General features: G+C 61.5%; 211 protein-coding genes, 4 tRNA genes and 1 pseudogene (2 of these 216 running past the window's edge). 100 read left to right on the top strand and 116 right to left on the bottom strand.

Annotated features, from left to right (window positions below; genetic code table 11):
- The 9 genes from nuoH to K7R21_RS15260 all read left to right on the top strand — a co-directional run.
- On the top strand, positions 1-605 hold the 3' portion of the coding sequence (nuoH, locus tag K7R21_RS15300) for an NADH-quinone oxidoreductase subunit NuoH (protein ID WP_224984149.1). 385 nt of this gene lie to the left of the window's left edge; 605 of the gene's 990 nt are visible here — the last part of the coding sequence; its start codon lies off the left edge, out of view; the stop codon is at positions 603-605.
- Between the two features lie 45 nt (positions 606-650).
- Positions 651-1,100: an ankyrin repeat domain-containing protein gene (locus tag K7R21_RS15295; protein WP_224984148.1), complete on the top strand. Its 450-nt coding sequence runs from the start codon at positions 651-653 to the stop codon at positions 1,098-1,100.
- A gap of 134 nt (positions 1,101-1,234) precedes the next feature.
- Entirely contained in the window at positions 1,235-1,765 is a 531-nt protein-coding gene (nuoI, locus tag K7R21_RS15290) for an NADH-quinone oxidoreductase subunit NuoI (RefSeq protein ID WP_224984147.1), read from the top strand.
- A gap of 129 nt (positions 1,766-1,894) precedes the next feature.
- On the top strand, positions 1,895-2,380 hold the full coding sequence (locus K7R21_RS15285; RefSeq protein WP_216509061.1) for an NADH-quinone oxidoreductase subunit J family protein: 486 nt from the start codon (positions 1,895-1,897) through the stop codon (positions 2,378-2,380).
- On the top strand, positions 2,377-2,685 hold the full coding sequence (nuoK, locus tag K7R21_RS15280) for an NADH-quinone oxidoreductase subunit NuoK (protein WP_224984146.1): 309 nt from the start codon (positions 2,377-2,379) through the stop codon (positions 2,683-2,685). Before K7R21_RS15285 ends, nuoK begins: the two co-directional genes overlap by 4 nt.
- 157 nt (positions 2,686-2,842) lie before the next feature.
- Entirely contained in the window at positions 2,843-4,720 is a 1,878-nt protein-coding gene (gene nuoL, locus K7R21_RS15275) for an NADH-quinone oxidoreductase subunit L (RefSeq protein ID WP_404813658.1), read from the top strand.
- A 35-nt stretch (positions 4,721-4,755) separates the two neighbouring features.
- Entirely contained in the window at positions 4,756-6,234 is a 1,479-nt protein-coding gene (locus tag K7R21_RS15270; RefSeq protein WP_224984145.1) for a complex I subunit 4 family protein, read from the top strand.
- A 54-nt stretch (positions 6,235-6,288) separates the two neighbouring features.
- A complete protein-coding gene (locus tag K7R21_RS15265) occupies positions 6,289-6,660 on the top strand; it encodes a GxxExxY protein (RefSeq protein WP_224984144.1) in 372 nt (123 codons plus the stop codon).
- 55 nt (positions 6,661-6,715) lie between these two features.
- Positions 6,716-8,110: an NADH-quinone oxidoreductase subunit N gene (locus K7R21_RS15260; protein WP_224984143.1), complete on the top strand. Its 1,395-nt coding sequence runs from the start codon at positions 6,716-6,718 to the stop codon at positions 8,108-8,110.
- A gap of 153 nt (positions 8,111-8,263) precedes the next feature.
- Here K7R21_RS15260 and K7R21_RS15255 read toward each other — a convergent pair whose 3' ends face one another.
- The 8 genes from K7R21_RS15255 to K7R21_RS15220 all read right to left on the bottom strand — a co-directional run bounded on the left by K7R21_RS15255 (position 8,264) and on the right by K7R21_RS15220 (position 17,070).
- Positions 8,264-9,199: an HD-GYP domain-containing protein gene (locus tag K7R21_RS15255; RefSeq protein WP_224984142.1), complete on the bottom strand. Its 936-nt coding sequence runs from the start codon at positions 9,197-9,199 to the stop codon at positions 8,264-8,266.
- Between the two features lie 218 nt (positions 9,200-9,417).
- Positions 9,418-10,434 carry a GTPase ObgE gene (obgE, locus tag K7R21_RS15250; protein ID WP_224984141.1) on the bottom strand — a complete coding sequence of 339 codons (1,017 nt, stop codon included), beginning with the start codon at positions 10,432-10,434 and terminating at the stop codon, positions 9,418-9,420.
- Between the two features lie 78 nt (positions 10,435-10,512).
- The gene (gene rpmA, locus K7R21_RS15245; protein ID WP_183344437.1) at positions 10,513-10,770 is read right to left on the bottom strand and encodes a 50S ribosomal protein L27; all 258 of its coding nucleotides are present in this window, start codon (positions 10,768-10,770) and stop codon (positions 10,513-10,515) included.
- A 73-nt stretch (positions 10,771-10,843) separates the two neighbouring features.
- Positions 10,844-11,152, bottom strand: a complete 309-nt coding sequence (gene rplU, locus K7R21_RS15240) for a 50S ribosomal protein L21 (RefSeq protein WP_015718499.1) — start codon at positions 11,150-11,152, stop codon at positions 10,844-10,846.
- Between the two features lie 118 nt (positions 11,153-11,270).
- On the bottom strand, positions 11,271-11,576 hold the full coding sequence (locus K7R21_RS15235) for a Rieske (2Fe-2S) protein (RefSeq protein ID WP_224984140.1): 306 nt from the start codon (positions 11,574-11,576) through the stop codon (positions 11,271-11,273).
- A 115-nt stretch (positions 11,577-11,691) separates the two neighbouring features.
- Positions 11,692-12,870: a formate-dependent phosphoribosylglycinamide formyltransferase gene (gene purT / locus K7R21_RS15230; RefSeq protein ID WP_224984139.1), complete on the bottom strand. Its 1,179-nt coding sequence runs from the start codon at positions 12,868-12,870 to the stop codon at positions 11,692-11,694.
- A gap of 19 nt (positions 12,871-12,889) precedes the next feature.
- Complete coding sequence (locus K7R21_RS15225) at positions 12,890-14,380, bottom strand: Rne/Rng family ribonuclease (protein ID WP_224984138.1); 1,491 nt, start codon at positions 14,378-14,380, stop codon at positions 12,890-12,892.
- A gap of 200 nt (positions 14,381-14,580) precedes the next feature.
- Complete coding sequence (locus tag K7R21_RS15220; protein ID WP_224984137.1) at positions 14,581-17,070, bottom strand: TIGR03960 family B12-binding radical SAM protein; 2,490 nt, start codon at positions 17,068-17,070, stop codon at positions 14,581-14,583.
- A gap of 277 nt (positions 17,071-17,347) precedes the next feature.
- On the opposite strand from K7R21_RS15220, the gene K7R21_RS15215 reads away from it, so the two are divergent.
- Positions 17,348-17,584, top strand: coding sequence for a hypothetical protein (locus K7R21_RS15215; RefSeq protein WP_224984136.1), 237 nt, complete (start codon positions 17,348-17,350; stop codon positions 17,582-17,584).
- 218 nt (positions 17,585-17,802) lie between these two features.
- Here K7R21_RS15215 and K7R21_RS15210 read toward each other — a convergent pair whose 3' ends face one another.
- The 5 genes from K7R21_RS15210 to K7R21_RS15190 all read right to left on the bottom strand — a co-directional run bounded on the left by K7R21_RS15210 (position 17,803) and on the right by K7R21_RS15190 (position 20,602).
- On the bottom strand, positions 17,803-18,174 hold the full coding sequence (locus K7R21_RS15210; RefSeq protein WP_224984909.1) for an exosortase system-associated protein, TIGR04073 family: 372 nt from the start codon (positions 18,172-18,174) through the stop codon (positions 17,803-17,805).
- Positions 18,175-18,177: 3 nt separating this feature from the next.
- Positions 18,178-18,588, bottom strand: a complete 411-nt coding sequence (locus K7R21_RS15205) for an exosortase system-associated protein, TIGR04073 family (protein ID WP_224984135.1) — start codon at positions 18,586-18,588, stop codon at positions 18,178-18,180.
- A gap of 164 nt (positions 18,589-18,752) precedes the next feature.
- Positions 18,753-19,358 carry a peroxiredoxin gene (locus tag K7R21_RS15200; protein WP_224984134.1) on the bottom strand — a complete coding sequence of 202 codons (606 nt, stop codon included), beginning with the start codon at positions 19,356-19,358 and terminating at the stop codon, positions 18,753-18,755.
- 148 nt (positions 19,359-19,506) lie between these two features.
- Positions 19,507-20,277, bottom strand: a complete 771-nt coding sequence (locus tag K7R21_RS15195; protein ID WP_224984133.1) for an ATP-binding protein — start codon at positions 20,275-20,277, stop codon at positions 19,507-19,509.
- Positions 20,278-20,299: 22 nt separating this feature from the next.
- The gene (locus tag K7R21_RS15190; protein ID WP_224984132.1) at positions 20,300-20,602 is read right to left on the bottom strand and encodes a nitrous oxide-stimulated promoter family protein; all 303 of its coding nucleotides are present in this window, start codon (positions 20,600-20,602) and stop codon (positions 20,300-20,302) included.
- A 105-nt stretch (positions 20,603-20,707) separates the two neighbouring features.
- Between K7R21_RS15190 and pcnB the strand changes: the two genes are divergently transcribed.
- Positions 20,708-22,144, top strand: a complete 1,437-nt coding sequence (gene pcnB, locus K7R21_RS15185) for a polynucleotide adenylyltransferase PcnB (RefSeq protein WP_224984131.1) — start codon at positions 20,708-20,710, stop codon at positions 22,142-22,144.
- Positions 22,145-22,287: 143 nt separating this feature from the next.
- Here pcnB and uvrB read toward each other — a convergent pair whose 3' ends face one another.
- Both uvrB and K7R21_RS15175 read right to left on the bottom strand, forming a co-directional pair.
- On the bottom strand, positions 22,288-24,276 hold the full coding sequence (gene uvrB, locus K7R21_RS15180; protein WP_224984130.1) for an excinuclease ABC subunit UvrB: 1,989 nt from the start codon (positions 24,274-24,276) through the stop codon (positions 22,288-22,290).
- Between the two features lie 45 nt (positions 24,277-24,321).
- Entirely contained in the window at positions 24,322-24,768 is a 447-nt protein-coding gene (locus K7R21_RS15175) for a response regulator (RefSeq protein ID WP_224984129.1), read from the bottom strand.
- 175 nt (positions 24,769-24,943) lie between these two features.
- Here K7R21_RS15175 and K7R21_RS15170 point away from each other — a divergent pair, with 175 nt between their 5' ends.
- The 3 genes from K7R21_RS15170 (at position 24,944) to K7R21_RS15160 (ending at position 28,033) form a co-directional block, all read left to right on the top strand.
- Positions 24,944-25,135 carry a twin-arginine translocase TatA/TatE family subunit gene (locus K7R21_RS15170; protein WP_015718486.1) on the top strand — a complete coding sequence of 64 codons (192 nt, stop codon included), beginning with the start codon at positions 24,944-24,946 and terminating at the stop codon, positions 25,133-25,135.
- A gap of 117 nt (positions 25,136-25,252) precedes the next feature.
- Positions 25,253-27,148 (top strand): GspE/PulE family protein, encoded by a 1,896-nt coding sequence (locus K7R21_RS15165; protein WP_224984128.1) that lies wholly within the window; start codon positions 25,253-25,255, stop codon positions 27,146-27,148.
- A gap of 33 nt (positions 27,149-27,181) precedes the next feature.
- Complete coding sequence (locus K7R21_RS15160) at positions 27,182-28,033, top strand: HDOD domain-containing protein (RefSeq protein WP_224984127.1); 852 nt, start codon at positions 27,182-27,184, stop codon at positions 28,031-28,033.
- Positions 28,034-28,054: 21 nt separating this feature from the next.
- On the opposite strand, the gene K7R21_RS15155 is transcribed toward K7R21_RS15160, so the two are convergent.
- From K7R21_RS15155 to K7R21_RS15130, 6 genes are all read right to left on the bottom strand, one after another.
- The gene (locus K7R21_RS15155; RefSeq protein ID WP_224984126.1) at positions 28,055-28,438 is read right to left on the bottom strand and encodes a response regulator; all 384 of its coding nucleotides are present in this window, start codon (positions 28,436-28,438) and stop codon (positions 28,055-28,057) included.
- Positions 28,439-28,857: 419 nt separating this feature from the next.
- Positions 28,858-29,370 carry a hemerythrin domain-containing protein gene (locus tag K7R21_RS15150; RefSeq protein ID WP_224984125.1) on the bottom strand — a complete coding sequence of 171 codons (513 nt, stop codon included), beginning with the start codon at positions 29,368-29,370 and terminating at the stop codon, positions 28,858-28,860.
- A gap of 102 nt (positions 29,371-29,472) precedes the next feature.
- Entirely contained in the window at positions 29,473-30,036 is a 564-nt protein-coding gene (locus K7R21_RS15145) for a quinol:electron acceptor oxidoreductase subunit ActD (RefSeq protein WP_224984124.1), read from the bottom strand.
- 43 nt (positions 30,037-30,079) lie between these two features.
- On the bottom strand, positions 30,080-30,265 hold the full coding sequence (locus K7R21_RS15140) for a DUF6496 domain-containing protein (protein ID WP_224984123.1): 186 nt from the start codon (positions 30,263-30,265) through the stop codon (positions 30,080-30,082).
- Positions 30,266-30,294: 29 nt separating this feature from the next.
- Positions 30,295-30,447 (bottom strand): DUF3309 family protein, encoded by a 153-nt coding sequence (locus K7R21_RS15135; RefSeq protein WP_224984122.1) that lies wholly within the window; start codon positions 30,445-30,447, stop codon positions 30,295-30,297.
- Between the two features lie 40 nt (positions 30,448-30,487).
- Entirely contained in the window at positions 30,488-32,113 is a 1,626-nt protein-coding gene (locus tag K7R21_RS15130) for an AsmA family protein (RefSeq protein WP_224984121.1), read from the bottom strand.
- Positions 32,114-32,384: 271 nt separating this feature from the next.
- Here K7R21_RS15130 and ku point away from each other — a divergent pair, with 271 nt between their 5' ends.
- Positions 32,385-33,161, top strand: coding sequence for a non-homologous end joining protein Ku (gene ku, locus K7R21_RS15125; RefSeq protein ID WP_224984120.1), 777 nt, complete (start codon positions 32,385-32,387; stop codon positions 33,159-33,161).
- 372 nt (positions 33,162-33,533) lie between these two features.
- Positions 33,534-33,773, top strand: a pseudogene (locus K7R21_RS15120) (YgaP family membrane protein); the annotation flags it as partial.
- Positions 33,774-33,794: 21 nt separating this feature from the next.
- Here the strand turns inward: K7R21_RS15120 and K7R21_RS15115 are convergent.
- From K7R21_RS15115 to K7R21_RS15095, 5 genes are all read right to left on the bottom strand, one after another.
- A complete protein-coding gene (locus K7R21_RS15115) occupies positions 33,795-36,173 on the bottom strand; it encodes a DUF3536 domain-containing protein (RefSeq protein WP_224984119.1) in 2,379 nt (792 codons plus the stop codon).
- A complete protein-coding gene (gene treZ, locus K7R21_RS15110; protein WP_224984118.1) occupies positions 36,160-38,055 on the bottom strand; it encodes a malto-oligosyltrehalose trehalohydrolase in 1,896 nt (631 codons plus the stop codon). The genes K7R21_RS15115 and treZ overlap by 14 nt, the downstream gene beginning before the upstream one ends.
- 438 nt (positions 38,056-38,493) lie before the next feature.
- A complete protein-coding gene (locus K7R21_RS15105; protein WP_224984117.1) occupies positions 38,494-38,934 on the bottom strand; it encodes a ferritin-like domain-containing protein in 441 nt (146 codons plus the stop codon).
- A 106-nt stretch (positions 38,935-39,040) separates the two neighbouring features.
- On the bottom strand, positions 39,041-39,208 hold the full coding sequence (locus tag K7R21_RS15100; RefSeq protein ID WP_224984116.1) for a hypothetical protein: 168 nt from the start codon (positions 39,206-39,208) through the stop codon (positions 39,041-39,043).
- Positions 39,209-39,233: 25 nt separating this feature from the next.
- Positions 39,234-39,413, bottom strand: a complete 180-nt coding sequence (locus tag K7R21_RS15095) for an SAP domain-containing protein (protein ID WP_224984115.1) — start codon at positions 39,411-39,413, stop codon at positions 39,234-39,236.
- A gap of 143 nt (positions 39,414-39,556) precedes the next feature.
- Here K7R21_RS15095 and ligD point away from each other — a divergent pair, with 143 nt between their 5' ends.
- Both ligD and K7R21_RS15085 read left to right on the top strand, forming a co-directional pair.
- On the top strand, positions 39,557-42,223 hold the full coding sequence (ligD, locus tag K7R21_RS15090) for a DNA ligase D (protein WP_224984114.1): 2,667 nt from the start codon (positions 39,557-39,559) through the stop codon (positions 42,221-42,223).
- A 119-nt stretch (positions 42,224-42,342) separates the two neighbouring features.
- Positions 42,343-42,519, top strand: a complete 177-nt coding sequence (locus K7R21_RS15085; protein WP_224984113.1) for a DUF1328 family protein — start codon at positions 42,343-42,345, stop codon at positions 42,517-42,519.
- Positions 42,520-42,589: 70 nt separating this feature from the next.
- On the opposite strand, the gene K7R21_RS15080 is transcribed toward K7R21_RS15085, so the two are convergent.
- On the bottom strand, positions 42,590-43,459 hold the full coding sequence (locus K7R21_RS15080) for an ADP-polyphosphate phosphotransferase (protein ID WP_224984112.1): 870 nt from the start codon (positions 43,457-43,459) through the stop codon (positions 42,590-42,592).
- 383 nt (positions 43,460-43,842) lie between these two features.
- Complete coding sequence (locus K7R21_RS15075; protein ID WP_224984111.1) at positions 43,843-45,633, bottom strand: thiamine pyrophosphate-requiring protein; 1,791 nt, start codon at positions 45,631-45,633, stop codon at positions 43,843-43,845.
- 193 nt (positions 45,634-45,826) lie between these two features.
- Between K7R21_RS15075 and K7R21_RS15070 the strand changes: the two genes are divergently transcribed.
- The 10 genes from K7R21_RS15070 to K7R21_RS15025 all read left to right on the top strand — a co-directional run bounded on the left by K7R21_RS15070 (position 45,827) and on the right by K7R21_RS15025 (position 56,409).
- Positions 45,827-48,727, top strand: a complete 2,901-nt coding sequence (locus tag K7R21_RS15070; RefSeq protein WP_224984110.1) for a 4Fe-4S dicluster domain-containing protein — start codon at positions 45,827-45,829, stop codon at positions 48,725-48,727.
- Between the two features lie 62 nt (positions 48,728-48,789).
- Positions 48,790-50,661, top strand: coding sequence for a quinol:electron acceptor oxidoreductase subunit ActD (locus K7R21_RS15065; protein WP_224984109.1), 1,872 nt, complete (start codon positions 48,790-48,792; stop codon positions 50,659-50,661).
- Complete coding sequence (locus tag K7R21_RS15060; protein ID WP_224984108.1) at positions 50,648-51,703, top strand: hypothetical protein; 1,056 nt, start codon at positions 50,648-50,650, stop codon at positions 51,701-51,703. Before K7R21_RS15065 ends, K7R21_RS15060 begins: the two co-directional genes overlap by 14 nt.
- A complete protein-coding gene (locus tag K7R21_RS15055) occupies positions 51,700-52,278 on the top strand; it encodes a cytochrome c3 family protein (RefSeq protein WP_224984107.1) in 579 nt (192 codons plus the stop codon). The genes K7R21_RS15060 and K7R21_RS15055 overlap by 4 nt, the downstream gene beginning before the upstream one ends.
- A gap of 201 nt (positions 52,279-52,479) precedes the next feature.
- Positions 52,480-53,865, top strand: a complete 1,386-nt coding sequence (locus tag K7R21_RS15050) for a cbb3-type cytochrome c oxidase subunit I (protein WP_224984106.1) — start codon at positions 52,480-52,482, stop codon at positions 53,863-53,865.
- Positions 53,862-54,851 (top strand): cbb3-type cytochrome c oxidase subunit II, encoded by a 990-nt coding sequence (locus K7R21_RS15045; protein ID WP_224984105.1) that lies wholly within the window; start codon positions 53,862-53,864, stop codon positions 54,849-54,851. The genes K7R21_RS15050 and K7R21_RS15045 overlap by 4 nt, the downstream gene beginning before the upstream one ends.
- A 122-nt stretch (positions 54,852-54,973) precedes the next feature.
- On the top strand, positions 54,974-55,324 hold the full coding sequence (ccoS, locus tag K7R21_RS15040; protein WP_318248352.1) for a cbb3-type cytochrome oxidase assembly protein CcoS: 351 nt from the start codon (positions 54,974-54,976) through the stop codon (positions 55,322-55,324).
- A gap of 9 nt (positions 55,325-55,333) precedes the next feature.
- On the top strand, positions 55,334-55,684 hold the full coding sequence (locus K7R21_RS15035) for a hypothetical protein (protein ID WP_224984103.1): 351 nt from the start codon (positions 55,334-55,336) through the stop codon (positions 55,682-55,684).
- Complete coding sequence (locus K7R21_RS15030) at positions 55,624-55,908, top strand: hypothetical protein (protein ID WP_224984102.1); 285 nt, start codon at positions 55,624-55,626, stop codon at positions 55,906-55,908. Before K7R21_RS15035 ends, K7R21_RS15030 begins: the two co-directional genes overlap by 61 nt.
- Positions 55,909-56,409, top strand: coding sequence for a c-type cytochrome (locus tag K7R21_RS15025; protein WP_224984101.1), 501 nt, complete (start codon positions 55,909-55,911; stop codon positions 56,407-56,409). It begins immediately after the preceding gene.
- A 65-nt stretch (positions 56,410-56,474) separates the two neighbouring features.
- Here K7R21_RS15025 and K7R21_RS15020 read toward each other — a convergent pair whose 3' ends face one another.
- The 8 genes from K7R21_RS15020 to K7R21_RS14985 all read right to left on the bottom strand — a co-directional run bounded on the left by K7R21_RS15020 (position 56,475) and on the right by K7R21_RS14985 (position 70,989).
- Entirely contained in the window at positions 56,475-59,216 is a 2,742-nt protein-coding gene (locus K7R21_RS15020; RefSeq protein WP_224984100.1) for an MASE3 domain-containing protein, read from the bottom strand.
- Between the two features lie 46 nt (positions 59,217-59,262).
- Positions 59,263-61,512 (bottom strand): GspE/PulE family protein, encoded by a 2,250-nt coding sequence (locus K7R21_RS15015; protein ID WP_224984099.1) that lies wholly within the window; start codon positions 61,510-61,512, stop codon positions 59,263-59,265.
- A 26-nt stretch (positions 61,513-61,538) separates the two neighbouring features.
- Positions 61,539-63,701, bottom strand: coding sequence for a putative bifunctional diguanylate cyclase/phosphodiesterase (locus tag K7R21_RS15010; RefSeq protein WP_224984098.1), 2,163 nt, complete (start codon positions 63,699-63,701; stop codon positions 61,539-61,541).
- A 1-nt stretch (position 63,702) separates the two neighbouring features.
- The gene (locus K7R21_RS15005; RefSeq protein ID WP_224984097.1) at positions 63,703-64,269 is read right to left on the bottom strand and encodes a YfiR family protein; all 567 of its coding nucleotides are present in this window, start codon (positions 64,267-64,269) and stop codon (positions 63,703-63,705) included.
- Positions 64,270-64,282: 13 nt separating this feature from the next.
- Positions 64,283-66,334, bottom strand: coding sequence for a TonB-dependent receptor plug domain-containing protein (locus tag K7R21_RS15000; RefSeq protein WP_224984096.1), 2,052 nt, complete (start codon positions 66,332-66,334; stop codon positions 64,283-64,285).
- 655 nt (positions 66,335-66,989) lie between these two features.
- The gene (locus tag K7R21_RS14995; RefSeq protein ID WP_224984095.1) at positions 66,990-69,332 is read right to left on the bottom strand and encodes a multicopper oxidase family protein; all 2,343 of its coding nucleotides are present in this window, start codon (positions 69,330-69,332) and stop codon (positions 66,990-66,992) included.
- Positions 69,333-69,616: 284 nt separating this feature from the next.
- On the bottom strand, positions 69,617-69,976 hold the full coding sequence (locus tag K7R21_RS14990; protein ID WP_224984094.1) for a hypothetical protein: 360 nt from the start codon (positions 69,974-69,976) through the stop codon (positions 69,617-69,619).
- Between the two features lie 179 nt (positions 69,977-70,155).
- Positions 70,156-70,989, bottom strand: coding sequence for a sensor histidine kinase (locus K7R21_RS14985; RefSeq protein WP_224984093.1), 834 nt, complete (start codon positions 70,987-70,989; stop codon positions 70,156-70,158).
- Positions 70,990-71,268: 279 nt separating this feature from the next.
- Here K7R21_RS14985 and fabG point away from each other — a divergent pair, with 279 nt between their 5' ends.
- From fabG to K7R21_RS14875, 22 genes are all read left to right on the top strand, one after another.
- A complete protein-coding gene (gene fabG, locus K7R21_RS14980) occupies positions 71,269-71,997 on the top strand; it encodes a 3-oxoacyl-ACP reductase FabG (RefSeq protein ID WP_224984092.1) in 729 nt (242 codons plus the stop codon).
- A gap of 36 nt (positions 71,998-72,033) precedes the next feature.
- Positions 72,034-73,254 (top strand): beta-ketoacyl-[acyl-carrier-protein] synthase family protein, encoded by a 1,221-nt coding sequence (locus K7R21_RS20860; protein ID WP_224984091.1) that lies wholly within the window; start codon positions 72,034-72,036, stop codon positions 73,252-73,254.
- On the top strand, positions 73,251-74,735 hold the full coding sequence (locus K7R21_RS14970; protein WP_224984090.1) for a phytoene desaturase family protein: 1,485 nt from the start codon (positions 73,251-73,253) through the stop codon (positions 74,733-74,735). The genes K7R21_RS20860 and K7R21_RS14970 overlap by 4 nt, the downstream gene beginning before the upstream one ends.
- Positions 74,726-75,955: a beta-ketoacyl-[acyl-carrier-protein] synthase family protein gene (locus K7R21_RS14965; protein ID WP_224984089.1), complete on the top strand. Its 1,230-nt coding sequence runs from the start codon at positions 74,726-74,728 to the stop codon at positions 75,953-75,955. The genes K7R21_RS14970 and K7R21_RS14965 overlap by 10 nt, the downstream gene beginning before the upstream one ends.
- 1 nt (position 75,956) lies before the next feature.
- Positions 75,957-76,220 carry an acyl carrier protein gene (locus K7R21_RS14960; RefSeq protein WP_224984088.1) on the top strand — a complete coding sequence of 88 codons (264 nt, stop codon included), beginning with the start codon at positions 75,957-75,959 and terminating at the stop codon, positions 76,218-76,220.
- On the top strand, positions 76,221-77,033 hold the full coding sequence (locus tag K7R21_RS14955) for a lysophospholipid acyltransferase family protein (protein WP_224984087.1): 813 nt from the start codon (positions 76,221-76,223) through the stop codon (positions 77,031-77,033).
- Positions 77,030-78,343, top strand: a complete 1,314-nt coding sequence (locus K7R21_RS14950) for a phenylacetate--CoA ligase family protein (RefSeq protein WP_224984086.1) — start codon at positions 77,030-77,032, stop codon at positions 78,341-78,343. The genes K7R21_RS14955 and K7R21_RS14950 overlap by 4 nt, the downstream gene beginning before the upstream one ends.
- A gap of 33 nt (positions 78,344-78,376) precedes the next feature.
- The gene (locus K7R21_RS14945; protein ID WP_224984085.1) at positions 78,377-79,972 is read left to right on the top strand and encodes an HAL/PAL/TAL family ammonia-lyase; all 1,596 of its coding nucleotides are present in this window, start codon (positions 78,377-78,379) and stop codon (positions 79,970-79,972) included.
- A gap of 3 nt (positions 79,973-79,975) precedes the next feature.
- Complete coding sequence (locus tag K7R21_RS14940) at positions 79,976-80,443, top strand: hypothetical protein (RefSeq protein WP_224984084.1); 468 nt, start codon at positions 79,976-79,978, stop codon at positions 80,441-80,443.
- Positions 80,440-81,054 carry a LolA family protein gene (locus tag K7R21_RS14935; RefSeq protein WP_224984083.1) on the top strand — a complete coding sequence of 205 codons (615 nt, stop codon included), beginning with the start codon at positions 80,440-80,442 and terminating at the stop codon, positions 81,052-81,054. Before K7R21_RS14940 ends, K7R21_RS14935 begins: the two co-directional genes overlap by 4 nt.
- The gene (locus K7R21_RS14930) at positions 81,055-83,430 is read left to right on the top strand and encodes an MMPL family transporter (protein WP_224984082.1); all 2,376 of its coding nucleotides are present in this window, start codon (positions 81,055-81,057) and stop codon (positions 83,428-83,430) included.
- Positions 83,427-84,104: a DUF3261 domain-containing protein gene (locus tag K7R21_RS14925; protein WP_224984081.1), complete on the top strand. Its 678-nt coding sequence runs from the start codon at positions 83,427-83,429 to the stop codon at positions 84,102-84,104. The genes K7R21_RS14930 and K7R21_RS14925 overlap by 4 nt, the downstream gene beginning before the upstream one ends.
- Complete coding sequence (locus tag K7R21_RS14920) at positions 84,097-84,480, top strand: hypothetical protein (RefSeq protein ID WP_224984080.1); 384 nt, start codon at positions 84,097-84,099, stop codon at positions 84,478-84,480. Before K7R21_RS14925 ends, K7R21_RS14920 begins: the two co-directional genes overlap by 8 nt.
- The gene (locus K7R21_RS14915) at positions 84,477-84,938 is read left to right on the top strand and encodes an acyl-CoA thioesterase (protein WP_224984079.1); all 462 of its coding nucleotides are present in this window, start codon (positions 84,477-84,479) and stop codon (positions 84,936-84,938) included. Before K7R21_RS14920 ends, K7R21_RS14915 begins: the two co-directional genes overlap by 4 nt.
- Positions 84,935-86,062: a beta-ketoacyl-[acyl-carrier-protein] synthase family protein gene (locus K7R21_RS14910; RefSeq protein ID WP_224984078.1), complete on the top strand. Its 1,128-nt coding sequence runs from the start codon at positions 84,935-84,937 to the stop codon at positions 86,060-86,062. The genes K7R21_RS14915 and K7R21_RS14910 overlap by 4 nt, the downstream gene beginning before the upstream one ends.
- The gene (locus K7R21_RS14905; protein ID WP_224984077.1) at positions 86,059-86,808 is read left to right on the top strand and encodes a beta-ketoacyl synthase N-terminal-like domain-containing protein; all 750 of its coding nucleotides are present in this window, start codon (positions 86,059-86,061) and stop codon (positions 86,806-86,808) included. The genes K7R21_RS14910 and K7R21_RS14905 overlap by 4 nt, the downstream gene beginning before the upstream one ends.
- Entirely contained in the window at positions 86,802-88,277 is a 1,476-nt protein-coding gene (locus K7R21_RS14900) for a B12-binding domain-containing radical SAM protein (RefSeq protein ID WP_224984076.1), read from the top strand. The genes K7R21_RS14905 and K7R21_RS14900 overlap by 7 nt, the downstream gene beginning before the upstream one ends.
- Before the next feature lie 25 nt (positions 88,278-88,302).
- The gene (locus K7R21_RS14895; RefSeq protein ID WP_224984075.1) at positions 88,303-88,557 is read left to right on the top strand and encodes a phosphopantetheine-binding protein; all 255 of its coding nucleotides are present in this window, start codon (positions 88,303-88,305) and stop codon (positions 88,555-88,557) included.
- A complete protein-coding gene (locus K7R21_RS14890) occupies positions 88,554-89,735 on the top strand; it encodes a beta-ketoacyl-[acyl-carrier-protein] synthase family protein (RefSeq protein WP_224984074.1) in 1,182 nt (393 codons plus the stop codon). The genes K7R21_RS14895 and K7R21_RS14890 overlap by 4 nt, the downstream gene beginning before the upstream one ends.
- Complete coding sequence (locus K7R21_RS14885) at positions 89,732-90,802, top strand: beta-ketoacyl synthase N-terminal-like domain-containing protein (RefSeq protein WP_224984073.1); 1,071 nt, start codon at positions 89,732-89,734, stop codon at positions 90,800-90,802. Before K7R21_RS14890 ends, K7R21_RS14885 begins: the two co-directional genes overlap by 4 nt.
- Before the next feature lie 196 nt (positions 90,803-90,998).
- Positions 90,999-91,721 carry an acyloxyacyl hydrolase gene (locus K7R21_RS14880; protein ID WP_224984072.1) on the top strand — a complete coding sequence of 241 codons (723 nt, stop codon included), beginning with the start codon at positions 90,999-91,001 and terminating at the stop codon, positions 91,719-91,721.
- Between the two features lie 214 nt (positions 91,722-91,935).
- The gene (locus tag K7R21_RS14875) at positions 91,936-92,271 is read left to right on the top strand and encodes a hypothetical protein (RefSeq protein WP_224984071.1); all 336 of its coding nucleotides are present in this window, start codon (positions 91,936-91,938) and stop codon (positions 92,269-92,271) included.
- Between the two features lie 78 nt (positions 92,272-92,349).
- On the opposite strand, the gene K7R21_RS14870 is transcribed toward K7R21_RS14875, so the two are convergent.
- The 4 genes from K7R21_RS14870 to K7R21_RS14855 form a co-directional block, all read right to left on the bottom strand.
- Complete coding sequence (locus tag K7R21_RS14870) at positions 92,350-93,540, bottom strand: DUF2062 domain-containing protein (RefSeq protein WP_224984070.1); 1,191 nt, start codon at positions 93,538-93,540, stop codon at positions 92,350-92,352.
- Positions 93,537-95,021: a polysaccharide deacetylase family protein gene (locus K7R21_RS14865; protein WP_224984069.1), complete on the bottom strand. Its 1,485-nt coding sequence runs from the start codon at positions 95,019-95,021 to the stop codon at positions 93,537-93,539. Before K7R21_RS14865 ends, K7R21_RS14870 begins: the two co-directional genes overlap by 4 nt.
- Positions 95,022-95,097: 76 nt before the next feature.
- Positions 95,098-96,009: an alpha/beta hydrolase gene (locus K7R21_RS14860; RefSeq protein WP_224984068.1), complete on the bottom strand. Its 912-nt coding sequence runs from the start codon at positions 96,007-96,009 to the stop codon at positions 95,098-95,100.
- A gap of 124 nt (positions 96,010-96,133) precedes the next feature.
- Entirely contained in the window at positions 96,134-97,072 is a 939-nt protein-coding gene (locus K7R21_RS14855; protein ID WP_224984067.1) for an LpxL/LpxP family acyltransferase, read from the bottom strand.
- Between the two features lie 245 nt (positions 97,073-97,317).
- Here K7R21_RS14855 and K7R21_RS14850 point away from each other — a divergent pair, with 245 nt between their 5' ends.
- Both K7R21_RS14850 and K7R21_RS14845 read left to right on the top strand, forming a co-directional pair.
- On the top strand, positions 97,318-97,770 hold the full coding sequence (locus K7R21_RS14850; protein ID WP_224984066.1) for an ankyrin repeat domain-containing protein: 453 nt from the start codon (positions 97,318-97,320) through the stop codon (positions 97,768-97,770).
- 93 nt (positions 97,771-97,863) lie between these two features.
- Positions 97,864-98,505: a hypothetical protein gene (locus K7R21_RS14845; protein WP_224984065.1), complete on the top strand. Its 642-nt coding sequence runs from the start codon at positions 97,864-97,866 to the stop codon at positions 98,503-98,505.
- 109 nt (positions 98,506-98,614) lie between these two features.
- On the opposite strand, the gene K7R21_RS14840 is transcribed toward K7R21_RS14845, so the two are convergent.
- From K7R21_RS14840 to serS, 6 genes are all read right to left on the bottom strand, one after another.
- Positions 98,615-98,691 (bottom strand) — tRNA-Arg (locus K7R21_RS14840).
- A gap of 20 nt (positions 98,692-98,711) precedes the next feature.
- A tRNA-Arg gene (locus tag K7R21_RS14835) sits at positions 98,712-98,788 on the bottom strand.
- 8 nt (positions 98,789-98,796) lie between these two features.
- Positions 98,797-99,270: a DUF2155 domain-containing protein gene (locus K7R21_RS14830; protein WP_224984064.1), complete on the bottom strand. Its 474-nt coding sequence runs from the start codon at positions 99,268-99,270 to the stop codon at positions 98,797-98,799.
- 48 nt (positions 99,271-99,318) lie between these two features.
- Positions 99,319-99,411 (bottom strand) — tRNA-Ser (locus K7R21_RS14825).
- Between the two features lie 39 nt (positions 99,412-99,450).
- Positions 99,451-99,536, bottom strand: a tRNA-Ser gene (locus K7R21_RS14820).
- 5 nt (positions 99,537-99,541) lie between these two features.
- Positions 99,542-100,810 carry a serine--tRNA ligase gene (serS, locus tag K7R21_RS14815; RefSeq protein WP_224984063.1) on the bottom strand — a complete coding sequence of 423 codons (1,269 nt, stop codon included), beginning with the start codon at positions 100,808-100,810 and terminating at the stop codon, positions 99,542-99,544.
- Positions 100,811-100,928: 118 nt separating this feature from the next.
- Between serS and thpR the strand changes: the two genes are divergently transcribed.
- A complete protein-coding gene (thpR, locus tag K7R21_RS14810; RefSeq protein ID WP_224984062.1) occupies positions 100,929-101,465 on the top strand; it encodes an RNA 2',3'-cyclic phosphodiesterase in 537 nt (178 codons plus the stop codon).
- A gap of 189 nt (positions 101,466-101,654) precedes the next feature.
- On the opposite strand, the gene K7R21_RS14805 is transcribed toward thpR, so the two are convergent.
- The 4 genes from K7R21_RS14805 to K7R21_RS14790 form a co-directional block, all read right to left on the bottom strand.
- Complete coding sequence (locus tag K7R21_RS14805; protein ID WP_224984061.1) at positions 101,655-102,473, bottom strand: flagellin N-terminal helical domain-containing protein; 819 nt, start codon at positions 102,471-102,473, stop codon at positions 101,655-101,657.
- A gap of 396 nt (positions 102,474-102,869) precedes the next feature.
- Positions 102,870-103,574 (bottom strand): response regulator, encoded by a 705-nt coding sequence (locus K7R21_RS14800; protein ID WP_224984060.1) that lies wholly within the window; start codon positions 103,572-103,574, stop codon positions 102,870-102,872.
- Entirely contained in the window at positions 103,564-105,135 is a 1,572-nt protein-coding gene (locus K7R21_RS14795; protein WP_224984059.1) for a DUF4118 domain-containing protein, read from the bottom strand. The genes K7R21_RS14800 and K7R21_RS14795 overlap by 11 nt, the downstream gene beginning before the upstream one ends.
- A gap of 66 nt (positions 105,136-105,201) precedes the next feature.
- Positions 105,202-107,184, bottom strand: a complete 1,983-nt coding sequence (locus K7R21_RS14790) for an APC family permease (protein WP_224984058.1) — start codon at positions 107,182-107,184, stop codon at positions 105,202-105,204.
- Positions 107,185-107,405: 221 nt separating this feature from the next.
- On the opposite strand from K7R21_RS14790, the gene K7R21_RS14785 reads away from it, so the two are divergent.
- The gene (locus K7R21_RS14785) at positions 107,406-107,618 is read left to right on the top strand and encodes a hypothetical protein (protein ID WP_224984057.1); all 213 of its coding nucleotides are present in this window, start codon (positions 107,406-107,408) and stop codon (positions 107,616-107,618) included.
- A gap of 73 nt (positions 107,619-107,691) precedes the next feature.
- Here the strand turns inward: K7R21_RS14785 and K7R21_RS14780 are convergent, their stop codons facing one another.
- The 12 genes from K7R21_RS14780 to K7R21_RS14725 all read right to left on the bottom strand — a co-directional run bounded on the left by K7R21_RS14780 (position 107,692) and on the right by K7R21_RS14725 (position 116,418).
- Positions 107,692-108,123: an FKBP-type peptidyl-prolyl cis-trans isomerase gene (locus K7R21_RS14780; protein ID WP_224984056.1), complete on the bottom strand. Its 432-nt coding sequence runs from the start codon at positions 108,121-108,123 to the stop codon at positions 107,692-107,694.
- Positions 108,124-108,797: 674 nt separating this feature from the next.
- Positions 108,798-109,955, bottom strand: coding sequence for a cytochrome C (locus K7R21_RS14775; protein ID WP_318248349.1), 1,158 nt, complete (start codon positions 109,953-109,955; stop codon positions 108,798-108,800).
- A gap of 549 nt (positions 109,956-110,504) precedes the next feature.
- On the bottom strand, positions 110,505-110,759 hold the full coding sequence (locus K7R21_RS14770; RefSeq protein WP_224984054.1) for a hypothetical protein: 255 nt from the start codon (positions 110,757-110,759) through the stop codon (positions 110,505-110,507).
- A 1-nt stretch (position 110,760) separates the two neighbouring features.
- Complete coding sequence (locus tag K7R21_RS14765; RefSeq protein ID WP_224984053.1) at positions 110,761-111,081, bottom strand: phage terminase small subunit P27 family; 321 nt, start codon at positions 111,079-111,081, stop codon at positions 110,761-110,763.
- 336 nt (positions 111,082-111,417) lie between these two features.
- A complete protein-coding gene (locus tag K7R21_RS14760) occupies positions 111,418-112,575 on the bottom strand; it encodes a phage major capsid protein (RefSeq protein WP_224984052.1) in 1,158 nt (385 codons plus the stop codon).
- Between the two features lie 209 nt (positions 112,576-112,784).
- Positions 112,785-113,327 (bottom strand): hypothetical protein, encoded by a 543-nt coding sequence (locus K7R21_RS14755; RefSeq protein ID WP_224984051.1) that lies wholly within the window; start codon positions 113,325-113,327, stop codon positions 112,785-112,787.
- Between the two features lie 86 nt (positions 113,328-113,413).
- On the bottom strand, positions 113,414-113,602 hold the full coding sequence (locus tag K7R21_RS14750) for a MerR family transcriptional regulator (RefSeq protein ID WP_224984050.1): 189 nt from the start codon (positions 113,600-113,602) through the stop codon (positions 113,414-113,416).
- A 146-nt stretch (positions 113,603-113,748) separates the two neighbouring features.
- Entirely contained in the window at positions 113,749-113,889 is a 141-nt protein-coding gene (locus K7R21_RS14745; RefSeq protein WP_224984049.1) for a hypothetical protein, read from the bottom strand.
- A gap of 72 nt (positions 113,890-113,961) precedes the next feature.
- Positions 113,962-115,491, bottom strand: a complete 1,530-nt coding sequence (locus K7R21_RS14740) for an AAA family ATPase (RefSeq protein WP_224984048.1) — start codon at positions 115,489-115,491, stop codon at positions 113,962-113,964.
- On the bottom strand, positions 115,488-115,736 hold the full coding sequence (locus K7R21_RS14735) for a hypothetical protein (RefSeq protein ID WP_224984047.1): 249 nt from the start codon (positions 115,734-115,736) through the stop codon (positions 115,488-115,490). Before K7R21_RS14735 ends, K7R21_RS14740 begins: the two co-directional genes overlap by 4 nt.
- A 66-nt stretch (positions 115,737-115,802) precedes the next feature.
- Complete coding sequence (locus K7R21_RS14730) at positions 115,803-116,189, bottom strand: hypothetical protein (RefSeq protein ID WP_224984046.1); 387 nt, start codon at positions 116,187-116,189, stop codon at positions 115,803-115,805.
- Positions 116,190-116,223: 34 nt separating this feature from the next.
- Positions 116,224-116,418, bottom strand: a complete 195-nt coding sequence (locus K7R21_RS14725; protein WP_224984045.1) for a helix-turn-helix transcriptional regulator — start codon at positions 116,416-116,418, stop codon at positions 116,224-116,226.
- Positions 116,419-116,537: 119 nt separating this feature from the next.
- Between K7R21_RS14725 and K7R21_RS14720 the strand changes: the two genes are divergently transcribed.
- Positions 116,538-117,008, top strand: a complete 471-nt coding sequence (locus tag K7R21_RS14720) for a helix-turn-helix domain-containing protein (protein ID WP_224984044.1) — start codon at positions 116,538-116,540, stop codon at positions 117,006-117,008.
- On the opposite strand, the gene K7R21_RS14715 is transcribed toward K7R21_RS14720, so the two are convergent.
- From K7R21_RS14715 to K7R21_RS14700, 4 genes are all read right to left on the bottom strand, one after another.
- Positions 116,995-118,251 carry a tyrosine-type recombinase/integrase gene (locus K7R21_RS14715; RefSeq protein WP_224984043.1) on the bottom strand — a complete coding sequence of 419 codons (1,257 nt, stop codon included), beginning with the start codon at positions 118,249-118,251 and terminating at the stop codon, positions 116,995-116,997. The genes K7R21_RS14720 and K7R21_RS14715 overlap by 14 nt on opposite strands.
- A 182-nt stretch (positions 118,252-118,433) precedes the next feature.
- Positions 118,434-119,156: a DUF1847 domain-containing protein gene (locus K7R21_RS14710; protein WP_224984042.1), complete on the bottom strand. Its 723-nt coding sequence runs from the start codon at positions 119,154-119,156 to the stop codon at positions 118,434-118,436.
- 17 nt (positions 119,157-119,173) lie between these two features.
- Positions 119,174-119,470: a DUF2288 domain-containing protein gene (locus K7R21_RS14705; RefSeq protein WP_224984041.1), complete on the bottom strand. Its 297-nt coding sequence runs from the start codon at positions 119,468-119,470 to the stop codon at positions 119,174-119,176.
- A 9-nt stretch (positions 119,471-119,479) separates the two neighbouring features.
- Positions 119,480-120,127 carry a YceH family protein gene (locus tag K7R21_RS14700; protein ID WP_224984040.1) on the bottom strand — a complete coding sequence of 216 codons (648 nt, stop codon included), beginning with the start codon at positions 120,125-120,127 and terminating at the stop codon, positions 119,480-119,482.
- A gap of 228 nt (positions 120,128-120,355) precedes the next feature.
- Here K7R21_RS14700 and K7R21_RS14695 point away from each other — a divergent pair, with 228 nt between their 5' ends.
- From K7R21_RS14695 to K7R21_RS14685, 3 genes are all read left to right on the top strand, one after another.
- Complete coding sequence (locus tag K7R21_RS14695) at positions 120,356-120,820, top strand: hypothetical protein (RefSeq protein ID WP_224984039.1); 465 nt, start codon at positions 120,356-120,358, stop codon at positions 120,818-120,820.
- 129 nt (positions 120,821-120,949) lie between these two features.
- On the top strand, positions 120,950-121,456 hold the full coding sequence (locus K7R21_RS14690) for an FKBP-type peptidyl-prolyl cis-trans isomerase (protein ID WP_224984038.1): 507 nt from the start codon (positions 120,950-120,952) through the stop codon (positions 121,454-121,456).
- Between the two features lie 221 nt (positions 121,457-121,677).
- Entirely contained in the window at positions 121,678-122,601 is a 924-nt protein-coding gene (locus tag K7R21_RS14685) for a tRNA dihydrouridine synthase (protein WP_224984037.1), read from the top strand.
- 84 nt (positions 122,602-122,685) lie between these two features.
- Here the strand turns inward: K7R21_RS14685 and K7R21_RS14680 are convergent, their stop codons facing one another.
- Positions 122,686-123,939: an MFS transporter gene (locus K7R21_RS14680; RefSeq protein ID WP_224984036.1), complete on the bottom strand. Its 1,254-nt coding sequence runs from the start codon at positions 123,937-123,939 to the stop codon at positions 122,686-122,688.
- A gap of 188 nt (positions 123,940-124,127) precedes the next feature.
- Here K7R21_RS14680 and K7R21_RS14675 point away from each other — a divergent pair, with 188 nt between their 5' ends.
- A complete protein-coding gene (locus K7R21_RS14675; protein WP_224984035.1) occupies positions 124,128-125,171 on the top strand; it encodes a GMP reductase in 1,044 nt (347 codons plus the stop codon).
- Positions 125,172-125,284: 113 nt separating this feature from the next.
- On the opposite strand, the gene K7R21_RS14670 is transcribed toward K7R21_RS14675, so the two are convergent.
- Both K7R21_RS14670 and ovoA read right to left on the bottom strand, forming a co-directional pair.
- Entirely contained in the window at positions 125,285-126,442 is a 1,158-nt protein-coding gene (locus tag K7R21_RS14670; protein ID WP_224984034.1) for a MalY/PatB family protein, read from the bottom strand.
- Entirely contained in the window at positions 126,439-128,544 is a 2,106-nt protein-coding gene (gene ovoA / locus K7R21_RS14665) for a 5-histidylcysteine sulfoxide synthase (protein ID WP_224984033.1), read from the bottom strand. The genes K7R21_RS14670 and ovoA overlap by 4 nt, the downstream gene beginning before the upstream one ends.
- Before the next feature lie 187 nt (positions 128,545-128,731).
- Between ovoA and K7R21_RS14660 the strand changes: the two genes are divergently transcribed.
- Positions 128,732-129,736, top strand: a complete 1,005-nt coding sequence (locus tag K7R21_RS14660; RefSeq protein WP_224984032.1) for a M28 family peptidase — start codon at positions 128,732-128,734, stop codon at positions 129,734-129,736.
- 19 nt (positions 129,737-129,755) lie between these two features.
- Here the strand turns inward: K7R21_RS14660 and K7R21_RS20855 are convergent, their stop codons facing one another.
- Both K7R21_RS20855 and K7R21_RS14650 read right to left on the bottom strand, forming a co-directional pair.
- Positions 129,756-129,935 carry a helix-turn-helix domain-containing protein gene (locus K7R21_RS20855; RefSeq protein ID WP_224984031.1) on the bottom strand — a complete coding sequence of 60 codons (180 nt, stop codon included), beginning with the start codon at positions 129,933-129,935 and terminating at the stop codon, positions 129,756-129,758.
- Complete coding sequence (locus K7R21_RS14650) at positions 129,881-130,060, bottom strand: hypothetical protein (RefSeq protein WP_224984030.1); 180 nt, start codon at positions 130,058-130,060, stop codon at positions 129,881-129,883. The genes K7R21_RS20855 and K7R21_RS14650 overlap by 55 nt, the downstream gene beginning before the upstream one ends.
- A gap of 147 nt (positions 130,061-130,207) precedes the next feature.
- On the opposite strand from K7R21_RS14650, the gene K7R21_RS14645 reads away from it, so the two are divergent.
- Both K7R21_RS14645 and K7R21_RS14640 read left to right on the top strand, forming a co-directional pair.
- On the top strand, positions 130,208-130,585 hold the full coding sequence (locus tag K7R21_RS14645; protein WP_224984029.1) for a response regulator: 378 nt from the start codon (positions 130,208-130,210) through the stop codon (positions 130,583-130,585).
- 103 nt (positions 130,586-130,688) lie between these two features.
- A complete protein-coding gene (locus K7R21_RS14640; protein ID WP_224984028.1) occupies positions 130,689-130,856 on the top strand; it encodes a hypothetical protein in 168 nt (55 codons plus the stop codon).
- A 569-nt stretch (positions 130,857-131,425) separates the two neighbouring features.
- On the opposite strand, the gene cmoB is transcribed toward K7R21_RS14640, so the two are convergent.
- Positions 131,426-132,394 (bottom strand): tRNA 5-methoxyuridine(34)/uridine 5-oxyacetic acid(34) synthase CmoB, encoded by a 969-nt coding sequence (cmoB, locus tag K7R21_RS14635; RefSeq protein WP_224984027.1) that lies wholly within the window; start codon positions 132,392-132,394, stop codon positions 131,426-131,428.
- On the bottom strand, positions 132,391-133,125 hold the full coding sequence (gene cmoA / locus K7R21_RS14630; protein WP_224984026.1) for a carboxy-S-adenosyl-L-methionine synthase CmoA: 735 nt from the start codon (positions 133,123-133,125) through the stop codon (positions 132,391-132,393). The genes cmoB and cmoA overlap by 4 nt, the downstream gene beginning before the upstream one ends.
- A gap of 212 nt (positions 133,126-133,337) precedes the next feature.
- Between cmoA and tdh the strand changes: the two genes are divergently transcribed.
- The 4 genes from tdh (at position 133,338) to K7R21_RS14610 (ending at position 137,565) form a co-directional block, all read left to right on the top strand.
- Positions 133,338-134,381 (top strand): L-threonine 3-dehydrogenase, encoded by a 1,044-nt coding sequence (tdh, locus tag K7R21_RS14625; protein ID WP_224984025.1) that lies wholly within the window; start codon positions 133,338-133,340, stop codon positions 134,379-134,381.
- Positions 134,382-134,439: 58 nt separating this feature from the next.
- Positions 134,440-135,630 (top strand): glycine C-acetyltransferase, encoded by a 1,191-nt coding sequence (locus K7R21_RS14620; protein WP_224984024.1) that lies wholly within the window; start codon positions 134,440-134,442, stop codon positions 135,628-135,630.
- Between the two features lie 251 nt (positions 135,631-135,881).
- Positions 135,882-136,328: a type 2 periplasmic-binding domain-containing protein gene (locus K7R21_RS14615; protein ID WP_224984023.1), complete on the top strand. Its 447-nt coding sequence runs from the start codon at positions 135,882-135,884 to the stop codon at positions 136,326-136,328.
- A 13-nt stretch (positions 136,329-136,341) separates the two neighbouring features.
- Entirely contained in the window at positions 136,342-137,565 is a 1,224-nt protein-coding gene (locus tag K7R21_RS14610; protein ID WP_224984022.1) for a YjbH domain-containing protein, read from the top strand.
- An 8-nt stretch (positions 137,566-137,573) separates the two neighbouring features.
- Here the strand turns inward: K7R21_RS14610 and K7R21_RS14605 are convergent, their stop codons facing one another.
- The 7 genes from K7R21_RS14605 to K7R21_RS14575 form a co-directional block, all read right to left on the bottom strand.
- Positions 137,574-137,765, bottom strand: a complete 192-nt coding sequence (locus K7R21_RS14605) for a hypothetical protein (protein WP_224984021.1) — start codon at positions 137,763-137,765, stop codon at positions 137,574-137,576.
- A 77-nt stretch (positions 137,766-137,842) separates the two neighbouring features.
- Positions 137,843-138,610: a protoheme IX farnesyltransferase gene (locus K7R21_RS14600; RefSeq protein ID WP_224984908.1), complete on the bottom strand. Its 768-nt coding sequence runs from the start codon at positions 138,608-138,610 to the stop codon at positions 137,843-137,845.
- Positions 138,611-138,675: 65 nt separating this feature from the next.
- Positions 138,676-139,578, bottom strand: a complete 903-nt coding sequence (gene coxB, locus K7R21_RS14595; RefSeq protein ID WP_224984020.1) for a cytochrome c oxidase subunit II — start codon at positions 139,576-139,578, stop codon at positions 138,676-138,678.
- Between the two features lie 10 nt (positions 139,579-139,588).
- Entirely contained in the window at positions 139,589-139,876 is a 288-nt protein-coding gene (locus tag K7R21_RS14590; protein ID WP_224984019.1) for a cytochrome C oxidase subunit IV family protein, read from the bottom strand.
- Positions 139,877-139,928: 52 nt separating this feature from the next.
- A complete protein-coding gene (locus tag K7R21_RS14585) occupies positions 139,929-140,528 on the bottom strand; it encodes a cytochrome c oxidase subunit 3 family protein (RefSeq protein ID WP_224984018.1) in 600 nt (199 codons plus the stop codon).
- Positions 140,525-142,144: a cytochrome c oxidase subunit I gene (ctaD, locus tag K7R21_RS14580; protein WP_224984017.1), complete on the bottom strand. Its 1,620-nt coding sequence runs from the start codon at positions 142,142-142,144 to the stop codon at positions 140,525-140,527. The genes K7R21_RS14585 and ctaD overlap by 4 nt, the downstream gene beginning before the upstream one ends.
- A 27-nt stretch (positions 142,145-142,171) precedes the next feature.
- Entirely contained in the window at positions 142,172-143,026 is an 855-nt protein-coding gene (locus tag K7R21_RS14575; protein ID WP_224984016.1) for an SCO family protein, read from the bottom strand.
- A gap of 259 nt (positions 143,027-143,285) precedes the next feature.
- Between K7R21_RS14575 and K7R21_RS14570 the strand changes: the two genes are divergently transcribed.
- The 6 genes from K7R21_RS14570 (at position 143,286) to K7R21_RS14545 (ending at position 149,559) form a co-directional block, all read left to right on the top strand.
- A complete protein-coding gene (locus K7R21_RS14570; RefSeq protein ID WP_224984015.1) occupies positions 143,286-143,474 on the top strand; it encodes a hypothetical protein in 189 nt (62 codons plus the stop codon).
- 167 nt (positions 143,475-143,641) lie between these two features.
- Entirely contained in the window at positions 143,642-145,198 is a 1,557-nt protein-coding gene (locus K7R21_RS14565) for a bacteriohemerythrin (RefSeq protein ID WP_224984014.1), read from the top strand.
- 224 nt (positions 145,199-145,422) lie between these two features.
- Positions 145,423-146,379: a ferrochelatase gene (gene hemH, locus K7R21_RS14560; RefSeq protein ID WP_224984013.1), complete on the top strand. Its 957-nt coding sequence runs from the start codon at positions 145,423-145,425 to the stop codon at positions 146,377-146,379.
- Complete coding sequence (locus K7R21_RS14555; RefSeq protein ID WP_217286675.1) at positions 146,376-146,555, top strand: hypothetical protein; 180 nt, start codon at positions 146,376-146,378, stop codon at positions 146,553-146,555. Before hemH ends, K7R21_RS14555 begins: the two co-directional genes overlap by 4 nt.
- A gap of 77 nt (positions 146,556-146,632) precedes the next feature.
- Entirely contained in the window at positions 146,633-147,451 is an 819-nt protein-coding gene (locus tag K7R21_RS14550) for an AAA family ATPase (RefSeq protein WP_199393207.1), read from the top strand.
- A gap of 155 nt (positions 147,452-147,606) precedes the next feature.
- Complete coding sequence (locus K7R21_RS14545; protein ID WP_224984012.1) at positions 147,607-149,559, top strand: TraB/GumN family protein; 1,953 nt, start codon at positions 147,607-147,609, stop codon at positions 149,557-149,559.
- 43 nt (positions 149,560-149,602) lie between these two features.
- Here K7R21_RS14545 and K7R21_RS14540 read toward each other — a convergent pair whose 3' ends face one another.
- The 4 genes from K7R21_RS14540 to K7R21_RS14525 all read right to left on the bottom strand — a co-directional run bounded on the left by K7R21_RS14540 (position 149,603) and on the right by K7R21_RS14525 (position 155,943).
- The gene (locus tag K7R21_RS14540; RefSeq protein WP_224984011.1) at positions 149,603-150,031 is read right to left on the bottom strand and encodes an endonuclease domain-containing protein; all 429 of its coding nucleotides are present in this window, start codon (positions 150,029-150,031) and stop codon (positions 149,603-149,605) included.
- 92 nt (positions 150,032-150,123) lie between these two features.
- Entirely contained in the window at positions 150,124-152,034 is a 1,911-nt protein-coding gene (gene selB / locus K7R21_RS14535) for a selenocysteine-specific translation elongation factor (protein WP_224984010.1), read from the bottom strand.
- A gap of 220 nt (positions 152,035-152,254) precedes the next feature.
- A complete protein-coding gene (locus tag K7R21_RS14530) occupies positions 152,255-154,060 on the bottom strand; it encodes an ABC transporter ATP-binding protein (protein ID WP_224984009.1) in 1,806 nt (601 codons plus the stop codon).
- 173 nt (positions 154,061-154,233) lie between these two features.
- Positions 154,234-155,943, bottom strand: a complete 1,710-nt coding sequence (locus tag K7R21_RS14525; RefSeq protein WP_224984907.1) for an ABC transporter ATP-binding protein — start codon at positions 155,941-155,943, stop codon at positions 154,234-154,236.
- A 579-nt stretch (positions 155,944-156,522) separates the two neighbouring features.
- Here K7R21_RS14525 and K7R21_RS14520 point away from each other — a divergent pair.
- The 11 genes from K7R21_RS14520 (at position 156,523) to K7R21_RS14470 (ending at position 168,763) form a co-directional block, all read left to right on the top strand.
- A complete protein-coding gene (locus K7R21_RS14520; RefSeq protein WP_183344161.1) occupies positions 156,523-157,107 on the top strand; it encodes a 4Fe-4S dicluster domain-containing protein in 585 nt (194 codons plus the stop codon).
- On the top strand, positions 157,104-158,057 hold the full coding sequence (locus tag K7R21_RS14515; protein WP_224984008.1) for a CoB--CoM heterodisulfide reductase iron-sulfur subunit B family protein: 954 nt from the start codon (positions 157,104-157,106) through the stop codon (positions 158,055-158,057). Before K7R21_RS14520 ends, K7R21_RS14515 begins: the two co-directional genes overlap by 4 nt.
- A gap of 32 nt (positions 158,058-158,089) precedes the next feature.
- Positions 158,090-160,087 (top strand): CoB--CoM heterodisulfide reductase iron-sulfur subunit A family protein, encoded by a 1,998-nt coding sequence (locus K7R21_RS14510; RefSeq protein WP_224984007.1) that lies wholly within the window; start codon positions 158,090-158,092, stop codon positions 160,085-160,087.
- A gap of 31 nt (positions 160,088-160,118) precedes the next feature.
- Positions 160,119-160,652 carry a hydrogenase iron-sulfur subunit gene (locus K7R21_RS14505; RefSeq protein ID WP_224984006.1) on the top strand — a complete coding sequence of 178 codons (534 nt, stop codon included), beginning with the start codon at positions 160,119-160,121 and terminating at the stop codon, positions 160,650-160,652.
- A 172-nt stretch (positions 160,653-160,824) separates the two neighbouring features.
- A complete protein-coding gene (locus tag K7R21_RS14500; protein WP_224984005.1) occupies positions 160,825-161,769 on the top strand; it encodes a 4Fe-4S dicluster domain-containing protein in 945 nt (314 codons plus the stop codon).
- Between the two features lie 192 nt (positions 161,770-161,961).
- A complete protein-coding gene (locus K7R21_RS14495; protein ID WP_224984004.1) occupies positions 161,962-162,972 on the top strand; it encodes a 4Fe-4S dicluster domain-containing protein in 1,011 nt (336 codons plus the stop codon).
- A 105-nt stretch (positions 162,973-163,077) separates the two neighbouring features.
- Complete coding sequence (locus tag K7R21_RS14490) at positions 163,078-163,920, top strand: FAD/NAD(P)-binding protein (RefSeq protein WP_224984003.1); 843 nt, start codon at positions 163,078-163,080, stop codon at positions 163,918-163,920.
- 246 nt (positions 163,921-164,166) lie between these two features.
- Positions 164,167-165,042, top strand: coding sequence for a DMT family transporter (locus tag K7R21_RS14485; RefSeq protein ID WP_224984002.1), 876 nt, complete (start codon positions 164,167-164,169; stop codon positions 165,040-165,042).
- A 259-nt stretch (positions 165,043-165,301) separates the two neighbouring features.
- Entirely contained in the window at positions 165,302-166,144 is an 843-nt protein-coding gene (locus K7R21_RS14480; protein ID WP_224984001.1) for a sulfide/dihydroorotate dehydrogenase-like FAD/NAD-binding protein, read from the top strand.
- Positions 166,141-167,550 carry an NADPH-dependent glutamate synthase gene (gene gltA, locus K7R21_RS14475; RefSeq protein ID WP_224984000.1) on the top strand — a complete coding sequence of 470 codons (1,410 nt, stop codon included), beginning with the start codon at positions 166,141-166,143 and terminating at the stop codon, positions 167,548-167,550. Before K7R21_RS14480 ends, gltA begins: the two co-directional genes overlap by 4 nt.
- Before the next feature lie 169 nt (positions 167,551-167,719).
- Positions 167,720-168,763, top strand: a complete 1,044-nt coding sequence (locus tag K7R21_RS14470; protein ID WP_224983999.1) for a cytochrome-c peroxidase — start codon at positions 167,720-167,722, stop codon at positions 168,761-168,763.
- Positions 168,764-168,788: 25 nt separating this feature from the next.
- On the opposite strand, the gene K7R21_RS14465 is transcribed toward K7R21_RS14470, so the two are convergent.
- From K7R21_RS14465 to dnaA, 18 genes are all read right to left on the bottom strand, one after another.
- Positions 168,789-171,695, bottom strand: a complete 2,907-nt coding sequence (locus K7R21_RS14465) for a hybrid sensor histidine kinase/response regulator (protein WP_224983998.1) — start codon at positions 171,693-171,695, stop codon at positions 168,789-168,791.
- On the bottom strand, positions 171,692-172,750 hold the full coding sequence (locus K7R21_RS14460) for an ABC transporter substrate-binding protein (protein ID WP_224983997.1): 1,059 nt from the start codon (positions 172,748-172,750) through the stop codon (positions 171,692-171,694). Before K7R21_RS14460 ends, K7R21_RS14465 begins: the two co-directional genes overlap by 4 nt.
- Before the next feature lie 371 nt (positions 172,751-173,121).
- Positions 173,122-174,075 (bottom strand): magnesium/cobalt transporter CorA, encoded by a 954-nt coding sequence (gene corA, locus K7R21_RS14455; protein WP_224983996.1) that lies wholly within the window; start codon positions 174,073-174,075, stop codon positions 173,122-173,124.
- A gap of 117 nt (positions 174,076-174,192) precedes the next feature.
- Positions 174,193-175,212: a uroporphyrinogen decarboxylase gene (hemE, locus tag K7R21_RS14450; protein WP_224983995.1), complete on the bottom strand. Its 1,020-nt coding sequence runs from the start codon at positions 175,210-175,212 to the stop codon at positions 174,193-174,195.
- 89 nt (positions 175,213-175,301) lie between these two features.
- Complete coding sequence (locus K7R21_RS14445; protein WP_224983994.1) at positions 175,302-176,378, bottom strand: radical SAM/SPASM domain-containing protein; 1,077 nt, start codon at positions 176,376-176,378, stop codon at positions 175,302-175,304.
- A gap of 216 nt (positions 176,379-176,594) precedes the next feature.
- Positions 176,595-177,350, bottom strand: coding sequence for an ABC transporter permease (locus tag K7R21_RS14440; protein ID WP_224983993.1), 756 nt, complete (start codon positions 177,348-177,350; stop codon positions 176,595-176,597).
- A gap of 4 nt (positions 177,351-177,354) precedes the next feature.
- Entirely contained in the window at positions 177,355-178,281 is a 927-nt protein-coding gene (locus K7R21_RS14435) for an ABC transporter ATP-binding protein (RefSeq protein ID WP_224983992.1), read from the bottom strand.
- A gap of 36 nt (positions 178,282-178,317) precedes the next feature.
- On the bottom strand, positions 178,318-180,465 hold the full coding sequence (locus tag K7R21_RS14430; RefSeq protein ID WP_224983991.1) for a hybrid sensor histidine kinase/response regulator: 2,148 nt from the start codon (positions 180,463-180,465) through the stop codon (positions 178,318-178,320).
- A 214-nt stretch (positions 180,466-180,679) separates the two neighbouring features.
- Positions 180,680-181,762, bottom strand: a complete 1,083-nt coding sequence (locus K7R21_RS14425; protein ID WP_224983990.1) for a PAS domain-containing sensor histidine kinase — start codon at positions 181,760-181,762, stop codon at positions 180,680-180,682.
- A 183-nt stretch (positions 181,763-181,945) separates the two neighbouring features.
- The gene (locus tag K7R21_RS14420; protein WP_224983989.1) at positions 181,946-183,478 is read right to left on the bottom strand and encodes a hybrid sensor histidine kinase/response regulator; all 1,533 of its coding nucleotides are present in this window, start codon (positions 183,476-183,478) and stop codon (positions 181,946-181,948) included.
- On the bottom strand, positions 183,465-185,735 hold the full coding sequence (locus K7R21_RS14415; RefSeq protein WP_224983988.1) for an ATP-binding protein: 2,271 nt from the start codon (positions 185,733-185,735) through the stop codon (positions 183,465-183,467). The genes K7R21_RS14420 and K7R21_RS14415 overlap by 14 nt, the downstream gene beginning before the upstream one ends.
- Positions 185,736-185,820: 85 nt before the next feature.
- A complete protein-coding gene (locus K7R21_RS14410) occupies positions 185,821-186,828 on the bottom strand; it encodes an NAD(P)H-dependent glycerol-3-phosphate dehydrogenase (protein ID WP_224983987.1) in 1,008 nt (335 codons plus the stop codon).
- Between the two features lie 148 nt (positions 186,829-186,976).
- Positions 186,977-188,500, bottom strand: a complete 1,524-nt coding sequence (locus tag K7R21_RS14405) for a HEAT repeat domain-containing protein (RefSeq protein ID WP_224983986.1) — start codon at positions 188,498-188,500, stop codon at positions 186,977-186,979.
- Positions 188,501-188,735: 235 nt separating this feature from the next.
- The gene (gene gyrA / locus K7R21_RS14400; protein WP_224983985.1) at positions 188,736-191,249 is read right to left on the bottom strand and encodes a DNA gyrase subunit A; all 2,514 of its coding nucleotides are present in this window, start codon (positions 191,247-191,249) and stop codon (positions 188,736-188,738) included.
- Positions 191,250-191,444: 195 nt separating this feature from the next.
- Positions 191,445-193,835, bottom strand: coding sequence for a DNA topoisomerase (ATP-hydrolyzing) subunit B (gyrB, locus tag K7R21_RS14395; RefSeq protein ID WP_224983984.1), 2,391 nt, complete (start codon positions 193,833-193,835; stop codon positions 191,445-191,447).
- Between the two features lie 135 nt (positions 193,836-193,970).
- On the bottom strand, positions 193,971-195,068 hold the full coding sequence (recF, locus tag K7R21_RS14390; protein ID WP_224983983.1) for a DNA replication/repair protein RecF: 1,098 nt from the start codon (positions 195,066-195,068) through the stop codon (positions 193,971-193,973).
- A 117-nt stretch (positions 195,069-195,185) separates the two neighbouring features.
- Positions 195,186-196,304, bottom strand: a complete 1,119-nt coding sequence (gene dnaN / locus K7R21_RS14385) for a DNA polymerase III subunit beta (RefSeq protein ID WP_224983982.1) — start codon at positions 196,302-196,304, stop codon at positions 195,186-195,188.
- A gap of 214 nt (positions 196,305-196,518) precedes the next feature.
- Positions 196,519-197,898: a chromosomal replication initiator protein DnaA gene (gene dnaA / locus K7R21_RS14380; RefSeq protein WP_224983981.1), complete on the bottom strand. Its 1,380-nt coding sequence runs from the start codon at positions 197,896-197,898 to the stop codon at positions 196,519-196,521.
- A 271-nt stretch (positions 197,899-198,169) separates the two neighbouring features.
- On the opposite strand from dnaA, the gene rpmH reads away from it, so the two are divergent.
- The 10 genes from rpmH (at position 198,170) to K7R21_RS14330 (ending at position 209,043) form a co-directional block, all read left to right on the top strand.
- Positions 198,170-198,319 (top strand): 50S ribosomal protein L34, encoded by a 150-nt coding sequence (gene rpmH / locus K7R21_RS14375; protein ID WP_183344104.1) that lies wholly within the window; start codon positions 198,170-198,172, stop codon positions 198,317-198,319.
- 8 nt (positions 198,320-198,327) lie between these two features.
- On the top strand, positions 198,328-198,681 hold the full coding sequence (gene rnpA / locus K7R21_RS14370) for a ribonuclease P protein component (protein ID WP_183344102.1): 354 nt from the start codon (positions 198,328-198,330) through the stop codon (positions 198,679-198,681).
- Positions 198,671-198,883 carry a membrane protein insertion efficiency factor YidD gene (gene yidD / locus K7R21_RS14365; RefSeq protein ID WP_216508942.1) on the top strand — a complete coding sequence of 71 codons (213 nt, stop codon included), beginning with the start codon at positions 198,671-198,673 and terminating at the stop codon, positions 198,881-198,883. Before rnpA ends, yidD begins: the two co-directional genes overlap by 11 nt.
- Before the next feature lie 18 nt (positions 198,884-198,901).
- Entirely contained in the window at positions 198,902-200,518 is a 1,617-nt protein-coding gene (gene yidC, locus K7R21_RS14360) for a membrane protein insertase YidC (RefSeq protein WP_224983980.1), read from the top strand.
- A gap of 19 nt (positions 200,519-200,537) precedes the next feature.
- Positions 200,538-201,905 carry a tRNA uridine-5-carboxymethylaminomethyl(34) synthesis GTPase MnmE gene (mnmE, locus tag K7R21_RS14355; protein ID WP_224983979.1) on the top strand — a complete coding sequence of 456 codons (1,368 nt, stop codon included), beginning with the start codon at positions 200,538-200,540 and terminating at the stop codon, positions 201,903-201,905.
- Between the two features lie 928 nt (positions 201,906-202,833).
- Positions 202,834-204,708 carry a tRNA uridine-5-carboxymethylaminomethyl(34) synthesis enzyme MnmG gene (gene mnmG, locus K7R21_RS14350; protein WP_224983978.1) on the top strand — a complete coding sequence of 625 codons (1,875 nt, stop codon included), beginning with the start codon at positions 202,834-202,836 and terminating at the stop codon, positions 204,706-204,708.
- Positions 204,705-205,358: a 16S rRNA (guanine(527)-N(7))-methyltransferase RsmG gene (gene rsmG, locus K7R21_RS14345; RefSeq protein ID WP_224983977.1), complete on the top strand. Its 654-nt coding sequence runs from the start codon at positions 204,705-204,707 to the stop codon at positions 205,356-205,358. Before mnmG ends, rsmG begins: the two co-directional genes overlap by 4 nt.
- Positions 205,359-206,066: 708 nt before the next feature.
- On the top strand, positions 206,067-206,939 hold the full coding sequence (gene dapA / locus K7R21_RS14340; RefSeq protein WP_224983976.1) for a 4-hydroxy-tetrahydrodipicolinate synthase: 873 nt from the start codon (positions 206,067-206,069) through the stop codon (positions 206,937-206,939).
- A gap of 15 nt (positions 206,940-206,954) precedes the next feature.
- Positions 206,955-207,758 carry a 4-hydroxy-tetrahydrodipicolinate reductase gene (gene dapB, locus K7R21_RS14335; RefSeq protein WP_183344088.1) on the top strand — a complete coding sequence of 268 codons (804 nt, stop codon included), beginning with the start codon at positions 206,955-206,957 and terminating at the stop codon, positions 207,756-207,758.
- A gap of 52 nt (positions 207,759-207,810) precedes the next feature.
- Positions 207,811-209,043, top strand: coding sequence for an LL-diaminopimelate aminotransferase (locus K7R21_RS14330; RefSeq protein WP_224983975.1), 1,233 nt, complete (start codon positions 207,811-207,813; stop codon positions 209,041-209,043).
- A 136-nt stretch (positions 209,044-209,179) separates the two neighbouring features.
- Here the strand turns inward: K7R21_RS14330 and K7R21_RS14325 are convergent, their stop codons facing one another.
- Together K7R21_RS14325 and K7R21_RS14320 are read right to left on the bottom strand one after the other, a co-directional pair.
- Positions 209,180-209,689 carry a type 1 glutamine amidotransferase domain-containing protein gene (locus tag K7R21_RS14325; protein WP_224983974.1) on the bottom strand — a complete coding sequence of 170 codons (510 nt, stop codon included), beginning with the start codon at positions 209,687-209,689 and terminating at the stop codon, positions 209,180-209,182.
- A 201-nt stretch (positions 209,690-209,890) separates the two neighbouring features.
- Positions 209,891-210,802, bottom strand: a complete 912-nt coding sequence (locus K7R21_RS14320) for a helix-turn-helix domain-containing protein (RefSeq protein WP_224983973.1) — start codon at positions 210,800-210,802, stop codon at positions 209,891-209,893.
- Between the two features lie 180 nt (positions 210,803-210,982).
- On the opposite strand from K7R21_RS14320, the gene K7R21_RS14315 reads away from it, so the two are divergent.
- Positions 210,983-211,255: a cytochrome c7 gene (locus tag K7R21_RS14315; protein WP_224983972.1), complete on the top strand. Its 273-nt coding sequence runs from the start codon at positions 210,983-210,985 to the stop codon at positions 211,253-211,255.
- Positions 211,256-211,531: 276 nt separating this feature from the next.
- On the opposite strand, the gene K7R21_RS14310 is transcribed toward K7R21_RS14315, so the two are convergent.
- Positions 211,532-212,629, bottom strand: a complete 1,098-nt coding sequence (locus K7R21_RS14310; RefSeq protein WP_224983971.1) for a phosphotransacetylase family protein — start codon at positions 212,627-212,629, stop codon at positions 211,532-211,534.
- A gap of 153 nt (positions 212,630-212,782) precedes the next feature.
- On the opposite strand from K7R21_RS14310, the gene trhA reads away from it, so the two are divergent.
- Positions 212,783-213,451 (top strand): PAQR family membrane homeostasis protein TrhA, encoded by a 669-nt coding sequence (trhA, locus tag K7R21_RS14305; protein WP_224983970.1) that lies wholly within the window; start codon positions 212,783-212,785, stop codon positions 213,449-213,451.
- Positions 213,452-213,460: 9 nt separating this feature from the next.
- Here trhA and K7R21_RS14300 read toward each other — a convergent pair whose 3' ends face one another.
- The 4 genes from K7R21_RS14300 to K7R21_RS14285 all read right to left on the bottom strand — a co-directional run bounded on the left by K7R21_RS14300 (position 213,461) and on the right by K7R21_RS14285 (position 216,370).
- Complete coding sequence (locus K7R21_RS14300) at positions 213,461-214,855, bottom strand: radical SAM/SPASM domain-containing protein (RefSeq protein ID WP_224983969.1); 1,395 nt, start codon at positions 214,853-214,855, stop codon at positions 213,461-213,463.
- A 25-nt stretch (positions 214,856-214,880) separates the two neighbouring features.
- Complete coding sequence (locus K7R21_RS14295; protein ID WP_224983968.1) at positions 214,881-215,303, bottom strand: hypothetical protein; 423 nt, start codon at positions 215,301-215,303, stop codon at positions 214,881-214,883.
- 84 nt (positions 215,304-215,387) lie between these two features.
- Positions 215,388-215,816 carry a hypothetical protein gene (locus tag K7R21_RS14290; RefSeq protein ID WP_224983967.1) on the bottom strand — a complete coding sequence of 143 codons (429 nt, stop codon included), beginning with the start codon at positions 215,814-215,816 and terminating at the stop codon, positions 215,388-215,390.
- A gap of 269 nt (positions 215,817-216,085) precedes the next feature.
- Positions 216,086-216,370 carry a cytochrome c7 gene (locus K7R21_RS14285; protein WP_224983966.1) on the bottom strand — a complete coding sequence of 95 codons (285 nt, stop codon included), beginning with the start codon at positions 216,368-216,370 and terminating at the stop codon, positions 216,086-216,088.
- A 145-nt stretch (positions 216,371-216,515) separates the two neighbouring features.
- Here K7R21_RS14285 and K7R21_RS14280 point away from each other — a divergent pair, with 145 nt between their 5' ends.
- A complete protein-coding gene (locus tag K7R21_RS14280; RefSeq protein WP_224983965.1) occupies positions 216,516-218,918 on the top strand; it encodes an ATP-dependent DNA helicase in 2,403 nt (800 codons plus the stop codon).
- A 156-nt stretch (positions 218,919-219,074) separates the two neighbouring features.
- Here the strand turns inward: K7R21_RS14280 and K7R21_RS14275 are convergent, their stop codons facing one another.
- From K7R21_RS14275 to K7R21_RS14250, 7 genes are all read right to left on the bottom strand, one after another.
- Positions 219,075-219,515 (bottom strand): rhodanese-like domain-containing protein, encoded by a 441-nt coding sequence (locus K7R21_RS14275; protein ID WP_224983964.1) that lies wholly within the window; start codon positions 219,513-219,515, stop codon positions 219,075-219,077.
- A 64-nt stretch (positions 219,516-219,579) separates the two neighbouring features.
- Complete coding sequence (locus tag K7R21_RS20725) at positions 219,580-219,702, bottom strand: hypothetical protein (protein ID WP_263630716.1); 123 nt, start codon at positions 219,700-219,702, stop codon at positions 219,580-219,582.
- Between the two features lie 184 nt (positions 219,703-219,886).
- Positions 219,887-221,362 (bottom strand): multiheme c-type cytochrome, encoded by a 1,476-nt coding sequence (locus tag K7R21_RS14270; RefSeq protein WP_224983963.1) that lies wholly within the window; start codon positions 221,360-221,362, stop codon positions 219,887-219,889.
- A gap of 62 nt (positions 221,363-221,424) precedes the next feature.
- A complete protein-coding gene (locus tag K7R21_RS14265; protein WP_224983962.1) occupies positions 221,425-221,688 on the bottom strand; it encodes a hypothetical protein in 264 nt (87 codons plus the stop codon).
- 112 nt (positions 221,689-221,800) lie between these two features.
- Positions 221,801-222,055, bottom strand: a complete 255-nt coding sequence (locus tag K7R21_RS14260) for a GSU3529 family protein (RefSeq protein ID WP_224983961.1) — start codon at positions 222,053-222,055, stop codon at positions 221,801-221,803.
- A 2-nt stretch (positions 222,056-222,057) separates the two neighbouring features.
- On the bottom strand, positions 222,058-222,390 hold the full coding sequence (locus K7R21_RS14255; protein ID WP_224983960.1) for a DUF134 domain-containing protein: 333 nt from the start codon (positions 222,388-222,390) through the stop codon (positions 222,058-222,060).
- A 2-nt stretch (positions 222,391-222,392) separates the two neighbouring features.
- Positions 222,393-222,773: a NifB/NifX family molybdenum-iron cluster-binding protein gene (locus K7R21_RS14250; RefSeq protein ID WP_224983959.1), complete on the bottom strand. Its 381-nt coding sequence runs from the start codon at positions 222,771-222,773 to the stop codon at positions 222,393-222,395.
- A gap of 282 nt (positions 222,774-223,055) precedes the next feature.
- Here K7R21_RS14250 and K7R21_RS14245 point away from each other — a divergent pair, with 282 nt between their 5' ends.
- From K7R21_RS14245 to K7R21_RS14230, 4 genes are all read left to right on the top strand, one after another.
- A complete protein-coding gene (locus K7R21_RS14245) occupies positions 223,056-224,771 on the top strand; it encodes a transporter substrate-binding domain-containing protein (protein WP_224983958.1) in 1,716 nt (571 codons plus the stop codon).
- Positions 224,764-226,167: a sigma-54-dependent transcriptional regulator gene (locus tag K7R21_RS14240; protein WP_224983957.1), complete on the top strand. Its 1,404-nt coding sequence runs from the start codon at positions 224,764-224,766 to the stop codon at positions 226,165-226,167. The genes K7R21_RS14245 and K7R21_RS14240 overlap by 8 nt, the downstream gene beginning before the upstream one ends.
- Positions 226,168-226,418: 251 nt before the next feature.
- The gene (locus tag K7R21_RS14235; RefSeq protein ID WP_224983956.1) at positions 226,419-227,699 is read left to right on the top strand and encodes a porin; all 1,281 of its coding nucleotides are present in this window, start codon (positions 226,419-226,421) and stop codon (positions 227,697-227,699) included.
- Between the two features lie 42 nt (positions 227,700-227,741).
- Positions 227,742-228,346, top strand: partial view of a flavocytochrome c gene (locus K7R21_RS14230; RefSeq protein ID WP_224983955.1) — the 5' portion only. Its footprint extends 1,192 nt past the window's final position; 605 of the gene's 1,797 nt are visible here — the first part of the coding sequence; its start codon is at positions 227,742-227,744; the stop codon falls past the right edge of the window.

The raw sequence follows: 228,346 nt of genomic DNA, 5'->3' as shown, positions 1-228,346 counted from the left end.
CCTCGGTCGCAGTCTACGGCATCGCACTGGGCGGTTGGGCATCCAACTCGAAGTATGCGCTGCTGGGGAGCATCCGTGGCCTGTCCCAACTGATCTCCTACGAACTTTCCATGGGGCTGTCGCTGGTTCCCGTGGTGATGCTGGCCAAGTCGCTGAGCCTCGCCGATATCGTCAACGCGCAGGCCGACATGCCCTTCATCGTGTACCAGCCGATTGCCTTCGTGATCTTCCTGGTCAGTATCCTGGCCGAGTGCCGCAGGATTCCCTTCGACCTTCCCGAGGCGGAGGGGGAACTGGTGGCCGGCTTCCATACCGAATACTCCGGGATGCGCTTCGGCCTCTTCTTCGTCGGGGAGTACATCAACATCATCTCGCTGAGCTCGCTCGCCTCGCTCTTCTTCCTGGGCGGATGGCGCGGGCCGCTGCTGCCGCCGATCTTTTGGTTCTTCATCAAGGTCGGGTTATTCTCGTTCCTGTTCATCTGGGTCAGGGGAACCCTCCCACGCCTTCGCTACGACCAGCTCATGCACCTGGGCTGGAAGTTCCTGACACCGCTAGCTCTTCTCAATATTCTAGTCACCGGGTGGTGGCTGGCTTTACGATAAGAGGCGTTGTACTGGGCAATGTATTCTCACAAAGGAGGAACTGCGATGACAACAACCGTGGAAGTCGAGTTGGGGGCAGGGTTCAGGGCACAGGTGGATGCGGTGGACAAAAACGGCCACACCGCTCTCATGGACGCAGCGAAGGCCGGCAACCTGGCCGAGGTGGCCGACCTGCTGGAGAGGGGCGCCAACCTCACGGCCAGAAGCGACAAGGGAAAAACTGCGCTGCACTTCGCGGCGGCGCACGGCAACGCGGACGTAGTACGCCTGCTGCTGCAAAAGGGGGCCGAGGTCGATGCCCGCGACCGTGACGGCCACACGCCTCTCATGCTGGCAGCCAACTACGGCTGCACCCAGACCACGCAGATGCTGGTCGACAGCGGGGCCGACCCGCTGGCAATGTCGTACTCCGGAACCACCGCCCTGGCCTACGCAGAGAACAACCGGCACAGACAGACCCTTGACGTCTTGATGAAGTCACTACGGCCCAACTAACACCTCCTTCCGGCAGGCAGACCAGTGCTGCCTGCCGGGCCCCGGTCCGCACCGCTCGAGCCGTTGACGAGCGGCGGCCGCAACCATTTTGCCGGCATCTACTACGGCACCAACGACACTGCAAGCAGGAACAGATGCCCATACTGAACGACATAAAAGAAATCCTGACCGGCCTTTCCATCACTTTCCGGCACATCTTCCGGAAACCGGTTACGGTGCAATTTCCTGAGGAGCGCAGGGCCATGCCCGAGCGCTTCCGCGGCAGCATCGTGCTGACCCGTGACCCCGACGGCGCCGAGCGCTGCGTCGCCTGCTATCTGTGCTCCGGGGCCTGCCCCGTCGACTGCATCTCGATGGCAGCTGCGGAGGGGGAGAACGGTCGGCGCTACGCCGCCTGGTTCCGCATCAACTTCTCGCGCTGCATCCTGTGCGGCATGTGCGCCGAGGCCTGCCCGACGCTCGCCATCCAGATGTCGCCGGAAATGTTCCACTGCAGGCGCCAGGTCATCGATATGGTCTACGAGAAGGAGGACCTGCTGATCGACGGCACCGGCAAGGATCCCAATTACAATTTCTACCGCCATGCCGGCATCGGCGTGGTGCAGCCGCGCGGTAGCGGCGCCGGCGAACAGGCACCGGCAGACCCGAGGAGCCTGCTGCCGTAGTCGGGCTAACTCCTCCCCCCGGAGGGGGGAGGTTGGGAGGGGGGCAGCTGTTGGCGCAAGGCCTTTCCCCCTCCCTGCCCCTCCCCCTCCGGGGGAGGGAATATGAATCAGACTAGAACCTGGAGCGAAATGGAAGCGACCCTTTTCTACATACTGGCGGCGGTACTCCTGATCGGGATACTGCTCGCCATTACGGCCCGGCAGGCGGTGCGCTCCATCGTCTACCTGGTGACCTCGTTCTTCGCCTTGGCCCTGATGTTCTACCTCCTGGGTGCGCCCCTCATCGCGGCCTTTGAGGTCATCATCTACGCCGGGGCCATCATGGTGCTCTTCCTGTTCGTCATCATGATGCTGGAGCTCGAATCGCCGGAGAAGCTCGCCAAGCCGCACTTCAAGAACTGGCTGCCGGCCCTGCTCCTCGCCGGCGCTGTGGTCGGTGCGCTGGTGGTTCTGCTCTGCTCCCGCCTGCAGGCGGTACCGCCGGGGTTCACCGAGATACCGGTCCGCCAGTTCGCTTTCGCCCTCTTCAAACAGTACGGGGTTGCCGTGGAGGTCGTTTCCATGCAGCTTCTCTTCGCGCTGGTAGGCGCACTCTATCTCGGGAGGCGCAGATGAGCGTACCGCTTTCCCACGTGCTGATCGTCGCCTCGTTGATGTTCGCCATGGGCCTTGGCTGCGTGATTGCCTGGCGCGCCAACGTGATCATGATGCTGATCGGCATCGAGATCATGCTGAACGCGGTGATGCTCACCTTCGTCGGCGGTTCGGCCCACTGGGGCATCGCCGACGGACAGCTGTTCTCCCTGATGCTGATGGCGCTCACCTCGGCAGAGGTCTCCCTGGCACTCGCCATGGTCGTTTACCTGCACCGGCGCAAGCAGACGGTGAACACTGATGAGTTTGACTCTATGAAGGGATAATACGCATTCTCCTCCCTCTCCCTTCGGGAGAGGGCCGGGGTGAGGGCGCCGGCACCCGGCAAGCATGCTGCTCTAGGCTACGCCCTCACCCGCCCTACGGGCACCCTCTCCCAGAGGGAGGGGGACGTGGATAGACACAGAACGACAAAGGACACTGATGCTGCCTACCTACCTGACATTGATGCTCCTTTTCCCGCTTTTTGGCGGCCTCACCTGCGCCGTTGCCGGCCGTAAGCTGCCGCGCGCGCTGGTGGAGGTGCTCGCCTGCGCTACGGTGTGGGGGAGCTTCGTCTGCGCCGCGCTGGCGGCCGCCGCCTATAGCAGGCCGCAGGTGATCCCCCTCGCCGACTGGTTCGCGAGCTTCGATCTTGCCATCCCCTTTTCGCTCTACCTTGACCCCCTTTCGCTCTCCATGGCGGTGATGATCGGCTTCGTTTGCGGGCTGATCCACGTCTATTCCGTCTTCTACATGCGCGAGGACCAGGACTACGCGCGTTACTTCGCCCTGTTGAACCTGTTCGTGTTCGCCATGTTGACCCTGGTCCTCGGGGAGACCCTGCCGCTACTGTACCTCGGCTGGGAAGGGGTGGGCTTCTGCTCGTACCTGCTGATCGGCTTCTGGTACTCGGATCCCGCCAACGCCGATGCCGGCAGGAAGGCCTTCATCACCACCAGGATCGGCGACGTGGCGCTCATGATCGCGCTGGCCTGGGTGTTCCAGCTCTTCGGCACTCTTTCCATCACCAAGGTGAACGGGATGGGCTTCCTGATGCCCGTTTCCGTCATCACCATGCTGGGCATCCTGTTCCTGATCGCCGCCATGGGCAAGTCGGCCCAAGTGCCGCTCATGGTCTGGCTCCCCGACGCAATGGCCGGCCCGACCCCGGTCTCCGCCATGATCCACGCTGCCACCATGGTCACCGCCGGCGTTTACCTGCTGGCGCGCCTTTTGCCGCTGATCGGAGGCTCCAAGGCGGCCCTCGCAGCCATCGCCGTCACCGGTGCAGTGACCGCCTTCTACGGCGCCACCTGCGCCCTGGCGCAACGCGATCTGAAACGGGTGCTCGCCTATTCGACCATAAGCCAGATCGGCTACATGATGCTCGGCGTCGGTGCCGGGGCGGTGACCGCCGCGACCTTCCACCTGCTGGTGCACGCCTTCTTCAAGGCGCTGCTCTTCCTTGGCGCCGGCTGCGTCATCGCCGCCATGCACCACGAGCAGGACATCTACAAGATGGGTGGGCTGAGGCGTTCGCTGCCGCTGACGTTCTGGAGCTTCCTGGTAGGCGCCGCCTGCCTGGCCGGCATCCCCCTCACCGGTGGCTTCTTCTCCAAGGACAGCATTCTCCTCGCGGTCTGGATCAAGGGGGGCGTGCTGTACCAGGCCCTCTACCTGCTCGGGCTGGTAACCGCATTGATCACCGCCTACTACAGCTTCAGGCTGGTCTTCCTGGTCTTCGCTGGTGACAACGGGCACGTACACCGCAACTCCGGACTCACCGTGATGCAGGTGGTGTTGATTCCGCTCGCCATCCTCGGGCTGTTCGGCGGCCTGCTCGACCTCCCGGCCTATCTTGGAGGCGGTTATTTGAGCGGCTTCTTTGCGGCGCTCCCCGCCGGCGACCTCCCTACCGCCTCGCACGAGCAGGAGATCACGCTACAGGCCGTGGCCGGTGTCGTCGCGCTGGTCGGCCTGCTGGCAGCGTACCTACGCTATGGAAAGGGTCGGGCGGAGCGGATGCGCGAGGCGCAGGCACAGTCGACCCCGCTGATCTCCTTCCTGGCCCAAGGATGGTACTTCGACAAGCTGTACGACCTCGTGCTGATCCGCCCCTACCAGGCGCTGGCCGGGTTCTTGTGGCAGCGCGTCGATGAAGCCGTGATCGATGCCACCGTGGACGGCCTCGGTTCGGGTGTGGGCGGCGTTGGAGGCTTGTTCGGGCGCTGGAGCACCGGGAAAGTTGCTGTCTATCTCATCAGTTTCGCCGCCGGGGCAGCCTTGATATTGGGCTACCTCGCCTGGCTCGCGCTGTAACGTAACCGGCGCCTGCGCGCCAACGGGAACTGCCGATGACTTCTCTCATCCCGATACTCACGCTGCTGGTCTTCTTCCCGCTCTGCGGGTCGCTGCTGGTCTTCGCCCTCCGGCGCAGCGACGCGGCGGCACGTGGCGTCGCGCTCGCGTTCAGCCTGGCCGAACTGGCGCTGTGCCTGTGGCCGCTCGCGCTGACCGGCGAGAAAGCTGCTGGCACGCCGGCCGGGTTCTTCCTCTACCAGGATGCAGCGTGGATCGAACGGTTCGGGATCCGCTTTACACTGAGTATGGACGGAATCAGCCTCGTGATGACCCTGCTGACTGCCTTCATCACCGTGATCGCCGTGCTCTCCGCCTGGCAGGTGAAGGAGCGAGCCGGGCTGTTCTTCTCCCTTTTGCTCGCCCTGCAGGCCGCCGTACAAGGTCTGTTCCTGAGCCTCGACCTGTTCCTCTTCTACCTTTTCTGGGAGGCTATGCTGATCCCGATGCTGCTTTTGATCGGCGTCTGGGGGCGCGGCCGGCCGGTGTACTCCACCATCAAGTTCTTCCTCTACACCTTCGTCGGCTCGCTGCTCATGCTGCTGGCCATCATCGCGCTTTACCTGATGCACGGGGCGCAAACCGCGAGCTACACCTTCGCCTTGCCCGAGTTGGTGCGCACCAGCATCCCGTACGAGACCGGGCTATGGCTGTTCGCCGCGTTCCTGCTCTCCTTTGCCATCAAGTTCCCGCTGTTCCCGCTGCATACCTGGCAGCCGGATGCCTATTGCGACGCCCCCATTGCCGGCACGCTTATGCTCGGCAGCCTCCTCTCCAAAACCGCCGCTTATGGCCTGATCCGCATTGCGTTTCCGCTCTTTCCCGAGGCATCGCGCGCTCTCACGCCGCTGATCTACGTGGTGGCCGTGCTCGGCATCGGCTACTTTGCCTGGATCGCCTTCGCGCAGCGGGACATGAAGCGGATGCTGGCCTATTCGAGCGTCAGCCACATGGGCTTCGTAGCGCTCGGCATCGCCGCCTGGAGTCCCGTCGCGGTGTCAGGCGCGCTGCTGCAGATGGTGAACCATGCCGTTACCACCGGTGCGCTGTTCGTCGTGGTCGGCATGCTGGAGGAGCGGGCAGAGAACCGCGATCTTTCCAGCTTCGGCGGCACCTGGGGCAAGATACCCGTCTTTTCCTTCTTCTTCCTCGTCTTCAACATGGCGTCAGCCGGGGTGCCGGGGCTCAACAACTTTGTCAGCGAGCTGATCATCCTGGTCGGGACCTTCCGGGTCGCGCCGCTGGCTGCCGCCCTCGCCTTCCTGGGGACCATACTGACGCTGGTCTATACGGTACGGTTGGTTCAGGAGGTGGTGTTCGGCAAAGAGAAGACGCCGCTGGAACTTAAGGACCTGTCGCTGAGGGAGGCGGGGGTGCTGGGCGTGATGGCGCTGGTGGTGGTCGCCCTCGGCGTGCACCCGGGGCCGGTGCTGGAACTGTTTAGAGCACCGTTGGAGGTCCTGTTGAAGCAGTAAACCCGGAACACAGAGGACTCAGAGGTCCACAGAGAGCACGGAGGAAAACCTTGTATGGAAGCTAATCTCATTACAGGGCATATCATCGATGCAGCTCTCAAAGTCCATACGACACTTGGTCCCGGGTTATTGGAAAGCGCCTACGAGGCATGTCTCAATCACGAACTGGTAAAACGAGGCTTTAGGACTGCCACCCAAGTGTGCCTCCCTGTCTTTTACGACGGGGTGACTATTGACTTGGGGTACCGGGTCGACCTTCTTGTGGAAGAGCAGATCATCGTAGAGCTAAAGGCCCTGGAAAAACTGCACCCTGTCCACAAAGCGCAGCTCCTGTCATATCTCAAGTTGAGTAAAAAGAAGTTAGGCCTTCTCCTGAACTTTGGAGAACTCCACCTGAAGGACGGTATTGAAAGGATTATCCTCTGAGTACTCTGTGGACCTCTGAGACCTCTGTGGTGAGCTTTTATCGTTGGAGCATCTAATGACGCTTGCTGATTTATATTCCATCATGCCGATTATCATCACTGCGGCGGGGGCGCTGTTCGTGCTGCTGGTCGGACCGGTGCTCTTGTCGGCTAGCCTTACCGCCATCGGCGTGACGACCTCGGCGGCCGCAGGCATCTGGGCAGCCCTCTCGACACCGACATCCACTCAGGCAGTCACGGGCCTTGCGTTCACGCCGCTGGCCAGGTTCCTGATCCCGCTCTTTTGCTTCGCCGCTGCGCTTACCCTGCTCCTCTCCCACAGCTACAATGAACGCCGCGGCATCAAGGGGGAGGAATTCCCCGCCACGGTGCTCTTCGCCCTGTTCGCCACCTGCGTGCTCCCCTGTGCAACCAATATGCTGGTGCTGTTCCTCGCGCTGGAATCGGTCTCCTTCGCCTTCTACATCCTGGTCAGCATGGACCTGAACCGGGCAGAATCGGGTGAGGCGGGACTGAAGTACCTGCTGCTCGGAGCGGTCGCCGCCGCGTTCACCGCCTTCGGCTTCGCCCTGCTCTTCACCGGCAGCGGCACTCTTCAACTCTCTGGCGCCCTGGCCCGCCCCGACAACCGCGCCATCATCTCGGCAGGGTGGGGTGTCATCCTCGTAGGGATGGCTTTCAAACTCTCCCTGGTCCCTGGGCACCTCTGGACGCCGGACGTCTACCAAGGCGCCCCCGCACCCGTTTCCGCCTTTCTCTCCACTAGCTCCAAAGTGGCGGCAGCGGCGCTTCTGCTGATGCTGCTGGCCTTGTCCCCCCCCATGGTAGAGCTTCGTGTTCCGCTCGCCGCATTGTCGGTGCTTTCCATGGTGCTTGGCAACCTTGCCGCGCTGCCGCAGCAGAATATAAAGAGGATGCTGGCCTACTCCTCGGTGGCGCACATGGGATACCTGGCCCTCGCCCTGATGAGCGGCAGTCGTGACGGCTACGCCGCGGTCCTGCTCTACGGCGCGGTCTACACCGCCATGAACTTGGCCGCCTTCGGCGCCATCTCCTCTCTTTCGGTCGAGCAGGAGAGAGAACTGATCACTGACTATGCCGGGCTCGGCTTCACTGCTCCCTTGCGCGGCGGCGTGCTGGCTCTCGCCATGATCTCCCTGGCGGGCATTCCGCCGGCAGCAGGCTTTGTCGGTAAGTTCTTCATCTTCTACTCCGCCATAAAGGGTGGCGCTATCGCCCTCGCTATCATCGGCATCCTATGCGCCGCGGCTTCCGCCTATTTCTACCTCAGGGTGGTAGCTCAGCTCTACATGCACCGCGGAGAAGCTCCAGCGCCCAAGCCTGTCTCGCTTGCCGAGGGCATCGCCCTCTGCTGCGCATCTATCATGATCCTGGTAATTGGGGTTTACCCCGGGCCACTGCTGGGGGCAATCGAGGCGGCGTTGCACTGAAGCGGTTTGTTATTCCTCAGCTTGTGATTCCGGAACGAGCGGAATGGCTGAGGGGACTGGCACCGCAGGTGCCTGCCCCCCCGGATGAAGGCTCACAAAAGGCACCACCCCATAGGGAGGGTGCCTTTTTACGTTGTTTCCCCTGGGTGGTGACTACTGCAGACTATCACGGAAGGTGCTCAGATACTGAAGATCGAAGGAGCCGTCCATCTCGCCGTACATGATCTCCAGCGCTTTCTCCTTGGTGAGGGCTTGTCGATAGGACCTGTTGGTGGTCAGAGCGCTGAAGACGTCGGCTATGGCGGTGATCTTGGAACTCCTGGCGATGTCATAGCTGGCCAGGCCATCGGGGTAGCCGCTACCATTCTCCTTTTCGTGGTGGTGTTTGACGATGCCCAGGGCAACCGGCGTGAAGATCTCCAGGTCCTTCAAAGTGCTATAGCCATAAACCGGGTGTTTCTTCACTTCCTGGAACTCCGTTGCCGAGAGCTTGCCCGGCTTGTCCAGCAACTCCTTCGGAACATAGACCTTGCCGTAGTCGTGGAACAGCGACCCCATGCCCACGTCCATCAGCTCGTCCTTGCCGAGATCGAACTCCTTAATGTGCAGGGCAATCGAGTAGGTGGCGACCTGGACCGAATGCACGTAGGTATAGGCGTTGTGGTCTACCAGGCTGCTCAGCGCCGGCATCACACCGTCTGAACTCATTACGTCATTGAGGATGTGCTTGATGAGGTTACGGCAGCGGTCGGCGTTCTGCCTGATAGCAATGGCGGGGCTGTCGAAAATTTCCTGCACGTAGTTGACTGAAGCCTGGTAGAGCATGGTCTGCTTGAGTTCCGGCTCGATACTGTCGTCGCACAGCAGCAACGGAAGATTAGCCTCCACGTACTGGTTGTAGGTCGACATTTCCGCAGCCTTGACAAAGAGGTGCTTCACATTGTTGTCGAGCAGCCGCTCCTTGTCGCTCTGGGTGAATGAGAGTTTCGGGTCCTTGTACAGTACGTGGTTTTCGCCATGCTTGATGAACAGGGCGACCCCCGGCAGTGTTTCCGGTATCAGGGATTCCAGCTGGATCATTCGGTACATACCCGACCTCCTGAAGAAGTGGGAACCGCGCCGCTGCAATACTACTGGAACATTCCGACCACTTTCGCTCTATTTATTAAAAAAGACAAACGTTAGTCTACCATGTCTTTCCGTGATTGCCGCCTTAGGGATTCCTCCCACCCCGTCCCAAAACCAGAACAAAAAAGGGGGAGCAGCCTGTCGGCCCTCCCCCTTTTCACACCTGTCTATTTAAGTCCCTACCAGGTCTCGTCCGGCTCACCCCAAAGGTTCAGAGCGATGTCGTCCAGAAGCTCGGGTATCCCCTCACCGGTGGCCGCTGAAATCGGGAAGACCTTGATGCCGCGCTCCTCGAAGTAGGGGAGCACCTCTTTCAAGTTCTCCTTGACGTGCGGCAGGTCGATCTTGTTGACCACCACGGTCTGCCGCTTCTCGGCCAGTTCCGGGTTGAAGAGAGCTAGTTCGCGGTTGATCGCTTCGTACTCTGCGATGGGATCGCGGTCCGGCATCCAGGAGAGATCGAGCAGGTGCAGAAGCTGCCCGGTGCGCTCCAGGTGCTTGAGGAAACGGTGGCCAAGCCCCGCCCCCTCGCTCGCTCCTTCGATGAGGCCCGGGATATCGGCCATCACGAAGCTGCGGTAGTTCTTGTATTTGACCACCCCCAGGTTCGGCTTCAGCGTGGTGAAGTGGTATTCGGCGATTTTCGGGCGGGCCGCCGAGATCTTGCTAATGAGGGAGGACTTGCCCACGCTCGGCATGCCCAGCAGGCCGACGTCGGCCATCAGCTTCAGTTCCAGGCGAATCCAGCGCTCCTCGCCCGGCTCACCCGGCTGGGCGAACTTGGGCGCCTTGTGGGTCGCCGTCTTGAAGCGGGCATTGCCCTGGCCGCCACGTCCCCCTTTGAGGAGCACGATCGACGAATCTGGCTCGGTGAGGTCGGCGAGGATCTCATCGGTTTCGGCGTCCTTGATCACGGTACCCCGCGGAACCAGGATCTCCTTGATCGCGCCGTTGGCGCCGTGGCGGTCGCTGCCCATGCCGTTTCTGCCGCGGCCGGCCTTCTGGTGCGGATGCTGGCGCAGGTCGAGGAGCGTGGAGAGGTGCGATGACACCCTGAAAACCACATCGCCCCCCTTGCCGCCGTCGCCGCCGTCGGGTCCGCCCAGCGGAATGAATTTCTCGCGGCGGAACGAGACGCATCCTGCACCGCCGTCGCCGGACTTCACGTAAATTTTTACTTCATCTATGAAACTCATTAAGTTTTATCCTGTGCAAACGGCAAAAGCCCGGACCTTGCGGCTCCGGGCTTTCACACTTTCGTCTTGCTGCGCTGGCTAGTTGGCCGGGTAGACAGAGACCTTCTTGCGGTCCTTGCCCAGACGCTCGAACTTTACCACGCCCTCGATCAGGGCGTACAGCGTGTAATCCTTACCGAGGCCTACGTTGTTGCCCGGGTGGATCTTGGTGCCGTGCTGACGGTAGATGATGTTGCCAGCTTTGACGGCTTCGCCGCCAAACTTCTTGCAACCAAGTCTTTGGCCGTCGGAGTCGCGACCGTTCCTGGAACTACCGACGCCTTTCTTGTGTGCCATTTTCTGCTCCTTCTGCCGGTAGCGGCCCTGATCCCAACGAATCCCGGCTGCCGCACCGCCGTTTGAATATTACCTAGGCGTTAATCTTCTCAATCAACAGAATAGTCCTGAGTTGACGGTGCCCGTTAAGTTTCCTGGAGTTTTTCCGGCGCTTGGACTTGAAGACCAGAATCTTCTTGTCTTTGCCCTGCTCGACGATCTTGCCGACTACAGAGGCGCTGGGCACTAAAGGTGTTCCGATAACAACCTTATCGCCGCCAACCATCAGGACGTCGGAGATTTCGACGGTATCACCTACCGCACCCTCCAGCTTTTCGACTTTGAGAAAGTCGCCTTCGGAAACTTTGTATTGCTTCCCTCCGGTTTTGACTACTGCGTACATGTACTTCACCACCTTTACTCTGGATTTACAATTGAGCGGTCAAACTTATCTTGAAAAGTATTTTGAGTCAAGGTTTTTTTCCGTCGCCGCCAATTTTTCTGCGGAGACGCGACAGAGGCTAATCGAGGTCGACAAAGACCTCGTCGCCGCGGATCTCGACCGGGTAGATCTTCAGCGGGACGCACTCAGGGTGCTCCGGGCAGGCACCGGTAACCAGGTCGAAACGGTAGCCGTGGCGCTGGCAGGAAAGCTTTCCTGCCTCCTTTATCAACGCACCCTGCAGCGGCGCGCCCTGGTGCGGGCATTCGTGCTCGCAGGCGTAGATCGCCCCCTTGGTCTTCACCAGGAGGATCTTCTCCCCGCCAACCTCAACCAGCTTCTTGCCAAATTCAGGAACTTCGGAAACTTTCGCGGCAAATACCATGGAACACCTCCGGATCTAAGATGTGGGCCCCGCTTGTATCGTCTTAATTTATCGCCTTACGCAACGCCCCTCGCGCTCTCCCTCCAAGGGGAAGAGCACCAGGAGACGGTGCCCATTACCGCTTCACGATCTTCACGCAGTGCGCCGACCGCTCGGCCTTCTGCCTCGCCTCGTCACAATCGGCGCCGAAAACGAGTGCCACGCCCATGCGGCGCCCCTTCCTGGTATCAGGTTTGCCGAAGAGACGCAGCTTGCTGCCAGGAACCTCCAGCGCCTCGGCGACTCCTTCGAAGCCCACCTCTGCAGTCGGCTCCTCGGCCAGGATCACATGCGAGGCGGCGCACCCCTGGCTCACCACCTCAGGCACGGGAAGGCCCAAAATGGCGCGCACGTGCAGCTCGAACTCGGACAGGTTCTGGGAAATCATGGTCACCATGCCGGTGTCGTGCGGCCTGGGCGAAACCTCGGAGAACCAGACCTTGTCGCCGGTGACGAAGAACTCGCAGCCGAAGATGCCGCGTCCGCCCAAGGAACCGGTCACGGCCTCCGCCTGACGCTGCGCCTCGGCCAGCACCGCCGGGACCATCGGGGTCGGCTGCCAGGATTCGTGGTAGTCACCGTCAATCTGGCGATGCCCGATGGGAGGACAGAAGCTTGTGCCGCCGACGTGGCGCACGGTGAGCAGGGTGATCTCGTAGTCGAACGGGATGAACTCCTCGACGATCACCTTGTTGGAGGCGCCGCGCGCCCCCTCGATGGCGTATTTGAAGCAGCGTTCCATGTCGGCCGCGTCGCGCAGAACGCTCTGCCCCTTGCCGGAGGAGCTCATGATCGGCTTGACGACGCAGGGAAGGCCGATGGCGGCGACCGCCTCGCGGAACTCTTCCATGCTGGTGGCGAAACGGTAGGCGGCGGTGGGTAGGCCAAGCTCCTCGGCAGCGAGGCGGCGGATCCCCTCACGGTTCATGGTGAGGTTGGCGGCACGCGCCGTCGGGATGACATTGAAGCCTTCCGCTTCCAACTCCAGAAGGTATTCGGTGTTGATCGCCTCGATCTCGGGCACGATGTAGGTAGGCTGCTCCAAACGCACCACCCGGTCCAACTGCTCGCGGTTCAGCATGTCGATCACATGGCTTCTGTGTGCGACCTGCATCGCCGGCGCATCGGCATAGCGGTCGACCGCGACCACCTCGATCCCGAACCTCTGGGCCTCGATGGCCACTTCCTTACCGAGCTCACCGGAGCCCAGCAGCATCATCCTCGTCGCACCATTTTTCAGCGGCGTGCCAATCATCTTCTCTCCTGAATATAAATTAGCTGACTGCTACTTCGAACTGTTCCTGGTGGAAGCCGGGCTTGGCGCGCACGGTGATCCGCTTCTTGAAGTTCTTCTCCAGCTCCTCGAGGCCGCGGCGCTCCTCGTCGTAAAGGAGGTCGGCCACCTGCGGGTGCACGGTGAGCATCACCTTGGTGCCGCGGATGTCGAGCATCTCGCGGCGCAGCTCGCGGAAGATCTCGTGGCAGACGGTGATCTTGGACTTCACGTAGCCGCGCCCCTCGCAGTACGGACAGGGCTCGCACATCATGCGCCCGAGGCTCTCGCGCACCCGTTTCCTGGTCATCTCAACCAGGCCGAGCTCGGAGATCTTCAGAATGTTGGTCTTGGACTTGTCGCTCTTGAGTGCCTCTTCCAGCGCACCGTAGACCTTCTCGCGGTTCACCTCCTTCTCCATATCGATGAAGTCGATGATGATGATCCCGCCCAGGTTCCTCAGGCGCAGCTGGTAGGCGATCTCCTTGACCGCTTCCAGGTTGGTTTTGAGGATGGTGTCTTCGAGGTTGTGCTTGCCGACGTAGCGACCGGTGTTGACGTCGATGGCGGTCAGTGCCTCGGTCTGCTCGATGATGATGTAGCCGCCCGATTTCAGCCAGACCTTGCGCCCCAGCGCGCGGCTGATCTCCACCTCGAGGCCGAAATGGTCGAAGATCGGCTCCTCCTCGTCGTAAAGCTCGATGGAGTACTTCATCTTGGGCATGAAGGTGCTGATGAACTGGACGATCTTGTCGTGCTCGGGCTTGGAGTCCACCACGATGCGCTCGACCGACTCGGTGAGGATGTCGCGTACGACCTTCTGGGTCACGTCCAGGTCGGAGTGGATCAGGGTGGGCGCGCCCGCTTTGTCCTTCTTCTTGGCGATCTCGTCCCAGAGCTTGGTGAGGTAGTGCAGGTCGGCGACCAGGTCCTCTTCGCTCTTGCCTTCCGAGACGGTCCGGACGATGAAGCCGCCGCCGACCGGCTTGATGCGGTCCACGATCTCCTTCAGGCGCTCACGCTCGGCCTCGTCCTCGATGCGGCGGGAGATGCCGACGTGGTCCACGGTCGGCATGTAGACCAGGTGCCGTCCCGGCAGCGAGATGTGGGCGGTAATGCGGGCTCCCTTGGTGCCGATCGGCTCCTTGGAGATCTGCACCAGGAGCTCCTGCCCTTCCTGCAGCAGCTCCTCAATCGGGTGCAGCGGGTGCGGCACCGGCTCCTCGCCCTCCTCCGGCTCGATGTAGCTGTCGTACTCGTCCATGGCGTCGAAGACGTCCGCCACGTAGAGGAAGGCCGCTTTTTCCAGCCCGATGTCCACGAATGCCGCCTGCATACCCGGCAGCACCCGGACCACCTTTCCCTTGTAAATGTTGCCGATGATCCCCTTCACCCTGCTCCTCTCGACGTACAGCTCCGCTATGGTGCCGTTCTCGATGAGCGCGATGCGGGTTTCGTGGGAGGTGGTGTTGATGACCAACTCGTTTCCCATGCTAACCCCTTCCTGTATCTATTAAATTCAAAAGCAAAACTGTTTCAGGTTTGACGTCTGCGTCCTGTAGGGGGCGAATACTATTCGCCCAGCCGCTGCGGTCCCCGCTTGCACATCTGTGCGGCAGCCGGACCAGTGGCGCGTGGAGGGGGGCGAATCATAATTCGCCCCTACAGGTTCCACACAGAACGCAGCCCTGTTTATTCCTTGAAGAGCACTTCCAGCTTCTCCAGCCGCGCCTCTTTGAGGTCGGCGGCCGGAACACCCAGGATGGCGCTGGCGAACTCGAGCAGCTTGCCGCGCCCCGCCACCATCTCCAGCGCCCGACCTTCGACCTTCAGCTCGGCCAGTTCGTGGCGCAGGTCGAACTCGGTTGCCTTCCCCTTCTTCTCGCGTTTGACCGGCGATGATTCCAAGGCTAGGAAGGCCGCGGCCTTCGCCTCCAGGTCATGGGCCAGTTCCTCGGGAAGGGTCACGCGATAGCGCACTTTGTCCATGATCACGGAAAGGGCCGGGGCCCGCAGCGGGATCTCATCCGCCTCCAGCACCCGCACCCCCTCCGGTAGGGTCGCGTTTAGAGCCTGCTGCAACTGGGCTGCCGTGTAACCGGCATCAACCTCGAAATCCATGTACTCCGCATAGGACTCGATGCCGACGGAGAGTGCGGTGGCAAAGGAGAACTTCGGGTGGGGATGGAACCCCTGCGAATATCGGATCGGGATGCCGGAGCGCCCCACCGCCCTGGTGAACAGGGTCAGCATCTCCAGGTGGCTCAGGAAGCGCATGCGGCCGACCTTCTCGAACCGGATCCGGATCCTCTGCGCGTCTTCGGTCGGCTCAGGTACAGCGGACTGGCTGGCGTAGGTGCCAAAGGGAACCGGCTCGTTGAGCCGCAGCTTTATGTCCTTGAAGTCGCAGACCCCGCAGCCGGTGCAGCGATCGAAGCGGCAGTCCGGGGTGGCCGCGCCGACCAGCGACGCCTCGCGCTCTTGGAGCAGGAAGGACTTGGTCACGCCGCAGTCGATGTGATCCCAAGGGAGCACCTCGTCCAGCTCGCGCCGCCTCAGGTAGAAGATCGGGTCGATGCCGGAATTCTCGAAGGCCTGCGCCCACTTGAGGCGGTCAAAGTGCTCCCACCAGCCGTCAAAACGGCAGCCCAGCCGGTGCGCCTCGATGAGGAGCTTCGAGAGTCGGCGATCGCCGCGGGCGAAGACCCCTTCCATCCCGGACAGCGAGGCGTCCTGCCACTTCATGATCAGCTTCTTCTTCTTGAGTGCGTCGCGCAGGTAGCGCTGCTTTTCGACGATCTCGGCTTCGCTGATCTGCGGCTCCCACTGGAACGGGGTGTGCGGCTTGGGTACGAAGCTCGACACGGAGACGTTGACGTCACCACCGTTGCCGGCGAATTTCCCCTGTCGCTTCACCTCGCGGGAGAGTTCCACGATCCCGTCCACGTCCTCCATGGTCTCCGTCGGCAGGCCGATCATGAAGTAGAGCTTGATCAGACGCCAGCCGTTACGGTAGACCGAGCCGGCGTTCTCCAGGAGCGCCTGTTCGGTAATCCCCTTGTTGATCACGCTCCGGAGCCGCTCGCTTCCCGCTTCCGGGGCCAGCGTGAAACCGGTCTTGCGCACCCGGCGGATCTCCTCCGCCATCTCGTCGCTCAGGCTCCCAACTCGCATCGAGGGAAGCGAGACAGCCTTCTTCTGAGCCGAGTAGCGGTCCATGAGCCCCTTGAGCAGCGGGGTCAGGCAGCCGTAGTCGCCAGTGGAGAGGGAGAGGAGCGATATCTCGTCGTAACCGGTGTTGTGCAGCGCCTCTTCCATAATCTCGAAGACCCGCTCGGGGCTGCGCTCGCGCACAGGACGATAAATATACCCTGCCTGGCAAAACCTGCAACCCCGCGTGCAGCCACGGGAAATCTCGACGCTGACCCGGTCGTGCACCGTCTTCAGGAACGGGACGATGGGGGAGGTCGGGTAGTAGGCGGTCTCCAGGTCGGCGACGAAACGCCTGCGCACGCCCCGGTACCACTCTTTCTTTGATGTGATGGCGGCGATCCTGCCGTCGTCGTGATAGCTCACCTCGAACAGGGAAGGGATGTAGACCCCTTCGATCCGCGCCAAGCGCTCCAGAAGTTCGGTCTTGGCGATACCCTCAGCCTTCGCGGTGCGCACGCATTCTGCCAGTTCGATCACTGCCTCTTCCCCGTCACCGATCAGGAAGGCGTCGAAGAAGTCGGCCAGCGGTTCCGGGTTGTACGCGCAGGGGCCGCCCGCGATGACGAGCGGATACCCTTCGGGCCGGTCACCGGCAAGCAGCGGGATCCCTGAGAGGTCCAGCATGTTCAGGATGTTGGTGTAGGAAAGCTCGTACTGCAGGGTGAAACCGAGTATATCGGCCTGAGCCAAAGGCGTCCCCGCCTCCAGCGTGACCAAGGGCTTGGCTTCGGCACGCAACGACTCCTCGAGGTCAGGCCACGGGGCGTAGGCCCGCTCGGGCATGACCCAGGGCACCCCTTTCAGAACGCCGTAGAGGACCTGCAGCCCGAGATGACTCATCCCTATTTCATACACGTCAGGGAAAGCGAGCACAAAACGGAGCGCTCCTTCCCGGTCGGCAACTGTTCCCATCTCCCCACCCATGTAGCGGGCGGGTTTTTCCACTGACAAAAGTATGTTATTGCTCAAAAATCCCCCAGATAGCCCAGCTTAGCCGTGACCGGACATAATAACAAAATATTCGAAGCGCTGGCAAGCAATATACCCTCGCCACAGGCACGGACCGCAACAAAGTATACCCCATATGCGGTACTCGCTGGAGCATATGGGGCGGCATTATCATGAGAGACTTGGTCGCCCCTGGTGGAGCCGGACGCAGTTTCAAGTGTTTACACTTATAATGAGAGGTTGGCACACAACCTGCTCTACGTCTGACACCAACCCATTTTGTACAAGGAGAATCACCATGAAAAAAGTTCTGTCCTCCGTAGTTGCTGCTCTCGTTGCTGTTGCTTTCGCTGGTGTTGTTTTCGCTGCTGACGCTGCTCCGGCTGCTGCTCCGGCTGCAGAGGCTAAGAAAGAAGAGAAAGCTCCGGCTAAGAAAGCTGCTCCGAAGAAGAAAAAAGCTAAGAAAGCCGCTGCTAAGAAAGAAGAGAAGAAAGAAGAGAAAGCCGCTGCTCCGGCTGCTCCGGCTGCAAAGTAATTTCCCTTTAACGGGTAATTGCGAGAGGCCGCATCTCACGATGCGGCCTTTTTTTATTTCCGATGGAAGCCTAAGCTTCCCGTCACACCCAGTGTCCTCACGAGGGGATAGATCGAACGCCTGCCGTTGCTCCGCGGGCATAAAAAAAGATCCAAGGGGTCCGATTGCGGAACGAGCCTTGGATCTTTTTACGTTTCTGGCAGCGGTACTCGGTCTGCCTACTCCTTCTGCCAGGCGTAGCCCGGGTCGAGATACGGATCGTAGAAGCCGGGATACGCCAGGAAGAAGGTGGCTGTCTCACCGACACCAGATACCGTTCGCACCAGCGTCATACCTATTCCCTTGATGGGACCGACGGCGATACACTTGGCGGCCCCTTCTTCCTTGCAGGTGATATAGATCTGCTTCGGGAATTCCAGCCACCCGGTCGCGATGTTGGCAACGCCACGAACTAGCTTGTTGGCCATACCGTCCACAACCTCTTGCGCGGAGGCGCTATCCACAGTACGGGCATCGGCGGCATGCCCCTTTTCTGCGATCAGCACCAAGGCCAACGCCAGCATGGCCAGAACAACAAGCCTCTTCTGCATCATCTACTCTCCCTTGGCCGGAACAGGTTGCGCCTCGCTCTGCCCTCTCGGCTCAACCCTTTTTTCCTCCCAACCTTCCCAGACGAATTCCGGAGAGATCAGAGGATCGTAGTAGCCAGGCTGGGGCACCGCAAAAAAGACGGTCTCGGTCAGGCCGGTCAGCAAGCGATAGAAGGCCATCCCCATGCCTTTGAGGGGCCCGACCACGTAGCCGACGCCACCGTGGTCCCGCACCATCAGGTAAGACTGTTTAGGCACCTCTACCACTGAGGTCACCGTATTGGTCACCCCGCGAACCAGTTTGAACGCCATCTTCTCGGCAATTGCCTCCGGTTGCTGACCTTCCAAAGCAAACGAAGACGTGGCAAAAACCATGAGCAACAACAGGGATAACAGGGCGGCCTTGATACGCATGTCGACTCCTTTTTGAGCTACATGTCGATAAATGCTATGTTCTTGTAGCATAGATGTCTTTCATTGGCAAGACAGCACTATCTTTGTCATTGAGGCAATCAGTAACAAAAAAGGCGCGGTTGGAAAAACCGCGCCTTCTGTTTATTCAGTGTCTGGTGTGGATGTTACTTCTTACCGTGCTTCTTGGCGAGATATTCGGCGACGCCGCTAGTGGAAGCCTTCATTGACTCCTCACCTTCCTGCCAGTTGGCCGGGCAGACTTCGCCGCCGTGGGTCTCGACAAACTGGAGCGCATCCAACATCCTGAGTGCCTCCCCGACGCTGCGGCCCAGCGGCAGGTCGTTGATGACGGAGTGGCGTACGACGCCCTTGGTATCGACGAGGAAGAGCCCGCGCAGTGCAACCGACTCATTCAGCAAAATGCCGTAGCTCCTGGCGATGCCCTTGTCGAGGTCCTCGACCAGCGGATACTGGACATTGCCGATACCGCCGTTTTCTACCGCGGTGTTTTTCCAGGCCAAGTGGGTGAACCTGGAGTCTACCGAGACGCCGATCACTTCGCAGTTCTTCTCCTTGAATTCCGCGACCCTCTTGTCGAAGGCGAGGATTTCGGAGGGGCAAACGAAGGTGAAGTCGAGCGGGTAGAAAAAGAGGACGACGTACTTGCCGCGATATTTGGACAGAGTGAGCTCTGCGAAGGAGTTATCGGGCATTACCGCCTGTGCCGTAAAATCGGGGGCTTCCTTAGTTACCAGGGTAGTAAGACTCATAGGTGTTGTTCTCCTTTCAGCTGATTGGGATTCTAATGGGAGCAACTGTACCAGCGGTCCAATCCCGTGTCAATCAAAAAAGATAAAAAGCGTCCTATTTGTCTCTTTTCCCTTTTGGGATGTCCGATTTCCCCCTACGCAACGCCCTCTAGCGTTCCACTATTTCCCCGCGAATACTGACCGTTACCTCGCGGAAAGGGATCTCCATTCCCGAGGCGGCCAGGGCCTGGCGCGCCGCCATCACGATGCCGCCGCAGCAGGGAACTTCCATCCTGAGCACCGTGATCCCCTTGATGCCGGAGACGCGGAACAGCTCGGTCAGCTTGGCCAGGTAGGCGTTGTTGTCGTCCAGCTTGGGGCAGCCGACCACCACTGCCTTGCCGGCCAGGAAGTCATGGTGATAGTTGGCGTAGGCGAAGGGGACGCAGTCCGCGGTGATGAGCAGCTCGGCGTCCTTAAAGTACGGGGCGGTCACAGGTACCAGGTGCAGTTGCACCGGCCACTGCGCCAACTGGCTCTGGATCGCTCCCGCCGCCGCTGCCGGAGCGGACGGTGCCGGGGCGAAGCTCTGCACGCGGGAGCCGGGGCAACCGCCGCCATGCCCATGCCCATGCCCATGCCCATGCCCATGCCCATGCCCATGACCATGACCGTGGCCGTGCACAGCCGGCGCGGCACCCTGGACGCTCAGGTGCTTCTCGACGGCAACCTCGTCGAACTCGTCCGCCTCGCGTTCAATGATGGTGATGGCGTCCTGCGGGCATTCACCCAAGCAGGCACCCAGGCCGTCGCACAGGTTGTCCGCGGCGATCTGGGCCTTGCCGTCCACAATCTTGATGGCGCCTTCCGCGCAGGAAGGGACGCAAAGCCCGCAACCGTCACATTTGTCCTGGTCTATGTGCACAATTTTCCTGATCATTCTTTACCCTCCTAAAATCCCTTTAAAAAAAATAGTGCCACAGCAGATCGAGGCGGCCGCGCAGCATGAGGTGTTTTCCGGAATAAGCCATGATCTCACGGATCTTCGCGCGCTGCATCTTGCCGTAGCAGTGTACGTGACAGTGCTTGCAAGTGGGTTTCGGGTCGAGCGGACATTTCTCCCGCTTCAGCTTGGCATAAGCCAAAAGCTCGGAGCACTCCTTGCAGAGCACGCCTTTCTGGCTTTTGTGCTTGCTCCGGCAGTAGCAACCGATGAAGGTTTCCAGGACCCTGATATCTTTTTCCTGCTTCACTCTCTTTTCCATGGTCGCCACCATAGCAGAACAAATCACCTTAAGTCATGACGAAAGTCAATTAAATCAACTCCGCACCCTTTGCCTTTGTGACTGATTTATGCTACTTTCCCGCGAATGAACACTAACATGGAAAAAGTCATCATCCCGCGCGAGGAGCATTCCATCTCCCGCTCGTTGCTCAGCCCCAACGGCGTAAAAGTGCTCTACAAACTCAGAGAGCACGGCTTCATCGCCTACCTGGTGGGGGGCGGCGTCCGGGACCTGCTCCTGGGGCGCGAGCCCAAGGACTTCGACGTCGTCACCGACGCCACCCCAAACCAGCTCAAGAAGCTGTTCCGCAACTGCCGCCTGATCGGGCGCCGCTTCCGCCTGGCCCACATTCATTTTCACGATGAAATAATAGAAGTCGCCACCTTCCGCTCCACCGTCGATGCCGCTGAAGCAGCCCAGGAAGAACTCGCCGAGGCCTTGCCCGAAGAGCCCGTCGAGGCTCCTGCCGAGGCAGAGCAGCTCGAAGAGGACCGCGACCGGAGGCGGCGCCGGCACCACCACGGCCCGCCCATCCTCAAGAGCGAGGATGGCATGGTGCTCAGGGACAACGTTTTCGGCACTCCCGAAGAGGACGCGGTGCGCCGTGACTTCACCGTCAACGCCCTGTTCTACAACATCGCCGACTTCTCAATCATCGACCACGTCGGGGGTATGGAGGACCTGAAAAACGGCTTGATCCGTACCATCGGCGACCCCATGGTCCGCTTCACCGAAGACCCGGTGCGCATGATCCGCGCCATCCGCTTCGCCTCCATGCTCGGCTTCAACATCGAACCGCGTACCGAGGCCGCCATCGAGGCGCTGTGCGGCACCATCAACAAGGCTACGCCGCCGCGCCTCTACGAAGAGGTGCTGAAGCTGCTCCTCATGGGGGCCGGCGAGCGCACCTACCAGATGATGCGCCACAGCGGGCTGTTTGAGCCGCTCTTCCCCCATTTCGACGCCTGGCTCTCCCGCGAGTCCGACTGTTACCCCCACGTCCGCGTCGGCAAGGCACTGGAATGGGTCGACGACCAGCTGGCCCAGGGAATCCCGGTCTCACCTTCTTTGTTGATAGCCCTGATGTTCGGGGAGTACCTGGAGGAGAAGGTAGCCCAGTTCCGTGACGAGGGGCTGCCGCCGCAGCAGGCGACCGACGCCGCCGTAGCCGCCTTCGCCGGAGAACTCGCTCCGACCGTGTCGGTGCCGAACCGGGTGCTGGTCGCGGTACGCGACATCCTCAACATGCAGCACCGTTTCCAGAAGACCCCGGGAAGAAACGGCCGCGGTGTGGTTGCCCGTCTGTCCTTCCGCGACGCGCTGCAGTATCTTCGTTTCATGGAGCAGCTCACCCCGCCAAAAAGGTCGCTGGGCGACTGGTGGGAGCGTTTTTCCGCGCAACAATCGGAAGGGGGGGAGTCCGCGCCCCCGCCCAAAGGCGAAGCGGCAGCCGCCGAAGGTGCCAAAAAGAAGCGGCGGCGGAAACGGCGGCGTAAGAAGCCGGGTGCGGCGCCGGAATAAAGCGGCCGGTCCCTTCCCCCTCCCCGCCCTTCCCCCTCCCCGCCCCTCCCCCTCCAGGGGAGGGAGTTATAGCGACATAAAGAAGCCCCTCATCCGTCTCGAATAGAGGGGCTTTTTCGTTGCCAATTGTCCCTTGTCAATCGTCAATTGCCTTTAGTTATCTCCGCCACCTCAAGCCGCTTGATCTTGTCGCGCAGTTCCGCCGCCCGCTCGAACTCCTGGGCCTTGGCCGCGGCCAGCATCTCCTTCTTCAACCGTTTCAGCGTCTTCTCCAGGTCCTTGGGGTTGAGGAAATCCTCGCCCTTCACCGGGACCGTGACATAGTCCTTCTCCTCGGGGGCCTGCAGCACATTGGCAATCAGCCTCTTCACGCTCTCCGGCGTGATGCCATGCTCCAGGTTGTAGGCCTGCTGCAGCTCGCGCCTTCTCAAGGTCTCGTCAATGGCATCCTTCATCGATCCGGTGATCTTGTCGGCGTACATCAGCACGCGCCCTGACACGTTCCTCGCCGCACGACCGCAGGTCTGGATCAGGGAGCGGGTGGAGCGCAGGAAGCCTTCCTTGTCGGCGTCGAGAATGGCCACCAGCGAAACCTCGGGGAGGTCCAGCCCCTCACGCAGCAGGTTGATGCCCACCAGCACGTCAAATTCCCCAAGCCGCAGGTCGCGCAGGATTTCCATGCGCTGGAAGGTGTCGATGTCCGAATGCAGGTAGCGCACCCGGATGCCGAGCTCGCGGTAGTAGTCGGTAAGCTCCTCCGCCATCCGTTTGGTGAGGGTGGTGACCAGGATGCGCTCGCCTCGCTCGGCGGTGAGCCGCACCTCGTGCAGCAGGTCGTCCACCTGCCCCGCCGCGGGACGCACCTCGATGACCGGGTCGATGAGGCCGGTGGGGCGAATCAGCTGTTCGACCACGACGCCGCCCGCCATCTTCAACTCGTACTCCGCCGGGGTCGCCGAGACGTAGATCGCCTGGTTCAATTTCCTGCTGAACTCCTGGAAGGTGAGTGGCCGGTTGTCCAGGGCTGAAGGGAGCCGGAAACCGAAGTTAACGAGGGTCTCCTTGCGACTGCGGTCGCCGCGGTACATCCCCCCCACCTGCGACACGGTGATGTGGGACTCGTCCACCACCAGCAAAAAGTCGTCGGGGAAGTAGTCGATGAGCGTGTAGGGAGGCTCCCCCGCCTGACGGCCGTCGAAGTGCCGCGAGTAGTTTTCTATCCCCTGACAAAAGCCCATCTGCTCCATCATCTCGATGTCGAAAAAGGTGCGCTGGTCGATGCGCTGCGCCTCCAGGAGCATGTTCTGCTCCTTGAAGTAGCGGATGCGCTCCTCGAGCTCGACCCGTATCTGCTCCACCGCCCGTTCCAGGGTCTGGCGGCTCGCCACGTAGTGCGAAGCGGGGTAGATGGCGAAGCGCGGCAGTTTCTGCAGCTGCACGCCGCGCAACGGGTCGATCTCCGAGATCGCCTCCACCGTGTCGCCCCAGAACTCGATGCGGATGGCGCGCTCGTCATCGTGCGCCGGGAACACCTCGACAGTGTCACCACGCACCCGGAAGCTGCCGCGGTGGAAGTCGACGTCGTTGCGCTCGTACTGGATCTCGACCAGGCGTTTCAAAAGCTCGTCGCGCCCGAGGTCGTCCCCCTCGCGCACCCGAATCTGCATCTCCTGGTACGATTCCGGCGAACCGATGCCGTAGATGCAGGAAACCGAGGCGACGATGATGACGTCGCGCCGGGTCAACAGGCTCCTGGTCGCGGCATGGCGGAACTTGTCAATCTCGTCGTTGATCGAGGAGTCTTTCTCGATGAAGGTGTCCGAGGAGGGGATGTAGGCTTCGGGCTGGTAGTAATCGTAATAGGATACGAAGTACTCGACGGCGTTGTTGGGGAAGAGCTCCTTGAACTCGCCGTAGAGCTGGGCCGCCAGGGTCTTGTTGGGGGCGAGCACCAGGGCCGGGCGGTTGCACTTGGCGATGACCTGCGCCATCGTGAAGGTCTTGCCGGAGCCGGTGACCCCAAGCAGGACCTGGTGCTGGTCGCCGCGCAGCACCCCTTCGGAAAGCTCTTCGATGGCGCGCGGCTGATCGCCCCGCGCCTGGAAACCGGTTACCAGTTCGAATTTGTCCATGCGCAGGATATTAACAGGATGAGGTGCGCCTTGGCAACAGGGGTGTCAGGCCGCGGCGCAGGTCCGCTGCGGCGGGAGCTGGTTCACGCTGAGCCAGTAGTTCATCACCTGCTTCATGTTTTCGCAGAACTGGCCGTAGTCCACCGGCTTGCGGATATAGCTGTTGGCACCCAGGCGGTAGCTGTCCAGGATGTCCTGCTCCTCGGTTGACGAGGTGAACACGATCACGGGGATGGAACGGGTCTTCGCCTCCTCCCTCATGCGGCGCAGCACCTCCAGGCCGTTGACCTTGGGGAGCTTCAGGTCGAGCAGCACCAGGAGAGGGGTCGGGATCGCCTCGCCGCCGTTGCGCCCGGTACCGAACAGGTGGTCCAGCGCCTCGGCGCCGTCGCGCGCCACCACGATTCCGTACGGCATGTGCTTGCGTATCGCCCTAAGGGTCAGAGCCTCGTCATCAGGATTGTCCTCGACCAGCAGGATCATCTTGTTCATCTGAGTCCTCCGTGTTTAGAGAGATAGTGGAGCATGTTTTTAACAAATTTGCGAATTGTTTACAATATTTTTTTAATAATTTTTCTTTTAGCACTGCTTTAATCGGAACTGTTGATTTTTCCGCCACCACTGTGCGATACTGCGGCATCTTACGCAATCAACAAAGGGAGGTCACATGTTTGGATTCGGCATGCCGGAGCTCATTATTATCCTGGTGATCGTGCTCGTGGTGTTCGGTGCCGGCCGGCTCCCGGAGATCGGCGGCGCGCTCGGCAAGAGCATCAGGAACTTCAAGAAGGCTTCCAGCGGCAAGGATGAAATTGAGATTAAAGCCGGACGTCCCGATGACGATAAGAAAGGGAGCTAGCTCCAGCTAATTAGTTTTTGCGCCCGTCGTTCAAAGGTCCCCGCGCTGTAGCTTGCGGGGACCTTTTGTTTTTTGGGCGTGGCATAACGGCAGCCAGGGAGTCACCGCGGAACTATCATGAGAAAACATCACAATGACGCCCCGCCCCCCCAGGGCGCCGGACAGATTGTTGAGCTGCTGGTTGCCACCGGCGTCATCAGCACGCAACAGCTCCACTACGCCCAGCGCGTGCACGGCAAATTGCAGTCCACCAAGACGCTGATCGACGTGCTCCAGGAACTGGAGTACATAAAGCGCGAGGACGTGGTGCGCACCCTGCGTGAGAACAGCCTCTCCATCCGGATTGGCGACTTGCTGGTCGAACTGGGCTACCTGAAGCAGAGCGAACTGCTCACCGCGCTCAACCTCCAGAAGGAAGGTGGCACGCCGCGCAAGATGCTCGGGGACATCATCGTGGAGAAGGGATTCATCGAGGAGCGCCGGCTGACCGAGGTGCTTTCCTTCCAGCTTGGCTTCCCGATGGCTGAGTTGGAGTTCCGCAAGCTGGATCGCAAGCTCTTCGCCAAGGCCCCTTTCGAGGTGTTCCGGGACGAGCTCTTCGTCCCGTACGCCCTCGAGGACGATGGCACCACGCTGGTCGCTTTCGCGAACCCGCTGGAGAAGTACTCGCGTCTATCCGCCGAGAAGATTTTCGGCAGGAACGTGAAGCCCGCCATTGCCACCCGTACCGCCATCCTCTCCGCCATCACCGCCGCCCAGAAGACCGCCGGCGAGGACGTCGTGGTGCCCGACGAGACCACCGTGGTGGGGATGATCAACAAGCTGTTCGATGATGCCATGACCATGGGAGCGAGCGACATCCACATCGAGCCGCTCCGGGACCGGCTGCGCATACGGCTGCGCCACGACGGGGTCATGATGCCGCACATGGAGCTCTCGCTCGACCTGGCGCCGCAGCTCTCCTCGCGCATCAAGGTCATGGCCCAGGCCGACATCGCCGAGAAAAGGCGCCACCAGGACGGGCGCATCATCTACGAGAGCCGGCTGCACGGCTTCAACCTCGACATGCGCGTTTCCTTCTACATCACCATCTTCGGCGAGAAGATCGTGCTGCGCCTTTTGAACAAGAAGGAAGCCATCCTCGAGGTGTCCCAGATCGGCATGGCGCCGCGCATGCTCAAGCAGTTCATGGAAGACGCCCTGGAGACCCCGTCGGGGGTCATGATCATCACCGGCCCCACCGGCAGCGGCAAGACCTCGACCCTCTACGGCTGCGTCAGCCACCTCAACAACATCAACACCAGCATCATCACCGCCGAGGATCCGGTGGAGTACGTCATCGAGGGGGTCTCCCAGTGCTCCATCAACCAGAAGATCGGGGTGACCTTCGAGGAGACCCTGCGCCACATGGTGCGCCAGGACCCGGACGTAATCGTCCTGGGCGAGATCCGCGACACCTTTTCCGCTGATACCGCCATCCAGGCCGCTCTCACCGGGCACAAGGTGCTCACCACCTTCCACACCGAGGACAGCATCGGCGGCCTGTTGCGCCTGATGAACATGCAGATCGAGTCGTTTCTGATCTCCTCCACGGTGGTCTGCGTGGTGGCCCAGCGCCTGCTGCGCCTGGTCTGCAACGACTGCGCTGAGCCCTACATTCCCGCACCTGCGGAATACGGCCGCATGGGGATGTCGGCAAAGGACCTGGCCGGGGCCAACTTCCGGGCCGGGCGCGGCTGCACCAACTGCCGTTTCACCGGGTTCAAGGGGAGAAGCGCCGTCTTCGAACTGCTGGTTTTGAACGAGCCGGTTAAGGAAGCGATCCTGCAAAACCGGTCCTCCGCTGAGATCCGCAGGCTGAGCATGGAAACCTCGGGACTGGTTACTCTCTTCGAGGACGGCCTGGTCAAGGCGGCCAACGGACTCATTTCGCTCCAGGAGGTGCTGCGTGACCTCCCCCGCATCGGGGCGCCCCGGCCACTCATGGAACTGCGCCGGCTGCTCGGCTATTAAGGAAACTACCAGATGCACAGGAGAGCAGCCGACATGAACCAGCAAACCTCAATCGTTGAGGTGATTAAGGCGCGACTCGCGGAGGGGCGTCTCAGCATACCCGTATTCCACGCGGTAGCTCTCAGGCTGCAGCAGGCGTTGGCTCGTCCTGATTTCGACATCAAGGAGGTGCACCAGCTGTTGAACGCTGATCCGGGCATCGCGACCGGCGTCCTCAGGGCGGCCAACTCCGCCTTCTACGCCGGCCTCACCAAGGTAAGCACGATCCGGGAGGCGATCATCAGGCTGGGCGCCAACGAGGTGGCCAACCTCGCCATGGTGACCACACAGCAGGACCTGTACCGTTCCAACGACACACGCTACAACGCGATCATGCAGACGCTCTGGAAGCACTCTTTCTGCTGTGCGGTGGGGAGCAAATGGCTGGCGCAAAAGGTGGGATTCGCGGCGCAGGCACAAGAGGCATTCTTGGGCGGGCTGCTGCACGACTTGGGCAAACTTTTCCTGCTGAAGTGCATGGAGGAGGTGTGCCGCGAGCAGCATTTCAACGGGGTAACCAGCCAGGCGGTGTTGAGGGAGGTGCTCGCGACGCTGCACGTGGAGCAGGGATACCAGCTCATGGTGCAGTGGCAGATGCCGCAGGTCTACTGCGACATCGTGGCCGGACACCAGCAGGAGCGCTGGGACCAGGCCAACGTGCTTCTGGCCATGGTACGCCTGGCGAACCTGGCCTGCCGCAAGTTGGGCATCGGCATGAACCGCGACCCCTCGGTCCTACTCTTTGCCTCGGCCGAGGCACAGGTGCTTGGTCTCAAGGAGACTGCCTTGGCGGAACTGGAGATCATCGTCGAGGACGCGCTCGCCGTTCCCATTTCAAGTGAATAAAGTACGCGCGGCGGCACAAGCTCAGTGCAGCCACCGCTTGAGCAGTTCCGGATTAAGCGGTTTCGGCAGGACGGCCACAACGCCCAGGCTCTTACACTGTTCGAGGTCCTTGGGATCCTCCGAGGACGACAGTGCAAAGACCTTGAGCCCCTTGGTGCGGTCGTCGTTGCGCAACCGCTGCAGCACCCCGACCCCGTCAATCTTGGGCAGCTTCATGTCCAGCAGTATGAAATTAGGTTCATGGTGTGCCCCCCAGGTGCTCCCCTCCCCCAGGAGCATCCCCAACGCTTCAGCCCCGTCGCGCGCAACCGCCACCTTGTCGTAGCCCGCTTTCTTCAGGGCTCGCAAGGCGAGTTCTTCGCAATTGCTGTTATCTTCAACCAACAAAATCTCAGCTTCTTGCATAGCGCCTCCCACTACTGCGGTTCAGGGTTCGTTACTGTCAAACAGCGGTGGTGATTCGACCGGTACTCCACCAATAAGTTAATTAACGTTTAACATTATTTTCTTTAACTATTACCGTAATTCCCGTTACAGCACAGCTTCAGGCTCATTCTGGAAGTTGCGAAAGATGCCATCATATGATCTGTCATAGACAGCGATTTCGCTGGCGCCGCCGCACTCATAGTGCGGAGAGGAGAATCTTTTGTGAAAGGGCTGCTTTTCGCTATGACTCTGTCGCCTCTACCCTCTGAGTTAGGAATCATTTTATATCATACATTAAGCTATACACAAGTAGGATTTTTCGAAACTGACACAAAAAAGGCGCTGCGGCAGTCAAATTCACACTGCCACAGCGCCCTTGTTTGTGCCCGTTGCTGCTGCTATCCCTCGACCGGTGCTCCCCGTGAGGGCTTGCGCCCCTCCCGCTTGCTCCTTTGGAAGGCGAGCGCTGTCTCGTGCTGCTGCTCCTTGCCGAGGGCTTTGCGCGCCAATTTGAAGACCTCTTTCTCCTCTTCCTGCATGTGGTGCTCTACGATCTCGCTGAGCACCTGCAGTTTGGCTATCCAGCGCTCGTCATCCACCGCCAGGGCCTGGAAGGTTCCCAACAAGGTCTTGGTCACCTGGTGCTCCTCGAAGGACTGCAGCACCTTGTCGCGCATCTCCTCGTTTTGCTCCAGCACACTGTAGAAGAAGCGCTCTTCCCCTTCCATATGCAGTTCAAGTTCTTCCTCCAACTGCGAAAAGAGCTTTTGCAGGGAGGAAATATCCTTCTTGCCCGCCTTCTGGGCCTTGTCGAAAAGGTAGCGTACCTTCTCGTGGTCCTGCTTCAGCACATCGAAGATGGTCATTTCCGCCCCGGTGTGCGCCTCGCTCGACTTCTGGCTTGTTGGCATCTGGTTTCTCCTTTTTGGGCACCACGGCTCCTGGTGCCGATACATGTAGGGGCGAACTTGCGTTCGCCCCCGCGTTACAACTACCCAATTTTCATACTGCTCTTACGCCATGCCCCTCGGCTTGGGCTTATCGGAGTTGGCGAAGTCCGCCTTGGACTCGCCCTCGGACCCGATGTCGGTCGCGCCGGTCTGCTTCAGTATCTCGATGGCGCGCTTTTTCCAGTCTGCGTTGTCGCAGTGAACCGACAGGAGGATGCCACCTTCCTTAACGCGCCCCTCGTAGCGCTTGGCCTCGTACTCCGGTATCCCCATGCCGATGAGCGCCCCGGCGATACCGCCGATCACCCCGCCTGCGCCCACACCCGCCAACGCCGCTACGATCGGGCCCGCAGCGATGAAGGGACCGACCCCCGGGATGGCCAGGGCGCCGATGCCGGAGAGCCAGCCCAGCGCACCTCCGATCACCGCACCGGTCCCCGCGCCTGCCGTCGAGCCTTCCGGGACCTTGGTGTGTTTCTCGTGAGCGAAGTCCTTGGTACCGACGTTCTCGGAGAACAGGACCGAGATGTCGGTGTTACGGAAGTCCGCCGCGCGCAGCGAGTCGACTGCCTGTTCAACGCTGTCGCGGCTGCGGTAGATGCCGAAAACTGCCGTGTTCTTTGCCATGTCAGGCCTCCTTTTTCTGGTACTGCCGGATTGCGGTGCCCGCTTATTTCTTCTTCGGAGGCTCAGGCACCTTGGCTCCCTTCTCGCGCGCCTCCGAAAGACCGATGGCTACGGCCTGTTTGCGGTCGGTGACCTTCTTGCCGCTGCTACCGCTCTTCAGTTCCCCCTTCTTGAACTTGTCCATCACCTCGTGCACCGTTTCCTGGGCCTTCTTCCCGTACTTGGCCATCGAGTCTTCCTCCTCCCTCGTCCACGTCGCTAGATCCGTCCCAGGAGCACCAGGATCAGCAGGATCAGCAGAACCAGCCCCAGGCCGCTACTTGGGTAGTACCCCCACCCGGCGCTGTAGGGCCACGTGGGGAGTGAACCGATGAGCAGCAAGATCACGATTATCAACAAAATCAGTCTCATGGCTTCCTCCTTTTCTCCCCGGTTATCCGTTGCTGTTGCATCACTTGTGTCGGCCGAGCGCGTCAACGTTTCTCTCGAAGGTGGGCAGAATGGCCTTGATGAAGGCGTTGCGGATCAGCTCGATGACGACCTGCCAGGTGCTGGTCTTCGGGTTCTGCAGCGGCCCCGAGATGTCCGCCTTGGTGGCCACCTGATCATGGGGCCTGTTTTCCAGCAGCTTGGCGATCCCCCCCACGAGCATCTCGTACACTTTGTGAAAGAACCCTTTGTTCTTGTCCTGGCGACGGTCGTAGACCTTCATGTCCTTGAAGAAGGGCTTGATGTAGCCGTTCACCCTGTTGTTCTTCACGTGCAGTTCTGTCACCAGCGAAAAGGTGCCGGCGGTGACATCGAAGTTACCGTAGGTTCGCAGCAGGTCGTTCAGCGAGGCGAGCTGGGTGTTGGTGATTTTCAGGTAGAGGTCCAGGTCAGGGCCCTTATTCTCTGGGCGGAAGGTCGCCTTGGCCTCTGTAATTCCGCTCCCCATGAACTTGCCGGAGAGTCGCGCCGTGGCCGGCCCCTTGGAAAACTGGTTGGAGAAGTTGTCCAGGTAGAGATTCGCCTCGGACAGGAACAGGCGGAGTTTTTTGCCACCGTACTCGTTGACGAATCCGACGTTGGACTCGGTCAGGCTGAAATGATCGATGGTGAGGATGAGGTCTGGCTTGTTGCTGACCTCCTTGGCCGCCTTCTTGACTTTCTGGGCTCTTCTCGATTCCGCTCGGGCGGTCTCAGGGGTATGGATATAGTCGAGCTTGACGCCGTGGATGGCCAGTTTCTTGAGCCGGACTGTCTGCACCTTGCGGCCGTACTCCACGTTGCCGCTCGCAGTCAGGGTGCCTCCCTCGATCCTGACGTTGGACCGGGCCGCCATGGGCGCGAAGTAGGCGATGGGAACCTTGGCCAACTCGATGGCAGCCTTCACCGCCGGGGTCGGTTCAGCCAGGAAGTTCGCCCTCCCATCTACGGTGCCGTGCCCGCTGCCGAAGATGTCGGTTTCCAGGTGGAAGTTCGATGGATACACCTTGTCGGGCAGATGTATATTGCGGATGTTGTCGGCGGACAGGTTCAGGTTGGAGAGTTTCAGCGGCCGCTTCGGGTCCTGGTCGATGTAGCTGAGACTGCCGTCGGTGATCTGCAAGAGGTTGATCTTGAGAGGGTAGATGGCCTCGAAGGCCTGTTGCCACCCCTTTTGCTTCATGGGGACCTTGCTGGCCGCTTCAGTTTTGAGCTGCAACAGGTTCACGTGAACCTTCGGCCCGTGCAGCGTCATATCACCAACCAGCTTGCCGGAGAGGATCTCGCGCCACTGCACGCTGGCCCTCAGGTAGGGGAACTCGGCCACCGGCGGCTGGGGGTGGGCCTCCTGGGAAATGGTCAACCCTTTCAAGGTGATGGAAAGGCCGATGAGGCTGAAGTGCAGCTTGGGAAGCCGTACCTTGTACCCCTTGAGGCTCTGGTTCATGCGTCGTTCCGTGGTGCGCCGCAGCGGCTCGTCGATGAAGAAGCTGGCGATGAAGACGATCAACACCAGGGAGACCACGATCCCCACGATCCAGAGCAGCGCCTTCGGTAGTGCCGGCATACGACGTGTGCCCTGTGGCACCGGCTCATTCGGTTCAACCATAACAATCTCCAAGGGTTACGGCAGGCGATACAGGGCAAGATAAAAACACGCTAATAAATGTATGCGGTGCACCTGCTTTGTCAATCGCGGCTCGCGCTTTAAGTCCTGTCGTCAGCACAAAAATAAAGGCGGTACCTGGTGGGTGCCCAGTCGGAAAAGTCGGCCCGTAGGCCATGATGTGGATGCGCGCCCTTGCGCAATGATGGTAAAATGCGAGCTGTACCAGAACTAGACGCTGGCAAGGAAAGGTCTGCAACCGAGGAGGTTAACGATGAGAGCTATGTGGTCGGGGTCGATAAGCTTCGGCTTGGTGAACATCCCCGTGAAACTTTACAGCGGCTCGCAGAGCAACTCGCTCGATCTGGACATGCTGCGCAAGAACGACCTCTGCCCGATCAAGTACCTGCGGGTCTGCAAGACCGACAACAAGGAAGTCCCCTACGAGGAGATCGTCAAGGGGTATGAGTACAGTGACGGCGAGTACATCGTGCTCACCGACAAGGACTTTGAGAACGCGAGCCTTGAGAAGACGCACCTGATCGATATCGTCGACTTCATCGATGAGAGGGAGATCGACACCCGGTTTTTCGAGAAGCCGTATTACCTGGAGCCGGACAAGAGCGGGCCCAAGGCTTATGCGCTGCTCAGGGAGGCGCTGAAGCGCTCCGGAAAGGTGGGGGTCGCCTACTACGTGCTGAGGAACCGCGGCAGCCTGGGCATCGTCCGGCCGCTGGATGACCTGCTGGTTTTGAACCAGATCCGGTATGCCACGGAGGTGCGTGACGCTTCTGACCTGAAGCTCCCCGGCAACGAGCAGGTGCGTGAGCAGGAAGTGACCCTGGCGTTGTCGCTCATCGACCAGTTGACCGTGAAGTTCGACCCGGCCAAGTACAGGGACCAGTACATCGACGATCTGAAGCGGATGATCGAAGAGAAGGCGCAGGGACGCCAGCCTACCCCGGCCAAGGCCGCGCCGCCGCCGAAGGTGGCCGACATGATGGCCCTTTTGAAGGAGAGTTTGAAGCAGAAGCGCAAAGAAGCCGCCTAGTTCAGCTGCGGATTGCTGCCCCCTTCCCCCTCCCCGTCCCTCCCCCTCCGGGGGAGGGGGCTTCCCCCGCCGGCCGGCCACAAACTTCACAAGCTCCAGCAGCTCCACTGCCCACAGCCTGCCCACAGCCTCCCACTCTCCCACTCTCCCACTCTCCCACTCTCCGGTAGTTCCGCCGCTCCCTCCAGCTCCCTCCAGCTCCCATACTTCCCATACTTCCCATACTTCCCATCATTCTCGTAGCTCCCATAACTCCCATATTTCCTCCCCACCCCGTTGCAAACCCACTACCTTATGTTAGTTTGTTCTAATTCTAAAAACTGAGGACCTTAATAAGAGCGAGCGGCAGCAGCTTCCAAGGGAGGATAAAGCATGGAACCGAGTGAAACCGAACGCGGCCAGTCGAGAGAATGGCGAAGAGACAGGCGGGTGAACGTGGGCCCCGCCGAGCGGAAGGCGTCTGTCATCGGCGGTGCCGCCCTGGCGGTATCGGGTCTGAGATGCATCAGCAAGCGTAATTACGCCTCCGGCCTGGCGATGATGCTGGCGGGAGGCATGTTCCTGTACCGGGGGCAAACCGGGCACTGCGGCATCTATGACGCGATGGGGGTCGATACCGTGCACACACACAACTCAGCCTTGACCATAACCAAGGCCGTCACTATCGGCCTGCCGCCCCAGGAGGTGTACGAATTCTGGCGCAACCTCGAGAACCTGCCCCGCTTCATGAGGCACCTGGAGTCGGACGGGGATCTCGTTCAGGAGATCCATGTTCTTCTGCATCTTGGCGATCAGCTTGAGATCGGAGGGGTCCTGCAGCAGCTGGCTCGACATCTCTTCGAGGCGGCGCCGCATGAAGTATTCGGTCCCCGGCTCCTCGATTGCGACGCCCCAGGTTCGGATCTGGCTCACGATCCTGCGCACCTGGTCCGCGTCCACCTCGTCCTCGCTCATGGCGTGCCTGAGCGCCTCGTTGAGCGCCGGTTGCGCCACGGCCATGAAGATGTGCGGCACCGGGACCCGGGTCTCCTTGACGAACTCCATCAGCGGCCGGCTGCGCTCGTACATCTCCTGGTAGCTCGCGATCTCGTCCTCCATGTTCTGCTTGATGATCTGGTTGATGATCTTGCGCTGCTCATCGCTGAAGAGGTTGATCAACGAGAAACTGTGGGTGCCGAAGTGCTTGTCCATCAGGGTGACCAGGTCGGTGTAGAGTCCCTTGTCGAAGGCGCCGCTCATCTCCTCGCGCATGGCGGCGTAGGCACCCGCGTCGCAAACCTCCTTGACGCCCCCCTTGAAATCGTGGCTGCCGATGCGCATGACGCAAAAGGTGAGGCAGGCCTCCTCCTCGGTGATCTCGCTGGCCACGTGGATGCGCCCCATGGCCATGACGGCGTCCGGGGTGGAGAGCTTGGTGTAATCCTCCTTGGCGATGGCGTAGCAGTAGATCTGTGAGTGCTCCTCGTACTCCTCGTAGAGGGAGCTGAAGGCGTAGTGGGCTCCGACCTTGACCAAGTCGAGCCTGATCGGCAACACGAAGTTCTGGTAGATCCAGAGCCCGTCGTGGTGCTCGGGGATGTTGCTCTTGGCCTCCTTAAGGCGGTCCAGGAATGCCTTTTCCACGTTGCCTTCGGCGACTCCTTCGGAAAGCTGCAAGGCACGACTCGCGTAGTCGATCACCTGCACGGTCTCGAGGCCGGAGAGTTCGTCGAAGAACCAGCCGCAGCTCGTGTACATGAGCATGGCGTGGCGCTGCATCTCCAGCATCTTGAGCGCCATGATTTTCTCGTCTTTGGAAAGCTCGCGCGAAGCGTGCTGGGCCAGGAAGCGCTCCGCCTGCTCCATGCCGCGGTCCAGGATCACCTCGATGTAGGCATCGCGGGCCTGCCACGGGTCCTTGAACAGCTCGCGCCCCTTCTGCTCGAACGCCTTGGCGAGGCGGTCCCGCAGCCAGTCCAGCGAAGTGCGCAGCGGGGTGCGCCACTGCTGGTTCCACCCCTGGATGCCGCCCGAGCAGCCGCAGTCGCTGTTCCAGCGCTCGACGCCGTGGGCGCAGCTCCAGGAGGTCCGTTCGCGGATCTTCACCTCCATTGCCGGGGGGCAGAGTTCCAGGTACTCGCCGTAGTTGGTGAGCCGCGCCAGGTTGTTCCCTTCGATGTGGTTCAGGCAGGCTGCCAGCGCCATGTCGCCGAACTTCTGGTGGTGGCCGTAGGTCTCGCCGTCGGTGGCGATGTGCATCAGCTGCGGCCAGTCCCGGTCCTCGGTGAAGCCGCCTACCAGTCGGCCCGCGAGGGCTTCACCGCTGTCGAGCAGGTTCTCGAAGGCGACCGCCCGGGAGATCGGACCGTCGTAGAAGAACAGGGTAATGGAGCGCCCGGTGGGGAGCTTGCAGAGGTAGGCCCGGGTCGGATCGATCTCGGTTTCGGTCCACTCCTCGGCCCCCAGCGCGCGGTATGCCTCGGCCTGGTGCGGCGCAAGCACGGTGTACTTGATCCCCTGCTCCGCCAGTATGCCCAGGGTCTCCAGGTCGACCGCGGTTTCGGCGAGCCACATCCCCTCGGGGAAGCGGCCGAAGCGTTTCTGGAAGTCGGCGATGCCCCACACCACCTGGGTGCGCTTGTCGCGCGCGTTGGCCAGCGGCATGATCATGTGGTTGTAGACCTGGGCGATGGCCGAGCCGTGCCCGGAGCGCCACTCCATGCTCTGCTTGTCCGCCGTGAGAATCGCGTTGTAGATGTTGGGGGCGGCCAGTTCCATCCAGGAGAGGACGGTGGGGCCGAAGTTGAAGCTGATCTTGGCGTAATTGCTGGTGATGTCCATGACGCGGCTGTCGCCGTCCAGGATGCGCGACGCCGAGTTGGAGGCATAGCATTCGGCCGTGATGCGCTCGTTCCAGTCGTGGTAGGGAAAGGCAGAATCCTGTATCTCCACCGCCTCGAGCCACGGGTTTTCCCGGGGAGGCTGGTAAAAGTGTCCGTGGATGCAGACGAAACGCTCCTTAGCTTGCTCCATGGTCTCCTCCTGTAAGATTAGTGCTGTAGACCACCACGCTGAATGGGTTGATCCTGATCATGGTCCGTTGGTTGCCGCCTGCATCCCCTCCATCCACGCGCTCCGGCGCGTCCTCTCCCGGCCCGCGCCAGTGCTGGGCCGACGAGTCGAGCACCCGCTGCCAGATTCCCGGCGGCAGGACGAGCGGGACCTCCTGCTGAATGTTGCTGAAACTGAACAGGCAAAGAACCGAGTTGTCGCCGCTCCACCTCCTCAGGAAGAGGACCTTCTGTTCGGGGAGACCGGAGACCGCCATGGCGTCACGCTGGAACACCTGCAACGCCGGAAGGCTCTTACGCAGCACGAAAAGCTGCTTGTAGAAGGCGAGGATGACCGCCTGCTCCCCCTCCTTCTGGGTCCCCACGTCGACGATGGACTCCTCGAAGGTGGACTCGGCTGCCGGGTCCGGGATATCCTCCTCGCAAATTCCGGAGGCGTGCTCCTCGTGCTTTCCCTTGCGCACCAGTTCCACGAGTTCGGGATCGGTGTGGTCGATGAAGTAGCGGAACGGGGCGCGCTCGCCGTATTCCTCCCCCATGAACAGCAGTGGCAGGTAGGGGGACAGGATCACTGTGGCGGCAGCCAGGAGCAGCTGGTTCAGCGGGAGCGTCGCGCTCAGCCGGTCGCCGCACTTGCGGTTGCCGACCTGGTCGTGGTTCTGCGAGAAGACCACGAATTGGCTGCCCGGATGATTCTCAGTCGGGCCACCGTGGCGCCGCCGACGGTAGCGGGAATACTGGCCGGTATAGACGAAGGCTTCCTCGAAAGCTTTTTGCAGCTGGCTGAACTGGCCGAAGTCTTCGTAGTAGCCGGTCACCTCGCCAGTGAGGAGGGCTCGCAGCGCATGGTGGAAGTTGTCGCACCACTGGGCGTCGAGGCCGAATCCGCATTTCTCCGGCGAGTTGATAAGGCGCACGTCGTTGGTGTCGTTCTCGGCGAAGAGGTAGAAGTGCCGCCCCAGCCGCTCCCGGTGCTGGCGAATCTCGTCTGCCAGGCAGCGCAAAAGTGGCTTGGGAGTCTGATCGAAGATCCAGTCCACCGCGTCCAGGCGCAGCGCGTCGAAGCGAAATTCTGTGAGCCAGTACGCCACGTTGGACAGGAAGTACTCCAGGACCGGATCGCTGTCGGCGTCGTCCAGGTTCATGGCTCGTCCCCAGGGGGTGCGGTACTTGTTGGTGAAGTAGGGGCCGAAGTCGTCGAGGTAGCACCCTTCCGGGCCGAAGTGGTTGTAAACCACGTCCAGCACCACGGCGAGACCTTTTCTGTGGCAGGCGTTCACCAGTCTTCTGAGCCCTTCCGGCCCGCCGTAGTTGCTCTGCGGCGCGAAGTGGTACACGCCATCGTAGCCCCAGTTGCGCTTGCCGGGGCACTGCGACACCGGCATCACCTCGAGCGCGGTGATGCCCAGGTCGACCAGGTAGTCGAGGTGCTGGACCACGGCTTCGAAGGTCCCTTCCCTGGTGAAGGTGCCGACGTGGATCTCGTAGATACGGTACTGTTCCAGCGGGATGCCGAGCCACCCCTCCTCGCTCCAGAGGAACTGCTCCGGGTCGACCACCTGTGACGGCTCGTGGACGCCCTCCGGCTGGAAGCGTGAGACCGGGTCGGGGAACGTTTTTCCGGAATCGAGCTGGTAGAGGTAGCGGTCGCCATCGGCAACGCCGGGGACGGTGACGGAGTAGTAGCCTTTCCCCTCCGGCTGCATAGCCATTGTCCCGGTCGCCTTGCCGGACAGGATCAGCACGTTCACCGTCTTGGACTTGGGAGCCCAGACCCGGAACTGCGTCCCCCCCTCCTTCAAGACCGTTGCCCCCAGCTCGACGCGCCAGCCACCCGCTACCATACCCACCTCCGCCAACCATGGCCGCGCCTCTCATGAGACCGCCGTCGGATACTTAAAAAAATACTAACCAAAGATACATTAGCGGCTCTTCATGTCAACGTGCCACGAGACGCTGCTTCGCAGAAGATGAGTACCGTCCGCCCTGCTGTTAATGAAAATAAGAGCCCGGATCCAAAGGGCCCGGGCCGTTGGGTTCGTACCTACTCAGGAACTCTCGCCCCCCTCCAATGACGGGAGGGGACGGGGGGTGGGTGAAGCCGCAAACAGCCGCAATAATTGCCTCTTCCCCTACCCCCTTCCCCCCTCCCGCAAGGGGAGGGGGCTGCAGCCAACCCAGCAGCTTGCAGGAGGACGAAAAAAAAGGCCGGCACCTTGGGTGCCGGCCTCCTTACGCTTTCGTTGTCAATCGTCCATTGTCAATTGTCCATTGCCTTCCCTCTACTTGCGCAGGGTGGGAATCGCCTCGCGGATGAACGAGAGGTGGCGCTGCTCGTCGGCGTAGTTCGCGCGCACGATGGCCGAGATGTCCACCGGGAAGTCGAGCTTCGATGCCTCCTCGTAGCGGCTGGTGGTCAGGCGCTCGTTGCTCTCCATCGCCTCCAGCGCCCCCTTCGAACCGGTCAGGCTGCGCAGGGCCGTGAAGCCGGAGATGAGGAACCCCTTGAAGTCGGAAGAGAGTTCCGGAGGGGTCCCTCCTAGCTCCAGCATCTTCGCGGAGAGGAGGTCGATGTGTTTGCGGTGGTCCGACTGGAATTGGATCAGCTTGTCCTTGATGGCCACCTCGTTCACATTCTTGATGGCCTGGTCATAGGCGTGGGTGGCATCCACGTCAAGCTGAATCAGTTTTTCCAATTGGTCGAGTATGTCGTCTCTGTTCATGCTTTCCTCCGGATCAGCTTTTGGTATTGTTTGCACGCGGAGCGTGACCCCGCGGGAAAACCGCTCTCCCTCCTGCAGTCAGCATGAAGCCGATAACATGACGACGTTATTCCTCCCGCATCTTCTCGATCAGGACCCAATCATGGCCCGTCGACTTGTGGTGGTTCTCCCCCACCTCGCGCGCCATCTCCTTGCTGCTCATCCAGTCCGTTATGGCGCCGCAGCCGTCCTTGCAGTCCGGCAGGTAGATGTACTTGGTGTAGTCGAAGTCCATGTGGCGCCTCCTCTCCCGCTGGTTGTCAGTTGCAGTCCTCCGCCCAGAGGCAGCCACTTTGGCCGCACTGGGACGCCTGCCCCGAATCGAAACACGCAATATTCCCTTCTTTGCTTTGGATGAGGCGAATCAGTTCGCCTTTTTTCAGCTTCCCGCTGGAGATGTCCATCCTTTGGGCAATTTCCTTGATGTCCTGGACCTTCATGCTTCTTCTCCTTTCTGGTGCCCGGTCGGGCTGGATAGGCCAAAATTGGCGACGTCTAATAATCTAGCCGCCGGTCCCTTTTTGTCAATCTCCCGGTCCCTGCTGCTGTGATAGACTCATGTGCAGCCAAAGGAGGTGTTCTCATGGGACTGGAGGAGTATCAGCGCAAGAGGGATCTGAGCAAAACGCCTGAACCGCAAGGGAAAGGTGGCAGATCCGTGAAGTCGCTGCGTTTCGTGGTCCACAAGCACGCCGCCTCCCATCTGCATTATGATTTTCGGCTGGAGATAGACGGGGTGTTGAAGAGTTGGGCGATTCCCAAGGGGCCGTCGCTCGACCCGGCAGTGAAGCGGCTGGCCATGATGGTGGAGGACCATCCGTACGAGTATGGCGATTTCGAGGGAGTGATCCCGAAGGGGAACTACGGCGCCGGCGAAGTGATCATCTGGGATACCGGCACCTTCAATGCTGCCGGGAGTGAGGCCCCAGAGCAGAGTCTGAAGCTTTTACGCGAGGGGCTACAGAAAGGAGATCTGAAGTTCATCCTGCACGGAGAGAAGCTCAATGGCGAGTTCGCCCTGGTGCGCATAAAGGGTGACAAGGGGAACTCGTGGTTGCTGATCAAGAAAAAGGACCAGTTTGCCAGCAGCGAAGACGTGACCCTCCAGGAACGTTCCGTAGTGAGCAACGCCACCATAGAAGATGTGCGTGCCGGCCGGATGCCGCTGCGCCCGCCGGTCCAGGCCCATCAGGCGTCCCCCCTCCCGCCCTCCCCCCTCCAGGGGGAGGAGCAAACCCCGTCGAGTGTTTCTCTAACTTCTTCCAGCCCTACTAACTCTCCCGGGTCCACCGGGTCCACTCCGTCCACCGGGTACACTGCGTCCACGCTTCCAGCCCGTCTGTCCCCCATGCTCGCCACCTCCGCTGCCGAGCCCTTCGACGACCCTGACTGGCTCTTCGAAATAAAATGGGACGGCTACCGCACCATCGCCGAGGCCACCGGCAAAAACGTCGCGCTTTACTCGCGCAACAACCTCTCTTTCAACAAGAAGTTCCCCACCGTGGCCGCTTCGCTGGCCTCCCTGGGCATCGAAGCCGTCCTCGACGGCGAGGTGGTGGCGCTGGACGAAACCGGCCGCTCCTCTTTTCAACTGCTGCAAAACTACCAGCGCACCGGCCGCGGCACCATCGCCTACTTCGTCTTCGACCTCCTCTACCTCAACGGCGAAGATTTGCGTAACCAACCGCTTTTGGCCCGCAAGGAGCGACTGCGCGCCTTGCTTTCCGTCCTTCCCGACCTCCCCGACATCCGCTACAGCGACCACGTTATGGAGACCGGCAAGGAGTTCTTCGAACTGGCGCGCCAGAACAACCTGGAGGGGATCCTGGCCAAACGCGCCACGAGCCTGTACCAGACCGGAAAGAGAAGCAAGGATTGGCTGAAAATCAAAGTGCGCCTGCAGCAGGAGGCTGTCATCTGCGGCTTCACCCAGCCGCGCCGCAGTCGGAAAGGTCTCGGGGCATTGGTACTTGGCGTCTACGAGGACGAACGGCTGGTCTGCATCGGCTTCGCCGGTGGGGGCTTCGATGACGCGGGCCTCAAGGAGATGTACGAACTGCTGCAGCCGCTGGTTCAGGAGAAGTCACCATTCCAGCAACCGGTGAAGTCCGACATGCCGATCACATGGGTGAGGCCGGAGCTGGTCTGCGAGGTGGAGTTTTCCGAGTGGACCGACGAGAACGTCATGCGCATGCCCATCTACCTGGGACTCAGGGAGGACAAGGACCCGAAGAGCGTGGTGCGTGAGCTGGTCGCCTCCGCTCCGCCCCCGCTCCCCGAGCCCGAGGCAGAGCCATCCCCCCCCCGTCAGACCGAGCGCAAGAAAGGGACGAGCGGTAAGAAAGGACAGGACGAACTACTGATCCTGGACGGCCACCGGCTCGAGCTTTCCAACCTGGACAAGGTGTTCTGGCCAGACCAGGGGTACACCAAGGGGGACGTCATCAACTACTACCGCACGGTCGCCCACGCCATGCTCCCCCACCTGGTCGATCGCCCGGAGTCGCTGTACCGTACCCCTAACGGCATCGCCGAACCGGGCTTTTTCCAGAAGGAGGCAGGCGAACTGCCACCGTCGTGGATCACCACCCGCGAGATCCACTCAAAGCACGTGGACAAGAACATCAAGTTCTTCGTCTGCCAGGACGAGGCGACCCTCATCTACATGGCCAATCTCGGCTGCATCGAGATCAACCCCTGGCTGTCGCGTCTGCGAAACCTCGACAACCCGGACTACTTCGTGATCGACCTCGACCCCGAAGACATCCCGTTCGCCAAGGTAATCGAGACGGCGCTGGCAGTCCGGGAGGTGCTGGATCGCGCCGGCGCGGTAAGTTTTCCCAAGACCTCCGGTGCCACCGGCATCCACATCTACGTCCCGCTGGGCGCCAGGTACGACTACGACGCCGCGGGCAATTTTGCCCAAGTCATCGCTACCCTGGTGCACCACAAGGTCCCCGAGTTCACCAGCATCCTGCGCAGCCCCAAGCTGCGCCAGAAAAAGGTCTACTTGGATTTCCTGCAGAACAAGCCCGGACAGACGCTGGCCGCCCCCTACAGTATCCGCCCCAGGCCCGGAGCAACCGTGTCGGCCCCCCTCAAATGGGAGGAAGTGAAACCGGGCCTCGACCCGAGCCAGTTCACCATCATCACCATGCCGGGGAGGCTGGAGCACCTGGGGGACCTGTTCGCGGGGGTCCTGGGTCCGGGGATCGACCTGGAGCAGTGCATCGAGAACCTGGAGCGGTAGATGAGAGGCGGGGGAAGGCGAAGTTGAGAAATTAAAAAAATACAAGATATAAAACTGCACGCCTCCCATGATACACTTTGTTTAAGGAAGTTAATGAGGGCCGAGGGAGGTGAACTATCATGTTACGTTGGGCCATCATATTCTTCATTATCGCCATAATAGCCGCAGTATTCGGGTTCGGTGGTATTGCAACAGCGGCAGCCGGTATCGCAAAATTACTCTTCTACCTGTTCCTGGTGGTCGCCGTGGTTATGCTGGTGGCAGGCCTTCTGGCAGGACGGAGCATTACACGATGACGCATCTGGCAAGACCTTCAATCGAGGCGGCGCAAGCCGCCTTTTTGTTTGTCCGCAAAGCACCTTCTGCCTATTTCACCAATTCGCTCCTGATGTCCATGAGTTCCCGGCGCTTCTCCTCAGAGGTTTCCGGATAGCTCATCTTCAGTTCTTCCAGTAAGTTGACAACCACTTGCGCCACGATCAGCCTCGCGTTTTTCTTGTCGTCGGCAGGCACCACGTACCATGGAGCCTCCTTGCTGCTGGTGGCGCCCAGGCACTCCTCGTAGGCGTGCATGTACTGTTTCCAGAGCTTACGCTCGGCGATGTCGTCCCGGTTAAATTTCCAGTTTTTCTCGGGGTTGTCGATCCTTTCCAGGAAGCGTTTGCGCTGTTCCTCCTTGGAGATGTGCAGGAAGAACTTGAGGATACAGGTTCCGTTGCGGGCCAGGTGTGCTTCCAGGTCATTCATGGAGCGTAAGCGGTCGCGCCAGATGTTCTTGTGGCTGGCCAACTTGTCCGGGAGATTCTCCGCCGCCAGGATCTCCGGATGCACCCGGACGATGAGCACCTCCTCGTAGTAGGAACGGTTGAAGATGCCGATGCGTCCGCGCTCCGGCAGACGGCGGATGTTGCGCCACAGGAAGTCGTGGTCCAGCTCTTCCGGGCTCGGGTGCTTGAACGAGTACACCTCGCACCCCTGCGGGTTGATCCCGGAAAGGACATGCTTGATCATGCTGTCCTTGCCCGCGGCGTCCATCGCCTGGAAGATGAGCAGGATCGACCAGCTGTTGTTGGCGTAGAGAAGTCCCTGTAGCTTACTGAGCCGTTCAATCTGTTCGTTCAGCAGGTCCAGGTACTCTTCTTTGGACTTGTAAAACGGGGGAACACAGGTCGGCCGCTTCTTCAGGTCCACCTCTTCCTTTGGCTTAACCCGGAACTGCTCGGTCGAAATCTTCATCCGCGCCTCCTTTGTGACGACACCTGTTGAGGCTAGCGCAGATTGTCAGCTTTTCAATGAGAGCCCACAGCCTCCGCCCTCATTGGTTCGAAGGGAGGGGGAGGTAACAACAAAAAGGAACCGCTTTATGGGCGGTCCCCAGACTCCTTGCCTGCCTCTCCCCTTTTGCAAAGATCCGTGCTGGGGTTGGCGATCAGCCATCTGCCATTCCCGAAGCGCAGCCCCCGACCTCGCGTCCTCCCCTTTGCGAAGGGGAGACAGAGGGGATTTGCCTCTCCCTAATCAAAAGCAAATCCCCCTAAATCCACCTTCGCAAAGGGGGACTTCACACTCATCCCCCTGCTTGCAGTTCATCGTCAATTGTCCATTGTCAATTGACTCTCCTACTTCTCACTCCTGCTCAACAGCGTCGACATCATCTGCTTGGCCGACTGGGTCACGATGCCTCCCAGGTTGGGGTCTCCCTTGAAGATCGAGGAGACAAAGCCTTTGGCCTGCTCGAAGGTGATGTGCGGCGGCAAGGGCGGCACGTCCGGATCGCAGCGGGCATCGATCACCACCGGCCGGTTAGCGGAAAGCGCCGACCTCCACGCCGAGCGGATCTGCTCGGGGTCATCCAGGCGGATTCCTTCCAGCCCGAGCATCTCGGCGTACGCAGCGTACGGGAACTGCGGGATGTCTTGGGAGGCGCTGAACTTGGCGTCGCCGTTCATGACGCGCTGTTCCCAGGTCACCTGGTTCAGGTCGCCGTTGTTGAGGACCAGCACCACCAGTTGCGGATTGCTCCATTCCTGCCAGTACTTGGCGATGTTCACCAGGCCGTTGATCCCCTGCATCTGCATGGCGCCGTCCCCCACCATGGCTATCACGGGGCGGTCGGGGTAATTCATCTTGGCGGCGACGGCGTAGGGGACGCCCGGGCACATGGTGGCCAGCCCCCCCGAGAGCGACGCCATCATCCCCTCCCTCACCTTGATGTCACGGGCATACCAGTTGGCGGCCGAACCGGAATCGCAGGTCAAAATGCAGTTGTCCGGCAGTTGGGCGGAGAGTTCCCAGAACAGGCGCTGCGGGTTGATCGGCTTAGCCTCCAGCTTGGCGCGGGCCTCCAGGACGTCCCACCACTCGGCAACCCCTTTCTCTATGTCGTCGCGCCAACCACGATCCTGCTTCTGCTCAAGCAGCGGGATCAGCGCCCGCAGGGTGAGCTTGGCGTCCCCCTGCAGGTTAACTTCCATGGGATAACGTAACCCCAGCATCCGCGCACTGAGGTCGATCTGCACGCCGCGCGCCTGCCCTTCCTTGGGAAGGAACTCGGCATACGGGAAACCGCTGCCGATCATGAGCAGCGTGTCGCACTCCTTCATCAACTCCCAACTCGGTTTGGTGCCCAATAGCCCGATGGAGCCGGTAACGTAGGGGAGCGCGTCCGGCAGTACCGCTTTGCCCAAAAGGGCCTTGGCGACTCCCGCCCCCAGCTTCTCCGCGGCGATGGCAACCTCCTCGCCCGCACCCAGCGCCCCGGCGCCAACGAGGATGGCGACCTTTTTACCGGCGTTGAGCACATCGGCAGCACGTTTCAAATCGTCGCGAGCCGGGAGGATTTCGGGCCGGGTGAAGCCAAGCCCGGTGTAGGTCGAGCCATGCTTGCGCGTCGGCGAGGGGACTGCATCCATCTCCTGCACGTCGTTGGGGAGGATGACGCAGGTGACCGTGCGCTCCGCCAGCGCGATGCGGATGGCGCGGTCGACCAGTTGCCTGATCTGCTCGGCGCTGCTCGCCATGTGCACGTAGTGGTGGGCCACGTCCTTGTACAAGGAGATGAGATCGACCTCCTGCTGGTAATCCGCCCCGAGCGCCATGGTGGACTGCTGTCCCACGATGGCGACCACCGGTTGGTGGTCGAGCTTCGCGTCGTAGAGCCCGTTCAACAGGTGGATCGCGCCCGGCCCGGAAGTGGCGATGCAGACCCCAACCTCGCCGGTGAACTTGGCATGCGCGCAGGCCATAAAAGCGGCCTCTTCCTCATGGCGGGTCTGGATGAAGGCGACCTTCTCTTTCTCCCGGTTTAAGGCACCCATCACGCCGTTGATCCCGTCGCCGGGATAGCCGTAGATCTTCCGTACCCCCCATTCGTACAGCCTTTGCACCAGGTAATCGCTGGCAGTTGTCATGAGACCTCCCTGCTCATTAGATTTAATTCTTTTAATCAACCATACAGTCTAGGAACCGGACCTGCATTGTCAACAGCGATAGCCACCATTTGCCGAGTGAACTTGACAAGGCCGACGACCTTGATACAAAAGGTTAATCTTTTTTCATCTTGGGTTTCATTGAAGCGATGAGAACCGTCGCGGGGGCGCACCGATGTCCGAGCTGTCCAGACGCACCTTCTTGTGGATTACCGGGGGGAGCAGCATTGCGCTGGCAACCGATGCGCCGCGCAAGCTGGTCAACAAGCTGATCCCCAAGGTGATCCCACCCGAAGACATCACCCCCGGCAACTGGACCTATTACGCCACCACCTGCCGCGAATGCCCCGCCGGATGCGGCATGCACGTGGCCAACCGCGACGGCCGCGCCACCAAGGCGGAAGGGAACCCCGGGCACCCAGTGAACTTCGGGACGCTCTGCGCACGCGGACAATCCTCGCTGCAGGGGCTCTACGACCCGGACCGGGTCACCCAGGTGCTCTACCGCAGCGGCAGGAAACTTCGGCCCAAGAGTTGGCGGGAAGCATTCACCTCGATCTCCGCCCGGCTCTCCGCCGGAGGGCGGGTGGTGCTGCTCTCCACCCTTCAGACCGGCGCACTGGCCGAGGTGCTGCACTCCTTTGCCGCCGCGTTCGGCTCCAACCGGCTCCTCTTCTACGAACCTTTCAACTACGAAGCCCTCCGCACCGCCCACCAGCAGCTCTTCGGCCTCCCGGTGATCCCCCGCTACGACCTGGAAGGGTGCGATTTCATCGTGAGCTTCGCCGCCGACTTCCTGGAGACATGGGGCTCTCCGGTGCGCCAGGCCCGCCAGTTCGCCGATGGCCGCGCATACCGAGAGGGTGCCGCGCCGACACGGATGGCCTACCTTGGACCGCGCCTCTCCATGACCGCGAGCAACGCGGACCATTTCCTACAGGTATCCCCCCGGCAGCTCCCGTTGGTAGCGGCGGCCCTGCTCAGAGTGATCATGGACCGGGGCTGGAACAGGAACGACATGGGACCGGTCCGGCCGGCGCTGGACGCCCTGCTCAATTCCTCCCCCATGCCCGCCATGGACCAGGAGCTCCTGATGACCGTCGCCCGCGGTTTCACCTCTGCGCGACGCCCGGTGGCCCTGGCCGGCCCCCAGTACGGCGGCGGCCCGGCCGCCACCGACACCGCCCTCTGCGCCGCCCTGCTCAACTACGCCGTCGGGGCAATCGGCACCACGTTCGATTTCTCCCGCCCCCATGCCCTCAGTACCAGCGCTCGCGATGCGGAACTGGACCTGTTCTTTTCCTCCCTGGGGCCGCAAGACGTCCTCTTCGTACTCGACGCCAACCCCGCCTACTCCAGGACGGGAGCGGCGGATCTGCTGGCGCGGGCGGGGATGGTGGTGTACCTGGGGAGCCAACTGGACGAGACGGCGGAACTTGCGCGCTGGGTGCTCCCAACCGACTCTCATCTGGAGTCGTGGGGCGAGTACCAGCCGGAGCCCGGCGTGGATGGCCTGATGCAGCCGGTGATGGGACGTCTGTACGATACCCACAACGCGGGGGACGTCCTGATCGGACTGGCCCGGCAGGCAGGGAATGCACTTAAGACACCACGCGGCACGATGCCGACCGACTTACTGCAGTGGATGAAGGAACGACGTGGTTTCGGCGGCGGCAGTGATGATGCGGAGCGCGGCTGGCAAGGCGCGCTCAGGACGGGAGGGACCTGGCAGGCGACGCCGCCAGCTTCAGGCACGGCGCCCGCCCCGCGCCCGACCGGAGTGTCTTTCCAGACCCATCGGTCCTCAGAACCGGTACGGGTCGAGGACGTGGAGTTGTGGCCCTGGGCGCCGATCATGCTCTACGACGGACGCCTGGCCAACCGGGGCTGGCTGCAGGAGGCACCTGACCCGATGACCTTCATCGTCTGGGGGAACTGGATCGACCTGCATCCCAAGAAAGCAGCCGCGCTGGGCATCGAGACGGGGGACCTGGTGCAACTCGCCACCGCCGCCGGTTCGCTGCGGGCGCCGGCCCGCCTCACCACGGAGATCCACGAGCATAGCGCCGCGATCAGCCTGGGGCAGGGGCACAGCGCCCTGGGCAAGAACGCGAGGGGGGTAGGGTCCAACGCCTTTCTCCTCCTCGACACCGCCCAGCGTGCGGGCTTTTCCACCCCCTGCCGGGTCAGCCGGGTAGCCGACGACGCCCCCCGGCCGATTCGAACCGCGCTGCGCCGGGAGCAGCTGCACCGCGACCTGCTCCAGTCGGTGCCACTTTCGGTGCTGCGTGCCGGTAACCCGCCCCAGGCAGACTTCGACCTCCCGCTCCCCGAGGGGTACCACGCCGACCGCGACCTTTACCCGACGCATCAACACGCCAAGCACCGCTGGGCCATGGTGGTCGACCTGCAGCGCTGCATCGGTTGCGGCGCCTGCGCCGTCGCCTGCTACGCCGAAAACAACGTCCCGGTGATCGGGCCGGAGCTGGTGGCGGACGGACGGGAGATGGCGTGGCTGCGCGTGCCGCCGTACCGCGTTCCCGGGAGCACCTGGCGCTACGCATGGCTGCCGCTGCACTGCCAGCATTGCGACGCCGCCCCGTGCGAGCCGGTCTGTCCCGTGTTCGCCGCCGTGCACAACGAGGAGGGGCTCAACGCCCAGATCTACAACCGCTGCATCGGCACCCGCTACTGTTCCAACAACTGCCCCTACAAGGTGCGCCGCTTCAACTGGATCAACGTGGAGTGGCAAAAGCCCTTGGACTTGCAGTTGAATCCCGAGGTGACAGTGCGCCAGCGCGGCGTCATGGAGAAGTGCACCTTCTGCGTGCAGCGCATCCGACAGGCCGAGTACCGGGCCGCGCGGGAGGGACGCAAGCTGGCGGACGGCGAGGTGGTGCCCGCCTGCGCCCAGACCTGCCCGGCCGGGGTCTTCACCTTCGGGGACCTGCTGGACCCGCAGGCGCTGGTCACGCGGCTGACCCGCGGCGACCCGCGCCGCTACCACCTGCTACACGAGCTGAACACCAAGCCCGCGGTGACGTTCTTAAGGCGGGTGGACAACGACGTGGTCTGACTCAGACTGGTCCGACTAGTCAGACAAGTCTGACCGGTCCGACGTCAGACAAAGGAGCGCCTGTGCCGCCAAGCTACGGCCAAATCAACGACGACGCATTAAACGCCATGGAGAAACCCGGCTTCGCGTTCTACCTGGCCGTGGTGTCCCTGGCAGGGCTGGCGGGCCTGGGGGCGCTTTCCCTCATGTACCAGACCCAGGCGGGCATGGGGGTCACCGGCCTCAACCGCCCCATCGGCTGGGCGGTCTACATCACCAACTTCGTCTTCTGGGTCGGTATCGCGCACTCCGGGACTCTCATCTCCGCCATCCTCTACCTCTTGCGCGCCAAGTGGCGCGACGCGGTGTCGCGCTCGGCCGAGGCGATGACCATCTTCGCGGTCATGACCGCCGGCCTCTTCCCGCTCATCCACCTGGGAAGGCTGTGGGCCTGCTACTACATCATCCCCTACCCGTCGCAGCGCCAGATCTGGCCCAACTTCGTGAGCCCGCTGGTCTGGGACGTCCTCGCCGTCTCCACCTACCTGACCGTGAGCCTCATCTTCTGGTACATCGGCATGATCCCGGACCTCGCCGCAGCCCGGGACCGCTACCGCGCGCAGCTGGGGCCGATGCACCTTAAAACCCGTATCTACCGCGCCCTCTCCCTGGGATGGTCCGGCTCGGGGAGCCAGTGGCACCACTACGGTCGCTCCTACCTGTTCTTCGCCGCCCTCGCCACACCGCTCGTGGTCTCGGTGCACTCGGTGGTTTCCTGGGACTTCGCCATGAGCCTGCTGCCGGGGTGGCACAGCGCCATCTTCCCCCCCTACTTCGTCGCCGGCGCCATCCACTCCGGCCTCGCCATGGTGCTCACCCTGCTGATCCCGATGCGGAAACTGCTGCACCTAGAGCGCCTGGTACAGATGCACCACTTCGAGATGCTAGCCAAGACCATCATCCTCACCGCCACCATCGTCGGCTACGCCTACATCGCGGAAGGATTCATCGCCTGGTACTCGGGCGACCACATCGAGTGGCAGAACTACAAGTGGCGCGTAGCGGGGCCGGTTGCGTGGATGTACTGGCTCTGCGTGATCTGCAACGTGCTGATACCCTGGCTCTTCCTCTTCAAGCGCCTGCGCACCCACTACCTGCCGCTGTTCGTGATCTCGCTTTTGATCAACGTCGGCATGTGGTTCGAGCGCTTGATGATCATCTACACCGCACAGGCGCACGATTTCCTCCCCAACAACTTCGGGCGCTACCTCCCCACCTGGGTCGAGGTGATGATCACCGCCGGCTCCTTCGGATTCTTCTTCCTCTTTTTCGTCCTCTTCACCCGGGGGCTGCCCACCGTGCCGCTCAGCGAGTTGAAGGGGCAGATCGCCGAGGAGGAGATCCCGCCGACGAAGCCCTGCCTGCACCGGGTCGGCCAGAGGCTGCCGCAGCACCGTCCTACCGTCCTCGCCATCTTCTCCAACGCCGGCAGTCTCGTCAGCGCCGCCAAGCTTTGCTGCGACGGCGGCTTCGAGATCATGGAGACCTTCTCCCCGGTGAAGCTCGAGCAACTAAGCGAGATCCTTAAACTGAAGAAGAGCCCGGTACGGATTTTCACCCTGGCCGGCGCCATCTCCGGCCTGCTGGGCGGCTTCTGGCTCGCCGGCGGCACCGCCATGGTGAATCGCCTGATCGTGGGCGGCAAGCCGCCGCTGTCCTGGGTCCCGTTCTGTGTGGTCGGCTTCGAGGGGACAATCCTGCTCGGGAGCCTGGCCAACCTGTTGGGGCTCGCCCTGCTGGCCCGCCTGTTCCGCCTGGAGACGCTCCCGTTATATGACCCGCGCTTTTCGCGCGACAAGTTCGGCCTGCTGGTCAGTTGCGGCCCCGACGAGGTCCGGATGCTGCAGGAGCGGCTCTTGCAGGCCCGACCGGAGGAATTCCATGTCCACCAGTGAGCTTCCCTCAGGCAAGCTCTGGCTGCCGCTCTGGATCGTGCTGGCCGTGGCCGGGATCGCGGTCTGGATCGTGCTCTTGAACGGGCCCGAGGAGCGCAGGGCGTGGCGCTCGCTTTTGATGAACTTCCTGTTCTTCACGTCGCTGGCGGGGGGCATCGTGGTCTGGCCGGCATTGGTGGCCTCCTGCAACGGCCGCTGGCATCTGAAGGCGGAACGTCTGGCGACGCCAGGGATCTCCTTCGCGCTCCCCTCGTTGGCGGCCCTGGTGCTCCTGTGGGTGGGCAACCGCCTTTGGGCGCCCTGGCAGGGGATCCACTACCACCAGGGGCTATGGCTGGACCCCGACTTCGTGCTGGGGCGGGACCTGGCGGCGCTGCTCCTTTTTTGGGGCATGGCGCTGTACCACAGGAAAAAGCGCCAGGCGGGGGAAGGCAAATCGAGCGGGACGCTGCTGGTGTTGATCTACTGCCTGGTGTTCTCCCTGCTCGGCTTCGACCTGGTCATGGCGCTCGACCCTTACTGGCACTGCAACCTGGCTGGCGGCTACTTCTTCATGTCGGGGCTCTACATCGCCATCACCTGCTGGGCCCTGCTTGCCTCGCGTCACCAGGAGGCGGACCCCGAATTGCTGCACGACCTCGGCAAGCTGATGGTCGCCTTCAGCCTGATGACCACCTATCTCATGTACTCGCACCTGTTGCCGTACTGGTACGAGAACCTGCCGAAGGAGGTCCGCTTCATCGTCCCGCGCCTGCACGGCGCGCATTGGCAGCCGGTGAGCGCGCTCCTGCTGGCCCTGGTCTACTTCGGGCCGCTGGTGCTGCTCCTGCCGGTCCGCGCCAAAAAGAGCCGCCGTGCCCTGGGGTTCATCTCGTTGCTGGTGCTGTGCGGGCTATGGCTGGAGCGCTGGTGGCTGGTGGCGCCGACCTTCGACCAGGCGCCCCGGCTGGGGCTGCACGAACTTTCCCTGGCCGCGGGCTTTGCCGGCGTGCTGGGCATCGGCATGACCTGGATGCGCCGAATTGACAGGGGGCGGTCATGACGCCGGCAGCCGGGCCCAACACCTCGCCCAAGAAGGCGCCCCGGGATGGGGGTCGCCCCCGCGGCATTCCGCTGTGGGCCAACGCCGTGGCCGCCGGGGCCATCCTGTGCGCGGCACTGGCGGCGCTGGTCTACCTGAACCGGCTCTACCCGGTGGGGCTCGGCCCGCGCCAACCTATCCCGTTCAGCCACCGGGTGCACGCCGGGCTCAAGCACGTCAGCTGCTTCATGTGCCATGACAGCGCGACGCGCTCGTCGCGGGCCGGCATTCCGCCGCTGCAGACCTGCCTGCTCTGCCACTCCCGCGTCATCCGCACCTACCCGTACATCGCCCGGCTGCGGGAGCTGGTGGAGCAGAACCAGCCGGTGGTCTGGCAGCGGGTGAACTGGCTGCCGGAGTTCGTCTATTTCGACCACTCCATGCACCTGCGCCGCGGCGTCGACTGCAGCCACTGCCACGGCGACGTCCGCCAGATGGACCGGGTGGCGGGGGCGGTGAAGTTTGAAATGGGCTTCTGCATTCAGTGCCACCGGGACAACCGCGTCACCCACGACTGCTTCGTCTGCCATAGGTGAACCAGAGAGCTGCCACCTCCTCCCCCCGGAGGGGGGAGGCCGGGAAGGGGGATAAAGGACGCGTCTGCTCCCCCTCCCCAACCCTCCCCCTCCGGGGGAGGGGGCAGAGAGCAGGGGACAGGCACCTGCGGAGCCAGTCCCCAGGGAAACGCGCCGTATCCGCTGAGCACGCAAAGAGAGACTTTTCCGGGGAGGACTGCCATGGCTAACTTCATCCACAAACCGCAGAGCGCGGCGCTCGCCTTCATGGTCGCGGGCGCGGTCTGGTTCGTGGTGGGTGCCGTCTACGGCATGTTCTCGGCCATCCACCTGGTTGCGCCGGAGTTCCTGCCCCACGTGGCCGCCCTGGTGTTCGGGCGGGAGCGCCCGGTGCACGTGAACACCATGCTCTACGGCTTCACCGGCACCATGCTCGTCGGCATCGGCCTCTACTACCTCCCGGCCCTGCTCAAGACCAGGCTCTGGTCGGAGCCGCTGGCCTGGGTCGCCTTCCTGTTCTGGAACCTCACCGTGCTGAGCGGCCCGCTCGGCTTCGCCTTCGGGTACACCCAGGGGCGCGAGTACAACGAGTACGTCTGGCTCGCCGACGTGTCGTTGGTCATCGCCGTCGCCTGCCTCATCGTCAACACGGTCATGACCATCGTGAACCGCCGCGAGCCGCAGCTCTACGTCTCTATCTGGTATTTCATGGCCGCCTTCCTCTGGACCGCCAGCAACTACCCGCTGGGGAACGTGATGTGGCACCCCGCCACCGGCGCCATGCCGGGACTGATCGATTCCCTGTTCCTCTGGTCCTGGGGACACAACCTTCCGGGGCTTTTGATCACGCCGCTCGCCACCGGTGCCGCCTACTTTGTGATCCCCCGGGTCACCCGCACGCCGCTCAACTCGCACACGCTGTCGCTACTTGGCTTCTGGTTGCTGATCGCGCTCTACAGCCACATCGGCGCCCATCACGTGCTGCAGTCCCCCATCCCCAACTGGCTGAAAACGGTATCGGTGGTCGATTCGGTCTCCATGGTGCTCCCGGTCTCCATCGTGGTGATCAACCTCTGGCTGACTGCACGCGGCTACGGCGGAAGGGTCTGGAACGACCCGCCGGCGCGCCTGGTGATGGGGGGCATCGTCTGGTACATCATCACCTGCATCCAGGGGCCGCTGCAGTCGCTCCCCTTCCTGCAGCGGGTTACTCACTTCAACAACTGGACCATCGGCCACGCCCACATCGCCATGCTCGGCTTCGGCGGCTACATCGCGTTGGGCGCCATGTGGCACGTGCTGCCGCTGGTGAGCGGCCGGCCGGTCTATTCCAACAAGCTGATCAACCTGCAGTTCGGCCTGATCACCTTCGGGCTGACCGGGTTCTTCATCGTCTTGACCATGGCCGGCCTGGTACAGGGGAGCGCCTGGCATAACGGCGAGACGGTGCTTCGGGTACTGCCGCAGTTGTCCCCCTTCATGGTGATGCGGGCGGCGCTGGGGGTCTTCATCCTCACCGGGTCGCTGGTGGGTCTCGCCAACCTGTACCTGACCCTGCGCCCGGCGCGGGACGAAGAGCCCCTGTTGCGCGGGGAGGAGGCGGCATGAAGATGACACCGGCCTTCCTCATCGTCGGCGCGCTGCTGGTCTTCTGGGCCTCCACCTTCATCATCGTCGGGCTCCCCTCGCTGACCATGAAGGACACCCCTTCCGATATCTGGCGCCCCCTCTCCCCCCTGGAACGGGAAGGACACCGGCTCTACGTGAAAAACGGCTGCAGCTACTGCCATTCGCTCTTCATCCGGGTCAGCGACTGGGACATCGGCGCGGAAAGGATCGCCCGCGCGGGCGACTACGCCGGGATCGAACCTGCCATCCTCGGCAGCGAGCGCACCGGCCCCGACCTGTCCCAGGAAGGTGGCGAGCACAGCGACGACTGGAACATCGCCCACTTCACCAACCCGCGCTACACCACGCCCATCTCGCTGATGCCGGCCTGGGACTTCCTGACCAAGCACGAGATCACGGCACTGGCGGCCTACGTGCAGGCGCTCGGGGGGAAGGACGCGGACGTGCGCCAGAAGCGCCAGCGCGAGTGGAAGCGCCAGGCGCAGGCGGCTTACGCAGGGGGCGTGGATCGCAACATCGAGTGGCTGCACGCCCAGGTCCCCGAGGTGTGGCGCCGGATGCCCAACCCCTACCCGGCCACCGAGGCGGCGCTGCAGCGCGGCAAAAGGATCTACCAGCAGCTCTGCATCAACTGCCACAGTCCGATCGGCGACGGCAACGGACCGGCACAGCCCTTCCTGGGGCCGCCCCCGCTGAACTTCACCATCCTCAGGCGCCACCTGGTGGAGAACAGGTACATCGGCGGGATCTTCTACTACCAGATCATGAACGGCATCACCGGCACCGCGATGCCCTACTTCAAGAAGCACCTGGAGAGCGAGAAGATCTGGGACCTGGCCAACTACGTGGCGGTGTCGTTCCTGGGCTATACCGATGCCAACACGGAACCGCGCGGCATTGACGCTTCCTACGAGGGGAACTGGCAGAACCAGTACCAGCCGCCGGCGGTGGACCAGTCGCCGTAGCAGCCTCACTTGGCGCCATCCCTCACCCCTGCCCCTCTCCCGGAGGGCGAGGGGTACTGCAGCGCCCTCACCCTCCCCCCTCCGGGGGGAGGAGCAGATGGGTGAAGCGGCAACATGTACCAATGATGGCACCTTCCCCCACCCCCTACCCCCCTCCCGCAAGGGGAGGGGGGACTGGAGAGAGAGACATGACCAGCGCGTTGGATACACCGGCTTTCCTGTTCATCTGGATGTGCTTTCCGCTTTTGATGTGCGGGATGCTGATCGTGTTCTTCCTGTGGGGGGTACGGTCGGGACAGTTCGCGGACCAGGAACGGGCACGCTACCTGGCGCTCGATAGCGGCATTCCGGAGGAGCCCCCCTCCCGACCTCCCCCCTCCAGGGGGAGGAGCGACATTCGAAGTGATGATGAATCTGTCCATTGTCCCCTCCCCCGGAGGGGGAGGGCTAGGGAGGGGGAAGATTGTGGTTAGGGGGACGTCATGCTGATGCTCTACCTGTACGTGCTGCAGAACCAGTGGCTGGTGATCACACTCTGCGTCGGAGTGGCGCTGGTGCTGCTCACGGCGCTCACCTACCAGGCGCTCTGGCTGCCCCGCGGGGTCGAGAAACAGAGCCAAACGATCAAGGTGCGCGGACCCGCCAGCTTTCTGCGCTGGCTGCGCAGCTTCATGCCCTGGGTGATCATCATTCTCTTCGGGATCTGCATCGCGTTCACCCTGTTCGAGGTCTCGCACAACCACGCCGTCCCCCCCCAACTGGTGAGGCGACCATGGAACAAAAGCCCGACTACGACGAACAACAGGAACTGCGCTCCCCCTGGGAGTGGGTGATCCTGATCGCCTTCAGCGGCGCCATCATGGGGTTCGGCTGGCTGGTGTACCTGCTGGTCCAGGACGCGCCCCGGCGCTGGGACTTCGGACAGCTCCCGGATGCCCCGGCGGAGTCGATCTACTCGAGCGAAGAGCCGCGAGGAAAGGCGCAGCGGCAGATCCGGCCGCTACCGGAGGCGGTGCCGCTGCCGCCGGCCCCAGGCGGAAAACAGGGGGGGGAATAGATGAAAAAGCTGGCGGTATTAATGGTGCTGGCGCCCCCACTGCTCGGGGCGGTGCTGTTCGGGTACATCCTGGTACGGGGTCCGCGCATGACGGTGCAGCACCACGTGCGGGAGTTCCAAATGGTGCTGCCGGCGCCGCCAGCGGGCACGGTGGCGGTCGCCCCCGCGATCAGCCGGGCTCCCGGCGAAGCCGGTGCCGCCGCACTCACCAACCCGGTGGCGGCCACCCCGGCAGCCCTTGCACAGGGGGAAACCTACTACGGCTACTACTGCGTGTTCTGCCACGGTGCCACCGGGGCCGGCGACGGTCCCGTCGGCAACAGCTACGTCCCCAGACCGGCCGACCTGCGCCTTCCCAAGGTCGCCGCCTACCGCGACGGCGAATTGCTGCGCGCGATGCTGACCGGCACCGGGCACGAGCCGGTACTGGAACGCGTGGTCCCTCCCGGCCACCGCTGGCCGCTGGTCCGCTACCTGCGCTTGCTCAACTCTCCCCGCTGATCCACAGCTCGAGGCCCCGAGCGCACCACTGATCCGCCCCGCCAATCGCACCCGCCGCGCCAGCCTCAGCGCGGTTGCGTGGTGAGCACCGACTGTACCAGCCGCGCCAGCTCTTCCATCTGAAACGGTTTCTTCAGAAAGGCCGCCCCCTCCCTTCCCGCGCTCTCCTCGTCCAGGATGGCATCGGTGAAGCCGGACATGTAGATGCACTTGATCCCGGGACGCTGGAGGCGCATCCGCTGCATCATCTCCGGTCCGCGCATGCCGGGCATCACCACGTCTGTGAGCACCAGGTCGATGACCACCTCCGGGTTGGCCGCCACCTCCAGCGCTTCGCGCGGGTCGGCCGTGGCGAGGTAGCGGTACCCGATCGACTCCAGGATGCTCCCCGTCAGCTCGCGCACCATGTCCTCGTCCTCGACCAGCAGCACCGTCCCCGCCCCTTTTCCCGGCGTCGCAGGACGCGGCGGTTCCTGGCTCTCATCCCCCCCGATGCACCGCGGCAGCCAGATGCTGAACACGCTCCCGCACCCGGGAACGGATTCTACATCGATGAAGCCTCCGTTTTGCCTGACGATGCCGTACACCGTGGCCAGTCCGAGCCCGGTCCCCTTCCCCTGCCCCTTGGTGGTATAGAAGGGCTCGAAGATGTGGGCGCGGGTTTCGCTATCCATCCCCACGCCGGTGTCACGACAGGTGATCCGCACATATCCACCCGGCCGCGCCTCCGGGTGCAGGGGGGGCGGCGCCTCGAACTGCACGTTGGCCGTCTCGATGGTGATGGTCCCCCCCTGGGGCATGGCATCGCGTGCGTTCACGGCCAGGTTCATCACGATCTGGTCCAGCTGCACCGGATCCATGCTGACGTTCCAGAGTTGCTCCCCGGGCGCCAGCACAATGGACACGTCTTCGCCGATCAACCGCCCCAATGGCTTCTTCATCTCCGCCAGCATGCTGTTTACCTGCACGGTCCTGGGCGTGACAACCTGCTGGCGCGAGAAGGCGAGCAACTGCTTGGTGATGTCGCGAGACTGCTCCGCCGCCTTGACGATCAGGCGCAGGTGCTCCAGCAGCGGTGCTTCCCGGGTCTGCCGCGAGGCCAGTTCGGCGCACCCCATGATCACGGTGAGCTTGTTGTTGAAATCGTGGGCCACTCCTCCCGCCAGCCGCCCGACCGACTCCAACTTCTGGGCCTGGCGCAGCTGTTCCTCGATGCCGCGCTGCTCGGTAATGTCACGAACCGTGCCGATGACCCCGATGATTTCGCCGGAACTGTTGCGCAAGGGAGCGGAGGCGTCAGAAAGCCACAGAGTCTTGCCCCTGCCGTCGGTGGACATGAATTCCACCACCGTTGGGCCTGCAACCCCGCGGACGAGTTGCTCCAGCCGGGACATCATCCCCGCCTCGACAAGCGAGGGGAAGACAGCGGCGGGGTGTCTGCCCAGGACCTCGCCGGCCGGGAAACCGCTGATCTCCTCCATGTACGGGTTCCAGACCAGGTAGCGCAGATCCCGGTCGTAGACGATGATCCCCTCCCGGGCGCTGGTGATGATTTCCTGGTTGAACTGTAGCGTCTCGGAGAGCCGTTCCTCGTCGAGCTTGCGCGCCGTGATGTCCTCGTAGATGCCGAGCACCCCTCGCACCGCGCCGTTTTCGTCCAAAAGCGGCATTTTGCTGGTATCGATCCAGATGACACTGCCGTCGGCCTGGGTCAGGTTCTCGATGATGTGCATCTTGGCCTGGTTCTTCTCCATGACCTCGCGGTCGTCGCCCCGGTACCCCTCGGACTCCTCGGGGCTCCAGGGGAGATCGTAGTCGCATTTGCCTACGATGTCGGCGGGGTCGGCGAGCCCCGCGCTCCTGGCGAACTCCCGGTTGCAGCCGAGATAGACGCTGCCGCGGTCCTTCCAGAAGATGCAGTGCGGGATCGAGTCCATGATGGCTATGAGGAGATCGTTGGTGTGGCGCAGCTCCCCGAGGGTCAGGTGGAGCTGCAGGTAGGGGCGCTTGATGGCGGCCGCGAAGATGCCGCGGTAGATCAAAAGAAATGCGCCCAGCTTGTACAGATGCCCGAGCACGTTGTAGCTGTCGAAGGCGCTCTTGTACACGGTGAAGCTCAGCTCGCTCACGATGCAGAGGATGAAGGCGCTCAGGTAGTACAGGTAGATGCCGTCCCTGGTGCGGCGCAACCGCTCCAGGTAGGCCAGGGTGGCCAGCACGAGCAGGGCGATGATGCCCAACTCGGACACCTTCTTAAAGGGGGTCAGCCCCACCCCCGGCACGAAGGTCTCCGGCACGAAGTCGGGACGGAACACGATGCCCCAGAAGGAAAGCGCGGTGACTGCAACTACCCCCGTCAGCAGCGGCAACCGTGCCAGCCATCGACAGCGGCAGCGCTCGTCGACGAAGGCGCTGGCCAGGAAGGCGGCGGCGGAGAAGCCGCGCACGGCGATCCAGAACTGGGTGGACTTGTTGGGAGAGTTGGGGGTGACCAGGGGCGGCATGCCGGAGTAGGCCAGGGTGTGCATCAGATCCATCAGCCCGATGCCCAGGAAGGCGACGGCGAGAAAGAGGGTGTGCCGGTCACGGCTTTGATCGTAGGAGAACCATCCCACTCCGAAGATGGAGAGGGAGACCATGACGCTGAATATTTCCACCATGTTGTGGAAGGTGAGGTAGGAGGGGACATCGAGCACCACGTACAGCGCGGGGCCGAACAGCTCCAGGAGCAGGAACGGGATCCCCGCCAGGACGGCAAAAGCCGGCAGCGCCAACTTCCAACTCGAACGCACCTCACCCTGGGGCATCTTCCCGATCCCTCCCGCGTGCTTCGTCGTGTCGTGCCACTTGCTGTTACATGCAAACCTTCAGGATCTGCTCCAGGTCGGTCTCACCCTGCAGCACCTTGATCAGGCCGTCCATCTTCAGGGTCCACATCCCCTCGTCCATGGCGATGGAGCGCAGCTCGTCCATGCCCACCCCGCGCCTGATGGCGGTCTTGACGGTCTCGGTCCCCACCAGCAGTTCGTGCAGGGCGATGCGCCCCTTGTAGCCGGTGCCACCGCACTCCTCGCACCCCACCGCCTTCATGAAGTTGGCTTCCTTGACATCGGGGACCACACCCTCGCGGTCGCCGGCGATCTGGCGCAGGGCGGCCACGGTATCGTCGTAGCGCTGGCGCTGGTCGCGCGCCGGCTTCTTGCAGTGCGGGCAGAGCTTCTTGGCCAGGCGCTGCGCCAGGATGCCCAATAGCGCGTCCGAGAAGTTGAAGGGGTCCATCCCCATCTCGATGAGGCGCACCGCCGCCTCGGGTGCCGAGTTGGTGTGCAGGGTGGAGAAAACCAGGTGGCCGGTAAGCGAGGCCTCGATGGCGATCTTGGAGGTCTCGGCGTCGCGCATCTCGCCGATCATGATCACGTCGGGGTCGGCGCGCAAAAAGGAGCGCAACGCCTCGGCGAAGGTGAAGCCGATCTTGGCGTTCACCTGCACCTGACACAGCCCCGCCTGGGTGATCTCCACCGGGTCCTCCGCGGTCCAGATCTTGCGCTCCTGGGTGTTGATGTGCCCCAGCGCCGAGTGCAGCGTGGTGGTCTTGCCCGAGCCGGTGGGGCCGACGCAGAGGACGATGCCGTGCGGCTTCTCGAGGATCTCGATGAAGCGCACCAGGTTGTGCGACAGCAGCCCCAGCCCCGGGAGGGGGAGCGGCTTGGAGGCGGCCAAAAGCCTCAGCACCGCCGCTTCACGCCCCCCCACCATGGGGGTGATCTCGACGCGGTACTCCAGCATCTGCTGCCGATAGCGGAGCAGGATCTTGCCGCTTTGCGGGCGCCTGCGTTCCGCGATGTTCAGGTCGGCCATGATCTTGATGCGCACCGAGATGGCCCCCTTATAGGAGGCGGCCACCTTGTGGGCGTGGATGCACTCGCCGTCGATCCGGTAGCGGATGTTGAGCGGCTCGTTGCCATTGCCGGGCTCGAAGTGGATGTCCGAGGCGCCGCGCCGGTACGCGTCGATCAGGATCCGGTTCACCAGCGAGATGATCTTGGAGTCGGGCTCGAAGAGCAGCCGGGTGTCGTCGGCCTCCTCCTCGATGGTCACCGTCTCCGCCTCACCCTTCATCGAGTTCAAGAGGGTGTCCACCGTCTCGATCCGGTTGCGGTAGTACTTGTCGATGGCAGCCAGGATCTGGTGCGACGAGGCCACCACCAGTTCCGGAACGAAGTTGGTGGAGAAACGCAGGTTGTCGCCAATGGTGAGGTCGGTGGGGGCGCAGGTGGCCACCACCAGCTTTCTCCCTTCCAGCGAAATGGGGAATACCCTCAGCCGGGTGGCGAGCCCTTCGGAAATGGCGCCCAGGGCGGCATCGGTCGGAATCACCGTCTCCAGGTCCACGAAGCGGAGCCGGAACTTAGTGGCGAGCGCGGACAGGAGCTGCTCCTCGGTGATCAGCCCCTTCATGATCAGGAGCTCCCCCACCTGCAGCTTCTTGCCCTTCTGGCTCTTGAACGCCGCCTCGACCTGCTCCCTGGTCACCAGCCCCGACTCGACCAGGATGTCCCCCACCCGCGTGTGGTGCATCTCGTGCCTATGTGCCTGTTCGTGCATTTCTCCCTCGTCCACAGCGTCGGCCAGCAAGATGGCCGCATCCTCCCCACGGTGCGCCTGTTCCTCCTGCTGCTTGAGCGCCGCCTCCAGCTTGTCGGTGGAGACATAGCCCTGATCGTGGAGGATCTGGCCGGTGTAGCGGGCGTCCTGGCGGTAACGTACGCCCGAATCGGTAAAGAAAAGGGTCTGGTAGCTGTCGCCTTCCCCCGGCAGAAGCCCCAGGAACCCCTTCAGGAACTTGCCGTTGGTGGGGACGTGGACCCGAAAGGTCTCGCCGGCGATGGTCTGCACTTCCTCCAGCGTATCGTTACCGCCGCGCCCGATGCCGGCGGGAGGACTCAGGAAGCGGATGTAGCAGATCTCGTCCAGGGAGAAGACCAGCGTCTCCCTGCTCTCCTCGGTGAGCACCTCAACGTCGGTATCCTGGTATTTGAAGGAACGAGTCAGTACCCCCTTGATCTCGTCCCCGGTCTTCAGTTTTATGGTCAGTTCGTTCATCGTAACTCCTCGGCAGGTACTGCTTGTTACCGTGCCAGCTGCCGGGCGGTTCCCCCTTCCAGGGTCTCGGCGGTCATGGTATGCGGCTGCAGGTGATCCTCGTCAGTGAAGAAGCGTGCCACGCGCTCGGCGTTCACCGGCCGCGACACCAGGAAGCCCTGGATCTCGTGGCATCCCTGGTCCTTCAGCGCCTCCAGCTGGTCCACCGATTCCACCCCCTCGGCCACGATCTGCATCTTGAGGCTCTTGGCCATGGCGATGATGGCGGTGACGATGGCCTGGTCCTCCGAGCTCTTCATCATGTTGAGGATGAAGGTCCGGTCGATCTTCAGGGTATTGATCGGGAAACGGTGCAGGTACGACAGCGATGAGTATCCGGTGCCGAAATCATCCACCGAAATGGTGATCCCCATAGCGCGCAACTCGCTCAGCACGCGGCAGGTGTACTCGTCGTTTTGCATCAACGCGCTCTCGGTGATCTCTATCTCCAATAAGGCCGGGTCGAGCCCGGTCGACGCCAGCACGGCGCAGACCGACTGCTTCACGTCCTGGCGCTGGAAATGGAAGGGAGAAAGGTTCACCGCTACCCTGACCGGCGCCAGGTTCGCCCCCTGCCACGCCTTGGCCTGCAGGCAGGCGGTGCGCATGACCCACTCGGTCAGTTCCGCGATCATCCCCCCCTCTTCGGCCAGGCGAATGAACTTGTCCGGCGCGAGCATGCCCAGCCGCGGGTGCATCCAGCGCACCAGCGACTCGACGCTGGTGACCTTGCCGGTCAACAGGTCCACCTTGGGCTGGTAGTGCAACACGAACTGGCCCAGTTCCACCGCCTGGCGCAGGTCGGCCAGCAGGGTGACCCGCTCGCTGGCATGCTCGTTCATTCTCTTGTCGAAGAGCGCGTACACGTTCTTGCCGCACCCCTTGGCGTGGTACATGGCGATGTCCGCGTTCATGAGCAGCTCGTCCACACTCTTGCCGTCGTGCGGGTAGAGGGTGACTCCGACGCTCGCGGTGACGCGAATCTCGCTGGCGCCCAGGCGGAAGGGAGTGGCGAACAGGGCCACCAGCTTCTGCGCCACCAGTGCCGCGTTCTCCGGGCTAGCCACATTCTGGCAGAAGATGGTGAACTCGTCACCCCCCAGGCGCGCGACGGTATCGCAGCTGCGCACCACGGTGCCCAGCCGACCGGCCACCTCGATGAGCAGAAGGTCACCGGTGCGGTGCCCGAGGGTGTCGTTGATGTCCTTGAAGTGGTCCAGGTCAATGAAGATGACCGCCACCGCCTCCCGGGAGCGCTCGGCGTGGAACAGCGCCTGCCCCAGTCGGTCGTAGAACAGGGTGCGGTTGGGGAGCCGGGTCAGCGGGTCATAGTGGGCCAGCTGCTGCAGGTGCGCCTGGCGCTGGACGAGTATCTGGTCCCGCTCCTCGATCTCGTGCAGCATGTCGTTGAAGCCGTCGTAGAGCATGCCGATCTCGTCGTCGCACGGCTTGGTCACCCGCAGCGCGAAGTTCTTGCCGGCGGAGATCTCCTTCATCGCGGCCAAAAGTCCCAGAAGCGGCGCCGAGATCATCAGCTGCAGCCGGGCCGAGAACAGGCAGAAGACCAGGAAGGTGCCCGCCATGAAACCCAGCGCCACCAGGATGTTCCAGCGCAGGCTCTGCAGGAACCCTTGTGCATTGGCGTGGATCACCACGGTGCCGACCTGCTCGTGGTCCAGGTGGATCGGCCGCACCACGCTGGCGTAGCCGGACAGGAACGAGCTGGTGTACTCCTCGCGGGTCACCTGCTGCACCGCCTGGCTCACCTGTTCCGGCGATGCCCAGTCGGGAAGGAGCTCCAGGGGGAGCACGGGATGCGCTTCCGCCGCGGACTGGTAGCGCGCAAACAAGCGCCCCTCCTTGTTGACGATGTACACCGCCAGGATGTTGTCCTTCTGGGTGAGGGGCCTGATGGTGTCCTGCGCTGTCGCCAGGTCATTGAAAACGAGCGCCGACGCGATGTTTCTGCCAATCATGTCCGCCAGCGAGACCAGGTACTCCTGCTGGCTGCGGTACTGGACATTGGCCTCGCGGGTCACGAAGAACAGGGAGGAGACGAAAAGGGTGGCCGTGCAGCAGCTCATGATGATCAGCATCAATTTGCGCTGCAACGGGAGGTTCCTGATGAACTTTTCGCCCGGCCGCCTCATATCAATCACCCTCGCGTACGATCCTGGCCAGTTTCAAGAGCTGCGAACTGATCCTGAAGCGGGACTGCTGCGCCGCCTTGACGTTGATCTCGAAGCGGACCCTCCCCTCGATCTCCACCAGCCCGATCATCCCCCCGAGCCTGGCGAAGTCGGGGTGATCGCTCACCGTCAACAGCGACCTCTTGCGTGCCTGGTCCAGGATCCCCGCCAGGTAGCGCTTCTCCACCCCGCTTACCACCAACAGGTGGCACTCCCCCAGATCCTCGCCCGGCTGCACCCGCTTCACGTGCAGGGGATGCCCCAGCACCGTCTTGCCCCGGTACTGTTCCAGCGCCGCCGTGAAGGGGCCGCGCCCGAGGCTGCAGACAACCAGCGGAGCGCCGCTGCCGGAAAAGGCGTCGGTGGGCCACTCGATGTACTTTGCCATGTTGTACACCATGGCCCCCTTGACCTGGTACTCCTGGGGCGCCTCCGCGCCCAGGCGTCCCGGGGTGGCGAGGAACAGGCAGAGGAGGGCCGGGAGCAAAAGCCCCAGGGAGCACCTCCGTGTCCGTGGCAGTACTGGCATCGGCACTCTCTCCCTAGAACCGGTAGCTGAACAGGAGTCGGTAGGTCCTGCCGTCCTGGGGTATCAGGCTCTGCACGTGGTCCGTGGTGGCCGGGTCCTCCAGGTGCCGGTCCAGGAGGTTGTAGATCGAGAAGGAGGCCTCCAGCCCCGGCAGCAGCGCCGTCGATGAAAGGGTGGCGTTGGTGACCAGGTACCCCGGGGAGCCGACCTGTGCGCCGTTGTGGGTAAACTCGCGCCGGCTCACCCCCTGCATCTCGATGCCGGCGAAAACCTTCTTCAGGTACAGAGGGGCGGTCAGGTTGAGCTTGACCAGGTGGCGCGGCGAGTAGTCCAGGCCCTGGTCGGTGGCCTGGTTCCTGGCGGATACGAAGCCGTAACTGCTGCGCGCGGCGAAGCCGCTGTTCCACTGCCCCTCGATCTCGAACTCGCCCCCCACCGCCTTGACCCGGTCGATGTTGGCAAAGGCCACCTGGGTCGGCGACACGTCCTGGTAGCTGATCAGGTTGCTGATCTTGTTGTAGAACAGGCTCGCACTGGTACGCACCACGTCGCCGTAGTACTGCTCGTAGATCGCCTCGTAGCTGCGCACCGTTTCCGGCCTGAGGGCCGGGCTGGTGGCGTAGCCGTTGAAGACGTCGTTGTAGTACAGCTCGTAGGCGTTGGGCGCCCGGAAGGCCTGACCGTAGATCAACTTGAACACGGTCCCCTCGACTGGGGTGTAGATCAGCGCCAGGCGCGGACTGGTGGTCCCCCCGAAGGTCTCGTAATGATCGTAGCGGACCCCAGCATTCAGGATCAGGGTGTCCAGGATGCGCAGCTCGGCCTGGCCGAACAGGGCGTAGAAGACGTCGTCGTGGCTGTTGTCCAGCCGGCGCCCCCCCGGTACCAGGTCCTCGTTGGGGATGTCGATCTGGAAGTTGTCGCGGAACTTCACCCCGCTGGTCAGCTGCAGCCGCGGCAACAGCTGGCGGCTGGCCTGCAGTTCCGCCCCCCACCAGCGCGCCAGGTGGTCGTCGCGATTGACGTAGGTCGCGGGGTAGAAGGGAGGATCGTCACCGGTCTTGTCGTAGGCGAAATTGCCGGTGAAGCGGAACTCGTCGTAGAAGAGACGGGCGGTGATGCCGGTGCCGTCGATGCCCTTTTCGTAGCGCAGGTCGAGGAAACTCCTGCGGTCGTTGGTGTTGCTGCGCGGGTCGTTGAAGATGGTGCCAAAGGAGGCGGTCGGAACTCTTTTGTCCCGGGAAACCAAGGCGCCGGTCAGGGTCAGGTCCTGCAGGTGCCCGGAGAGGAACAGCGAGTAGTTGCGGTCCCGGTCCATGTTGGCCGCGATGCCGTTGTTGGTGGCCGGGTCGTTGAATTCCGGAAAGAAGAGGCGGTCGTTGCCCCGGCTGGAATAGCCGGAACCGGAGACGAGGAACTCGCCGCCGTTAAGGAGCTTGCCGTAGCTGATGCGGCCGGAGCCGGTCTGCTGGCTCCCCAACCCCGCTCCCACCTCGAGCCCCTCGATCTGCTTGGCGCTCTTACTGATGACGTTGATCACGCCGAAGAAGGCACCGGCGCCGTAGAGCGAGGAGCTCGGTCCCCGGATGATCTCGATGCGGTCGATGAGCGCCATGTCGAGAATGAATTCGGTGCCGATGGCGGCGGACTCGTAGATGGCGTCGTTGATGCGGTGTCCGTCCACCAGCAGCAGCAGACGGGTGTTGTAGTCGCCGGGGCGGTTGAAGCCGCGGGTCCCTATGTAGTTGTAGTTCCTGTCGTAGGTCGTGAAGAAGCCGCGGGTCGCGTTGAGGACGTCGGCCATGGTGCGCCAGCCGTAGCGCTTGATCTCGTCGGAGGTGATCACGGTGACCGACGCGGGCGCCTCGGTCACCACCTGCTCGAATTTGGAAACACCGTAGACCTTCTCCACCTTGAGGTTGGTGAGCTGCTCCAGGTCCATCGACTCGAGGTCGGACGCCGGCTGAACGGCGCTATCCTCGGCGAACGCCACGCTCGTGCAAAGCAGCGACAGCATCAACGCGCCGGCCAGGGCCAGCCTCGGCCGGGGACGGTATCTTCTCATCGTCTTCCTCCAGCATTTCTGCTTCTTCAACACCTGTGCCGCTGGTTGGAACAACGAGCCTGTGGAAGAAGGCGCGGCAGTAACTCGAAATTTTCGAGTACGCCGCTGACGCGGTAACGGATCATTTAATATTTTATTATTATTGTCAACGATTAATACATTTACCAACCAGGCACTTACGGAACGAACCGACAAAGGAAGAAACAAAAACAATTAACGTACCGCAACTATACTGGGCTAACTATGCGTTATGACTTATAGCTGTGTCGTCGTGAAGCCTATCACAGTGCAGAAGCAATGCAATTGCGACCAAGAGAGTGCTACTGGTCCTCTTTTCGCCGTCGCTATCCTTTGTTCTCATCGGTCGATGCGTCGTCAAACTTAGGGCCTGATTTCTTTATTGTGTCCGAAAGGAGAAGGTGCTGGGCGGCAAGAGGGGTGGGAAGCAGAGGAGTCAACGCGGCAGGGTGACCCGAACCTGGACCACCTCGAACATGTAGCCGGAGCTTCACACCCTTCCTCCGGTTGTTTCCTTGGCCGCATAGTGGCACGAATAACTTTCGGAGCCACTGACCAGCCGACTTGGACGGAATTGAGGCCACCCATCAAATCCCCCCTGTCCCCCTTTGCGAAAGGGGGACAGGGGGGATTTGGTTTAGTAATCGCTCCCGATCAGGTAGCTGCGCGCCGCGGCCGCGTTGGGCTGCACCTGGTTCGGCCGCATCATCTCATTGTCCTCGTGGTCGATGATGTGGCAATGCCAGACGTAGCCGTCACCGCCGTTGGGATCGAAGGGGTAGAAGCCTGCACTCGCCGGGGTCGACGCCGCCAGGTCGGTCGGAGCCCAGCGCACCGCGATCCGGGTCACCTGCCCCGGGTAGGCGAGCACGGTATCCTTCCACCCCGCTTCCTGGGGCAGCGGTGCCATGGGCGCCGACTGCAGGTAGACCGGTTTGCCGTTTTTACCCACGAGCGCGACGTCGGGGTTGCCTCCCACCGCACGGGTGTTACCCGGGTTGCCATCGTAGCTCTGCGGCGGGCCGAATCCGGGAATGAAGACGCCCTTGGGATAGGGGAAGCCGGTCATGGGGTCATATCCTCCACCCGGGAAGGCCGCGGCATAGGCAGCTTCGTAGGCCTTGGCATCAAACTTCTGCCGGTTCACCAGTTGGAACTGCACCAGGTGCAGGTGAATGGGATGGGCATCCTCGGTAAGGTTCACGATCTCCCACACCTCGGTTTCCCCTTCCTTGGGCCGCTCGGAAACGAAGTTCCCCGTGCCGTCCGCCACAAATCCCGGGATCGGTTCGAAGGTGAACATCCCCCCGTCGACTCCGGTGCTGCGTTTACCGTTCCACTTGGTGTTGTTGACCAGGATCTCCAGCGGTCCCCCCGGATACTGAGTCTGGGTCCCGTCGATCGGGTTGGTCACCGTCTGCGGCATCCCCATCACCTCGTTCAAGGTAAGCTGCCTGGTTTTGTGTACCGTCACACCGGGGGCCACGGTCCCGGCAGCGGGATCCACCAGCCGCACCAGTGCGGGACCTTGACCGCTCCCCCCCCTGAGCCGCGCGCTGGCCGGAGCCGGGTTGAAGGAGGTGTCCGCGACAGCCCCGCCGGTCACGCGGAACTGCAGGATCCTGCCGGTGGTATTGCCATCTGCGGTAGCTCCCCCGGGATAGGGTGTCTTGGCCGTGTTGCGCAAGAGCCAGGTGCCCGAGTAGGCGACGCCGTTGGGGCCGATTTTGCCTGCCTGGTATCCGGCGAAATCCACGATGACCTGGTAGCGCTCGCCCGGCAGCATGACCAATTTGCCCATAGCCTGCGGATCGATCTTCACCGGCCGGTCCAGGTACCCCCCGTCGGTCCCGATCACCCACAGCGGCGGACCCGGATTCTTGGACACCGGATCGATGAGCGACATCTCGTAGCTGCGCGCATTGGACCCGTTCAGGAACAGCAGGGTGTAGCGCTTTGCCTGCACCTCCTTGTAGGGCCAGGACTTCCCGTTGACCACGATAACGTCACCCACGAACTCCGGGTTCCAGTAGGGGTGCTCCGGGTTGAGCGCCCAGAGCGTGCTCCCGGCCGTGCCGGCCGTGAAGAAAAGCTGCCCCTCCGTGTCGAACATCCGGTCCTGGACGACCAGCGGCACCAGCTCCGGCAGGTTCTTGGGGTCGCGGACAGGATCTCCGACCAGGTAGGCGCCGGCAAGGCCGGCATAGACGTTGAGCCGCGTGGCGCCCAGGGTGTGGTCGTGGAACCAGATGGGCGACGCTTCCTGGCTGTTGGGGTAACGGTAGATGGCATAGTTTGAGGCGCTGGAGCCGTCCCGGCTGTAAAACGAGGCGCCCTTCCTGGTGCCGTCGCTGGTGAACCAGGAGTCCGGCCCCCCGTCCAGTTGCGGCGGGACCTCGCCGCCGTGCAGGTGGACCGCCGAAGGGATGGGGGCATCGTAGTTCTCGCCGTAGTTGGCCGCGCAGTCGCTCCCCGGTGCGGGCGGCATGGCCATGTGCGCGCACATGCTTTCGCCGCCGTGCAGGGGATCGGCCCAGTGCAGGGTCTGGTCCGTGCCGTAGCGGTAGGCCAGCACCCTGGTCGTTCTGGCGGTGGGGAGGTCGTTGATGAACTTCATCTCGGTAGGGACGCCGCGGGTCGCGGCAATGACCGGGCCGATGAAGGACTGGCGCCCCGGCACCGTGCCGTCAGCGAGTTGCCCCGCCGCCTGGTCCGGCTTCAGGTACCCCCAGACCCAGGTCCCGGTGTACCCGGGGACCGTTTTCGCAGGGAGCACCATGCTCTTGAACTCCTTCATGCGCAGCTCGATCCGGTCGCTCCCTGCCGGGATGACGTCTAGGTCGGGCAGGCGGTCCACGAATTGCGGGATGGCGGAACCCGCTAGCGGGACCTGCGGGGATACTCCTCCCCAGGCAGTGACCAGCGACGTTGTGACAAGCGCAACCGCTCCCAGTGTAGTTGTTATCAGCCTCGACCTCATAGCAATCCCTCCTTCACCATGTTCTGATTACATAACCATTAAAGGCAATTATCGTTCCCATTTAAAAGCCGTTGTTTTTATGCGGTTTATGAATTCATGGTGACAAAGGAAGAGGTTGTTTCTGTACAACTCCTTTCTTGAAAAGAGAAGACTGTCTTATTTTTCGCATCCCTTCTCATAGGTTGCTTCTTCTTGTTATTCCTCCCTGGCGCTCAAAAACAAAAAGGGCCAGCCTGTCAGGCTGCCCCTTTGTCATGGAGTTTCTATGAGCGTTATTTCAGCAACTACTCCGGCAGGTACTCCGCCGCACCGATTTCGGTAAGGTAGAGCCGCACCGTGATGGAGCAGGCGGCGCCGAGCCCGTTCACCAGTGCCACCATCTTGTCGAGGATGGTAGCGGCAAGCTTGTTCTCCCGCGCCGTGCGGGGGCCGAGGCTTTTGGCCAGCACGATCAGGCGAATGTCCGCGCCGGTGTCCCGGGGACTGGCCTGCGAGAACTGCAGCGAGATCTGCTCCGGCTTGAGGATCGCCATCTTCCCGCCGCGGATCTCCAGCAACTCCGAAATGATGGAAGGGAGCTCTCTGGCCAGGCCGTCAAGCACCTCGTCATTCACATTTGCTTTATGGACTATCGCGACATTCATGATTTACCTCCTCCTTGTGCAGTGTGTGCGGTGAACAATCTCGCCAGTATAGAAGAAAATGATACAGACATCAATAAGAGATGGCTCACCGCCAGATACTCGCTGGAAGTCGGCAATGAAAAAGGGACCAGACATAGTCGTGGTCCCTTTGACTGCGCGCGATTTTTTCGTGTTCTTTGCTACGGCAAGGTAAAGAAGAAGATGGCCCCCTCTCCCTTTTGCGATTCGGCCCAGATCCGCCCTTGGTGCCGGTCGATGATGCGTCGTACCGTCGCCAGGCCGATGCCGTTGCCCTCGAACTCCCTGCCGTGCAGCCTCTGGAAGGGATCGAACAGGTTGTCTTTGTAGTTGCTGTCGAACCCCACCCCGTTGTCTTTCACGAAGATGACCAGCTTGTCGTCAACGATGAGCCGTCCGACTTCTATCTTGGCCGCGACGGTGGTGGAGGTGTATTTCCAGGCGTTCTCGAGGAGGTTCCACATCAACTGGTTCAACAGGGCCGGGTCCCCCTGGACGAAGAGCCCTTCCGCGATCACCACCTCCACCCGCCGACCCGGCGCTCCTTCCGAGAGCTGCTCGATCGCCTTTTTCGCCAGGCCGGAGAGGTTCACCATGCTGGGCTTTATCTTGATGCGGTTCACCTTGGCGAGCTCGAGCAACTCGTCGATGAGCCGGCTCATGTCACTGGTGGCCCGGCGCGAGCGCTCCAGCAGATGCCGCGCCTCCTCGGGCAGGTAGGAGTCGAAGTCATGGGCAAGAATGCTCAGGTAGCCGTTGATGTGACGCAAGGGCGCCCGGAGATCGTGCGACACGGCGTAACTGAACGATTCCAGCTCCTTCACCACAAGGTCCAGGCTGTGCGCGCGTTCATCGGCTTTTTCCCAGGCGGCCTGCAGTTCCCGGTTCTGTAGCTCGAGCTCGGCCTGATGCGTCTCCAGCTCCAGCGGCAGGCGCTGCATGTCCATGTCCGCGGTCGGCTGAGCTGCCCCGGCGCCTGAGCCCGACCTTCTCATACCTTCCTGTTTCTTATCCGCTTTTCCGACCGACACAGTCATCTTCGCCGCCGTAAATATGAAAACTTTAAAATGCTGTAACACATTAATTGATTTATAGATTAACTGCAACCAAATAATCGTATACAAAACGGAGCACGTTGGTGGGGAAAGGTTGTCGCAGACACGGTTTTCCGCCCAATCCTGAGCCCTTTTGTATTGCCCGCAAGCCCAATCTCTTGTATAAAAGGCTGCCCACGCAACACCTCGAATTTCAACGCTGAAGGCGGTTTACGGCTTATGTCATCTAGAAAGATCGCACTGGTGACCGGAGCGAGCAAAGGGATCGGAGCGGCCATTGCCCTGACCCTCGCCCGCGACGGCTTCGATATCTGGCTCAACTACCGGTCCGACCACGCGGCCGCCGCTGAAGTGGCGCGCGGGATCGAGGCCGCCGGGGCGTCCTGCCGGCTCCTCTGCTGCGACGTCGCCGACCCGGCCGCCGTCAAGGAGACGCTGGGACCGCTGCTCGAAAACGAGTCCCCGGAGGTGCTGGTCAACAACGCCGGCCACACCAAGGACACCCTCATGGTCTGGATGGCCGAAGACGAGTGGAAGGATGTCCTTTCCGTGCACCTGGACGGCTTCTTCCTGGTGACCAAGCTGGTGCTGGTCGGCATGCTGAAAAGGCGCAGCGGCCGGGTGATCAACATCGCCTCCACCTCCGGGCAAAGCGGTGTGGCGGGTCAGGTGAACTACTCCGCGGCCAAGGCGGGACTGATCGGCGCCACCAAGGCCCTGGCCCTCGAGACCGCCAAGCGCAAGGTCCTGGTCAACGCGGTCGCCCCCGGTTTCATCGAGACCGACATGGTGGCAGGGCTTCCCAAGGAGAAGATCGTCCCCATGATCCCGCTCGGGCGCATGGGCACCCCCGAGGAAGTGGCCGAGGTGGTCTCCTTCCTCGCCTCGGACAAGGCATCGTACATTACCGGGCAGGTGATCTCCGTCAACGGCGGCATCTACCTGTAGCGGCGTTTTTACAGCAACCACGCAGTTGAGGTAACCGTGCATAAAGTAGCCATAACCGGGATCGGGATCGTTTCCTGCCTGGGGAGCAGCATACCGGAAGTCGCGCTGGCGCTCGAATCCGGGCGCTCGGGCATCGTGATCGACGAGGAGCGCAGCCGGCTGGGCTTTCGCAGCCCGCTCACCGGGCGTATCGCCGCGTTCGAGCAGCGCGCCCCCCTCTCGAAGAAGCAGGCCAAGACCATGCCCGACTTCGCGGTGCACGCCTTCTCCGCCGCCTGGGACGCGCTCACCATGGCGGGCCTCCCGGACGAGCTGGTGCAGAGTCCGGAGACGGGGCTCATCTTCGGCTGCGATTCCAGCTGCCTGACCGCCGTGGAGCAGGTGGAGCTTCTGCGCGAGCGCGGCGACACCCAGCTCATCGGCAGCGGGCACGTCTTTCGTTCCATGACCTCCTGCATCACCATGAACCTCAACACCCTTCTTAAGTGCCGCGGCGCCTGCTGGACCATCAGCTCGGCCTGCTCGAGCGGCGGGCACGCGGTGGGGCAGGGGGCAGACCTGATCGCCATGGGACGGCAGGAGCGCATCATCTGCGGCGGCGCACAGGAGATCAACTGGCAGTCCATGTGCAGCTTCGACGGCCTGGGAGCCTTCTCGTTGCGCCTGGACGACCCCGCCGGCGCCTCGCGCCCCTTCGACTCCGGCCGCGACGGCCTGGTCCCCAGCGGCGGTGCGGCCGCACTGGTACTGGAGCGCTACGACCTGGCGGTCGCCCGCGGCGCCACCATCCTGGGGGAAGTCGCCGGCTACGCCTTCTCCTCCGACGGCAACCACATCTCGGTACCGAGCAGCGAAGGGCTGCAGCGCGCCATGCGCCAGTCGATCACCCTCGCCGGCCTTGCCCCCGCCGACATCGGCTACGTCTGCGCCCACGCCACCTCGACCCCGGCCGGGGACGCGGCCGAGGCGAAGAACATCTCCGCGGTGTTCGGCCCGGTCACCCCGCCGGTGTCGTCGCTGAAAGGGATGACCGGGCACGAGCTCTGGATGTCGGGCGCCTCGCAGGTGGTCTACAGCACCATCATGGCGCGCGAGGGGTTCATCGCCAAAAACCTCAACTTCGCCACTCCCGACGAGGACTCGGCACGGCTCAACATCGTCACCGAGACGCTGCGCGCCACCCCGGAGCACGTCCTGTGCAACTCGGCCGGCTTTGGCGGCACCAACTCGTGCCTGGTGCTGAGGTTCGCCCGTTGAGCTACGACTACGCCGTCATCGGTGCCGGCGTCTCCGGTATCACCTGCGCCCTCACCCTGGCCCGCAGCGGCTACCAGGTCGCGCTCATCGAACAGGCGCCCCACATCGCGCCGCTGTTGCGCGGCTTCTCGCGCCACGGCGTCCACTTCGACACCGGCTTCCACTACACCGGGGGGCTCGCGCCCGGCGAGCCGCTGGAATTGTTCCTGCGCTACCTGGGCGTCGCGGATCGCATCGAGACCTTCTCCTTCGATGAGCAAGGCTTCGACCTGATCCGCTGCCAGGACCCCGCTTTCGAGTTCAACTTCCCCATCGGGGTCGAGAACCTGCGCGAGCGGCTTGCCGCCACGTTCCCCGCTGAGCGGGAGGCCATCGACAGCTACCTTGACCAGGTAGACGCGGCGGGTCGCGCCATGCCCTACCTGAACCTTGACGCCGAGTTGAGCCAGGAGTCGCTGCTGCAGCGCGTCATCGGCCCGAGCCTGCGCGAGGTGCTGGACCGCCTGACCGGTAACGAGCTGTTAAAAAGCTTGCTTTCGGTGCACACCCTTTTATATGGTGTCTCCAGCCGCGAGGTCCCCTTTGCCCTGCACGCCGCCATCGCCGGGAGCTACTACCAGTCGGTGCACGGCATCCGCGGCGGAGGTTTGAGCCTGGCACGCGCCTTCGACAGCCGGCTCGCCGAGCTGGGCGTCACCGTGCTCTGCTCGCGGCAGGCCGCTGGCATCGAGATCTCCCCCGGCGGTGCGGTATCCGGGGTGCGCCTAGCCGACGGAGAGTTGATCCCCTGCGCCGCGGCGATCGCCACGGTCCACCCGCAGCTGCTGCTGGACCTGGTGCCGGAAGGCGCCTTCCGCCCGGTCTACCGCAAGCGGCTCGCCTCCCTGGAGGAGACCGTTTCCGCCGTGCTCTGCTTCGCCACCTGCGACGCGCCCATCCCCGGCCTCTCCGGGAGCAACCGGTTCTACATCCCCGATACGAGGGCCATGGACGAACTGGGGGGGCGGGCGGTAGGCGACGGTGCGCTCTACCTGAGCGCAGCGTACCGCGACGGCGACCCGGCCCCGGCCGGCTTCATCGGCATCTGCCCGGCCCTCTACAGCGAGGCTGCCGCGTGGCAGTCACGTCGGGGCGAGCGCCCCTCCGGGTACCAGGAATACAAGGAGCAGGCGCTGGAGCGCCTGACGGCGCAGATCACCAGCGCCTATCCCGAACTTAGCGGCCACATCGCGAGCATCGAGGCATCCACGCCGCTCACCGTGCGTGACTACTGCGCCACGCCGCTCGGGGGGCTCTACGGCGTCAAGCACATGGTGGGGCAGTACAACCCGCAACCGGCCACCCGGGTACCCGGCCTGTTCCTGTCCGGGCAGGCAGTGGCGTCGCCCGGGGTCATGGGGGCGATGCTCTCGGGGCTGGTCACCTGCGGTACCCTGCTCGGGCACGACCGCATCAGAAAGGAATTGAAGGGATGTTGCTGAGAAGAGTGGTCATCACCGGGATCGGGGCCGTTTCCCCCTTCGGGCGCGGGATCGATAACCTCATGGACGGACTGCTGGCCGGAAGAAGCGGCGTGGTCGAACTCCCGGCGCTCGCGGAAATAATCGGGATGCGCACCCGGGTCGCCGCGCTGGTCACCGGGGTCGACCCGATGGAGATCCCGCGCAAGTTCCGCCGCTCCATGTCCAGCATGTCCGTCTTCGCCACCCTGGCCGCCCAGGATGCCGTGGCCATGGCCGGACTCGCCCCGGAACAACTCGGTAGCGGCAGGCTCGGAGTCTCCATCGGCTCCACCACCGGCAGTCCGCAGACCATGGAGGAGTTCTTCCGCGAGTTCAACGCCGACCACAGCCTGGAGCGGATGAAGTCGACGCTCTTCTTCCACATCATGAACCACAGCTGCGCCTCCAACGTGGCGCAGGTCCTGGGGGTGACCGGCAGGGTGCTCGCCCCCGCCGCCGCCTGCTCGACCTCGACCCACGCCATCGGCTACGGAGCCGAGATGATCGGGCTTGGCAAGCAGGAGTTCATGCTCTGCGGCGGCGCCGACGAGTTCCACCCGCTCACGTCGGGCACCTTCGACATCATCAACGCAGCCTCGGCTGCCTTCAATGACACGCCGCACCAGACGCCGCGCCCCTTCGACGTCAGGCGCGACGGTATTGTCTGCGGCGAGGGGAGCGGCATCCTTCTCCTTGAATCGCTTGACTCGGCGCTTTCGCGCGGCGCCGAGATCCTGGCGGAGGTGACCGGGTTCGCCACCAACTCCGACCCCGGCAGCATCGCCAACCCCGACACGGCCTGCATCGCCCAGTGCATGCGCCTCGCCCTCGCCGACGCCGGCATCGAGCCGGGCGAGGTCGGCTACGTCAACGCCCACGCCACCGCCACCGAGCAGGGGGACATCGCCGAGTGCGCCGCCATCGCCGAGGTCTTCGGCGCGGACACCCCGGTCAGCAGCCTCAAGGGGCACCTGGGTCACACCATGGCCGCCAGCGGCGCCCTGGAACTGGCCGCCTGCGTGGAGATGCTGCGCCGTGAGGTGCTGGTCCCGACCCTCAACCTGGACGAGGTCGATCCCGCCTGCGCCGGTGTGCTGCACCAAAGGGAGGTCGCCCAGCGCCGGGTCGACACCCTGATCAAGAACAATTTCGCCTTGGGTGGCGTCAATTCATCCATAATCTTGAGGAGATATGCCTAGTATGACCGAGCAGGAAATCGTAGCGAAGATCAATAGTTCCCTGGCGGAAGAGTTCGAGTACGACCTCGCGGCCATGACCCCGGAGACCACCCTGTTCGAGGACATGGGGCTGGACAGCCTGGACGTGGTCGACCTGGTGATCGTGCTGGAGACCGCCTTCAGCATGAAGGTGCGCGAGGAGGAGGCGATCCGCAAGATCCGCACCCTGGGCGACATCCACGAGTTCGTCATCGCCAAGAAACGCCAACTGGAGGGTGACCGGTAGGTGACGTCGCAGGAAACCCCACGGCACCGGGAGAAAAGCGGCAGGTTCTGGCTGCTCCGGGCGCTGCTTCTCAACCTGACCTTCTACCCCCTGATGGCGCTCTGGACCGTCGCCGGCATCGTTGCGTCCCCGCTCTGCCTGGTGCTGTGGAAGCTGGCCACCGGCTGGGACCTGGGTCGGATCACCCGTCACCTGATCAGCATCCACGGCTACGGCATGGTCGCCATCACCGCCCCGTTCGTCCGCTTTTCCAGCGAGGGGACCGGGAGCATCGGGCGCCCCTGCATCCTGGTGGTGAACCATCTCTCCTTCTTCGACAGCTACTACATGTCCACGCTCCCTTTCCACGACATTGTGTTCGCCGTGGGGGCGTGGCCCTTCAAGATGTACTGGTACACGCTCTTCATGCGCCTGGCCCGTTACCTCGACGTGGAAACCGCTGATTGGGGTGACGTGGTGGCGACCTGCTCGGAGACCTTCGCCAACAAGGGCGTGGTGATCTTCTACCCCGAGGGGCACCGCTCGCGCACGGGAAAGCTGCAGCCCTTTTATTCCGGCGCCTTTCGGCTCGCCAAGGAGACCGGCGTCCCCATCGTGCCTCTGGTGATCACCGGGACCGGCGACCTGCTACCGCCGGGGCGCTTCGCGCTCTACCCCACCCGGGTGCGCCTGAAGGTGCTCCCCCCGGTGGACCCCGCCTTGTTCCCCGGGCATAACGGGCATCTGCGACTGCGCCGCGAGGTACGCGAGCGGATGACGCGGGCGCTGGCCGAGATGCAGGGGGAGACTGGCGCGATGAGGAAAACGAAATGACCTGGAATGCCGACAAGGGGCTCGAGCTCGCCCGCCTGGACGCCGCCGCCATCGCCGCGCGCCAGGAGGAGCTGCTACGCCGCCACGTGCGCTACTGCGCGGAGCACTCCCCCTTTTACCGCGCCATGTTCCGCCAGGCCGGCGTGGCACCGGGGGATATCGCGACGCTGGCAGACCTGGCCCGGCTCCCGCTCACCGAGAAGCACCACCTGGAGGAGTGTCGTGACGATTTCCTCGCCGTGGCACAGGACCAGGTCACCGATGTCTGCCTCACCTCCGGCACCACCGGCAAGCCCATCGCCATGCTGCAAAATAACGCCGACCTGGAACGGCTCACCTACAACGAGGAGATCTCCTTCCGGGGTGTGGGCATCACCAGCGCCGACCGCGTCCTGGTCGCCGCCGCCATCGACCGCTGCTTCATGGCCGGGCTCGCCTACTTCATGGGGCTCACCAGGATCGGCGCCACCGTCATCCGCGGCGGCTCCAGCTCCACGGCGCTCCTGGTCGAGCTGATCAGGAACTGCCGTCCGAGCGCCATCATCGCCGTCCCCACCCTGCTCCTCGCCCTGGCGAAAAAGCTGGAGCAGGAGGGGCTCGCGCCGGCCGAAGTGGGTGTCACCCGGCTCATCTGCATCGGCGAGCCGGTGCGCACCCCCGATTTCGCCCTGTCCCCCTTGGGGGAGCGCCTGTTGCAGGCCTGGGGCTGCCGGATCTTCGGCACCTACGCCAGCACCGAGATGGCCACCTCCTTCACCGACTGCGACGCCGGTCTCGGAGGGCACCTTCACCCCGACCTGGTCGCCGTGGAGATCGTCGACGAGGAGGGGCGCCCGGTCCCGGACGGCACCCCGGGCGAGGTGATCGCCACACCGCTGGGGGTCTCCGCGATGCCGCTCCTGCGTTTCCGCACCGGCGACATTGCCACTCTGCACCGCGAGCCCTGCCCCTGCGGCCGCAACACGCCGCGCCTCGGGCCGGTGGTGGGACGGAAGTCCCAGATGCTCAAGTACCGCGGCACCACCGTCTACCCGCCAGCCATCGCCACCGTGCTGCAGGGGATGCACGGCGTGCAGGGGTTCTACATCGAGGCCGAGAGTGAGTTCGCCCTCTCGGACCGGATCCGCGTGGTGGTGGGCACCGCAGATTCGTCCCTCACCGCGGCGCAGGTGGCCAAGAAGATCGCCGCCGCCATCCGGGTCAGCCCCGAGGTGGTGCTGGTCTCTCCCGAGGAGGTCCTCAGGGTGACCATGCAGGAAGACAAGAGAAAGCCGGTACTCTTCTTCGACCGCCGCACCTCGCCGGCCTGAGGCGGGGCGCACCACGAACTGGAAAGGATAGCCATGTCCAACCGTCCCACAGTAACGCTGAACGGCGCCGACCTGACCGTGGCCGACATCGTCACCATCGGCGTCGGCGACCGCGCGGTGGCCCTTGACGCCGCCGCCCTGGAGCGCTGCCGTGCCAGCCGCGCCTTCCTCGAGGAAGAGGTCGCCGCGCGCCGCATCATCTACGGCGTCAACACCTCCTTCGGGCCCATGTGCAACAAGATCATCGAGGACGCCGAGATCGAAGCGCTCCAGGTGAACCTGATCCGCAGCCACGCCGCCGGCCTGGGCGATCCACTCAAGCCCTACATCGCCAACGCCGTCATGGCGGTGCGCCTGAACACCCTGGTCAAGGGGTACTCCGGCGTGCGCGTCGAGCTCCTTGAGTTCATGAAGGAGCTGGTGAACCGCGGCATCGCCCCCTACATCCCCGAGTGCGGCTCCGTCGGGGCCTCGGGCGACCTGATCCACCTGGCGCACCTGGCCCTCACTATCATCGGGGAGGGGAAATCCTACTACCAGAACGAGTTGCACGACACCGGCGCGCTCTTCGCCCGCCTCGGCATCACCCCCTTCTCGCTCAGCTTCAAGGAGGGGATCGCCCTCATGAACGGCACCTCCGCCATGACCGCGGTGGCCGCCTTCGCCCTCTTCGGTGCCCGGAAGATCCTGAACCTCTCCCTGTTCACCGGCGCCTTCGCCCTGGAGATCTTCGGCGGCATCGACGACGCCTTCGACGAGGACCTGCACCTGGTCAAGCCGCACCCCGGCCAGCTCGAGGTGGCCCGCGCCATCCGCGCCCTCTACGCCGGCTCCGGCAACATCACCCTGAGAAAGGAGATGCACGAGCGCATCCGCGGCCACGAGACCGACGGGCCGGTCTACGAGACCAGCGTCAACGTGCAGGACGTCTACTCGGTGCGCTGCACGCCGCAGGTGCTGGCGCCGGTGCTGGAGGCGATCGACGCGGCGGAGCGCACCGTGACCATCGAGGCCAACTCCTCTAATGACAATCCGATCGTCATCCCGGAGCGCAAGAAGGTGATCCACGGCGGCAACTTCCACGGCCAGAGCATCGGCTTCGCCATGGATTCCCTCTGCATGGCCATGGCGACCATGTGCACCCTGTCCGAGCGCCGCATCAACAAGTTCCTGGACCGCAGCATCAACGAGGGGCTGCCGGAGTTCCTGATCCCCGGAACCCCGGGCCTCACCATGGGCTTCATGGGGAGCCAGTACCTGGCGACCTCGACCACGGCCGAGAACCGCCAGCTGGCCAACCCGGTCTCCACCAACTCCATCTCCTGCAACGCCTCCAACCAGGACGTGGTCAGCATGGGTACGGTGGCGGCGCGCAAGGCCTTCAAGTCGGTCAGTAATGCCAAGCACGTGCTTACCCTGGAAGTGCTCGCCGACCTGCAGGCACTCTCGTTTAGAAACGCGGATCGCCTGGGTACCGGGACCGGCAAGCTCTACGCCATCCTGAACCGGGACTTCGCCGTGTACGACAACCGGCGCGTCTTCCACGAGGACCTGGTCCGCTTCCGGAAGCTTCTCTTCTCGAGCCAGCTCCTGGACGACCTGGCCCCGTACCTGGGCCACGAGGGGTAAACCATGGGTGATGCTGCCATGACCACCGACCTCACCCTCCCCATGCCGGCGCGGCTCCTCATCCCGCACCGCCCACCCATGCAGCTCGTCGAGCGGCTGTTGAGCTACGGCGACCAGGCGGGCGAGGTCGAGGCGCTCTTCCCGGCAGAGAGCCTTCTGGCCGCCGCTGACGGCACCCTGGACGGGGTGGCGCTGGTCGAACTGCTGGCGCAGGGGTACGCGGTCATCAAGGGGTACGACGACCTCCTGCAGGGCAAGGAAATTTCCAAGGGGTACCTCGTGGGGCTCCGCAAGCTGCGCCTGACCGGGACCGCCCGCGTTAGGGAACGGCTCCTGGTGCGCATCCGCACCGTGGGAAGCTTCGAAGGGTTCGCCGTCGCCGAGGGCGAGGTGGAGCGCGACGGCGTGGCGATCGCGAGCGGCACCCTGAAGCTCTGGATCGTGGGCGACGCGACCGGGGAGGCGTCATGAAGCGGCTGTTGCTCCTCTGCGCCCTGCTCCTTCCGGCGCTGCCGCTCCACGCCGAGAGCCAGCCATCGCCGCAGCTTCTGGAAACCCTCGAGAAGAACGCAGGATCGGTGCGCACCATCTCCAGCGATTTTGTCCAGGAAAAGCACCTGAGCATGTTCAAGAACCCGATGACCTCCAAGGGGCGCCTCTACTTCGCCCGGCCGGACCAACTGCGCTGGGAGCTGACCGCGCCGGTGGCGTCAGGTTTCGTGCTCAAGGGGGATCGCGGCAGGCGCTGGCACGAGCGGACCGGCCGCACCGAGAACTTCCAGATCAGCCAGGAGCCGATCATGAAGCTGGTCTCCGAGCAGCTCTTCGCCTGGGCCCGCTCCGACTTCGCCTGGATCAAGAAAGAGTACCGCGTCACCGTGCTGCAGGAGTCTCCGGCCCTGTTGCGGCTCGAGCCGCGCTCCGCCGCCACCGCCAGTTTTCTGCACCACCTCCTGGTCGGCTTCAGCGCCGACGGGCGCTACGTGAAGAGCGTCGAGTTGCATGAGAAAGACGGGGACTTCACCAGGATCCGTTTTCAGAACACGGTGGTGAACAAGGCGCTGCCGGCGGACATCTTCTAGATGGATGAGCCCTCCGTGAACCTCTTCGGCCGGTTGTACCGCTACTTCGCCGGCCGGCGCCGTGTCCTGTACGGGGCGACGCTGCTCTTGGTGGCGCTCTCCCTGTTCGCCTCGTCGCGGCTGCAGCTTCAGGAAGACATCGTCGCCATGCTCCCCGACGACGGCTCCAGCGCGGCCACCGACTTTCGCCTGCTGCAGCTCGCCCCCTTCACCAGGAAGCTCGTAGTGAGCCTGAAGGCGCCGGCGCCGGGCGACAGCACGGCCCTGGTCGCCACCGCCGACAGCCTGGCCCAAGCGCTGCGCGAGGCGAAGGTGGGCACGGTGAGCACCGGCCCCGCCGCGCTGGGCGGGGAGTTCTTCGGCTTTTTGGGCTCGGCGCTCCCGAGCCTGTGCGGCGAGGCCGACCTGAAGCGGCTGGAGGCGGCGACCACGCCGGAAAAGGTGCGCGAGCGCCTGCGCGAGGGGTACGAGCAGCTCCTGGCCCCGGAGGGGTGGGCGCTCAAGGGGAAGCTGCAGACCGATCCGCTCGCCTTCTCCGACCTAGTCCTGGAGCGGCTGCGGTTTTTGAACCTGGTCCCCAACATGCGCCTGGTGCAGAACCATTTCGTGTCCGCGGACGGGAGCTCCGCGCTGATTACCGTCGACACCACGGTCCCCATGACCGATTCGGCCGCCTCGCGCAAGCTCATGGACCGGGTCGACGCCGCGGTCAAGAAGACGGTACCTGCGGGCTTCAGCGCCACCGTCCTCTCCGGACACCGCTACACACTGGCCAATGCCGATGCCGTCAAGCGCGACTTGTACCTGGTGCTGACGCTGAGCGTGGTGGCGATCTTCGCCATCTACCTGGTCTTCTTGCGGAGCATGAGCGCCCTGTTCGTGTTCCTGGTGCCATCGACGGTGCTCGCCATCGCCTCCGGCGCCATGGCGCTCTGGGCCACCAAGGTCTTCGCTGTCACCCTAGGCTTCGGGGGGGTGCTTCTGGGCATGGTGGACGAGTACGCCACCATGATCTACTTCGCCTGCCGCAAGGGGGGCAAGGACCCGGCGCTGATCACCGCCGAGGTATCCCGGCCGGTACTCTCCGGTGCCCTGGCGACGCTTCTCTCCTTCGGGGTGATGCTTCTCTCGGTGCTCCCGGGACAGCGTCAGCTCGCCGTGTACAGCATGACCGGCATCGTGGCCGCGCTTCTCTTCTCGCTGGTGGTGCTGCCACACCTGGTGCGCCCGGCCCCCGGCGGGAGCCTCCCCTTCGGCGGCATGAAGACGCTGCGCCCGCCGCGCCGGCTGGTGCTGGTCGCCTGGTGCGCGCTCCTGGCCATCTGTGCCTTCGGCGCCACCCGGGTCCGCTTCAACGGCAGTCTGCAGGCGGTGAACCTGGTTCCCAGCGAGCTGAAGCGGGCCGAGGCCGAACTGAACCGGACCTGGGGCGATCTGCAGGGTAAGGCGCTCATTTTCGCCGAGGGTAAAGACCTGGAGAGCGCGTTGGAGCTGAACCGGCGCGTCTTCGAGCGGCTCGCCCCGACCCTTCCCCCCGGGGAGCTGGTCTCCTTGGCGCCGCTCTTGCCTAGCGAGGCACGGCAAAGCGAGAACCGGGAGCGCTGGGTTACCTTCTGGCAGGACGGCCGTGCGGCGCGCCTGGAGCGCGACTTGGCACGCGAAGGGGCTGCCTTCGGCTTTACCGGCGCCGCCTTCGCCCCGTTCCTGGCCACGCTGAAAACGCCCGCCATTCCTCTGAACCTTGACGGGTTGCGCGCAGCGGGACTTGGCGAGTTGGTGGACGCCCTGGTGCTGCCTGGTCCCGGCTCGGTCCGGGTGCTCACCCTTGTGCCCGACCGCCCGGAACTGATCGAGCGCCTGTCCCGGGAGCTGGCCCCCCTGCCGGGGGTACGCCTGGTCTCGGAGAGCCGCTTCGGCGCCGTCATGGGGGGGAGCATCATCGGCGACTTCACCCGGTACCTCGCCATCACCGGGGTGCTGGTGTTCCTGCTGGTCGCCGTCGTGTTCCGCACCCCGTCGCGCATCGCGCTGGTGCTGGTACCGGTAGTGACCGGCGTGGTCTGCATGCTGGGCATCATGGGGCTGTTGGGGCTCGCGTTCAACATCTTCAACATCGCCGCCACCATCCTGATCATCGGGCTGTGCGTCGACTACGGCATCTTCATGGTGAGCCGGCTTGAAGACGGCGGCGACGAAACCTCGCGCCTCGCCGTGCTGGTCTCCGGGCTCACCACCTTGGCCGGGCTCGGGGCGCTCGCCCTGGCGCGCCACCCCTCGATGCAGTCCATCGGGGTCTCCGTCCTGCTCGGGGTCGGCACCGGCATACCCGCAGCGCTGTTCGTGATACCGGCGCTGCACCGCAAGGACCAGCCATGAAGCGGATCACCCTCTTGCTTTTCGCAGCGCTCCTGCTCCTTGGGGCCGGCTGCGCCCGGGTCCCCTTCGAGGCGACCGAGCTGGTGCCGACCGTGCCCCGCTCGGCGGCACAACTGGCCGACGGCGTCTGGAGCAGCCAGCGGGGCCCCCTCGTCGTGCGCCACAGCGCCCTGTTCGAGTTGCGCGGCATGCGCGTCCCGGTGGAGGCGATGCTGAGCCTGGACACGAAAGCCGGCGAAGCCCGTCTGGTCGCGATGAACGAGATGGGGGTGAAGCTGTACGACATCACCGTGCTCCGGGACGGGAGCCGGGCCAACTTCGTCATCCCCGATCTGGCGCGTTACCCCGGTTTCGCCGAGGCGGTCGCGCTTTCGGTGCGCCGCATCTTCCTGGCGCCGGCGCCCGGCGCAGGGGATCAGCTGGAAGTCGCCCAGCGCAGCTACCAGACTAGCCGCGAGGAGGGGGGTGCGATGCTCCGCTTCACCTTCGGCGGCACCGACGCCCAACTCCTGGAGACGTCCTGCCGCGGCGCGGACCAGTCCTGGCGGGTGCGCTACTACCGCTACCAGCGGCGCGACGGGCTGCTTTTCCCCGGCGGCATCGTGCTCGACGAAGATCGGGCCGGCTACCGCCTCACCCTTTGGATCGACAGCGTGGAGCCAAGCAATGAATAGCATCATCGCCAAGGAAATAACCGCGAGCCGCCTCGGGGCGGAAAGCGACAGCGAAGGAGGCTGCCTCGGGCGCTACCGCTTCGACACCGGTTTCGCCGGTTTCGACGGACACTTCCCCGGTTTCCCGATCCTTCCGGCCATCGTCGAGATCCACGCCGTGGTCTCCTTGGTCGGCGCCGTGCGGCAATGCCCCCAGCGTCTGGTCGCCGTGCAGGACGCCAAGTTCCTGAACCCGGTGCGCCCGGGCCAGGAGCTGCAGGTCGCCTGCCGCCCGCGCACCGTTCAGGGAAAGGAACTCTGCGACGCGCGCCTCACCGTGGGCGAGGTGACCGTGGCCACCATGCTCCTGGAACTGGCAGCGGAGGAAAGCCCGTGACCCGTGCCTACTTCACACCCACGCCGGGGGCACCGCCCCCCCTGCGCATCACCGTCGAACGCCAGGTCCGTTTCGAAGAGGTCGATCCCCTCAACATCGTCTGGCACGGCCGCTACCCGAGCTACTTCGAGGACGCGCGGGTCGCTTTCGGTGAGAAGTACGGTTTGGGCTATCTCGACTGCTATCAGCGCGGCATCCTCACCCCAATCAAGAAGATGCACGTCGACTACTTCCGCCCGCTCGCCTTCCCGGAGCGCTTCACCGTTGAGGGTATCCTGCACTTCACCCCCGCCGCGCGGCTCAACTTCGAGTTCGTGATCCGCAACCAGGCCGGCGAGGTGACCTGCACCGGCTACACCGTGCAGATGATGCTAGACACGAACCAGGAGATCATGCTGGTCCCGCCCCCCTTCATCGAGGAGTTCCTGGAGCGCTGGCAGCAAGGAGCGTTGTCGTGAACGAGGTCTGCATCACCGACACGCAGACGGTGACCGGTCTCGGCACTGGGCTTGATGTCCTGTTCAACGGGATGATGGCCGGCACCAGCGCCGTAGCCCCCGTGCAACGCTTTGGGACCGCCCGCTATATCTCGCCCAACGCCTGCTGCGTGCCGGGCCTTACGACAGGTGAAGATTCACTGCTCTACCCCCTGCTGGGGCACCTGATGGACGGCTTCTCCGCCGTCCCAGCCGACTGCCGGCTGCTTCTTGCCAGCACCAAAGGGCCTGTCGACCTGATGGAGCGGCTGCAGCGGGGCGAGGCGGTCGACCCGGCTGAATTGGCCATGGAGCGCGTGCTGTCCCGGGTGGGCCAGCGCTGCGGCACCAGCGGCCCGGCGCTCAACGTGAACGCCGCCTGCGCCTCCTCCACGCTGGCGCTGGCGCGCGCCGCGCAGATGATTGCCTTGGGACGCTGCGAAGCGGCGCTGGTGGTCTGCCTCGACCTGGTCAGCGAGTTCGTCTTTTCCGGCTTCTCCGCACTGCAGGCGCTCTCCCCGACCCGCTGCCGCCCCTTCGACAAGAACCGGGACGGGCTCACGTTAGGCGAGGGAGGGGCGGCGCTGCTCCTGATGAGCCGCGAGCGCGCTCGGCGCGAGGGGCGCCCGGTGCTGGGCGTCATCGCCGGCTGGGGTGCCGCCAACGATGCGACCCACATTACGGCACCCGCCCGCGACGCCTGCGGCCTTATCCAGACCGTGCGCCAGGCGCTCGCCCGCGCCGGCCTCAGCGCGGACGCCATCGCCGCGGTGAGCGCGCACGGCACGGCGACGCCGTACAACGACCAGATGGAATTGACCGCCCTGCGCGCCCTCTTCCCCGGCCGCACCCTGCCGGTGCACTCGGTGAAGGGCGCCATCGGCCACACCCTGGGTGCTGCCGGCGGCATCGAGGCGGCCCTCGGGCTCAAGTGCCTCGATGCCGGGATACTCCCCCCCACCGTCGGGCTCATCGAGCCGGACCCGGAAGGGGTGGGGCTCGTGAGCAACGCGGCGCAGGACATCGGGGGAGATTACCTCTTGAGCACCAACTCCGGGTTCGGCGGCGTGAACGCCGCTGTCATCCTCGGCCGGGGGGACGCATGAAGGCGTACCTGAACGGCATCGGTTGGGTCACCGGCACCGGCTGCGGCATGGGGTCACAGAGGAGCGACCAGGTCTTCGTCGACCTCCCCCTCCCCGCGCTGGTGCGCCGGGACGTCTTCGCCGAGCCCAACCAGCGCTTCGGACGCATGTCAGACTACGCCAAGCTTGGCCTGTCCGCCCTGGCCTTCGCCCTGCGCGACGCGGGACTGGAGACGTGGAGCGAGAAGCGCCCCTTCGGCGTCGTCGCCGGCACCAGGCTCGGCTGCCTCGCCACCGATCTCGATTACCAACGCACCGTGCTGCTGGAAGGGGGCGGGCTGGCAAGCCCCAACCTGTTCGCCTACACCCTCGCCAACTGCTTCCTGGGGGATGCTGCCATCCTCTTCGGCCTCACCGGGTCGCTGCTGGCGGTGAATGAAACCGAAAGTACCGGGCTCGGCGCGCTCGCCATGGCCCTGGACCAGCTTGCCCTGAAGGAGGAACCGGTGGTGCTCGCCGGCGTCTGCGACCTGGCTCCCCCGGAACCCTTGGCCGTCGTCGCCCCGTTTCTCCCCGGCGCCGCCGTCCTGGTGCTGGCGGAGACTCCGGGGCCGCGCTGCTACGGCTGCGTCACGGTGGCCGCGAACGGCGGCATCGCCTGCAACGGCACCCCCGTTGACAGCATTGCGCAGTTGATCGATGCGGCCCTCAAGCAGAATGGGATCTCGCAACAGGCAGGGAACACCGGAGAAGGAACCACATGCTAGATCACCGCAAAATACTCCTGGTGCACCCCCTGGGCTATCGGGCCGACGCGGCCGGGCGAGACATCTCCCGCGTGGCCAACATCATGCCTCCCCTAGGGCTTGCCAGCATCGCCGCCTATCTGGAGCAGCGCGGCATGCGCGCCGACATCGTGGACTGCTACGCCCGACCCGACTCGGACCGGGTCATCCGCGACTACCTGCTGGCAGAGCGTCCCGCCATGATCGGCCTGAGCTGCACCACCTCCAGCTTCCTGGACGGCGTGCGCATCGCGGAGATGGCGCGCCAAGTGCTCCCCGGCATCCGCACCGTCTTCGGCGGCCCCCACGTCTCGGCGTTGAAGACGGACCTCTTCCCCAATTTCCCTGCCATGGACTGCGCGGTCGTGGGCGAGGGAGAGGAAACCATGGCGGAGCTCCTCCTGAAGGGATGGGACGACCCCGCCTCCGTGGGCGGCATCATCTACCGCGACGGCGCCGATGCGGTCTGGACCGGCTACCGCGAAAGGCCACTGGTGCTGGACGAGCTCCCCTTCCCGGCCTACGAGAAGCTGGCAGGGTTCCCGGCGTCGTACCGGCTCCCCATCTTCAACTATCCGAAGACGCCCAACACGAGCTGCATCTCCAGCCGCGGCTGCCCCTACGCCTGCAGCTACTGTGACCGCTCCGTGTTCCGGCGCAGCTTCCGCTACAACTCGGCGGAGTACCTCTACGAGCACCTGCGCTACCTCAAGGAGCGCTTCGGCATCCGCCACATCAACTTCTACGACGACCAGTTCACCTTCAACCGGGAGCGGGTCGAGAATTTCACCACGCTGATGACCGATCGTCCCTTGGGCATGACCTTCAACTGCGCGGTCCGCGCCGAGCATATCGACCCGGAGCTGCTCACCCGCATGAAAGGCGCCGGCTGCTGGATGATGAGCCTGGGGATCGAAACCGGCGACGAGGAACTCCTGGCCCAGCACCGCCAGAACGCCGACCTGGACCACCTGGCACAGAAAATCCGCATGATCAAGGATGCCGGGATGCGCACCAAGGGCCTCCTCATGATCGGGCTTCCCGGCGAGACCGAGCAGAGCATCCGCAAGAGCATGGACTACGTCTTTTCCCTCCCCATCGATGACTTCAACTTGGCCAAGTTCACCCCGTTCCCCGGTTCGCCGGTGTACGAGAAGATCCACGAGCTGGGGGAGTTCCAGGAGGATTGGGAGAAGATGGACTGCATGAACTTCCTCTTCGTCACCAAGGGGATGACCCGCGAGCGCCTGGAAGAGCTGTTCCAGGAGTTCTACCGCAACCACTTCAAGCGCCACAAGGTGCTCTGGGGCTACGTCACCATGCTCTGGCGCTCGCCGGACAGCTGGCTGCGCTTTCTGGGGAACCTCTCCAGCTTCCTGAAGTTCACCAGGAAGACCGAACGGTTCGAGGCGGAGCCGTCATCGGCCCCGGTTGCGCCGGGCGCGAAATAGCAACGAAATCACAAGGAGCCGTGCCATGGATACCAAGCAAAAACTTAAGCAGATACTGGTGAAGGACCTGAACCTCGAGGAGGTCTCCCCGGAGGAGATCAGCGACAGCGCGCCGTTGTTCGGCGAGGGGCTGGGGCTGGATTCGCTGGATGCGGTCGAGCTCGTGGTCATCGTGCAGAAGCACTTTGGCGTGGAGATCAAGGACATGGACGAAGGGCGCAAGGCCTTCCAGTCGGTGGACTCCCTGGCCGCCTACATCGAGGAGCGCAAGGGCGCATGACCCACTGGCCCGTCGCCATAACCGGCCTGGGCTGCATTTGCGCCGCCGGCGGGACCGTCCCCGACTGCCTGGAGGCACTGTACGCCGGGCGCCGGGCACCCGCCCCCCCAACCCGCTTCGCCAGCAGTCACCCGACCCCCTTCCCGGTCTTTGAGGTGCGCGACTTCCGCGAGCCCCCGGAGCTGCTGCGCACCAGCGCCCTTGGCGTCCAGGCCGCGACCGAGGCGCTGGCCGACGCGGGGTTCTCTCCGAGTGAGTTGCGCGGGCTGCGGGTCGGTGTCTGTATCGGCACCACCGTCGGCAGCGCCTTGAACGACGAGGGGTTCTGCCGCGCCCACCGCGCCGGTGAGGAGCCGGACCTGTTCCCCATGGAACGCATCCTGAACAACAACCCCGCCGCCGCCATCGCCCGCACCTTCGGCTGCACCGGCCCCTGCCAGACCGTGGTCAATGCCTGCGCTTCCGGGACCGACGCGGTTGGGCTCGCCGCCTCCTGGATCCGCGGGGGGATCTGCGATGTCGCCATCGCCGGCGGTGCGGACGAACTGGGCCGCATCACCTATCACGGATTCATCTCCCTCATGATCACCGACGACTCCCCCTGCAAGCCCTTCGACCGCGACCGCAAGGGGCTCAATCTCGGCGAAGGGGCCGGCATGCTGGTGCTTGAATCGGAGCAGGTCCGCGCCAGGCGTGGTGCGCGCGCCCGCTCCTTCGTCATGGGCTACGGCTCCGCCTGCGATGCCTACCACCTGACAGCGCCGCATCCGGAGGGGGCCGGTCTGCGCCAGGCCGTGGCCGAGGCCCTCGCCTGCTGCGCCGTTGCCGCCGACCGGGTCTCCTTCGTCAACGCCCACGGCACCGGCACCCCCGACAATGACCGGGTCGAGAGCCGGGTGCTGGCCGAGCTGTTCCCCGGCGTCCCGTATCACTCCACCAAGGGGCACACTGGTCACACCTTGGGCGCCGCCGGCGGTATCGAGGCCGTCTTCACCGTCGCCTGCCTGGAACATGGGCTTGTCCCGGCCAGCGCCGGCTTTGAGAACGCCGACCCGGAACTAGCCGGCAAGCCGCTGCGTGGCAATCGGGAAGTCGCGGGAGAAATAGCCATGTCCCAGTCCCTGGCCTTTGGAGGGAGCAATTCGGTACTCCTGTTCGGGAAGGGGGATGCAGCGTGACGCGGCTTCTGGTCAAGGGGATAGGGGTCGTCGGCGCATTCGGCACCGGGGTAGAGACCTTTGAAAACGCACTCACGGAAGGGCGGGTGAGCGTGGGCTCCATCGAGGTTGCTACCGGTGAGGGAGTGCAGGCGATACCCGCGTACCGCGCCGACACGGCGGGGCTGGAGGAGTTCGTCCCCAAGCGTTCCTTGCGCCGGGTGGACCACTACTCGAAGCTCGCCCTCCTGGGAAGCTTTCTGGCGCTGAAGGATGCGGGGATGCTTGGCTCGGATCTAAGTCGCGTTGGCCTCGTCATCGCCAGCGGCTACGGCGCCACCGCCACCACCTACGCCTTTCTCGACTCGCTCATCTCGGGGGGGGACACCTGCGCCTCCCCGACCCATTTCGCGAACTCGGTGCACAATGCCGCCGCTGCCAACATCGCTATCACCCTCGGTATCACCGGTCCGAGCCTCACGGTAAGCCAGTTCGACATGTCCGGTCCGTCGGCTTTGCTGAGCGCCCGGCAGTGGCTTTCCGAGGGGAGGGTGGACGCCGTCCTCTTCGGCGCCATCGACGAGGCCTCCGAACTGGTCGCCTATCTGCAGCACCGCCGGCGCGGCCCGCTGCACCCTGCCGCCATGGCGCCGTTGGACGCAGGTGCCGAGAGTTCGATTATCGGCGAAGGCGCAGCCTTCATGCTGCTTACCCGTGACGACGGTGCACCCGCCTACTGCGGCATCGACAGCGTCGACACCGGCAACCTTTTCGGTGGATCACTCCCCCTCCCGGACGACACCCTGCTGCTCTTGGGCGCCGACGGGCGTAGCGAGTTGAGCCAGCGCTACCTCGACACCGTGCCTGCCGGGGCACAGGCCGCCTGCTACACGCCGATCTACGGCTGCATGCCCGCCGCAGCCGGTTTCGACCTCGCGGCGGCCGCACTCGCGTTGAAAGCCGGTCAGTCTTTTGCAAATCCCGGGGGGACCGGCCCCTTCGCCCCCCCCCGTGGCAGCATTTCCAGCATCTGCTCGCTGCGCCTTGCCGGCGACACCGAATATGCCGCCGTAATAATGTCCCGCTGACCGGCCCCCTTGTGGGAGGATCCATCGGAACTGTGGACCATGCAGCACGCTGCCCGCGAGCACCGCATGCGCTCCAGCGTCCCCCCCTTTGTGAAAGGGGGGGACAGGGGGGATTTGCTTTTGCCGCACACCATCCCCTCTTCCAGCACGGGCCCAAGCCCTTGCCATACCGAGAGCCAAACCGAAGGGAGCACACATGAAACCTGTCGCGCCGAAGCCGCTCTTGAAACTCGCTGTCCTGCCCCTGGCCTGCGCCCTCCTCGCACCATTGCCCTCGTGGGGAGCCGACGCTGCCGCACCGGCCGTCTCCCAACCGGTAGCCGCCCAGCCTGCCCCCACTCTACCCGCGGCCTCACAACCCGCTGCTGTCCAACCGGTAGCACCGGCACCAGCTGAAGCGGCACCCGCCGGAAAGGTAGCAGCCAGCGACGCGCGTCTCCCCGACCAGCACGGTTTCGCCCTGGATTACGGCTACGTCTACGATCCCGGCCCCTCGCGGACGTGGGTCATGGCGCGGGGATTCGCCATCTACGATTACGGCTCCGCCTGGCGCATGGACAATTGCCCCAACACGCTGCGGTTTAAGGTGGAAGCCGCCATTGGCAGCACCCTCACCCCCAAAAGCGACATCATGGCGTCGGTCAACATGCTGGCCCTCAAGTACCCCTTAGGGCTGACCGGGAAGGTGCTCCCCTACGGCGAAGCCGGCATCGGCATCATCTACACCCAGTTCCGCGTCCAGGGCCAGGGGCTCCACTTCAACTTCAACCCGCTTCTCGGCGTGGGGCTTGAACTGCCGCAGGAAGACGGCAAGAACATCTTCGGTGCCATCCGCCTGCACCATCTCTCCAACGGCGAGCTCTACCACGAGAACCGCGGCGTCAACTCCGTCGTGCTCCAGGTCGGCCGCATGTTCTGATCCACGGCGGCCGCCAGGCCGCCGCCTCTCCTTTCCTTCCCACCTCACGGTCTCAATCCCTTCACCGCATCTGTATCTGCTGCTCTCCCACTCAATTTGACTTGGCCTTCTCCTGTGGTAATACTCAGACGTAATCAAAGCCGCACTGTGAAGGGGGAAAAATAGCATTAGCATGCCTGTAGACCCGAGTTAACCCAAATTACAGGAGGGCGCTATGAGTAAGAAGTTGGTTTTTGCAGCGGCTATGACGGCACTGTTGGTGGCAGGATGCACTAGCAATCCTCTCTCATTCAGAAAATGTAACATGACCAATGCTCAAGTCATCGGTCCGACGGAAGGAACCTCTACCGGGATCATGCTGTTCCAGTTCATCCCCATCAAACAGAACAATCGCTTTGACGAGGCCTACAAGGATGCCATCAGCAAGGTCGGCGCCACCTGCCTCAATGACCCAGTGGTCCAGGAAAAGTGGTTCTGGGCCTACGTGCTGAACGGCTACAGCTTTACGGTGCGAGGCACAGCTGTCAAAGAGGCTAACCAATCGCCATGATGTACGTGCGAGCACGATGCTGACGCAAAAAAGGCCACACCCTTGGGTGTGGCCTTTTCCGTTTGCCCCGTACCGAAATTACCCCTCCGGCGCCAGGCGCCCGCGCAACGCCCGGACCAGCAGGTACGTCACCACCCCGCCGACGGCGCCGAGCAGCGGCCCGACCAGCAGCGAACCGAGCAGCCATTCCCAGAGCCGGTGGTGGACCTGCTCCAGCAGAGTGCGTCGGTTGAAGTCGTACCAGAACGTACCGTAGCGCAGGTAGTGCCCGACCTCGATGCAGGCGAAGGGAACAAAGGGGGCGATGCAGAGGTTCCCCGCACCGACAGCAGCCAACTTGTTCAGGTGCAGCCGGTGCGCGACGTACACGGTGGCGGCGATGCCGAAGGGGATGATGGGGAGGGAGCCCACGAAGATGCCGAGCCAGACCGCGGCGGCAAGTTCCACGCTGCTGGTGTGCTCCCGGCACAGCGCCCTGAAGAACTCCGCCGGCCTCAGGATGCTGGGGAGCCTCCCCTCCTCGCTTTCCCCTTTGAATAGCCTGCGGTGCGGCCACGGGATCAGTGAGCGGGTCACCAGGTACGTGTGCAGGCAGGTGAGCCTGAAGTTGTCCTTGAACTTGTGGAAGTGCGACACCCGCTCGTCCCCCGGCGGGTAGTAAACCGAGACCGGCGCTGACAGAAGCGGCAGCCCGGCCCAGCATCCCCGCACCAGCACCTCGATCTCGAAGGTGTAGCGCCGGGTGATGAAGCGGGCTCCTTCCAGGAACTGCACCGGGTAGAGCCGATAGCCGCTCTGGGTATCGGGCAGCGTCCGGCCACATTCCAGCCGCACCCAGAAGTTGGAGAAACTGCGGCCGAACACGCTGGAGCGCGGCACGTTGTCGGTCTCCATCTCCCGCGCCCCCATCACGATGCAGGGCCAGGCGCTACTCCCCACACCGAGGATGGCGGGGGCATCGGCCGGATCGTGCTGCCCGTCGGCATCGATGGTGAGCAGCGCCTCGTACCCGGCTTCCCGCGCCAGTTCCGCACCGGCGAGAATGGCGCCTCCCTTGCCCTGGTTGCAGTGGAGCCGGTGCCGGCGGATTGGGAGGTCGGCGACACGGTCCAGGCTCCCGTCCGTGCTCCCGTCGTCCACCACCAGCACCTCCAGCCCCTGGTCGAGCGCCTTCTGCACCACGTCCCGCAGGGTGGCCGCATGGTTGTAGACCGGCACCAGCACCAGTGTCCTGGGCCATTGTTCGCGGCCCGTCATCACACCGCTCATCGCGTCTCCCCGGGCGCTGCCGCCGCTACCGCGGCCTCAGCGTTCTCCCGCTTGCGCGCCACCACCTCCAGCAGCATGCCGCCGTTGATGACGCACTTCAAAAGATGCGCGGTGACGCTCACTGGCTCGAAACCGGCATCGCTGAGCATCCGCTCCATCCGGCGGCGGCTGCGCGATTGCAGCCACATCCCCTGGCGCATGGCATTGCCGATCTGGGTGAACAACCGGAATAGCGAGGTGCGGGCAGTGATGAAGTAGATGGTCCCGCCGGGCTCCACCTCGGGGGCAAGCCGCTTGAGGAGTCCGGGCAGGTCCTTCAGGTACTCCAGCGCGGAGAAGGCACAGACTACCGAGAAGGGGCCGGACAGGGGTAGGTCCTCGACGTTTCCCTTCACCAGCCTGACGTTGTCGATCCCCTGCGCCTTGGCCTTATGCTCGAGGAGCTGCAGCATCTTGGCGGAGATATCGACCGCCACCACCTCGGAACAGTTGCGCGCGATGTCGAGGGTGAAGATCCCGGTCCCAGCGCCGATCTCGAGCACCCGGCCGCGCCCGCTGAAGAGGGTGGGCACGCGTGCCTCGAAGAGCTGCTGCTCCATGGTGCGCGACATCGAAACGTTGGAGTGGAACTGTTCGTCATCGTACCCTGCCGCCAACCCGTCGTAGAAAAGTTCCGCGGGATCCGGGAAGGCCCCTTCCCGCTGCATGACCTCCCTGCCGATCAGTCGCGCCAGCGGCACGATCTCCAGCCCCTTTGCCTTCATTCCCTCGATCAACTGCGCGAACTCTCCCAGAAGCTGCGCCGCGTCCCCTTTCGGGGGAGCCACGTCGTGCAGCAGGACGATGTCGCCAGACTTCACTTTGCCAAGGATCTTCCGCGCCAAGCCGGCAATTCTCCGGTTCCCCATGTCCCCCGCCCGGCAGCTGAAATTGACGCAGAACATCCCGTTCTCCAGGAGGACCCGCCACAGGCGCGAGTTGGTGATCCCCACCGGCGGCCGGAAGGCGAGCGGCTGGATGCCGAAACGGCGCAACACCTGCTGCGCCCCCGCCACCTCGCGCCGTAGGGTCTCGGTCCCTTTCAGCATCAGGAAGGGGTCGTGGTTCAGGCTGTGGTTGGCCACGGCGTGCCCCGCCGCCAGGATCACCTCGATCAGCTCCGGATAGCGCTCGGCGCGCCGGCCGGTGACGAAGAAGGTCGCGCTGATGCCGTGCTGCCGCAACAGTTCCAGTACCTTCGGCGTGACCAGCGGATCGGGGCCGTCGTCAAAGGTGAGCGCCACCCCACGGGTCCCTTTGGCGCCACGGCTGGTAATGGGAAGGAAAAAGCTCAAGCGGGGGGAAAACGGCGTCAGCAGGCACAGCAGGATAAACAGGACCAGCGGCAACGCGGCCCAGATGGGGTCGATGAAGAGGAGAACGGCGGCGATCTGGAAGGCAGTCAGCGCCACTAGGTGCGCCGGGGACAACGGGCATATCATGGAACGGATCCTTGGCCTGGGTGGGGTCGAATCGGCAAGGCATGATGACGGAAAAGCGCCTTAAAGTCAAACGCAGTCAGGACCGATCGGCCGGCGCCGCTGCGGTCGCTGCGGCGGGGAGGGCGAGCAGGTAGCTCTGCCAGACGGTGAGGTAGGAGGCGGGGGCGACTTCGTAGGCGTTGCAGTGACCACCACCGGCGATGATGTGCAGCATTTTGGGTGCGCCGGCACGCAGGTACAGGCGCCGTGACATCTCCACCGGGGTCACCGGGTCGCGGTCGCCGTGGATCAGCAGCAGCGGTACCCCGGCCCGGGCGATCTTGTGGAAGTTGTCGAAGGACAACCTGATGCCCCACCAACCGACCGTGAAGTAAGCCAGGCGGGAAACGTGCTTCACCATGTCCTCCATGGAAGTGAACGAGCCTTCCATCACCAGCCCGGCCGGCTTCCCCTCCAGCGCCATCTGCAGCGCCACGGCGGCGCCCAGTGACTGGCCGAAAAAGATGATCCGGTCTCGGCTCCACCCCTGTTGTCGCAGGTAGGCGAGCGCGCCGCGCGCATCGCGGTAGAAGTCCCTTTCCTTGAAAGCCTCGCCATTACTCCTGCCGAAACCGCGGTAGTCGAAGATGAACAGGGGCAGCCCACTGTCGTGCAGAAGTCTCAGGTAACCAAGGTTATCGGAGAGGTTGCCGGCGTTGCCGTGGAAGAGTAGTACCAGCGGCCGCCCCGGCTCGCCCGGCAGGAACCACCCGTTAAGCTCCACGTCGTCCAGGGTCTTGAACCACACCTCCTGGTACGGGATGCGATACTGCGCCGGGGTCACGGTAAGGTTCTGCTTGGGCACCAGGATATATCGGTTCAGGATGGCGCAACCGACCAGGGAGAGCAGGGTAACGACGAAGAGAAGGGACCGCGTGCCGATGCGGTGGGAGCGCGGCCGGAAACCATGGGGAGGCGTCGGTGTGCGTGGTGTCACGGCAGCTGGCATGTGCGGAAACCTTTTAGCTCCCGCCGCTTGGCAGCAGGCGTCGGGCGACCGGGGTAGTGGAATTTGCGGCAGCTAATATGTTTCCACGTCACCCTGTCCTGTCAATGCCGCGCGTCCTCTTCCGCTACCGTTTTCCCGTTGTTGCTGCGCCGTCCTCCCACATGTCGAAGAAGTTGAAAAACTGGTAAGGATGCTCCGCCGTGAAGCGCTCCAATTCCGCCACGTACTCCTTCACGAATGGGCGGTACGGCTCGCCCGAGCGCCCCCCGAGGTGAGGCACGCTCAACACCCTGGCGAGATTGAGCGCGTAGCTCGTGGCGCTGGTCTTGACCGGGAAGATAAGAGCGATCGGTGCGCCGGTCGCCGCGGCGAGCTTGTAGGGGCTGTAGGGGAAGGCCACCTCCCCGCCCAGAAAGTTGTCCTTAATGGTCCCGCTTTCGCTTCCCATGGCGCGGTCCCCCATGATGCAAACGATCTCCCCCCTCTTGAGTGCCCCCATCATCTCCAGTGTTCCGCCGAGATATCCCGCGGGGTCGATGACACGAAACGGGTTCTCGCCGCCGTGCTCGAAGAAGTGGCGATCCAGGTCCCCCTCCTGGCGATGGATGAGGAGATTGACCGGCGTCGCCAGGAACTTGAGCACCGCCATCGCACCCTGCCAGGAGCCGACGTGCGAGGTGACCAGGATCAGTCCCTGCCCTCGCCCAACCAGGTCCTCGAGACGCGCCTGGTCGGCCTGGTCCACGGTGAGCCCTTCGGTGCCAAGGATGCCCAGGGCCGCGCGGTCCACGAGGACCTCACCGATGCCGAGGCTCAGGCGGTAGCAGTCCACGAGGCGGGCCAGTCCTTGCCGCTGTGGGAAGCGCCGGGACAGGTAGGGAAAGCAGCGACGGCGCACCGAGGGGGAGAAAAGCACGTAGTAAAACACCACGCAGCGCAAGAGCAGGTAGGCCGCGCCCCGACCGCCGAGCCGGATCAGCGTGTAGAAGATCCAGTGCTGGAATCGGGAGCCGATGCTCTTGCTGCTCCACTTTTTCACTCTCTGTGGCGTATCTTGCTGCATCGCTTCCACTCTTTTGGAGATTGCACCTGAACCGCAGGTGGGACCGATATCCTGCTCCGGCAGCAAACAGGGGCGATTTTCTATAACACATCCGGCACCGGTAGGGAAACCGTTCATTTATGGCGACACCCCCGCCCCGGGACCGCAGGGCGCACCCACGCCCATTCCCGTTAAGATTTTCATTGATTTGGCCGGGCCAGATGTTAATATCCTCAATTTGAAACTTTTAAGACCAAGGAGGGCATATGAAGCGGCTTGTGATTTCTGCATTTCTGATCATGGTAGCGCTGTTCCAGTTCGGGTGCGCCGGAGGAGGCATGTCCCGCGCGGCAGTCGACGGTGACCTGCCGGCAGTGAAGGAGTTCGCACGCAAAGGGCAGGATGTCAACGCCATCGACAAGTGGGGATGGACCCCGCTTTTGTGGGCGGTCTACTATGGCAATTTCCCCGTCACCGAATGGCTGCTTGCCAACGGCGCCGATCCCAACGTCAAGACCACCGAGACCTACGGCAATTACCTGCCAGGAACCACACCCCTGATACTGGCAGCTGCCTATGGCCGTACTGACGCGGTAAAGGCGCTGCTGGCCAAGAATGCGGATCAGTCGGTGGTGGACAGAAGGGGCAAGAAAGCGATTGACTACGCCGAGGAGTACCAGTTTGACAAGATCGTGGCGCTATTGAAGCACCACAAGTAATCTTTGGCAGCGCGGGCCATGCCCGCCGGTCGGTTGCGGGCATGGCTCCGCCCTCACCGGCAACTTCCCGGGAGCCCAGACTAGGAGAGAAACATGACCAACAAGATGCTGAGCAAACTTTCGTTGCTTGCTCTGTCGATCGCATTGAGTGGCTGCGCCGTCGGGCAGAGCTACCGTTACCACGACACGACCCTCCAGGTGAATGCCTCCGGGAGCAAGTCGATTGCCGTCGCGGCTGTCGACAGGCGCCCCTACGTTGTCTCCGCGGAGAAAGAACCCAACTACGTCGGCAACCTGCGAGGCGGATTCGGGAACCCCTTCAACGTGACCACGGAAAGCGGCAAGCCCCTGGCGGAGGACATGTCCCTGGTGCTCTGCGGTTCCCTGAAGAAGAAAGGGTTCTCGTGCACCCCGGTAACAGTTGCGCCGAACGAGGCTGATGCGCAGGTTAAGAGCAAACTGCAGGGCGCCAATGCCGACCGGCTCATGTTACTTGTCATTCGTGAGTGGATGTCAAGTACCTACACCAACACCGGTCTCGACTACGATGTCCAACTCACCGAGATGGACCGGCAAGGTGCGGTGCTCGCTGAGAAGCATCTGAAAGGCGAAGACGATCTCGGCGGTAGCTTCCTCAATCCGCCCGCGCACGCCAAGGAAGCCGTTCCGGCGGCTTACAAGAAGAAACTCGAGTTGCTGGTCAACGACGCGGCCGTGGCGAAAGAGCTGCAGTAAGAGCGTGGGGGTCGTTCCCAAGGTATGAGTAAGATCAGAAGATAGGTTGACTAAGCGTCCACAAGGCACAAAAAAAGACCGAGGCTGAAAGCCTCGGTCTTTTTCATGATGGCGCGCCCGAAGAGATTCGAACTCCTGGCCCCAAGATTCGTAGTCTTGTGCTCTATCCAGCTGAGCTACGGGCGCAAACTGCGGTGCTGCGTTAATGGCGCGCTCGGAGAGATTCGAACTCCCGACCTACGGATTCGTAGTCCGTTGCTCTATCCAGCTGAGCTACGAGCGCTTGCTATATCAACTGGCCTTGTAGTCGACCAGTGTGAAACCGTACTGCGGATGCTGAAACGCATGAGTGGTCGGGTAGAGCGAAAACAACCACCCCTTGTAAATCTCCTTCCCCTGCTCCCGGATCACCAGCTGTGCGGCGGGATTGACCAAGTCGTTGGACTGGGAAGTAAGAGTGGTGCCTTCCATCACGAAATGCGGTAGAAACGTTTCCACCTTGAGTGTCAGGTCCGATCCGGGAAGCTTGAAATCGGAACCTATGTCCAAGGTGTACACCTTCTTCAGGTGGGCATTCTTGTCGGCGACCTCAATCTGAACCGCCTTCCACTTGCCTTTTACCTGGTCCGGTACCACTACCGTGGAGAGAGCCTTGGCCACCCTCGGTTGGGCTGCCGCCTGCTCTGTTTTTTCCTTCCCGTTGCACCCTGCTGCGAACCCTATGGCGATGAGAGACAAAACTGTCAGTTTCATCAACCGCTTCACCACAACCTCCGGCGCTGCAAGAACCCCTTACTGCGTACTGCAAAAAAGTGGCGGAGAGCGAGGGATTCGAACCCTCGATACCGGTTTCCCAGTATACACGCTTAGCAGGCGTGCGCCTTCGACCTACTCGGCCAGCTCTCCGTTTCAACCTCTACTGCTATTGGTACTGCGCTAAATCAATGGCGGAGGAAGTAGGATTCGAACCCACGGAACTTTCGTTCAACGGTTTTCAAGACCGCCGCCTTCAACCACTCGGCCATTCCTCCAAAGCCTAGCTGATACGCTCGGCTCCGCCCATGTAGGGCCTGAGCACCTCGGGGATCAGCACCGAACCGTCCGCCTGCTGGTAGTTCTCCAGCACGGCAACCACGGTCCTTCCGACTGCGAGGCCCGAGCCGTTCAGCGTGTGGACAAATTCCGGCTTTGCCTTCTCGTCCGGGCGGAAACGGATTCCGGCCCGACGCGCCTGAAAATCTTCAAAACAGCTGCAGGAGGAAATCTCCCGGTAGCAGTTCTGACCCGGCAACCAGACCTCGATATCGAAGGTCTTGGCGGCCGAAAAACCTATGTCACCAGTGCAAAGCTCAACGACCCGGTAAGGTATCTGCAACCTGCGCAGCACCTCTTCGGCGTTGCCGAGTAGCTTCTGCAGCTCCTGGTAGGATTGCTCGGGGGTGGTGAACTTGACCAGCTCGACCTTGTTGAACTGGTGCTGCCTGATCAGGCCGCGCGTGTCCTTGCCGTAAGAACCGGCCTCCTTGCGGAAGCAGGGGGTGTAGGCACAGTACGAAATCGGCAGGTCCGACCCTTTGAGGATCTCGCCGCGATGTATGTTGGTTACCGGAACCTCGGCCGTCGGGATGAGAAAAAAATCGACCCCTTCCAGGTGGAAGAGATCTTCCTCGAACTTGGGCAGCTGGCCCGTACCGGTCATGCTGTCCCTGTTTACCATAAAGGGCGGCAGCATTTCAATATATTTATGCTCACCGGTATGGAGGTCGAGCATGAAGTTGATCAGCGCCCTTTCCAGCCTCGCGCCGAGCCCCTTGTACAGAGTAAAGCGCGCGCCGGTAAGCTTGGCGCCACGTTCGAAGTCGAGGATACCCAGGTTCTCGCCGATCTCCCAGTGCGGTTTCGGCTCGAACGAGTAGGAAGGGATCTCGCCTTCCAGGCGCACCACGACGTTGTCCTCTTCGGACTTGCCCACCGGGGTGGTATCGTTCGGGATGTTGGGTACGGTGAGGAGGAACGCCTGCAGTTCCTCTTCCACGCCCTTCAGCTGCTCGTCGATCCCCTTGATTTGCTGGGAGACCTCGCGCATCTGCGCTTTCTTGTCGTCCGCCTGGCTCTTATCCTTCAAGCGGGCGATCTCTTCGGTGACCTTGTTGCGCAACGCTTTCAGCGTCTCGCTCTGCTGGAGCAGCTCGCGACGACTACCGTCAAGCTCCTTGAAGCGGGCGATATTGACTCCCTCGCCCCTGGTCTTCAACCGAGCTTCTACAGTCTCCAGGTTTTCGCGTAAGTATCTAGCGTCAAGCATGAGTGTGCCTTTACTTTCAGATCACCAAAGCTATACTGTATAACATTCAAATTTGGCTTAGTCAACTCTTTTTTTAAGCGCACGCAATACCGGTACAGGAGCTAACAGGAGCTAAACCATGGCTAGACTGTTCGTAGCCATCGAATTGCCAGACGCTATCAAGGCCACTCTGTCCTCGTTCACCGTCGAAATTCCCAGCCTGCGCTGGGTCCCTCCCGGCCAAGTTCATCTGACCCTTCGCTTTTTGGGGGACGTCATGCCGCAGACCGGCGCCGCGCTGAAAAAAAACCTCGCTGCCGTAGGCTTCACCGCTTTTTCGCTCACCCTGCGCGGAGTGGGACACTTCCCACCGCACGGTCACCCCAGGGTGCTCTGGGTCGGGATGGAGGAGTCCCGGCCGCTGATCGCCCTGCAACAGCAGATAGAATCCGCCGTCACCGGTGCCGGCATCCCCCCCGAGGAGCGCGGGTTCTCACCGCACATAACCCTGGCCCGCATCAAGGAAAACGCCACCGCCGAGGTGGCGCGTTTCGAAGCCTCCCACCGCACCCTCAGCTTCCCCCCCTTCACCGCAGAAGAATTCATCCTCTTCTCCAGCGTCCTGACCCCCAAGGGAGCTATTCACCGCAAGGAAGAAATCTACCGCTGCACCTGAAACAGCGCGAGTAACGCAAGCTTCGAGCTGTAACGCTGGTTAGCGTTGGCCCGGCAAGGCCGTGGTCAATTTTTTGTCGGATTGGATTGGGCTAGTGGACGCCGATGCCGGTCAGCCGGTCACCAGTGCGGACGCGCGGGGGTAAGGATCGGCCCGGAGAGGAGAACCCTCCGGGCCGGGCTGAGGTTTTTAGAAGAGTTTGAGGACGGATTGTGCTGCCTGCGAAGACATCGAGAGCGAGGTGGTACCCAAGCTCTGGCGAGTCTGCAGCATCAGCATGTTGGCGCCTTCCTGGTTCATATCGGCCAGTGTCAGGTTGTCGGCGCCGGTTTGCAGCGTACTGATCATGTTGTCGGTAAAGGTCTGGCGGGTGGTGATGATGTTCAGGTTCGCCGCCAGGGTCTGGGTGTTGCTCCTCAACGTGGAGATCGCGGTGTCCATCTTGGCCGTGTCGGTAGTGATATCCGAGTTGGTTGCCCATGCGCTGCTGGCGCCGGTGAGGCTCAGGCCGGTTGCATTTGCCAGGAAGCCGACGACGTTGAGGCTGGAGCTCGCATCCTCGTTGAAGTTTACGGTCAGCGTGTTGGTGGAGCTCAGCAGGTTCAGACCACGGTACCCGGAGTCGGACGAGATGTTGTCGATCTGGCTCCGGATGGTGTCGTACTGGGTAGCCAGCTTGGACCTGGTCGCGATGTCGCTAGTGGAGAGTGCGGACTGGGCGATACCTTTTGCGGCGTTGATCAGGCCAGTGATGGCCGTGATGCCCGCGTTGGTGGCGCCTACTGTCTGCACCGCCTCGGACATGCCGTCCTTGCGGTCGGACAGGTCGCTGGCGCGCTGGTTCGCGTTCTGCGCTGCAAAATAGTTCGTCGGGTTGTCCAAGGCGCTGTTGACCTGCTTGCCGGAAGAGAGCCTCTGCTGGGTCCTGTTCAGGAGCTGGCTGGTCTGTTGGAGATTGAGGAGGTTGGTCCTCATTCCTGCTGTTAAAGAAATATCGCTGGTTGACATGGTGTTTCCCCCTTCTGGTTTTTGGTCCCGGCGTTCTTGCCGGTTTTTGTACTGCGGCCGATAGGGAGACCCTGATTTCACCATGTGTGCCGTTTTTGAGCTGGAGGCCCGACCATGGCCTTCCCACGCATTGATGACGGCTTGACCGGGGCACGGCAGATCCGACCAGAACCAACCTGATTCCAATGGTTTACTAAGTGGGCTCCGAACAACGTCGCAGGGGGCAAAATGGGGGGAAAAAAAATTTCTGTAAGCGGCTAAGGGGCAGCACGAAGCTTGCCCCGGTAGGGGATTTGATGGGAGAGTCAAAAAACCGTCGCACCGTTCCTTACATCCGGAGCAGCGCTGTCAAAAATAATGAAGAGGGTACCGCATCGAGATATACGAAAGGGGAACCTACTCCGACTTGAGCCGGTAACCCACCCCCGCCTCGGTCAGGATGTAGCGGGGGCGCGAGGCATCGGACTCGATCTTGCGCCTGAGGTTGCTGATGTTGACCCGTAGGACGTGAGGCTGCTCCAGGTAGGCGACGCCCCAGATCTGCCTGAGGATCTGGCTGTGTGTCAGCACCTTGCCGGCATGGGTCACCAGCATGCGCAGCAGTTCGTATTCCGTCGGAGTCAGCTGCACCTCTTCGTCGCCCACGGTCACTCGGCGGTGGGGCAGGTCGACCCGGAGCTCGCCCGACTGGAACACCGGCTGCGGCGCCTGCTGCAGCGAGCGCCTCAGTGCCACCTTGATTCGGGCCAGCAATTCACCTATGCCGAAAGGCTTGGTGAGGTAGTCGTCGGCACCGGCATCGAGCGCCTGCACCTTCTCGTCCTCGCGCTCGCGCACCGAAATGACTATGATGGGGACCTGGGACCACTCGCGCACGCGCCTGATCACCTCGACGCCGTCCAGGTCGGGGAGCCCCAGGTCGATGAGGATGACATCGGGGCGCACCGCCACCGCCGCGGCCAGCCCGGTATGGGCGCTGTCGGCGAGATGCACCGAGTAGTCACCGGTATCGAGCGCCGTCTTCAGAAAACGCTGGATGGCCACCTCGTCGTCGATCACCAGTACCCGCGGCAGATTGGCCTTTGCTTCCTCACTCTTCATCGGCTCTCCCTTCTGCCGCGACACCAAGCGGCACCTCCACCACGATCCGCAATCCCTTCCCCTCCCGCTGTTCGGCCCGGATCGAGCCGCCGTGCGCCTCGACGATGCCCCGGCAGATGGAAAGGCCGAGCCCCGTTCCCCCGACCACCTCCGGAACCGGGGTCCGGTAGAACTTCTCGAAGATGCGCGCGAGATCCGCCTCGGGGACTCCTGGCCCGCGGTCGGCCACGCCGATCTCCAGCCGTTCTCCCACCACCCTGGCCGCGACCTCCAGCTCCCCGCCGGCCGCGGCGTGTTTCAGGGCGTTGTCCAGCAGGTTCACCAGGACCTGGAGCATCAGCACGAAGTCCAGACAGGCCAGCGGGAGCTCGTCAGCCAGCCGCACCGACACCGCGATCCCCGCCAGGCGCGGCTCCACCGTGGCCAGCGCCGTCCCGACGAGGTCCTGCACGTCGCAGGGCTCCTTCTTCAGTTGCAGCACGCCGGCTTGCAGGCGGGTCATATCCAGCAGGTTGCCGACGAAACGGTTCAGACGGGCCGCCTCCTCGCGTGCGGTCTGCAGTAGCTCGTCGCGCGAGGCCGTGTTGAGTTTATCCCCCTCTTCGAGCACCGCGCTCAGGGCGCCGGTGATGGCGGTGAGCGGGGTGCGCAGGTCGTGGGAAATCGAGTTGAGCAGGGCGCGCTCGAGGTTTTCCCGTTCTTTGAGGATGCGCGTCTCCTGGGCCTGCCGCAAAAGACGCAGCCGCTCAAGGGCCATGGCGATCTGACTGGCGTAGGCATTCAGCAGCCGATGCAGTTCCTCCGGATGGAGGATGTCGTCCTCGTCGAGCCGCAAAACCAGAACCCCGTGGGTCTCCAGCAAAGCCTTGAGCGGCACGTACGTCAGAGGGTCGCTGCCGTGGGCGTCGGTCCCGGCGCCGGCCATGCGCCTGCTGCGCAAGGCCCACTCCGCAACCTCCAACCGGGCCCGCTCCGGAGCGAAGCCTTCGCTCCCCGCCGCGAGTTCCAGCTCCCCCTCCCGGGCCAGGAAAACCGCCACCTCTCCGCCGATGCTTTGCTCTATTTTCTCAACCGCGGCTTTCACCAGTGCACCCGTGTCGGTGGCAGCGGCGAGGTCGCGGCTCAGGTGGTACAGGTTCGTCGTCTGCCGCTCCCGCACCTTGAGCGCATCAAGCCGTTCCCGCGCCTGGGCCACCAGCGAACTGATCACTAGCCCGACGGTGAACAGGGCGAAGAAGGTCATCAGGTACTCCTTCTCTTCCACGCTGAAAGAGAAGCGGGGCGGGACGAAGAAGAAGTCGAAGGCGAGCACGCCGAGAAAGGCGCTGAGCATGGCCGGGCGCCGACCCAGGAAGAGCGCCGCCAGGACCACCACCAGCAGGTAGCCCATGACCATGTTGACCGGAGAGAGGTAGGGGCGGGCCTGGTTGCAGACGAGGGTTGCCGCCGCGACCATGGCTATGGCGGCAAGGTAACCAATGGCACCCATGTCGCGGATGCCGGTCAACCGCTCCCGAAACGATCCCCAGTTTAATGTGAAGTTCCCCCTGTTCACGCTCATGTGTCGAATCTAGCAAGACGTTCGAATATTACAAGTGGTTTGTGGCAAATGCCGTCAAGATGGAACTCAGATGCTTACCCGTATCGGCAGGATCACCGTGGTGAGGCCGTCCCACTGCAGGCGGCGCTGGATGGCGAAGGCGGTCTCGTTGTGCAGCATCCGGTGGTAAAACTTTTCCAGCCGGAAGGTCAGCTGCCCCGTGAAGACGGTGCAGCGTGGGTATTCCTCGCCGAGCTCCCTGCAGATCCCGACCACGCTCTCCACCACGTCGGTTGCCACCGCCAGCCGGTAATCGGCAGCAAAGCCGAGCCTTCGCGCCAGCGTAACGTACTTCACAAGCCCCTGCCGCACCGACCTCTCCAGCGCCTCCAGTTCCTCTGCCCCCTTGAAGGAGCCCGAGTCGATCACGGCGACCGAGACGAAGATCACGTTCTTGTAGGTCTTGGGAAAGGTGGTGAGAATCGACAGCAGCGTGTGCACCCCGAAGCCTGAATATACCGACACGAGCTGTATCGCGGTGGGATCGTTACGCACAGGGGCCGCTTCGTTGACCGGACCTGTGGTTGGGAAATCGAGCAACGCCTCGTCCAGTTGTTCCATCCCCTTGCGTACCGACTGGTAGTGCCCCCTGATCAGGTAGCAGATTCCGATCACCACCGACGTGATCAACAGAGTAAGCCATCCCCCCTCGGTGAACTTCTCTACGGTGGTCACCGCAAGGATGGTAGCGCAGAGGACGAGTCCCACCAGGTGCACCGAAAGGTGACGCCGCCACTGCGGGTCCTCCTGGCGCCGCTGGATGTAGAAGCGCGACATGCCGAGCTGCGACAGCGAGAAGGTCAGAAAGACGTTGATGGAGTACATGACCACCAGGGCGGAGACGCTGCCGCCGGTGTAGATGAGCAGCAGGATCGAAGCGACGCCCATGAGAACGATGCCGTTGCGCATGGTGAGCCGCACCGATAGGGCCGCGAACCGGTGTGGCAGCCAGGAATCGACCGCCATGTTGGACATTACCCGCGGGCCATCCACGAATCCGGCTTGAGCCGCTACCAGCAGCAAGGCCCCTTCCGAAAAGATCGTGATGAAGGCGAGGGTCCCGCCCAGCGGCCAGTCCGCGAACAGCGCGTCCGCCAGAACCGAGTTCAGTGTCTTCCCCTCCACCGGCTTGATGCCGATCAGGGTGTAGCAAAGGAAAAGCAGCCCCGCAGTAAAGGCCAGGGAGCCCGCCATGTACATCATGGTCCTTTTACCGGTCTGCACCCGTGGTTCGCGCATGATCTGGAGACCGTTGGAGACCGCTTCGATCCCCGTGTAGGTGCCGCCCCCCAGGGAATAGGCGCGCAAGAAGAGCATCATGATGCCGAAGGCCCCGATGCTCGACAGGTCGTGCGAAATCCCCGCGTGGAAGTCGGCGGCAAGCGGCGCGAAGCGGTCGGTATGGGTGAAGATACCGTCCAGCAAAAGGAGCACGTGCGTCCCCACGAACACCATGAAGATGGGAGCCATCACCGCAATGGATTCCTTCACCCCCCTGATGTTGAGGACGATCAGCAGCACGGCGAGGACGCAGGCCACCTCGACCTTGTAGGCGTGGTACGGCTTGGGGATATAGCTGAACAGCGCATCGACGCAGGAGGCGATGGATACGGTGATCGTTAGGACGTAATCGACCAGGAGAGCGCTGCCGGATACCACGCCGGCATTTTCCCCGAGCATGTGCGTCGCCACGATGTACCCGCCGCCGCCGTGCGGGAAGTGCTCGATGATGCGCGAATAGGCGTAGGAGATGACAAACACGGTGAGCGCGGTGAAAGCGCCGAGCGTGATGGCAAGGTAGGTGTGGCTGCCCAGCGCGCGAAAGGCCTCTTCGGGGCCATAGGAGGACGAGGAAAGTCCGTCCGCTCCCAAGCCAACCCAGGCGAGCACCGGTACCAGGGACATCTTGTGGAAAAGAGACGGATCCTTCAGATATTTGGGTGCTCCGAAAATCGCCGTTGCCAAGCGCCTGACCAGGTTTTGCCCTGCCGCGGGCTGTTCCTGTCGCATGGTGTTTCCTCCCTTGCCGTTTTGTTACTTTCCGGCTCTGGGACCATGCTAGCCCTTACCGCATCAAGGGCGTGTCAAGATGCGGGCAGCCCCATCACGAAAGCATCAAGATGGCGGATTTGCCGTCTTGATACTTTCGTGACCTCTTCGGACTCCATTTTGATCCTGCCTTTATGGTCGACGCGCTATTGTGAAATCAGGAAAACAGGGGGGAGGACAACATGAAAGTCTATCTTTTCAATACTGAAGACGGCCTTTATCTCGGTGAGGATTTTGCCGACGACGCCATGACTGGCACGTGTGGTCTTCCGGCTGGCACGACCGCAATAGCACCTCCCTCCTGTGGGCGGAGGGAGGTGCCGGTGTTCGTGGCCGAAGAGAACAGGTGGGTGCTGCGCCCCTTCCCCTCTACCCTTCTGGAGGAAAGAGGCTAAGCCTCAAATAGTTTGAGCTTCAACAACATTGCACCGTCTTGGGCGGTATATGGGGGAGGAGCTGACCCTACTTTTATTCTACGCTTAGAAGTTCAACCTCAAATATGAGGGTAGCATTGGGCGGTATTGCCTGTCCGGCACCACGACTTCCGTAGGCTAGCTCGGGTGGACAGAAAAGCTTGGCTTTACCTCCGACCTTCATCATCTGGACGCCCTCGGTCCAACAGGGGATAACTGCCGAGAGGGGGAATTTCGTGATCATTTTACTATTGTAAGAACTGTCAAATTCCCTACCATTAGGCAGGGTGCCACGATAGTCGACTCCTACGATGCTCGATACCTTAGGGGAGGGACCGCTCCCCTCCTTGATGGACTGATACACCATTCCGGACGCTGTCTTTATGGCCCCATTTTCTCTTGCTGCGTTGTCAATGGTGTCATTGGCCGTAGCCACGCCAGGAACAGCAATAGCTATCGCAATAGCTAAACTAATTACTCTTTTCATCTTTGCTCCTGTTCTTAAGTCAAAGTCTGCTACATCAAGCATGCGATGCTATCATCAGGCTCCGTTTCCATCAATAATTATGTTCTCTCCCCTATTGCCACCCCACGCTCAAATCTAGCCACCTACTCCACGATCATGGGCCCCTTTTGGAGAAAAGGGGAATATAGCGCTAACCTACCAACTTTAAATACCATTTTCAACCGCAAACTGGCACGGGTAGGACATGGGGAGGAACGGACCGCAAAAGAAAAGGGCGTCCAGTAATACCGACGCCCTCTCCAATAACCGGAATTCCGGTTTTTCAATAGCGGGAATTCCCGCTTTTCCCTTCTATAGAAAGCACACTACGTCCCCACTGGCTGCAGGTCAAATTTCCTGCTCATAGCCTGCTGCGCCTTCCCGTCGCCCATTAAGTCCGCCCCCCATACATCAATCATGTTTTTCCGTTCTCCTGGCGTCAATTGACGGTCCCGCCTTGTGCGAAGCATATAGTTATAGGTACGATATAGGTGCGGCGGTGCCATAGACCACTTCTGCAGCAAAGAGAACTAGAGTCCCAACTATCTGATAAGGGAAGGAACTTGTAAGGTGTCACCTAAGTCTTGAGACTGGCTAGACCAGCAAAGTAAGAGCCGGGATCTCTCCCGGCTCTTTTTGTTTGAACAATTTCAAGATTAATCTTTAGCGTGGCATTTGTTGCAGTAGTTACGAGCGTAAGGACCAAACACCGTGGCAGGACGGCCGTTGTAGGCGTCGGTCTGCTGCTGGACGCTCAAACCGTAGTTGATCTTGTTTTCCGTGGTGCTGGAGTCATACAGTGCTGCGCCGGTTGCGTCGGCAACCGTCATGAACTCGTTGGTCAGGCTGTAGCGGGTCATGCTCTCGAAACCGGAAGCGTGGGCGCGGTGGCAGGAGAGGCACAGTACGTTGTTGCTGGTGGTGGCTGCGGTCGGAGAGGCCACGAATGCCTTCAGGGTGGTGTAGTCGTTGGTGCCCAGCTCATACGGTGCGAGGGCGCTGTAGCCGATGGTGCCGGTCATAACGCCGGAAGTTACATAGGCATTGTAGTTGGCGGCGATCGGGGCGGTCAGTTTGGCAGAGTTACCGGCCGGGTGGACCAGGCCTTTCATGCCGGAGGTGTAAGCGTTTTCGAGCATGGCGGTGTGGCAGTTGGCGCAGAACTCGGACATACCCTGGCCGTATGCAACCAGGTCTTTCTGGCCGGCGGCAGTGTCGACGGTGGTGGATACGCCGTTGTAAGAGGACTTGGCAACCGCGTCAGGAGCCGGGGCAACGAACGCATAGGAGCCGGCCAAGGATTTGGGCTGGTAGCCTACGCCGCCTAGGATGCGGTAGACACCAACTGCGGACACGCCGGCGATCGGGTTGGCGCTGCTGGTGTAGGAACCGGAGTTGAAGATCGGCAGGCCGGTGCGGGCCTGGGTGCCGTCAGCAAAACGACGATAGGTGCCGTGGGGATCGTGGCAGCTGGAGCATGCGAGGTTCGCTGCAGGATAGGTGCCACCAGGAGCTGCGGTCAGGGTCCTGTCAGCGGTGTAGCCAAAGTCACTGGCGATGATGTTGTGGCCCTTGCGGTCGCCATCAATGGTGGTCATCATATTTCTTCCGGAAAGAGGAAAAGACTTCTTCAGCCAGGCAAAGTCGCCGCCCGGGGTGCCTTCAACGGCGCGGGTGCTGTCGTAGGGGGTAACGTTGGCGGTGGAGATGTGGTAGCCGGAACCGGTGGTGTCGGCTGCTTGATGGCAGTTCAAGCAGGAGCCGGACTGATCCTGGGCTTTCAGCAGGTAGGGGCCAGTCTCGTACTGGGGCATGCCGACAATAGGGCCCCATATGGATTGACCTTCAAAAGAGCCATGCATTGTGTGGCAACCTTCGCACTCGGCGACGCCGCCGGAGTGGAAAGCATAAGCCGGTACGCTAACGAACAGAAGAATTCCTGCTGCAACAGCTATCTTTTCGCTTTTCACCACACCTCCTTGCCCAACACTATTGCATTTAGATAATAAAAGTTATTTAAGCAAAAAATGTACCTAATTTAGATGTGACTAGTTTACAGATAGTTAGATAGTTTTCCTCAGGAATAAGTTAGTCCCTTGACGGTATGAATAGTGTTATCGCGTAGACATTCCAGACGCTAGGAACACCGGCACCACATCAGCGGCGAAAGCATCGGCCTCAGTGCAGTCTCCTGGTCGATTCTGGCCAAACTGCATCGCATGGCAGTATTCATGAGCAGCCGCCGCCAACACCTGCTCTATCGGCAGAGGAGCGTTCAGATATCCCAGCGCAACGGCAGCAGTTTCTTTTTTTGTGCCCTTCCCTCGGAAAAGCCGGTAACGGTGACACTCCCTGTTTTGATGTCAGGCATTGGTACCACCTTCGTATTTCCACCAGAGGAACGGCTTCGTTCCCGGGTAACGCTTCTCCCACCAGGCGAGCACCTCGTTGCGGTGAGCGAACCATAGCGCGCGCTTCTCTTCATGCATGAGGAAGAAACGATCTTTCCAGGGGCCGCCCTGCGGGTCGTACTTGCCGTCGCAAAGCCAGTTGAAGCACTCGGGGGAGATGGCCGGGGCAGTTCTGCTGCGCGGGGTGCGCTTCCGGTTTGTCGCCATGTTACCTCCCCGCCGGGCGGCCGGCGCGATCCTGCAGCGGTTCGAGATCCAAGTTCAAAGCCTTGAGGGCCGCCAGCATTGCCGCTCTGGCGTCTCTTTCCACGGTGGTTAAGGGGTGGGCCTTCGCCTGGTCAAAACGGTCCTTCACTGTCAATCCTTCTTTCGCTATGACGGCCTGCGCCTCCCGCATCCGGTCGAATGCTTCGAGACCGGTCTGCAGGATCAGAAGCCCGGGTGAGTCCTCAATGCCGTACTCCTCGAGCAGCCGCTTCCACAGGTCTTGTGCTTCCTTGCTCAGGTGCTTCGGTGTTTTGGTTGCCATGTGGCCTCCAGAATTTTTGAAAGGGTTTCTTGGTTTTGTGCAAGTGTGGCCTCACACGCGGTCATGGGAACCAGGCCCCCAGGGATTTGCCCCCAGTGGGGGGTCCCCGGTCTTGTCGCGGAACTCGTCGTAGAAGAGCCGGGCGGTGACGCCGGTGCCTTCGATGCTCTTTTCGTAGCGCAGGTCGAGGAAGCTCCTGCGGTGGAGTAAAAAAGGCGGAGCCGGGGAGGGTTCCGGTTCCGCCTTTATGTGGCCACGCTGCCCGTGACCCCGGGTCCGCGGCTTTGCTGTACTTGTCAGGACCAGGGCCAGTACAGGGAGCGCCCCACCCGAGCTTTACGCCGAGATCTTAAGCAGCTTGATACACTGCGAGTTATTGAGGAACGAGCCAACGCGCTTTGTGGTATAGAAGTGGACATTCGGCTTGTTGGTAAAGGGGTCCCGCAGCACCCGGATCCCTTTGCGGTCCACGATGGTGAAGCCGCGTTTGAAGTTGCCGAAGGCAATCGGGAAGGCACCGGCTGCGATGTCCGGCATTGCTTCGTCTTCTTCCACCGGGTAGCCCAGGAGCATCGACGGCTGCCCTTCAATCAGACCCCTTTGCCAGATCGGCAGACCGTTTACCGCGTCTTTCCACTTCGACACGACGGCCAGGGTGTTGCTGTTCATCAGCCAGACGGCGCCCTGCCGGTACGGCTTGCGGAGCGAGTACACGAGATCCACCAGGACATCAGCCGGGGATACGGTGGCGGAGGCCGCCTTAAAGCCGCTGGCATCGCCGGTCTTGATGAACTGCAGCGTACCGAATGCGCGGGTCTTGTCGGCTGCGGCGTCGACGGGGAAAGAGAGCAGGCCCTTCGGTTTCAGAAGGCCGTCACCGTTGATGAAGGCGGTGTTTTCCTGGTCCGTGAATTCCTCCGAGATGGACTCGGTGAGCATGGAAGCAACGTCGAAGGAGGCATCATCGAGCATGGTCTGTGTTGCACAGGGGTTGGCGTAGATCTCCCCCCAGAACGGAGTGAGGGCGGCGAGCTGCGGGGTGTCCGTCTCCGGGCGTGCCTGGGTCTCGCCGACCCAGCCGCTCGTGGTGCCACCCTTGTTCACCAGCTTCGTGTAATTCGGCGTACCGATGCTGATCACCCTGGCGATTCTGCGCATGGTGACGGCATCCTTTTCCAGCTTCTCGATGTCGCTGGCGATCTCGGAAGGAACAGCATAGCCGCCGTCCGGGTCGGAGCCAACAGACATCCCTGCCTTGATCTCCAGGTCGAGCAGGCCGTTGTCGATGCCCCTGCGGGCGAAGGCATTAAAGGCCTCGCTGTGTGCCTTCTGGTCTGCGGTCGCGGGGGTGTTGGAAACTCCGGCCGCCGGCCTGTTCCTTTTGCCTTCGATCTCATCCATCCTTGCGTTAAGCCCGGCTTCTATCCTGTCGAGCCTTGCGTCGTTGCTGTCGATAAACTTCTCGAATGCGTTGTTAAGTGCCTCGAAAGACATGCTTTACCATCCTTTGCCGTGTTCACGGCCAGGTCCATCTCCCGATGGTCCGTTTGAGTTGGGATAACTGCTATTTGTGCTGCCGCTTGGCTTCGGCCTTTTCCGCCATCCCGGCGGGCCCCCTTCGACGTTCCCACCAGCATCCCGCTGTGGGTCTGTTCCTAGAAGCTTCGAACTTAGCCTTGCTGAGCCCGGAGACCCATTTTGCTTTAGACCGGCTCTTGATGCTCTTTTTGCTGGCCATTGCAAACCTCCTCAAGCTGTTTTTGAAATTCCGCGCCCCGCCAGCCGGCCACCGTGTCATGCTTCAGCCCCATTGCCAGCGATGCGATCAGGCCGCCGGAGACCACCACTTCCTGGCGCAACCCTTTGCCGATGAAGGAAACCGCGGTGAATTCCTGAAGGTCACTGTCGGCGTACTCGATCCTCGCCAGGGGGAAGTCCTGGCAGATCCTCACGGAGGTGACAGCGATGCGCGACGGTTCGGCGCCGAGTATGTACTGTAGCGAAATCCCGAAGAGCCCCAGCTCACCCTGAAGCCCGCCATACACAAGAACGTGCTGGGCAGCGTTCGCCGGGTCCAGAGAGGTGCAGCCGATAAGCAGAACCGCACAATCTTTTGCGTTGATAGGTGAGTTGTTGTCCGCCGGCAGCAGGTTTTCAGCCTGGAGGGCACGGATGCAGTCTCCCAGGTGGACCGGGTCGGCTCCTTGGCCGGTGAGCTTCAATTTCGCTTTGTTGATATTCAGCATTTTTGATTCCCCCTTTTGACTAGCACGGTACCACAGCGCCTTCTCGGCCCGGCGACGCTGTGGAGAATGTGGAGAATAGCGACAATTTATTTTTCGTTTTCGTGGTCCATGATGAAAGCCTCGGCTGAATCGACGTAGATCCTCACGCCCTTACGGCCCCCCAGGCGGAAGCCGTCAAGCACCCCGTCATTGAAGAGCCGGTACACGTATGAGGTGCTGCAGGCGAGATATTCCGCGGTCTTTCTGGTGTTCATTGCCGGCCGTTTGATTCCCATGTTTGATTTCCCCCTCCAACGTTTGATTTCTCCCCAACGTTCGAACATCTTTGAACATTTATTCAAACAGGAAATATTTTATGAGCGTGGGGACACACGCGGTGTCCAGAAACGAGGGCTGAGGGGATCTGCCCCCGCCCCCTAGACTACTTGTCCTTCTCCGGTTGGTACTCTCGCCGGCCGCCTGTCGCTTCCTCCCTTTTCCGCTTTACCGCATCGAGTAGGTTGGCCATAAAGTTCTCATCCTTATCGCTAGCAGGGAGGGGGAGGTTGTCTTTCAGTTCCATGTGAGCTGTTCCTCCTCGGGGTCTTGGATATATCCGGGACCGTCACAAGAGACCGTCACATCGTCACACCCTTTATAAGGGTGTGTGACGATGTGACGCCTTCTCTTCCACGTCATATGTGACGCTTTGTGACGATGTTGTGACGTATGACGGCAGGGACGCTGTCAGGATTCTGAGGTGTCCGTCTGCTGCTATCGACTTCTTTTCGATCAAGCCGGTTTCAGCCCTGAGGAACGCATTTTTGAGGGTATTAGTTTTGGCTTCCGGATCATCCGTCCGGCGTAAGGCGTAGAAATCATCCCTCCAGTCACTCACCAGAGCAGCGGCTTTGCCATTGTGGTCCGTCCTGGTGCGCTTCGAAGCTACAACAAGGGCCTTGGCGGCAATGCGCTCCATCGTCGTGAATGACGCCACCTTGTCCCGTTCCGAACGCTCGCCGAATTCCACCACACAAGACGCCAGGGGCGTGCCGTCCTGGCTGGCCCCGATCTGCACAGGCCGGAGCTTAAAGGGGATCGGCTCGGGCGCCTCGCTGTCCTTCATCTTGGTAAAGGTGAGCAAACCACGGTCACAACAGATTTCAAAGTCCATGGCGGCTTTGAGCGCCGACGAGCCGCGCGCCCGTTTCTTGGTTTCCTCTCCGTGCCCGCTGTGGTGTACGATCAAGGCGACAGCGCCGGGGAAGGCCGAACGGAGATCATCGACCGCGGCAACAAAGCGGTTCATGTCAGAAGTAGAGTTTTCGTCGCCGTCCAGGTGGCGCGCCAGGGTATCCACCACGATCAGCGCAACCGGTGTTCCGAAGGCGTCGGCCAGGGCTTTGGCCTCTGCTTTGGCAGCGGGGAGCCCAGAACCGTCAAAAGAGATTGTTTGCCGGCTGACATGAAACAGCCCGAGACAGTGAGGCTCAATGCCATGATGCTTTTGATAGGCCTTGACGCGCCGGCGCAGTCCTCCATGCCCTTCCCCTGCAAGGTAGAGAACCAGGCCGCGCTCCGCTCTGTGGCCGTGGACGTTGCCACCGGTGGCCACAGCCAGGGCCTGGTGCAGCGCAACAAAAGTCTTACCACCCCCACTCGGGCCGAAGAGCTGCCCGGTTGTGTCCCGCTCGATCAAACCCGCTATGAGGTATGCGATATGTGCTTCTTCTTGGAGGAATTCACTGGCAGAAAGAAACAACGCCCTTGTGGGTCGCGACGCGGATCCCGTTTCGAGCAGAGCGGCCAATGTCGCCTTGGCCGCCTCGTTGCCCGGGGATTTTGCTAAGATCTGGGCCGCTGCCGCTATCTCTCGGTTGCGAGCCTCAGATTTCACGGCTTGGGCTATCTGGGAAACAAGGACGGCGGCGACGTCGCCCTGGTAAAGCTCTGCTACCAAGGCCGTGAGTCGGTGCCGTTTTCCTTTGTTGGGAATGTTAGCCCCGATCAAAGCAGGGGGAACTGCACCGGGCGCAGCGGGGATCTGGCCCAAGATCTTGAACAACTCACCGTGATCATCTTCCCAGAAGTCAGCAGGCGTAAGGCCTGCGGTGTTAGCGTAGGCGGTGCCCTCAGCCAGCAAGGCCGTTAGCAGATCCCGCTCGAGGTCTGCGGTGGAGGTCATAACGCCCCCTGTTTCAAGTCCTTGCACTGGCCCATGAGTTCGCCATAGGCCTGCATGATCTTCTTCGGGGGGATAGGGAGTACCTGGCCGGACTCGTAGGCCTCAAGGAGTTTTCTGACTGCGGGGCTGGACTCGTATGATGCGGTACAGCGAGGACTGCAGAGTTTGAAGATGGTGACGGGGTGGCCGGCAGCTTTAACTACTGCCGCTCGTTTCATGTCTCGGTCGTTGATTGCAGGGTACAAGTGTCCTCCTTTTCCACGCGTGTGCGCGGCACGGCGACTTCTCGCGACGTGGCCTTTGTTTTGGTTTTAGGCTGCTTCTTTCTGAGCCCGCTCGATTAACCGCGCTTCGGTCTCGTGGTACTGTTGCTTCAACTCGGGCGGCCATTCTTCATCAGTGAGGATTCCAGAAACTTTGCCAAGGTGCCGAAGCACAGACAAGCGGCCTCGTGCGTCCAGTTTCTCAATCCCCTCGCTGATCCGATCCAGGCCCTTGTCCATTTCTTCTCTGCTCATTCTCGTGTCCTCCTGTGGGTTGTTGTTAGAGTTCAATAAGGGGAAGGCCAAGTTTTTTTTGCTGCTTGTGGCCTTGGCGACGACCTTGTCGAAACGGTCAATAGCTTTCTGCAACTGTAAGCACATGTACTGTCTCTGGATGCTGTTGGGGCTAGTCTCCTGTTTTTCGCGTCTTTTCATCGTCTCCTCCATGTTGTGCCCCCAATGGGCCGGCTTACGCTTGGCTGGTCGACGTCCTGACCCGGCTTCGCTTGAATGCCTCGACTGCCTCCTCTTCATACCGCACGGCACTTTTCCCTTCGCCAAGTTTTAAGAAAGGAATGCCCCCGCCGGTAATTCTCTTGCGGCGGAGCCAGTGGACCGACATGCCGATTTGTTCGGCGACCTCTCGTTCTTTAAGGAGCCTCATATCACCTCCGGTTTATGATTGCGTGCTTAATTTTAAGCATGTATCATAATTAAGCACCATCTGGCGTCAATGTCAATGCTTATTTTTAAGCAGGTATATTTTTTGTGCGAGGTTTGTAAATGGGGAAAGGGAGAGGCGGAGGTAAAACACCCACCAGGGTGGTCGAACTACTGAAACAAGCTGTTGAGGGGTCAAGTCAAGTTGCTGTGGCCAACGCTACTGGCTTAACCCGCTTGACGGTCCAGCGTTATCTAAAAGGTATAGGCGAACCATCACAAGAAACATTGGGGAAACTCGCCAGTTATTTTAAAGTCTCGGTGGGCGAGCTCAGGGGAGAAGCCTACGCTTTTAATGTTGAGAAAGCCGAACCTTATGTAAACGATATTTTTGAAACCGTAAAGGACCTGGTTGAATCGAACGGCCCCGATAGAAGGTTATTAAAAATTCTGGACTGCACAAAACAATTATTCGCAATCATTGCTGACGCGGACCGTGAGTATCTGGTGGAATTGAACACAAACAAAGAGTTCATAGAAAAAATGTCTCCTCTTTTTGACCAGTTGAAGGATAAAGATCCTACTGTTGATTGATTCTTGCGGTTGCCAGTTCCACCACCTTACCACCGACACCCTGCACCATAAGCCGCTCAATCTCGTTAGCAATAGCCTGGAGGGGCCCGCGAAGGTCGTCAACCTCACGGCCGTCGTAGTGCTTGCCCGTAACAGAACCATCAGCATGATTTGTCAGCCGGTCGGCCTCCTCATGAAAGTGTAGCTTTTTACCAATCGTGATGAAAGACCTCCGGAGCCCATGTACCGTAAGTTTAAGACCTGTTCTGAACTGGAGCAGATCGGCCTTCAAAGCGACGTGCCCCGTCTTACTCTTGTTATTGGCATAAAGGGAAGGGAACACAAAGGGGTTGCCCTTGGGGTTCTCTGTTTGCCGCCGCTGCAGAATGGCCAGGGATTGCCTAGATAAAGGCACATGCAGGATCTTCGTTTTGGTTTCTGGCAGCGTCAACGTCTCATTTCCGAAGTCAACGAATTCCCATCGTAGGCCGGCTGCCTCACGGTTTCGTAGACCATGATAGAGGCAAAAGCGATATGCATCTTGAGTGATGGCATTGAAGCCGCCCAACCCCCCCGAGAAAATCTTGAAGTCGTTCCCCCTAAGGCAATCATTCCGGCTCTTCGTCTCTGGCCACAACCCAGCCTGGCCAATGACCGAGCAAGGGTTTACCTGTACCACCGAAGGGAACTTTACCATTGCGTAATTTAAGATCGCCTGCAGCTTTCCAAAGGCATTCTTTGCAGCCATGGGACCGTTATTGTTTTCTACATCCTTGAATCGATCTATCATTACGCTCGGAGGGATCTTCGCTATCTCGGATAACGGCATATCCAACCAGGTTGGAAATTTGGCCGGGATGTCGGAACGGTAGGCACTTTCAGTCCTCGGACCGAATGCCTTGTCGGTGAGGTGAATCTCCATCATCCTTGCAAGCGTCGGCACGTTTGACGGAACAACCGGCTTTCCTGCCCGGAGATCCTGCAGGAGCAACCGCGCCTTCCCACGTGCCTCCTCAGGGGTAAATTCTCCGAATGCCCCTACCTTGGCCTTGCGGGTAACGAATTTGCCCTTTGCTGGGTCCATTACGTCTGTCTGGACATAGAAGACGCGGGCGCCCCTGTGCCTCGTCCCCGCCTTATCCAGAAAGTCGGCCGACACCCTCAGCAAGAAACCTCTCAGCTCGTTGTCGAAATAATCCGCCCTCCCCGATGCAGGCGGAATGATCTGGCGTATCTCACGCAACGTAAGGTTGATCTTTGGCATGATTGGCACCCTTCACTTTCCTACCCATGACCATCAACCCGCAACTCGGGTAGGACATGGGGAGGTTTAGAAATAAAAAAACCGCTAAAGTTGTATTAAACCTTAGCGGCTCTCCTGGTGCAAAGTCAAGCGTAAATTATTGATTATACGAATGTTTGCCAACTCATATCAACATGAACAAACTACTCAATATGCATGGGCCCCTTTTGGAGACGCTTATAGTAGAAGTTCTGGCCGTAAAGTACGGCAGCGGGGTTGTGGCCGGTGACGCGGTCCTTCACCACCAAGGTGGTCACCGGGGCCTTAGAGTACTTGTTGAAGAGCATGTCGTGCCCGACGCACAGGCCGACGATCATGTTCATGTCTGTATCGAGATCATTGCAGATCTGGGCTTGGGCGATCGGGTTGCAGGCTGGTTCGAAGGTGCCCGGACGCACCTTGTCGCTCTCGGCGAGCCCCAATTCCTTCTTATCAATGCTCCCCGCCTTGCAGCAGACGCTTAACGGAGTAAACCCCTGGGCCTTCAGTATCGCGACCAGCCGCTCGGATTCCTCGAGGAGGCCGATGCAAGTGGCGATGCCTATTCTTTGGTATCCCATGAGCTTTGCGAAAGCGATGGTGTCCTCGACCCGGGTCCAGCGTGCGTTGACCGCATCGCTGCCGGGGATGGGTTGGTAGCAAAGCCCTTCCACGCGGGCCGCCACGAACGCCATCTTGGCGTCCTTGCTCTCCCCTTTCATCAGCTCCGCCGTTTCCTTGACCACCTCGGCGTGCCGATCGGCAGGGCAGTTGCCCGGCCTGGGCGGCGCCGTCTCGGGATCCCCGCTCCAGCAGTTGGTGGTCCCTTTTTTCTGCCATACCGCGCTGCAGCTCGCGCAGGTGACGTCAGCATACTCCTTTTCCATGTCGCCCTCCTTTACCCCTAAGCCGGGGTCGGCTCCTGGATCAACACGTACGGTGAGATGATCAGGCAGTTGAAGATCTTCCCCTTGTCGGCATCCCATGTCTGTATCTGCTCGAGGCTCGGCTTGGTCAAAAGTCCTGTAGAAAGCCAGCGCTGCACCTGCTGCACCTCGTCCGCCGCGAGCGCGGCACCCACCTCGGCCAGTTCCAGCAGCGGATCCACCACGATCACCCCGCCGCGCTCCAGATGCGCCCGAAGCGAAAGCCAGTCGGTGATATCTACCTTGGTGGCCAGTTCCTCCCTGGTATCGGTCATCTCTTACTCCTATTCGAAAGATTTCTTGAAGTCGGCGATAGTCTGGCGCAGGGCCGCCACCTCCTCGCGCAGGCTGGCAACCTCCTGCTCCAGTTCCGCGATCCGCTCGCCCGCCGCGCCACCCCTCGCGCCTTCCGACGCAGCCGACAGTTCGGCAAGGTCCGGCTCGCCGGCAAAGAGCTGGCAGTAGCGCGGTTCTTTCCGCCCGGGCTGGACCGGCAGGCGTGTCACCAGCGAAGGCGTCCGTTCCATCAGGTCCTGCAGCACCGCCTCCACTTCGGCCAGGTCGGCAAAGGCGTACATGCGCTCACCGCGAGTCCTCAGCTCACCGACCGTCTGCGGGCCGCGCAGCATCAGTTCGCACAGGAGGGCAAGCTCGGCGGGGGTGAACCGGAACTTCTCCACCAACGCGTGACGGTACTTGGAAACTCTGCCACCGGCACCGGAGAGCAAGGCGAACTGTTTGAAGCGCAGACTGTCGAGCGCGCCGGTGACCTGGTACTCGTCGAGGTTGGTGACGGGATCCCGGTTCGATTTCTGGTTGCAGGCATTCACCAGCGCGTTCAGGGAAAGAGGGTAGTACTCAGGCGTGGTCAGTTCCTTCTCGACAAGCGAACCGAGCACTCTGACTTCGATAGCATTGAGGGTCACATCCATGGGAAAGCTCCTTTATCCGGGGGCTTTAGATCATCAATAGAACAACAGGCCCTGCACCTTGCGCCATACCCGGGCGTGAAGTCGCTCCAACTTACTAGATTCCCGGACACGGTTCAATGCAAAAAGAGCGGTTGCAGCAGCGAAGACTCTTGTGTTGTATAACATCATTTTATTTGTTATGGTATGGCGCAGTTACGCTGCAGCAGCAAATCCGCGTAAGGAGATGACATGGCGGCTACCCTGGACCAGAAGAAGATCAACAAGACGATAAAAATTTTTGCCGTGGCACAGTTCGGGCTGATCGCCCTGCTGATCTATACTGCGGTCAACTTCCAGCAGCGGCTGCAGGCATTGAACAGAGGCTATCGCTTCATGAGCGGCGTGATCTATGCCTTCGTGATCCAGGTACTGCTCTTCTATCCCATCTTCAGGTTCGCCTCGAAAGAAGCCGAGCGCGATCTCGCCCTGGCCGGGAAGGAACCGACCCCGGAGGAGGCCAAGGAGTTCGCCAAGAAAAAGAGGTGGACCGACGTGACCAAGATGTCCGTCCTGGGCTTCTACTTCATCTTTGCCCTGGCGGCGCCGGCGGATCCCTTCGTCCTCAGCGTCATCATCTACAGCTTCCTGCTCACCGTGCTTACCTACCTGCAGTGCTACAGCTTTGCAGTGAAAAAAGGCTCCAAAGCAAGCTGAGCGAGAGGTGAATTGAAATAAAAGTCGGCTGCCACCAGATTTTGCTGGACTAGCGGGCACCGTCCCACGTACCATCCCGGAATAGCTTCGAGCTAGACATCAACCCCATAAAGAAGGAACCGAGTAAAAATGGCAATTGCAAAGCAAGGCGACAAAGTACGTATCAACTACACCGGCAGCTTGGAAGATGGCACCATCATCGATACCACCATCGGCGATGCCGGTTGCTGCGAAGATGACGATTGCGGTTGTGGCGATGACGGCTGCGATGATGACGGCTGCGGCTGCGGTGAGCACGGCCCGATGGAGATCACCGTCGGCAACGAGGACTTCTTCCCGCAGATCGAAGAGGCCCTGGTCGGCATGGCGCCGGGCGAAAAGAAGACCATCGTGATCCCGGCCGAGGACGCTTTCGGGGAGTACGACGAGGACGAGGTGTTCGCCATCAGCCGCGAGCAGCTCACCGGCGACATCGAGCCGGAGGTCGGCATGGAGCTGGAACTGACCGGCGATGACGACGAACCGGTCGACGTAGTCGTGGTCGAGGTCAACGAGACCGCCATCGTGGTCGACGCCAACCACCCGCTGGCCGGCGAAGACATCACCTACGAAATCGAACTGCTCGAAATCCTCTAAGCACATCGTCCCCGCTTGCGGGGCACAAGTTACCTAAACCAAGCGTGGGGGCGAATGATAATTCGCCCCCACAGTTTTGAGAGCAGAACGCCGGGCAAGGAACTCTACCCCCTAGGCAGAAACGCATCACCCTGAAGAACATGCCGAATACTCAAGAAAATCCCACTACCAATTCCCAAGCCAACAACGTGCTCCCCTGGAATCCCGGGGAAAAACCGCTCATGCTCGCGCCCATGCAGGGGCTCACCAACCGTGCGCTGCGCGAGCTGTTCACGACATGGGTGCGTCCGGACGTGGTCTGGACCGAGTTCATGCGCGTCAATTCGCAGTCGGAGAAGAAGCTCCTGATGCCAGGGGACGTGCGCGAATGCGCGGCAGAGGAGAACGGGGTGCCGCTGGTGGTCCAGCTGATCGGGCACGGCCGGGACGCGCTGGTCGCTGCGGCGAGGACCGCGCAGAAGGCAGGCGCGGTGCACATCAACCTGAACATGGGCTGCCCTTACGGGCGTATGACCAGCGGGCTTACCGGCGGCGGGATGCTGAAGCGGCCGGAACTGCTGGAGGAGATCATCCCCGCGCTGCGTGAGGAGATCAGGGGATCATTCTCGGTGAAGATCCGCGCTGGCTACGACGATCCGCAACAGATCTTTACGCTCTTGCCGCTCTTCGAGCGGGCCCGCGTCGACTTCCTGGTGTTGCACCCACGCACGGTGCGCCAGGCCTACGAGGGAGTCGCCGACCACGCCGTCACCGCGGAGGTGATCAAGCGGACCGCCATCCCCGTCATCGCTAACGGCGACATCAGGAGCGCGGCTTTCGGGCTGGAACTGCTGGAGAAGACTGGTGCGGCGGGGCTCATGCTCGGGCGCGGCGGCATCGGCGAGCCGATGCTATTCGAGCGGTTGCGCGGCCGTGCCTGCGCCGAGCCGGACGTGGCCGAGAGGCGTTCCATGCTGCATCGTTACCTGAGCGACCTGCTTCCGCTCTACGGCAAGCTTTTTTGCGGCGACATGCAGGTGCTGGGCAAGATCAAGGGAGTGGTTTCCAACGTCGACGACCACGAACTGGAGCGCGAACTGAAACACCTCAAACGCGCCAAGAACCTCTCCGCTTTCCGCACCGCCGTTGCGGAACTCGCCGCCTGATCCCTGGTTCGCGAATTGCGAACCGTGAGTCGCCGGCCTCGTGCCTTTTAACTAGCCCCCCGCTCCTAGTCCCTACCCGCCCCTCTAAGCGCTTTTCTCCCAGTAGTCCCTGGCGAAGAAGAACAACGCTGCCGCGACCGCCTGCACGCCCACCGGCACCAGGAACGCGGAGTGGAAGGCCTGCACCGTCGCTTCCGGCGTAGTCTTGCCGACGGCGTCGATAACCACCCCCATAATCTGCTGCACGGAAGCCGCCCCCAACAGCACGAAGAGGTTAATGGAGGTGAGCGCGGTGCCGACGATGGAGACCGGGAACATGGAGCGGTTGATCGGGTAGATCATGACGCCGCTCGAAACGGCGAGCCCCAGGCAGAAGAAATAGGCGCCCAGAAGCAGCAGGGGAAGATGATCGAGCGGCCCCTGGAAGCCGATCATCAAAACCAGCAGCACAATCTGCCCCCAGAGAAAGGTCTTCTTGTAGGAGTGAAAAAGCTTGCGGGCAACGGAGTCGATGACGAGGCTGCCGCAGATGAACCCTATCGAGGTGAACATCAGCATCCGTCCCGTTTCCTCGCGCGTCAGCTTGAGCACCTCCATCAAGTACGGCCCGCCCCACAGCCCCTGCACCGCCAGATAGCATCCGTACCAGGCGAAGGCGAGCCCCGCGAGGAGCCAGAAGTCCCGGTTGGTGGTCACGTGCTTCCACGCCTGCAGCATCCCCATCTTGGCCGGCGCCGGCTCACCGGCGCCTTCCACGGCAACCGCCGGACGATCCCGCACCAGCAAAAAGACGAGCACCGTGGCTAGCGCCTGCATGATGCCAATGCCCAGGAACGAGTTGCGCCACCCGATCCACGCCACCGCCAGCGCGAGCGGCGCGGTGCCGGCCAGGTTCCCCATGTTCCCCACCGCAACCATGAGGCCCGACACCTTCCCGAATTCCTGCTTGCTGAACCAGTGGCTGAAGAGGCTGAAGGTCGCCATTAATACCGAGGCGGTCCCGATGCCGATGAGCACTCGGGCGACCAGGGCCTGTCCCATGTTGCCAGCCTGGGAAAAGAGGATACCGCCGATGGCGGTCAGTACGCCGCAGCCGCTGATCACGATGCGGCTCCCCAGCCGGTCGATCATCGGTCCCAGCGGGACCTGGGCGGCCGCATAGACGTAGAAAAGGATACTGGAGAGGGAGCCCAGTTGCGCCGGGGTGAGTTCAAGGTCGCGGGAGACGTCCTTGGCGACGACGGCCAGGGATACGCGGTAGAAATAAACCAGGATGTAGATCAGGGACAGGATGAAAAAAATCAACCAGCGCTGGCGGCGCTGACGTGCATCGATCATGTATACGCTCCTCCGCCGCGCACTCTAGCACAGCCCTTGGCCAAACTCAACAAGGTCCCGAAATCACATGGCAACTTGTGGAACAAGCGTTTTCGGGTACTCTCATAAACTACTTCAAGTGTCGAGAGAAGATAACCCTCACCCCACCCCTCTCCCCAAAAAGAGGGAGTTGCAACGGAGGATGCAAAATGTTCCTGGAAAGCGATGTGAAGCTTGGCTTCAGCGACGTGCTTATCAGACCCAAGAGATCCAATCTGAAGAGCAGGGCCCAGGTCGACCTGCAGCGGCACTTCCGGTTCCTGCACAGCAAGTACGATTGGAGCGGCATCCCGGTGATCGCGGCCAACATGGACACCACCGGTACCTTTGAGGTAGCCGACCGTCTCGCGGAGCACGGGATGCTGACCGCGCTGCACAAGCACTACACGATCGCCGATTGGGACGCCTGGCTCACCGACCACAACCACGGCGACGACATCTACAACCGCATCATGGTCAGCACCGGCACCTCGGACAGCGATTACGAGAAGTTCTCCACCATCATCGCCAACCATCCGAAGCTGCAGTTCATCTGCATCGACGTCGCCAACGGCTACGCCGAGAGCTTCGTCGAGTTTGTGCAGAAGGTGCGGGACGGGTACCCCGACAAGACCATCGTGGCGGGCAACGTGGTCACCGGCGAGATGGTCGAGGAGTTGCTGCTGTCCGGCGCTGACATCGTCAAAGTCGGCATCGGTCCCGGCTCGGTCTGCACCACCCGCGTCAAGGCCGGGGTAGGTTACCCGCAGTTATCCGCAGTTATCGAGTGTGCGGATGCGGCGCACGGCTTGGGAGGGAGAATTGTTTCCGACGGCGGCTGCACCTGCCCCGGGGATGTCGCCAAGGCCTTCGGCGGTGGCGCCGACTTCGTCATGCTGGGGGGAATGCTGGCGGGCCACGACGAGAGCGGCGGCCAGATCGTGGAGCGCGGCGGGAGGCAGTTCAAGCTGTTTTACGGCATGAGCTCCGCCACAGCCATGGACAAGCATTCCGGCGGGGTGGCGCATTATCGCGCCTCGGAAGGGAAGACGGTGGAAGTACCCTATCGCGGCCCCATCGACGAGACGGTGCGCGACATCCTGGGCGGGGTGCGTTCAGCCTGCACCTACGTGGGAGCCTCGGCGCTCAAGGAGTTGACCAAGCGCACCACCTTCATCCGCGTGGGGGAACAGGAAAACAAGATTTTCGGGTAACGGCAAAGAGCGTAACAGCGGTTACGCGAAGAACACGAAGTATCCGCAATGAACGCAAAAGGCTCCAGGTAAAAAAACCTGGAGCCTTTTGCACCTGAGCGGTTTGCGACAGGTCACCTTCCTTTGATTGTTTCCATCGCCGCCTTCATCCGCCTGAGCGCCTCCCGCAGCAGTTCGCGGCGGCAGCCAAAGTTGAGCCTCACGTAACCGGCAAGGCCGAAGTCGCTCCCGCCGGAAAGGCCGACGCCAGCCTCCTCGAAGAACACCACCGGATCCTCGATGCCGGTGTGGCGCAGATCGATCCAGGAAAGATACGTCGCCTCCACCCTGGCCACGGGAAGCCCGAGCGCAGTCATCTCTTGTTCCACAAGGTCCCGGTTGCCGCGCAGGTATTCCAGCAGCTCCTGGCGCCACTCCTCCCCGTCACGATAGGCCGCCTCGGCTGCAGTGTAGCCCAACAGGTTCACGTGCGGCACGATCCGCCCCATCGCCTTTTTGAAAGCGCGGCGCAGCGCGTCGTCGGAGATGACGGCGAAGGAGCAGCCCAACCCGGGAACGTTGTAGGTTTTGCTCGGCGCCATCAAGGTGATGGTGCGCCGGCTGGTTTCCGGGGAGAGGGTCGCGATCGGGATGTGCCGCATGCCCGGCTCCACTACCAACCCAGCATGGATGTCGTCGCTGCAGATGACGAGATCATGGCGCGCCGCGAAATCGTCCAATGCTGCCAGTTCCTCGCGGGTCCAGACCCGCCCTACCGGGTTGTGCGGGCTGCACAAAAGGAGCTGCCTCGTCCTTGGAGTGACTGCTGCCTCCAATGCCTCCATATCAAGGCCCCAGCGACCCGCCTGGCAGACCAGGGGGACGTTGATAGCGTTGCGGCCGGATAGAGGAGGGGCGGACATGAAGGGGGGATAGACCGGCGTGAAGGTAATGACGTCGTCACCGACCTCCCCCACCGCGCGGCAGCTCACGTTGAGCCCGGTAACGAGACCCGGCAGCCAGACAATCCACTCCTTGTGCACCTGCCAGTCGTACTCCTCCTGCAACGAATTGATCACCGCCTGTACCAGTCCCTGCGGCGGCGCCGTGTAGCCGAAGACGCCGTGCTCCACCCGCTCGTGCAGCGCCTTTATGATGGCAGGGGGCGACTTGAAATCCATGTCCGCCACCCAAAGGGGGATGATGTCGCGGTCGCGGTACTTGTCCCACTTCTCGCTCGCGGTGCCGCGCCGGTCGATGATCTCGTCGAAATCGAACTTCTTCTGCGTCATTTAAGCTCCCATACGGTCAGTTCGGAAATACCGTGCTGGAACTTGCGGCGCGTCTCCCGTATCACGAAGGGAACATCGCGCGGCTCGCCCAGCATCCGGAAATGAGGTGCCAGCTCCGCCTTGAGTGCATCCAGGGTCCACACCGGCTCGCCCGCCTCCCGGTAGCCACCCAGCCACTCCTCTTTCTTGGTGTACTCCTCGAGCCAGGTGTACGGGGAAACCAGCACCAGGAGCCCGCCGGGGTTGATCCTGCCGCGGATGGCCGCCAGGAAGCGGCGCGGCGAGTAGAGCCGGTCCAGAATGTTGGCGGCGAGCACTAAGTCGTAGCCGGAGAACTTGTCGGGTAGGTTGCAGGCGTCCCCCTGGTAGAACTGCACCCGGTCCCGCAGGGGGGCAAGCCCCAACTCCTCCAGGCTCAGCTCATGGAAGGAAACGATGTCACCCTCTTCCGGGAGTGCGTAGCGCAGGTACCCTTCCTCCTGCATCCGCGCCGCCAGACGGAAGAACCTGCTGGAGAAGTCGATTCCCGTCACCCTGTCGAAGCCCCTGGCCAGTTCGAAGCTGGCACGCCCCACGGCGCAACCGAGGTCGAGGGCATGCCCCCTGGCGCGCCCGGATGTTACCTCCAAACAAACGTCGGCGCAAGCCTTGGCGAAATTGGGAACCCCGAAGTGCTCGGGACCGTAGTGGGCGTCGCAGTATTGCGCGGTCAGCGCATCGGTTTCGTAGGGATCCTCGTTCAGTTGCACCGGGTTGTCGCTTTCCACGTAACGAAAGCCGGCGTGCTGGAAGAAGTGGCGCCGGAAGGCGTAGCGCGACTCGCGGGTCGCCTCGTTGCCGGTGGAGATCCAGGATCCTCCCTTGATCAGGTTGTGGCGCGTATCAAAGGTCGGCGTCGAGAAGTCGTCGTACCAGGGATGGATACGGAAACCGTGGAAGGCATAGATAGGCGTCTCGGTCCACTGCCAGACGTTGCCCACCACGTCGAAGAGCTGTCCGAAGCGGAAGCGGTCCACCGGGCAGGACGAGGCCCAGTAGGCCAAGTTGATGTTGCCCGGAGCATCGCGCCACTCCTGCGGGTCGCGCACACCCGCCAGGTCGTAGATCCGATACCACTCGTCCTCGCTGGGAAGGCGGATCCGCTTCCCGGTCTTGTCGGCGAGCCAGTTGCAGAAAGCCTTCGCCTCGAGGTAATTCACCTCCACCGGCCAGTTCCACGGGAGATCGATCACCTCGACCATGGTGCGCAGTCCCCAGCCGTGCGGGCGCTGCACCCAGAACAGCGGGTGCTCCGCCTGTTTGAAGGTACGCCAGTGCCACCCCTCTTCCGTCCACCAGCGCTCCTCCCGGTAGCCTCCGGCTTCCACGAAGGAGAGGTATTCGCGGTTGGAAACCAGGTACCTCGCCGCTGAAAACTGCTGCAACTGCGCTTCGTGGTGCCCGTACTCGTTGTCCCACCCGTAGAGTGGATGCCCTTCTTCCTTGCCCAGCACCACCTGCCCGCCGGGAACGGGAACCAGTTCGTTTTCCGGGGCCGCTCCGGAATCGCGGCAGATCTCCCAGAACTCGTGGCGGCGCACCCGGTCGATGGGAAGCTGCCGGATCAGCACGGAGGAGGTTTCCAGGTGGATCCGCTCGTGCTCGATCCCCATGATGATCGCCCAGAATGGGCTGTCCCAGGTAATGGGGAGGGTGAGCGGCAGGGTCTTGATCAGCCCGCTGACCAGCTCGCGCACCTGGTCGCGATACGCCTTCACCTCGGCCCGCGTCGGCCAGTCATAATGGGTCTCGTCCAGGTCGTCCCAGGACATCTCGTCCACGCCGACGGCAAACATGGCCTCCAGGCGCGGATCGATGCGCTTCTCGATGACCCGGGCGATCACCAGCTTGTTAACGAAGAACGATGCCGTGTGTCCGAAGTAGAAAATGAGCGGGTGGCGCAGCCGGTCCGCTCTCAGGTAGAAGGCCCCGTCGTCCTTCAGGGTATCATAGAGCAGCTCATCTATGGTAAATGTCGCCTCGAAGTACTGCTGTATCTCAGCGCGCTTCTGTTCAGGATCCCCTTCATTCAGTACGATGCTGTGTGTCTTTCTCAGGTCCATGTCCGCCCCTCACATTCCCTCTGTCATTGGTTTTTTTTTGGAGCTGTATCTGCCGGTCGTTCCAATGATACCAGATCTTTTCTTCCAGTCGTCGTACGTGAGCCTGAGACAATTTCCTGATATTGACATCCCCGGTCGTCACATTATCCTTTTCGCTGGTTGGAACTTCCCAGGAAGGAACCATTTTATGAACTACAAGACCGCAATAGTGTGGGTAGCGGCCTGCGTCGTGCTGGCACTTTTCCTCTTTGGTACCGTGGGTGGTTCAATGATGAGGATGCCTGGCAAAACCTACAAGGGACCGCTCCCCCCTCTCACCCCCGAGCAGAAGCTACTCAGCGATCGATTGCGCGAGCATGTCCTGGTGCTGGCAGGTCAGATCGGGGAGAGGAACCTCGCCAATTACCACGGGCTGCAGGACGCGGCGCAATACGTCGGCGACCGGCTCCGGGAGTATGGACTCAAGGTCAATGAGCAGAGCATCTTGATAGAGGGGAGAGCAGTGGCGAACCTGGAAGGGGTACTGCAGGGAACTCGGGCTCCCGACGAGATCGTGGTCATCGGCGCCCACTACGATTCCGCCCCCGGCACGCCCGGCGCTAACGACAACGCCACTGGGGTGGCGGCCCTGCTGGAACTGGCGCGAACCTTCTCCACCGTGCGGCCGGAGCGAACCGTGCGCTTTGTCGCTTTCACCAACGAGGAGCCGCCGCACTTCCAGGGGGGCACCATGGGGAGCATGATTTACGCCCGCCGTTGCCGGGAGCGGGGCGAGAAGATTGTGGCCATGCTGTCCTTGGAGACCATGGGGTGCTATTCCGACCAGCGCGGGAGCCAGCAGTACCCGGCCCCGCTGGGGCACTTCTACCCCGATACCGGTAACTTCATCGCCTTCGTGGGCAACGTCAAGTCACGAGACCTCGTACGTCGGGCCATCGGGACCTTCCGGCAGAGCGCCCGCTTTCCGTCCGAGGGAGTGGCCGCGCCGGAGACGCTCCCCGGCATCGGCTGGTCCGACCAGTGGTCGTTCTGGCAGGTCGGCTACCCCGGCATCATGATCACCGACACCGCACCCTTCCGCTATCCCCATTATCACCAGCCCTCCGATACCCCAGACAAGGTCGACTACGACAGACTAAGCCGCGTGGTGGCAGGCCTCGACCAGGTGGTGGCAGTACTCATTCGGAAATAGAGAATGGAAGTAGGGGCGGTCAGACGAGCCCGAGGTCGACACGTCTGCCAAAGACTTTGGCGATCTTCTCGAGCGTCTTGATGGTGGGGTTTGCCTTACGGGGATTTTCCAGGCGCTGGTAGACCTGGTAGGCGATGTGGCGCCCTACAGCGGCCGCGGGTTGCAGAGGAAATCCTCCGAGTCGGCCTTGGCGCGGCACCGGTTACAGACGAATTTTGGATGAGCCGAGTGTTTGTCGATCTCCTCGATCCTTCCCTCGTGTTTTAATTGGCACATATGCGCCGGGTGTTGTTTCGGAGTGGGGCAACTTTCGTTCTCGCTCATGGCGTTCTCCTTTTTTCTGGACACGTCCCTATCATAACAGGTCTGGTTCCGTTTGGTAGACACACTTCATATATTCTAATTGACCTGGAAGAATGAAAGTCTTATATAGATCCGAGCAAGTGGTCAGGCTTTGTCAGAGGAGGAACAATGGCCCTGAAGGACGTGCGGATACTGATAGTTGACGACGAAAAGTTCTATCGCGACTCGTTGCGCGACATACTGGGCAGGATCGGTTTCACCGTGGTCGCCGAAGCGTCAGACGGGATCGAGGCAGTACGGATGTTCCTCACGCATCGTCCCCATATCGTGATCATGGACGTCTACATGCCGGTCAAAAACGGCATCGACGCTACCAGGGAAATGATCGCGCTCAACAAGAACGCCAACGTGCTGACCAGCAGCGCCTCAGATTGTCCGAGCGACACCAACGCCGTGCTGAAAGTGGGGGCCAAGGCGATACTCAAGAAGCCCTTTGAGCCCAGGGAGATCTACGACACCATCAAGCACGTCCTTGGCGGCAGCTGAACCGCAACAAGCTCTTTCTTTTCTTCTTTGCTCCATATTTCATGCTCAATTTCCCTTTAGCCTGAAGACAATGGCAACGTGTCCGGGATAAAGGAGAATCGAGATGAAAAAGAAAATCCGGTATCTGATTGCACTCGTGGTGTTACCGTCACTCTTGTCGGCCTGTGTTGTCGTGCCTGTGGATGATTTTTACGGCGGGCACCGCCACGGAGGCTACTACGGAGACTACGACGGCCGCTACAGCCGCGGCTCGTACGGCTACCGCAGGTAATTGCCCACAAAAAACCCCGATGGAACTGTCCCCTGCACCTGGGGACGCCGTCGGGGTTTTTCGTACCGGAAGGCAGCGACTTCAGTAAACCTGAACCTGTTTTTCTAATGTAAGGGTTGCTTTAAAATAAATGACGTCTGCTTTATTTTAAACCAAACCTACTTTTTCTAATATGCGACCTTATTTAAATTTCGTGAGGCCTGCTTCTGCCGTCGAGCTCTCTTCCACCTAACGGCGAAGATGCTTTTTATATTTTTTGCCTCTACTTTTCAGCCGAAGTCACCTTGACAATCTACAATACTCCCTCGCTTTTTCCGAATAAGGACTCTTTCGATTTCGAAGTGGTCCTGTTTCGCTAATGAGTAACCCGCTTTAAATTAAACATCCCCATGTTTTTCTTATTCATGGTCTTGTTTATTTTAAACACGACCCACTTTATTTTAACTACGACCTTCTTTAAATTAATCACGGCCTCATTTCGCGCGGGCGCGAGGCGCTTTTGTTTATCCAGGACCATCTCCCATTTGCCGCTCGGTGCAAATTAATTACCGCACCTGCACGTCAAAACGTTAGGGCCTCTTCGCAGTAAAAATTGCCCGTAGCGGCGCCGGGTGTCCCTCGATCGTCTTTTCCGCATCAGCAGGATCGAGAAAATCCGCCAGCGACTCGAACTGCATCCACTGCGTCGAACGTTGCTCCTCACGGCTGGTGCGGTTGGTATCGACGCAGGCGATTTGCGTGAAGCCACAGCGCTGCAGCCACAAGGTCATCGCCCCGATGGAGGGGAGGAACCAGACATTGCGCATCTTGGCATAACGTCCTGGCGGCATGAACACGGTCTGCGTGTCCCCTTCCACGATCAGCGTCTCCAGCACCAATTCTCCCCCCGGGCGCAGACACCCCTTGAGTTCGTAAAGATGGTCCAGGGGAGATCGACGATGATAAAGGACCCCCATGGAAAAGACGGTGTCGAAACAGGCGAGATCGGGGGGGACGTCCTCGATGCCGATGGGAATGACTTGGTGCTGCGGATCGCGCAGGTAACGCTGCATCACCTGGAACTGCTGCACCGAAAGCAGGAACGGCTCGATGCCGAGTACGAAGTCAGCACCGGCGCCGCGCATGCGCCAGCCGTGATAGCCGTTGCCGCAGCCGACGTCGAGCACGTTACGCCCCTCGAGGGGCTCGATGTGGGGCACAACGCGGTCCCACTTCCAATCCGAGCGCCATTCGGTATCGATGTCGATGCCGAAGAAGTGGTAGGGCCCTTTCCTCCAGGGATGAAAAGCCTGCAGTGTGGCGATGACCTCTGCGGAGTCAATTGCGACGAGGTCGGCGCTGCAGCCGATGGTGACATTGTCTTTCAGCTCGATCCGGGAGGGCATTATCTCCGGCAGCGACTGCAGGGCGCTTTGCCACCCTGCCAGCTTGCCGTGGCTTTCCAGGAGCAGTCTCTCCGGCAGGGACGCTTGCAGTTGCTCCGCCCAGCGCTCCTGCCCCATGGCGGCGAGTCGGGAGTAGAGGGTGTCGTAGTTCATTTCATGGCGACCATTGAAGCGAAGTTGAAACACTGGAACCAGAGCTCGGAGGAGGAAAAGCCCGCGGCCCGCAGCCGCTCATGGTGACAGGCGAGAGTTTCCGGGATCATCACGTTCTCCAGCGCCGACCGCTTCTGGCTGATCTCGAGATCGCTGTAGCCGTTGGCCCGCTTGAAGTCGTGATGCAGTTCCACATGGAAATGCTGCCGTTCCGGTTCACTGAAAGCGATTTTTTCTGAAAGGATCAGGATGCCGCCGGGGTTGAGTCCCGCGTGGATGCGCTCAATCAGCGCCAGGCGCTGCGTCGGGGGGATGAACTGCAGGGTGAAGTTGAGGACAACCACCGACGCGTTCTCGATGGTGACGTCCTGGAGGTCGGCACAGGTCATGGTCACCGGGACTGTCGACCCGGTGTCGCGGGCGAGGAGTTCACGCCCGCGCTCGATCATGGCGGGGGAATTGTCGACGGCGATGATATCGCAATCCGGCTGGCTGATGCGCTGGCGCATGGAGAGGGTGGCCGCCCCGAGCGAGCAGCCGAGATCATAGCAGTGGCTTCCCGCCTGTGCGTATTTGCCGGCGAGGATGCCGATGTTGGAGATGATCATGCCGTAGCCCGGCACGGAGCGTTGGATCATGTCGGGAAAGACCGCCACCACCCGTTCGTCAAACTTGAAGTCGATCATTTCCTGCAGCGGCGCAGCGTAGATAGCATCCTTCGTCTTTGTCACTGTCTTCTCGTCCTTTTTACTCAGGTATCCGTAAAAAAGTCGAAGATAGCGGGTTTGGCGCTGAACATCAACACCTTGTTGTCCCATTGTATTCAAATCACCTTACCTGCTCGCGGTGGGGGTGCCATCTTCACTCTCCCGCTATTTACATGTGAGACGTTGTTGGTAACATTAATGAGCCAAAACGGCCATTACTGTCGAGGAGTTGCATCATGCAAAAGACCATGCGCGCATTGGTTAAGAAATACCCGAAGCCGGGGCTGTGGATGGACGAGGTCCCGGTACCGGAGATGGGGATCAACGACGTCCTGATCAAGGTGCACAAGACCGCGGTCTGCGGCACCGATCTGCACATCTGGGACTGGAACGCCTGGGCACAGAAAACGATCCCGGTGCCGATGGTGATCGGCCACGAATTCGTGGGGCGGGTGGTGGCGATGGGGAGTAACGTCGCCGACCTCAACATCGGGGACATCGTCTCCGGCGAGGGACACATCGTCTGCGGCCGGTGCCGCAACTGCCTGGCCGGGAGACGGCACCTGTGCAAGGACACCAACGGGGTGGGCGTGAACCGCACCGGCGCCTTCGCGGAGTACATCTGCATCCCGGTGACCAACGTCTGGCACGCGGATCCCTCCATTCCGATGGAGATCCTGAGCATCTTCGACCCCTTCGGCAACGCGACCCACACCACCCTAGCCTTTCCGGTCCTGGGTGAGGACGTGCTGATCACGGGCGCGGGGCCGATCGGCATCATGGCTACCGCCATCGCACGCCATGCCGGGGCGCGCTACATCGTCACCACGGACATGAACCCGTATCGCCTCGACCTGGCCAAGAAGATGGGGGCGACGGTGGCGCTCAACGTAAAGGAGCGGACCCTCGCGGACGTCCGCAAGGAACTTGGTATGAAGGAGGGATTCGACGTCGGCCTGGAGATGTCCGGCAATGGCGTGGCCTTCAAGGAGATGCTGGCCAACATGTGCCACGGCGGTAAGATCGCCATGCTGGGGATCCCGTCGGGAGACCTGGCCATCGACTGGAACCAGGTGATCTTCAACATGCTGACCATCAAGGGGATCTACGGCCGCGAGATGTACGAGACCTGGTACCTGATGCAGTCGCTCATCAAGATCGGGTTGGATCTCGCCCCGGTGATCACGCACCGGATGCACTACACGCAGTTCGAGGAAGCCTTCGAGGTGATGAGCAGCGGCAACGCCGGGAAGGTGATACTGAACTGGGTGGAGGAGTAGGTGGAAGGTCTCCCCTCTCCCAGAGGGAGAGGGAAATGGACTTCAAAGGAGTTTGACAATGGCTGATAAGTTCGCCTGGATAACGGAAGAGATGACCGCCCTGGAAGGGCAGGGACTGAGGACCAACATCCGCACCATCGGCTCGGCCTGCGGGCCGTGGATGGTGGTGGATGGCAAGAGGGTACTCAACTTCTGCACCAACAACTACCTGGGGCTCGCCAACCATCCGCGCCTCAAAAAGGCGGCGCAGGATGCGGTGGATGAGTGGGGCGTTGGCCCGGCGGCGGTACGCAGCATAGCGGGGACGCTGGAATTGCACCGCAAGCTGGAGCAGCGGCTGGCGGCGTTCAAGGGGGTGGAGGATGCCCTCTACGTGCAGTCGGGCTTCTGCGCCAATCAGGCCGCCATCCCCCCTATGGTGGGCAAGGGTGACGTCATCTTCACCGACCGGTTGAACCACGCCAGCATCATCGATGGCTGCCGGCTCTCCTCCGCCAAGATCCTGGTCTACGAGCACTGCGACCTGGCCGACTGCGAGCGGGTCATCACCGAGAACATCGGGCAATACCGGCGGGCGCTCCTCATAACCGACGGGGTCTTCTCGATGGACGGCGACGTGGCTCCCCTGGACAAGCTCTTCGAGCTGTGCGAGCGCCACGGCATCATCACCATGGTGGACGACGCCCACGGAGAAGGAGTGCTCGGCCACGGCGGGCGCGGCATCGTAGACCATTTCAAGCTCAACGGAAAGTTCGACCTGGAGATCGGCACGCTGTCCAAGGCTTTCGGCGTCATGGGCGGGGTGATCGCGGGCAAAAAGGTGGTCATCGACTGGATCCGCCAGAAGGCGCGTCCCTTCCTCTTCTCCAGCGCGGTAACCGCCGCGGACACCGCCGCCTGCCTTGCAGCCGTAGACTTGTTGGAGGAGAGCACCGCGCTGGTGCAAAAATTGTGGGACAACACGCGCTACTTCAAGGAAGGAATGCGCCACGCCGGTTTCGACATCGGTGCCAGCGTCACTCCCATCACCCCGGTGATGCTGGGGGAGGCGACCATGGCGCAGGAATTCTCGCGCCGCCTCTTCGCCGCGGAGCCGGGCATCTTCGCCATGCCCATCGGCTTCCCCACCGTCCCCCAAGGGAAGGCGCGCATCCGCGTCATGATCAGTGCGGCTCACACGCAGGATGACCTGGAAACAGGTCTCAAGACCTTCACCAACATCGGCCGCGAGCTCGGCGTGATCGGCTGAGCATGCTCTTTGCTCCCTCCCCCTTCGGATCAGGGGGAGGGACTTCTTCCTTCGGCTACCTCTCCAAACTTTCCCACGACTCAATAGCTTCAGTCCATGCGACACAACCTGCTCAGTTCACACACTCATCCATAGTCACGCTTTCACATTTTGATTAAAGCTATACCTTGAGCCATCCGATATTCCATCAAAGTAAATCCTATGACAGTAACAAATTCTGCTCAGTGAACTGAAACCTCTGGAGGTGCTGTATGTTTGACCCCAAACAGCTCTGCATTACGGGGACAAAGATTCTGCTTCTGTTGTGTTTGATCATCTGGACGCATTCCAGCGCTCATGCGGCCAGCTTCATCGTCATCGCGAACAAGAGCGTCGTCGAAAGCTCCCTGACCCGCGCCGAGCTACAGGGCATTTACCTCGGCGAAAAGGTCAAGTGGGGCAATCGTAAGCACATCAAGATGGCGGTCCTGGAAGATGATCGGACGCTCAAGGAGTTCTTGCAGGTAATCCTCGGCAAGACACCTTCCCAGTTCGACCAGCACTGGGTCAGGATGGTGACCACGGGCAAGGCCGCCATGCCGCCGACTTTCCCCGACGCACAACAGATGATCGATTTCGTCGCCAAGACCCCCAATGCCATCGGGTTCGTCGCCTCCGGGCAGACGGGCGATGCAGTTAAAACCATTGCCATCAAGTAGGGGGGATTCCGATATGAAGAAAGCGTTGACTACGATGATGCTGCTCGCCTTTGCCGGGTCGGCCCACGCCGTGGATCTTGCCGGCGTCGAGATTCACGGTTTCGCCTCGCAAGGGTACATCAAGACCTCGCACGACAACAACTTTCCTGTCTCCAACAGTGGTCAGGGCTCGTTCAACTTCAACGACTTCGCGGTGAACTTTTCCAAGGAGGTCAACCCGGACCTGCGTGTGGGCCTACAGCTTCTGGCCATGGACCGCGGCAGCTACGGCAAAGACAAGATCACCCTCGACTGGGCCTTCGGCGATTACCGCGTCACCGACTGGCTCGGCTTCCGTGCCGGCAAGATCAAGATCCCCCTGGGGCTGTACAACGAGTCGCGCGACAACGACGCCGCACGCACCTTCATTTTCCTGCCCCAGAACGAGTACTACGACTACGAGCGCGACTCCGTGAACGCCATCACCGGCGCCAGCATCTACGGATCGATTCCTGCCTGGTCGGCGGGCACGGTCAACTACCAGCTCCAGGTCGGGACCACGCCGATCCCGCTGGACGGCGCTTCGGCCAGGAACTACTCGGCCTACATCTCGACGGTGGATGCGCCGCTGACCACCACCGAGGTGAATTCCAGTACCGCCTTTGTGCACCACCTGGAATGGAGGACGCCGGTGGGGATGCGCACCACCTTCAGCGGGCTTCATACCTCCTTCGACGGCACAGCCACCGGCATCTACACAGATCCGGCCACCTCTGCCACCACACCGGTCACCGCCAAGTGGAAATTCGATTCGTGGCACCGCTACATCCTGGGTGTCGAGTACGTCTGGAACGACCTGACGCTGGCCACCGAATACCAGAGGGACGATTACACCGTGACGGCCGATTACCAGAACCCGGCACTGGAGAACTTCACCTCCAGGCAGGCCTCGGACGGCTGGTACGCGAGCGCCGCCTACCGCTTTACCGACTGGTTCGAGTTGGGTGGGTACTACACGGAGATCTACGCGGACCGGCATCACCGCAATGGATCCACCTTCGAGGATCTAGGCGTGGGGGCTCCCTGGCAGACGTGGCAGAAGGAAAAGGTACTGACGCTTCGCTTCGACCCGGTGCGTAACCTGATACTCAAGGTGGAGGGGCACCTGATCGACGGGACCTGGAACATGTCGGAATACACCGACGCTTCCAAACGCAACTGGTACCTTCTTGCAACCAAGGCGACAGTCTTCTTCTAGGCGGGGGATTAACGGACGACCTTGAGGCTCCTGGGGTTGCAGACCACCAAGGGGTCGTCCGCCTGAACCTTGCACTTGTTACAGTAAACGATCGGCTTTGCGCCGTGCCGCTCGAACTCTTCCATCCTGCCATCCTTCTTCAGCTTGCACATGTGAGTCTTGTGCCGTGCCGGCTGCTCACACTTTTCTTTATCTCCCATCAATCATTCTCCTATCCAATGCTTTCACCCTCTCCCCTTGGGAGGGTGGTCGTCTCGGTCAGCGCACAATAAAGGGATCAAAAGCCGTACAGTGCGAGGGTGAGCAGTGCCGGAAAGATATTCACACCGGCGAAGGCAGCGCCTTCCCAGCGCTCGAAGGGATACAAGACGAGCGGCAGGCAAAAGGCGATGCACCACAGGGGGGCATGCTGTCCCGCGATCAGCCCGAAGACCGGGAGCATCAATGTCGCCGCGATCATGGCCACCAGCCACAGCACCAGGAATGGCGCCGGTCCGCGGAAGCTGCGCGGAACGAAGAGCGGCACCCCCGCCCGGCGGTAATCGTCGGCGTGCCTTTTCTGCAGCATCCAGAAGTGCGGCACCTGCCACAGGTACAGGATGCCGCAGAGCAGGACGATCCTGAAATCGGTGACTGCGCCGCCGGCCGCACTCCAGCCGATTAACGGGGGCAGCGCACCGCAGACGGCACCGACCAGCAGGGCGAACGGGGTGCGGCGCTTGAGCGGGGTATAGACGAGGAGGTACCAGAGCAGGGTGAAGAGGGAGAGGCACAGCGGTAAAAGTCCGTGGACGTTGAGCAGCAGCACCCCCGCCACGAGGGTTAGGAGGGCAATGGTCACTCCGCCTGCCAGGCCCAGTTCCCCCGCGGGGAGCGGACGCAGCCTGGTGCGATCCATGATGGCATCGAGATCGCGCTCCAGCACCTGGTTGAAGGCCGAAGCGGCACACGCCATAAGGACCACGCCGGCAAAGAGAGAAAGCGCATCCAGTTGCGGCTGGGCCCGGCACAGCAGGTACCCGCCCAGCGCCGCCATGCCGTTCATCAGGGCAAGCGGGAGCCGGAACAGCCGGTACAGACCTTTACTTGTTTTGCAAACTGCAGTTACGATCACTTGTCCCCTTCCAGGAATTCCACTATCGCCTTCACCTCGGCCTCCGGGATCTCGCTCTTGGGCATGATCGGGGGGAAGCCCTCCACAATGGCGGCGCCGGGATCGACGATCGACTCATGAAGGTACTTCTCGTCCGCCTTCACCGTCTCCGGCTTGCCGCCACGGGTAACCTTAACCTGGCTGTCGTAGAGCCCCTTGAAGGTCGGTCCCACCTTGGGGGTCCCGTCGAGGGAATGGCAGCCCAGGCAACCGTAGCGCTGCAGCAGTTCCTGCCCCTGCGCGCCCACACTGGCGGGCTTTTGGCCCAGCCACGCAGCGAACTGCTCCGGCGGCAGCGCCTCCACCGTGCTGACCATGGAGGAGTGCGCGGTGCCACAGTACTGCGAACAGAAGAGATCGTAACTGCCGGGACTGGTGGCCACGAACCACACGTGGTTCTTCATCCCCGGCACCACGTCGCGCTTGATTCTGAAGGCGGGGACGTAGAAGCCATGCACAACGTCCTTGGAGACCAGGTTCACCTGCACCGGCCGCCCCACCGGGACGTAGAGCTTGGGGCTCGTCTTGCCGTTGTCGTAGACAAACGTCCAAGACCACATGCGTGCCTCGGCCGTCACCTGCATGGCGCCCTTCGGCACGGTCCTGAGCGACAGGTAGCTGGTCCAGCCGTAGTAGAACATGCCGATCACCAGCAGGGTGGGAAGCAGGGTCCAGACCACTTCCAAAAGCGGGCTCCCCGCCACCTGCGAGGTTGGTTCCGGGTTCTTCGACCGACGGTAGCGCACCACGAATACGATCATGGTGATGGTGATCCCCAACAGGAGCACGGTGCAGGCACCGAAGAGGAACTTGAAGACCGGGTCGACTGCTTGCGTCGTCGTCAATAGCTGATTTTCCACGTTCGCCCCTTTAACGGTAGAGTACGTCGAAGAAGGTTCCCCCGATGAAGCCCGCCAGGGTGAAGAGCGCCACGAACAGGATGATCCGGAACAGGCGCGGCTCGTACTTCATGTGCATGAAGAAGGCGATGACCAGGCCGGACTTGACACTGGCGATGGCCAGCGCCGCCCAGACCTTCCAGACCCCCAACTCGACCCGGGTCACCAGGATGGTTGCCGCAGTGAGGACCAGCAGCGCCACCCAGACGGTGGCCAATTTTCCGTAACTCAGGATGTGTTCCGCGTGTTCTTCTGTCATACGTTCACTCCACAAGCGTTTGAACTGCACTCGGTCCCGGCCCCGGCACCCTTTAAAGGATCAGGTAGTAGAGCGGGAAGATGAAGATCCAGACCAGGTCGACCAGGTGCCAGTACAGGGTGACGTTTTCCAGCGTCACGTTGTCTGTCGCGTTTATCCTCTCTTTGGTCACCATCACCGCGGTCCAGCTCATCAGCACCGCGCCCACGATGACGTGGATGCCGTGCAGGCCGGTGGTGAGGTAGTAGAGGCTGAAGAATATGGACTCTCCCGGCGGCCCCGCGATCAACTTGGGGGAGTTGGGGTAGATGCCGTGGTGGATCTTGGCGCTCCACTCAAGGTACTTGATACCAAGGAAGATGAACGCGCAGCCAATGGTCCCGGAAAGAAGGCCGAGGGTGAGTTTTTTCGCCCCCGTCTTGATCGCGGTGACCGACATGGCCGCAAACAGGGAACTGGTCAGTAGTACCACCGTGTTGGTGGCCCCGTAGACCAGGTCCAGTTGGTGGCCGCCCAGCCCGAACTCCTTCGGGTAGCGGGTCAGGTAGACCGAGTAGAGGATGAAGACGCCACCGAAGAGCAGCATTTCGGTGAACAGGAACAACCACATGCCGAGCTTGGCGCCGAAACTGTCCTTTTCCAGGTGACTCATGGAACCCCCGCCCCTTTGAAATCATACGGCCCGTGGGTCACCACCGGGTCCTCTTCGAAGTTTTCCGTGGGAGGCGGTGTCGCAATACTCCACTCCAGGCTTGCCCCGCCCCAGGGATTGCCGGTGAACGGCTCCCCCTTGAAAAGTCCGCGCCACAGGTTCCAGACCACGATGGCCACCCCGGTCAGCATGATCCAGCTTCCCACCGTCGCCACGAAGTTCAGTCGGGCGAATTCCGGGAGGTAATCGTAGTAGCGTCGCGGCATCCCCTCCATCCCCAGCACCTGCATGGTGAAGTAGAGGATGTTGAACCCGATGAACATGAGCACCCAGCCGATGATGGCCGGCTTCTCTTGATAGCGGCGCCCGAAGTACTTCGGGAGCCAGTAGTGGGCCGCCGCGAAGAAGGCGAAGCCGGTGCCGCCGAACATGACGTAGTGAAAGTGCCCAACCACGAAGTGGGTGTCGTGCACGTGGATGTCAGTCGCGGCCGCGCCCAGGATCAGGCCGGAGAGTCCGCCGATAGAGAAGAGCAGGATGAAGGAGAGCGCAAAGAGCATGGGCGCTTCCAGCGAAATGGATCCCTTGTACATGGTGGAGACCCAGTTGAACACCTTGATGGCCGAGGGGATGGCCACGATGAAGGTCAGGAAGGAGAAGACCAGGATGCCCAGGTCGCTCATCCCCGAGGTGTACATGTGGTGCCCCCACACCGCCGAGCCAGCTGCCGCGATGGCGAGGCTCGAGAAAGCGATCATCTTGTAGCCGAAGATCGGCTTCCGGGAGAAGACCGGGATGATGTCGGAGATGACCCCCATGCCGGGCAGGATCATGATGTACACCGCCGGGTGCGAGTAGATCCAGAACATGTGCTGATACATGACGGGATCGCCGCCGCGGGTGGGGTCGAAGAGACCGAGGCCCAGTATCCTCTCGGTCACCACGAGCAGCAGGGTGATGGCGATGATCGGGGTGGCGAGTACCTGCACCCAGGCCGTCGCGTAGAGGCTCCAGGTAAAGAGCGGGATCCGGGTCCAGGTCATCCCGGGAGCGCGCATCCTGTGGATGGTGGTGATGAAATTGATGCCGGTGAGGATGGAGGAGAAGCCGAGCACGAAGACGCCGAAGACGGCCAGCGAGACGTTGGTCGTAGTCCGTGAACTGAACGGTACGTAGAAGGTCCAGCCGGTGTCGGGGGCGCCACCGCCCGTGAACAGCGATGTGAGCACGATGATGGCGCCGATTGCGTAGAGCCACCAGGAGAAGAGATTCACCCGCGGGAAGGCAACGTCCCGCGCCCCCAACTGTATGGGAAGCACCAGGTTCCCGAACGAGGCCGGGATCCCCGGGATGATGAAGAGAAAGATCATCACCACCCCGTGCACCGTGAACATCGCGTTATAGGTCTGCGCGGTCATGATGGTCGGTCCCGGCGCCATCAGTTCCAGCCGGATCAAGAACCCGAGGAAGGCGCCGACCAGGAAGAAGCCGAGCACGCAGTAAAGGTACATCAACCCGATCCGCTTGTGGTCGGTAGAGAATATCCAGGCTCCGATCCCGGTCTTCCCGCTATCCCGCCAAAAGCCGCCTTCCGCCATTGCCGTTTCGTGACTCATTTTTCCCCCGAACCCTGCAACGTCCTGTTAGGTGACGTTGTTGCCATTGCGCTTGTTGTTGCCGTTTTTGTTTTTCCCGCCCACGACCAGGAAGATGATGAAGCCCACCACGCAGACGATGATCGCTGTCGCGCTCACCCGCAGGATGTTGAACTCGTAGCTCTTGCTGTTGGGGTCGAAGCTGAAGCAGTAGCTAACCATCTTGCTGATGGTGGTGCCGACGCGGCCCTGGCGCGCTTCCATGAGGGCCAGCGTGACGTCCTTGGGAAGGAATTGAGTGCCGTACAGGTAGCGCACGATCATGCCGTCCCGCGCCACGATGAAGCTGACCACGGGATGCACGAAATCGTTGCCCTTGCGCTGGAAGTGAAAGCCGGCTGCATCGGTGAGCTTGTGTATGTTGGCCGCGTCGCCGGTGAGAAAGGTCCAGTTTCCCTCCGGGAACTTGCCTTTCATCACCGTCTGGTACATGTGCTTGGACTTCAGCGCCCGCTGCGGGGTCTCACGCTCGTCGAAGCTGACCGAGATCACCCGGTATTCCTTCCCCGGTTCCAACTTGATCTCGGGGAGCGCCCTGGCCAGCCCCTCCTGGAGGTAGTTACAGACGTTGGTACAAGAGTAATAGACGGGAAGGATGATGGTCGGGCCGGTGATCAGTTCCTGCAGGCGCCGCTGGCGTCCGTTCTCGTCAGTGAACACCAGGTCGAGTGGGATCTTTGCACCCAGCCGCTCATCGAGGCCCACGTTGGCGTCCGTCTGCGCCGCGCCCTCATGGTGGGCGGACGCGTCCTCCTCGCTATGGGCGCTCACGGCAGCCGGGAAGAGCAGCAGGACCGCCACCCCCACCAACACCGCACGCCTGAGAACACCAATGATACTCATCGCTTCCATTACTCCTCTCATGGGAAAAACAAGTGCTCATTATAAATCAATCTTTCTCGCTGTCCACATGAGGCGCGATAATTTCCCATGAGACATTCGGCTCCCCGTCTTTTTCCCTGTGTTGTCGGCAAGATGCCCTAAACAAGAATATTAAGCTTGACTTAATCTTCTCATACATTAGACTATGCCAATATTTTTCCTCATATGGCAGTCTGGCCGGGGACTCTCTTACGCATTCCCGGCAACAAGGAGGCCGACTATGAAGAGTTTTCCTTGCAAGATCGTGATGGCAACCATCATCCTCTCCTGTGGTTTTGTAATGCAGATCGAACAGTCGGAAAAAGTTCAGCACAGAGAGAGAAACCACCAGATCCCCAACCCCGAAGCCGCCGCCAATCTCGCCGCCGTGCAGGATCGACTGCACCAAAGCGATCGCCCTTCCTGGTAACAACGACCGATCTGGACGAGCCAGTACCATTTAACTGCGCCCTCAGATCGGGTCGCCGCAGGATCAGTTACGGATTTTTATTGTAAACAACTCGATACATTTAAAGTTTTAGTCTGGTGCAGACGATAATCTCCTTGAGTCTGAAAAGCCAAAAAAGGAGATCGTTCATGTCTTTTAGTGCCCGCCTTATCACGATCAACCTGATTGCTGTCTGTGCGACGGTCACCTCTACCATTGCTTTGGGGAACTGCGGCAATATCCTGACGATGGTGGGGGCCGGAGCCTTCATCTTTTTGATTTCCGGGCTGGCCAGCTGGTTCGTGGCCCGCTCGGAGTCGCGCGTCCTGCGGGAAATCGCCGACGCACTGGAGGCCGCGGCCCAAGGGACCCTGTCCCGCCGCGTCGAGCACATCCCCAGTGGCGAAGTCGGACGCATCGCGACCGCCTTCAACAACATGATGGGGGACTGGAACAAGACCATGCACCAGTTCTTCACGGTCACCGACCTGGTCCGGGACTCGGTCGCGCTGGTGAGCGCCACCAATGACGCCATGGCGTCCGCCGCCGAGGATGTCGCCATGCAGGCGTCCACCATCGCCACCGCCAGCGAGGAGATGTCCGCCACCTCCGCCGACATCGCGCGCAACTGCATCTATGCAGCAGAGAACGCCCACAAGGCGACCGCGGAGACCAACGCCGGCGCGGAGATCGTGAGCAACAGCGCGCGGCTCATGGAGAACATCGCGCAGCGGGTGACCTCCACCTCAACCTCGGTAGCGGGACTCGGTGAGCGTTCCGACCAGATCGGCGCCATCGCCGGCACCATCGAGGACATCGCCGACCAGACTAACCTGCTCGCTTTGAATGCCGCCATCGAGGCGGCCCGCGCCGGCGAGACTGGGCGGGGCTTCGCGGTCGTCGCCGACGAGGTGCGCGCACTGGCCGAGCGGACCACCCGCGCCACCAAGGAAATCGACAGCATGATCAAGTCGATCCAGAGCGAGACCCGCGACGCCGTCGGGGCCATGAGCGAAGGGGTGCAACAGGTGAACCAGGGAACGGCCGAGACCTGTCGCTCCGGCGAGGCGCTGAACGGGATCCTGAGCATGATCAACGACCTGACCATGCAGCTATCCCAAATCGCCACCGCCGCCGAAGAGCAGACTGCCACCACCCACGAGATCACCGGCAACATCCAGATGATCACCTCCGTGGTGAACAGCAACGTGGAAAGCGCCCGCAACACCAAGGCCGCCACCAGCAAACTGGTGCAGCAGGTGGACGAACTGCACGAGCTGGTGTCCCACTTCCAGCTCTCCGACGCCATGGTCTGGGACCAGAGCTTCGCCACCACCATCAACACCTTCGACGATCAGCACAAGAAGTTGTTCGCCATGGTGAACGAGCTGGCCCAGGCGATGCAGCACAAGCGCAGCAAGGAGGCGATCGGGTCGGTGCTGCAGCGCCTGATCGAGTACACCGGCAGCCACTTCGCCGCCGAAGAGGAAGCCTTCCGCAAATCCGGCTACCCCGAGGAGACCGCCCACGTCCAGCAGCACAAGGCGCTGGTGAGCCAAGTGCTTGTGCTGCAGGCGAAGTTCAACTCCGGCGAGACGGTGCTCACCCACGACGTCATCGAGTTCCTGCAGAACTGGCTGGTGAACCACATCAAGGGGACCGACAAGCGCTACGCCCCCCACCTCACCAAGGCCGGCGTCCGCTAAACCCGATTTAACAGGGATAAAGGGGATGAAGGGGATAACGGCAAAAATCTGGAAGCTTAGGTTTTAACACCAGGCTGGCAGGCTTTTGCTTTCATCCCCTTTATCCTTTTTGTCCCTGTTTCATTTGTTTTTGTCTCTTCCCCCTCCAATGAATTAAACCGGTTCTCCTTCCCCGCGTTTTCTGCTACATTTCTTGGGCCACTATTCTCGCCCAAGAGGTTGCCATGTCTGACAAAACCGCACTCCTGCTGCTCCAGATGGGAGGCCCCGATTCACTCGATGCCGTGCACCCTTTCCTCATGAACTTGTTCACGGATCGCGACATCATCAAGATCGGTCCCGCCTTTTTGCAGCCCTTCATCGCCCGGCGCATCGTCAACAAGCGGGCACCGGAGGTCACCGAGTTTTACCGCCAGATCGGCGGCAAGTCCCCGATCCGGGAACTGACCGAGGCGCAGGGAGCGGGACTGCAGGCGCTTTTGGGCGACCGCTTCCGTTCTTTCGTGGCCATGCGCTACTCCCGACCGACCACCATCGATGCCCTGGCGGCGATCAAGCGCGAGGGGATCAAACGCGTTGTGGCACTCTCGCTCTACCCGCACTACTCCAAGGCGACCACCGGCTCCAGCGTCAACGAACTGCAGCGGGTGCTCAAGGAGGCCAAGGGCGACTTCGAGATCATCTACATCGACCGCTTCTACAACCACCCGCTCTACATCAAGGCACTGGCCGGCAAGGTGATCCGGGGGCTTCAGAATTTCCCGGACCCCAAGGATGTCCAGATCGTCTTCTCCGCCCATTCGCTGCCCCAATCCTTCATTGACGAAGGGGACCCATACTTGGCGCACATCCAGGAGACGGTGCGGCTGGTAATGGAGCAGGTAGGCGAGGCGAGCCATCTGCTCTGCTTCCAATCCAAGGCGAGCAAAGTGAAGTGGCTGGAGCCCTCCACCGAGGCCACTATCCAGCGGCTGGCAAAAGAAGGGAAGGAGAACCTGTTGATGGTGCCACTCTCCTTCGTCTCCGACCATATTGAGACACTTTACGAAATCGATATCCAGTATGCCGAGGAGGCCAAGGCGCACGGTATCAAGCGCTTCGTCAGGACGGAATCGCTCAACTCCGACCCGATGTTCCTGGACTGCCTGGCGGACCTGGTGCGGACCACGGTAAAAGCATGAAGACCTGCAGCATCTGCAAGACCGAGTACGACGAGAACGAGCCGGATTCGCTGTACGGCGAGGCGGGAGAGTGGTTGGCAGAGGAGTTTTTCAAGGATGCCGGCGAGCTCTGCAGGAGCTGCCGCGAGAACCGCGCCCGGTTGGTGATGATGTATGGGCACGAGATGAATACCTAAAACCACAGAACCGTTAGCCACGAACCTTCGCGCTAAAGCGCTACGGTCCGCAAGCTTGGTTGTTTTTTGGAGTTTTTATGGACCGCATAACTCTGGACGGCATCAACCTGACCCTCGCCAACCCCATCGAGCTCCCCCTGCGCTGGGTGGGGGACGAGGAACTGCTCCGGCAGCTCCTGGCCGCCTGGATGGTCATCGACGAGCGTGACATCCCCTTCAACCCGCGCCTGATCGGCAAACCGGGTGTCGGCAAGACCACCCTCGCCTACGCCGCGGCGAAAAGACTAGAACGCAAGGTCTACCTGTTCCAGGCCACCATGGACACTCGCCCCGAGGACCTGATTGTGACACCGGTGATCGGCCCGGAGGGAACCATCCAGTACGCCGCGTCGTCGCTGGTCTCGGCCATGATCTCGGGCGGTGTGCTGATCCTGGACGAGGGGAACCGGATGAGCGAGAAAGCCTGGGCGTCGCTCGCGCCGCTTCTGGACGACCGCCGCTACGTGGAGTCGATCATCACCGGCCTGCGGATCCAGGCCCACCCGGACTTCCGCATCGTGGTGACCATGAACGAGGACTCCTCCACCTTCGAGGTGCCGGAGTATATCCACTCCCGCCTGCAGCCCCAGCTCTTCATCGACTTCCCGGAGGCGGAGGAGGAACTGGCCATCCTGAAGGAGAACCTCCCCTTCGCCAGCACCTCCATTCTCAACTATGTCGTGCAGTTCCTGCAGCGCGGCCACGCGGCGGACGAGCCGTACTCGGTGCGCGACGGCATCAACATCGCCCGCTACGCCCTGAAGATGATGACCGCTACCGAGAAGGACCCGCGCGAACTGCTGCCGCTCGCGGTGGAGCGGATCCTGGGCGAAGAAGCGCTGCGATACTTGAAATAGGAGTTCGTCCTCTACCCTCGCCCTTTGGGAGAGGGTGGCCGCAGGCCGGGTGAGGGCGACGCGATGAAGCACCCTGAGCTGGCAGCATCCCTCACCCCTGCCCCTCTCCCGGAGGGCGAGGGGGTGGACCCACGGCTATGCACCCTAACTAACTTATGCCCGACCGACTCTACCTGGAACAATTCGGCAACGTCCACGCCCTCCCCATCTTGCACTACCGGATGGAATTCGCCCACTTGGTGCGTGAGGCATTCGAGACGGTGAAGCCGGACTGCATCGCGTTGGAGCTCCCGCAGACGCTGGAGCAGCAGTTCCTGCGCGGCGTGCGGCGCCTGCCGGAAATCTCGGTCCTCGCCTACCACGTCGCCGCCCAGTCCGTATTCCTCATTATCGAACCGGCCGATCCGCTCATCGAGGGCGCGCGACTCGCCCTGGAAAACCAGGTTCCGCTGCACCTGGTCGACATCGACCTCGATTCCTACCCTTCCCACCCGGAACAACTCCCCGATTCCTACTCGGTACAGCGCATCGGCCTGGAACCGTTCTACCGCGAGGTCGCGAAGCTGTACCGGGAGATCCCGCCCGGCGAGGAGGACCTGCGCCGGGAGCGCGGCATGGCCTACCGCTTGCGGCAGCTTTCTGCGCAGCACGAGCGCATCCTCTTCATTTGCGGCATGGCGCACCTGGAGCGGATCCGGCAGGATTTCGACACACCGCAGGCCCAGCCCCTGACCCGCACCCGCCGCGAAGGGATCACCATCTTCAACCTGCACCCGGAATGCTGCCACGAGGTATTGGCAGAGTATCCCTTCCTTTCCGCCCTCTACGAGACCAGGCGCTCTCCCCTCCCCCCTGAACCCGCCCCGGGCGGCCCATCGCTGCGAAAGAGCTTCAACGCTTTCGAGTTGATCCTGGGTGGGAAGCAGAATATCCCGGAGGAGGAGGCCCTGGCAGAATCGGTTCAGAGGAGCGCGCATCGCATCGGGCCGGAGGGGGAGTTGCCGGATCGGCAGAAGATCATACTGCGGCTCTTCCTTGAATCGGCCCGGCACTACCGGCAGGAGACCGGTGACAAGGTGCACTTCTGGCAGAAGCGCGCTTTCTTCCGCTTCGCCCGCAACTACGCCCTGCTGTCGCGCATGCTGCTGCCGGACCTGTTCCAGATGCTCGCCGCCGCGCGCGGTTGCCTGGACGACAACTTCGCCTACGCCTTCTTCCGGCTGGCCGCCCACTATCCCTGGCAGCGCGACGTCGCCGACATCCCCACCCTGCGCCTCTCCGCCGCCGAACTCTGGTCAGCCACCAAGCGCATCCGGTTCCGCCCGCGCGAACAGGTGCGCGCCAAGGGGCTGTCGCGGCTCAAGATGATGAACCGCAAAGAGGAGAAGCGGCCCGGGGACTGGCTGGAGGGGTTCGACGACCCGTACATCTGCTCCTACCCGCCCGAAGATCTCAACATCGAGGAATATGGCCGCAACCTGAAGCGGATCGGGGCCCGGCAGTTGAGCGAGGAGGCCAGCAAGTCCGAGCCGTTCAGCTCGTCGCTTTTGGACGGCATCGACATGCGCGAGACGCTGCGCAACGTGCACGAAGGAAAGATCTACGTCCGGGAGAACAAGCGGCTTAAGAGTGGCGTGGGATGCGTGGTGGTGATCCTCGACGAGGACAAGGAAGGGGCGAAATACCCGTACTGCATGACGTGGCTGGGCGAACATGCCCAGGAGTCCGATATGGCCTTCTACGCCACCCCGCCCACCGACAACATCGTCGGTCCCGGAATTTCGCGCTGCGAGTACGGCGGATTTTTGTTGAGCTACCCGCCGCGGCGCATGGTGGACGTCTGGCACGATCCTGACTATCGGTACGCGCTCAGTAAGTCCGAGCACCTGCTGATGGCGGCACTCGATTATTCATTGGAGAAGGACGTAGTGTATGCCGCCGCCAAGTCGCCGCGGAGTTTCCTGAAGCAGCACGCCGCGCGGCTGGGAAAGAGGATCATCTACCTGCCGCTCGGGAGCCTCTCGCCCGTGGCGTTAAAGAAGCTTCGCGCCTTCCACATCCTCTATGGGCGGGACAAGCGGGATATCGCCAAGGATTATATTTGGTAGCTGGGTAGAGTAGGTACTTTCCCCCTCCCCCGGAGGGGGAGGGCTAGGGAGGGGGACGCTTTTTGTTCCTGCCGTAATTGACTTCCGCCCTCCGCATCAACACCTCGTAGATCCTTTCCAGCACCCCTTCCAGGTTCACAAACACCTCATGGTTCCAAACCCTTAAAACAAAAACGCCCTGCGCCTCAAGGAAGTTGGTTCTTCCTCGATCGCGCAGGGCGTGCCTGGTTTCGTTGTGCTGTCCACCGTCCAGCTCCACGGCGAGTCTTGCCTCTGGACAATAAAAATCCAGAACGTACTTCTCGACAGGATGCTGACGCCTAAACCTGAATCCACCCAATTGTTTCCGCCGCATACAGTACCAGAGCAACTGCTCTGCGTCGGTCATGTGTTGCCGTAGCGCGTGAGCGGCCTGCAACAGTTCGGCGGGAAGTGGAGCGGGAGCGAAAAAGGATTTCTCGTCTGCATCCATGGTTTTTCCCCCTCCCCAACCCTCCCCCTCCGGGGGAGGGAGCAGAGACGAAGCACACAGAAGCATAACTGAGATGTCTGTACCGGCAACACCTATCCCTTCCTCAACACCCTCTTATCACCCATCCGGATGGTGAGTTTCTCCTGGTCGAAGTACTCCAATAGCGGGATCATGAACTTCCGGGAAAGACCGGTGATGTCGCGGAACTCGGGTGGGGTAATCTCACCCTTCTCCTTCAGGTGCGCCACCAGCTTGTCACGCAACTCGTTGACGGCGCCGGGAGCATAGAAGATGTCCCCCTTGATCTTGGCCACCCGCCCCTCTCGGAACATCATGTTGGCGTGATCGAGCACCTGCTTCTCGGTCGCGCCGACCAGATCGCAGAGTTCCTTCAGAGTGGGGGGCTCGAACCAGGCCTTGGTGAGCGCCTCCTCGAGGGCGCGCTGCACGCTCGCCTGGTCCTGGGTAACGCCAACCTTGCGCCCGGGGAGCTTCACCAGTTCCCGATCTGAGAGCGCCAGCCCGTCCTTCTCCAGGCTCGCCAACACGGGTCCGAAGAAGCGCGCATCGCTACGCCTGGGTATCCGGGACTTCAGCTCCTCCTTGCCGATACCTTCCTGCATCTGGTTTTCCTGGAGGTAGTCGTGTAACTCCTCGGAAAGCTTCTGCTTCAACTGTGCGAAGGCATCCTTACTAAGGAAGATGCGCGGCTCCTTGACTACCTGGAGCACCGCACCGCTCGATAGCAGAGGGGCGAGGGCGGATTCTATTCTCTTTCCCGACATGCCGGAGCGGTTCACCATCTCCTGGATTGAAATGCCGGACAGCAGCGACGACTCAACCAGCAGCCTGATCCTCTCCTGGTCCACGCCGGATTCGGCGGCCTCCAAAAGCGCCAGCGCCTCGGCGGAACGGCGACGGCGGCGCGGCGGAGCGGGGTCAAGAACGGTGCCGCCGCCCAAGGTGGCCTGCGGCGAGTAGGTGCGCAGTACGAACGGGTCGCCCGGCAAGAGCAGTACCGGATGGTCGAGACGGAGCTGCACGTAGGCGCTGTCACCTGGCTGAAGGGTATCCCTGTCGAACAGGATCACCTTGGCGGGAACCTCGTAGGTGGCGGAGTGCAGCCGGACGCCGGCGCGGTGCTTCAATTCCTTGCCCATCGAGGCGAGATAGTTGAGGCGGACGTCGACGGCGCTGGTCGGCTTGTAGAGCCCTTTGGGAACTACGACGTCGCCGCGCTGCACGTCGGCGTGGTCTACGCTCTGGAGGTTGACCGCGAGCCGTTCGCCCGCGCCACCCTTCTCCACTTTGGAGCCGAAGGACTGCACGCCGCGCACGCGGCAGGCAATGCCGGAGGGAAGGATTTCCACCTCGTCGCCGACCGTCACGGCACCCGAGAGGAGCGTGCCGGTGACCACAGTGCCGAAGCCGGTCACGGTGAAGACGCGGTCGACCGGGAGCCGAAAAGGGGAATCGACCCGTTTCTGCTCGATCTCCTTCGCCATCTTCGTGAGTTCCGCCTTCAGATTGTCGATCCCCTCGCCGGTGCGGGAGGAAACGGCAACGATGGGGGCGCCAGCGAGAAAGCTCTCGGAGAGATAATCCCGGACCTCTTCGGTGACCAGGTCGAGCCAGTCCGGTTCCACCATGTCCTTCTTGGTGAGCACCACGATGCCGCGCTTCACGCCCAGCAACTGGCAGATCTCCAGGTGCTCGCGGGTCTGGGGCATGATCCCCTCGTCCGCCGCGATCACCAGCAACACCAGGTCCATGCCGCCCACGCCGGCGACCATGGTACGCACGAAGCGCTCGTGGCCGGGAACGTCGACGATGCCGAAGCGGAGGTCTCCCGCGAGTTCGAGGTGGGCGAAGCCGAGCTCGATGGTGATGCCGCGGGCCTTCTCCTCCTTGAGGCGGTCCGTATCCACGCCGGTCAGCGCCTTCACCAGCGAGGTCTTGCCATGATCTATGTGTCCGGCGGTGCCGAGAATGAGATGCTTCATGTGGTGCTCCGCGAAAAAAGTGCTTCTTATATCTCAATTTTTGAATGAAAGGTCAATGTTTCTATCTTCCCGTTCCCTCTCCCGTTGGGAGACGGTGGCCGTAGGCCGGGTGAGGGAGATGCCACGGGCAACACCGTGAATATCATATGGCATGGGCGGAGCTGGCAAGCGCCCTCACCCCTGCCCCTCTCCCGAAGAGCGAGGGGGTGGACTGCAGTGATTAATCCTTGAACTGCAGCTGGTAAAGCCGGTAGTAGAGCCCCTGCGCGGCCATCAGCTCGGCGTGGGTCCCCTCTTCGGCCTTCTCGCCGCGGTGGATGACGACGATACGGTCGGCGTCGCGGATGGTGGAGAGCCGGTGCGCGACCACCAGCGTGGTGCGTCCCTGCATCAGCCCTTCGAGTCCCTGCTGGATCAATCGCTCGCTGGCCGTGTCCACGCTCGCCGTCGCCTCGTCCAACACCAGGATTTCGGGATCGAAGGCCACCGCGCGGGCAAAAGAAATTAACTGGCGCTCGCCAGCCGAGAAGTTCACTCCGCGCTCGCGCACTTCCTCGTCGTACCCCTTGGGCAGTTCCCGGATGAAACGATCCGCGCCAACCACGGCCGCCGCCTGCTCCACCCTCTTGAGCGCCTCGGGGTCCCCGAGGGAAATGTTGTAGGCGATGGTGCCGGAGAAGAGATAGGGATCCTGCAGCACGACGCCGATGCGCTTGCGCAGCGCCGGAAGTTGCAGCTCGCGGATGTCGGTCCCATCGATGGTGATAGACCCGCGCTCGACGTCGTAGAGCCGGGACAGGAGCCTGGTCACGGTGGTCTTGCCCCCGCCGGTCTCCCCCACCAGCGCCACTTTCTCACCGCGCTTCATCTGTAGGGAAAACCCTTTCAGAACGTAATCGCGGTCTTTGTAAGCGAACCAGATGTCATTGAAGCAGATGCTCTGCAACGCATGGGTCGGGGTGCCCTCGGATGCCTGCGGCATCCCGCTCGCCACTGCGGAGATCGGCACCGGTTCGGGCTCGCGGTCGTCGTTGTCCAAAAGCGCGAAGATGCGCTCAAGCGAGGCCATCGCCCCCTGCATGATGGAATACTTGGCCGACAGGTCGCGGATCGGTGAAAAGAACTTCTCTATGTACTGGATGAAGGCGACCAGCGAGCCGAAGGAGAGCGTTCCTTTGACGATTTCGCCGCCGCCGTACCAGATGATCAGCGCCACGGCGACCGAGGAAAGGGATTCCACCACCGCGTAGAGCGCCGCGTCCCAGGTGATCACCGGGAGGTTGGCCTCCACGTAAGAGGCGTTCAGCCTTTGGAACTCCTTGGCCTCGTCCCGCTCGCGGTTGAAAAGCTGCACCACCGCCATGCCGCCGATGCTCTCGGCGAGGAAGGCGGATAGGTTGGCCTGGCGGGAGCGCACCTGGCGGAAGGCGAGCCGCATCCACTTGCGGAAAGCGAAGGCGACCCAGATCAGCACTGGCAGCACCGAGAAGGTGACCAGCGACAGCCGCACGTTCATCCAGAGCATGATGCCGACGATCCCCGCCAGCACCAGGATGTCGCCGACCACGGTCACGATCCCGGCGGCGAACATCTCGCCTAGCACCTCGATGTCGCTGGTGAGGCGGGACACGAGGCTGCCGACGGGGGTCTGGTCGAAGAAGCGGGTGGAGAGGCGTTGGATGTGGCTGAAAAGCTTGACCCTGATGTCGTACATGACCCGCTGCCCCACCCACTGCAGCAGGTAGACCTGGGTGAACATGAGGATCGATTCTGCGAAAATAACGGCCAGGAAGGCCGCGGCCAGGGCGGGTAGCCCCTCCATGCGCCCCTTCACGATGTGTTCGTCGATGGCGACCTTGATGATCCAGGGCTGGGCGAGTTTGGAGGCGGCGATCAGGGGGAGCACCAGGAGTGCCGTGACCAGCCTGCGGCGGTAGGGGAGGATGTAGGCGACAAAGCGCCCCATCAGGCGCCGGTCGTATACCTTGCCTACCGTTTCATCCTCGTATATCCCGCCAAAGTGCATATCGTTCCTTTGCAGCTAGATGATCAGTTCCAACTCCCTCACCCCGGCCCTCTCCCGGAGGGTGAGGGAGAATGGACCGAAGTCCCGGCGGGATGATGAACCAGAAATTGCGTTTGCTCGCTTGGCGTCCATCCCCTCGCCCTTCGGGAGAGGGGCGGGGGTGAGGGCTGCTTTTAAAGCCTTTCTATCTCCGCCTTCAGCTGTTCTTCCCTGTGGATCGCCGCGTAGCGGCCGCCGAGTTCCAGGAGCTCCGCGTGGCTCCCCTGTTCGACGATGCGGCCCTGCTCCAGCACGATGATCTGATCGCAGTTGCGCAGCGGCGAGAGCCGGTGCGACACGATGAGCACGGTCCTCTTACCGTAGTAACCGGAGAGCGCGGAGAGAATCTCCTCCTCGGTATCGGCGTCGACTGCAGAAAGGGGATCGTCCAGTATCAGGACGCTCGGCTCCTTGATGAGAGCGCGGGCGATGGAGACGCGCTGCTTCTGCCCACCGGACAGCGTCACCCCGCGCTCACCCACCAGCGTGTCCAACCCCTGCGGGAACCGCGTCAGGTCTCCCGACAGCCCCGCGATCCTGGCGGCACGCTCGATCTCTTCCCGGGTCGCCCCCGGTTTGCCGTAGCCGATGTTGTCGGCGATGGTACGGGAGAAAAGAAAGGTCTCCTGCGGGACGAAGCCGACCGCCTCGCGGATGCGCTTGAGCGGGAGCCGGTTCAAGTCAATGCCGTCGATGAACAGCGTCCCCTCCGCCACCGGGAAGAGGCGCGGAATCATACGCACCAGGGTGGACTTGCCGCTCCCCACTACGCCGACGATGCCGATGCGCGCCCCTTGTGCGATCTTCAAGTCGATGCCGCGCAGCATCTCGGCACTGCCGTAGCTGAAGCTGAAGTTGCGGTACTCGATCTCTCCCCTGATCTGCCCGGGGTCAATGGGCTGCTCCGGTTCGACCACCTGGGGGTGCGCGTTCAGGATCTCGCTCAGCCGGGTCATCGACGCCGCTCCCCGCTGCACCAGGTTCAATATCCAGCCGAACATGATGGTCGGCCACACCAGCATGGCGAGGTAACCGTTGAAGGCGACGAAGCCGCCCAGCGTGAGCTCGCCGCGAATGACCTGGTTGCCGCCAACGAAGAGGATAACCAGGGTGCCGATGGCTCCGGTCGCCGCCATCACCGGCAGCATCAGCCCGCGGATCTTGGCCATGGCCATGCTGGCTTCGCTGTAGCTGTCGCACACAGCGCCGAAACTTTCGATCTCACCGTCCTCGCGGCAGTAGGCCCGCACCACGGCCGCGGCGGAGACGTTCTCCTCCACACGGGTGGTGAGCCGCGCCAGCGCCTCCTGGGTCCTCTTGGAAATACGGAACATGGAGGCGCTCATCTGTTTCACGATCAGGATCATTATCGGGAAGGGGAGCACGGCGCACAGAGTGAGAAACGGGGAGATCCGGGTCAGCAGGATCAGCGATGCGGTGTAGATCACCACGGTGTTGAGCAGGCTCAGGACACCGAAGCCGAGCAGCATCCTGACGTTGGTGAGATCGTTGGCGAGCCGGGACAGGATGTCTCCGGTACGCCAGTTGGAGAAGTAGGTGCGGTCGAGGGTGAGCAGGTTGGCGTAGAGGTCCTCGCGCAGCTCGTACTCGATACGGCGGCCGGCATTGAGCAGAGTGGTGCGGGAAAAGACGCGGATGACACCCTGCGCCACCGCGGCCGCGGCAATCATGGCGCCGTACTGGGCGGGGGTGTAGCCAGCTTTGGCGGGAGTCTGCAACGCCTCGATAGCCAGTTTCAAGAGCCACGGGATAGCGAGGCCGCACAGGTTGGTCCCCACCAGCAGCAAGGCTCCCAGCAGGTAAGCCCCCCGGCGGGTACGCATGTAGCGGTATAGTCTTCTCAATTCGCCGATGGCTCACCTCATGGATAACGCCTCGACAGTATTATTACATTTCGTTTTTTCTGTCAAAGTATTTGCCGATTCCAATAATTTACGCTCTTTGTTTTAAAAAAACGTAAACACGCTCTTTTGACCCCGTCAAACGCCTGTGCAGCGAGATTTTCCCCGTATCTGAATTTTCTAACCATTTCTTGCGCTACTTCAAGTACTTCTGGCGCGAATGATAACAAAGGCTCTCTTGTTCTAAAATTTCACTTTTTGCAGCGATTTTCTCACTTACAGGACCCGCAGAAAAGCCCATTTATCCATGCTTTTTCATAAAAGCCCTTCTTTTTCAGACAGTTTGGTGAAAAACAATTGCTTGCTTTTTTGTTTTAAAATGGCGTATAGTCCATTCCAATTTTTCGTATGACAGAAATTTCCACGTTTTTAAAACAACGTTCTTCGGCATGACGGTTTCCCGTTACAAAGGGCTTGCCCTTTCACTTTCATTGGGCGTATGATTTCGATCTGTTTATTAACAAAATGGTCCCCGACCATGAACCAGTCACGAGGTCCGCAGTGAAAAACAAGTTGATGCACCTCTCCAACGAGACCATGAACATCGGGTTCGTGAAGAAGGTGGAGGCACTGTCCGGCAGTTCGGTCCGGCGCTGCTTCCAGTGCGGCAAATGTTCGGCCGGCTGCCCCATGTCCACCTTCATGGAGCATCCGCCCAACCGGGTGGTGCGCCTGCTGCAGTTGGGGCAGGGTCAGCGCATCCTCGCCGGCCGCTCAATCTGGTACTGCGCTTCTTGCGAGACCTGCACCACCCGCTGCCCCAACAAGGTCGATCTCGCCGCCATCATGGATGCGCTCAGAAAACTCTCCTGGGACGCCGACGGCCCCTCCAAAGAGAGCTACGTGCAGCTCGCCAACCGTCTCTTTATAGAGAACATCCGCACCTACGGCCGCCAGTATGAACTGCGCCTGGGCGCCGCCTTCAACATGAAGAGCGGACAGTTCCTCAAAGACCTCATGCTCGGACCAAAGCTGATCTCCAAAGGAAAGCTGAAGATGTTCCATTCCAAGAACAAGAACATCGCGGAGATCGAAGGGATCTTCAAGCGGATCGAGGAGATGCGCAAGAAAGGGGAGGCGCTGTGACACCTGGCAAGAAACGTCTTAGTTATTCCTATTACCCGGGGTGCTCGCTGCACGCTTCCGGGCGCGAATACGATATCTCCACCCGGGCGCTGTTCAAGGCGCTCAACGTGGGGCTAAAAGAAGTGCCGGACTGGTTCTGCTGCGGCGCCACCCCCGCCCACAACGTGGACGAGCTCCTGTCGTTGTCGCTCTGCGCCAAGAACCTCTCACTGGCCGAAGAGGTCGAGGGGGACCTGGCCGTCGCCTGCGCCGCCTGCTTCTCGCGTCTGAAGACCACCCAGCACCACTTGAAAGAGGACGACAGCAAGAGAAAGCAGGTCGAAGTCGCCATCGACGGCCCGGCCGCCCTCAACAAGCCGGTCAAGCACATCATGGAGATACTCGCCCGCGAGTACGGCCTGGCCAAGCTCGAAGAAAGCGTCAAGAAGCCGCTTTTGGGGCTCAAGGTCGCCCCTTACTACGGCTGCCTCTTGACCCGTCCGCCTGAGGTGCCGGAACTGGACGATTGCGAAGATCCGAGCATCATGGAGGACCTCCTGCGCGCGCTGGGGGCAGAGCCGGTCAAGTGGAGCCACCGCATGGAATGCTGCGGCGCGAACTTTACCCTGTCCCGCCCCGGCGTGGTACTCAAGCTCTCCAACGCCATCCTCGAATCCGCGCGCATCGCCGGCGCGGACTGCATCATGGTGGCTTGCCCCTTGTGCCACGGCAACCTGGACATCCGCCAGAAGGAGATCAAGGAAGCCTACGGCGCTCCCGACTCCACCCTGTTCGGCAACATCTTCGGCTCCGAGCTGCACGGTGGCAGTGCCCCCGACCAGCGTGACCTCCCCATCTTCTACGTCACCCAGCTCGCGGCGCTCGCCATGGGCGTGGCCTCGGAGAGCCTCGGTTTCGAGAGCGTCATCACCGACCCGAAACCGCTGTTGAGAGATAAACAGCTGCTCTAGCCTGACGGCGGCAGCGAACGATTGAGGAGCTTATGTCCAGAATCGGCGTTTTTGTGTGCCACTGCGGCGAGAACATCTCCCGCACGGTGGATGTGGAGCAGGTCGCGAAGGCTGCGGGGGAGATCCCCGGTGTAGCCTATTCCTGCGATTACAAGTACATGTGCTCGGATCCGGGCCAGACCCTGCTGAAGAAGGCAGTGGCAGAGCACAAGCTGGACGGTGTGCTGGTGGCGGCCTGTAGCCCGCGCATGCACGAGAAGACCTTCCGCAAGGCGGCCGAGGCGGCCGGGCTCAACCCGTACCTGTGCGAGATGGCCAACATCCGCGAGCACTGTTCCTGGGTCCACGAGGACCGGGATATGGCGACTGCGAAGGCGAAGGATATCGTGAAGCTCATGGTGGAGCGGGTCCGGAAAGGCAAATCCCTCGCCCCCATCACCGTTCCGGTCACCAAGCGCGCGCTGGTCATCGGCGGCGGCATCGCCGGGATCCAGGCGGCGCTTGACGTCGCGGACGCCGGCCACCAGGTGGTGCTGGTGGAGCGCGATCCGTCCATCGGCGGCCACATGGCCCAGCTCTCCGAGACCTTCCCGACGCTCGACTGCTCGCAGTGCATCATGACTCCGAAGATGGTCGACGTGGCGAACCACCCGAACATCACCCTGTACACCTATTCCGAGATTGAGAAGGTCGATGGCTACATCGGCAACTTCCAGGTGACCGTGAAGCACAAGGCGCGCTCGGTGGACGAGTCCAAGTGCACCGGCTGCGGCGTCTGCATGACCAAGTGTCCGAAAAAGAAGATCCCCAACGAGTTCGACCAGGGGCACGGCATGCGCCCCGCCATCTACGTCCCCTTCCCGCAGGCGGTCCCCAACACCCCGGTGATCGACCGTGAGAACTGCACCATGTTCCAAAGCGGCAAGTGCGGCGTCTGCGCCAAGGTCTGCGGGCCGGGCGCGGTGGACTACGAGCAGAAAGATACCTTGACCGTTGAGGACGTCGGCGCCATCGTCGTCGCCACCGGTTTCAAGCTCTACACCATTGACAGGAAGCCCGAAGGGAGCCCCATCCAGGGCTACGGCGAGTTCGGCTACGGCACCATCCCCGACATCATCGACGGCATGACCTTCGAGCGTCTTGCCTCCGCCTCCGGCCCGACCGGGGGCAAGATCCTCAGGCCCTCGGACGGCAAGGAGCCCAAGCAGGTGGTCTTTATCCAGTGCGTCGGCTCGCGCGCCAGGGAGAAGGGGATCTCTTACTGCTCCAAGGTCTGCTGCATGTACACCGCGAAGCACACCATGCTCTACCACCACAAGGTGCACGACGGGCAGGCCTACGTCTTCTTCATGGACGCGAGGACCCCGGGCAAGGGGTACGACGAGTTCTGGCGCCGCGCGGTCGAGGAAGAGGAAGCGGTCTACATCAGGGGGATGGTCTCCCGCATGTACCAGCGCGGCGACAAGATCGTGGTGATGGGGAGCGACATCCAGGTCGGCACGCAGGTCGAGATCGAGGCCGATCTCGTGGTGCTCGCGACCGCCGTGCAGCCCCAGGACGGCGCGGACCTTCTGGCCCAGAAACTCGGCATCTCCTACGACAAGTACAACTTCTACTCCGAGGCGCACGCAAAGCTGAAGCCGGTCGAGTGCGCCACTGCCGGGATCTATCTCGCCGGCGCCTGCCAGGGTCCGAAGGACATTCCGGACACGGTGAGCCAGGCTTCCGCCGCGGCCGCCAAGGTGATGACCCTGTTCGCCAAAGACAAGCTGGAGCGCGACCCGGTGGTCGCCAAGGTGAACGAGAAATACTGCGTCGGCTGTTTCGCCTGCAAGAAGGTCTGCGCCTACGGGGCTATCGAGGAGAAGGAGATCCGGGATCGCCAGGGGAACCTGGTGAAGAAGGTTGCCTACGTGAACCCCGGTGTCTGCGGCGGTTGCGGCACCTGCCAGGCTACCTGCCCGTCCAAGTCCATCGAACTCGACGGCTACACCGACGAACAGATCATGGCGATGATAGAGGCGCTTTAAACTTCTGACCCAGTTTCTAAAAGGACTTTTCATGCACGCTGAACACATCAAGCATGACTTTGAACCAAAGATTGTCGCCTTCGTCTGTACCTGGTGCACCTACGCGGGGGCGGACCTCGCGGGGACCAGCAGGATGCAGTACCCGTCCAACGTTCGGGTGCTCAAGTTCCCCTGCACGGGAAGGATCGACCCGGTCTTCATCCTGCGCGCCTTTCAGAAAGGGGCGGACGGGGTGCTGGTGTCGGGGTGCCATCCCGGCGACTGCCACTACATGGCCGGCAACTTCCACGCCCGGCGCCGCTTCGCCGCCTTCCGCGCGCTGCTCAACTTCGTCGGGGTCGACCTGAACCGGCTCCAGTTCTCCTGGGTCTCCGCGGCCGAGGGTGGCAAGTGGGTCGACGTGGTGACCGAGCTGACCGAACGGGTACGCACCATGGGCCCGATGCCCGAATTCAAGGAACTCGAGCACGAGGAGCAGTGGTCCACCTTCGCCGGGACTTCGGTGGACAAGTCCACGGTTCTCAATTCGCCGGAGCTGAAAGAGGCGTACGACAGTATAGGCTAGCTTTCCTTGGGGCAGCCCCCCCCCGACCTCCCCCCTCCGGGGGGAGGAGTAATGGACGAAGCTCGAATAGTCCCCGCCCCCGGAGGGGGAGGGTCAGGGAGGGGGAACGCTTCTACCTCTCGCACCAAAAATCTTCGCGCCCACGCCAATCGCGGCGCCTACGGACAACGACATGAACGCTAAAGCAAACAAGAACCAGGTGACCAGCATAGAACCGGCCTACTACCAGGCGATCACCGAGGCTATCCGCAAGGAAGCGGTGCAGATCCTGAAGGACGAGACGGTGGTCGGCGTGGTCGGCTACCTCCCCGGCCGCCGCAAAGGAACCGCCAGCCCCGCCCTGGTCACCACGGTGGAAGAGGCCGAAAAGCTCATCTTCTCGCCCGCATGCGTCAACAACCTTTCGGTCTACCTCACCAAGGCCAAGAAAGGGGTGCTGAAGCAGGGCAAGGTCGGCATCGTCGCCAAGGGGTGCGACATGCGCGCTCTGGCCGGGTTGATGACGGAGTCGCAGCTCCAGCGCGAAGACCTCTTCATCATCGGCGTGGTCTGTCCTGGCGTGTACGGCTTCGGCGTCGAGCGGACCGGAACGGTGACCGAGGCGAACATCGCCCGCAAGTGCCGCGAGTGCACGGTGCACATGCCGGAGGGAGCGGACGTCGCCGCCGGCACCCACGCCGAGCTCGCCGACCTGACGCCGGAAGAGGCGGAGGAGATGGCCCGCATCGAGGCAATGCCGCAAGCGGAGCGCTGGGCTTTCTGGAAGGAACATTTCTCGCGCTGTATCCGCTGCATGGCCTGCCGCCAGGTTTGCCCTTTCTGCTACTGCGAACAGTGCCTGTGCGACAAGAACCGCCCGCAGGCGGTGGAGAGCTCGCCGCGTCCTGCCGGCAACATGGCTTGGCACCTGGTGCGCGCCATGCACCTCGCCGGGCGTTGCGGGGGCTGTGCTGAGTGCGAGCGGGTCTGCCCGATGGACATCCCGCTGAACCTCTTGAACCGCCGCATGGCCCAGGAGCTGAAAGAACTCTACGACTTCGAGGCTGGTCTGACCCCGGTGGAAAAGGGACCGCTCAACGAGTACAAGGAAAACGACGACCAGTCGTTCATCAAGTAGGCCCGAGGTCCCCTCCCCTGGAGGGGGAGGGACAGGGAGGGGGCTTTTCATCGCTGGCTCCCCCCCACCCAGCCTCCCCCCTCCGGGGGGAGGAGTGGAAGCCGTAACACCATCACACAAGCCAGCAGCGCCCTCACCCCTGCCCCTCTCCCGAAGGGCGAGGGGAAAAAGGCCAAGACGAAAGAGACTCTTATGCCGCAGATCATTACGGAACAGAACCTTCGCAATCTGATCGACCTCCTGGTCAAGGAAGCCAAACTCGTAGTGGGCCCGAAGCTGTCAGGATCGGTGGTGCTCTACGAACCGCTGACGGCGGGCTCGGACCTCACCCTCGACGCGCTGCCGCGCCGCTCCTCCAAGGAGCTGTTCTTCCCGATCTGCGAGGACATCCTTTCCTACAAGCGGGAAAACGGCGCCATGAAAGTGAACGACGTGGACCGCTCCAAGTTTCCGGAGACGGTGCTGATCGGCGCGCCCCCCTGTGATGCGGGCTCTCCCGCCATCCTCGATGCGGTGATGTCCTGGGACTACAAGGACGAGTTCTACCTGGAACGCCGCCGCAAGAGCACCATCGTCGGAATCGCCTGCACCAAGGGCGATGACGCCTGCTTCTGCCGCGCCGTAGGCCTCGCCCCGGACGCTGAGGCGGGAAGCGACCTGTTCCTGACCCCGCTCAAGGACGGCTCCTACGCCTGCAAAGCGGTGACGGAAAAGGGGCAGGCGCTGGTGGCTGCGCACAAAAACCTCTTCGCGGAGGGGGCGGGCGCCGAGCCGGTAGCCTTCGTCGACCAGGCGGTCGAGAAGCTCGACCTGGTCAAGATCAAGAAGTGGCTGGAAGACCACTTCGAGGACCCGCTTTGGGAGAAGATCGCCGATATCTGCGTCGGCTGCGGCGCCTGTGCCTTCATCTGCCCGGCCTGCCACTGTTTCGACATCAACGACGAGGGGAGCACGGACGACGGCGTCAGGCGCAAGCACTGGGACGCCTGCGGCTTCGCCAAGTTCACCAACCACGCTTCCGGTCATAACCCACGCGACGTGCAGAACAAGCGCTACAGAAACCGGATCATGCACAAGTTCAAGTACTACGACGACAAGTTCGGCAAGACCCTCTGCACCGGATGCGGTCGCTGCATCCGCGCCTGCCCGGTCGGCATCGACATCGCCGAGATCCTCGAGACTATCAACACAAAGCACGACTAAAACGAACAGGGATAAAGGGGATAAAAGGGATAACAATAAAAGCCTGAGGTTTTATCCCCTTCATCCCTTTTATCCCTGTTAATCGCCTTACGAGAGACAAAGCCTATGTGCAAATCGGATAACATCTACCTCCCCAACCTCGCCACCATAGAAGCCATCGTCGACGAGACGCCGGACGTCAGGACCCTGCGCCTGGTATTCCAGGACGAGCAGGTCCGGGAGAACTTCAGCTTCCGCGCCGGCCAGTTCGCCGAATACTCCTCCTTCGGCTTCGGCGAATCGACCTTCTGTATCGCCTCGGCACCGACCCGCAAGGGGTACATCGAGTGCTGCTTCAGGAGCGTCGGCCGCGTGACCGAGTCCTTGAGAAGGCTCGAGGTCGGCGACACCGTCGGCGTGCGCGGCCCCTACGGCAATTCCTTCCCGATCGAGGAGTTCTACGGCAAGAGCCTGGTCTTCATCGCGGGAGGCATCGCCCTGCCGCCGCTTAGGACAGTGATCTGGAACTGCCTCGACCTGCGCGACAAGTTCAAGGACATCACCATCGTCTACGGCGCCCGCTCCGAGGCGGACCTGGTCTACAAGCACGAGTTGAAGGAATGGCAGGAGCGCGGCGACGTGCGCCTGGTGAAGTGCGTGGACCCCGGCGGTGCCGGTCCGGATTTCGACGGCAAGGTCGGTTTCGTCCCGACCGTGCTGGAGGAAGCCGCACCGAGCGCCGAGAACACCATCGCGCTGGTCTGCGGGCCGCCGATCATGATCAAGTTCACCCTCCCGGTCCTGGAGCGTCTCGGTTTCACCGACGACAACATCTACACGACCCTGGAGAACCGGATGAAGTGCGGCGTCGGCAAGTGCGGCCGCTGCAACGTAGGCAACGTCTATGTCTGCAAGGACGGCCCCGTCTTCACCGCACGCCAGGTGAAGGCAATGTCGCAGGAGTTCTAAGTTCCTTCCTACACCGCCTCCCCCCTCCCCTGCCCTCCCCCTCCGGGGGAGGGTTTTGTTTTTTATCCGCCTTTATCCCTTTTATCCCTGTTCAATTTGCTTGACCAAGTCCTCAAAATGAGAGAGTCTTTCGCCTTTGGCGCCGCCCTCACCCCGGCCCTCTCCCGATTTACGGACCATAGCGCTTAGCGCGGAGGTTCGAGGGCGAGGGGGAGTGGACGAAATCTTCGCCATCGCAGGTATCGCATGCCGTACCTCCTCCTTACCCTGAGCGCCCTGATCTGGTCCGGGAACTTCGTGATCAGTCGGGCCATGAACAACGTGATCCCCCCCGCCGGCTTCGTCTTCTGGCGCTGGGTGGTGGCGCTTATCGTGCTCCTCCCGGTGGTGCTGCCGCGCCTGCGCGAGCAGTGGCCCATCGTGCGCGCCAACCTACCGCTGGTCGGGATCTCCGGCCTCTTCGGCGTCACCCTGTTTAACTTCCTGATCTACACGGCGATGCACTGGACCACGGCCATCAACGCAGCCCTGGTCAACTCGGCCATCCCCATCTTCATCATCATGTTCGCCCGGATCTTTTACGGGCAGCGGGTCATGCTGCGCCAGCACGCGGGCATCGCGCTATCACTCATAGGCGTTGCCGCCATCATCCTTCGCGGTGACCCGACGCGCATCCTCACGCTCAGCTTTAACCGTGGGGACCTGCTGGTGCTCCTCGCCGCCATCGCCTGGGGCCTCTACTCCGTAGCCATCAAGCGCTACCCTCAGGGGCTGAATCCGTTCGTGTTCCTCTTCTCCATGACGGTGTGCGGCCTTGTGCTTTTGATCCCGTTCTACGGCTACGAGATCTCCCAGGGGCACCTGATGACCTGGAACCTCCCCACCATCCTCAGCGTCCTGTACGTCGGCGTCCTCGCCTCCGTGGTCGCCTTTACCGCCTGGAACCACGGTCTGCGCGTGGTCGGCCCGCACGTCGGGGGGCAGTTCGTGCACCTGATGCCCGCCTTCAGCACCATCATGGCGGTCGCCTTCCTGGGCGAGCGGCTGCAGTCCTTCCACGTTGCTGGCATCGTCCTCATCTTCGCCGGGATCATCTGCGCGACGTATAAAGTAAAGGCCTAGCCCTCTCCCCCGCCCTCCCCCTCCGGGGGCGGGAGTCTCCCCCGGCTCAACCTAACCTCCGGCTCAAGCGAACTCCCCCTCTCCCTCCGGGGGTATAAAACCAGCACCTCCCCCACTCACCATTGTCAATTCTCCATTGTCATTTGCTCATTACCCCTGCCTCTCCGTATACTTCCTTGCCCTCTCCCCCTTGCTGCTGATATCGTATTCACTACGCTAAAACAGCTGCAACACATCCCCTCCCAAAAAGGTGACCCCAATGTTCGAAGTTGTAAGCAACGAGATTCTCGCGGAAAACCTCCACAAGATGGTGTTGGTCGCTCCCCGGATCGCCAAGGCCAGGAAGGCGGGACAGTTCGTCATGGTCAGGCTGGATCAAGGCGAAGAACGGATCCCGCTGACCATCGGCGACGCAGACCCGACCGCCGGGACCATCACCCTGTTCATACAGGCCATCGGCGCCTCGACTCGAAAGATCGTCGCCACCCCGGCCGGCGGCTTCATTCGTGACGTGGCCGGCCCCCTGGGCAAGGAGACCCACATCACCAACTGGGGCCGGGTCGCCTGTGTCGGGGGGGGCGTCGGCACGGCCGTTCTGTTCCCGCTGGTGAAGGCGCTTGCCGAAGCCGGCAACGAGATCACCACCATCATCGGCGGGCGCTCGGAGCGCTACGTCATCCTGGCGGACGAGCTGGGTGCACTCTCCAAGAACCTCTTGATCACCACCGAGGACGGCAGCCTGGGCTACAAGGGCTTCGTCACCGGTCCCCTTTCCGAGATGATCGCCGATCCAGCCCGCGCGCCGCAGGCGGTCTTCGCCGTGGGCCCGGTGCCCATGATGAAGGCGGTGTCCAACCTGACTCGGGAGCCGGGCATCGAGACTATCGTGAGTCTCAACCCGATCATGATCGACGGCACCGGGATGTGCGGCGGCTGCCGGGTCCAGGTCGGCACCGAGACCAAGTTCGCCTGCGTGGACGGTCCGGAGTTCGACGCGCACCTGGTGGACTTCGACGGCCTTTCCGATCGCCTCACCAGCTATCGCAAGGAAGAGGCGCACGCGGCCGAGTGCTGCAAACTGGCTAAGGAGGTAGCAAAGTGAGCAACGACCTGTCCCCCAAAGAGAGGATGACTATAGACAGGGTTCACATGCCGGAACTGCCGGCGGATGAGCGGAGTACCAATTTCGAGGAGGTGAACCTGGGGCTTTCCGCAGACCAGGCGCTTTCCGAGGCGCAGCGCTGCCTGCAGTGCAAGACCAGGAACTGCGTCGCCGGCTGCCCGGTCGGCGTTTCCATCCCGGAATTCATCGATGCGCTGGCCTGCGATAATCTGCCCAAGGCAGCCCAGATCCTGCGCGGCGACAACGCCCTTCCCGCGGTCTGCGGCAGGGTCTGCCCCCAGGAAACCCAGTGCGAGGCGCTTTGCGTGCGCGGCAAGAAAGGCGACGCGGTGGCCATTGGCTACCTGGAGCGTTACGTGGCCGACTGGGCCATGCTGCACCCGGACCGCCTGCTCAAGGAGGCGAAGCCCGAGCCGACCGGCAAAACCGTGGCCGTGGTCGGTTGCGGCCCCGCCGGACTCACCGCGGCGGGCGAACTGGCCCGCATGGGCCACCAGGTCACCATCTTCGAGGCACTGCATGACACCGGCGGCGTGCTCCGCTACGGCATCCCGGAGTTCCGTCTCCCCAAGGAGATCATCGACCGTGAAGTTGCCGTGCTGGCCGACCTGGGCGTCACCATCGAGTGCAACGTCATCATCGGCAAGACCCTGACCGTCGCCGAGCTGACCGAGGATTTTGATGCCGTCTTCATCGCCAACGGTGCAGGTCTGCCGACCATGCTCAACATTCCGGGCGAGAACCTGAAAGGTGTCTATGCCGCCAACGAATTCCTCACCCGCGTCAACCTGATGGAGGCTGGGCGCAGGGAGGACAGCGCAACGCCGATTCTGCAACGTGACGAGGTCGCCGTCATCGGCGGCGGCAACACCGCCATGGACTGCGTCAGGACCGCACGCAGGCTGGGCGCCAAGCGCGCCATGATCATCTACCGCCGCGGCGAGGCCGAGATGCCGGCTAGGATCGAGGAGATCAAGCACGCCAAGGAGGAAGGGGTCGAATTCATCATGCTGACCGCCCCCCTCGCCATCATCGGCACCGAGGACGGCTGGGTCAAGGCGCTGCGCTGCCAGAAGATGGAGTTGGGGCCGGCCGATGATTCCGGGCGCCGCCGCCCGCAGCCGATCGCCGGGTCGGAGTTTGACATCCCTGCCGGTATCGTGATCAACGCGGTAGGCACCAACGCCAACCCGCTTTTGACCGCCACCGCACCGGACCTCAAGCTGAACAAGTGGGGCAATGTCGTGGCCGACGACGAGGGGCAGACCAGCATCCCCGGCGTCTTCGCCGGCGGCGACATCGTCAGGGGCGGCGCGACCGTCATCCTGGCCATGGGCGACGGCAAGCGTGCCGCGGCCGCCATCGACCAGTACCTTAAGCGCTGATATAGACGCAAAAGACGTGAACCAGAAGGGGGGGCGCAAGGCCCCCCTTTTCTTATAGCCATTCTCCCATCTCCTCAGAGGGGTGGATGAGGGCGGCTGGGAGTTGACAATACCCGTTCCGAAAGTACCTTTTTATAGTTTGCCACTCTACCAGTAACGAGGAGGCCACATGAAAAGGATACTTTTGTCGCTGTTAGTGCCGCTCTGCCTCAGTCTCTGCCTGTCAGCATACGCTGCGGATGACCTGATGTCGCGCGCCAACAAGTTGTTCAAGCCGATCCCGACCAAGGCCCCATCTCTCAAGGGGAATCCCGCCACTGCAGCCAAGCTCGAACTGGGCGCCAAGCTGTTTTTCGATCCCCGGCTTTCCTCGTCGCAACTGATCAGCTGCAACACCTGCCACAACGTCGGATTGGCCGGAGCCGACCTCCAGGAAACATCGACGGGACATGGCTGGCAGAAAGGGCCGCGCAACTCCCCCACCGTCTTCAACGCCGTGTTCGACGCGGCGCAATTCTGGGACGGCCGTGCCAAGGACCTGCAAACCCAGGCCAAGGGGCCGGTGCAGGCAGCGGTAGAGATGAACAGCAACCCGGAACTGGTGGTGAAGACCCTGAAAAGCATTCCGGGCTACGCGCCGCTGTTCAAGGCCGCCTTCCCCCGGGCCACCGACCCCATTACTTTCGACAATATGGCCAAAGCCATCGAGATCTTCGAGGCGACCTTGCTCACCCCGAACTCGCCGTTTGACCGATTCCTCAAGGGTGACGCGGCCGCCCTCAACGCCAAAGAAAAACGGGGGCTGCGTATCTTCATGGACAAGGGGTGCGCCCCGTGCCATGCCGGTACCAACGTAGGCGGCGCCAACTACTACCCCTTCGGCGTCAGGGAGACCCCGACTACCGAAATCCGCCCCGCCGGTGATACCGGCCGCTTCATGGTCACCAATACCGAAAGTGACCGCTACGTCTTCAAGGCCCCTTCGCTGCGCAACGTTGCCGTAACCCAGCCCTATTTCCATTCGGGGAAGGTCTGGACGCTCCACGATGCAGTTACGGTTATGGGTTCGGCTCAACTGGGGGTGAAGCTGAAGGACGGCGAAGTGGCAGATACGGTGGCTTTTCTGAAGACGTTGACCGGCAGGCAACCGAGGCTTTCCTACCCGCTGCTGCCCGCCGGTTCCGATGAGACACCCCACCCTCAGCTCAAGTAAGGGCGGGACACAGGTGATGTGAGGTTCAAGATGACGGGTCAGGGTCGACCTGGCCCAGCACCTGTTTCAGTGACACCAGGTCGTACGGTTTCTGGATGAACTGCGCGCCCTGGTGTCCAGACAGGCGCCTCGCCTCTTCCGCCGCGCTGAAACCGCTGGAGAGGACGATGCGCACATCGGGCCGGATGCTGCGAAGGTGCTCGGCGGCGGTCATGCCGTCCATCTGGGGCATGGAGAGGTCCATGATCACCACCCCGATCTCGTCAGCATGCTCGCGGAAAAGCGCCACGGCCTCCGGGCCATCCGAGGCCACCATGGTCCGATAGCCCAGCCCCCTTAGCATGGCCCGACATACCAGGCGCACCATCTCCTCGTCATCCACGATCAGTACCATCCCCGTGGCAGCTCCCTCAGGCTCTCGCTCTTCGGCCACGGCGGCCGCTGCCGCGTCGGCCAGTTGTAACTCCCTTGCATCCCCCTGCTTGGCCGCTGCACGTTCCAGTACCGTCTCCCTTGCGACCGACCTGACCGGCTCCGACTGCATCACGTCCCCGGTGCGGTCGTTATTTTGTGCAGCGAGCGGGAAAAGCACCTGCACTCTGGTTCCGGCTCCGGGCTCGCTCGCGACGAAAATGGCGCCTCGGTGCCCCCTGACGATCCCCTGTACCGCTGACAGCCCGAGCCCCCTCCCCGTGAACTTGGTGGAAAAGAAAGGATCAAACATGCGATCGCGCGTGGCCTGGTCCATGCCGCAACCGTTGTCCGCGACCTCGATGGAAAGGAATCTCCCCGGCTGCGGCTTTAGCTCCAGGCGGCTCTGCACCAGTTGCGATACGCCATAATCGCTCAGGGCCGTGGTCACCGTAATTGCCCCCCCCTCCCCCGCCGCTTCGATGGCGTTGGTAATCAGGTTGACGATCACCTGCTGTATCTGCCCGGGATCCGCCTCCAGCAGCGGTAGCCCCGGCGCCAGCTGTACCGTGAAGGTTGCCCCTTTGCGCAGGGACGCCTTCATCAGGTCCACGTTTTCCCCCACCAGCCGGTTCAACTCCACCAGTTTGACGCTGTAGCCACCCTTCCCGGAGTAAGCCAGCATCTGCCTGGTCAGGTCCCCCGCCCGCTTGGTCGCCTGGTGCGCGTTCTCCAGGTACTTGATTGCCGGGCTGTCCGGCTCCAGCACGTGGCGCACCAGTTCGACATTGCCGCCGATGGCCATGAGCAGGTTGTTGAAATCGTGGGCGATGCCACCGGCGAGTACCCCGAGGCTCTCCAGCTTCTGGGTGTGCAACAGCTGCCGCTCCAGTTCGCCGCGCTCCAGGTCCGCCTGCCGCTTCAGGGTAACGTCCTCCCCGGAGCACAGCACCCCCTGAATGGTGCCGTCCTCGTCTCGCATCAGGATGTTGTGCCAGGAGATGAGCCGCTCCCCCTTGTCACGGGTCAGGATGTGGTTTTCGTAAAACTCGAGGAGCTGCTGTTCTCCGCGCATCAGGGCGTTGAAAACCTCGCGGATCTCCTTTTTCCCTTCATGGGGAAGGAAGTTGTCGAACCAATCCAGCCCGAGCGGTCCCCCTTCCGACATGCCCAAGAGCTTCGTCCCTGCCTTATTGATCATCCTGATGCAGCCGTCGCTCCCCAAAAGCATCAGCATCGTCCCGGCCAGATCAAGGTAGCGCCGCGCGTTCTCTTTCTCCAGGCGCAGTTCCCTGGTCCGGTCGGCGACCTTCCTCTCCAGGTCCTGGTGCGAATCCTCGATCCGTCTGGCCATGCTGTTGAAGGCGGTGGCAAGTTCCGCGATTTCCTGCGGCGCCCCCCTCTTCGCTTCCGTTCGCGCCGCCAGGTTGCCGCGCTCCAGGTCCAGCACGGAATTCCTCAGCTCCCGGATCGGACCAGCCACCCGTCCGCCCCCCCAGCCGACCAGCCCCAGCGCGATGACAATCATGGCCATGCCGAACAGAGCGGCACGGGTCTTGGTGGAGACCAGTGCCGAAAAGGCCTTTTCATGGTCCATCGCCACCGCGATCCCCCACCCCTGCGCTGCTCCCAAGGGTACGTAACGGTACACGGCGAGTATCTGGCGGCCGTCCCCTAAAGTTTCCAGGCGCGCCGACTCGGTCATGGTCATCGCCTGCCGCGTCAGTGTCGCCAGCAGCGGATCCCGTGCCGCCAGTTCCGGCTTGCGTTCCGGTACCGAGGCGAGGAGTTCCCCCTGCGGTCCGACCAGGATCATCTGGTTGCCTTCGGCATCGGCGACTCCGGGCAACAGCGCCAACGCCTCCAGGCTCTGTTGCGGCCTGGTCACGCTGACCAGAACCGCCGGCACCTCTCCTGTTTCCCGGCCGGTCCGGTCCCGGATCACGACCTGCCGCGAAATCAGTATCACCGGGTGTCCGTCGCGCCAGGCGGTACCGATCTGCTCTACGGCCCCAACGGCGAAGGCGGCGTCCAGGAATTCGCCGTAACGGTAGCTGCTCTCGACCTCGTCGGGCTCGCTCGCGGCGATAACCTTCCCGTTCGGCGCTATCAACGCCACGCTGTCATAGGCATCGGAGCCGGCGGCCTTGAGGGTGATCAGGTGCTGACAGAGGAATCGGACCCGGTCTTGTGGAGGGACTGCGGACGCGGCCTCCTGGTCCAGAAGGGCCGCGGTCGCATCGACAAAATCGCTGGAGTTAGCCAACACTGCCAGTTCGGTTCGACGCGAGGCGAGCCAGGTGAGGATAGACTGCTTCTTTTGGTCGGCAGCGTTTTCCAGGGCGCGGACGATCTCCGCCTCCTTCAGCCCGTGGATCCCCTCGATCCCCAGCCATGGCGCGCCGTACACCAGTACCAGGATCAGTGCGCCGCACCCCAGCAACGAAAGCACGCTGAAATACGCGATGATGCGTTCACGGATACCAGACAGCCTGCCGTGTCTCCTGGCCGGCGCCGTCATGGACGATACTCGAACTCCCCCAACCGGTAGCGCTGGGGTGACTTCAGCACCTGCTGCAGTCCATCATAAGCCAGGGCACTCTCAACCCTGTGGTAGTCCGCTTGCTGCGGGAGCTTCCCCAACCGCTTGAGGAAATCGAATTCTTCCTTCAGGGGGTGGTATCCCGGGCGTCGCACGATAACGGGTGCCGCGGGGACATCCAGGATCTCCCGACGTGTGATCTCGATGACCTGGCTTTGCGTCAGTTTCCTCTGACGCGGGTTAAGCGCCGCACCGTCCGCTTCTGACCAGAGCACCGCCTGCTGCAAGTTGGCGTTGCTCTTACGCATCCAGTTGAGTGCGCGTACCATGGCGGCGGAAAGCGCCAGTGCAGCCTGTGGGTCATGACGCACCAGTTTTCCGGAGACCACGAAGAAGTCGCTGCTCGCGCCCCGGAACAGTACCCGCGTCTCCGTGTTCCTGGTCAACGCCACGGTCGGAGCAGGCTCCCAGGCGGAAAAGGCGTCGACCTTGCCGTCTTCGAGGGCTGCGGGCATGGCGTCGATGTCCATGGGGACCAGTGTGACGTCACGTTCGGCAAGGCCAACGCTCGCCAGCGCCTGCAGCAGGGTGTGGTGCGCCGACGACCCCTCCGCGTACGCCACCCGCTTTCTTTTCAACTGTGCCAGAAGGACGATGTTGCGCCCCACCAGGGACGTGAAGGTTTTCTTGGTAACCCCGACGGCGCAGATGTCGGTGCGCACCGCCATCCTGATAGTAGGCATGTCGCCCACGATGGCGGCACTGAGCGACGTGCCCATCAGCTCGACCATCTCGCTCCCCTTGCGGAAGGGAACGAATTTCAAAAGGTATCCTGACGCCTCAAGTTCCCGCTTCAAGATGGTATCATGCCCCAGCACCGCCCCGACCATGGCCGCCGGGTATCCCAAGGGCTGCACGCCGACCTCTATCACCGCGGGCCGCAGGGAAGGGGAAGGGGCTGCGTGCGCGTACCCGGGCGACGTAAGGACCAGGAAGAGCAGCATGAGGATGTGGCAACGTACTTTGAACAGCATGAAAGTGCTCTCTTAAAACAGATTGCCGAGATCCAGGTTCGGCTTTCATCAGGTACCGGCGTGGGTCGAATAAGTGCAGGGAGGGCCGAAGCTGACTGTGAATCTGGTTCATGTATCGGCGAATAAAGAAGGCACTTGAGGTTTTAAGTTGTGTGGACAGTGCAAACAGGAAGGTTCGCTGCGGGCAGGTGGAAAAGGCACGCACGCCCCCGGCAGGGGGCGGCGTCAGGTTGTGGTTTAGTGCACCTCGAACCTGCAGGAGAACTGGTAGCCGACCCCGAAGTTGAAATGGTGTTCGGCGATGGCGGGGAAGCCGATCATGCGCAGGTACTCGTAGGACAGCGTCGGCAGGGTGTTGCCCTGGCCGCCAGTTACAGCCAGCCTTTGCGCTTGAAATACCAGTAGGGCGCGAAACCGGAGATGATCATCAGCAGCAGGGCCCAGGGGTAGCCCAGCCCCATCTTCAATTCCGGCATCACCTCGAAGTTCATACCGTAGATGCTCGCCACCAGGGTAGGGGGGAGGAAGACCACCGCGGCGATGGAGAAGATCTTGATGATCTGGTTCTGCTCGATGTTGATGAAGCCCTGGGTGGAGTCCATCAGGAAGTTGATCTTGTCGAACAGAAAGGTGGTGTGCGTCATCAGCGTCTCTACGTCGCGGGCGATCTCTCTCAGCGTCTCGGTCTGGTCAGTGCGATCACGCAGGTGGCGCAAGAGAAACGAGATGTCCCTCTGGGTATCCATGAGGCAGAGGCGGATCTTCCCGTTACTGTCTTCCAGCCGGGCCAGTTTGCCGATGGCGTCCTCAAGTTCGGACTTGTCGTCTTCGAGCACCATGTGGCTCACCCCCTCCAGCTGGCGGTGGATGTCCTCCAGGGTGTCCGCGTGGTTCTCCACCTTCTGGTCCAGCAGGGTGACCAGGAGTTCCGCCGGTGAGCGACATTCCACCTGGCCGCGGCGGGCGCGCATGCGCAACAGGCGGAAGTCGGCGAGGTCGCCCTCGCGGATGGTGATCAGGTGTTTTTGCTGCAGGATGCAGGCGACGGTGAGCGTCATGTGACGCCCCTCGCTTTGGGAGAGGAACAGCGGGTGCACGTGGATGCCGGCCGCGTCCACGAAGCAGCGAGCCGAGATCTCGATCTCGTCCACCTCGTCCGATTCCGGGATGTCGGTATGCAGCAGCAGTTCGAGGAGGTCCCTCTCCTCGTCGTCCGGCTCGTGAGCGTCGATCCAGTCGGCCTTGAGGATCTGGTTCGGGAGGTCCTCCCTCTGGAAATCCATCTCCTTGATGAGCCCGTTGTCTATTCTGAATAGCCTAAGCATGATGCGCTCCTGGCAGGTCCGGCGCCGGGTGCCGGCCGCGGCGAACGGCCACCGGATCCTCTACGGGGTCAACAAAAAGGGCGGCCTTATCGGTCGCCCTTTTTCTGTGGTCCTGAATTATTTCTGCGTCAGCCGGTGCACGCAGTCGACCATGAAGATCGCGTTTTCCGGCGGGACGGTTGGGAGGATGCCGTGGCCGAGGTTGAAGATGAGGCCCGGACGGCCGGCGTTCTCGTCCAGCACGCGCTTCACCTCGCGCTCGATGATCTCCTTGGGAGCGAAGAGCACGGTCGGGTCGAGGTTACCCTGTACCGCCATGTCGCCCAGGATGTCGCGGGCCTTGCCCAGGTTGACGTGCCAGTCGAGGCCCATGACGTCACCGCCGGCCTCTTTGACGATCTCCAGCATGGTGCCGGCGCCCTTGACGAAGTGAATCACGGGGACGTTGGTGCGGTTCAGCCCGTTGATGAGGCGCTGGGTGTAGGGGAGGACGTAGCGCTCGTAGTCGGCCGGGGAGAGCATGCCGCCCCAGGTATCAAAGATCTGGATGGCCTGTGCGCCGGCAGCGATCTGGGCGTTCAGGTACTCCATGTCCATGGTGGTGATCTTGTCCATGAGGGCCGCGTAGATCTCCGGCTCGGCGTACATCATCTTCTTGAGCGCAGCGAAGTCCTTGGAGCCTTTGCCCTCGACCATGTAGCAGGCGAGGGTGAAGGGCGCACCGCCGAAGCCGATCAGCGGCACCTTGGCAGCCAGCTCTTTGCGGAGCAGTTTCACGGCGTCGAGCACGTAGGGGACGTCGGTCTCCATTTTCGGGATCTTGAGCGCCTCGACGTCGGCCATGGTGCGGATCGGCTTGGTGAAGACCGGGCCCGGGGTGAAGTCGAGCTCCATGCCCATCGGCTCGATCGGGGTGAGGATGTCGGAGAAGAGGATGGCTGCGTCGACGCCGAGGATGTCCACCGGCTGAATGGTCACTTCAGCGGCGAGTTCAGGGGTCTTGCAGAGTTCCAGGAAGGTGCATTTGGAACGGACGCGCATGTAGTCGGGGAGATAACGGCCAGCCTGGCGCATAAGCCATACCGGCACTCGGTCTACCGGCTTACCCCAACAAGCGTCTAAAAAGCGAGTATTCATAGTAATCCTCCTGGGTGAAATATGTAATGTATCTCGTTCAGTACATGACATCGCGCCCTCCCGTCAGGAGGGGGGGGCAAATCATCAAATTATTTCTGCTCTTTTCTCTGCACCTTGATCGGCACGTAGTTGCAGAACGGTTCCTCTTCCATGTAGTCGCCGTACACCGCATCGGCGCGGGCGCGGCAGCCGCCGCAGACGTTCAGGTACTCGCACTCGCCGCACTTCCCTTTGTACGCTTTGAAATCGCGCAGGTCCTTGAAGATCTCGGAGTTCTCCCAAAGTTCCTTGAAAGGGGTTTCCTTCACGTTGCCCGCGGTGCGGTGGAAGTAGGAGCAGGGCTTCAGGTTGCCGAAGCAGTCGATGAGGCAGATGGTCTGCGCGGCGATGCACCCCTTGCCGCCGCCGGTGGAGAAGGTGAGCGAGCGACGCTCGAATTTCTCGCCTTCCGCCTTGGCCTTTTGCGGCACGATGCGGTAGTAGTGCGGCGCGCAGGTGGGACGCATGAGGATGTCGTCCTCGTTCTTCTCCTGGTGGTAGTGCCAGTCGAGGATCTCCTCGTAGTCCTCCTTGGAGATCAGCTCGCTCATGATCTCCTCGCCGCGGCCGGTCGGGACGATCATGAACATGTACCAGGCGGTGGCGCCGATGGACTTGGCCACCTTGAAGGTGTTGGCGATGTCGGTCTGGTTGCGCTTGGTGAAGGAGGAGTTGATCAGGAACTTCTGGCCGTGCTTTCTGAACAGTTCGGCCGCCTTCATGACGCCCTCGAAGGCGCCCGGGCACTGGCGGAAGTCGTCGTGGACCTCGGCGCAGGAGCCGTCCAGGGAGAGCGACACCATCTTGATGTCGGCCTTTTTCATCTTCTCGCAAACCTCGTCGGTGACCAGCGAACCGTTGGTCGCCATGCACATCCTGAGGCCCAGCGAGGTGCCGTACTCGGCCAGTTCGAAGATATCCGGCCTCATCAGCGGCTCACCGCCGGAGAGAACCACGACCGGCTTCGAGAAGTCGGCGATTTCCTTGAGGAGCTTCTTCCCTTCCTCGGTGGTGAAGTCACCTTCCGACGAAGTCATCTCGGACGAGCAGCGGCAGTGCACGCATTTGAGGTTGCAGCGCTGGGTGGTTTCCCAGGCGATCCATTTGGGTACGAACTCTTCGGCCATGGCATCTCCAATAGTTACCCTGGAAAGCGTTGCGATGCGGCGGGGGGCTAATCGACTCGGGCAGGGAACGGATTCACGCCAAAAACGGTCGGCTCTGCGACAAGGTACGCTCGGTTTGCCGGCTTCGCGACACGGCGTCCGAAGGGGGCATCCAGGAGGTAAAAAGTTTACTGCAAACTTTACTATGAATGACTCGGGAAACTCAAGAAGAATCGCTTATTCCGCCATCTTGCGGTTGAAGGTGTATACGGCGATAGTGAAGCAGGCGGCGGCAGTCAGCACCAGGTTCACCAGGTACTGTGACGGGATCACTCCTGTCAGCAACGCATCGCGCGCTCCTTCGAATACCGCAGTTGTGGGAAGCAGCTGTATCAGCGGCAGGATGGATGAGGGGTAGGATGAAAGGGGGAAAAAGATACCGGCCATGAAGATAAGAGGCACTATGACTACCGACTGCACCCGGCCAATGTTTTCCGGTTTGTCTATGACAGTGCCGCAGATGGTGCCAAGACAGGAGAAGGTCATGGATGACAGTGCGATGCACAAAAGGTACATCGGCAGATTGGCGTAGTCGATGCGGAAGGGGGTGAGGGCGAGGATGACCAGGAAGACCACTGTTCCCTTGACCGCACCCTGCGAGAAGCCGGAGAAAATCTTGCCGATGACGATGTCGTACACGGTGACCGGGGTGACCCGGTACTCTTCGATGGTGCGCTGCACCTTGCGGTGGAACCACATGCTCCAGGAGCTCTCGTCGAAGGCGGCGTTCACCGCGGTCATCGAGATGAGGCCCGGCGCGATGAAGAGAGGGTAGGGGACGCCGTTTACATTTGTGATGTACCCCTTGAGGCCGAAGCCGAAGGCGAGGTAGAGGGTAAGCGGGTAGGCGACCACGGAGACGAGTTCAGAGATGATGCTGCGCTTGAGCACCAGCATGTCCCTGCCCCAGATGGAAAATGCGCCTTTGAACATGAGGCTACTCCCTGACCTTTTCCCCGGTAAGCGAAATGAACACGTCCTCGAGTGTCGGCTCCTTGAGGCAAATGCGGCGGATGTCGGAGCCGGAGAGGTGGTCCATGAGCGGCTTGATCGACTCTTCGTCGGCCAGTGTGATCTGGAAGAGACTCCCGTCCCGCTCCACCCCCTTGACGAAGGGAAGCCCGGCCAGCACCCCCTGGTAGCGGTCGGCATCGTTTCGGAATTCTACCTGGTAGGTATGTGCCCGGGAGAAAGCATCCTTCAACTGCGCCGCGGTGCCGTCGGCGAGACACGTGCCATGATCCATGATCATGATCCGGTCACACAGCGCGTCGGCCTCGTCCATGTAGTGGGTGGTCAAAAAGACGGTCATGTTCCGGCGCAGGCCGCGGATGTGATCCCACAGGGAGCGCCTGGACTGCGGATCCAACCCGGTAGTCGGCTCGTCGAGGAAGAGTACCCGCGGCTCGTGCACCAGGGCGCGCGCCACCACGAGGCGACGCTGCATCCCGCCGGAGAAGGTGTCGGGGAAGTCGTGCTGGCGCGCGGCGAGCCCGGACATCTCCAACAGTTCGTCGATGCGAGGGTTGTAGGCCGCGGGACGCATGCCGTGCAGCCTGGCGTGCAGGGCCAGATTCTCGCGCGCGGTCAGGTAGCGGTCCAGGTTGTTTTCCTGGGGGACCACGCCGATCATGCGGCGCACCTCCTTGCCCGCGCTGAGAACGCTGTGCCCCTCGACGAAGGCGTCGCCGAGGGTAGGGCGCATCAGGGTGGTGAGGATCTTGATCAGGGTGGTCTTGCCGGCGCCGTTGGGCCCCAGGAGGCCGAACACGGTGCCGCGTTGCACCTCCAAGGAAAAGGCGTCCACGGCCTTGAAGCCGTCGTAGCTCTTGGTGATCTCGTGCAGCGTGATGGCGTAGTTCATAACCGCCCCGAACAGGGGCTATCCCTGTTATCCCTGTTAATTTTGCAGTGGGAAAAGAAGCGAGAAGGTGCTGCCACCGCCGGCGGCCTCTTCCACCCAGACCACACCCTCGTGTGCATCCATGATGCCGCGCACGATGGAAAGGCCGAGCCCCGACCCCTTGGACATGAAGGCGGTGTCGCCGGAGGAGTGGTGCGCGATGTCGCCTACCCCGTAGAACTTGTCGAAGATCCTGACCCGCTCGTCGACGGGAATGCCGATGCCGCTGTCACTCACCTGCAACAGGTAATAGCTCTCGGCGGCGGCGATGTTGTTCGGGAATGCCGAGTAGAACTGGCGCAGGGCGGGGGTTAGCTCCTTGAGCCGCGCATGCTTCAGCACCCGCCCGGTGAGCCGGACCTCTCCTCCGTCCCGGGTGAACTTGATGGCGTTTTCCATGAGGTTGCGGATGGCCAGCGTGACGAACCCTTCGTCGACGGGGACGTCGGCCTCGTCTCCGCCGATACTCACCGTGATGTGCCGTTCCGAGAGCGGCAGCACGAAGAGGTTATGCACCTCGCGGCAGACGTGCATCAGGTTGGCCGGCTTCTTCTGGGCCAGCGGCCCCTGGGCCTCGATTCTGGAAATGGAAAGGAGATCCTCGACCAGCTTCCTGAGTTGCACCGTCCCCTCGTAGACCGAGGCGAGGATGGTGTGCTGCTCCGGCGTCATCGGGATGCCAGCGTACTTCAAGAGGAACTCGGCCCCTCCCATGATGGAGGTGATCGGCGTCTTCAGTTCATGCGAGGCGATACCGATGAAGTTGTTCTTGGCGGTGTTGAGCCGCCCCAACTCGATGTTGGCCCGCTTCACCTTCTGCAGGTTTTCCTTGAGCTCTATCTTGCTCTTGTAAAGCTCTTCAGCCTTCTCCTTCATCTTGTCGTAAAGGCTGTAGTTGTCGATAAGGACGGCGAGCTGCCCGGCGATGGAGCAGAGCAGGAACACGTCGCGGTCGCTGTAGCTGCGCCCGGACAGGGTTCCTACCGTCATCACCCCCATCACTTCCTGGCCTATCTTCAGGGGCACCGTACACCAGGAGTGCAGCCCCATTGCGATAGCGGCCTTCTTGGCCTTGTCCGGGAAACGGGCGTCGGGCTCCTCGCCCAGGAAGGGGCGACCGCTCTGCGCCAGCTTGCTCCACGCCTCGTCGGCCGGCAGCGCCTTCATCGCTTTCTCGAAGGCGGGAGAGAGCCCCAGTGAGGCGCGCATGCGCAGCTTCTCCCCCTCAAAGAGGTGGATGCAGGAGAAGTCCATCTGCAGCATGTTGTGCAGCTGGAACAGCAGGTCCCCCATCACCTTCTCCACCCCCTTGGTGTACTGCAGGCGGAAGGCCACGGCGTACAGGGTGAGGAGCTCGCGGTCGCTGGTCCGCTTCTCCTCCTCGACCTCGCGCCGCTTGGTGATGTCCTTGATGATGTGAACGAAGCCGCGGTCGTTGCCTTCGATGCGCATGGGGTAACTGGTCACGTTGTACCAGCCGCTCAAGTTGGGGAAACGGACGTCCTCGTCGGCTTCCCCCTGCATGTGCAGGAAGCGGAAGACCTTCCCCTCGGGCTGCTCTGTTCCGAAAAAGATCTCGTCGATGCGCTTGCCGAGCACCGCGTCGTACCCGCCCGGGAAATAGGAGGTCACCCGGCCGTTGCAGCGGGAGATGACCCCTTCGGCGTCGGTGATGATGATAAGATCGGAAACCGCGTCAAAGACCGATTCCCACTCCGCCTTGCCGCGACGCACCTTGTCCTGGGTCTGCCGGTGCGTCCTGCGTTCAGCCGCCTCGCGCAGCTCACGTTCCACCACCGGCACCAGGCGGGCCAGGTTGCCCTTCATGAGGTAGTCGTTGGCCCCCGACTTCATGGCGGCTACCGCCAAGTCCTCGCCTATTTTGCCCGAGACGATGATGAAAGGGATGTCCTGTCCGCTTTCGTGCAACACCTGGAGCGCCCCCAGGGCATCGAACGAGGGCATGCGGTAGTCGGAGATGACCACGTCCCACTTGCACGTTTCCAGCGCGTACCGCATCCCCTCTGCGGTCTCCACTCTCTGGTGCTCTAGCTGGTAGCCGCCACGAACCAGTTCCCGGACCAGCAACAGGCTGTCTTCCTGAGAATCCTCAACCAGCAGAAGTTTTAACTCTTTGGAAACCATGGGCAACCCGCTTGACGTTTGACAATGGACAACTGACGACGTTGTTCTTAAAGGAAAATCTGTATCAGGGACAAAGGCCGCTGTCACGTTTCGGCAGCGGCCTTTTTTGATTATGAAGCTTCTATGTCATTACCAATTTCATTCGACAATTGAACTTGTTCATTGTCAACGGTCAAAGCTCCATTGTCAATCGCCAGTCTTCCGGTTCGCGTTGTCAATTGTCAATTGCCTCACGCCCCAGCGTGAAGTAGAAGGTGGCCCCCTGCCCCGGTGCGCTCTCGGCCCAGATCCTGCCCCCGTGGCGGGTCACGATGCGCTGGGCGATGGCGAGCCCGACGCCGCTCCCCTCGAATTCGTCGGCGCGGTGCAACCTGTGGAACACCGTGAAGAGCTTTTCCGCGTAGGCCATGTCGAAACCGGCCCCGTTGTCACTGACGAAGTACACCGGCTGCCCCGCCTCTTGCTGCACCCCGAACCGGATCTGCGCCTGCGGGGTCTTGGAAGTGAACTTCCAGGCGTTGCCGAGCAGTATCTCGAGCAGCTGCCGCGCCAGCTTGGCATCGGCCTCGACCGTGATCCCCTCGGCGATGTCGAACTCTACCGACCGACCGGGCTCATGGTGCTTGAGCTCAAGCGCGATGACCTGGGCCTTGACGCTGAGATCTACTTGGCGCGGCTCCATCTCGGAGCGTCCTGCCCGTACCAGCTGTAGCACGGCGTCGATCAACTGCGCCATCTTCCCGGTCGCCTGGCAGATCCGGTTCAGGTACTCCTGCCCCTGGCTGCCGAGCTGGTCGCCGTAGTCGTCCAACAGGGCCCGGCTGAACCCGTCGATGTGTCGCAAGGGGGCCCGCAGATCATGGGAGACGGAGTAGCTGAATGACTCCAGCTCCCGGTGCGCCACCTCCAACTGGGCCAACTGTTCGGTCACCTGGCGCCGCAAGTGATCCAGGTCCTGTCCCTGCGAAGCCGGCTCGAGCCGCCGCGCCAGCACCAGGTGGGCCGGCTCGTTTTGGAACGTGACCGGGTGCCAGCTGAGCTGCAGCTTAATCTCGGTGCCGTCCAGCATGCGCTGCAGGGAAGGAACGACCTGGTCCCGGTCCGCCGGTGGAGGCGCGCCCCCACCGAGGTGGGAGAGGTTCAGCTCCATGAACTGGTTGCGACGATAGCCGTACAGCCTGAGGGCCGCCTCGTTGACCGCCAGGAATTGCCCGGTGTCGCGGTGACAGACCCACATGGCCTCAGGGTTTTCCTCAAACAACTCGCGGTATCCCGCGTCACTTTCTCGCAGCGCCACTTAACCCTCCCGTCCCAAGATCATGTCAACGTAACTGCCGGCACTCCCATGAGAGGGGTCTCCTCTCCAACGCTGCTCTACTTTACTATATTTGCCAAAAGAAAAAAGAGAAATAATTAAAGGGCGTTTCGAAATACCGCAGCAGGTTCCCCCGTACCTGCAACTAATGAAACGTTGACATCGTTATTCCTCGGGCTCCTCCGGTTGGGCGGAAAGCAGGATGGTGAAGACGCTGCCTGCCCCCGGCGCGCTCTCGGCCCATATGTAGCCGCCGTGGGCATCCACGGCCTTCCTGCAGAAGGCGAGCCCGAGCCCCGTGCCGCGGGTCTTACCCTGGCGGCGGTTCCTGGCCTGGACGAAGCGATCGAAGATAGAGCCCAGCGACTCCTGGGGGATGCCGACCCCGCTGTCGCGCACCCGGATCCGGACGAAGTCTCCTTCCGTGGGAAGCTCCTGGGGCGCGTAGTTCTGCTCCGGGACCTGGCCGGTGACCGTGGTCGGGTCGTGCACCAGGTCGGCCGACACCTCGATCTCGCCCCCCTCCGGGGTGAACTTCACCGCGTTGGAAAGGAGGTTCCCCATGATCCTGTTGAAGGAGGAACGGTCCACGGAAACCGGGGGAAGCCCGGAGGGGAGGGTGGTGAAGAGCTTGATGTCCCCGCGCTGCGCCAGGGTCTGGAACTTGGTGACGGTGCGGTTCACCAGCGAGCCCGGATCCTCGTCCCTGAAGCTGAGCTTCATCTTGCCCGCCTCGAACTTGTGGATACCGAGCAGGGTGTCGATCATCTCCACCATCTCCTCGCAGCTCTCGATGGCGGCGTTCAGGTACTCGCGCTGGTCCGGCGTGATCGGGCCGAGTTTCGCCTCCCGCACCAGGTCGATGGAACCGACCACCGCGGTGATCGGGGATTTCAGGTCGTGCGACAGCATGCTGACGAAATCTTCCTTCTCCTGCTCCAGTTCCTTGAGCTTGGAGATGTCGCGGATGATCTCGACGCTCCCCACCAGTTCGCCGGCTCCGTTTTTGAGCGGCGCCGCGGAGGAGAGGACTGGCACCTGCTGCCCGCCGACCTGGAGCTGGTAGGCGACGTCCAGGCAGGGCTCGCCGGTGCGCAGCACGGTTCGGGTCGGCAGTTCCCCTCCCGGCACCTCGGCTTTCAACACCTCTTCCACGACCTTGCCCTTGATGTCCCCATCACCGGACAGGACGCTCTCCGCCTGGCGGCTCGCGGTGATGATGGTCCCTTCCAGGTCGACCGCCAGCAACAGATCCGCCATACCCTGGAGCACCGCCGCCATCTTGAGGCGCTCCTCGTCCAACTGCCGTTGCAGCCGGGCGTTTTCCTTCCTGGTGCGGTCGATACCGATGGCGCGCTCCACCTTCTGCAGCATGTCGTCCGAGGAGAAGGGCTTGGAGATATAGTCCAGTGCGCCCTTCTTCATGGCGTCCACCGCGATGTCCTCGCTGCCGTGCGCCGTCATCATCACCACGGGAGTCTGGTCGCTACGGATACGGCTCAGCACTTCCAGGCCGTCCATGCGGGGCATCTTGATGTCCAGCATGATCAGCGCGAAGGGTTCGCGCTCGATCGCCTCCAGCGCCTCCACGCCGTCGCGGGCCCGCTCGGTCTCGAAACCGGCGTCTTCCAGCTGCAGCTTGAGGATGAGGGCGATGTCCCCCTCGTCGTCAACTATAAGAATCTTATCCTTTGGCATCGGTCTCCCCTATGATTGGCACGGTGAAGCTGAAGGTGTTGCCGCGCTCCTGGGCGGCGGTGTAGAAGATCCGGCCGTGGTGGCGCTCGATGATCTCCTTGCAGATGGCGAGCCCCAGCCCGGTGCCACCCACCTTGCCCCGTTCCTGGCACTCTATCTGTTGGAATTTTTTGAAAAGCTTGTCGCGGTCCGACCACTGGATCACGCGCCCCTTGTCGGCCACCGACACCACCACGTAGTTCCCTTCCTGCTCCGCGCTGATCATCACCACCTTACCCTCGGGCGAGAACTTCACCGCGTTGGAAAGGAGGTTGGTGATCACCTGGATCAGGCGGTCGCTGTCGCCGTAGACCATGGGGAGGTGCTCGCCGACGGTGTTGACGATGGTGATGTCGCGTCCCATGGCGTAGGACTTGATCTCCTCGACGGCGTACACCGTGAGTTCGCCGATGGAGACCGGCTTGAACTTGAACACCATCCCGCCCGACTCGATGCCCGAGATGTCGAGGATCTCGCCGATCAGCCGGATCAGACGCTGGGTGTTGCGGAAGCAGACGGTAAGGAGCTGCCGCTCGGTGTCGGTGAGCCACTTGCTCCGGGTCAAAAGGAGCTGCAGCGATCCCTTGATGGAGGTGAGCGGGGTCTTCAGCTCATGCGAGACCGTGGAGATGAACTCGGTCTTCATCCGGTCCACCTGCTGCTCCACGGTAACGTCGCGGATGGAGAGGACGATGCCTGCGAAGTTGCCGAACTCGTCGGAGAGCGAGGAGAGGTAGACGTACAGCCGCTTCCCCTTCACCGTCAGCTCCTCCTTGGTCCCGCCGCCGCGGTCGGGCTGGGCCAGGTCCTTGATCCGCTCCCAAAGCGACGTGAAGCCTACCAGTTCGCATACCTGTTCGATGGGCTGCCCTACCACGCGGTGCGGCACCATCTCGAAGAGCTGCTGCGCCGCCGGGTTGAAGAGCACCACCCGGTTGTCCAGGTCGGTCACCACCACGGCCTCGGCCAGGCTGGTCAACACCGCCTCCAGCCTCCCCATCTCCATGACCAAGGCCGAGGTCCGCTCGTCCACCATCCGCTCCAGCTGCTCGTTCAAGTCCTGGAGGTCGTCCGTCTTCTTGTTGATGATGGAGTCGCGTTCCTTAAGTGCCTGCACCATCTTGTTGAACGAAGAGGCCAGCACCCCCACCTCGTCGTCCTGGTCCCCCTCGACCCTCTGGTCCAGATCCCCCTGTTCGATCTTGCTGGCGCTCGCCGCCAGTTGCCGCAGAGGCCCGGTCAGGTGGCGGGAGGCGAGAAAAGCGAGGCCGAAGGAACAGATGATGCCGATAAATGCGGAGGCGAGGATGTTGCCGAGATTCTCACGCTTGGTTTCCCTAAACCTTTCGGTGGCAACGGCGACCGAAACGGAACCGACGAATTCGCCCCGACTGTTCAGGATGGGGTCGATAACCGTTTCGTAGTCTCTCGACCCGATGCGCGCCTCGCCGCGATAGACCTCGCCCCGCTCCAGCACGTCGATGACTTGGGGTGAGAGGGTGGAGATGTCGCGCAGGGTGGCCGGCAGGCTGCTGGCGATGCGCAGGTCCCGTTGGGTGATACTCACCTCGACGTCTCTGCCGGATACCTCCTGCAGTTCGCTGGGGAGTATCGCGTGATTGTTGAGCACTTCGCCGGCAACGAAACATCCGAGCTCGGCGCCGCTATCGCTCAGTACCGGCACCACCACCGTGTTCACCAGCGCCTCGGCGTTACTCTCCTGTTCGCAATACCGGGTCGTCCCTGCCTGGCACAGTACCGCCGCCGGGAGGATCTCGGTGGAATGCACCGCCCGTTTTCCCGCCAGTGCCTGGTCCAGCACCCCGGGCAGGTACAGTTCCTCGCCGTAGGAGTTGGTGTTGATGCCGGCAACGATCCGCTTTCTGCCATCGATCACCAGCAGGAAGTCCAGGTAGGGGAGCACCTTGTGCACGTCTTTGAGACGGGAGTCGAGCCAGGGGCGGTCCCCGGTCACCAGGTGTTCCTGCACCGTTTTCGAGCTGGCTGGCTGCAGCAGCGAATATTTGACCACCCTGGCGCGGTCCTGGTATTGGCTGCGGGCGTAGGTGAGGTTGGTTTCCAGGTTACGGTCGACCTCTGAACGCAGGGACGCGCTCATGGTCTTCATGGTCGAGTAGATCAGGGTGGAATAAGAGATGAGAAGGATGGCGAGAATGGACAGGAGCAGTTTGGTTCTTATGCCAAAGCGTGGTTGCATTACCTATCCTTGGTGGAAAAACAGGCTGAGGTCAAGGTTGAGGTTGAGAACTTCGCTTCACCTTAACCTTGACCTCGACCTGCTGTTAAGCTCCTTCGGCCTTGAGGTTCCTGGTCATAAGCTCAAGGACCGCTTCTCGTGCCGGCTTGTTCTGGTAGAGCATCTGGTACATCTGGTCGATGATGGGCATCTCGACCCCCAGCTTCTTGGCCAGGTTGTAGGCGGATTCCGTGGTCTTGACCCCTTCGGCCACCATGCGCATTTCGCCGAGGATCTCCTCGAGGCGGCGCCCCTGCCCGATCTGGATGCCGACGCTGCGGTTCCTGGACAGGTCGCCGGTGCAGGTGAGCACCAGGTCTCCCATCCCGGCGAGCCCCGCGAAGGTGGCGGGCTGGGCCCCCATGGCGAGCCCGAGCCGGGTCATCTCGGCAAGGCCGCGGGTGATCAGGGCCGCGCGGGTGTTGCAGCCGAAGCCAAGACCGTCCGAGATGCCCGCGGCGATGGCGATGACGTTCTTGATGGCGCCGCCAAGTTCCACCCCCACCACGTCCGAGTTACGGTAGACCCGGAAGAAGTTGGTGTTGAATGCTTCCTGCACCCGGCGCGCGATCTGCTCGGTAGCAGCGGCAGCCGCTACCGCGGTCGGCATCTCCTGCGCCACCTCGCGCGCGAAGCTCGGGCCGGAGAGGGCGGCGAAGTTGGCGTACATCTCCGGGGGGAGGATTTCCTGGTAGATTTCGGAAACGGTGGCCAAGGTGTCCACCTCGATCCCCTTGCTGGCGGAGATGATGACCGCCTCTTTGGGGATGAAGGGGAGGGAGTTGCTGATCACCCGACGCACTAGCTGGGACGGCACCACGCAGAGCACCATGGTGCAGCCGCGGTAGGCCTCCTCGAGGTCGTTGGTGAAAGCGAGGCTTTCCTGCAGCGTGATGCCCGGGAGGAAGAGGTTGTTCTCCCTGGTGTCGCGCATGGTGACCACCAGTTCCGCCTCGTAGGCCCACAGGGTGACCTGGTGGCCCTTCTTGGCGAGCAGGTCGGCTAGCGTGGTGCCCCAACTGCCGGCACCGATTACTGCAACTTTCTCTAGCATCTATTCAAGCCCTCTTACCGTGTGCGTAGCCCTCATGAGGACCTCATTGTAGCACAAATAATTAACATTCTCGCCTGCGTCACCGCTTTCGCCAGCTGCATCTACATCCCCTCTCCCTCCGGGAGAGGGGCGGGGTGAGGGGCTTCCGCTACAGCTCTTCTACCGCCCTCAGCGGCGGCTCCTCGCCGCGCTCCAGCGATTCCCGGGCGATCTCCATGCTCTCCAGAGCGAAGCGGCGCAGGAACGGGTGCAGGTGGTGCGGCAGCGGGCTGTCCACCATGCTGTCGGCAAGTCCCACAATCTTGGCCACTTCGAGGTTGTCCCTGCCGCAGCGGCGCATCAGGTCCGCACTTACCAGCAGCCGCTCCCGGATCAATTCCATCTCGGGCGCCAGCAGCTCCGCGCAGAAACGCTCCAGAACCTGCTCGCACCCCTTGCCGCTGCGGTATTCCTCGGCGAAGTCGTAGACCCGCTGTGCCGCCATGAACCAGCCGGAGAAGAAGCTGTCGGCGAAGAGCCGTTGGGCCAGTTGCTCGCCCTCGTGGAAGCTGAGCCGGCGACCGCGGGGGAGGTCGGTGAGCTTTTCCGTGAACCGTGCCGGGGTCATGTCCTCGCCGGCAAAGATACCGCGCCTCATGTAGAAGTCAGCCGGGAGGTAGCAGAGGTCACGGCTCCAGTAAAGGGCGTCACGCACGAGGTCCAGCAGGTACCCCGGAGCCACCTCGATCAGGTCGTCCTGCATCCGGAACCCTTCCACCTCGGCAGTGAAGTTGTCGAGGGTGAGGTCCCCGGCGCCCCAGGCGGCCAGCACTCCACGCCGCTCGTGCACCTGCATGTACAGCACGCTGACCGTATCCGGCCCAGCCCAGCGGGACAGGAGCAGGGAACGGTACCCGTCCCCGTCCGGCGGCGTCGCATAGGCAGTATGGAACGGAAGCTGTTTGCGCGGCGGCGGCACCACGACCCCCAGGAAACGGAGCCTGCGCAGGGCCTTCTCGGCGAAAGGAGCCAGTTCAGCGTCGCAGTCGGCCAGGAAGTCCTGCAGCACGGCTGCGGCCCTGGAGTCCCTTATTTTACCCAGGGCTGCCAGCGCGGATTGCACGATATCGCGGTCCTCGTGCCAGAGCATTGCCTGAAGCAAGCGGGGGGACTGGTCGTCGCCCGAGTGGCACAACTCGCGGATCACGACCTGCTGCACTTCGGCAGGGTAGGAGAGGAAGTCGTCCAGGAAGGTGACCATCCCCTCCTCGCCCAGTTGCATGGCTCCCTGGACCTGCTGCCCCAGCGAGGTGCCGCCGGAACTCGGCTTGTCATGCTTGAAGGGAGGTGAGTTGACGTCGACGCCGTACCCTTCCAGCGCGATCATCAGGGCGGCCTTGCCGTCGGCAGCGAGGTCCTGGCGCTTGAGCGCTATCTGGATCAACTGGTCGAGCCAGTCGCTGGTATCGAAGAAGTCCAGTATGTAGGCATACTTGGTGATCAGTTCTCCCGAGTTTTCGCGCCAGAGTTCCCGCACCAGCGGACGCAGCGCGCGTCTGCCCGCCTCCTGGAACTTCAGGCCAATCCGCTCCATCTCGTGGATAGAGATACCGTCACTCTTAAGCCGCACCAGGAGATCCAGAATATCGCGACGCTCGTTGAGGGAGTTGTCTACCTTCTCGCTCTGTTGCATGGGCCTACCCTTTTTCACTGCATGGCACCCCTCCAAAGGAGGGCAAAGATTGCATGTTCGACCGGTTGCTGCCTGTACTGCTCCTGCCGGGGGGACTCCGCCATGGTGGCATCGCCCTCACCCCTTCCCCTTTCCCGAAGGGCGAGGGGTCCTGCTCAACTATTCCCTTGCGAAGGGGTTTGACCGCCTTTCACTCCCTCTCCCGCCCGGGAGAGGGGCGGGGTGAGGACGGCTTTTACTCTTCGCCTTCGCCGCCCTCGGTTTCGAGTTCGACAATTTCGTCGATGTCGTTCTCTTCCTCGTTCTCCTCCTGGTCCTCTTTCTCGGCCAGGCGGGCCACGGCGACGACGCGCTCGTTCTCTTCCTTCACCATGAGGCGCACGCCCTGGGTGTTGCGGCCGATGATGGAGAAGCCGGCCACGGAGACGCGCAAGATCTTGCCCTGGTCGGTGATCAGCATCAGGTCGTTGTCGTCCACCACTTGCTTGATGTCCACCACGTTGCCGTTACGCTCGGTGGTCTTGATGGTGATGATTCCCTTGCCGCCGCGGGACTGGGTACGGTACTCGCTGATCTCGGTCCGCTTGCCGTAACCGTTCTCGGTGACGGTGAAGATGGTGGAATCGGTGAAGTTTTCGTTGAGAATCTCCATGCCGATCACCACGTCCTCGTCCTCCAGCGTCATGCCGCGCACGCCGCGGGAAACGCGGCCCACGGTGCGGACGTCGTCTTCCTTGAAGCGGATCGCCTTGCCGGTCGCGGTGGCGAGAAGCACGTCCTGCTTACCGTCGGTGAGGGCCACGGAGATCAACTTGTCCCCTTCGTCCAGGTTGACGGCGATGATGCCACCCACCCTCGGGTGCGAGTACTCCATCAGGTTGGTCTTCTTCACGACGCCGTTCCTGGTGGCCATCATGATGTACCTGTCGTCTACGAACTCCTTTACCGGGAGGATGGTGGTGATCTTCTCGTTGTTGGCGAGGTTCAACAGGTTCACGATTGCCTTGCCACGCGCTGCGCGGCCCGCTTCCGGAATCTCGTACACCTTCAACCAGTACACCTTGCCGGCGTCGGTGAAGAACATGAGGTAGTCCTTGGTGGAGGCGATGAACAGCTGCTCCACGAAATCCTCCTCTTTGGTCTTCATGCCGGTCTTCCCTTTGCCGCCGCGGCGCTGGGCGCGGTACAGGGTGACGGCGTTACGCTTGATGTAGCCGGTGTGCGAGATGGTGACCACCATGTCTTCCTCGACGATGGTGTCCTCGAGCGAAATGTCCGCGGTTTGCATCACGATCTCGGAGCGGCGCTTGTCGCCGAACTTGTCTTTCAGTTCCAGCAGTTCGCCCACGATGATCTTGAGGATCTCAGCCTCGGAAGCCAGGATCTCCTTCAGGCGGGCGATGTACTTCAGGATCTCGCGCAGCTCTTCGAGGATCTTCTCGCGCTCGAGACCGGTCAGGCGGTGCAGCCTCATGTCGAGGATGGCCTGGGCCTGCAGGTCGGAGAGCCCGAACTTCTCCATGAGGCCAACCTTCGCCTCGGCCGGCGAGGCGCTGGCCTTGATCAGCGCGATCACCTCGTCCAGGTTGTCCAAGGCGATCTTCAAGCCTTCCAGGATGTGAGCGCGGGCTTCGGCCTTCTTCAGGTCGAAGATGGTGCGGCGGGTGACGATCTCTTTCCTGTGCTCGATGAAGAACTCGATGGTCTCCTTCAGGGTCAGGACGCGCGGCCGGTTGTGCACGATGGCCAACATGATGATGCCGAAGGAAGACTGCATCTGGGTCTGCTTGTACAGGTGGTTCAGGATGATGGTCGGGTTCTCGTCCTTCTTGAGTTCGATGACGATGCGCATACCCTCGCGGTCGCTCTCGTCCCTCAAGTCGGAGATGCCCTCGATCTTCTTTTCCTTGACCAGTTCCGCGATTTTCTCTACCAGCTTGGCCTTGTTCACCTGGTACGGGATCTCGGTGACCACGATGGACTGGCGCTCGGTCTTCTTCTGGGTCTCGATCTGCACCTTGGCGCGCATCTGGATGATGCCGCGGCCGGTGGAGTAGGCCTTCATGATTCCTTCGCGGCCGTAGATGAAGCCGCCGGTCGGGAAGTCCGGCCCCGGGATCAGTTCCACCAGCTCCTCGAAGGAGAGCTGCGGGTTATCGATGATGGCGACGATGGCGTCCACGACCTCGGAGAGGTTGTGGGGTGGGATGTTGGTCGCCATGCCGACCGCGATGCCGGCGGAACCGTTCACCAGCAGGTTCGGGAACTTGGAGGGAAGGACCAGCGGCTCTTTCAAGGAGTCGTCGTAGTTGGGGCCGAACGGAACCGTTTCCTTGTCCAGGTCGTTCAGGAGCTCGTGGGCCAGCTGCTCCATCCTGATCTCGGTGTAACGCATTGCCGCCGGGGAGTCGCCGTCGATGGAGCCAAAGTTACCCTGGCCATCGACCAGCGGGTACCGCAGCGAGAAGTCCTGGGCCATCCTGACCAGGGTGTCGTAGACGGCGGTATCGCCGTGCGGGTGGTACTTACCGATGACGTCGCCGACGACGCGGGCCGATTTCTTGTACGGCTTGTTCCAGTCGTTGCTCATGTCGTACATGGCGTAGAGGCAGCGCCTGTGCACCGGCTTCAGGCCGTCACGTACGTCGGGAAGCGCGCGGCCGACGATGACCGACATGGCGTAATCCATGTAGGAGCGCTTCATCTCGTCTTCGATGTTCACCGATACCTTGTTCAGTTGATTCAGCATTTAGGAAACCCTTTCCGGTCAAAAGGCGGCACTTCCGGGCGAAATCCCCCGAAAAATGCCCTCACAATTGATTTGCAGTAGATATATGCAAAACGCTATCCCCTCCCGAAGGGAGGGGAAATTTTTTTTATTTAAGGATTCCAGGGCCTTAACACCTGTTAACACAGGGACGTTGCCTCCCGAGCTCCCCCCCTCTTACACGTCCAGGTTGACGACGTTGAGCGCGTTCTGCTCAATGAAGTCGCGGCGCGGCTCGACCTGGTCACCCATGAGCACGGTGAAGATCTCCTCGGCCGCCACGGCGTCCTCGATCTTCACCTGCAAGAGCACCCTGTTCTCCTGGTGCATGGTGGTCTCCCAGAGCTGCTCCGGGTTCATCTCGCCCAGACCTTTGTAGCGCTGGATGTAGAGACCCTTCTTGGCGCTCTCCATGAACCAGGACAGGATATCGTCCTGGCTCTCGCTCTCGAACATCACTTTGTCTTCCGGCCCGAGGATGACGCCGGCGCCGACACCCATCACGGAGCGGACCCGCTTGTGGTTCTCGAGCAGCATGGCGTACTCGTAGGAGTCCAGCACCTCGAAGATGGCCTGATCGGTCTTCACCCTGAGGTTACCGAAGGCGAAGATGATGCTGTCGTCGTAGACCTGGGCCTCCACCTCAGGGTGGGCCTCCTTCATCTTGGGCACCAGCGCGATCAGGTCCGACATCTCCTCCAGGCCCGGCTTGATGCCGGCCTTCAAGAAGACCTTCAGGAGCAGCTCGTTGATCCCCTTCTTGACCACCTTGTCGAAGAGCTCGTCGTAGTCGATCAACTGGGTGAGGATCGGGATGATCTGCTTGCCGCGGTAGGCGCGCTCGTCGTTGCCGGAGCCGAGTTTCAGGGTCATATCCTCGGTCCCTTCCTCGAGGAGGTACGCCTGCAGCGCCGCTTCGTTTTTCAGGTATTGCTCTTTCCTGCCGCGCTTGATTTTGTACAGCGGCGGCTGGGCGATATAGAGGTAGCCACGCTCGATCAGCTCCATCATCTGACGGAAGAAGAAGGTGAGCAAAAGCGTCAGGATGTGCGAACCGTCGACGTCCGCATCGGTCATGATGATGATGCGGTGGTAACGGAGCTTCGCGATGTCGAAGTCTTCCTTGCCGATCGAGGTGCCCAAGGCCGAGATCAGGGTCCTGATCTCCTGGGAGGCGAGCATCTTGTCGAAGCGCGCCTTCTCGACGTTGAGGATCTTACCCTTCAAGGGGAGGATCGCCTGGTACTTACGGTCACGCCCCTGCTTCGCCGAGCCCCCTGCGGAGTCACCCTCGACCAGGAACAGTTCGCACAGCGCCGGGTCCTTCTCCTGGCAGTCGGCCAGCTTGCCGGGGAGGGTGCCCACCTCGAGCGCCCCTTTGCGGCGGGTCAGTTCGCGGGCCTTCCTGGCCGCCTCGCGGGCACGGGCCGCGTCGATCGACTTCTCCAGGATCTTCCTGGCCATGGCCGGGTTTTCTTCCAGGTAGGTCGCCAGCTTCTCGTTCATCAGGGTCTCGACGTAACCTTTCACCTCGGAGTTGCCCAGCTTGGTCTTGGTCTGCCCCTCGAACTGCGGCTGGGAGATCTTGACGGAGATGACCGCGGTGAGACCTTCGCGCAGGTCGTCTCCCGAGATCGCCACCTTCACGTTCTTCAACAGGTTGTTGGCGGTGGCGTAGTTGTTCATGGTACGGGTGAGCGACGCCTTGAAGCCGATCAGGTGCGTGCCCCCCTCGTGGGTGTTGATGTTGTTGGCAAAGGAGAACACTTTCTCGTCGTAGGAGTCGTTGTACTGCATGGCGATCTCGATATCGACGCCGCTCTTCTCCCCCTTGATGTAGATCGGTTCCGCGTTGACCAGGTTCTTGTTCTTGTTCAGGTACTCGACGAAGCTCCTGATGCCGCCCTCGTAGAAGAAGTCGTGGTCCTTCTCGGTGCGCTCGTCATGGATCTTGATGCGCACGCCGGCGTTCAGGAAGGCGAGCTCCCTCAGGCGCTTGGAGAGGACGTCGAAGGAGAACTCGGTGGTCTCGAATATCTCGCCGTCGGGGAGGAAGGTGATCTTTGTGCCGCGACGCTTGGTCTCGCCGGTGATGGCGAGCGGCGCCTGGGGCACGCCCCTGCGGTAGCTCTGGGTGTAGAGGTTGCCGTTGCGGCGGATCTCCAGTTCCAGCTTGGTGGAGAGCGCGTTGACGACCGAGCTTCCCACGCCGTGCAGGCCGCCGGAAACCTTGTAGGAGGAGTTGTCGAACTTGCCGCCGGCATGGAGCACGGTGAGGACGACCTCGGCCGCTGACCGGCCCTCGGTGGGGTGCATGTCGGTCGGGATGCCGCGGCCGTTGTCCTCGACGGTGACCGAGCCGTCCAGGTGGATGGTGACCTGTACCGCATCGCAGTAGCCGGCGAGTGCCTCGTCGATGGCGTTGTCCACCAGTTCGTAAACCAGGTGGTGCAGACCTTGAGCAGCGGTGGAACCGATGTACATGGCCGGACGCTTTCTTACCGCTTCCAATCCTTCCAGAATCTGGATTTTATCCGCCCCGTAATCGCTTTGTTCTTCTGAGCTCATCGTTACCTCTTTCAAGAAAGTTCAATTACTCAATTTCCCGCCCCCGGAGGGGGAGGGGCAGGGGAGGGGGAAACTTCACAAACAAGCCCCTCCCAGCCTCCCCCCTTCGGGGAGAGGAGTGTCATCATGTTTTGGTCATCTCTCGATGATGCGGCCTTCACGTATCCTGAAGGTCCGATTGTCTTCCATCTCCTCGATCGCCACGTTGGAGAGCGACGTGGTGGTGATGAAGACCTGCATCTCTCTTTTCTTCAGAAAATCCATCAGGTTCCGGTTGCGCTCGCGGTCGAGTTCGCTGGTCATGTCGTCCAGCAGGAGCACCGGCGGTGCCTCGAAGCACCTGGTGATGTACTCGATCTCCGCCATCTTGAGCGCCAGCACGAAGGACCTCTGCTGTCCCTGCGATGCGAAGTGCCGGGCGGAGCGACCGTTCAACCCGAAGTAGAGGTCGTCCCGGTGCGGCCCTATGGCCGTAGTCTGGCGCCTCTTCTCTTCCGCCGCGTGCGCCTTGAGTGCATCGGCGAGGGCGGCGGCGGGATCCTCGCCATAGGCCTTCTGGTCCACCCCGTGCAGCCGGTACTCGATCTGCACCGTCTCGTCGTTGCCGGAAATCTCGCTGTAGAAGCCCTGCAGCAGTTTCCCTATCTCGGCCAGGTACGCCTTTCTTCGCTCGATCACCAGTTGCGCAGCCTGGATCAACTGCTCGGTCCAGACCTCGAGCCCGCTGCCGTCGCCGACCTTCAAGAGGGCGTTGCGGTTTTTCAGGATCTTCGAGTAGTCGTGAAAGGCGGCCAGGTAACTTAAATCGCAGGTGAAGACCGCCCGGTCCAGGTACCTGCGCCGCAGGTCCGGCCCCCCGCGCACCATGGATATCTCTTCCGGCGTGAAAAGCACCACGTTTAAACTGCCAAAGAAGTCGTCCAGCCGCGTCGCGAGCTTGGCGTCGATCTTCGCCTTTTTGCCTTGCTTCTCCAACAGCAGGGCGATCTCCCTGCTGACCCGGTCCCGTTCCACGATCCCCTTGATCAGGGCGAACTCCGAGCCGAACGCGATCAGCTCGGCGTTTTTCGCCTGCTTGAAGGACTTCATCGTCGCAAGGAGGTAGATCGATTCCAGCAGGTTGGTCTTGCCCTGGCCGTTATTGCCGTAAAAAACGTTGAACTTCTTGCCTGGAACAAGCTCGATGTTCTGCAGGTTACGGAATGAAGCAAGTTTGAGTTTTATAAGTTTCATAAAGACAGATTGAGACAAAGATTGAGATTAAGAAAACGAGGTGATTTCCAGTAGCTCTTCCATATCCGGCTGTTGTCTCCGGTTTTCTTAATCTTTGTCTTAATCTTTATCTGCCTTTTAGAGCCTCATCGGCATGATGACCGCCAGGAACTCCTCGCCGCCCGCTGCCTTCATTATGACCGGTGAGAGCTCGTCCTTGAGTTTCAGCTCCACCTCACGCTGCTCCATGACCGAAAGGACGTCGATCAGGTACTTGGCGTTGAAACGGGCCGAGATACCGTTGCCGTCGTAATCGATCTCGATCTCCTCGCGCGCCTCGCCCAGTTCCGGGTTGCTGGAGGAAATGATCACCAGCTCCGGGTTGACGTCGATCTTGACCCCCTTGAACTTCTCGGAAGAGAGGATCGACATCCTTTTCAGGGAGTGGAGGAACTTGTCGCGGTTGATCTGGACGATGCGGTCGTTGGCAACCGGGATGACCTTGGTGTAGTCCGGGAATTCGCCGTCGATGAGGCGCATCACCACCACGGTGTTCCCCTTCTTGATGACGGCGCTGTTGTCCATAAAGCCCAGCATGATCTCGCCGTCCTCTTCCTCCACCATCTTCTTCAACTCGAAGATGCCTTTTCTCGGGAAGATGACGCCTTTGGAAAGCTCGGCGGTGATGTTGCCGTTGATCTCTTTTTGGGCGACGGAGAGGCGGTGACCGTCGGTTGCCACCATCTTGAGGACGTTGGTGCCGTTTTCGTCGAACGCCTTGATGAAGATACCATTCAGGTTGTACTTGGTCTCGTCGTAGCAGATGGCATAGGAGGTCTTCTCGATCATGTCAGCCAGGATCTCGTTTTTGAAGACCAGGAAGCTCTCCTCCTTCACCTTGGGGAAGTAGGGGAATTCTTCCGAGGAGAGACCGACGATGTTGAAGCGGGCCTTGCCACAGGTGATCTCGACCCAGTCGTTGTCCTTGGTGGTGAAGAGAATTTCCTCGTCCGGCATCTCCTTGACGATCTCGTAGAGTTTCTTGGCCGAGACGGTGATCTTGCCTTCGCGGATCACGGTGGTCGGGTAGGAGCTCTTCATGCCAACCTCTAGATCGGTGGCGGTGATGAAGAGCTGGTCGTTCTGAACCTCCAGCAGTGCGTTGGAGAGAATGGGCATGGTGTTACGCTTTTCTACGATACCCTGGATTCTCTGGAGGGCTTTCATAAAAATCTCTTTGCTGATTCTGAATTCCATGTCTCTCTCCGGTTCTAGTTTTATTATGTTTTATATAAAGATTGTAGTAGTAGATAGTGTCCTGTTGATACTGTGGACAACCCTGTTTACCCTTTGAAACTGCTGAACTTTTGGCTCTGGAAACCTGGCGGGATAATCCGTCCAGTTATGTTCATTTCTGCACAGCTTTTTTTGACAGGGCCTCAGACAGGCAGTTTCTCCACAGTTATCCCCACTATGTGAACAGCCTTTTCTTGATATCTTCCACAGTCGCCTTCAGGTCAGCGTCGGCCGCCAACTGCTTCTCTATTTTCTTTACCGAGTGGATGATGGTCGAGTGGTCCTTGCCGCCGAATTTCTCGCCGATCTCCGGGTAGGACGCCTTGGTCAGTTCCCGGCATATATATATGGCGATCTGACGCGGCACCACCAGTGTCTTGATGCGCTTGTCCGACTTGAGCTCGGATAGCTTGATGCGGAAATGGTCGGCGACCATCTTCTGGATCATCTCAACGCTGATGTCGCGGGTCTTCTCGACGATGATGTCCTTCATCACCTCGCGTGCCATGGACAGGGTGATCTCTTTACCAGTCAGGCTCGCAAAGGCCTCCAGGCGGATCAGCATCCCTTCCAGTTCGCGGATGTTGCTGGTGGCGCCCTCGGCAAGGAACAGCGCCACGTCGTCGGGGAGGTTTACCGCGTGCATGTCGGACTTCTTCTTGAGAATGGCGACCTTGGTCTCCACACCCGGCGGCTGGATGTCCGCGATCAGGCCCCACTCGAAACGCGATCTCAGGCGCTCTTCGAGGCCCGGGATGTCCTTGGGGAATTTGTCCGAGGTGACCACGATCTGTTTGTGGGACTCGTAGAGCGCGTTGAAGGTGTGGAAGAATTCCTCCTGGGTCGCCTCTTTTCCGGCCATGAACTGGATGTCGTCGATGAGCAGCAGGTCCATCTTCCTGAACTTGTTGCGGAACTCATCCATCTTCTTGTAGCGGAGCGAGTTGATCATCTCGTTCATGAACTTTTCGGACGAGTAGTAGCAGATCTTCGCCCTGGGGTTCTTAGCCAGGATCTGGTTGCCGATTGCGTTAACCAGGTGCGTCTTGCCCAAACCCACGCCCCCGTAAATAAAGAGCGGGTTGTAGTTGGAGGCCGGCTTGTTGGCCACCGCCTGGGACGCCGCATAGGCGAACTGGTTGCTCGGCCCGGACACGAAGGACTCGAAGGTGTACTTGGGGTTGAGGTTAGGGACTAGTTCGGGCTTTTTGTCCTTCTCCTTTTCCTTGTCCTTTTCCCCTTCCTTCTCTTTCTCCTTCTCCTTGCCTTTTGCTTTCGGCTCCTTGTCCGCCTTGGGCTCGGTCAGCTCGGGCTTCGCTTCGGCGACGTGGAACTCGATGTGGTAGGTCTTTGAGGTGATCGCGGAGAGTACTTCCTTGATCATGGCGAGGTACTTGTCAGTAACCCATTTCTGAAAGAACGAACTCGGTACTTCGAGGACTACGGTGTCTGCGGTGGCGCCAAGAAACTTAAGCGGCTCTATCCAGGTCGTGTAAGTCTGCTCAGTTAATACTTGTTTAAGATTTGCCTGGGCTTCCAGCCAAATATTTTCCATGGAGAGAGGCCTTTTTTTCACTGTTTTTAAACAGCTTTATCAACAACTGTTGATAATAGATAAGTTACACGATTTCAGAGGCTTATCGAATTTTGAACAGAATAAGCCGATGTTAAGAAAATTGGCGTGTCACACTACCATGTCAGCCCCTTTTTTTGCAAGGCAAAACTTGGCTTTAAAGAAACACCTTGACAAGAATTGGCCTTTATGTTTAAGTTCGACACTTGCCTTTAAAAGCATTGTTACCCTAAGACTTAAGGAGCAGATAAAGATGAAAAGAACTTACCAGCCCAGCAATACTTCCAGGAAAAGGACCCACGGTTTCCTCGTGCGTATGGCCACCAAGAACGGCCGTCTCGTTATCAAGAGGAGAAGGGCTAAAGGCCGCAAGCGTCTCTCCGTAGGCATTGCCACCAAGTAATCTCCTTTTTGTCCTGCTCGGATTTTCCCAAGGCTGAACGCCTGCGCAGGCGCCCCGAATTCCTGCAGTTCAACGACGGTGCGTCGAAGATGCACACGCCGCACTTTCTGCTGCTCTGGAAGGTTAAAGACGGGTGCGCCACACGGGTAGGGTTTACCGTTAGCAAGAAGGTAGGGAACGCCGTAGTCAGAAACAGCATCAAGAGAAGACTGCGGGAGTTTTACAGGCAGAACAAGCCTCTTTTCATCTCGGCCGATTTCAATATCGTTGCCAAGAAAGGAGCTGACTTGCTTGACTTTCACCAGATCTCAACCGAGCTCGCAGCCGCCTTCGGGCGGCTGCGTAAAAAACATGGTCACTAGCACACTCAAAGGCCTGATCGTTCTCTACCAGAGATTCATCTCTCCGCTCAAGGCCCCATCCTGCCGTTTTTACCCTACCTGTTCGCATTACTCCTTACAAGCATTGGAAAAATACGGCCCTCTCAAAGGGTTGTGGCTGACGGCTGCGCGCATACTTAAGTGTCATCCGTTTCACCCGGGCGGTTACGATCCGGTCAAATAGTCCTTCCAGGAGATTGAAATGGAAAAACGTACTATCGTAGCGATACTGCTCTCCATCGGAGTAATGTACGCTTATTCTTTTATCTTCCCGCCCGCGAAGCAGGTTCCGCCCACAGGTAGCGCCAAGCAGGGCGCAGTGAGTTCCGCTACGGTAGCCTTTGCACCGCAGGCAGCACCGGCCGCCGCTACCGGAGCTCCGACCGCTCCCGTTGCCGTGCCGGCAGCACCCGCCGGGGCCGCCCGCGACATCACCGTCGACACCGAACTCTACAGCGCCGTCTTCTCTACCCAGGGTGCCGGCCTGAAGAAGTTTGTGCTGAAGAAGTACAAAGATGTTGCAGGGCCGAAAGGGCAGGACATCGTCCTGATCAACGAGACTGCTGCCAGCAGGTTCAACCTGCTCAGCGACTCCCGTGAACTGGGTCTTAACCCGACCGCACTGTACAATGTCACCGGCGGCGACCTCAAACTCACCGGTACCAACAAGGGAACCCTCGAGTTCACCACGACCACGCCGCAGGGGATCGTGTTCAAGAAGACTTTTACCTTCTCCGGCAACGCCTATCGTATCGGCCTCACCGAGCAGGTGCAGAATGGCGGTTCCGCACAGGTTGCCGCACCGGTACATCTGCTGCAGACCTCCCGCGTGATCGATCAGAAGGCAGGCGGCGGCCGTTACGAGGTGTATGGTCCCTCAACCCTCACCGACAATGCCGTCAAGAGCGAGAAGCTGGACAGCCTGCTCAAGACTCCGGTGCAGTTTGACAAGAACATCGTCTGGTCTGCCTTCGCCGACAAGTACTTCATGGAGAGCGTTATCGCCGAGAAGGGGAGCATCGCACAGGTGCGCCTGTCCCGTCCCTCCGTTGACGCCAACCTGAGGGATATCGCCTCCCCGATCGTCACTGTGGCCCCCGGCCAGAGCGCAGCTGTCAGCTACGCCCTGTACTACGGTCCGAAGGATCTCGACATCCTCAAAGCCCAGGGGAGCAGGCTGGAAGAGGTCATCGACTATGGCTGGTTCGCCGCCATCGCTAAGCCGCTGGTGGTGTTCCTGAAGTTCCTCTACAAGTACACCGGCAACTACGGTATTGCCATCATCATCATCACCTGCATCCTGAAGCTCGTGTTCTTCCCGCTCACGCACAAGAGCTACAAGTCCATGAAGGACATGCAGAAGCTGCAGCCGAAGATGAACGAGCTGAAGGAGAAGTACAAGAACGACCGCGATGCCATGAACCGCGCCGTGATGGAACTGTACAAGACCCACAAGGTTAACCCGCTGGGCGGCTGCCTGCCCATGATTGTTCAGATCCCGGTATTCTTCGGTCTGTACCGGTCACTCATGTACTCCATCGAGCTGAGGCACGCGCCTTTCTACCTCTGGATCACCGATCTTTCTGCCAAGGACCCATACTACGTGACCCCGCTCATCATGGGCGCCACCATGTTCATCCAGCAGAAGATGACCCCGACCAACATGGACCCGGTCCAAGCCAAGATGATGCTGATGCTGCCGGTTGTCTTCACCTTTATGTTCCTGAACTTCCCGTCCGGCCTCGTTATCTACTGGCTGGTCAACAACGTGCTGACCATCGCACAGCAGATGTACATCAACAAGTCGGTAGCCGACTGACCGAGAGTGGATCAAAGCAATGTATGTACGCGACACAATCGCAGCAATAAGCACAGCGGTAGGTGAGGGGGGAATCGGGATCGTAAGGATCAGCGGCCCTGCCTCCCTGCCCATCGCAAGCAGCATCTTCAGAGCAAAGTCGAACGGTGGCCTAAAAAGCCACCGTTTTTCTTATGGTGACGTGGTCAATCCGGGGAACGGCGACCTGGTCGATGAGGCCATGGTGGTCTATATGAAAGGCCCCAACTCCTACACCTGCGAGGATGTAGTCGAGATTCAATGCCACGGCGGCACCCTGGTGGTGTCGCGTATCCTGTCGCTGACCTTGGAACAAGGGGCGCGTCTTGCCGAACCGGGTGAGTTTACCAAGCGTGCCTTCCTGAACGGCAGGATAGATCTGGTGCAGGCCGAGGCGGTCATGGACGTCATCTCCAGCCGTACCGACGCGTCGCTTGCTCTGGCCCAACACCAGCGCGAGGGACTTCTCTCCAAGCGCATCTCTACCGTCAAAGAAGGGATCGTCTATGCCCTGGCCTATGTTGAGGCGCTTATCGATTTTCCCGAGGATGATGTCGATGTTGTGGTAGAGACCGATGTGCTCGGCAAGGTGGCCCCCGCTCTTGCAGAACTGGATGCCCTGATCGAGGGATTCGACGAGGGTAGGGTACTGCGCGAGGGTGTGTCGGTGGTCATTGCCGGCAAGCCCAACGTGGGCAAGTCGAGCCTTTTGAACACGCTTTTGAAGGACAAGCGGGCCATTGTTACCTCCGTCCCTGGCACCACGCGGGATTTGATCGAGGAAGTGGTCAACATCAATGGTCTGCCGGTGAAGCTGTTAGACACAGCCGGGATTCGAGAGTCCGAGGACCAAGTCGAACAGGAGGGCGTTCGTCTGTCACTGGACCGTATCCCGAAGGCGGACCTGGTTCTTTTTGTGATCGACGGCGCCACCGAGTTCGGCGAGGACGATATTGCGATCCTTCAGGCCATCGGCAGCAAAAGCTATATCGTGGTCCGAAACAAAGCCGATCTCCCCGTCAGCGCCGTGCTGCCCGATTCCTGTTCCGGTCCTGTTGTCGCCATCTCAACCTTCACCGGTGCTGGTGTTCCTGAGTTGCGCGACGCCATCACCAACGCCTTCATGCACGGGCACGCGATCGACGGGCGCGAGTTCGTCGCGGTCTCTAAGGCTCGGCATAGGGATGCTCTTCTTAAGGCGCGAGCATCGCTGCAATCCTTCGTGGACAATCTGGAGGCCGGGGTTAATATGGAACTCTTGCCGGTGGACCTGCGTGACGCTCTCGATGCTGTGGGTGAAGTCACCGGTGAAACGACCGCAGACGACGTGTTGGACAGGATCTTCTCAAGCTTCTGTATCGGAAAGTAGGGGGTAATCATTCGCCCGCAAAGCATGTCAGTCTCAATGTTTCACGTGAAACAATTCTGTTTTCGACTGTTTTGTCGAGGCGTTGTGGTGCTCGACTGATTGCATTGGGGTGGCTGCGTTTCCTGTCGTGAATCGAATATCGCTCTTGCCATCGGAACCTTGGAGCATCGGAGCGTAGTTTCCCGATATGTAACTTGTAACTCGCTGCAGATGATTGGTACATAGCGGCTGAGAAGTTGCGAATCACGATGGATAAGTTGTCAATCGCGGTTTAGGATGTATGAATCGCGAGAGATAAGTTGTACATCGCGGTTCAGGACTTTTGACCTGCGAGTAAATAAGTCGTACATCGCGGTTGAGAATTTATAAACTGCGATGGATAAGTTGTAAATCGCGGCTGAGAAGTTATGAACTGCGATGGATAAGTTGTGAATCGTGGCTGAAAAGTTATGAACCGCGATGCAGAAGTTGTATATCGCAATTGAGAACTTGTGAACCACGATAGATGAGTTGTACATCGGGGTTAAGAACTTATGGACCGCGATGGATACGTTGTACATTGCTCGATAGCTGCTGATCTGTCTGAGGCACCACCCTCACCCGGCCTTCGGCCACCCTCACCCTGATGGCGAGGGTAGGGCGAATAGTTATTCGCCCCTACAGTGGATATGTTCGTTCGTGTTGGTTCAGGTAGCGGGTGGGGGTACCTTTTGGCTCGGCCTTTCTGGTTTAATAGGTGAGGCACGGAGGCGTTGCTCAACTCTGTTGCGCCCTGTAGATGTTTTCTATGTAACGTATTGAACCTTAGTCTCTTTTATGTGATGTTCCACGTGGAACACCGCCTGGGGCGGTGCCCGGATGCAGCGACCCTTGGTTCGCCCCACCTCCTAAGCTCTAACTACAGCTTTTGATACAAACGGAGTACGGCTTGATAGTTTATGACAAGAAATATGACGTGATCGTGGTCGGGGCCGGCCATGCCGGGTGTGAAGCTGCACTCGCCGCTGCCCGCATGGGAAGCTCGACCCTTATGCTTACCATCAACCTCGACGCCATCGCCCTGATGTCCTGCAACCCGGCCATCGGCGGTTTGGCAAAGGGCCACCTGGTCAAGGAAATCGATGCACTCGGCGGCGAGATGGGGCGCAACATAGATGCGACCGGTATCCAGTTCCGCGTACTGAACACCAAGAAGGGGCCGGCGGTTCGCGCCTCCCGTGCCCAGGCGGATAAGCAGTTATACCGCCTGCGCATGAAGCACGTGATGGAACAGCAGGACGACCTGGACCTGAAGCAGGTTGAGGTGACGGGTCTGGTCATCGAAGGTGGCGAGGTGGCAGGTGTGGATACCCGTGGCGGCGTCCGCTTTATGGGCAAGACAGTTGTCCTCACTACCGGCACCTTCATGCGCGGCCTCATCCATATCGGCCTGGTCAATTACCCGGGCGGCAGGGCAGGGGATCTGCCTTCCATTGGCCTTTCCGACGGCCTCAAGGATTATGGTTTCGACGTCGGCCGTCTCAAGACCGGTACGCCTGCCCGCCTGGATGGCAGAACGATCGACTTCGACAGGCTTGAAAAACAGTACGGCGACGAGAACCCGATCCCGTTCTCGTTCTCGACTGAGCGCATCGAGCAGCCGCAGGTGCCCTGTCACATCGCCTATACCAACCCCAAGTCCCACGATATCATCCGTAGCGGCCTGGATCGCTCGCCGCTGTATGCCGGCATCATCGAAGGCATCGGCCCGCGCTACTGCCCGTCCATCGAGGACAAGGTGGTGCGCTTCCCCGAGAAGAATCGCCATCAAACCTTCATTGAGCCGGAAGGCCGGGAGACCGTCGAGGTGTACCCGAGCGGCATGTCCACCTCGCTTCCCATCGATATCCAGTGGGCTTTCTACCGGAGCATCGAGGGGCTTGAGCGGGTCGAGATCATGCGTCCGGCCTACGCCATCGAGTATGACTACGTCAATCCGATCCAGCTGCACGCCTCTCTGGAGACCAAGCTGGTGCGCAACCTCTATCATGCCGGCCAGATCAATGGCACTTCGGGTTACGAGGAGGCGGCGGCACAAGGACTCATGGCCGGTATCAACGCCGCCCTCAGGGTACAGGACAAAGACCCGCTGGTGCTTGGGCGCAGCGAAGCTTACATCGGCGTGATGATCGACGACCTGGTTACCCTGGGCACCAAGGAGCCGTACCGCATGTTCACCTCGCGCGCCGAATACCGCTTGCTGCTGCGCGAAGACAACGCCGACCTTCGATTGAGGGAGAAGGGACACGAAATCGGACTGGTGAAGGAGGAGGTCTATAGCTCCTTCCTTGCCAAAAAGGAACTGATCGAATCCGAGTTGGCGCGCCTCTCCAAGGAACGACTTGCTCCGTCGGCTGCCGGTGAAGAACTGCTGGAGGAATGGGGCCTGGCCGGAATGCAGAACGCGATCAGCTACGAGCAGTTGCTGCGGCGTCCCGAGTTCACCTGCCAGGACCTCTCTAGGATCTATCCCGCCATCATGGATCTGCCGGAGCAGGTGCGTGAACAGCTCGAGATCCAGATCAAGTACCAGGGCTATATTCAGCGTCAGCTGGAACAGGTAGACCGCTCCGCGCGGCTTGAGAGCACCAAGATCCCTGATGACATGGATTACGGGACTATCTCTGGCCTTTCCACCGAGGTGCGCGAGAAGCTGGCGCGCTTCCGTCCCGACACCCTGGGCCAGGCGTCCCGCATCCCCGGCATCACTCCTGCTGGTATCACAATTCTGTCCATCGCACTGAAGGCGAGGTCCGGCCGATGAACCAGCGCGCCAAGGATCTCCTGAAAAAGGGTGCAGGCGAGCTAGGTCTCGAGCTGACTCCGGCCCAGCTGAACGCCCTGGACCTCTTCGCGGAAGAGTTGAAGAAATGGAACCGGAAGATCAACCTCACCGCCATAACCGATGACGAAGGTATCGCTGTTAAGCACCTGGTGGATTCGTTGAGCCTGCTCAAAGTAGTGCGTGGGCCTGGATCCATGCTCGATATCGGCTCTGGGGGTGGCTTTCCGGGCATTCCGGTAAAACTGGTGCAACTGGATCTGGAGATCGTGTCGGTTGATGCTGTGGTGAAAAAAATCAGCTTTCAGAAACAGGCGGTGCGTCTGCTGAACTTGGTCGGGTTCGATGCAGTGCATGTCCGCGCCGAGACATTGGCCGCGCAGTACGCCGGTCATTTTGATTGGGTTGTCTCCCGCGCCTTTTCGGATATCCCTTCCTTCGTCGCAATGGCTCTCCCTGTTCTGAAGAACGGAGGACGCATCGTTGCCATGAAAGGGAAGAACGCAGCAGAGGAAGTGGTCGCCGCCGGAGGTGAGCTGGAAAAACTTGGCGCACGGGTCGAGTCGGTGCACGATTTCACTCTTCCCTGCTCCGGTGACGCCAGATCGTTGGTCGTCATCTCTAAAAAATGATTAGACTAGTTTAATATTTTATATAACGAGCAAGAAGGGCTCTAGAAGCGGTTTTGGCGGTCGAAGTAGGTGCTTGGTTGTGGCGGCACGAGAACGGCGGTTTTAGGGTATAAAATGACAGCCTAATTTTTGTGCAATTTCCTCCCAAAAAACTTGTTTAGCTCTCTTCTCGCTCTGACGTGATACGACACGCTTGCCTCGCCCTCTCACGAAGAAGAGGGGTAGGGGGGACGGTGATGATCGGTGCAGGATCCCGGAGTGTTTCCCCCACCTCGCGGTCGGGATCGCAAGAGACAGTCCACCACCTCGCGTCCAGGAGAGGGACGGGGATTAGGGCTCCTTCCACTTTAGGTGAGAGATCTGTAAGAAATCCAAGTGCAGGCCGCGGGGGCTCGTTAGGTCCGCCTTTCTGAAACCGTGTTAACAAGCAGACAACCCCCGCAATTCTCCGGTCCTGACGCGGGAATAGTGATGAGCATTACTTTGACTTTTTGTCTCTTTATATGTTAGAAATAAAAACTTTTTTTGTTTACGATGACACTGGCTCAAGGTCATTACGGACCGGTAGTCAAAAGTCGTTACAAAAGTTCCCGCTTCCAGGGTTGGGACCATCCGGTCCAAGAGTAGCGGGCGCGAAGCTTTCGTGTCCGCCGTTGCGACAATCGAAACACCACTAGCCATTCACATAGCTCTAACAGGAGGTAGACCATGTTTCACGGAAGTATCGTTGCCATCGTGACCCCGTTCAACAATCACGCGGTGGACGAAGAAAAACTGCGGGAACTCGTTGAGTTCCAGATCGAAAACGGCACCGATGCCATCGTGCCTTGCGGCACCACCGGTGAGTCCTCCACCCTCAGCTACGAGGAGCACGACCGGGTCATCCAGATCGTGGTAGAGCAGGTCAACAAGAGGGTTCCGGTTATCGCCGGCACCGGTTCCAATTCCACTCACGAGGCCATCGAAATCACCAAGCACGCCAAGGAACTGGGCGCAGACGGTGCACTGCTGGTCACTCCGTACTACAACAAGCCGTCCCAGGAAGGCCTCTACCGCCACTACATGGCGGTTGCTGACGCGGTTGCACTGCCGCAGATCCTCTACAACGTACCGGGCCGCACCGGGGTCAACCTGATGCCGGAAACCGTGGCGCGCCTTGCCGAGCACAAGAACATCGTTGCCATCAAGGAGGCCACCGGTTCGCTGCAGCAGGCTTCCGAGGTGCTGGCGCTGTGCGGCGACAAGCTCGACGTTCTCTCCGGCGACGACTTCATCACCCTGCCGATTATGGCAGCCGGTGGCAAGGGGGTCATCTCGGTGACCGCCAACATCATGCCCAAGGAAGTCGCATCGCTGGTTGACGCCTTCAACGCCGGCAACATGGAGGAGGCGAGGAGGCTGCACCTGTACCTCCTGAAGATCTCCAACGCGATGTTCATCGAGAGCAACCCGGTGCCGGTGAAGACAGCCGTATCCCTCATGGGCAAGTGCAGCGACGAAGTCCGCCTGCCGCTGGCCCCGCTCATGGAGGCCAACAAGGCGAAGCTCGTGGCCATCATGAAGGAATACAAGCTGATTTAAAGAATGGAGAAACCAATGGTTAAAATAGCAGTTTGCGGGGCAGCCGGCCGCATGGGTGGCCGCATCATCGCTGCCATCAAGGAGTCCGAAGGCGTGGAACTCTCCGGCGCCCTGGAGCGCCCGGGCCACCCAATGGTGGGACAGGATGCCGGTTACAACGCGGGGCTGGGCGCCATCGGCGTCCTTATCAGCGACGACTTGAACGCAACCGTCCAGGGCTGCGACGTCCTGATCGACTTCACCGCGCCGAAGGTCTCCCTGAAAAACCTTGAAGTCTGCGCTCTTTACAAAAAATCCATCGTCATCGGCTCCACCGGTTTCACCCCGGAAGAGCGTGCCCTGGCGGCGGAGCTTGCACGCGAGATCCCGGTTATCATCGCCCCCAACATGTCGGTAGGCGTCAATGTCTGCTTCAAGGTACTGGCTGACGTGGCCAAGATCCTGGGCGAGGACTTCGACGTCGAGATCGTCGAGGCGCACCACCGCTTGAAGAAGGACTCCCCCTCCGGGACCGCGGTCAGGATGGGCGAAGTCGTGGCCAACGCGCTGGGACGCGACTACAACAAGGTCGCCAATTACCACCGCGAGGGGATCTGCGGCGAGCGCACCCATGACGAGATCGGCATGCAGACCGTGCGCGGCGGCGACATCGTCGGCGAGCACACCGTCTACTTCATCGGTATGGGCGAGCGCATCGAGCTTACCCACCGCGCCCATACCCGCGACATGTTCTCCCGCGGCTCCGTGCGCGCCGCAAAATGGGTCGTGACTGCCAAGCCGGGCGTGTGGGACATGCAGGACGTGCTCGGACTGAGATAAGTGATTCAGGTGGCCCGATGGCCGCCGTAGAGTTTAATTCTGGAGGAAATACGTGGCAAAGATAAACGATAACTACCTGAAACTCAAAGCAGGTTACCTCTTCCCGGAGATCGGGCGCCGCGTGCGCGCCTTCGCCGCCGCCAACCCGGAGGCGAAGGTGATCCGCCTCGGCATCGGCGACGTGACCCGTCCCCTGGCCACGGCCGTCATCAAGGCGTTCCACGAAGCCGTTGACGACCTGGCCACCGTCGATAACTTCGCTGGCTACGGTCCGGAGCAGGGCTACGACTGGCTCATCAACGCTATCATCGAGAAGTCGTACAAGCCGCTCGGCGTCGACCTGAAGACCGAGGAGATGTTCATCTCCGACGGCTCCAAGTGCGACTGCGCCAACATCCTGGATATTTTTGCGCTGGACAACGTGGTGGCGATCGGCGACCCGGTCTACCCGGTGTACAACGACACCAACGTGATGATCGGCCGCACCGGCGACGCTGACGAGAAAGGTTACTACAAGGGAATTGTGTACCTTCCCTGTACCGAGGAAAACGGCTTCATCCCGGCGCTTCCGACCGGTAAAGTCGACATCATCTACCTCTGCTTCCCCAACAACCCGACCGGCACCGTAGCCAGCAAGGCGGAGCTGAAGAAATGGGTCGATTACGCCCTCGCCAACGACGCTGTCATCTTCTATGACGCCGCCTATGAAGCGTTCATCACCGATCCGAGCATCCCGCATTCCATCTACGAGGTGGAAGGGGCCAAGAAGTGCGCCATCGAGTTCCGTTCTTTCTCCAAGACCGCCGGCTTCACCGGCGTCCGTTGCGGCCTCGTGGTCGTGCCGGAAGAGGTGATGGGGACCACCGAGAGCGGTGAGAAGTACTCCTTCAACAAGCTCTGGCTGCGTCGCACCACCACCAAGTTCAACGGCGCCTCCTATCCGGTGCAGAAGGCCGCTGCCGCGGTTTACTCCGAGGAAGGGTGGAAGCAGAACAAAGAGATCATCGACTACTACATGGAGAACGCCCGCATCATCCGCGAAGGCCTTGCGGCAGCCGGCCTGACTGTGTATGGCGGCGTCAACGCTCCCTACATCTGGCTCAAGACCCCGAACGGGCTTTCATCCTGGGACTTCTTCGATAAGCTCCTCAACGAGTGCAACGTGGTGGGTACCCCGGGCAGCGGCTTCGGGCCCGCCGGCGAGGGGTACTTCCGCCTCTCCGCCTTCGGCAACCGCGACAACGTCATCGAGGCGGTTGAGAGGATCAAGAAGAACCTCAAGTAGCAAAGGACATGCAGGTAACAAAAAGGCGGCTCCCGATCGGGAGCCGCCTTTTTTCGTTCAACCTTGGTTTTTCACCCCGGCCCTCTCCCGGGGGGAGAGGGGACGTGGGGCGTGGGTCCGTGCTGTGACATGAGGCTTACCCTTGCGCCTTGAGCATCCTGGTCAGCTCGCGGCAGAAGGCGGGCAGGTCGTCGGGTTTGCGGGAGGTGATCAGGTTGCCGTCGACCAGCACCTCGATGTCCTGGTACTGCGCGCCGGCATCGCGCAGTTCCGGGGCCACCGACTCGTAACAGGTGGCCTTGCGCCCCTTGAGCAGCCCGGCCGAGATGAGGATCTGAGGGCCGTGGCAGATGGCGGCCACCGGTTTCTCCGACGACATAAAGGCCCGGGCAATTTCCTGCACTTCCGGGATGTTACGGATAGCCGCCGGCGCCTTCCCACCCGGAAGCACCAGGATAGCGTAATCGGCAGGGTTGATGTCAGAAAAACGCCTGTCCACCGGCACCTCATAGCCGTGTTTGCCATGGATGGAGCCGGTATTTTCCGATGCCACCACGACTGAGAAGCCCACTTCACGCAGCCGGTAAAGGGGAACCAGCAATTCAGTATCTTCGAAGTTATCCGCGCTCAAAATCAGTGCTTTCATGATGCCTCCGCTCTCACAAGTTAATTAGGCATGTGCCGGTCTCGGCAGGCATGCCGAAATGTCCCAAGATCAACGGACACAGTTTATCATGCGCCCGATAATTGGCATTGTGAAGAGTAAAAAAAACTAATGATTAGGAAGGGGCATCATTTTTAACAGGCAGGGGAAGATGAGGTGGCAGGGAGGGGAAGGGGGGAGTAGTTACCTCAACACGGTGTAGCCATGCTTGGGGTCCCAGCGGTATCCCTTGCCGCTCCAGATTGCTTCGATGGTCTTCCAGTCGAGACCGAGTCCCTTCATCTCTTCGCAGATGTAATAGGCGGGCATGATCTCGTCGTCATCGATGCGGCCGTCACCGTTGCTGTCGGCCCAGTGGTAGGCGCCTATGTGGATGGAACCGCTGCCGCCGATAGCTTCGGTGCGGTTCGTGGTGGTGGCACTGTGCACGACAATTTCACCCTTGAGCGTAGCATCCCTGCCCGAGGTGAAGGTGGCGGGAACCTGCAGCGTGAAGGACACCGTTACAGGGGTACCGGCGCTGGGAACCAGCCACTTCAGTTCAGAGTCGGCGGAGGAGGTGGAGGGGAGGGAACTGACCAGGTGAGCGCCTGCGGGCAGCTTTTCCCTTAAGATGAATCCGAAGGGGGTCGAAGGCTGGCGTGCGACCTTGATCTGCACCGGGAACGGTACGCCCGGCGCAGCGAAGCGAGGGGTCCAGCGGATGGCGCTTGTGGGGGCGGGAGGCTGCCTTACCAGGAAAAACAGGAGCAAGCCGAGGAGCAGTGCGATAACCACGGCAACAGCCACGATAGCGCGTTTGGCTGGGGGATTTGCAGGCTGAGGCGAGGCCTCCGCCGGTTCGGGAAGTTCCTGGCGCAGGATCTCGTCAAGCGCAACCTCGAGGGCGTCAGCCAGTTTCTGGGCATTGTCACGTTTGATAGAGGGGTAGCGGTTGTTTTCCCAGCGCGAGATGGTGTCGGTAGTTACCCCTACCACGCTGGCCACGTACAACTGGGTCAGCTTCTTAGCCTCCCGTACGTTCCTGATCCGGGTGCCGTCGATGGCGACGCTGGGCAGGGGGACCTTCTCGTTCTTGTCGTTGCTTTCAACCATTACAGCGCTCTCCGCAGCGTGAAAAGGGGGCATTCCCGGGCTGGAACGACCCGACATAGCCTGTGTAGGACCCGACATCGGGTCGAATTGCTATAGATGTCGATACCGGGGCGGCGGACCAGATGCTATTTTTACCACAGTTCGGCAGTAAAAAACTCAAAAAGAAAAAAGGAGCAGACCATGAAAAAGGTAGTCATCGCAGCAGCCCTCGTCGTTTTCGGTGCCGGAGCCGCCTTCGCCGCCGATGTCATCACCCTGCCGGCTAAAAACGGCAACATCACCTTCAACCACAAGAAACACCAGGAGGTGTTGAAGGACTGTAAGGCGTGCCACGAGAAGGGACCGGGCAAGATCGAAGGCTTCGGCAAGGACTGGGCGCACAAGACCTGCAAAGGGTGCCACAGCGACAAGGGCGCCGGCCCCACCAAGTGTGCCGATTGCCACAAGAAGTAGTCAGCAGGAACTCTGCGAGCTGTTCCACAACAGGGACGGCGCTAGGCGGCTCTCCTAAGGAGGCCGCCTTTTTAGTTTCGCCGGTGGATGTAAGCTCACGGCCCTTGCTGCAGCCTCACCTAAAAATCCCCCCTGGCCCCCCCTTTTGCATAGGGGGGACGTTGTGCCAACTTACTCCCTCATGGGACCACACACCCGAGCATGCCGGCGCGCCAAGGAAGGGGGATAGGACATGTCATGCTATCCGGCGAGGGGGCTGAGAAGCGGCTCCCGGTATTACTGCGCAAACAGCTCGTCGATCGCGTCGAAATCAAGACGCTCATCGGCCAGAGAACGGATCAGGGCGAGTTTCTCGGTGTCCTTGGCGGTCAGCTTGGAAACGTCCTCGGTGATGAGTTTGTAGAGGTCGGTAGTGGTCTGGTTGGTACGGAAATAGGGAATGTTGCTGCGGTCGATGATGCGCTGAGTGATGCCACTGACCGGTGCCTGGCCCGAGATGACCAAACCGGCGATCTGCTGATGGAATTCGGGCATCTGGTACAGGTTGGCCAGGGTGACCAGCAATTCGTCGCGGCTGCTGGTCACCAGCAAAAGCGAGGAATCGCGCAACATCTCGGTGACCCGCTGGGTCGAGGCTGCCCCTATCTGCACGTGATGGATGATGCGCTTCACCTCGCGGCGGTTGCCGTGTAGCGGGAGGTCGAGCAGGCGCGCCACCCGGCCCAAAGATGGATTGGCCAGTACCGGTTTGTAATCGAACCCACCGAGAACGGAAAATGGCTGTCCCGCAAAGGCACGGGTCAGGTAATCCAGCATGGTGTCGCGTTTTTCGGTGAACAGCTTGTTCACCAGGACCCCGCGCACATCGGCACACTCCAGCTTGAAAAGCGCCGTATTCATGGCCAGGGTATCGATGACGTTGCCCACGCCCCCTCCGCTCAGCATCAGGACCGGTGCCCCCAGCATCTTGGCGATGCGCGCGTTGGACAGGTTCAGTACCGAGCCGACGCCGGGGTGGCCGGAACCCTCGATGACAATGAAGTCGCAGTGCTTCTCCAGCTCTGCATAGCTGGTCATGATGCGATCGGCGAGCTCGGGGAGGTTCAGTTCGCCGTCGATGGCTTGGCGGGAGGTTTCCGGGTAGACCACCACCGGCGACATGTAGCGCAAGTCCTTGATCAGGCCGTAAACCTGCGCCATCAGCGCGGCGTCTTTGTCCACCGGGATGCCACGCAAAACGGTGGGTTTGGGCCCGAGGGGCTTCATGAAGCCGACCCGCCCGTACTTTTTCTGGGCCAGGTGCAGCAGCGACACGCTGATGGTGGTTTTACCGATGTTCTGACCTGAAGCCGCAACGAAAATCTTCCTGGCCAAGTTTGCCTCCGCTATACCTCATTAGCATAGTGTAAACGCGATGCCCATGATGGTATCGAAGGGACGGCTTGTCAAGTTCAAAGGGGGGCGGGGTGATTGCGGAACAGGAAAAGTCGAGGTATCTTAAGCGGGTGTTAATGCTAGGGGGTGGCCATGGATGACGACGATCTCAGCAAGCGGCTCTTTCATTACACCGAGGCGGAGGAGTTTGCCAACCGGTGGACCCACGGTGTGGGGTTCATGCTCAGCGCGGCAGGGTCAGCGGCCCTGATCAACCTCGCGGTGAGTATCGGCGAGATGGCGCGCATCGTCTCAACCTCCGTCTATGCCGGGGCCATGCTCCTCTTCTACGCGGTTTCCACCATCTACCACAGCGTGAGAAGGCCGCGCCTGCGTTACCTGTTCCGTATCCTGGACCATGCCTGCGTCTACTTTATGATCGCCGGGACCTACACCCCCTTCGCCATGGTTACCCTGCGCGGAGCGTCGGGGTACTGGCTGTTGATCACGGTGTGGGGACTGGGAAGCGTAGGCGCCTTCATGAAACTGTACACCACGCACCGGCTCCCCTACCTCGGGCCGATGCTCTACCTGGGGCTCGGTTGGCTGGTGCTCCTGGTCATCAAGCCGCTCGCAGCCTCCCTTGCCTTGAACGGGCTGCTGCTGCTCTTTGCCGGCGGTGCCGCCTACACCCTCGGAGTCCTGTTCTACCTCTGGGACCGCCTTCCTTACAACCACGCCATCTGGCACGTGTTCGTGCTGGTTGGCAGTGCCTTCCACTTCCTTGCAATTTTCTGGTACGTGACGCCCTACGGGCGGTAACAGGCAGGGTTACCGTTCCAGATGCCACGGGCATTTGGAGAGGATCTGGGTGAGGGCGTAGAAGAACACCTCGGCCCGTCCCTGCATATTCTGGCAGTATTCGGGGTGTGGCTGCCGGGGGTGCCCAGTCATGTCGTAGTGGGTGGCGTAGCAGCCGCCGGCGCAATCGTAGCGCAACCAGCAGGCCTGGCACGGGAGCTGGCTGTCCACATCGAATCCTTGCAGGGATTCGTGCAGGGATAAGGATCCCTTTCCTGCCTGACCCATGGCGAAGTCGGGACGATCCACGAACGCTATACAGGGAAAGACTTCGCCGCGGCTGTTGATGGCCAGGGTGTTGTTGCCGGCGCCGCAGGGGCGGGTGAAGCGGCTGGCGCGCCTGATCCTGTTGATGCTATCCAAGAGGTTGGAAACGATAGGAATATCGCGGGTGCTCTTGTAGCTGGCAATGTAATCGACGTAGTAATCGACGAATTCTTGAAGTTCGACCAGCTGCCGGCGGGGGGGGACGATCAGCTTCTCGTAGATGGGGTTTTGATGGTATCCGGGCTCGTGGCAGTACTCCAGCTGTATGCGCCCGACGCCCAGGGTGGTTAGGTGGCGGAAGGTTTCCAGGTAGCTGTCGGAAAAAGTCGTTAGCGTGGCCCGTATGCCGAGCAGTTTCTGGTTGGGAAAGCTCATGATGTTGTTGACGATCTGCTGCCAGGTTTCCTCACCGTACTTTCCGGGGCGCTGCAAGTCGTGGATGCGCGGGCTACCGTCCAGGCTGACCCCAACCTGGGTGAAGTGGCGAGCCAGGAACTGCGCGGGGTGCCCCTGCAGCAGAGTGCCGTTGGTATCGAGGGTCAGGAAGAAATTTTTGCCCAGCCGTGCCTCGTGTTTGAGGAGTTCGCGGGTAATTTGCTGCAGAACAGGGAAATCGAGCAGCGGTTCCCCGCCATAGAAGTTTATGAAGATCTTTTCCGCGCTAGAGCGCTCCACCAGGGAAACGATAAGTTCCGTGGTTCGACGGGCGGTGTTCCACCCCATGACGTGGCCGGGCTTGCCGAACGTGCCGCCACGGTTCCAGCAGTAGCAGCAGGCCAGGTTGCACGACTGGGCAAGGTAGATGGAAAAGGTCTGGTAGCTGTTTGTGTCGGTAGATCCTTCCTGCAGGTAGGAAGCAGGGAGCGGGACGGCGCGCTCCCTGCTGAAGAGCTCTGTCAGTTCGCCGTAAAGGGCGGTCTCCTCCGGCCCCAGCGGGGGCCGCGCCGTTTGCGGACCGGGCTGGCCCGCTCCGGGGCCAGCCGGTGCGCATCGCCGCAGCAGTCGGGCCGCCAGAGGGCTGATTTGGTAAAGCCTCGCGGTACGGCTGAAGAACAGGAAGTGCTGACCTCCCTGCTCGAAGGTATGGTAGTCGCTCATGACCGTTCTCCGGCTGCGGCGCTGATCACAACCTTTCGCTGTAGACCAGCAAACCCGTCGGCACCATCCGGACCGAGTACTTTCGATCCAGATCGATGATAAACCAGACTCTTCCGGGCTGTTGCACATTGATCTTCGCGGCCGGCGAGAGCGCCGAGCCGTTCGCCTCGAACTGCTGGCACACCGCCTGCGGGATCTCCCCACGGTCCAGTTCGCCAGCATGCTCCAGCGGTAGCGAGAATACGTACATATCGTTGGTCGGAAGGGTCATGCACACGTTGTTGTAGGCCCTGAAGTTCTCCATCTGCTGGGAGGTGATGCAGCTGGCGACGATCTGGTCCGGCGACCAGCACTGAGCGCGCCTGGTTGCAGAGTCTCCGTCCCCCTCGGAGACCAGTTTCAAGTGTTTGCTGCCGCCGTTGTCCCCACCAATGTTTTCCTCGGCCATCGCTCTCTCCTTTCATTGGATAGCATCCGGCAACAGTGCTCTTAAGCCGGCTACCGGTAATAAAAGCGATCGTGTCCCGCGGTATCAGCGCAGCTCGGCATACGCTGCGATCCGTCCCCCAATCAGCCTGACCGAGTAAGAGCAGGTTTCGTCGGCTACCTGCCACTGCTTGCCGTGCTCCCTGACCGAAACCGTGGCAGCCTGATCCAGCGGGAGCTGCAACAGTTGCAGGCGTTGCCGCAGCAAAGAGGGCAGCACTCCGCGGTCAAGGTCCCCGGTATGTTCCGGGGGGAGGGTGCAGACCAAACTTTCAGGTATCACCGGGCCTGAAGCGACGTTACCTGGGTACACCGTGTGCTGAGCTTCGGTGCTGCAGCATTGAGTGGCCTGGATGGAGTCGATGCAGACCAGTTCCGTGCTCCGCGGGTGCGAGCTGCCTCCCTTGGAGATCAACCTGATATGGGAGGTGCTGACAGTTTCGTGATGGTGCAGGTCGTGGAAAGGGTCCCTCATGAGTGAATCTCCTCTGCCTCAACCTTTAATGGGGAGAGCTTTATGGTGCAGCGCGAGCCGCCCCCGATTCGAGGAGCCAAGACAGGGCAAGGGGGTGTCTTTCGATAAATGATGAAAGGGGGACGGCGAGCGACTTCATTATCTCTGAAAATTAGAGATTGTCAATGTTTCCGACGCTGTCCTAATTGATTTTTGCTGGAGGGGAAGGGGACATGAAAACGGCGGAGGCCGTGGCCTCCGCCGGGGTGCAGGCAGGGCGGGAAGGAGCGTTACTTCTTATGACATTCGTTGCACTTGGTGGGCCCTTTGCCCTTGTCGGTGTGGCACCCCTTGCAGGTACTGTGTGCCCAGTCTTTGCCGAGGGCAGCAATTTTCCCGCCCTTGTCGGTTTCATGACAGTTGGTGCATTTCATCTCCGCCATGTCCTTGTGTTTCTTGTGCGGGAAGGTCACGTTGCCGTTCTTCGCGGGGAGCACCACCACGGTCTCGTCTGCGGCGAAAGCAAACCCGGCACAGAACACGGAAAGGACGGCGGCTGCAATGGCTCTTCTCATGTTTTCGTCTCCTTTAGGCATGTAATTAGAAATACGCAGAAGAGGATACCCTTTCAGCCAGGTATTGCAACGCCCTGCCCATTCTTAACTTGACAAAAGAGGAGTTGTCATTAGAAAGTGGCGGAGAATCAAGGGGCTGCAGCGCATGAAACCAGCAAAAGACGTCATCAACATCCCGGTAGGTTACTTCGCTCTTCCCGTGCCGCGTACCGGCAGTATCGAGCCACGATCGGGCTACGACCGCTCCACCAGGGACGGCCAGGAGATCCACCAGCGGGTGCAGCGGAAACGGGGGCAGGACGACCCGACCTACCAGGCCGAGGTGCCGGTCGGGCGGCTCATCGAGCGGGGCGGCTTCCGTTTCCAGGTCAACGGGCGCATGGACGGCGTGTCCGGCCGCGACCTTCACTGCATCGAGGAAATCAAGAGCTGCTTCAACCTGTGGGACCTTAAGCGGCGCCTGGCGGGCGGATCACTCCAGGAGCCCTACTGTCTGCAGCTGTACACCTACGGCTACTTCCACTTTCTGGAACACGGGGTGGTACCGCGCCTCACCTTCCACCTGGTCTCTTCGCGCAACGGGCAGTCCGCGGACCTCGAGGTCCGGCTCGACCTGGAACAGTACCAGGCATGGTTCGATGCGCGGTTGGAGGAACTGGTTCGCGAGGCGGCCCTGGCGGCCAAGAGAGCGCAGCGCAGGCACAAAGTCGCGGCAGCCTTCCCGTTCCCCTTCGAGAAGCCGCGGCCCGGGCAGGTGGAGCTGATGCAGGAGGTTGAGTTGGGGATGGCGATGGGGCGGCGCATGCTGATCCAGGCGCCGACCGGCCTGGGCAAAACGGTAGGGGTGCTGCACCCCGTGCTCAGGGAGGCGCTGGGGCGCGGACAGACGGTGTACTACGTGACGCCCAAGAACAGCCAGCACGAGGTCGCCGAGGACGCGGTGCACCGGTTCCGCGAGGCCGGCGCGAAGCTGCGCTCGTTGACCATCACCGCCAAGAGCAAGATCTGCTTCCAGGAGGAGCCGATCTGCACCCCGGAGTACTGCGAGTACGCCCGCGACTACTACGGCAAGGTGGCGCGCCACGGTCTGGTGGAGCTGCTGGAGAAAAAAAGGAGCCTCAGAAGCCGCCATTTCCGGCAGTTCGGCGAACAGTACCAGGTCTGCCCCTTCGAGCTGCAGATCGATTGTGCCAAGCTGGCCGACGTGGTCATCTGCGACTACAACTACGTCTTTGCGCCGCGCTCGGCGCTGGGGCGTGCCGCAGGGCTCCCGGTGGACCAGGTGGGCAAGCCGAGCCTGGTCATCGACGAGGCGCACAACCTCCCCTCGCGGGCCATGGAGTACTACTCTCCGCGGCTCTCCAGCACGGTGCTGGAGGGGATGCGCGAGGACCTGGCCGGGGTGCCGTTGTCGTTTCGGCGGGAGGCGGCGGGGCTCCTGGATGAATGCGTGGCCGCGGTACTCTCCTGCCGTCGGGGGGAGGATGGCAAAGCCGCGAGGATCGAGCCGCCGCTGGCCCCGTTCCTGGACCTGGACGGCCGGCTGCGCGGGCTTTTGTCCCGCTACCTCGAGGCGGACGTGGAGGTCAGGCAAGAGGATCCCGTCCTGCGTCTCTGCTACTACTGGTCCGAGTTCACCGAGACGCTTGAGTTCGCGGTGCGCTCGGAACGCCAGGAATTTTTTACCTCGTACCAGCCGCACGGTGCGGGGGGGAGCATTAAGGTGACTTGCTGCGACGCATCCGAGCTGATCCGGGAGCGCTACGCCGAGTACCAGCAGGTAGTGGGGTTCTCCGCGACGCTCAAGCCGATGGAGTACTACGCCAAGCTCTCCGGCCTCGACCCGGACCAGGTGCGCTGGGCCGAGTTCCAGAGCCCGTTTCCCCCAGAGCGGCGCAAGCTTTTGATCATCCCGCAGGTCTCCACCCGCTATTCCCAGCGCGAGCGCAACTACGCCCGCATCGCGGACGCCCTGGCCCGGATCGTAGCGCTCAGGCGCGGCAACTACCTGGCCTTTTTCCCAAGTTTCACGTTCCTGGAGCGGGTCGCCGAGCTGTTCCGGGTACCGGAGGGGTTCGAGGTGCTCCGGCAGGAGCGCAACATGAAGGGCGCAAGGACGGCCGAGTTCCTGGAACAGCTACGGTCGGGACAGGCGCCCACCGTGGTCCTCGCGGTGCAGGGGGGATCGCTTTCGGAAGGGGTAGACTATGCGGGGGACATGGTGATTGGCGCCTTCGTGGTTGGACCGCCGCTACCGAACTACGACCTGGAGCGCGAGGAGATGCGCGCCTACTACCAGCGCCACTACGGCAAGGGGTTCGAGTACGCCTACACCATTCCCGCCATGTCCAAGGCGATCCAGTCGGCGGGAAGGGTGATCCGATCCGAGACCGACCGCGGCGTGATCGTGCTCATGGACGACCGCTTCCTGGAGGAGAGTTACAGCAGCGCCATGCCGGCGGACTGGTACGAGACGCGGGCGGACGAACTGGTGTCCGGTGCGATACTGAAGGATATCGACGACTTTTGGGCCAAACCTTCACCCTAGCCCTCTCCCCTCGGGAGAGGGCTAGGGTGAGGGGATTGCCACCACCCTCCCTCACCCGCCCTTCGGGCACCCTCTCCCGGCGGGAGAGGGTCGGCATAAAAAAAGCCGCCTCTTCCAGCGAAGAGGCGGCTTTTCTGTTCGTAGAGACCGGCCAGGTTATTTCCCCTGCACCACCAGGGCCTGGTACGGCCATCCCTGCATGCCATCTTCGAGGATGTGCATGCGCGCCTCGGCGATCCCCTTTCCTTTCAGATAGTCGTAGGTGTTCTTGGCACCGCCGCCACCGCGTGGGCAGATGATGACGATCTCCTCCCGGGAGGCGGTCAGCTGCGGAAGTACCCGGTCCAGCTTCTGCTTGTCTTCGGCTGACTTCACCGGGAATGCGTTGGTCTGGACGGCTCCCTTGAAGTGGTGCTGCTGGAACTCGGCCGGGACCTGGATGTCTACGATCTGCATCTTTTTACCGGTCTCCAGCCATTTCTTGAATTCGCCGGGCGCTACGTACTGGTAGTTGCCACCGAAGAGGCTGCCGGCAAAGGCTGCCGTTGCGGCCAGGGTCACTGCAACCGCCAAGGTAAGGGCCAAAATTCTTCTCATCTTCTCATCTCCTGTTTCGCTTTGTATCGGGCCGGGCGGCCCGTGTTGCTATCTACTTATCGCGTCAGCCCTCAGGAGCAGCCAGCATGCAAGGCCGCGCCGGGGGCATGCCCGAGAAGCGGGCCACGTCCATGCCGAGCTCTTCCCAGAGCTCCGGGTCCGAATGCACCTGAAAACCGTCGTTCATAACAGATCCCCCCACCGAAGATAAAAGTATGAGGATTTTTATATGTTCGCTAGGGCAATAAGTCAAACCGATAGTTTCGATGAAAACTTTAAACTGTATTGGTTTATTCGATAGACACTTCTCGGGGCAAAAAAAAGCCCCCGGGGGACCGGGGGCTTACTGGAGGCTGATGCAGGAGTTGTTTTTACCGTTTGGTCTGGTGCGGGGCGAGGACGACCTGCTGAACCGCCATGTCGACAACTGGCAGCGGGGGCACGGCTTTGATGCCGTAGATCTTTTCCAGGTCTATATCCTTGGGAACGGCCTTCAGCAGCGCCTCAGCCACTTTCTGGTCGGCTTGGCGGTAGCGCAGCTTCACCTCGACGTTCAGCTTCTTCGCTCCCTTGAGCGGCGGGACGCCGTAGTGTACGTCTTTGTACCCCTTGGGCGGGATGGTGTCGTGCCGGGAAAAGGAGGTGACCACCCAGGGATCGACCGCGAAATGGAAATTGTCGCCCATCCCATCGGAATTGAAGAGCCTGGCGTCGGCGGGCAGGGAGCCATCCGCGCTGGCCTGGCCGCTGCTGAGCAGGAGCCTGCCGGCATCGTCCTTGGCCTTGATCTCCAGCCACATCTGGCGCACGTTGGTGAGCGAGGTGGGGAGGTTATGGCCGGCGCGCAGGTTCTTCACGCGCACGCGCAACTCAGTGAGTTCCCCCTTGGCGTAGCTTGGCATAATCTCCACCGCCGCCGCCGATTTGAGCCGGTCCACGGCCATGGTGTACTGCTTCATCAAGAGCTTGGCCTGGTCCGTGTTCCCGGCCTTGGTTGCGGCGCCGGCGGCGAGATAGCTCAAGAGGTAGTTGGCGCCGTTGAAGTAGTGCCGATAGTCCTGGCGCTGCGGCTTGGCGAACCGGTCGGCCGCCGCCATGAAGGTCGCGGTATCGACCATGTGGCAGTCCTGGCAAAGGATGTCGCGCTGGGCGTAGGGGCCGTGCTTCCACTCGAGGTAAGTGGCTTCCAGCGGGAAGTGGGCGTCGTAATGGTAGACCTGGTGGCAGGAGGCACAAAGGTCGGCCCGCAGGTGCAGCGGACTTGTGGCGCAGTCGTGGAAGCCCCCGCCGCATTCGGCGCTCGGCGTGAAGGGGCCGCGCTTGACAAAGCGCGGGCCGTCTTTGGTTTCGGCGCCGGGAGTGAGGATGAAGGAGCCGTTCTCCGGTTCGTGGGACGGCGTCTGCCAGTGGGTAACGGCGCTTACCGAGTGGCAGATGTCGCAGGAGACGCCCGCCAGCGCCATCTCGCTCAGACCCGCGTTACCGGGTCCCTTGATTTCGCCGGTGACCATCCCGGCAGGGGAATGGCATCCCTCGCACTGGCGCGAGATCTCGTGCCCCACCGCCTTGACCGCCTTGTTCAGTTCTCCCTGGTACACAGGGTCCTGAAAGGCGAGCTGGTGCACGGAACCGCTCCATTCCTTATATTGCTTCTCGTGGCATCCCTGGCAGACGCTGGGGGGGGTGAAATCGAGGGTGGACTTGTCCCATTTGATGAGGGATGGATAGTACGGGTAGAAATCACGATTGACGTCGAACAGTGCGGACGCGGCATGCGTTGTGCCGGTCAAGGCGGCCAACATTGCTGAGGTCGCAAGCATGACTGCGATCTTCCTGGGGAACGGCACAAACCCTCCTTTGAGGCTGGTTTCGGGACCTAGTGGCGCAGCCTGGACAATTCGTTCTCGGGTTACTCGGAGTCCTTGGGCACCTTGGGCGACTTGGGGCAGCGCATTTTCTTGTTCAGGCACTGCTTCACCTTCTTGATCGCCTCCTGATCGCTCGGGAACATATCGAAGGGAAGATGCTCCCCCGTCTGCTTATAGATCTGGTACCTGTTGCAGCTCTGGTAGTCACCGAAGCAGAGTTTACTTTGAATGTACTGTGCCGCCTTGGGGAGGTCCTTCATGTTGTCCTTGAAGAACTGGCAGCATTCGACGAGTTCGCACGCCATAACACACCTCGAAACATCTACATAATTTAAACGGCAGGCCTAAACGGCCGTGCCGTGGGTGCCGCCGGAGCCGGTGACCGTGGCGGCAGAACTGCTCTGTAGCATGGCCGCCTCAGGCCACGCCGCGTATCCGGTCCAGCGTCGCGGCTATGGTGGCGGCACTGACGGAGTCCCCGAAACAGCCCGCTCCGGCGTAGCTGTCGAAATCCTCCAACTGCAGCAAGAGAAGCGCGAGCAGGTCATCCCGCCCGTGGGCCGGTGCCGGGGCAGCGCGGAGAGCGATGATCTCCTCCACGATCCAGTCAGGGAGGTCGGCCTCTTCGTGTTGGCGCTGTGCTGTTTCAACGAGCTGCTCGAGCAATTCCATGGCTACTCCGTTGTTGGCCCGGTGCATGGATCGGTAGCGGCTTGTCCCGGCCCAGCGGAGATCGTCAGCGCTTTTTGCTGTACCAATGTGTCGGCCACCTTGCGTCGGGCCGCCGTCAGCAGGCGCTGCACGGTCCCCCGTGAGATCCCCATGCAGGCACCGGCCTGTTCCTGTGTCTTACCCTGCCCGTCACACAGGTGCAGGGCCTCCAGCTCGTCATGGGCAAGTTGCACTTGGCCCAGATCTTTGAGTGGGGTGCCTGCCGGCTTGAAGACCACGGAGAAGCCGACACGGTGCGGGCAGACACAGTTTCTCGGCTTGCGTGGACGCGGCACGACTAGTGGGAACACCCATGGCCGTGGCCATGGCCGCCGCAGGTATGGCCGGGGAGGTACTCCTCGAGTTGGTTCGCTTCCAAAAGGGCCAGGTTGTCGGCAACCGTTGCTCCTCCGGCTCGGAACACCCTCATCCCGGCCGCGTTCAGCTTGTGCAGCGCGCCGCCGCCGATTCCGCCGACCACGACGGCGTCGACATGGTGCCCGCCCAGACCTGCCACGGGGTTGCAGGCACCGTGCTGGTGGACGCGGTCGCCGTTATTGATGGCAGTGCACTCACCGGTGGCGCTGTCGACGACGACAAACCCCGGAGCCGAGCCGAAATGGCCGTAAACTGCGCTGGAGAGACCGCTATTCTGTTCAACTGGAAAGCAAACTTTCATGAAATAACTCCGAATGTATTGTGTATATGCACAAGACAGATCTAACATTCAAGAACACATATGTCAATATCTTGTAAACAGAAGATTGTTTTTTCTCGCATAACTTGTGTGGGATTGGCTGGGACAGATACTAGGTGGAGAGGAGATGCCGGGTCGGCGCAAAGGAATTTGCTTTGACGCGAACTTGCCGCAGGTGTTATAAGTGCCGCGAAGCCCCCCCTCACTCTTATGCTCCTTCCTTTGCCAATGCCAGTAACCAGTTGCGCTCAGGAGCCTCCTGCCATGTTTACTAGGATCCTTTTGCTGCTGATCATTCTGGGCCTGACCGTTACCGGGGCGCACGCCGAACAGGCAACCGGCCGTGATCTGCGAGTCATCGTCGTCGGCGGCAACAGCAACTACCCTCCGTACCAGTTCCTGGACAAGAACGGCGAGCCGGCAGGCTACATCGTCGACCTCACCAGGGCCATAGCCAGGGTCATGGGTTTGCAGGTCAGTATCCGGCTGGACGATTTTGGCAAAATCCTCAAAGGACTGGACAGCGGTGACATAGACATCCTCGAGGGGCTCTCCTACTCCGAGACGAGGGCGAAGGAGTACGATTTCTCCACTCCGCACTCGATCATCGTGCAGGCCATCTTCGCACGGAAGGGGACGCCGGCGGTTAAGAGCCTGGAAGACCTCAAGGGGAAGAAGGTGCTGGTGCATCGTGGCGGAGGCATGCACAGCTACCTGCAGGAGCGGCACTACGATCCGGACCTGGTGCTGACCGACAGCCCGCGCGAGACCCTGCAGCAACTGGCGGCCGGACAGTGCGACTACGCCGTGGTGGCACTGCTGCCGGCCATGTACATCATCCGCGAGGAGAAGCTTACCAACCTGGTGCCGGTGGCGACCAACGTGGCGCCGCAGCGTTACTACTGCTACGCCGTGAAAAAGGGGAACGCGGAGTTGGTGGCCCAGATGAACGAGGGGCTCTCCATTCTTAAGAAAACCGGAGAGTTCAACCAGATCTACGACAAGTGGATCGGCGTCTTGGAACCCCAGCGCACCTCGTGGGTCACGGTGGCGAAATACGCGGCGCTGGTGGTGATCCCGCTCTCCCTGATCCTGGCGGCGACGGTGTTCTGGTCGTACTCCCTGCGCCGGCAGGTGGCGCAGCGGACGGAGTCGCTTTCCAACGCCCTGGCGGAGTTGCAGAGAAATCAGCAGCAACTGGTGCAGGCCGATAAGATGGCCGCCCTGGGGATCCTCGTATCCGGGGTGGCCCACGAAATCAACAACCCCACCGGCATCATCCTGATGAACATGCCGACCCTGAAGAAGATATTCAGGGACGCGGAGCGGATACTGGACCGCTACCAGGAGGAAGAGGGGGAGTTCGCCCTTGGCGGGATTCGCTACCAGAGGGTGCGGCAGGAGGTGCCGCTGATCCTTGACGAGATCCAGGACGGCGCCCAGCGCATCAAGAAAACGGTCGAGGACCTCAAGAACTTCGCGCGCAAGGACGACGAGGCACGCAAGGAGTCCCTCGACCTCAATCACGTGGTGCAGACGGCGGTGCGGCTGGTGGACGTGGCGACGCGGAAGATGACCAACAATTTCAGCGCCAGCTACGGCGAAGGGCTGCCCAGGGTCTTCGGCAACGAGCAACGGCTGGAGCAGGTGGTGGTGAACCTGGTCATGAATGCGGGGCAGGCGCTGCCTGATCCAAGCCGGGCCATAAGCATGCAGACCAGCTACGATGCCGGCAGCGGCCGTGTGATGCTCACCGTGCACGACGAGGGGACCGGGATCTCGCCCGAGCACCTGAAGCACCTCACCGACCCATTCTTCACCACCAAGCGCGAGAGCGGGGGGACCGGACTCGGGCTCTCCATATCGGCCAACATCATCAAGGACCACGGCGGCGAAATCAGCTTCGAATCCAGCTTGGGCAAGGGAACCACGGTCACCCTCGCCCTGCCGGCTGCCGTGGCGGGGAGCGAACATGGATAGTGAGCTGTACCCGAGCTTCAAGGTGCTGCTTGTCGATGACGAACCGGCATGGCTGCGCTCGCTGTCGCTCGCGTTGGAGAGCAGCTCCGGTATCACCAACGTGGAGCTTTGCAGCGACAGCCGGAACGTGCTGGATATCCTCGCCCAGGGTGAGGTGGGCCTGGTGCTGCTCGATCTCACCATGCCGCACGTCTCGGGCGAGGACCTCCTGGTCCAGGTCGGGGAACGTTTCCCGGGTGTGGCCGTCATCGTGGTGAGCGGCCTGAACCAGGTGGGCAAGGTGGTCAACTGCATGAAGCTCGGTGCCTACGACTACTACGTCAAGACCGATGACGAGGAGCGCATCGTCTGCGGCGTCCTGCGTGCCATCAAGCACCTGGAACTGCAACGCGACGACAAGGAGATGGCGCGGCGCTTCGTGTCCTGCGAGTTGCAGCACCCGGAGGCGTTTTCCGCCATCTGTACGGCGGACCGGGCCATGCAGGCACTCTTTGCCTATATCGAGGCGGTGGCCGTCAGCCCGCTGCCGCTATTGATCACGGGCGAGAGCGGGTCCGGCAAGGAACTCCTGGCCCAGGCCACCCACCGGTTGAGCCGCTGCCGGGGCGAACTGGTGGCCGTGAACGTTGCCGGGCTGGACGACACCGTGTTCTCGGACACCCTTTTCGGCCACCTGCGCGGCGCCTTCACCGGTGCCGAAGGGGTGCGCCGCGGCATGATCGAGGCGGCCGCCAACGGTACCCTGTTTCTCGACGAGATCGGGGACCTGAGCATCGCGTCCCAGGTGAAACTTTTGCGGCTGCTCCAGGAAGGGGAGTATTTCCCGCTGGGGAGCGACCAGCCCCGGCGCCTCAAGGCGCGCATCGTGGTGGCGACCCACCAGAACCTGGAGGCGAAAGTGGCCGAGGGTAGTTTCAGGCGCGACCTGTTCTACCGGCTGCGCACCCACCACGTGGAGGTGCCACCGCTGCGCAGCCGCAAGGGTGACCTGCCGTACCTGCTCGACCTGTTCCTCGAGGAGGCTGCCGCGACGCTGGGCAAGAAGAAGCCGACTCCGCCCCCCGGGTTGGTGCAGCTGCTCGCCACCTACAGCTTCCCGGGCAACGTCCGCGAACTGAAGGCCATGGTTTTCGACGCGGTGAGCACGCACAAGGAGCGCATGCTTTCCATGGACTCCTTTGCCAAGGCGATCAGCGCCGGCGGAGGAGTTGCGGAGCGGGCGCCGGACCAGAACCCCTTTGCGGGCTTCGAGCCTCTGCCCACCTTCGCCAACGCGGCCAATTACCTCCTCGAGGAAGCGATGAACCGCGCCGGCGGCAACCAGACCCTGGCAGCACGACTGCTCGGTATATCCCAACCCTCCCTCTGGAAACGCCTGAAATTGTCCCGCGGTTAAACCCCTATTGCCGGAGTCTATAGCTATAGACTTCGGCAATAACGCTGTAAATCCCCCGTAATAAAAGGCATAACCCTTGCGGTACGCTAAGTCCTATAGCCTGAGTCTATAGCCGTTGCCTCCCTCCCCGTTGTAATTTCACCTGTAATCATAACCACTTACGGCTAATTTCGCCTTTGGTATTGATCCTGCTCTCATGAGATCAAAAGCAATCACGGGGCCTGCGCCCCAACATACCGAAGGAGAAGATCATGAATCAGAAAGCGGCAATGGCGATGGCAGGTTTTCTGGCGGCACTGGCTGTAGGGCACGATGCCCAGGCGAAGAGCCTGGAGGATATCCTGAAAGAGAAGGGAGTCATCACCGAGGCGGAGTTCAAGGAAGCCTCCAAAGCCAAGCCTTACGATTACAAGCTGGGCAAGGGATTCGTCCTCACCTCGCCGGACCAGAAATTCCAGTTTGTACTGGGCGGGCAGATCCAGGCCCAGTACGAGATGGATGATTACGAGCTGGCCACCAAGCAGGACGTGAGCCAGTTCAACCTGCGGCGCGTCAAGACCCTTCTGAGCGGCTACGCCTTCACCAAGGACCTCACCTACAAGGCCACCTACAACTGGGCCAACGTAGTGAAGGATAACTCCAAGGCGATGGAAGAGGTCAACATGAAGTACCGGGTCGCCGACGAACTGCAGGTGATGTTAGGACAGGAGAAAATCCAGTACTCCAGGCAGTGGATCACCTCCAACACGGCCCAGCAGTTCGTCGACGGGTCCTTCGTCCGGAATGCCTTCATGCAGGGGTACGATATGGGCATCAACCTGCATGGCGACCTTTGGACCGGGATGGTCAAGTACGATGCCGGCATCTTCGGCGGCGCAGGCCAGAACACCAAGAACAAAACCAACGACAATGCGTACAACTTCAGGCTGACCGTAAACCCGCTGGGCGACATGAAATACGGCGAGGGCGACCTGGAATACTCCCAGAAGCCGCTGGTTTCGCTGGGAAGCAGCTACTACCTCAATACCGTGAAAAAGACGGTCGCCGGAACCGGGACCGCGGCGACTTCCGCCATCGACAACAACAACTCCAACTTCGTAACCGATACCAATGGCTGGCTGGGCACGGCAGTGAAGGCGAAATACTTCGGTACCACGGTTGCGGAGGACATCAACGTCGATTCGTGGGAAGCCGATGTCGCCTTCAAGTGGCTGGGTGCGTCGATGCAGGGTGAATACTACTGGGGCAAGGCCGAGGGTGAAACCTCCGGCAAGGAGCTGATCGCCAGGGGCGGCTACGTCCAGGCCGGCTACTTCGTGATACCGCAGCGCCTGGAACTGGCCCTGCGTTACGCCTGGATGGATCCCAACCGCAATGTCTCCAACGACTCCATTTCCGAGATCCAGGGGGCGGTCAACTACTTCCTCTACGGCAACAACCTGAAGATCCAGGGCGATATCGGCAACCGCCACACCTACAAAGGGCAGGTTGACGACCTCGTGGCGCGCGCCCAGGTGCAGCTGCTGTTCTAGGTGACTGGTCAGGTCAAGACGACGCACTAACAGGAGACAAAAATGAAACGCAAAATGATCGTACCGGCACTGCTGTTCGCGGTAGCCCTGCTCATCGTAGTATCCGCGGCCTGGGGAGAGGACTCAAGCAAGAGCTCCTTCCTCTCCGGGGTGCACAAGAAGAACCAGGTAACCTGCGCCGACTGCCACGGGAAAACGCTTACCGTGGACGACAGCGAGACGGCGCTGAACAAGAACTGCAAGGGGTGCCATGGCGGCTTTGCCGAGCTGGCGACGAAAACCAAGGAACACATCAACCCGCACAACTCGCACCTGGGCGAGACCAACTGTACCGCCTGCCACAAGGGGCACGTTGCCTCCAAGGCGTACTGCAACTACTGCCACAGCTTCGCGATGAAGATCCCGGCCATGGGGACCGAGAAAGAATCTACCGACAAGAAGTGGGTGCAGGAAGCGGCACCCGGCAAGAAGGACCTTAAATCGAACCGGATCGAGTCGACCGACGTGGTAGTCATCGGTGCGGGCGGCTCCGGGTACGTCGCCTCCATCACCGCCCACGATGCCGGCGCGAAGGTGATCCTCCTGGAGAAGATGCCCATCACCGGCGGCAACAGCATGCTGGCGGCCGGTGGCATCAACGCCGCCAG

The sequence above is a fragment of the Geomonas agri genome (assembly GCF_020179605.1).
GTDB lineage: Bacteria > Desulfobacterota > Desulfuromonadia > Geobacterales > Geobacteraceae > Geomonas > Geomonas agri.
The sequence above is the reverse complement of the archived record's forward strand: the minus strand, read 5'-3'. Positions and strand labels throughout refer to the sequence as shown.

Bases quoted from the DNA above. Each gene is read 5' to 3' on its own strand.
- K7R21_RS14480 (WP_224984001.1), top strand. From the start codon at position 165,302: ATGTTCGAAGTTGTAAGCAACGAGATTCTCGCGGAAAACCTCCACAAG.
- hemH (WP_224984013.1), top strand. From the start codon at position 145,423: ATGTCTGACAAAACCGCACTCCTGCTGCTCCAGATGGGAGGCCCCGAT.
- obgE (WP_224984141.1), bottom strand. From the start codon at position 10,434: ATGAGTTTCATAGATGAAGTAAAAATTTACGTGAAGTCCGGCGACGGC.
- K7R21_RS14935 (WP_224984083.1), top strand. From the start codon at position 80,440: ATGAAGCGGCTGTTGCTCCTCTGCGCCCTGCTCCTTCCGGCGCTGCCG.
- ligD (WP_224984114.1), top strand. From the start codon at position 39,557: ATGGGACTGGAGGAGTATCAGCGCAAGAGGGATCTGAGCAAAACGCCT.
- K7R21_RS15265 (WP_224984144.1), top strand. From the start codon at position 6,289: ATGGAAGCTAATCTCATTACAGGGCATATCATCGATGCAGCTCTCAAA.
- K7R21_RS14490 (WP_224984003.1), top strand. From the start codon at position 163,078: ATGTGCAAATCGGATAACATCTACCTCCCCAACCTCGCCACCATAGAA.
- K7R21_RS14855 (WP_224984067.1), bottom strand. From the start codon at position 97,072: ATGCAGCAAGATACGCCACAGAGAGTGAAAAAGTGGAGCAGCAAGAGC.
- K7R21_RS14940 (WP_224984084.1), top strand. From the start codon at position 79,976: ATGGGTGATGCTGCCATGACCACCGACCTCACCCTCCCCATGCCGGCG.
- K7R21_RS14315 (WP_224983972.1), top strand. From the start codon at position 210,983: ATGAAAAAGGTAGTCATCGCAGCAGCCCTCGTCGTTTTCGGTGCCGGA.
- K7R21_RS15260 (WP_224984143.1), top strand. From the start codon at position 6,716: ATGACGCTTGCTGATTTATATTCCATCATGCCGATTATCATCACTGCG.
- thpR (WP_224984062.1), top strand. From the start codon at position 100,929: ATGGCTAGACTGTTCGTAGCCATCGAATTGCCAGACGCTATCAAGGCC.
- K7R21_RS14890 (WP_224984074.1), top strand. From the start codon at position 88,554: ATGACCCACTGGCCCGTCGCCATAACCGGCCTGGGCTGCATTTGCGCC.
- K7R21_RS15010 (WP_224984098.1), bottom strand. From the start codon at position 63,701: ATGAGGCGGCCGGGCGAAAAGTTCATCAGGAACCTCCCGTTGCAGCGC.
- K7R21_RS14730 (WP_224984046.1), bottom strand. From the start codon at position 116,189: ATGAAAAGACGCGAAAAACAGGAGACTAGCCCCAACAGCATCCAGAGA.
- K7R21_RS15285 (WP_216509061.1), top strand. From the start codon at position 1,895: ATGGAAGCGACCCTTTTCTACATACTGGCGGCGGTACTCCTGATCGGG.
- K7R21_RS14750 (WP_224984050.1), bottom strand. From the start codon at position 113,602: ATGGGAATCAAACGGCCGGCAATGAACACCAGAAAGACCGCGGAATAT.
- nuoL (WP_404813658.1), top strand. From the start codon at position 2,843: ATGCTGCCTACCTACCTGACATTGATGCTCCTTTTCCCGCTTTTTGGC.
- K7R21_RS15165 (WP_224984128.1), top strand. From the start codon at position 25,253: ATGAGAAAACATCACAATGACGCCCCGCCCCCCCAGGGCGCCGGACAG.
- K7R21_RS14275 (WP_224983964.1), bottom strand. From the start codon at position 219,515: ATGAGAAGAATTTTGGCCCTTACCTTGGCGGTTGCAGTGACCCTGGCC.
- ku (WP_224984120.1), top strand. From the start codon at position 32,385: ATGAGAGCTATGTGGTCGGGGTCGATAAGCTTCGGCTTGGTGAACATC.
- K7R21_RS14545 (WP_224984012.1), top strand. From the start codon at position 147,607: ATGCCCGACCGACTCTACCTGGAACAATTCGGCAACGTCCACGCCCTC.
- K7R21_RS14680 (WP_224984036.1), bottom strand. From the start codon at position 123,939: ATGATCGATGCACGTCAGCGCCGCCAGCGCTGGTTGATTTTTTTCATC.
- K7R21_RS14530 (WP_224984009.1), bottom strand. From the start codon at position 154,060: ATGCACTTTGGCGGGATATACGAGGATGAAACGGTAGGCAAGGTATAC.
- rsmG (WP_224983977.1), top strand. From the start codon at position 204,705: ATGAACCAGCGCGCCAAGGATCTCCTGAAAAAGGGTGCAGGCGAGCTA.
- K7R21_RS14640 (WP_224984028.1), top strand. From the start codon at position 130,689: ATGAAAAAGAAAATCCGGTATCTGATTGCACTCGTGGTGTTACCGTCA.
- K7R21_RS15210 (WP_224984909.1), bottom strand. From the start codon at position 18,174: ATGCAGAAGAGGCTTGTTGTTCTGGCCATGCTGGCGTTGGCCTTGGTG.
- K7R21_RS15295 (WP_224984148.1), top strand. From the start codon at position 651: ATGACAACAACCGTGGAAGTCGAGTTGGGGGCAGGGTTCAGGGCACAG.
- K7R21_RS14465 (WP_224983998.1), bottom strand. From the start codon at position 171,695: ATGACGGCGCCGGCCAGGAGACACGGCAGGCTGTCTGGTATCCGTGAA.
- K7R21_RS14770 (WP_224984054.1), bottom strand. From the start codon at position 110,759: ATGGCGACAAACCGGAAGCGCACCCCGCGCAGCAGAACTGCCCCGGCC.
- K7R21_RS14505 (WP_224984006.1), top strand. From the start codon at position 160,119: ATGCACGCTGAACACATCAAGCATGACTTTGAACCAAAGATTGTCGCC.
- K7R21_RS14540 (WP_224984011.1), bottom strand. From the start codon at position 150,031: ATGGATGCAGACGAGAAATCCTTTTTCGCTCCCGCTCCACTTCCCGCC.
- K7R21_RS14415 (WP_224983988.1), bottom strand. From the start codon at position 185,735: ATGCAACCACGCTTTGGCATAAGAACCAAACTGCTCCTGTCCATTCTC.
- serS (WP_224984063.1), bottom strand. From the start codon at position 100,810: ATGCTTGACGCTAGATACTTACGCGAAAACCTGGAGACTGTAGAAGCT.
- K7R21_RS15080 (WP_224984112.1), bottom strand. From the start codon at position 43,459: ATGAAGATTTCGACCGAGCAGTTCCGGGTTAAGCCAAAGGAAGAGGTG.
- K7R21_RS15095 (WP_224984115.1), bottom strand. From the start codon at position 39,413: ATGAAGGTCCAGGACATCAAGGAAATTGCCCAAAGGATGGACATCTCC.
- K7R21_RS14710 (WP_224984042.1), bottom strand. From the start codon at position 119,156: ATGGAAAAGGAGTATGCTGACGTCACCTGCGCGAGCTGCAGCGCGGTA.
- K7R21_RS15270 (WP_224984145.1), top strand. From the start codon at position 4,756: ATGACTTCTCTCATCCCGATACTCACGCTGCTGGTCTTCTTCCCGCTC.
- K7R21_RS14605 (WP_224984021.1), bottom strand. From the start codon at position 137,765: ATGGGAGATAAAGAAAAGTGTGAGCAGCCGGCACGGCACAAGACTCAC.
- K7R21_RS14860 (WP_224984068.1), bottom strand. From the start codon at position 96,009: ATGCCAGCTGCCGTGACACCACGCACACCGACGCCTCCCCATGGTTTC.
- K7R21_RS14235 (WP_224983956.1), top strand. From the start codon at position 226,419: ATGAATCAGAAAGCGGCAATGGCGATGGCAGGTTTTCTGGCGGCACTG.
- K7R21_RS14285 (WP_224983966.1), bottom strand. From the start codon at position 216,370: ATGAGAAGAGCCATTGCAGCCGCCGTCCTTTCCGTGTTCTGTGCCGGG.
- K7R21_RS14420 (WP_224983989.1), bottom strand. From the start codon at position 183,478: ATGCCAAAGGATAAGATTCTTATAGTTGACGACGAGGGGGACATCGCC.
- K7R21_RS14585 (WP_224984018.1), bottom strand. From the start codon at position 140,528: ATGAGTCACCTGGAAAAGGACAGTTTCGGCGCCAAGCTCGGCATGTGG.
- K7R21_RS14930 (WP_224984082.1), top strand. From the start codon at position 81,055: ATGGATGAGCCCTCCGTGAACCTCTTCGGCCGGTTGTACCGCTACTTC.
- K7R21_RS14565 (WP_224984014.1), top strand. From the start codon at position 143,642: ATGTCTTTTAGTGCCCGCCTTATCACGATCAACCTGATTGCTGTCTGT.
- K7R21_RS15145 (WP_224984124.1), bottom strand. From the start codon at position 30,036: ATGGCAAAGAACACGGCAGTTTTCGGCATCTACCGCAGCCGCGACAGC.
- K7R21_RS14280 (WP_224983965.1), top strand. From the start codon at position 216,516: ATGAAACCAGCAAAAGACGTCATCAACATCCCGGTAGGTTACTTCGCT.
- K7R21_RS14875 (WP_224984071.1), top strand. From the start codon at position 91,936: ATGAGTAAGAAGTTGGTTTTTGCAGCGGCTATGACGGCACTGTTGGTG.
- K7R21_RS14240 (WP_224983957.1), top strand. From the start codon at position 224,764: ATGGATAGTGAGCTGTACCCGAGCTTCAAGGTGCTGCTTGTCGATGAC.
- recF (WP_224983983.1), bottom strand. From the start codon at position 195,068: ATGAAACTTATAAAACTCAAACTTGCTTCATTCCGTAACCTGCAGAAC.
- ovoA (WP_224984033.1), bottom strand. From the start codon at position 128,544: ATGGACCTGAGAAAGACACACAGCATCGTACTGAATGAAGGGGATCCT.
- K7R21_RS14870 (WP_224984070.1), bottom strand. From the start codon at position 93,540: ATGAGCGGTGTGATGACGGGCCGCGAACAATGGCCCAGGACACTGGTG.
- K7R21_RS14250 (WP_224983959.1), bottom strand. From the start codon at position 222,773: ATGAAAGTTTGCTTTCCAGTTGAACAGAATAGCGGTCTCTCCAGCGCA.
- K7R21_RS14895 (WP_224984075.1), top strand. From the start codon at position 88,303: ATGGATACCAAGCAAAAACTTAAGCAGATACTGGTGAAGGACCTGAAC.
- purT (WP_224984139.1), bottom strand. From the start codon at position 12,870: ATGATTGGCACGCCGCTGAAAAATGGTGCGACGAGGATGATGCTGCTG.
- K7R21_RS14900 (WP_224984076.1), top strand. From the start codon at position 86,802: ATGCTAGATCACCGCAAAATACTCCTGGTGCACCCCCTGGGCTATCGG.
- K7R21_RS14990 (WP_224984094.1), bottom strand. From the start codon at position 69,976: ATGAATGTCGCGATAGTCCATAAAGCAAATGTGAATGACGAGGTGCTT.
- K7R21_RS15200 (WP_224984134.1), bottom strand. From the start codon at position 19,358: ATGAGTCTTACTACCCTGGTAACTAAGGAAGCCCCCGATTTTACGGCA.
- K7R21_RS14845 (WP_224984065.1), top strand. From the start codon at position 97,864: ATGACCAACAAGATGCTGAGCAAACTTTCGTTGCTTGCTCTGTCGATC.
- K7R21_RS14460 (WP_224983997.1), bottom strand. From the start codon at position 172,750: ATGCTGTTCAAAGTACGTTGCCACATCCTCATGCTGCTCTTCCTGGTC.
- gyrA (WP_224983985.1), bottom strand. From the start codon at position 191,249: ATGCTGAATCAACTGAACAAGGTATCGGTGAACATCGAAGACGAGATG.
- K7R21_RS15255 (WP_224984142.1), bottom strand. From the start codon at position 9,199: ATGTACCGAATGATCCAGCTGGAATCCCTGATACCGGAAACACTGCCG.
- K7R21_RS14720 (WP_224984044.1), top strand. From the start codon at position 116,538: ATGGGGAAAGGGAGAGGCGGAGGTAAAACACCCACCAGGGTGGTCGAA.
- K7R21_RS15205 (WP_224984135.1), bottom strand. From the start codon at position 18,588: ATGCGTATCAAGGCCGCCCTGTTATCCCTGTTGTTGCTCATGGTTTTT.
- K7R21_RS15175 (WP_224984129.1), bottom strand. From the start codon at position 24,768: ATGAACAAGATGATCCTGCTGGTCGAGGACAATCCTGATGACGAGGCT.
- K7R21_RS15005 (WP_224984097.1), bottom strand. From the start codon at position 64,269: ATGCCAGTACTGCCACGGACACGGAGGTGCTCCCTGGGGCTTTTGCTC.
- K7R21_RS14775 (WP_318248349.1), bottom strand. From the start codon at position 109,955: ATGCCCCAGTACGAGACTGGCCCCTACCTGCTGAAAGCCCAGGATCAG.
- yidD (WP_216508942.1), top strand. From the start codon at position 198,671: ATGGTCACTAGCACACTCAAAGGCCTGATCGTTCTCTACCAGAGATTC.
- K7R21_RS14685 (WP_224984037.1), top strand. From the start codon at position 121,678: ATGCTCGCGCCCATGCAGGGGCTCACCAACCGTGCGCTGCGCGAGCTG.
- K7R21_RS14525 (WP_224984907.1), bottom strand. From the start codon at position 155,943: ATGCGTACCCGCCGGGGGGCTTACCTGCTGGGAGCCTTGCTGCTGGTG.
- K7R21_RS14965 (WP_224984089.1), top strand. From the start codon at position 74,726: ATGTTGCTGAGAAGAGTGGTCATCACCGGGATCGGGGCCGTTTCCCCC.
- K7R21_RS15235 (WP_224984140.1), bottom strand. From the start codon at position 11,576: ATGGTATTTGCCGCGAAAGTTTCCGAAGTTCCTGAATTTGGCAAGAAG.
- K7R21_RS14260 (WP_224983961.1), bottom strand. From the start codon at position 222,055: ATGGAATTGCTCGAGCAGCTCGTTGAAACAGCACAGCGCCAACACGAA.
- K7R21_RS14600 (WP_224984908.1), bottom strand. From the start codon at position 138,610: ATGAACGGCATGGCGGCGCTGGGCGGGTACCTGCTGTGCCGGGCCCAG.
- K7R21_RS14700 (WP_224984040.1), bottom strand. From the start codon at position 120,127: ATGGATGTGACCCTCAATGCTATCGAAGTCAGAGTGCTCGGTTCGCTT.
- K7R21_RS15105 (WP_224984117.1), bottom strand. From the start codon at position 38,934: ATGAACAGAGACGACATACTCGACCAATTGGAAAAACTGATTCAGCTT.
- K7R21_RS14960 (WP_224984088.1), top strand. From the start codon at position 75,957: ATGACCGAGCAGGAAATCGTAGCGAAGATCAATAGTTCCCTGGCGGAA.
- K7R21_RS15030 (WP_224984102.1), top strand. From the start codon at position 55,624: ATGGAACAAAAGCCCGACTACGACGAACAACAGGAACTGCGCTCCCCC.
- K7R21_RS15190 (WP_224984132.1), bottom strand. From the start codon at position 20,602: ATGGAAAAGAGAGTGAAGCAGGAAAAAGATATCAGGGTCCTGGAAACC.
- K7R21_RS15050 (WP_224984106.1), top strand. From the start codon at position 52,480: ATGGCTAACTTCATCCACAAACCGCAGAGCGCGGCGCTCGCCTTCATG.
- pcnB (WP_224984131.1), top strand. From the start codon at position 20,708: ATGAACACTAACATGGAAAAAGTCATCATCCCGCGCGAGGAGCATTCC.
- K7R21_RS14950 (WP_224984086.1), top strand. From the start codon at position 77,030: ATGACCTGGAATGCCGACAAGGGGCTCGAGCTCGCCCGCCTGGACGCC.
- K7R21_RS15130 (WP_224984121.1), bottom strand. From the start codon at position 32,113: ATGGTTGAACCGAATGAGCCGGTGCCACAGGGCACACGTCGTATGCCG.
- K7R21_RS14590 (WP_224984019.1), bottom strand. From the start codon at position 139,876: ATGACAGAAGAACACGCGGAACACATCCTGAGTTACGGAAAATTGGCC.
- K7R21_RS14570 (WP_224984015.1), top strand. From the start codon at position 143,286: ATGAAGAGTTTTCCTTGCAAGATCGTGATGGCAACCATCATCCTCTCC.
- K7R21_RS14780 (WP_224984056.1), bottom strand. From the start codon at position 108,123: ATGAAAAGAGTAATTAGTTTAGCTATTGCGATAGCTATTGCTGTTCCT.
- dnaN (WP_224983982.1), bottom strand. From the start codon at position 196,304: ATGGAATTCAGAATCAGCAAAGAGATTTTTATGAAAGCCCTCCAGAGA.
- K7R21_RS14865 (WP_224984069.1), bottom strand. From the start codon at position 95,021: ATGATATGCCCGTTGTCCCCGGCGCACCTAGTGGCGCTGACTGCCTTC.
- K7R21_RS15135 (WP_224984122.1), bottom strand. From the start codon at position 30,447: ATGAGACTGATTTTGTTGATAATCGTGATCTTGCTGCTCATCGGTTCA.
- K7R21_RS14705 (WP_224984041.1), bottom strand. From the start codon at position 119,470: ATGACCGATACCAGGGAGGAACTGGCCACCAAGGTAGATATCACCGAC.
- K7R21_RS14925 (WP_224984081.1), top strand. From the start codon at position 83,427: ATGAAGCGGATCACCCTCTTGCTTTTCGCAGCGCTCCTGCTCCTTGGG.
- K7R21_RS14800 (WP_224984060.1), bottom strand. From the start codon at position 103,574: ATGAAGAGTGAGGAAGCAAAGGCCAATCTGCCGCGGGTACTGGTGATC.
- K7R21_RS14300 (WP_224983969.1), bottom strand. From the start codon at position 214,855: ATGAGCGACTACCATACCTTCGAGCAGGGAGGTCAGCACTTCCTGTTC.
- K7R21_RS14325 (WP_224983974.1), bottom strand. From the start codon at position 209,689: ATGAAAGCACTGATTTTGAGCGCGGATAACTTCGAAGATACTGAATTG.
- K7R21_RS14495 (WP_224984004.1), top strand. From the start codon at position 161,962: ATGCCGCAGATCATTACGGAACAGAACCTTCGCAATCTGATCGACCTC.
- K7R21_RS14440 (WP_224983993.1), bottom strand. From the start codon at position 177,350: ATGTTCAAAGGCGCATTTTCCATCTGGGGCAGGGACATGCTGGTGCTC.
- K7R21_RS14485 (WP_224984002.1), top strand. From the start codon at position 164,167: ATGCCGTACCTCCTCCTTACCCTGAGCGCCCTGATCTGGTCCGGGAAC.
- K7R21_RS15060 (WP_224984108.1), top strand. From the start codon at position 50,648: ATGTCCACCAGTGAGCTTCCCTCAGGCAAGCTCTGGCTGCCGCTCTGG.
- K7R21_RS14760 (WP_224984052.1), bottom strand. From the start codon at position 112,575: ATGTCTTTCGAGGCACTTAACAACGCATTCGAGAAGTTTATCGACAGC.
- K7R21_RS14435 (WP_224983992.1), bottom strand. From the start codon at position 178,281: ATGAACTACGCCATCACGCTGCACGAGATCACCAAGAGCTACGACGGC.
- K7R21_RS14795 (WP_224984059.1), bottom strand. From the start codon at position 105,135: ATGAGCGTGAACAGGGGGAACTTCACATTAAACTGGGGATCGTTTCGG.
- K7R21_RS15195 (WP_224984133.1), bottom strand. From the start codon at position 20,277: ATGATCAGGAAAATTGTGCACATAGACCAGGACAAATGTGACGGTTGC.
- mnmE (WP_224983979.1), top strand. From the start codon at position 200,538: ATGTATGTACGCGACACAATCGCAGCAATAAGCACAGCGGTAGGTGAG.
- K7R21_RS14790 (WP_224984058.1), bottom strand. From the start codon at position 107,184: ATGCGACAGGAACAGCCCGCGGCAGGGCAAAACCTGGTCAGGCGCTTG.
- K7R21_RS15160 (WP_224984127.1), top strand. From the start codon at position 27,182: ATGAACCAGCAAACCTCAATCGTTGAGGTGATTAAGGCGCGACTCGCG.
- K7R21_RS14660 (WP_224984032.1), top strand. From the start codon at position 128,732: ATGAACTACAAGACCGCAATAGTGTGGGTAGCGGCCTGCGTCGTGCTG.
- ctaD (WP_224984017.1), bottom strand. From the start codon at position 142,144: ATGAGTCACGAAACGGCAATGGCGGAAGGCGGCTTTTGGCGGGATAGC.
- K7R21_RS14785 (WP_224984057.1), top strand. From the start codon at position 107,406: ATGAAAGTCTATCTTTTCAATACTGAAGACGGCCTTTATCTCGGTGAG.
- K7R21_RS14295 (WP_224983968.1), bottom strand. From the start codon at position 215,303: ATGGCCGAGGAAAACATTGGTGGGGACAACGGCGGCAGCAAACACTTG.
- K7R21_RS14995 (WP_224984095.1), bottom strand. From the start codon at position 69,332: ATGAGGTCGAGGCTGATAACAACTACACTGGGAGCGGTTGCGCTTGTC.
- K7R21_RS14320 (WP_224983973.1), bottom strand. From the start codon at position 210,802: ATGGTTGAAAGCAACGACAAGAACGAGAAGGTCCCCCTGCCCAGCGTC.
- K7R21_RS14740 (WP_224984048.1), bottom strand. From the start codon at position 115,491: ATGACCTCCACCGCAGACCTCGAGCGGGATCTGCTAACGGCCTTGCTG.
- K7R21_RS14850 (WP_224984066.1), top strand. From the start codon at position 97,318: ATGAAGCGGCTTGTGATTTCTGCATTTCTGATCATGGTAGCGCTGTTC.
- dnaA (WP_224983981.1), bottom strand. From the start codon at position 197,898: ATGGAAAATATTTGGCTGGAAGCCCAGGCAAATCTTAAACAAGTATTA.
- K7R21_RS14610 (WP_224984022.1), top strand. From the start codon at position 136,342: ATGAAGAAAGCGTTGACTACGATGATGCTGCTCGCCTTTGCCGGGTCG.
- K7R21_RS14290 (WP_224983967.1), bottom strand. From the start codon at position 215,816: ATGAGGGACCCTTTCCACGACCTGCACCATCACGAAACTGTCAGCACC.
- K7R21_RS15115 (WP_224984119.1), bottom strand. From the start codon at position 36,173: ATGGAGCAAGCTAAGGAGCGTTTCGTCTGCATCCACGGACACTTTTAC.
- K7R21_RS14445 (WP_224983994.1), bottom strand. From the start codon at position 176,378: ATGGCCGAAGAGTTCGTACCCAAATGGATCGCCTGGGAAACCACCCAG.
- K7R21_RS14650 (WP_224984030.1), bottom strand. From the start codon at position 130,060: ATGAGCGAGAACGAAAGTTGCCCCACTCCGAAACAACACCCGGCGCAT.
- K7R21_RS15075 (WP_224984111.1), bottom strand. From the start codon at position 45,633: ATGACAACTGCCAGCGATTACCTGGTGCAAAGGCTGTACGAATGGGGG.
- cmoB (WP_224984027.1), bottom strand. From the start codon at position 132,394: ATGAACTACGACACCCTCTACTCCCGACTCGCCGCCATGGGGCAGGAG.
- rpmA (WP_183344437.1), bottom strand. From the start codon at position 10,770: ATGGCACACAAGAAAGGCGTCGGTAGTTCCAGGAACGGTCGCGACTCC.
- K7R21_RS14920 (WP_224984080.1), top strand. From the start codon at position 84,097: ATGAATAGCATCATCGCCAAGGAAATAACCGCGAGCCGCCTCGGGGCG.
- K7R21_RS15045 (WP_224984105.1), top strand. From the start codon at position 53,862: ATGAAGATGACACCGGCCTTCCTCATCGTCGGCGCGCTGCTGGTCTTC.
- K7R21_RS14880 (WP_224984072.1), top strand. From the start codon at position 90,999: ATGAAACCTGTCGCGCCGAAGCCGCTCTTGAAACTCGCTGTCCTGCCC.
- K7R21_RS14500 (WP_224984005.1), top strand. From the start codon at position 160,825: ATGAACGCTAAAGCAAACAAGAACCAGGTGACCAGCATAGAACCGGCC.
- K7R21_RS15025 (WP_224984101.1), top strand. From the start codon at position 55,909: ATGAAAAAGCTGGCGGTATTAATGGTGCTGGCGCCCCCACTGCTCGGG.
- K7R21_RS14725 (WP_224984045.1), bottom strand. From the start codon at position 116,418: ATGAGGCTCCTTAAAGAACGAGAGGTCGCCGAACAAATCGGCATGTCG.
- K7R21_RS15055 (WP_224984107.1), top strand. From the start codon at position 51,700: ATGACGCCGGCAGCCGGGCCCAACACCTCGCCCAAGAAGGCGCCCCGG.
- K7R21_RS14470 (WP_224983999.1), top strand. From the start codon at position 167,720: ATGAAAAGGATACTTTTGTCGCTGTTAGTGCCGCTCTGCCTCAGTCTC.
- tdh (WP_224984025.1), top strand. From the start codon at position 133,338: ATGCAAAAGACCATGCGCGCATTGGTTAAGAAATACCCGAAGCCGGGG.
- K7R21_RS14690 (WP_224984038.1), top strand. From the start codon at position 120,950: ATGGCAATTGCAAAGCAAGGCGACAAAGTACGTATCAACTACACCGGC.
- K7R21_RS14265 (WP_224983962.1), bottom strand. From the start codon at position 221,688: ATGGCGTGCGAACTCGTCGAATGCTGCCAGTTCTTCAAGGACAACATG.
- K7R21_RS15015 (WP_224984099.1), bottom strand. From the start codon at position 61,512: ATGAACGAACTGACCATAAAACTGAAGACCGGGGACGAGATCAAGGGG.
- rpmH (WP_183344104.1), top strand. From the start codon at position 198,170: ATGAAAAGAACTTACCAGCCCAGCAATACTTCCAGGAAAAGGACCCAC.
- uvrB (WP_224984130.1), bottom strand. From the start codon at position 24,276: ATGGACAAATTCGAACTGGTAACCGGTTTCCAGGCGCGGGGCGATCAG.
- K7R21_RS15215 (WP_224984136.1), top strand. From the start codon at position 17,348: ATGAAAAAAGTTCTGTCCTCCGTAGTTGCTGCTCTCGTTGCTGTTGCT.
- K7R21_RS15035 (WP_224984103.1), top strand. From the start codon at position 55,334: ATGCTGATGCTCTACCTGTACGTGCTGCAGAACCAGTGGCTGGTGATC.
- dapB (WP_183344088.1), top strand. From the start codon at position 206,955: ATGGTTAAAATAGCAGTTTGCGGGGCAGCCGGCCGCATGGGTGGCCGC.
- K7R21_RS14695 (WP_224984039.1), top strand. From the start codon at position 120,356: ATGGCGGCTACCCTGGACCAGAAGAAGATCAACAAGACGATAAAAATT.
- K7R21_RS14550 (WP_199393207.1), top strand. From the start codon at position 146,633: ATGGACCGCATAACTCTGGACGGCATCAACCTGACCCTCGCCAACCCC.
- K7R21_RS14615 (WP_224984023.1), top strand. From the start codon at position 135,882: ATGTTTGACCCCAAACAGCTCTGCATTACGGGGACAAAGATTCTGCTT.
- K7R21_RS15085 (WP_224984113.1), top strand. From the start codon at position 42,343: ATGTTACGTTGGGCCATCATATTCTTCATTATCGCCATAATAGCCGCA.
- K7R21_RS14715 (WP_224984043.1), bottom strand. From the start codon at position 118,251: ATGCCAAAGATCAACCTTACGTTGCGTGAGATACGCCAGATCATTCCG.
- gyrB (WP_224983984.1), bottom strand. From the start codon at position 193,835: ATGAGCTCAGAAGAACAAAGCGATTACGGGGCGGATAAAATCCAGATT.
- K7R21_RS14755 (WP_224984051.1), bottom strand. From the start codon at position 113,327: ATGCTGAATATCAACAAAGCGAAATTGAAGCTCACCGGCCAAGGAGCC.
- K7R21_RS14805 (WP_224984061.1), bottom strand. From the start codon at position 102,473: ATGTCAACCAGCGATATTTCTTTAACAGCAGGAATGAGGACCAACCTC.
- trhA (WP_224983970.1), top strand. From the start codon at position 212,783: ATGGATGACGACGATCTCAGCAAGCGGCTCTTTCATTACACCGAGGCG.
- K7R21_RS14670 (WP_224984034.1), bottom strand. From the start codon at position 126,442: ATGACGCAGAAGAAGTTCGATTTCGACGAGATCATCGACCGGCGCGGC.
- K7R21_RS14405 (WP_224983986.1), bottom strand. From the start codon at position 188,500: ATGCAACAGAGCGAGAAGGTAGACAACTCCCTCAACGAGCGTCGCGAT.
- K7R21_RS15020 (WP_224984100.1), bottom strand. From the start codon at position 59,216: ATGCCCCAGGGTGAGGTGCGTTCGAGTTGGAAGTTGGCGCTGCCGGCT.
- K7R21_RS14430 (WP_224983991.1), bottom strand. From the start codon at position 180,465: ATGGTTTCCAAAGAGTTAAAACTTCTGCTGGTTGAGGATTCTCAGGAA.
- nuoK (WP_224984146.1), top strand. From the start codon at position 2,377: ATGAGCGTACCGCTTTCCCACGTGCTGATCGTCGCCTCGTTGATGTTC.
- K7R21_RS20725 (WP_263630716.1), bottom strand. From the start codon at position 219,702: ATGAACGACGGTTTTCAGGTGCATTCGGACCCGGAGCTCTGGGAAGAG.
- K7R21_RS14645 (WP_224984029.1), top strand. From the start codon at position 130,208: ATGGCCCTGAAGGACGTGCGGATACTGATAGTTGACGACGAAAAGTTC.
- dapA (WP_224983976.1), top strand. From the start codon at position 206,067: ATGTTTCACGGAAGTATCGTTGCCATCGTGACCCCGTTCAACAATCAC.
- ccoS (WP_318248352.1), top strand. From the start codon at position 54,974: ATGATGGCACCTTCCCCCACCCCCTACCCCCCTCCCGCAAGGGGAGGG.
- K7R21_RS14905 (WP_224984077.1), top strand. From the start codon at position 86,059: ATGAAGGCGTACCTGAACGGCATCGGTTGGGTCACCGGCACCGGCTGC.
- K7R21_RS14945 (WP_224984085.1), top strand. From the start codon at position 78,377: ATGTCCAACCGTCCCACAGTAACGCTGAACGGCGCCGACCTGACCGTG.
- rplU (WP_015718499.1), bottom strand. From the start codon at position 11,152: ATGTACGCAGTAGTCAAAACCGGAGGGAAGCAATACAAAGTTTCCGAA.
- K7R21_RS14620 (WP_224984024.1), top strand. From the start codon at position 134,440: ATGGCTGATAAGTTCGCCTGGATAACGGAAGAGATGACCGCCCTGGAA.
- K7R21_RS14675 (WP_224984035.1), top strand. From the start codon at position 124,128: ATGTTCCTGGAAAGCGATGTGAAGCTTGGCTTCAGCGACGTGCTTATC.
- hemE (WP_224983995.1), bottom strand. From the start codon at position 175,212: ATGAATACTCGCTTTTTAGACGCTTGTTGGGGTAAGCCGGTAGACCGA.
- K7R21_RS15000 (WP_224984096.1), bottom strand. From the start codon at position 66,334: ATGAGAAGATACCGTCCCCGGCCGAGGCTGGCCCTGGCCGGCGCGTTG.
- fabG (WP_224984092.1), top strand. From the start codon at position 71,269: ATGTCATCTAGAAAGATCGCACTGGTGACCGGAGCGAGCAAAGGGATC.
- selB (WP_224984010.1), bottom strand. From the start codon at position 152,034: ATGAAGCATCTCATTCTCGGCACCGCCGGACACATAGATCATGGCAAG.
- K7R21_RS15225 (WP_224984138.1), bottom strand. From the start codon at position 14,380: ATGGGAAACGAGTTGGTCATCAACACCACCTCCCACGAAACCCGCATC.
- K7R21_RS14410 (WP_224983987.1), bottom strand. From the start codon at position 186,828: ATGCTAGAGAAAGTTGCAGTAATCGGTGCCGGCAGTTGGGGCACCACG.
- nuoI (WP_224984147.1), top strand. From the start codon at position 1,235: ATGCCCATACTGAACGACATAAAAGAAATCCTGACCGGCCTTTCCATC.
- K7R21_RS14745 (WP_224984049.1), bottom strand. From the start codon at position 113,889: ATGGAACTGAAAGACAACCTCCCCCTCCCTGCTAGCGATAAGGATGAG.
- K7R21_RS15150 (WP_224984125.1), bottom strand. From the start codon at position 29,370: ATGCCAACAAGCCAGAAGTCGAGCGAGGCGCACACCGGGGCGGAAATG.
- K7R21_RS14510 (WP_224984007.1), top strand. From the start codon at position 158,090: ATGTCCAGAATCGGCGTTTTTGTGTGCCACTGCGGCGAGAACATCTCC.
- K7R21_RS14555 (WP_217286675.1), top strand. From the start codon at position 146,376: ATGAAGACCTGCAGCATCTGCAAGACCGAGTACGACGAGAACGAGCCG.
- K7R21_RS14985 (WP_224984093.1), bottom strand. From the start codon at position 70,989: ATGAGAAGGTCGGGCTCAGGCGCCGGGGCAGCTCAGCCGACCGCGGAC.
- K7R21_RS15100 (WP_224984116.1), bottom strand. From the start codon at position 39,208: ATGGACTTCGACTACACCAAGTACATCTACCTGCCGGACTGCAAGGAC.
- K7R21_RS15170 (WP_015718486.1), top strand. From the start codon at position 24,944: ATGTTTGGATTCGGCATGCCGGAGCTCATTATTATCCTGGTGATCGTG.
- treZ (WP_224984118.1), bottom strand. From the start codon at position 38,055: ATGGTAGCGGGTGGCTGGCGCGTCGAGCTGGGGGCAACGGTCTTGAAG.
- K7R21_RS14245 (WP_224983958.1), top strand. From the start codon at position 223,056: ATGTTTACTAGGATCCTTTTGCTGCTGATCATTCTGGGCCTGACCGTT.
- K7R21_RS15070 (WP_224984110.1), top strand. From the start codon at position 45,827: ATGTCCGAGCTGTCCAGACGCACCTTCTTGTGGATTACCGGGGGGAGC.
- yidC (WP_224983980.1), top strand. From the start codon at position 198,902: ATGGAAAAACGTACTATCGTAGCGATACTGCTCTCCATCGGAGTAATG.
- K7R21_RS14575 (WP_224984016.1), bottom strand. From the start codon at position 143,026: ATGAGTATCATTGGTGTTCTCAGGCGTGCGGTGTTGGTGGGGGTGGCG.
- K7R21_RS14765 (WP_224984053.1), bottom strand. From the start codon at position 111,081: ATGGCAACCAAAACACCGAAGCACCTGAGCAAGGAAGCACAAGACCTG.
- K7R21_RS15140 (WP_224984123.1), bottom strand. From the start codon at position 30,265: ATGGCCAAGTACGGGAAGAAGGCCCAGGAAACGGTGCACGAGGTGATG.
- K7R21_RS15155 (WP_224984126.1), bottom strand. From the start codon at position 28,438: ATGCAAGAAGCTGAGATTTTGTTGGTTGAAGATAACAGCAATTGCGAA.
- corA (WP_224983996.1), bottom strand. From the start codon at position 174,075: ATGCTTAGGCTATTCAGAATAGACAACGGGCTCATCAAGGAGATGGAT.